We start from the raw sequence: 182,710 nt of genomic DNA, 5'->3' as shown, positions 1-182,710 counted from the left end.
CTCTACGTGGACGCCGTCTCCGCGCGCGGCGAGAGGCGCACCGCCTCCACGCGGGTCGTGGCCTGGGGCGTGACGGGAATTGACGTCTCGTCTTCGGATGGAGGGATGACTTGGAAGGCGTCTGCAAATCTCTTTGAGGTTCCTTCCGATGCTCAGATGGAGTACCGCTTCCGCTGGGAGGCCTCGGACGGCTCCGCCTCCGGCACGCTCAGCGACTGGTCAGCTGCCTCCTCATGCACTTTCCGTCGATCGGACTTTGGTAGTCTCGCCTCGCGCTATCGCATTTATCTCGACGTGAAGTATCCCAACGGGAAGACGAGTGCGTATGCATCTGGCAGTCTCTCCCTGCTGAGCGATGCGCAGAAGAGGGTCATCGCCTCGGCATACAACACTCCGTCTGTCGGCTCTGGCTACTGCTCGGAATGGGTTGACAACGTGTTTGTCAACGTTGGCTTCTATCGCTATGGTCAGGATAAGAATGCAAATGACCTATGCCGCGAGTTCTGCACGTATACGAAGCTCTCTGACCTGCAGCCTGGCATGATTGTCGCAGTGGAGAAGTCTCCAACTCCCCTTGGAAGAATCTACGGGCATGTAGCTGTATACATTGGCGATGGCAAGCTGCATGATGACGAGGGATACATTAGGGAGATGTCGCTTACGGACTGGCTCGCCTTTTACAGCAAGCTCGATACTCCTCGATGGGGGTGGTACGGCAACATTCCGCTTGCCTAGGATACGGTTTCACACTTGAGGCGGCGCGGTTCCTGTAGATGGGGACCGCGCCTTTTCTATGATCGCCCGCTCGGCTATTTGTCGACAATTGTGTCAGGGAGAAGAACAGATTGTCGCGTATGGCACAGTCACTAGTCCCTGTGCTATCCTGCACCCAATAAACAAAAGCAATCTTGCATACGCTATGCTGTTTATGCATTGTTCTGAGGTGATTGAGGGAATGGAGCAGATAAGGGCCTGCGTCGTGGGGGCAACTGGGTTCGCTGGGGTCGAGGTCTGCCGCATCGTCCTGGGGCATCCCGACCTGGAGCTTACGATGGCTACAGATCGCAAGGCTGCAGGTACTAGACTCGCTGACGTGTACCCCGCCTTCGAGGGCGCCTGTGACCTCGTGCTCTCGCTCCCCGAGCCAGAAGCCATCGCCCAGAATGCAGACGTTGCCTTTCTCGCCGTGCCCCACACGGCGTCGCTTGCCATCACGCCTCAGCTCTTGGCGCTAGGCGTTACCGTCATCGACCTTTCGGCGGACTACCGCCTGCATGATGCGGCCGTCTACGAGCAGTGGTACGGCACGCCGCACACAAGCCCCGAGCTTCTCGGCCAGACGGTCTATGGCCTTCCCGAGCTTAACCGCGCAGGTCTTCTCGCGCTGGGGGAGCGCCACGAGAAGGGCGAGGCGGTTCTTGTCGCCGTGCCGGGCTGCTACCCCACGGCAACGGCGCTTGCCGCAATTCCGGCGCTCGAGGCCGGGCTTGCCACGGGAGACCTCGTGATCTCCGACGCCATCTCCGGCGTCTCCGGTGCGGGCCGCACGCCCAACGCGCGCACGCACTTCTGCCATGCAAACGAGTCCGTTGAGGCCTACGGTGTGGCGCACCACCGCCACACGCCCGAGATAGAGCAGACGCTCACCCAGGTTGCCGGCCGTGAGATGAACGTGGTCTTCACGCCGCACCTGGCGCCGCTCACCCGCGGGCTTCTCGCCACGGTGTACATGACGGCAGCCGATGGCGTCACCGCAAACGATGTGCAGGACGCCTACGAGCGTCGCTATGCCAACGAGGCGCTTGTCTCAACGCTCCCTGCTGGCCACATGCCGCAGACCTCCTCGGTTGCGGCAACCGCCCGCGCCCAGGTTGGCGTTGCCCTTGATGACCGACGACGTAGGGTCATCATCGCGTCCTGCGCGATCGACAACCTCGGCAAGGGGGCTGCCGCCCAGGCGATGCAATGCGCAAACCTGGTGCTCGGCCTCCCGGAGACCCAGGGCATAGGAGCCACCGCACCGCTCATCTAAGCTCATAGCCGAGTCCGTCGACTGGCGCAAGGACTACCCGCACCGTCCGCTTTGGGCGCGCATGCGGCGCGTCCCCGTCCAGAAGGACCTACCATGGCCAACTACAAGCCCCTTGCCATCCCCACACAGGATGACGCACCTCAGTCGTTTGGATTTGCCCCCTGCAAGGGTGGCGTCTGTGCCGCCGTAGGCATGCGTGCGGCCGGCATATCTGCAGGATTTCGTCGGAATCCCGAGCGCAAGGACATGGCGCTTGTCGTAGCCGACAAGACAAGCGTCTGCGCGGCGACGTTCACCCAGAACCGCTTCTGCGCCGCGCCGGTGCAGGTGAGCCGTGCGCGCGCCGCCTCTGGGCACGCGCGTGTCGTGGTGCTCAACTCCGGCAACGCCAACGCCGCTACGGGAGAGCCCGGCCTGCGGTGTGCCGAGAAGGCCTGCGCCCTTGTCGCCCACGCGCTTAACTGCGACGAGCAGGATGTGCTGGTTGCGTCGACGGGAGTCATCGGCGTGCAACTTCCCTTTGAGCCGTACGTGACTGGCGTGCCCGCGATTGTGGACGCGCTTGCGGCAACTCCCGCGGCCGCCCATGACGCTGCTTGCGCCGTTATGACCACGGACACTCACTCCAAGGAGGCTGCCTTCGCGGGCCCTGCGCCTCAGGCGGACGGCAGTTCCGTCACCGTGCACGTGGGAGGCTTTGCGAAGGGCTCCGGCATGATTCAGCCGAACATGGCGACCATGCTCTGCGTGCTCTCGACCGACGCGCCGTTGACGCCGGAGGCAGCGCATGCGGCGCTTCTCTCGGCTGTGCACAATACCTTCAACAAGGTGACGGTGGACTCCGACACCTCCACCAACGACACGTGCATCCTCTTTGCCACGGGCGCTGCCGGGGGAGAGCCCATCGACGAGTCATCGCTCGCCTTCCCGGCCGTAGCCGCGGCCATCAAGGGCGTCTGCACCAACCTTGCGCGCCAGATTGCCGCAGACGGCGAGGGGTCTACCAAGCTCGTGACGGTGGATGTCCTGGGCGCCGCCACGCAGGAGGACGCCGACAAGGTAGCCTTTGCCATCGCCAACTCACCGCTGGTCAAGACCGCCATCTTTGGTCATGACGCCAACTGGGGCCGCGTTGCGGCGGCTGCCGGAAAGTGCGGGGTGCCCTTCTCGCAAGAGAACGTGGACATCGACTTCATGGACGTGCCCGTGCTGCGTGCGGGCCTTGCCGTACCCATGGACGAGGACGACATGCTGCGACGATTTGAGCGGCCCGAGATTCACATTGCCATCTCGCTTGGTGCGAGGGAGGCCCACTCGCGGGTGTGGACCTGCGACCTCACGCACGACTACGTCAAGATCAACGGAGAGTATCGCACCTAGGCGCCCAGCGCCCGGCCGCACGCGAGGCGGCCCCACGACCAGACAACCAAACACAGGAGGTACGCATGCAAGGTCGCGAGGAGGGCGAGCTGGAGCTTGCCCAGAAGAAGGCGGAGGTTCTCACCGAGGCGCTCCCGTGGATCAACAAGATGCGCGGAAAGACCGTCGTGGTGAAGTATGGCGGGTCTGCCATGGAGGACCCCAAGCTCATGGTGCAGGTGCTGGGAGACATCGAGCTCCTCAAGCTCATGGGCATGCGCGTGGTGCTCGTGCACGGAGGCGGCAAGGCGATAAGCGCCATGCTCACACGCCTCAACATGCCCGTGCAGTTTAAGAATGGCCTGCGCGTCACCGACGACGACACCATGGAGGCCGTGCAGGAGGTCCTTATCGGCAAGGTCAACCAGCAGCTGGTCTGGGCCTTGAATGAGTACGGCCACAACGCGGTGGGCATCTCGGGCGCGGACGGCAAGACGCTCAAGGCGGTGCCCGTCTCGCCAGAGCTTGGTCGCGTGGGGCACATCCGCGAGGTGAGCCCCGAGCTTATCGAGACAATCCTCGACGACGACTACATCCCTGTGATCGCCTCCGTGGCCTGCGGGCCAGACGGCTTCTTCAACGTGAATGCGGACGAGGCGGCAAGTGCGGTTGCCGAGGCGCTCCACGCCGACAAGCTCATCTACCTCACGGACGTCGATGGTCTCTTTGCCGACGTTAACGACAAGGGAAGCCTCATCCGCTCGCTCACCAAGGCCGAGACCAAGGACATCCTCGCATCCGGCGAGCTTGCGGGAGGCATGGTGCCCAAGGTCCGCTCGATTGTGGAGGCCATGGACCGGGGCGTCTCCGAGGTGGTCATCCTCAACGGAAAGTCTCCCCACTCGCTGCTGCTCGAGATCTTCACCGACGCAGGCGTGGGCACCCTCTTCACGCAGGAATAGTGAGAAAAGGGAGACAGAGGGAGTTTCCCTTTGTCTCATTCAGAACAAGGAGAACAACATGGCAGACACCAGCTACGAGAGCGCCAAGGCCCTTGACGATGCCTACGTGATGCACACCTATGCGCGTCTCCCCGTTGAGTTCGTTTCGGGCGAGGGCGCCACGCTCACCGACTCCACCGGCAAGACTTATATCGACTGCCTGGGCGGCATTGGCTCGGTGAGCATGGGCCACTGCAACCCCGTGGTGGCGGCCGCCCTTAGGGAGCAGGCCGAAAAGGTCTGGCAGGTGGGCAACTACTACTTCGTCGAGAACCGCGGCGAGCTTGCGCGCGACCTCTCCGGACTCCTCTCGTCTGTATGCGACGAGGAGGGCCACGTGGTTGGCTCCACAGGCTCCACGTGGAAGACGTTCTTTGCCAACTCCGGTGCCGAGGCAAACGAGGGTGCCATCAAGGTGGCAAGGCGCTGGGGCGAGAAGAAGCTTGGCGGCGCGACTGGTATCCTCACGGCACAGAAGAGCTTCCACGGCCGCACGCTGGCAACGCTGGCCGCAACCGGCCAGGACGTGTTTCACAAGGCGTTTCTCCCCATGCCAGCCGGCTTTGCCGCGGTGCCGCTGAACGATGCGGACGCGCTGGTGGCGGCGCTGGACAACCCGCCGGCGAGCTGCGGACCCGTGTGCGCCGTCATGCTCGAGTGCGTGCAAGGCGAGGGCGGCGTGTGGCCGGCTAACTTCGATTACCTGCGGTTTGTTGCTGCCGAGTGCAAGAAGCGCGGCGTGCTTCTCGTGATTGACGAGGTCCAGACCGGGTTCTTTCGCTGTGGTGCGCCGTTTGCGTACCAGTTGGCCGGCATCGAGCCAGACGTGGTGAGCCTTGCCAAGGGCATCGCGGACGGTTTCCCCATGGGTGCCGTTGCGGCGAAGGTAGAGGTGGCCGACCTCATGGGGCCGGGCGACCACGGCTCTACCTTTGGCGGGAACGCGCTGGCTGCCGCCGCGGGGCGCGCCACCGTTGAGGCGCTGGTCTCGCAGAAGATGGGGGAGCACGTCATTGCCTGTGGAGCGCACCTGCGCCAACGGCTTGAGGCGTTGCCGCACGTGACAGAGGTGCGTGGGCATGGTCTCATGCTCGGCGCGCAGCTGGACGTGCCGGTGGCGACGGAGCTGGTCGACAAGGGCCTTGAGGTGGGTCTCGTCCTCAACCACATTGGCGACTCGATCCTGCGCTTCCTGCCTCCGCTGGTTATCTCCGAGGAGCAGGTTGACGAGGTTGTCGACAAGCTCGCGGCGCTGCTGGCGTAGGGGTGCTGGTACGGTCGCGCTTGCTTCTCTGCGCCGCGACGTCGCGCCGCGTACCAGCCCCGTGCGCCGTGTGCGGAGAAGCGCTACCCCTCCGTCGCCGCCGTGCGCTCGGGGACGCGCAGCATCACCACAAAGCCGATGATGAACAGCACCACAATGGAGAGCACACCCAGCGAGCTGTTGCCAGTGGCGGCCGTCATCGTACCCACGATAAAGGTGCCGAGAATTGCCGCGTACTTGCCAAAGATGTCAAAGAACCCAAAGTACTCGTTGGCGTGGTCCTTGGGGCAGAGCTTGCCAAACTCGGACCTCGAAAGCGCCTGCAGGCCGCCCTGGAAGAGGCCGACCATGATGGCGAGGATCCAGAACTCGACCGCCGTACGCAGGAAGAACGCAGCAAACAGCGTGATGAAGGTGTAGCCGGCAATGCCCACCAGGATCATCTTGCGCGTACCAAACTTGTGTCCTAGACGGCCATACGCAATGGCCGAGGGAAAAGCCACAAACTGCGTGACGAGCAGCGCCAGCACAAGCTGCGTGCCATCGATGCCAAGGTCGGCACCGTACGAGGTGGAAAGCTTGATGATGGTGTGCACGCCGTCGATGTAGAAGAAGTACGCAATGATGTAATTCCTAATGGACGGATCGCGCCAGATGCGCTTTGCTGTAGCGCCAATGCCGCGCACAGCGTTGACCAGCGCGTGCTCCTCGCGCGGCTTGTAGTGGGTCTGCTCGACGTTCTTGAGCATGGGCACCGTAAACGCCACCCACCAGGCAGCCGTGATCACAAAGGAGATTTGCATGGCCGTCTGCAGGCTCATGCCAAAGGGCCTCACCAGCACAAACGCCAGGCAGGCGAGAAACGGCACGCAACTGCCAATGTAGCCCCACGCATAGCCCTGGCTCGAGACTTCGTCCATACGGTCGTCCGTTGTGGCATCAACGAGCAGCGCGTCGTAGAACACGAACGACGTGTTGAGTGCCACAGAGGAGATCACGTAGATCACGAGAAACGCCATTGCGCTGGTGGGGAAGCCCATCGCAACGCATGCCACGGCGCCCGTTCCCACAGACCCAATGATGAACTTCTTCTTCATGCCCTGCTGGTCGGCAACGGAACCCAGGATTGGCATGAGCAGGGCGATGACCAGCGAGGCCACGGTCTCCGCGTAGCTCCAGGCCACAAGGGCGGGGCCGTCTGCCAGCGACTTGAAGTAGATGGGAATGACGCTTGTGGCGAGAAGCACCAACGCAGAATTGCCCACGTCGTACATGACCCAGCTTCTCTCGGCCTTTGTCATCTTGAAAGACATCGTGTTCCTCTCTGTTTGGCTTCGCGTCTTACGCTCATACACTTCAAAACGTTATCGTTTGAAAGTCGGCGAAACTCACGGCTTATGTCAGGATTATGTAATGGCTTGTGCGGTACGGCACGCACGTGGCGCCATGCGGATGCGTGGGTGCCGCGGGCGTACAACCCTGTTGCACACGTGACGCTATCTGTTACCGCGCCGCCCGTCTGGCGTCCTCTGGATGGGGCATAATGGCGGAACGGGTGTGCTTTGCGTCCGTCTTGCGCGACCACGCGCCCGCCTGAACCGGAAAGGGGTCACGATGCCAGACATTCTCACGCACGACTTCTTTGCTCGCGATGTTGCCGATCGCGCAAAGGCAGAGCTGCCTCTGGCGACCCTCGACGAGCGCGACGCCTTCCTGCTGGGAAGCCAAGGTCCAGACCCGCTCTTCTACATCACCATTTACCCCCTCATGGCCAAGTGGGCAAAGGTGGGAAACCTCATGCACGACGAGCGCCCCGCGCGGCTTCTCTCCGCCATGCGTGAGGCCGTCGACCGCCTTCCCAAGCGCGAGAAGGACGTGGGTTCAGCGTACCTGGCGGGCTTCTCGTGCCATTGGCTGCTTGACTCAACGGTCCACCCCTTTGTGAACGCCTGGGCATACGACCTCACGCATGCGGGTGTGTCCGAGCTGGGACCGGAGTATGACGGCAAGGTTCACATGGAGGTGGAGCGCGACCTGGACGAGGCGGTTCTCTATCGCAAGACTGCCAAGACCATTGCCGAGTACCGTCCGTTTGCAAATACCCTGCGCGCTTCTCGTGAGGTGCTTGCCATTATCGACAAGATTTATTTCTATGCGGCGCTCTGGACGTACGACAAGCCCATCGACCCCACCACCTTCTCGGTTTCGGTGGGCTGCTACCGCACCATCATGCGCCTGCTGTACGCTACGCGCGAGCCGCACCGCAACGTGGTCGCCGCCCTTGAGCGCGCTATAACTGGCACTCCCTACTCCACCTATGGCGCGCTTTCGCATCGCGTGCGGGCGTCTGCTTCCTCGGAGTTTGATAACAGCGAGCACCGCGCATGGACCAACCTCGCAACGGGTGTTGTGAGCAGGGATTCGTTCGAAGATCTGTATGAGCGAGCCTTGGACCGTGCGTCTGCCGTGGTCGCGGCCGTGCTCTCGCGCGACTTTGGTGACGATGCCGCGTGCGCGCTTACGGGCAACCTCAACTTTGAGGGGGCGCCTGCTCCCATTGACGCCCCGCTCGCGCAGGTGGGTGTCGCTGCGTCTTGACGAGCGAGGCAACGCGCCATGTGATGCAGGCGAACAAGAGCAAGAACACCAAGCCCGAGCTGCTGGTGCGGGCTCGGCTGCGTGAGGCTGGCTACACCGGATACCGCCTGCACTGGAAGAAGGCGCCGGGCAAGCCCGACATCTGCTTTCCCGGCAGGCGCGTTGCCATATTTGTGAACGGCTGCTTCTGGCACCGATGCCCCCACTGTGCCCTGCCGCTACCAAAGAGCAACGTGGAGTTCTGGAAGGCAAAGTTCGAGCGCAACAGGGAGCGCGACTCTCGTGACAATGCGCTGCTGGTACAGGATGGTTGGACCGTCATCGTGGTGTGGGAGTGCATGCTCAAGAAGGAGCGTCTCGAGCCCACAATGCAGGAGGTCCTTCGCGAACTTGACCGAGCGAGCGGGGATGCTCCGCGCGTCCCGCGCGTTGTTGAGATTGGCTCGCTTAGCCCGTGGAAACTTCGCCGAGAGCGCCAAAAGCTACGCTCACGGTATGTTTTGCGTTAAACCAGCCGCAGGTCTAAGCTAGTGTCCATGGCCAACGACGGGGGGTGCCGCCATGTCGACATACGTCTTTTCTGATGTCCACGGGCATCGTGCGACGCTCGAGCGCGTGCTCGAGCGCGTGTCTCCTTGCGCAGAAGACGTTGTTTTCTGCCTGGGAGACATGATTGACCGCGGGCCAGATCCCGTTGGCGTCATGCGCGTGGTGCGCTCGCTTCCCAACGTTCGCGTGCTCAAGGGCAACCACGAGGACCTCATGCTTGACGCGCTCGACCACAAGGACGACGTTGTTTCCCAGGCCAACTGGGCCATCAACGGTGGCATGGCAACGCTCTCCGGGCTCGAGGGTGCCTCGGATGATGAGGCGAGCGAGCTTATCGGCTGGGGGCGCAACCTTCCGCTCTCTGCGCACATTGAGGTGGCGGGTCGTCCCTATATCATGGCTCACGCCGGCATTCGCCCAGGTGGACCGCTGCCGGCAGACGGCGCGTGGAATGATTGCGCTCTTGATGCACTTATCGGCGAGCAGACCCCCGACGACCTGCTGTGGATTCGCGACGAGTTCTGGTCGGTTCCTACGGGGTTGCTTAACGAGAGGGGAGAGGGTCCCATCGTCGTGGCTGGCCACACCCCCACGCCCTACCTTACGTCCATGACGGACGAGTTCGACCGTCCGGTGAGAAACAGTGACGGCATTGCGCAGATGGTGCGCGTGGGCGCGTGCGACGCAACAGGTGACGTGGCGGACCGCTGGGACATCGACTCCGGTGCTGCGGGCGGCGCGGGCTTTGGCCAGATTACGATGGTACGCCTGGATGACGGCGAGGAGTTCGCGGAGCCCGTTCGCGATGGCGAGTAGAGCAGGCAAAGAGACGTCCGCCCCTGCGGGCCAGCGCGTCGTTCATCCTCTTGAACCTATATTTGATGGGAAGAGCCGCGTGCTTGTGCTAGGGACCATGCCCAGCCCCAAGTCGCGAGAGGTGCGCTTCTACTATGGCAACCCGCAGAACCGCTTCTGGCGCGTGATGGCGGCACTTTGGGGAGAGCCTGTGCCCGCGAGCAACGATGACCGTCGCGATCTGTGCCTTCGTCACCATGTGGCTTTATGGGACGTGCTTGCAAGCTGCACCATCGCGGGGGCGAGCGACGCCTCCATCCGCGATCCCGTGCCCAATGACGTGGGCAGGATTCTATCGGCGGCTCCAATCGTGCGCGTGTTCTGTACCGGTGGCACCGCCACAAGGCTCTACCAGCGGCTCATTGAGCCTGCGTGCGGCGTTCCATGCACGGGGCTTCCCTCCACGAGCCCGGCGAACGCCCGGATGCGCCTCGACGACCTTGTCGTTGCCTACGAATCGCTCCGGCGCGCGGCCGACGGGGAATAGCGCCGAGCGCCGGGCGCCGGAAGAGCCGTTATCGCAGCGATTGCGTACGAAACCCCCTCTCCGGCGTCAGTTTCTCGCCGGAAGGCCCGTTTTAGCAACTCGCTTGAAGCGTTATTGCTCAGCGCCCACGCCGTCCTCGTTTCTGCCACAATGGATGCCCGCAAACAACAATCGCAGCGCACACAACGTGGCTGAATCGCAGAGGGGCGACGTGCGATGAGCGTCAGTGAACTCATGGACGAGAAGGACATGGCCGACCTGCTCGTGAGCGTTCCCGCAGAGGGTCTGCTCCACGGTGCCGTGTGGACAGAGCCGTTGGGCCGCGGATGGACTCACCCCTGGCGCTTTGCAAAGAGCCAGCTCAAGGCTATCGGGAGCTGTCGGGCCTGGCACCCGGGGCTCTATCGCGCAATGGCCGCCTGCACGGCGGGCGTCACCGTGGAGTTTGAGACGGACTCCTCCGCCATCGTGCTCGAGGCGCGCGTGGAGCCGTTTCCGCGCGGCTCGCGCGAGGTGCTCGACGAGGCCGCTGAGTGCGCCTTTGCGCCAGACGGCCCCCTCGACGGCTTCTCGTGCGACGTCGACGGCCGCCATCTGCCCTGCGTGCTTCCCGAGGAGAACCGCGACGGTGTGACGCGCGTGGAGTTTGCGCTTGACGACCCCAACGAGGCGCCCGAGAGCAACCTCCAGCGCCTACCCGGCATGGGTCGCCATCACCACGTGCGCGTGTGGCTGCCCTGCCTCACAAGCTGCGACCTGCGTCACGTGGTGGGCGACGGCAACGTAATCGAGGCGGTTCCCGCTCGCGACCAGCTGCTGGTGATTGGCGACTCCATCGCCCAGGGCTTCGTTGCCGGCGACCCTGCGCACAACTGGCCGGCCCTTCTCGCCACGCGGCTTGGTATGGACGTGCTCAACCAAGGCATCGGCGGCCAGGTCTTCCTGCCGGGCTCTACCGTTGGCCTGGCAGACGAGGCGTCGCCCGCGGCCGTGGTGGTGGAGCTCGGCGAGAACTACCGCTACGAACCCTGCCAGGAGATGCGCATCTCGCGTGACATTCGCACGAGCCTCTTCGAGGTTGCCGAGGCGTGGCCCGAGGCGTCTACCTGGACGCTTACGCCCCTCTGGCATCTGGACGAGACGCACCCCACGCACCGGGGCAGCTGCTTTGCCGCCGTGCCCGACCTTATCCGCACCGCGGTGGCGGCCAACCCCGGCATGCATCTGGTCGAGGGCTCGCGCCTCCTGCAGGCAAGCCCAGTCCTCATGGCCGACGGCTACGAGCACCCCAACGCCGATGGCTCTGCCGTCATCGCGGAGCGCCTGGCCTATATCATGGATGCGCTGGCTGAGCCCGCGGAGACCCGCCGCGCACGGGCGATAGGGCTTCTCTCGGACGGTCCGCACGAGGCGTTCCCCATCCTCGAGTGCGCGCGCCGCGGGATTGGTGAGGTCCTTGTCGCCGAGAAGGGCGTGTGCCTCCTTGAGGTGCCGCGCCACGGGACTTTTGTCTGGGGGACCTCCCGGAAGGCCATGCGCGAGGCGCTCGACGTCTTTGCCTCGCGCGACCTGGTGTGCGTCCTTGGCTCCGCGCCCGTGCACGACGTGCGCCGCGACCTTGGCCTAACCGAGGACGCCCCCTGCAACATGGTTGTCTACGAGAAGAAGGGCCGCCTTGAGGTAGACCCTACGCTCGATATCCGCACGCTCACGCCAGCGTACGCCGAGCTTGTTGCCTCGCACTACTCGCACCCTGAGTACCTGGCGCCCGGCGAGCTGGAGGACATTCTCGCACGCGGGCTTGTGCTGGGAGGCTTTGAGGCGGGGCGTCTCTGCGCATTTATCGGCGAGCACCCCGAAGGCGCTATTGGCATGTTGGAGGTCTTTCCCGAGCAGCGCCGGCGTGGGTGGGCAACCGCGCTTGAGTCCGCGAAGATCAACGAGCAGCTCGACCGCGGTCTTGTGCCCTGGGGAGAGGTGTGGCCCGACAATCAGGCCTCCATTGCGCTTCAGGAGAAGCTTGGCCTCACGGTGTACCCGGAGAAGGGAATGCACTTCATGAGCCGCCCATAGCGTGATCTACCGGTGCCAAAGTGTCACCATAGCTATCCATTTCAGCTTCCTGTCATAAAGATTCGCTCGTCATGCTGTGTGCAGAATCAATGATGCTGTTTCCAAGCGTCTAAAATCGGGCAGCAACTTACAGACAGATTGGTGACGTTCGCCGAATTGTCACGTAGCGGCATGGTGATCAGGAAGTGACCCATATGACTAGTCTTCATGGACGCGAGCTTGAGGAAGAGTTCCTCTCGGCGGCGCGCGAGCTTGCCGGTGACGTTGAGAGCAGGGAGGCCGGGGACCGTTACCTACTCACCACCCACGCGCTCTACCACGGCGGACCCGTTTCTTGGGCCATGACGCCCAAGATCTTTGACGGCGAGCAGATTAAGATCCTGCGCGATGCCGCCGAGACCATGGGTCGCATCATGGACAAGATCACTGCCGAGTACCTGCGCAATCCTGAGTTCCGTAAGCTCTTCCACTTCTCTCCGGAGCTTGAGGAGCTCACGCTTGTACCCACCGGCTACGAGCAGATGATTCCCATCGCGCGTGTGGATGTCTTCTTCAACGAGGAGACGGGCGACTACCAGTTCTGTGAGCTCAACACAGACGGCTCTGCCGGCATGACCTCGACCGTCGAGGTCACCCGCGCCATCCAGGCAACCCAGGCCTACCGCAAGTTTGCCGAGAAGCACCCCAACATCACGACGTACGATGTCGTGGGAGAGGCCATCGACGCCATTCGCGACACGTATGTGAGCTGGGCAAATGCCGACCGTTTTGGCAGCAGCGTTGAACATCCGTCGCTGTGTATTGTCGACTACGCCGAGAGTGCGTCGACGGACGAGCTTGAGGACTTCCTCTGGCGTCTCTCCGACAGGGGCATCTATGCTCAGTTCTGCGACATTCGCGACCTGCATATCGAGCACGTGGCCGGTACCGACCTCCTCATGGCGCCCGGTGGCCCCGTCTCCTGCGTGTACCGCCGTGCTGTCACGTCCGAGATTGCCGAGAAGCCCTGCGCCGGAGCCGACGCCCTGGCAGAGGCTGCGCGCCGTGGCCTTGCCTGCGTCATTGGCGGCTACAGGACCTGGCCGTGCGCCACAAAGACCGTCTTCGCGATTATGCGCTCGGATGCGGTAGATGGCATACTCACTCCCGAGGAGCGCGCCTTCATCGACGCACACGTTCCGGAGACGGTGCTGCTCGCCGCCGATTCTGATCTCTCGCCCTATGCCGAGAAGGACCGCTGGATCGTGAAGCCTGCGGGTGGCTACAACGCCGTGGGTGTGGTGGCCGGCCTTGACTGCAAGTCGCAGGAGGAGTGGGAGACCGCGCTTGCCACCTGCGCAAAGAACGGCGGTGTGGTGCAGGCGTATGCGCCTCAGTACCGTACGCCCACCCTGCGCGGCGGCGTTCTCAAGCCTGGCGAGGACCCGCTCGACGCCCCCGAGATGAGCAACATGGAGGGGCTCTTCCTCTTCAACGGGAAGTTCGGCGGCGTCTTCACCCGCTGTGGCATTGGCAACGTCATTGGCGAGTGGACGCACCGCCTCAACATGGGCTGCCTCGTCGTGGAATGAGACAAAGGGAGTTTCCCTTTGTCTCACGACGCTCTCTCTGGTGCCGGCTTGACGCCCGAGGCACGTTATCGCAGGAATCACGTACAAAGTTGCTGCTCCGGCGTCAATTTGGCGCCGGAGCAGCATTTTCATGCAGTTGTGTCGGCGAGAGACACCTATGACTCTGGAAAACTGCGACTTAATAGCCGTCAAACGAGAAGCCACTTGCCCCTTACCTGCGGTTTCTCTCATCGACGCACGAGGCTAACTGCTATTAAGTCGCAGTTTTCCAGAACCGGCCTACGACCTCCGTTCGGCATGGCGTTCTCCATGCGGCCCGGCGTCCTTCTCGCCGCTCTAATTACTGTCGCGCGGCCTTGCTAGAATCTGCCTCGATAAACAACTCGCAGGAGGCAGCCATGGAAGTCACCAACAAGCTCGCGCCTCACCTCACGGGGCAGCTCTCTCCCCAGGTGCAGCAGGCCATCGCAGACCGTCGCGCAAGCGGGGTCCTCTCGCCATTTGCCACGCCCAATGCAGCCGCACTTCGCCGCGACAAGACCGAGCGTGACCAGGAGAGCGTCTTGCGACCGGCCTTTGTGCGCGATTCCGAGAAGATTATGCACATGTCCGCGTACAACCGACTTGCCGGAAAGACCCAGGTCTTCTCGTTTCGTGCGGATGATGACTTGGCCCGCCGCGGCCTGCATGTGCAGCTCGTCGCGCGCGTGGCCAGAGACATTGGCGCTGCCCTCGGCCTCAACCTTGACCTTATCGAGGCAATCGCGCTTGGCCACGATATTGGCCACACGCCTTTTGGCCACGCAGGCGAGCGCTTCCTAAACGACGTCTACCATGCCCGCACCGGCCGCTTCTTTGCGCACAACGTGCAGAGCGTTCGCGTGCTCGACGTCACCTATGGCAGGAACCTCGCACTCCAGACGCTGGATGGCGTGATCTGCCACAACGGCGAGTTCGAGCAGCAGGTTTTTGAGACAAGCAACCTCGATGGCTTCGATGAGTTTGACCGTGGGGTGGAGGAGTGCTGGGAGAAGGGTGGCCCAGCTATTGCGCGCTTGCGTCCTATGACGCTTGAGGGCTGCGTGGTGCGCGTCTCGGACATCATCGCCTACGTGGGCAAGGACCGCCAGGACGCCATTCGCGCTGGTCTTTGCACTGAGAAGAGCTTCGATGACGGCCTTGGCGGGGCATACAACGCCTGGGCACTGGGGGCCTTCGTCGCTGACGTGGTCGAGAACAGCTTGGGCAAGCCGCGCATTGAGATGAGCGAGGAGGGCTTTGCCGAGATGCGCCGAGCAAAGCGCGAGAACTACGAGAAGATCTACGGCGCCTCGGAGGTCAACGGGGACTTCTCTCGCGGCGTCTCGGAGCTCTTCTCGCTGCTCTACGACCACGAGCTCGAGGCTCTTCGCGCAGGTGACGAGGCCGCCGCCATCTTCCGCCACCACATCGAGCCGCTGGGGCGCCACCTCGCGCCCTATGGCCGCACGTATGACTGGGAGACAGACCCAGACCTTGCGGTGGTGGACTTCATCTCGTCGATGACGGACGACTACTTCATGGCTACGTGCTCGGAGCTCTTCCCCAAGGCGCGCGAGCTCTTCCCACGGCGCGGGTACTTCGAGGGCGTACGCCCGTAAGGCGTGGGCGGCTGCGGGGCTAAAGCCTTCACTACAGTGAAGATATTGCTTGCGGAGAGGCAAAAACCTTCACTACAGTGAAGATGCCTGTGTTGCGCGCTCCGCCGCGCCGTGCTCGCGCGCGGCATCGACGAAGGCACTGAAGAGCTGCGACTGCGTGCGCAGCTTCTCGGGATGCCACTGCACGCCCAAAAAGAAGGTCTTCTCGGCAAACTCCAAGCCCTCCGGCGTGCCGTCCTCGGCCCACGCAACAACGTGCCCCTCGGGCGCTTGCTTGCAGATTGCCTCGTGGTGGAGCGAGTTCACCTCGCCCGAGGTGAACCCCAGAATCTTTGCCAGGCGGCTCGTCTCGGCAATGCGCACGTGGTGGACGGGGGTGTCTGGCTGGTCGAGCCTTCTGTGGACGATGGTCTTGGTGGGGTAGTCGTTGATGTCGCGCACAAGTGTGCCGCCAAGGGTCACGTTCATGACCTGCATGCCGCGGCAGATGCCAAGCACCGGAACGTCGGCGTCCCAGCATGCGCGCATGAGCGCCCACTCGAAGGCGTCGCGCGCAGCGCAGGTGAGCGAGATCTGCGAGTGGCTCTCCGGTGCGTAGGCGTTGCCTCCAAAGGAGCAGTCGGCAATGTCGCCACCGCCCGTGAAGAGGATGCCGTCAAGGCGACGCACGATGTCGGGGACCAGGCTGGTTGCGTCAAAGCCAAAGGGGATGGTGTAGGGGAGAGCCACCGGGATGCCTCCCGCATCTGCCACCGAAGCAGCGTAGTGGTCATCCGTCATGGTCCAGTTTGGGTTCTCGGGGTCCTCCCGGGGCCTAGACGTGATGCCGATGAGCGGCCTTGTGGCTGCGATTGTCATGTTTCCTCCCCTGCGCGACCTTCCGGTGGATACCTTAGCCGACCAAAGGTGCCTCGATCTGTTTGGGTTGCCAATACAGAAAAAACGAACGCGCCGGAACGAGGAGCCGGCCGAGAAGAGCCAAGCGAGAATGGCCAGGAGCGAATGACCTGCAGCGAAGGATCTGGAGCGAAGGACCGGGCGTCGAGAAGAGCCTGGCGAGGGTAGCTTTGGTGCCGAGGACACCCCGTCTCTAGCCGAGAACAGTCCGTCTCGAGAAATGTGCGGCTTAATTGCAGTCTCTGTGAGGTGATGCCGAGAAAAACCGCAGGTAGAAGGCTTGTACCTTTTTGTCTAACTGCAATTAAGCCGCAGTTTTGCCAAGCCATCAATTTTGTCGCCCCTGGGCTACAATCGCTTGCATGGACAACCTCTTCACCAACATAGAGCACTACAAGCGCACGATGAACGCCCCGCTCGCCGCGCGCATGCGTCCGCAGACCCTCGAGGAATACGTGGGCCAGACCGAGGCCGTTGGTCCCGGCAGCTGGCTGCGCACGGCAATCGAGCACGACACGCTCTCCTCGGTGATTCTCTACGGCCCTGCTGGTACGGGAAAGACCACGCTGGCGCGCATTATCGCCAACTCAACGCACGCGGAGTTTGTCGAGGTCTCGGCCGTCACGGGTACCGTGAAGGACCTCCGGCGCGAGATTGAGGCCGCCGAGAGCCGCCTGCTCTCCCTTGGCCGTCGCACAATCCTCTTTGTGGACGAGATACACCGCTTCAACCGCTCGCAGCAGGACGCGCTGCTGCACGCCGTGGAGGACCGCACCGTGGTCCTGGTGGGCGCTACAACCGAGAACCCCTACTTCGAGGTGAACTCCGCACTGCTATCGCGCTCTCGCGTGGTGGAACTTGAGCCGCTCGATGATGACTCCATCCGCACTATCGTGCGCCGCGCAGTCACCTCGGAGTATGGCCTCAAGGGCGCCTTCACCCTCGATGACGACGCGCTCGAGGAGATCGTCACCCTTGCTGGCGGCGACGGTCGGGCGTCTCTCACCTCGCTTGAGCTGGCGAGCCAGATGGCCGCGCCGGCCGGTACGGCCACGCCGGAGGAGCCCGTGCGCATCACGCGAGCCCACGTGCTTGAGGCCAACCCACGCCACGGTCTGTCCTACGACAAGTCCGGCGACATGCACTACGACATCATCTCTGCCTTCATCAAGTCCATGCGTGGAAGCGACCCTGACGCGGCGCTCTATTGGCTGGCGCGCATGCTCGACGCGGGGGAGGACCCCAAGTTCATCGCGCGGCGCATCTTCATCCTGGCCTCGGAGGACATTGGCAATGCAGATCCGCAGGCGCTTCTCGTTGCTGAGGCGGCGTTCAAGGCAACCGAGGTCATCGGCCTTCCGGAGTGTCGCATCAACCTCGCGCAGGCCGTGGAGTACATGGCGCTCGCGCCCAAGTCCAATGCCGCCGAGGCGGGCATTGACGCTGCGCTGAAGGAGGTCCGCGAGGGGCCGCGCCGGGAGGTGCCCAGCTACCTGCGCGACAGGCATCGTCCCGGCTCCGACGAGTACGGTCCCTACCTCTACCCCCACAACTATCCCGCTGGCTGGGTGGAGCAGCGCTACCTGCCCCAGGGCCTCGAGCGCGGTGCGTTCTATCACCCCAGCCCCCGCGGTTGGGAGGCCTGGCGCATTGAGGCCACGGCGCGCGACCGGGCAGGGCTTCAACCCAAGCCGGTGGATACGGGCGAGAAGGGCACCGCAGGTGCTGCCGGCGCGGACGCTGCCGCGAACGGCGCCGATCCCACCAAAAACGACGCTCCCGGCAAGGCGTAGGCGCCGAGAAATACCGCTCGCCGCCTCTCTCGCCACCGCTTGGCCCTTCCGTCCGCCGTTTCAGGATGCAGGACACGCCAGAAATTCGACAGGTTAGTACGGTTCCCCTCATTCGAGGCGTCATCGATTTGTAATGACTCTCGAGCAAGGCGCACCGAATACCGATGCGCGGGATGGCCGGGATGGTCCCGGCCAGAGGGGAAGGAACCTAGCATGAAGAAGCAGGTACTGGTTGCGGGTCTGCTTGCCGCAACGCTCTGCATGCCGCTCGCAGCCTGCGGTGGCTCGTCGACCTCGTCTACCAGCTCGTCGTCCTCCACGACCACGAGCAGCACGAGCACGACCTCCAGCTCGTCAAAGGACAGCTCCAGCTCCGAGTTCGACGCCAACAAGGCCTACGCCGGCCAGTGGCGCGGCTCCGTCGAGATCACCGGCCAGACCGTCTACGGCACCGCCGGCGGCAGTGAGCAGATGCTCGATGTGAACCTTAACGATGACGGCACCTGCGAGGTCAAGCCCCTCGAGGCACACGCCGACCTCCTCACCGACACGGGCACCTGGGAGGGCACGAAGGACGAGATCACGCTGCACCTCTCGTCCAAGGACATCACGCTCAAGGTCGTCGACAAGAACACGCTCGAGGGCAACGCCGCCGACTTCGACATCGCCGACTTCGACACCATCAACTTCGACTTCTACGGCTAACAGCATGGAGACAAAGGGAGTTTCCCTTTGTCTCATGGGCCACGTGGGCGGGCGTTGGGAGCGCCGTGCCCGTAGGTCCTAACGCTACGCGGGAATCGCCACGGCCACATGGCCGTGCGGAGGGAAGGCTGCGGCCCCCTGTGGGAGGGGGACCGCACGACAAGAGGAGAAAGAATGGGAAACAACCTGACGCGCAGGAACTTCCTTGCTGGGTCGGCTGCCGCGGCGGCGCTCGCGGGGCTTGCTGGGTGCTCGACCGGTGGCACCGCGACGAGCACGGACAACGCTGCGAACAAGAAGGGCAACGGCTACACCGAGACGGCAACCGACTACGGTTACACCATCGTTGACAACGGCGATGGCAAGCAGCTGTCCTACTCGCCAGACTCCGGCCTCAAGCTCATCGAGAAGGACGGATACGCGTTCAAGGACTTCGAGGGCACCGGCGAGCTGGTTCCCTACGAGGACTGGCGCCTCTCCGCTGAGGAGCGCGCCGAGGACCTTGCTGGGCGCCTCTCTATCGAGCAGATCGCTGGTCTTATGTGCTTCTCTGGGCACCAGAGCAAGGTTGAGGACGATAGCTCGGTGACCGATGAGCAGAAGCAGTTCCTCGACGGAAACGTTCGTGCCGTTCTCAATGCTGCTTCTGCATACCCTGCGTTTAAGCAGGCTGCTTGGGCAAATAACATGCAGGCATACGTAGAGGCATCGGAGAACAAGATCCCCATCAACTTCTCCTCAGATCCTCGTAACGGCAGGAACTGCGTCGATTGGCCCGGCAACCTCGCCCTTGCCGCTACGTTTGACCCCGAGGTCGCCAAGCGCGCTGGTGCTGGAATTGCTCACGATCTTCGCAGGATGGGCATCTCCATGTTCCTTGGCCCTCAGACCGACGTCGCGTCTGACCCCCGCTGGACGCGCTTCTCCGGTACCTTCGGTGAAGACCCCGCACTTTCCCGTGATACCTGCAAGGCCTTCATCGACGGCATGCAGTCCACGACCGATGACAACGGAAACGATGTTGGCTGGGGCAAGGACTCGGTTGCCGCTATGGTCAAGCACTGGCCGGCGGAGGCCCCCGGCGAGGGTGGCCGAGAGGGCCACAAGGATGGCGGCAAGTTCGCCATCTATCCCGGCAAGAACTTTGAGGCATGCATGATTCCGTTCGTGGATGGTGCCTTCAAACTCGATGGTAAGACCGGCACCGCGTCATCTGTCATGACCTCCTACACCATCGCGTTCGACCAGGACAACGAGTATGGCGAGCTGGTTGGCTCTGGCTTCTCGAAGTACAAGGTCACCGAGCTTCTCCGCGATCGCTTTGGCTTTGCCGGCTCTGCGTGCACCGACTGGGCGGTGCTTAACGATCCGGGCGCAGGTATGGCTACCTGCTGGGGTCTTGAGGACACAAGTGTCTGGACGCCCGCAAAGCGCGCCTCGAAGTCTGTCTCCGTCGGTGTCGACCAGATGGGCGGCTGCAACGACCCCACGCTGCTTGTCTCCGCTTATAACGACATGAAGGAAGAGCTTGGCGAGGATAAGGCAAACGAGAACTTTAAGAATTCCGCCAAGCGTCTGCTTCTGAGCTACTTCAACACCGGCATCTTTGAGGATCCCTACATTGACGTTGACGCTACTCGTTCCGAGGTCGACAAGGGCGACGACGCCACTAAGGAAGAGGCTCTCTCCGACCAGGTCAAGGGCATCGTTATGCTCAAGAACCACGGCAACGTTATCAAGGCTGGTTCCGAGAGCGCAAAGCCCAAGGTCTACGTCCCCATGCGATTCTCGAAGTCTTACCGCGCTGCCGGTTTCATGGGCGGATGGTCGGAGACCCCGTCGGCGTGCGAGCTTCCGCTGTCTGATGGAACACTCAAGAAGTACTTCGACGTTGTTACCGATACGCTTGCCGATACTCTCACCGGTCCCGTTAACGAGAAGACCGGCAACGCCACTCCCACGCTTGATGACCTCACGAGGCTTACCGCTTCTGACATCGCTGACGTCGATTATGTCCTCGTTTGCGCCAAGGCACCGAGCAACGCAGATCCCAGGTCCTCTCAGGACGAGGACGGCAACTATGTGCCGCTCTCTCTCCAGTATCGCCCCTATACTGCGGACTCCGAGTACGTGCGCCAGACCTCGATTGCCGGTGACCCTGCTGATGGCTCCAAGTGGGCAGAGCATGAGTCTGCGAAGGGCGTCGAGATTGAGAACCGCAGCTACTATGGCAGGACCTCCAATATCACCAACGAGTACCAGCTCGACCAGATCCTTGAGGCGGCGGCACTTGCCAAGGAGGCCGGTAAGCCCTGCATCGTGATTCTCGACATCACTCAGCCCATGTGCGTCCACGAGTTTGAGTCAGAGGTTGACGCCATTCTCGTCTCTATGTCCGGCTCTACAGAGGCGGCTTGCCGTATTGTCGCCGGTCTTGATGAGCCCTCTGGCCTGCTCCCGATGCAGATGCCTAAGGATATGGTTGACGTCGAGAAGCAGCTTGAGGACATCTCTCGTGACATGGAGTGCTACACCGACGTGGACGGCAACACCTACGACTTTGCCTTTGGTCTGAACTACTCTGGCCAGATTTCGGATGATCGTACGAAGAAGTACGGCGTTGATCCGCTGACCAAGCTGGCCGACTAGCCCCACCCTCCCTGCTCGACCGCACTCTCCCGGCGGTCGAGCAGGTCCCTTATGAGACAAAGGGACTGTCCCTTTGTCTCATTCCTTGTAGGGACGCGTCATTCTTCCTCCTATATCCCAGCGCGTCCCAGCGAGCGGGGTCGGCACTGCGCCGGCCCCGGTTCGTGTATCTCAGCGTGCTGCGGCAGCGTATTGAATGGGGTTACGTGTTGCCGGAAGGGCACTTTTGGCGAAGAATGTCGCCAGAACTCACTCTTCGGCGACATTTTGTCTCCGGAAGGCCGGTTTTGGCGAGATTTGCAACATCCGGCGCTCTCCGGAGACAGCGTGCGTCTCCCGCCACCCCGCAGCCCCACCCCGTCCCCATCCGCTATGATGTCGCGCGGACAACATTCGCGTCACACGTAGGGATCACTCATGAGTACCGTTTCACCCAAGTCCCCGGCGCAGCACCGCCGCGGACTCTTCGCTAGTTTTCTCGGCTACTACGCAGGTCAGATGCACCTCTTCATCGCAGACATCGTCTGCGCCATCGTCGTCGCCGGCATCGACCTTGCCTTCCCCCAGATCCTCCGCACGCTCACGGGTGGCCTCTTCCGCCAGGGCTCGGATGCCATCACGTCCGCCCTCGTCTACCTTCTCGTGGGCTTTGTCGTCATGTACGCCGTGCGCTTTGGGTGCCGCTACTTTGTGGCCTACTGGGGCCACGTTATGGGCGCGCGCATGGAGAGCCGCATGCGCGAGGACCTCTTCGACGCCTACGAGCGCATGAGCCTCTCGTTCTTTGACCGCAACAAGTCCGGGGACCTCATGAGCCGCCTGGTGAGTGACCTCTTCGACATCTCCGAGGCGGCACACCACGGCCCCGAGTTCTTGCTCATCGGCTTCATCGAGGTCGTGGGTTCGTTTGCGATCCTGTCGTTTATCAACGTGCCACTCACCGTCTGCCTGGGCGTTGTTCTCGCCATTCTCGTCGTCTACAACCTGCGGGCAAACCTCCAGATGAAGGCCGTCTTTCGCGAGAACCGCGTGCGCATCTCCAACGTGAACTCGCGTCTGGAGGACAGCCTTGCCGGCGTCCGTGTGGTCAAGAGCTTTGCCGCCGAGGACGTTGAGCGCGAGAAGTTCCGCGAGAGCAACGAGGCATACCTCGACTCGAAGGTGCGCATGTATCGCGCCATGGGCCGCTACCAGGCGGGCATTGCCGCGCTCATGGGCATCCTCTACACGCTCATCGTGGTGATGGGCGGCTGGCTCATCGCCCAGGGGCAGATGGAGGCCACGGACCTTGCCACCTACGCCCTGTACATCTCGCTCTTCACCACACCCATCGAGAACATCCTCAACTTCACCGAGACCTTCCAGAAGGCCATTGCAGGCTTCCGACGCTTCAAGGAGATGGTCGACTCCCAGCCCGAGATCGAGGACGCCCCCGGCGCGTCGGCGCTCAAGGTGACCAAGGGTGCCATCTCCTACCACGACGTCCACTTTGCGTACGACAGCGGGGACGGCGAGGGCGCGGGCGAGAACCCCGAGGTCATTCGTGGCCTCAACCTGGACATTCGCCCCGGCGAGACCATTGCCCTGGTGGGCGCCTCCGGCGGCGGCAAGTCCACCACCTGCGCGCTTCTCCCGCGCTTCTACGACGTGGATTCTGGCTCCATCACCATCGACGGGCAGGACGTGCGCTCTGTTACCCAGCGAAGCTTGCGCGAGGCCATCGGCATCGTCCAGCAGGAGGTCTACCTCTTTGACGGGACCATAGCCGAGAACATCGCCTACGGCAACCCGCGCGCGACCATGGCCCAGATAGAGCAGGCTGCCGAGAAGGCCAACATCGCCGAATTCATCGAGACGCTGCCCGACGGCTACGAGACCCAGGTGGGGGAGAGGGGCACCCGTCTCTCGGGCGGGCAGAAGCAGCGCATCGCCATCGCGCGCGTCTTTCTCAAGGACCCGAAGATTCTTATCCTGGACGAGGCCACATCGGCCCTGGACAACGAGTCCGAGCACGCTGTGCAGGAGTCGCTTGCGTCGCTCTCGCGCGGGCGCACGACCATCGTGATTGCGCACCGCCTCTCGACCATCAAGGACGCCGACGAGATTGCGACGATTGACGCCGGGCGCGTTGTTGAGCGCGGTACGCACGAGGAGCTTCTCGCCCGCGGCGGCACCTACGCGCGGTACTACCGCATGCAGTTCGAGGGCGCGCGAGCGTAGGGTTGCGCGAGGAGCAGCGAGGCGCCACGGTGGCGAGCGGCGCCGGCCCTCTCGGCCATGCCGCGGGATTTCGCCGGTTAGGCCGCCCTAACCGTTCGAGAAATTCCTAAACGGCGAAATGGCGCGGCATTGAAGCACCGTGGCGGTAATTTGCCTTCCGGCGAGATGTCGACGCCGGAAGGGCCCTTTTGTGCGTGGTAGCTGCGATAACGTGCGCTCGGGCGCCAAAAAGACGCCGCAGCGGCGGTCTCGTACGCACTTGCTGCGATAATGTGCCCACGGGCGCCAAATCGGCGCCGGAGAGTGAGTTTCCGCAGGAAGTGCGTACGAAATCATCGTTTGGGCGTCGTTTTCTCGCCCGAAGGCGCATTTCCGCAGCGAGCGCGCACGTAACCCCTCGCCCCAGCTCCGACGCCACGTCCATCTCGCCCCCCAGAGCCTTTGCCGTTCAACAGGTGTCTGGCATGCGTCCAAGTTCATGCAAACGGGTAGAATGTCGGCGTACGTGTGGTGCGCCGTGTCCCTAGGCAGTCCCTAAGGGAGCGTCGCAAGAGAAGGGACACAAGATGAGTCCTCTGGACATCGCCCTCGTCGTGCTTGTTATCGTGGCCATCTGGGCCGTGGTCGAGCTTGCGCTTACCATCCGCAAGGCGCGCGCTTCCGTCGACGAGGTCACTACTTCGGCAAACGAGACCATCGCGCAGGTGCAGCCCATCATTGCCAAGGTCGACGGCATGGTCGACGACCTCGACCCCGCCATGAAGCAGGTCAACCCGCTCCTCGTCAAGGCTGGCGAGACCATCGATGGGGCCACCCAGAGCCTCGATAGCCTCAACAGCATCCTGGGTGACGTCTCCACGGTCACAGGCACGGCCTCTGCCGTGACGGACACGGTAAGCAAGGGCGTTGCCGGCGCCGCTGGTGCCGTTGCCGGAGCGGTCTCCAAGCTCGTGGGCAAGGGCGAGGCGCCCCAGGCGCGCCTCGAGGACGCAGCGGGCAAGGAAGGCGAGAAGGCTGAGGAGAACGCCGCGCCCGCCCCGCAGCACACCACCGCGTATGTGACCTACGCGCCGGTCGAGGCCGAGAAGACCGCATCCGCCGCAGACCCCGCACCCGCTGCGGACACCGATTCCGCCGCAGAGAAGCAGCCCCACAAGCCCAGGCACGCCGCGCCCGTCTCCACCACGGAGGCCGCGGCAGATGGCGAGGAGAACAATGCCTAGCACCAGTATCGTCAAGCTCAGCGTTCCCGCGGAGGCGCGCTTCGCCCGAGCAGTTCGCATGACCGCCTCCAACCTTGCCGTCTGCTGCGACATGAGCGTGGACGACGTCGAGGACGTGCGCATGGCCGCCGAGGAGGGCTTTGTCTACGCCTGCGCGACCAGGCCCGCCACCTGCGACATCGTCTTTGGCCTTGCGCCGGACGGCATGACCGCAGACTTCTCCCTCGGCGACGAAGACCCTGACGAGGCCACAGACCCCTCCGGCGAGCCGCAGCCCATCGACCTGGTTGAGGTCCTTCTCGGCGCCGTGTGCGACGACTTCAGCATCTCGGAGGACGGTCGCACGCTGCACCTCTCCAAGCGAATGGACGTGAAGAATGCCTAGCGCCAGCACCACGAACGCGCAGGAGACCGCGAACACGCCAAACGCCGCGAATGCGCCCAGCACGCAGGAGACCGAGGAGGAGCGCGCCGTACGCGAGGCGTCGGAGGCGCGTGCCGAGAGGGCCCGCCACCGCTCGCTTCACCGCACGCCAAAGGGGAAGGCCGCCTGGGACAAGGACCGCACGCGCGAGCTCTTCCGCCAGTACAAGGCCACGGGAGACCCCGAGGTACGCGACCAGCTTATCGTGAGCCACCTCAACCTGGTCCGCTTCCTCGCGTCCAAGTTCAAGAACAGGGGAGAACCCCTGGACGACCTCATCCAGGTGGGTACCATCGGCCTCATCAAGGCCATCGACCGCTTCGACCCGTCGCGAGGCCTCGAGTTCACCACCTACGCCACGCCAACCATCCTGGGCGAGATAAAGCGTCACTTCCGCGACAAGGGCTGGTCGGTCCGCGTGCCAAGGCGTCTGCAGGAGCTCTCTGCCAAGGTCAACCAGGCAAACGACGAGCTTACCAACGAGCTCTCGCGCAGCCCCTCCGTCGAGGAGATTGCCAAGCGCGTGGGCGCAAGCGTCGACGACGTCCTCGAGGCCATGGAGTCCTCGAGCGCCTATAGCTCGGTGCCGCTCGAGGGAGGCGGCTCCTCGGATGACGATGACGCCCCCTCGGTCATCGACCACTACGCCACCGAGGACGAGAGCCTTGCCGCCTCGGACGACCGTATCGTCCTCGAGGATGCCATCAGGGACTTCTCGCCGCGCGAGAAGGACGTCATCCGCATGCGTTTCTTCGAGGGCATGACGCAGGTCGAGATTGCCGAGCGCCTGGGCATCTCGCAGGTGCAGGTCTCGCGCCTCCTTCGCCGCACGCTCCGCCGCGTGCAAGAGAAGATCGACCCAGAGGGCCTTATGAGCAAGTAGCGTCATCTGCGGCGCCGGGGCTTCGGCTCCGGTGCCGTTTTTTGTGTGGCAGCCGCGCGGTTCTCGTCCGTCCTTTGCTCCCAACGGCCATAACACCCCACCTTGCTACAATGAGGTGCTCGAATACGAGGGGAGATGCCGGTGGGGAACAAGGACGCTGACGAGAAGTACGCTGCTTGGCGCAGGCGCCTGGTGGTTGCCTGGGCAATAGTAGGCGCCATCGCGGTCTTTGTCCTCGCCGTGCGCGGCCTTTCGATGATTGGCGATGCGGTCGAGCTGCTGCTCATGGGCATCATCATCGGCTTCATCTGCAGTCCCATTACCAACGCGCTCGAGGACCGCCGCGTTCCCAGGGCGCTTTCCGCTCTCGTCTCGCTTCTTGTGGTGCTGGCGGTGCTCGCGGCGGTCATCGTGGTTCTCGGCGGCACCTTCGTCCAGCAGTCCGTCGAGGTGTTGCGCCAGGTCCCCAGCTACATCCGAAGCATCCAGGACGCCCTCTCAAACTTCTGGGAGAGCTACGGAACCTCGGACAACGAGCAGTTGCAGAACATGGTCAACTCCATCGTCCAAACCGTCTCGTCCGCCGGCAGCTCTATGGCCTCTGACACAGTGCGCCAGCTCTCGAACGGCGCCGTCTCGGGGCTCTTCGATACCGTGGACAACCTTGTGAACTTCTTCCTGGCGCTCATCCTTGCGTATTGGTTTGCCAAGGACTACCCCGTGATCGTGCGCGAGCTTGCCATGATCGCCGGCCCTTCTCGCAAGGACGACATGACGCTGCTCCTCGCCGTCATGAGCCGCTCCATGGGTGGCTACATGCGCGGACAGCTCATCTGCTCGTTCATCAACGGCATCGCCGTGTGGCTGGGGCTAGCGCTTCTCGGCCATCCCTACGCGGGCCTCATTGCCATCATCACGTTCTTCATGCACTTTGTGCCCGTGATCGGCCCGTTTGTCTCGGCGGCGCTCGCCACGCTGCTCGCCCTCTTCGAGAGCCCCTGGCTCGCGCTCTGGTCGCTCGTGGTGATGGTGGTCGCGGCCAACGTGACGGACAACGTCATCTCGCCACTCATCATGCGCTCGGCCGTCAAGATCCACCCCGTCCTCTCCATCGTAGGCATCGTGATTGGCAACTGCCTGGGCGGGATCATCGGCATGGTTCTCGCCATCCCGCTCACGGCCGCCATCCGTGGCGTCTTTGTCTACTACTTCGAGACGCGCACCAAGCGTCAGCTTGTCTCCGAGGATGGCGCGCTCTTCCAGAGCACCCCGCACCAAGACGCCCAGGGCAACGTGGAAGCCGTCTATGACGCCCTGGATGATGAGAAGTTCTTTGAAAGCACGCGCCTTGTGACCTCGTCTGCGTGGTCACGCGCGCGCAAGGTGACAAAAAATGCAAGTAATGACCATGAAAACGCTGTGTACGCGGCCGATATGAGTAAAAATAGGAACGTTGCAACCAACAAGCAGGACGGCGACGACACCAGCCCGGCGGCCAAGGCTCCGGCGTCGTCCACAGACGAGGAGAGACATGAGCGCGTCTGACTACAAGACCATGACCACGGCAGAGATTCGTGAGGACTTCCTCAAGTTTTTCGAGGGCAAGGGCTGCAAGCTCTACCCATCCTCCTCGCTCGTGCCGGATGATCCGTCGCTGCTTCTTGCCAACGCCGGCATGAACCAGTTCAAGGAGTACTACCAGGGCACCAAGACCATGAAGGAGATTGGCGCCTGCTCCTGTCAGAAGTGTCTGCGCACCAACGACATCGACAACATTGGCGACGCGCGCCATCTCTCGTTCTTCGAGATGCTGGGCAACTTCTCGTTTGGCGGCTACACCAAGGCCAACGCCATCGAGTGGGCCTACGAGTTCATCACGTCGCCCGAGCACCTGGGCCTGCCCAAGGACCGCCTCTACATGACCGTCTTCAAGGACGACGAGGAGGCCATCGAGCTCTGGCACGAGCAGGGCGTTCCCTACGATCACATCTCGCGCCTGGGCGAGGAGGACAACTTCTGGGCCGCCGGCCCCACCGGCCCCTGCGGCCCCTGCTCCGAGATCTACTTTGATCAGGGTCCCGAGTTTGAGGGCGAGAAGCCCGGCGACGACGGCGACCGCTATCTCGAGTTCTGGAACCTCGTCTTCACGCAGTACGACCGCCAGGAGGACGGCTCCATGCCGGAGCTGCCGCACCGCAACATCGACACGGGCATGGGTCTCGAGCGCATCGCGGCTATCATGCAGCACGAGGGCTCCAACTACGAGGGCGACATCCTGCGTACCCTCATCGGCGTGGGCGAGGGCCTTGCGGGCGTGCGCTACCACGACTCCGCGACTACCGACAAGAGCCTGCGCATCGTGGCCGATCACTCCCGTGCCGTCACGTTCATGATTGGCGACGGCATCCTTCCCTCCAACGAGGGCCGTGGCTACGTGCTGCGCCGCCTTCTCCGCCGCGCCGTCTACCATGGTCGCCTCATGGGCATCAAGGGCCAGTTCCTCACCACCTACGCCCACGAGGTCACGCGCCTTCTCGGCGACACCTACCCCGAGCTCGTCGAGCAGCAGGCGCTCATTGACGGCATCATCAACGCCGAGGAGGAGCGCTTTGGCGCAACCCTCGACAACGGCGAGGAGCAGCTCAAGGCCGAGCTCTCTCGTCTGGGCGAGGGCGAGCCCCTCTCGGGCGACGTTGCCTTCACCCTGCACGACACCTACGGCTTCCCCATCGACCTCACGCGTGAGATCGCTGGTGCTGCTGGCCACTCCGTCGACATGGACGCCTTCGACGCCGCCATGGAGGCCCAGCGCGAGCGCGCCCGCGCCACGGCCAACCGCGACGCCTGGGGCAAGGCCAACAACGTCTGGGTTGCCCTCTCCGACAGCCTCCCCGCGACCGAGTTCGACGGCTACGACCACGACGAGCTCTCTGGTTGCGAGGTTGTGGCCATCGTGCGCGACGGCGAGTCGGTCAAGGAGGCCGCGACGGGCGACCAGGTCGAGCTTGTGCTCGACCGCACGCCGTTCTACGGCGAGATGGGCGGCCAGGTGGGCGACACCGGCATCGTTGGCCCCGCACGCGTCACCAACACGCTGCACCACGAGGGCGGCCTCGTGGGCCACGTGGCCGAGGTCACCGACGGAGCCATCTCGGTGGGCGACCGCGTGACCGCCGTGGTCGATCACGGCCGCCGCGAGCTCATCCGCCGCAACCACACGGCCACGCACCTGCTTGACGCCGCGCTTAAGAAGGTCCTTGGCGACCACGTGAGCCAGGCCGGCTCGCTTGTTGCCCCAGATCGTCTGCGCTTTGACTTCACGCACTTCGAGGCCATGACCAAAGACGAGCTTGACCGCGTCGAGGGCATGGTCAACGCCGAGATCTTCGCGGCCGAGCCCATCGTGACCGAGGTCATGGGCATCGACGAGGCCAAGGCCTCGGGAGCCGTCGCGCTCTTTGGCGAGAAGTACGGCGAGCGCGTGCGCGTGGTCTCCACGGGCAGCTCCGACAAGCCCTTCTCGCGCGAGCTCTGCGGCGGCACCCACGCCCGCAACACCGCGGACCTGGGCATCTTCAAGATCGTCTCCGAGAGCTCCGTTGGCTCCAACGCCCGACGCATCGAGGCCGTGACCTCGATGGGCGCCATCGAGTATGTGGACGAGAGGCTCGCGCTTATGGACCAGGCGGCGGCTACGCTCAAGTGCCGTCCCGCCGACCTCCCCGAGCGCGTCTCCCAGATGCGTGACGAGCTTCGCGAGGCCAAGCGCAACATTGGCGTGGCCAAGGGTTCTGCCTCGGGCGACGTCGTGGCTGCCGCGCTGCGCAATGCCAAGGACCTGGGCGCATACCGCTGCGTCTTCACCAAGCTCAACGGCATCTCCGGCAAGGATCTTCGCTCCGTCTGGGACTCCATCCGCGACGGCGCAAAGGGCGAGCCCGTCGCGTGCGTCGTGGCCTCCACCACGCCCGACGGCAAGGTGGCGCTCCTCGCCGCTGGCACCGAGTCTGCGGTGGCCGCGGGCTTCTCGGCGGGCAACATCATCAAGGAGATTGCCGGCTTCGTGGGCGGCCGCGGCGGCGGCAGGCCCAACATGGCGCAGGCAGGTGGCTCTGACGCCTCTGGCATCGCCGCTGCCCTTGATGCGGCCAAGGCTGCCCTGGGGGCGTAGGTGCGAGCCCTTGCGCTCGACATTGGCGAGACACGCGTCGGCGTGGCGGTGAGCGACCCGCAGGGGCGCATCGCCACGCCGGTGTGCGTGCTCCCGGCGGCCGAGGTCTCCTCGGTTGCCCGCAGCTTCCGCAGGGTGCTTGAGGACTGGGAGCCCGAGGTCCTTGTCTGCGGGCGCCCACTCACCATGGCGGGAGAGGAGGGACCCCAGGCCGAGCGCGTCCGCGCGGTGGCCGAGCGCATCTCCGCTGCCACGGGCCTGCCCCTCGAGTTTGAGGACGAGAGGCTCTCCTCGGCGGAGGCCAAACGTATCCTGCGCGAGCAGGGGCTCTCTGAGAAATCCATGCGCGGCAAGGTAGACATGGTCGCCGCATCGCTATTCCTGCAGGCCTGGCTTGATGCTCGGCAGGTAGGACCTATGGTCTGAGAGGCAAACGACATGCCCACAAACAACCAAAACAACGAGAAGCCCCATCGCCGCGCGGCGCACTTCCGTGCGCCCGAGGAGGGATTGCAGGGGACCAACGCTGCTTCTCCGAGGCAGTCTCCTGCTGCCGCGACTAGCCGCCCGGCCAGCCGTTCGGCTGCGAATCGGCGCGCAGGTGCGTCGGCTCCTGGGTCCACCGGTGCCATTGGCGGTACGACAAGCCATGTCTCCGCGCGTACCGCAGCCGCCACCAGGCGTGCCGGCGCCCAGGGCAGGGGCCGCAGGCGTGGTGGGAACGGTCGGGGAACGGGACCCAAGGGCGTCACCGTTATCGTGGCGGTTCTCGCTGGCGTGGCTGCGTTTGTCGCGTTGTTCTTCGTCTTGGTGCTTCCCAGGCTCACCAAGGGGTCTGACTCTGGTGGCACGCAGGTAGTGGCTGGTCAGGAGGTCGAGGTCACCATTCCCGATGGCTCGACCACGGCAGGCATCGCGTCCATCCTCAAGGACGCGGGGGTCATCTCGGATACCTCCTCCTTCCTACAGGAGGTCCAGAAGCAAAACGTCGAGCAGAAGCTCAAGAGTGGCACGTACTCCCTGCTCACCGGCTCTTCTGACGCAAACGTGATCAACCAGCTTATGGCTGGCCCCAACTCCACGGCCTCGACGCTGCAGGTCCCCGAGGGCTACACCGTGGCGCAGATTGCCTCGCTTGTGGAGGAGAAGTTCGGCATCTCTTCCAGCGACTTTATCGCCCAGGCAAAGGCTTCTAACTACGTTGCCGACTATCCGTTCCTCTCCGAGGCGGCAAACGACTCGCTTGAGGGCTTCCTCTTCCCCAAGACCTACGACTTTGGCGGTCAGACGGTCACGGCAGACTCGGTCATCCGCGCGATGCTTACGCAGTACCAGACAGAGATTGCCACGCTCGACCTCGATACCGCCCGCCAGGCGCTGGAGGCGCGCTACGGCACGTCGTTTACCAACTATGACGTGCTCACCATGGCCTCCATCATCGAGAAGGAAGCCCTGACCGACGACGACCGCACACTCATCTCGTCGGTCTTCTACAACCGCATTGCTGCCAGCATGCCGCTTCAGAGCGACGCGACGCTTGCCTACACGCTGGGCCGTGAGGTTACCGCAGACGACCTGACGCAGGATGACCCCTACAACACCTACACCAACATGGGGCTCACGCCTACGCCCATCTGCAACCCTGGTCTGGCATCACTCACGGCGGCGGCAAACCCCCAGGACACCAGCTACTACTACTTCTACATCACAAGCTCGGTGCATGCCTTCTCCGAGACGTACGAGGAGCACCAACAGATCATTGCCCAGAACTCGGGGGCGTGAGTGACATGGCGCTTGGGTCCCTCTCGCCCTTCCGAGCCACGCGCTACGTTGCCTCGGTTGACCTGATTGACATTGACACGCTTGTTGCGGCAGGTGTGCGTCTGGTCCTTCTCGACCGCGATAACACCTGCGTGCCCAGGGACACCCACGTAGCGCCGCCTGCCGTAAAGGCGTGGCTTGGGCGCCTGCGCGACGCCGGCATCTCGGCATGCCTGCTCTCGAACAACTTCCACTCGGGCGAGGTAGCGGCCTCCGCGTGCGAGCTGGGCTGCCGCGTGGTCGACCATGCCATGAAGCCTGCGCCATTCTCGGCCTGGGTCGCCATGGCACGCATGGGCGTGGGACCCGAGCAGACGGTCATTGTGGGCGACCAGGTCTTCACCGATATCCTTGCCGGCAACCTTGCGGGCGTGCGCACCATCCTTGTGCGGCCGCAGTCGCGTCGCGACCTCTGGTACACGCAGATCTTTAGGCTGGGAGAGGCGCTTGTCCTGCGTGGTGTCGAGTTTGAGGGCGAGGGCCCCGGTGCGTCTGGCTGCAGTGACGGGTGATAGAATCAAGCGGTCAGGTACGTGCACGGGAGCAAGGAAGAACAAGTTGGGCGAGGGCTACGTCATCCACGAGGGTTGCGACCACATCTTCTTCGTGGGGTTTCTTGGCGCAGGCAAGTCCACTCTCGCACGCAACCTTGGCAAGCTCTTCTGTCGGCCCTATGTTGACACCGACCAGCTGGTGGAGCGGGCCCTTGGCATGAGCGTGCGCGACGTCTTTGCCTCTCGTGGCGAGGAGGGCTTTCGCGACGAGGAGACCAAGGTCCTGGAGGGTCTCGCGTCTCGAAAGTCCTTGCTGGTGAGCTGCGGCGGGGGAGTGGTCGAGAGGCCCGAGAACTGCGAGCTCATGCACCGCATGGGGGTTGTGGTCTATCTCGACGGGGATTTGTCTGACTCCCTGCGTCAGATGCGCTGCCCCGAGAGGCGCCCCGATCTGGGCGACGCCTCGCACGCCCGGGCGCTCTTCCGTCACCGCCGTCCGCTCTACCAGCAGACGGCCGACATCACCATCGACATTCGAAACAGGACCTTCGAGCAGGTGGCTAGCGAGTCCGGCCAGCTGCTCTGGGAGAGGGGGCTTTTGTGAGCGAGAACAGCCAAGTAGCGGACGCTGAGAAGGACGCGGGGGAGCGCGAAGGCGAAGACGCCAAGAGCGTGGCTGCGGCCCCTGCGACGGAGGCTGCACCCGCAGCGGAGGCCGCTGCGGAGGCCGAGTCCGAGGATGATGCCCCCGTGCGCATTCGTGCGAAGCGCCAGTGGGTAAACCTCCGTGGTAACTCCCTTGACGCCCGCGTGGGTGATGACCTTGTGGGCAACATGGGCAACGACCTGCGCGCCTACGTGGGAAAGCCCCGCGCTGCGGTACTCGCAACCGTGCCCGAGGCTCCGGCGGACGTCGTCGAGACCATTCGCCGCGACCTTTCCGACGTGGGCTTTCTCGTGCACATGGTCGACCTCCCGTCTGGTCCGGACGCCTCCTCAACTGCGGCGCTCGAATCCCTGTACGAGGGAATCGCTGAGACCGGTGCAACCGGCGACGACGTTGCCGTTGCCGTGGGCGGCGTGCGTGCCCTCTCTACGGCATCGTTTGCCTGCCACACGTGGTGCGGAGGCATGACGCTCGCGCAGGTTCCTCTCGACCCCACAACCGCGCTACTCGCCGGTGTGACCCCTCTCGCCCTTGACCTGCCGGGTGCAGACCAGATGATCACGCAGGACGGCACTGCGCGCTACGTCTACTGCGACCTCGACGTTATTGACGCCACGCGCACCGACGAGGCGGCCCTTTTCGCTCGCGCGCTCTTTGTGGCCAGTGCCATGGCAGATTCCGACAAGACGTTTGGCCGGCTCTTTGACCGCGCCAACGACATTGCCGCGCTCGACCGCGCCGCCATCTGCGAGCAGATGGTCGACTGCATGAAGAGCCGTGGCAAGATTATCTCGTCCACCTCCGTGGCCGTGCGCCAGTCAATTGGCTATGGCACAACGTTCATGCGTGCGCTTCGTCCCCTGGTGGGGGAGGACGTTCCCTCCTCGACCCTGCTTGCCGAGGCCATGCGCTTCTCGGCGCGCCTTTCTGTTGCGCAGGGTGGGTTCTCGATTGATGACATGCTCACGCAGGACGAGCTGCTTGACCGCCTTGGCCTGGGCTTCGTTGAGTGCGAGGTTGATCCAGAGGCCATGGCCGCCGCGCTCAAGGCGGAGCGCTTCCGTCGTTCGAACAAGTTCATGCTGGAGCTTCCGCGTGCGCTTGGTCGCGTGCGGCTTGCGGCCGTCGAGGACGACCAGCTTGCCGAGCACACGGCCGCGTGGTGCTCCTCAAGGTAGCGCTTCTCGCACATGCCGCCGCTTGCTGGCGGCGTTACTCGTCAATATTGTCCGTTTGCAAGAGAGAAGAGAGAATCATGGCAGATGCACAAGCCTGCGCCGCTCGCGTCGAGAGGTTCCGCGCGCTCATGGCCGAGAGGGGTTATGACGCAGCGATTCTTCGCAACAACCCCGACCTTCGCTGGCTTACTGGAGCCGAGCGTACCTTCGACGACGAGGTGGCCCATACTGCCTTCGTGACCGCCGACGGGCTGTGGCTCCACACCGACTCACGCTACTACGGCACCTTCCAGAGCCGCCTTGGCGCGGACACCCCCTGGAAGCTCGACATGGACATCGTGAGCCCCGCATGGTGGGCCGCGCAGCGCATCCGCGAGACCCGCTCGCGCGTCGTGGCCGTTGAGGACACCTGCGACCTCGCGTTCTTCGACGCGCTTGGCGAGGAGTGCGCCAAAGCGTCGGTGGCCGTCCTCGCGCCACGCCTCCATGGCGACATTGCTGGGCTGCGCATCGTGAAGGATGCCGAGGAGGTCGAGCTCATGCGCCACGCGCAATCGATCACCGACGCGGCGTTCGAGCACATCTGCGGCTACATCAAACCCGGCCTCACCGAGCAGCAGGTCCGCGCCGAGCTGGAGGGCTGGATGCTCTCGAACGGTGCCGATTCGCTCTCCTTCGACTCGATCATCGCTTCCGGCCCCAACGGGGCAAACCCCCACGCACAGCCCGGCGAGCGCTTGATCCAGCGCGGTGACATGATCGTGATGGACTATGGCGCCGGCTACCACGACTACCACTCCGACATGACGCGCACGGTTTGCGTGGGCGAGCCAAGCGACCTCCAGCGCAAGGTCTACGAGGCAACGCGCGCTGCGAACGAGGCATGCGAGGCAGCCATTCACGCTGGCGTCATTGGCCGCGAGATCCACGAGCTTGCGCACAAGGTCATCTGCGAGGCGGGCTTCCCTGAGTACTGCTTCGTGCACGGCCTTGGCCACGGTGTGGGCCTGGAGATTCACGAGCAGCCCATGTTCAACATGAGGAACGACAAGCCCATCCCTGCCGGCTCGGTGATTACCGTGGAGCCGGGTACGTACCTGCCTGGTCAGTTTGGCGTGCGCGTGGAGGACTTTGGCATCGTGACCGAGAACGGCTACGAGGTCTTCACCCAGTCGCCGCACGAGCTGGTGTGCATTCCCTGCTAGTGTGACGCTTTGCCCGTTTGCGCTGTTTGCCCCTCCGGCGTCATTTCGGCGCCGGAGGGGCTCTTTTGTACGTAGTTGCTGCTGCAACGTGCCCCTCGGCGTCATTCTGGCGCCCGTGGGCCCATTTCGACGGGATTTCTGTTGCAACGTGCCCTCCGGCGTCGACTTGACGCCCGGAGACCCATCTCGTGCGTAATCCCTGCGATAACGTCCCTCGGTCTGTCTGTGGGCGCGCTTCTCGGCCGGCGTATTTTTCGCCTTACATAAAAGAGAGGGACGCTCCTTTGCAATTTCCCGTTTGCGGTAAATGAATCGGTGAACGGCGTTAGAGAAAACGTATAGTCTGACCTCGTCGTTTTTTGACCTTCTCGTCAAAAAAAGTATCAAGCACAACCGTTCACCAACTTGTATAAACAAATATCTCAATGCGGAATTACCATTCAAGCTGGTAATCGGCACGACAAGCAAAGACGCTCGGCCAAGTCCTATTTTTCCTAACAACGGTTTTCCGCATAATCGAAAGCTCTCTGTGTTTTATAATGTGAAGCCGGTGTGAACGAGGCGTGAAGGATGGGAGAAAAAAGCATGAATGCCTCTTCACATTTGACGCGTTATCTGTTGGCGGTACGAGATATGCGTAAGGAGGAAGAATGGTCAGTATCGTTCTAGCCAGCCACGGCAAGTTCGCCGAGGGGATCATGGAATCCGGCCAGATGATCTTTGGGCCGCAGAAGGACGTCGCTGCTGTGACCCTGACGCCTGACATGGGTCCCGATGATCTCAAGGCGAAGCTGAAGGATGCCGTCGCATCGTTCGATGAGCAGGAGCATGTGCTCTTCTTTGTCGATCTTTGGGGCGCCACCCCATTCAACCAGGTCAACGGCCTGCTTGCGAGCGAGGGCCACGAGGACTGGGTCATGGTGACGGGCCTCAACCTGCCCATGCTTATCCAGGCCTACGGCGATCGCTTGAGTGAGGACACGGCGGCTGCCATCGCCAAGGATGTCTTCACTGAGGCAAAGAACGGCATCCGCATCAAACCGGAGGAGCTTGAGCCCAAGGAGGCCGCACCTGCGGCTGCTGCGGCACCTGCTGCTGCACTCACCGGCGCTATTCCGGAGGGGACAGTCATCGGCGACGGTCACATCAAGATTGTGTTCGCGCGCGTCGATACCCGCCTGCTCCATGGCCAGGTGGCAACCACCTGGACCAAGGCGGCCAACCCCGACCGCATCATCGTTTGCTCCGACGGCGTTGCCTCGGACCAGCTCCGCAAGACCATGATTATCCAGGCGGCCCCTCCAGGAGTCCACGTGCACGTGGTTCCCATCAAGAAGATCTGCGAGATCGCGAAGGATCCCCGCTTTGGCAACACCCACGCCATGCTCCTCTTCGAGACCCCGCAGGACGCTCTCCGCGCCATCGAGGGCGGCGTGCCCGTCAAGAAGCTCAACCTTGGCTCCATGGCCCACTCTGTGGGCAAGGTCGTCGTGACCAACGCGCTTGCCATGGACCAGGACGACGTTGACACCCTTGAGAAGATCAAGTCCAAGGGCGTCGAGTTCGACATCCGCAAGGTCCCGGCCGACAAGGCAGAGTCCTACGACGCCATCATCAAGAAGGCCGAGGATGAGCTTGCCGCGCAGGCAGCCAACAAGTAGGGATAAGGAGGGGTTATGTCACCAATATCAGTCTTGCTCGTGATCATTGTTGCCTTCCTGGCAGGCATGGAGGGCATCCTCGACGAGTGGGAGTTCCACCAGCCTCTGGTCGCATGCACGCTCATTGGCCTTGTGACCGGTCACCCTTCGGAGGGAATCCTCCTGGGCGGCTCGCTTCAGATGATCGCCCTTGGTTGGGCCAACATCGGCGCTGCCGTTGCCCCTGATGCGGCTCTCGCCTCCGTTGCATCCGCCATCCTCATGGTCATCGCCATCAACGGCGGCTCCGACCCCACCGAGGCAATGACCACCTCCATCGCCGTTGCTGTGCCTCTGTCCGTCGCTGGCCTCTTCCTCACCATGGTCTGCCGCACCATCGCAACGGCTATGGTCCACGGCATGGACAAGTGCGCCGAGAATGACGACATGGCCGGCATCGAGCGTTGGCAGATCGTCGCAATCTGCATGCAGGGTGCCCGTATCGCCATCCCGGCCGCAGCCCTCTGCTTCATCCCCGGCGACGCCGTGACCGCGGCCCTCAACGCTATGCCCGATTGGCTCTCTAAGGGCATGGAAGTTGGCGGCGGCATGGTCTGCTGCGTGGGCTACGCCATGGTCATCAACATGATGGCCACCAAGGAGGTCTGGCCCTTCTTCGCGCTCGGCTTCGTCCTCGCTGCCATCTCCCAGCTCACCCTTATCGCCCTTGGCGTCATTGGTCTCTCCCTGGCCTTCATCTACCTTGGCCTCAAGGAGTACGCCAAGCAGAACGGCGGCTCCGGTGCCGTGAGCTCCGGCGACCCCCTGGGCGACATCATCGACAACTACTAGGCTAGCAAGGGAGTGTGATTAGCAATGGCAGAAGAGATTCAGGAGAAGGGCATCCACCTTACCAAGCAGGATCGTCTTGCGGTGTGCAACCGTCACCAGTATCTGCAGGGCTCGTGGAACTACGAGCGTATGCAGAACGGCGGCTGGTGCTACGCCATGATTCCTGCGATCAAGAAGCTCTATCCCAACAGAGATGACCAGATCGCGGCCCTGAAGCGTCACCTCGAGTTCTACAACACGCACCCGTACGTCTCCGCCCCCGTCATCGGCGTCACCCTCGCCCTCGAGGAGGGCCGCGCCAACGGCGAGCCCATCGACGACGTCACCATTCAGGGCGTCAAGGTTGGTATGATGGGTCCTCTCGCCGGCGTCGGCGACCCTGTCTTCTGGTATACGGTGCGCCCGCTGCTGGGTGCCCTTGGTGCCTCCCTGGCACTGGGCGGCTCTCCGCTTGGCCCCATCCTGTTCTTCGTGCTCTGGAACGTCATCCGCCTTGCATTCCTCTGGTACACCCAGGAGGCTGGCTACAGGGCCGGTGCCGACATCTCGAAGGACCTCTCGGGCGGCAAGCTTGGCAAGATCACCGAGGGCGCTTCCATCCTTGGCATGTTCGTCATTGGCGCTCTGGTCGAGCGCTGGGTCACCATCAGCTTCAAGCCGGTTGTCTCCACGATGCAGCAGCAGGCTGGTGCCTATATTGACTGGTCGACCATCACCGGCGATGCCGAGGGCATCAAGAGCGCGCTCACGCAGTACGCCAAGCTCGGTGCCAACGGCCTTGACCAGATGAAGGTCACCACCCTCCAGCAGAACCTCGACTCCCTGATCCCCGGCCTCGCAGCCGTGGCCCTCACCCTGTTCGTGTGCAAGCTGCTGAAGAAGAACGTCTCGCCGATCGTCATCATCCTCGCCCTCTTTGGCGTGGGTATTGTCGGTCACCTCATCGGGCTGCTCTAGCCTTCTGCTCCGGGCATCCGGACGTCGCGTCAACGAGAAGGCGCGCACCGTGGGCCGCACCCTGCTACGCTGGTGGGGTGCGGCTCCGTTTTTGCTGGGGGAAGGTGCGGCGGCTGTTATCGCCGTTGCCTGTAGTACGGAATCGAGGAGGGTGCCACCACATGGCGCAGTCTCAGAACACGAAGGTCGACTACACGGACCGTGCGACCAACCTCGACGGGCTCACTTCCGGCGGAAACGTGATGCTGGGCGACGTGGCCTTCGAGTACTACAACGAGAAGAACGTCGAGGACTACATCCAGATTCCCTGGGACGAGGTCGATTACGTCTCGGCGTCGGTTATTGCGAAGAAGACGATTCCCCGCTTCGCCATCTTCGTGAAGGACGGCCGTCACTTTACCTTCTCGACTGGTGACAACAAGGCATGCCTGCGCGCCATCCGCGAGCACGTGCCTGCGGATCACCTTCTGCGCTCGCCTTCCTTTTTCCAGGTTGTTGGGGCTGGGGCAAAGGGACTGTGGAACAACACCATCGGCCGACTTGGGCACTAGGGCAAGGGGGCGTTGAGGCGGCCGACAGAAACGCGCCCTCCGGCGCCAGAATGACGCCGGAGCGGCGGTTCCGTACGCACTTGTTGCCAAAACGCGCCTTCGGGCGAGAAATTGGCGCCGGAGCAGCATCTTTGTACGTAATCGCTGCGGTAACGTGCCCTCCGGCGCCAGAATGACGCCGGAGCGGCGGTTCCGTACGCACTTGCTGCCAAAACGCGCCTTCGGGCGTCTGTCAAACACCGGGCTGCTCGTGCTCCCTTTTTGCACGTTTTTGGAAGACGCTCCGAGCAGGTCGCGCTGCCGTGCAAAGGCGTCTATACTCTACCGCCGTACGAAAATGCCCGGTGTGCCCGGGCAAGGGAGAAGGAGACCTTTTCGTGGCTACACTTTCCATCACCGACCTCAAGGCTGGCCTTGGCGTCAACATCAAGGGCAAGGACTGCGTCATTCTCGAGGCCCAGCACGTCAAGCCTGGCAAGGGCAACACCTACGTCCGTACCAAGTACCGCGACATCCGCACCGGCCGCGTGAACGAGGAGAACTTCCAGCAGTCCGCCAAGTTCGAGAGCGTCGACATGCGTACCCGCGAGATGCAGTACCTCTACGACGACGGCACCTCCTTCTGGTTCATGGACACCGAGACCTACGAGCAGATTCCTGTTGACAGGGCGCTCATCGGTGACAACGACAAGTTCCTCAAGGAGAACGACATCTGCCTTCTCCAGTACGCCAACGACGTTCTCTACGCGGTGCAGCCGCCCACCTTCATCGAAGTCGAGATCACCCAGACCGACCCCGGTTTCAAGGGCGATACCGTCCAGGGCGGCACCAAGCCTGCCGTCATCGAGACCGGCGCCACCATTCAGGTTCCCATGTACCTCAACCAGGGCGAGAAGATCAAGGTCGACACCCGCGACGGCAAGTTTGTCGCGCGTGTCTAACGTCTAGCGCAGACGCTGCTGGCGCCATCTCAACCGCACACGCGCCCGCGTGGCCACAGCCGCGCGGGCGTCTGCGTCCCAAGCGTTGGCAACGTCTATACTGGCAGTGTTTGGGGTCTGCGGCGGACAAGCGCGCCCGCCGCCTGACGGCAACGAACCGAGCACAAGGAGGGCCACCTATGGCCGAAAGCGAGCTTTACGTTTCTGGCATCGGCATTTCCAAGCGAGTCATCTCCACCGTCGTCTCTCTCGCTGCCAAGCGCGTCGAGGGCGTTGCCTCCGTGGGTGGCAACGACATCACCTCGAGCCTCATCAGCGTCTTCACCAGCAACTCGGTTGCGCCCGAGTCCGCCGTCGAGTCCTCTGTCGAGGACGGCGGCCTGCGCATCTGTGTGCATCTTGCCGTCTTCTACGGCTACCCGTTCACCAAGCTTGCGGCTGACGTCCGCAGCGAGGTCGCGAACGCCATTACCGAGCAGGTGGGCGTTGGCGTGACCGCGGTGGACGTCTGCATTGACAGCCTCGTCTTCCCCAAGGAGTAACGTGTCCGGTCGCTTTGGAGGGCGCACCCTCGCGCGCGCCCAAGCCCTACAGCTCCTCTTCCAGGCCGATGTCAACAACCGCACGGTGGAGGAGGTGCTCTCGGGAGACTACGCCATAAGCGATGGTCCGCTCGACCCGTACGGTCAGGAGCTTGCCCTGGGGGTGGACTCGCGCCGCTATGCCATCGACGCCGTGATTCGCGCCAGCTCCGCTAGCTGGAGCCTCTCCCGCATGCCCATCGTGGACCGCAACATCCTGCGGCTTGCCCTCTACGAGATGATCGAGGAGGACGACATCACGGTAGCCGTGGCCATCGATGAGGCCGTTGAGCTTGCCAAGGCATTTGGCACCGACGAGTCCCCGCGCTTCATCAATGGCGTTCTGGGCAGCATCGCCGCGGACGTGAACGCTGGCGTCGACGTGTACGAGAAGGCCCGCCAGACGCTTCACGCGGCGGCAAAGTCTCAGGCAGACGCGCCAGAGGACGAGACGGGCGAAGCTCCTGCTGTAGACGAGACGGACGTGGAGCCCCTCGCCGAGGCACCTGTCGCCGATGACGTTCCCGATGACGCCCCCGTCGCGGACGACACCGCGGAGTAGCCATGGCCAAGCCCGACGTCTCCCAGTACCAGAGCTTCGACCAGATTACGCGACGTCTCGATGACATCGTGGGCGCCGTGCGCGACCGCGACGTGTCGCTCGAGCGCTCGCTCGACCTCTTCGACGAGGCCATCGCGCTGGGTTCGAAGGCAGTAGAGCTTGTCGATGCCACGGACTTCTCGCCCGAGGAGAAGGCCATGCTCGCCGACGACGGCGCGCCCGGTGAAAAGGGCGCCGAGAAGCCCGAGAACGATGCCGCGCCTGCACCCGACGCCGCGCCCGCCGACGCAAAAAACGCTACCGAAGGCGGCAACGCCTCGTGACACGCCGCCGCAGGCTTGATGACGAGCTGGTCGAGCAGGGTTTTTTCTCCAACCGCGAGGACGCGATGCGCGCCGTGATGGCAGGCGAGGTCTCGACGCAGGATCGCCGCCTCGAGCGCGCGGGTGAGCAGGTCGAGCCGGGCATCGTCCTTCACGTGCGCGACCACATCCCCTTTGTGAGCCGCGGCGGCCTCAAGCTTGAGCGTGGCCTTCAGGCCTTTGACGTTGACCCCACGGGGCTTGCCTGCCTCGACGTGGGGTGTTCTACCGGTGGCTTTACTGACTGCCTCCTCAAGCATGGTGCCGCCTCGGTCCTCTCGGTGGACGTGGGCTATGCGCAGTTTGATTGGTCGCTGAGAAGCGACTCCCGTGTGACCCTCCTCGAGCGCACGAACATCGTTGACGTCCCCACGCCAGAGCGCACGGGCACCATCCAGCTTGCCGTCTGCGATGTCTCCTTCACCTCGGTGACGACCGTGCTGCCTGCGGTCCTCTCGCTCCTCTCGGCGGACGGGGCCTTTCTCACGCTGGTAAAGCCCCAGTTCGAGGCCCCCCGCGACCAGGTGGGCGAGGGTGGCGTGGTCCGCGATCCGGCGGTTCGCCTGCATGCGCTGGAGTGCATCGCAGCGGCGTTTGCGGATGCCGGCCTTGGACCGGTGGGCTGCTGCGAGAGTCCCGTGCGCGGTCACAAGGGCAACGTTGAGTACCTCCTCTTTGGCCGGCGCGGTTCGGCACCTACCGCCCTCGACCTCAAGGCGGTCGTTAGCGGGGGAGCGGTGGCCCTGGCCTAGCGAGTGGGGGTACACTCTAGGTTGTGCTCCGTACACCTGTTTGGCTGGAGGTTTGCGTGAAGGTCTTTATCGTCCCAAACTACGCGCGCCCGGATGCCGTGGAAGGCGCGCATGCCCTTGAGCATTGGCTTTCTGGCCAGGGCGTCGAGGCCGTGTGGGCTCATGACAAGAAGCGCTACCCGGACTACATCGAGGACCCCTCCGCCTGCCAGCTTGTGGTTTCCCTGGGCGGAGACGGCACGCTGCTTCGTGCCGCGCGCATTGTGGGCTACACGCAGATTCCCATGCTGGGCATCTCTTATGGCCACCTGGGATTTCTCACTACGGCGGGTCCGGACAAGCTCATCGAGACGGTCAAGAGTGCTCTTGACGGCAAGCTGCACGTCTCGCACAGGGCAACGCTTGCCATCGAGAGCACCTTTGCGTGCGAGGATGGCAGCGCCTACCAGGTGAACAGCTTTGCTCTGAATGACTTTGCGGTCTCGCGCGGCGGCCAGGGCGACATGGTCCAGTTCGAGGTCTCGGTCTCGGGCAACCACATCGACACGCTGCGCGGCGACGGCTTTGTGGTCTCCACCGCAACTGGGTCGACTGGCTACGCGCTTGCCGCGGGTGGCCCCATCGTAACGCCGGAGTTCTCGGGCATGGTCTGCGTGCCCATCGCTCCGCACACCATCATGGCCCGCGCATTTCTCACGGCGCCCTCGGACATCGTCGAAATCGAGATGAGCCCCGAGCGCCCGGTTGCGCGCCACTTCTTTGCCGATGGCCAGAACGTGCGCCAGCGCCAGGAGGGCGTGCCCGTGCACGCCACGGTGCGCCGCGGCCCGGGAGACATCCTCCTCCTCGATCACAGCGCGCAGAGCTTCTACAACTCGGTCTCGCGCGTCTTCTACGGCAGGGCGGGTCGCTGATGCTCGATGAGCTGCACGCGCGCGACGTCGCGCTCATTCGGGACGCCACCATCCAGCCCTCTTCCGGCCTCACGGTGCTCACGGGCGAGACGGGCGCCGGCAAGACGGCGCTCCTCTCGGCCATCAAGCTTTTGGTGGGGGAGCGCGCCGACGCCGGCTCGGTGCGCGAGGGGGCGGACTCCCTCGAGGTCGAGGGGCGCTTCTTCGAGCGCGGGGGAGACCCCGATGGCTGCGTGGTGCGCAGGCGCGTCTCGGCCGACGGCCGTGGTCGGGTGGAGATAGACGGTCGCATGGGCTCCGTGCGCGAGCTGGCGTCGGGCGTTGGCAGGACGGTCGACCTCTGCGGGCAGCACGAGCACCAGAGGCTGCTCTCCGTTGCCTCGCACGTGGAGATTCTCGACGCGTGGCTGGGCGAGGAGGCCTCGGAAGCGCTTGGTGCCTACCAGGACGCGCTTGCCGCGGCGCGTGCGGCGGCAGACGAGCTCGAGCGCGTGCGCGAGCTCTCGCGCACTGGCGCCGAGAAGCTCGAGGAGGCCGAGTTCACGCTCAGGAAGATCGACGAGGTGGCCCCCAAGGAGGGCGAGTACGAGGAGCTCGAGGAGGCCCTGCCACGTGCCGAGCATGCCGAGGCGCTCGTGGCCGCCGCCTCTGGCGCGCACAACCTGGTTGCGGGCGATGGCGGCGCCACGGATGCGCTCTCGGCGGCGGTCCGCGCACTGAGAGACGCCTCGAACTACGATGCCAAGCTCGGTACCTGGGCAGATGCCCTCGAGTCCTCTCTCATCGACATCGAGGACGTGGCATCGAGCCTGCGCGACTACGCTGACGGCGTGGAGTGGGACCCGGAGTCGCTCGAGCAGATGCAGCAGCGCCTCTCTCGCCTCGAGGGCCTGCGTCGCAGCTTTGGCCCGCGCATGGAGGACGTCTTTGCCCGACGCGAGCAGGCCGCGGCTGTGGTGGCGGCAAGCGAGGGCGGCGACGAGGCCGAGAAGCGCGCCAAGCAGGCGCTCGACGCCGCCGAGAAGAAGCTCGCCCACGCCGCCGACGCGCTGGATGCCGTGCGCGAGAAGGGTGCACCGCGTCTCTCGGCCGAGGTCAGCGCCCAGATGTCGCGCCTCGAGATGGGCTCGGCATCGCTTACTGTCTCGCAGACGCGACTGCCGCGCGACCAGTGGGGGAGCATGGGGCCAAGCCGCGTGGAGTTTCTCTACCGGCCAGCCGCTGGCCTTACCGCGCGGCCGCTCAGGCGCATTGCCTCAGGCGGCGAGGTGAGCCGCGTGATGCTTGCCTGCAAGGTGGCCCTGGGAGATGCTGACGGCTGCGACACGCTCGTCTTTGACGAGGTGGACGCCGGCGTGGGTGGCGCCACGGCCGTGGCGCTCGCACAGGTGCTGCGCGACCTTGCCCGCACACACCAGGTCATTGTGGTCACGCACCTGGCGCAGGTCGCCGTCATGGCGGACAGGCACTACCTGGTGCATAAGGTGACTCCCGCCGCAGGCGAGCCGCCCGAGACTAAGATTGACGAGGTCAAGGGAGAGACACGCGTCGCGGAGATTGCGCGCATGCTCTCGGGTGACACGAGTGAGGCGTCGCTCGCCCACGCGCGCGAGATGCTCGAACACGCAGGTAACAGCTACGGAGGGGATTCCGATGGCACAAGATAGAGAACGTCAGCGTCAGCGCAACGGCAGGAACGCGGGTGGTGCGCGGCGTGGACCAAGCCGCACGCAGCTTGCCGCACGGCACATCGCCCGGATGGACCAGCTCTTCTCGGCAGAGATTGCGTCGTCGCTTGCCGGGACGCGCGAGATAAACGGCATGCCTGCCGTGCCCGCCCGCGAGGGTGTGGTGCCCCAGGTCGAGGTTGTCGAGGAAGATAGTGCCTCGGCGGTCCTGCGGCTTGGCCGTGGCATCGCGAGCCGCTGCGACATGGCTATGCTCGACTTTGCCTCGTTCGTGAACCCCGGCGGTGGCTACGAGCGTGGCGCCTGGGCGCAGGAGGAGGCGCTCTGCTCGGAGTCGTTCCTCTACAACGTGCTCTCGCAGAAGCGCGACTGGTATGGCGAGAACCGACGACGCAACATCAACTGCGAGCTCTACCGCAATCGCGCCCTTGTCGTGCCTGCCGTGCGTTTCGAGCGCGACAAGTACCACTCCTATACCGATGTCATCGTGTGCGCGGCACCCAACGCGGTGCGCGCGAGGGTGGACTACCACGTTGCGGACGACGCCCTGCTCACGGCCATGCGCGAGCGCATCGCCTTCGTGATGGCCATCGCCGACCAGCTCGGCTACGACAAGCTGGTGCTGGGGGCCTTTGGCTGCGGCGCCTTTGGGTGGGACGCGGCAACCGTGGCGGAGCTCTTCCGCGCAGAGCTTGCCTCCGGCACGCACGTGGCCTCCAAGATCACGTTTCCCGTGCCGCGCGGCCGCGCCGACGAGAACCTCGAGGTCTTCCAGCACGCGTTTGCCACCTTCCCCGAGAAGAACGACGCCCCGTACCAGAGCCGCGCCGAGCTTGCGGCACAGCGTGCGTCCCAGCGCGCTGCCGAGACGGAGGACGCCGACGATGATGATGACTGGCGTAAGTACCTCTAGGATGTTCGCTCCCAGCGAAATTCGACTTTCCTCCGGGCCTCGGATGCGTGCATCCGAGGCCCGGAGGCAGTTCTCGCGTTCCGGAGGGAGACTCTTGCCATCCAACGGATGCAGCCTGCCCAAAAATTGCGGTTGCCGGTAAAAATTCGGGGTTCCGCTTAGTATCACCCCAGAGGTGCCATTTACCTACCTGCGGCTCTGTAAAAAGTTAGAGGCTTCGTACTCTGCGATTCACCCAAAAAGGGCCGGCAACCGCAAATTTTAGGCACAGGGGGCTTGCGGGGTAGGATGGTCCAAGAAATCGTCCGCAACCCCAATCACTTGCGACCCCCCTGAAAACCACGCGCGCTGCGGCGAAGCGAGGGCTCGAATCTGTTTATTCGGTCTAACCACCTGAACAACCGTGTGCAGTCGGTGAGCGGTGTCACGTCCGCAAGGTTCTCGCGCTAGAATAAAGACCCGTAGAAACGGCAGCTTCACTACGGGAAGGCAAACCCACATGACAAAACACATCTTTGTGACCGGCGGCGTCGTATCCTCCCTCGGCAAGGGCATTACGGCGGCATCGCTCGGCCGCCTGCTCAAGGCCCGCGGCTACAAGGTCATGATGCAGAAGGCCGACCCGTACCTCAACGTTGACCCGGGCACCATGAGCCCCTTCCAGCACGGCGAGGTCTTTGTGACCGAGGACGGCAAGGAGACCGACCTCGACCTGGGCCACTACGAGCGCTTCATCGACGAGAACCTCACCCGCGAGTCCAACTTCACTACGGGCCTTATTTACCAGTCGCTCATCCAGCGCGAGCGCGCGGGAGACTTCCTTGGCGGCACCGTGCAGGTGATTCCCCATGTCACCAACGAGATTAAGTCCCGCTTCCTGCGCATCGAGGAGCAGACCCAGGCTGATGTCGTGATCACCGAGCTCGGTGGCACCATAGGTGACATCGAGGGCCAGCCCTTCGTCGAGGCCATGCGCCAGTTCCGCAAGGAGAAGGGCGCTGGCAACACCCTGGTCATCCACGTGAGCCTGGTGCCCTACATCGCCGCCGCACACGAGGTCAAGACCAAGCCCACACAGCACTCCGTCAAGGAGCTGCGCTCCATGGGCATCCAGCCCGACTTCATCGTGTGCCGTTCGGACCACGAGGTCGACGCCTCCATCCGCGCTAAGATCGCGCACTTCTGCGATGTGGACGAGGATTGCGTCTTCGAGAACTCTGACTGCCCGTCCATCTACGACGTGCCCATGCACCTCGCCAAGCAGGGCTTTGACGAGAAGGTCTGCCAGAAGCTGGGCCTCGAGCCACGCGAGCGCGACATGAGCGATTGGAACGACTTCACCGACGCCATGCACGTGGCCAACTCCTTGCCCGAGAAGACCCGCATCGCCGTGGTTGGCAAGTACACCCAACTGCCCGACGCCTACCTCTCGGTCATCGAGGCCCTGCACCACTCCGGCGTCTACTACGACCGCCACGTCGAGATCAAGCTCGTCGACGGCGAGGAGCTCACCGAGGAGAACGTGGACGAGGAGCTCGCCGGCTACGACGGCATTCTCGTCCCCGGCGGCTTTGGCCTGCGCGGCACCGAGGGCAAGATCCTCTCGGCGAACCGTGCCCGCGTGAACAAGGTACCGTACCTGGGCGTGTGCCTCGGCCTGCAGATGGCGGTGTGCGAGTTTGCCCGCAATGTGGCGGGGCTTCCCGGCGCCATGTCCAGCGAGTTCGAGCCTGAGTGCACCTATCCCGTGATCGACCTCATGCCCGACCAGGAAGACGTTACCGACAAGGGCGGCACCATGCGCCTTGGCGCCTATCCCTGCAAGGTGGTCCCTGGCACGCTTGCCTCCGAGGCATACGGCGAAGAGCTCATCTACGAGCGTCACCGTCACCGCTACGAGGTCAACAACGCCTACCGCAAGCAACTCACCGACGCCGGTATGATCATCTCGGGCCTCTCGCCTGACAACCGCCTGGTCGAGATGGTCGAGCTTCCCGAGTCCATGCATCCCTGGTTCGTGGCGTCTCAGGCCCACCCCGAGTTCAAGAGCCGTCCCACCAAGCCGGCGCCGCTGTTCCGCGAGTTCGTCCGTGCGGCCATCGCCCACCACGAGGGCGTCGACCGTCACGACGTGAACCCCAGGTAGCGCGGGGCCGTCCTGCCGGGCTCATGGCCACGATGGACCTCTCGCGTGCACTGCGCGAGTACCTTAACTACCTCTCCATCGAGAGGAACGCTTCACCCAATACGGTCGCGGCCTATGGCCGCGACCTTTCTCGTTATCTCTCGGCGCTTGAGGGAGAGGGCATCACCAGCCCCGACAACGTGACGCGTCAAGCGATAGAGGCGCACGTCGCTGCCCTGGTAGATGTGGGGCTTGCGCCGGCATCCGTCGAGCGTGCGGTCTCTGCCATCAAGGGCTTCCATCGCTTCATGGTGGCGGACGAGATCTGCGAGAACTTCCCCACGGCCGACCTGCCGCTGCCAGCCAAGCCTGCGCGTCTGCCCGACGTCCTAAGCGTTGAGCAGGCCGAGGCCCTTCTCGACCAGCCCTTCCCCAAGACGGCAGCCGGCCAGCGCGACCGCGCCATTCTGGAGACGCTCTACGGCTGCGGCCTGCGCGTCTCGGAGCTCTGCGGGCTCGACCTGCGCGACGTACGCTTGGACGAGGAGGTCGTGCGCGTCTTTGGCAAGGGGTCGAAGGAGCGCGTGGTGCCCATCATGGGGTCTGCCGCGCGCGTGATGGGGAAGTACCTTGAGCTGTGGCGCCCGGGGTTGGTGGGGCGCACGCCCACCCAGGCGGTCTTTCTCAACCAGCGCGGCGGGCGCATCTCTCGCCAGTCCGTGCACACGATTGTGGAGCGCGCGGGACGCATGGTGGGGGTGCAGGGGCTGCATCCGCACACGCTGCGACACAGCTTTGCGACGCACCTGCTTGAAGGCGGCGCCGACCTGCGTGTTGTCCAGGAGCTTCTCGGCCACGCCGACATCTCGACCACCCAGCTCTACACGCACGTCGACCGCACGCACGTGCGCGGCGTGTACCTGGCGGCGCACCCCCGCGCCCACGTGCACGAGTAGGGGATGGCTTCCCGGGCGGCAGGGCGCCTGGCTTCTCGCCGCACCCGTCCCGGTGGGGCTTCCCGAGAAACCTACGACTTAGTAGCAGTTGGCGAGAGGAATGCAACCCCTCTACCTGCGGGTATTCTCAGCGATGCTCCCTGTGGGTTGCTACTAAGCCGCAGGTTTCTAGGTTTCAAGAGCTTGGACAGAATTATTGCGCGGTTTTTCGTGAAGTGATTCTCAGCAACTGGGCAGATGCATTTCTCGCTAGAAAAACGTTCAATAACTGAGGGACCCCGGCAGCCGAGGGAGCAAGGCTCCAGCTATACAGCAGGCGAGGGCTCTGCCACTCGTTCACATGGAGCCAATTGGGCAGCGCTTCTGTGAAAATCAACGCTTCGGCGAGAAAACGGCGCCCGAGAAGGGGCCTCGTACGAAATCGCTGCGGTAACTCGCCCTCCGGTGTCATATTGGTGCCCGAGAGGGCCTTTTGTACGTGATAGCTGCTAGAGCGTGCTTTCGGGCGTCAAATTGACGCCGGGGCCGCGTTTTCTGCAGCCGCGCGTGGCCACATCCGCACCCACTCCACCGCCCCACACCCACCCCCACACTTTGCCCCACCGCCACCTTCACCCTACCGACACAATTCGTTTCTCGATGTTCGTCCTTCTCGCCGCCTGCGTTGTATCTGCGCGGCCGCCAACCACAACATCTGGGGTCACCGCCGCCCTCTTCCGTTCTCCATTGAAAGTTCTCTCCAACCACCCGGGGCTGAAATTCGCCCTTGTGTGTCGCAAAGTGTTTTTAGGTGTGGCTAGGTGTCGGATTTGGTCTATAGTTTGTTCACGTTCAAACGTGGGCGCGAGCGGCAACGAGAGGAGGGCGACATGCTGACTGGTCAGTACCAGCGCAGCCTCGACTCCAAGTCCCGTGTCACCCTTCCCGCCATCCTGCGCAAGCAGTTTGGTGAGTTCGTGCAGCTCATCCCGCGCAAGGACGCGCTCTACGGCTACACCCCCGAGTCGTTCGAGGCATGGGTCAACAGTCTGAACCTCGATCCCAGGAGCCGCAACGACGCAGAGACCCTGCTTCGTCTCAACGCCATGGCCACCACGGTGGAGATCGATTCCGCCGGCCGTGTTGCCCTTGGCAAGATCGACGAGACGACCCGCGGCCAGCGCCAGCGCCTGGGCCTCGACGGCGACCTCATGATCGTCGGCGCGGGCGACCACTTCGAGATCTGGAACGCCGATCGCTGGAACGAGAAGTTCGCCTCCGACGACGCGGTGGACCGCCTCGAGTCTCTTCTCTTTGGCGAGTAGGCAAAGGGGAGGGTGAGCGCCTTGACATCCGAATATCGGCATGTACCTGTGATGCTCGACGAGGTCCTCGCCGAGCTCGGCCCCAAGCCGGGAGAGGTGGTCTGCGACTGCACCCTCGGCGGGGCCGGACACTCCATCGCGCTTGCGCAGAGAATCGCCCCCGACGGCCTCTCGATTGGCATCGACCAAGACGACATGGCTCTCAAGGCGGCGACCGAGCGCTTCTCGCGAGAGGCGCCCCAAGCGGAGTTCCTTCCGCTCAAGGGCAACTTCGGAGACCTTGACCAGCTGCTCGTTGGCGCCAGGGTCCCCGGTGTGGATTGCTTCCTCTTCGATCTGGGGGTCTCTTCTCCTCAGCTCGACATTCCGGAACGGGGCTTCTCGTACAACGAGGACGCCCCCCTAGACATGCGCATGGATTCGGGGAAAGACACCCCAACCGCACAAGAGGTCATAAACACCTACAACGAAGCCGACCTCACCCGAATCCTCCGCGTGTATGGTGACGAGAAGTACGCGGCACGCATTGCCCGCGCCATCGTGGAGACGCGCGAGAAGGCGCCCATCGAGACGACCTTCCAGCTCGTCGACGTGATCAAGCGAGCGATACCCGCTGCGGCCCGCCGTCACGGTGGCCACCCCGCGCGCAAGACCTTCCAGGCCCTGCGCATCGAGGTGAACCACGAGCTCGACGCCCTCGACCAAGGCCTCCGCGCCGCCGTTCGCTGGGCAAACACCGGTGGCAGGATCTGCGTTATCTCCTACCACTCGCTCGAGGACCGCATCGTGAAGCACGTCTTCTCTGAGCTCTCGCAGGGTTGCATCTGCCCGCCGGACCTTCCGGTGTGCGTATGCGGCCACGTGCCGATAGTCGACGTCAAGACCAGAAAGCCGCTCGTCGCGGGCGAGGAGGAGGTCTCCTCCAACCCACGGGCGAGAAGCGCGCTCATGCGCGTGGCGGTCAAGCTCGACGTCACGCACGAGGGCACGGAATCGTCGCACCCGACCGCAAGGTCGTCTGCATAGCACTACAAACGAAGCAGTACGCACCACAAACGCAGCTTAAACGCACCACCAACGAAGCACCAACGCACCAGCACGCACAACGTCCGGCATCGCCGGGAGACAAGGGACAGCAATGAGGTATCAGGGGTCAGAGGCCGTCAGGATGGACGCAGCCGAGAGGAGCCGCGAGCGTCGCGACGAACGCGTCGAGCAGCGCCCGTCGTTCTCGGTCGTCACCGGTGGCGGGCTTGACGCCCGCGCCCGCGCTGGCGTGAGCCCCCAGTTCCTCAGCCGCGTCCGCACGGTTGTCATCTGCGCCCTCGTGTTCATCGCGCTTGGCGCCTGCCGCGTGGCGCTCTCCACGGCAACCGTCTCGACGCTCCAGGCCAACTCGGCGCTGCGCTCCCAGATCAAGGAGGCGCAGACGCTCAACGAGGACCTTCAGGTTGAGAAGTCTGTGCTCTCCTCGTCCAGCCGCATCAGCCGCATTGCCACGCAGAACTACGGCATGAGCCTCTCGACCAACCGAGAGGTGCTCGACCTCTCGTCTGCCGGCACCTCCGCGGACGCGACGTCGACCGATGCCGTCTCCGCCACCACGGCGAATGGGGATGCTGCGCAGTCCGTGACGAACACCGATACGGCCTCGCCTGAGGCGTAGACTACTCCCTCGTGAGAGAGAGCATGAGACAGAGCCGCCAAGGGCGGCGTGGAATGCCGGAGGCCTCGTACGACGAGGCCTCTCGTGCCCGTTACCGTGCCCGCGCGTCGAGGCCGGGCGGGTCGGGCCCTGGTGGCTTTGACAGCGGCACGCGCGTGATCTTCATCATCCTCATGGTTGCCTTCGCCATTGTGGCCGGGCGTCTGGTGTGGCTGCAGGTCATAGACTCGTCGAGCCTTTCCGAGGCGGCCGAGCAGCACCGCACCAACGTGATCACGCTGCACGCCAAGCGCGGCACCATCTACGACCGCAACGGCAACGTGCTGGCCATGAGCGTGGACTGCAAGACCATCTACTGCAACCCCAAGGAGATCACGGACCCATCGGGCGTGGCGAAGATCCTCGCCGCAAACCTTGGCGGCTCCGCAAGCGACTACACTTCTGCCCTCACGACCGACTCAACCTTCGCCTACGTTGAGCGCCAGGTGGACACTGACGTCGCCGACACCATCAAGCAGCAGCTCTCGGACGCCAATCTCAAGGGCGTCTACTACCTCGACGACACCAAGCGCGTCTACCCCTACGGTGACGTCGCCAGCCAGGTGCTGGGCGTGGTGGGCTCAGACGGTGACGGTCTTACCGGCCTGGAGTACTACTACAACGACGTCCTCTCGGGCACCGACGGCCAAATGATCGTCGAGACCGGCCTCACGGGCACGCCCATCGCGGGTGGCACCTCCCAGGTCACCGAGGCAAAGAACGGCCAGGACCTGGTTCTCTCCATTGACATCGACATCCAGGAGAAGGCCGAGGAGGTCATCTCCAAGGCCGTTGGAGACTACGAGGCCGACTCTGGCTCGGTCATGGTGACAAACCCCAAGACCGGTGAGATATACGCCGCATGCTCGACGCCCCTGGCCAAGCTCTCGGACCTTGCCAACACCAGCTCGGACGCGCTCACGCTCAAGCCCGTGACTGCCTCCTACGAGCCGGGCTCGATGTTCAAGATCTTGACCGTTGCCATAGGCGTCGAGAACGGCCTCTTCAACGCAGACAGTATCTACAACGTTCCCATGCAGATACTTGCTGGCGACGACTGGGTGACCGACGACGACGTGCGCAGCGGCGCCGAGGACATGACGGTGCGCACCATGCTCGTGCGCTCCTCGAACGTAGGCGTGTCGCTTCTCGCCCAGGAGGTCATTGGCGCGCAGCGCTTTGCCGAGGGCGTGGACAAGTTTGGCATCGGGCACACCACGGGCATCGACTACCCCGGCGAGGCGACGGGCATCGTGACCAGCTACGAGAACTACACTGGCGCAACGCTTGGTGCCATGGCCTTTGGCCAGGCCCTTGCCGTGCCCATGGTGCAGATAGTGCGCGCGTTTGGCATCGTTGCCAACGACGGCATACCCACCACGCCCCACTTCCTCATCTCCAAGGGTGGCGAGGGGGTCGACTGGCCTACGGGCGACCAGGTCATCTCCAAGGACACCGCCGACGAGGTTACCGACATGATGATCTCGGTCATGACCGACGGAACCGGCAAACGCGGCCAGGTCGACGGCTATACCATTGCAGGCAAGACGGGCACGGGCGAGCAGGCCGGCGAGTCTGGCGGCTACCAGGCGGGCAAGTACGTCTCGTCACTCTGCGGCTTTGCCAACGCCGAGGACCCCCAGGTCCTTGTGTACGTTGGCCTTAATGGCACACCGCACCTGGCTCTCTCCTCAGCAGCGCCAACCTTCAAGGAGATAATGGAGGCTGCCGTCACAGACCTTGGCATCTCCCCGGATGCCTCCACAACCACCACGTCGACAAAATCCACGTCGACAACCAACTAGGTCAGGGGGACCTATGTTTTCAATGGACATCGCAGACCTTGTGCTTGCTACGGGGTCGCAGCTGCTCGAAGGGGCGCCTTCTGCCCACGTAGAGGGCACCGTCGAGATCGACTCGCGCAAGGCGGGCCCGGGCTCTGTCTTTGTGGCGTTCCTCGGCGAGAAGGTCGATGGCAACGACTATGCACCGGCTGCCATCAAGGCCGGGGCGTCTTGCGTCGTGGTGACGCGTGAGCCGGACGCGTCGTTGCTTGCCCTGGCGCATGAGCACGGCTGTGCCGTCGTGCGCCCGCAGGACGACGACGCCGAGGAGTTCCTGCTCCGCCTGGCCCACGAGTGGCGTGCTCGTCACCCCAACTGGCTTGTGGTGGGTGTCACTGGCTCGGTGGGCAAGACCACCACAAAAGACCTCCTGCGCGCCGGCATCGCAAGCGCCCGCCACGTCCACGCCACCCAGGGTAACCTCAACAACCTTATTGGCCTGCCCCTCACGGTGCTCTCGGCACCAGACGACGCCGAGGTCCTAGTCTGCGAGATGGGCATGAACCACCCGGACGAGATTCGCCGCATGGCCGCCTGCTGCGCGCCCACGCTTGCCGTGATCACCAACGTAGGCACAAGCCACATTGGGCTTCTCGGCTCACGCGAGAACATCGCCCGCGCCAAGGCCGAGGTGGTCTCGGGCATGGTTGCGTCTGGTGACGCGGAACCCCTGCTGGTGCTCACGAGCGCCAACGACTACACCCCCTTCATTGCAGAGAACTTCGCGCGCCCTGCGGGCGTTGCCGTGGCATACGTGGGCGAGCGCGAGGAAGACGACGTCCGTGCGACGGACGTCCAGCTTACCGGTACGGGCGAGGCGTCCTTTACCGTCACCTGCAAGGATGGCTGGTCAAGGCGAGTCACGCCTTCGGTTCCCGGCCGCCAGGTGGTACCCGACTTCCTTCTCGCCATGGCCGTGGTGGAGGCGCTTGGCCTCAACCGCGACGTCGCCGCGGACGCCATGGCCGCGATGCCTGCTACGAGCATGCGCCTGGCCGTATCGGAGTCGCCACGCGGCGTGCGCGTGATTGACGACTCCTACAATGCAAGCCCCGCCTCCATGGCGGCCGCCCTCGACGTCCTCTCCGAGATGGACGCCACGGGTATGCGCGTTGCCGTCTTGGGCGAGATGGGCGAGCTTGGCAGCGAGGAGCGACGCCTCCATGGCTACGTGGGCGCCTATGCCGCTGCCAAGGGTCTTGATATGCTTGTCTTCATTGGCGGGGAGCTTGCGGAGGAGATGGCCGAGGCGGCGCGCACGATGGGCGCCTCCGAGGACCGCCTGCAGCTTTTCCCCACGGTTGACGCCGCCGTGGAGACGCTTGCCCCTGTCTTCTCGCAGGGTGACCTCGTGTTGGTCAAGGCGTCGCGTTCCTGCGGTCTGGATGCGTTTGCGAGGGGAGTGCTGCGCTGATGTTCATTGTGGGAAATCCCGCGTACCCAAGCTACCAGGTGCTTCTGGCAGCAGGCGTTGCCGCCGTCATCACGGCCGTGGTAATGCCCTTCTTCATCAAGCTCATGCGCCACGAGGGGCTGGGCCAGCAGGTGAGGGCCGACGGCCCCAAGCGCCACCTCGTGAAGCAGGGCACGCCCACCATGGGTGGCATCGTGATCCTTCTCGGCATTGTGGTGACGACGCTTCTCATGGCGCCCTGGTCGCCCATGCTTTTCCTCGCGCTCTTCGCGATGCTCGCAACAGGCGCCCTTGGGCTTCTCGACGACATCGAGTCCGTGGCGCACAAGCGCTCGCTGGGTCTCACGCCCTCGCAGAAGATGGTCGGCCTCACCATCGTGTGCATCATCTTCTGCCTGGTTGCGGTGAACTACTGCGGGATTACGCCCACCATCGAGTTCCCCGGCGGCGCAACGCTTGACCTGGGCGTGCTCTCCACCACCATCGGTGGCGTGCAGGTGCCCTGGTTCTACATGTTCTTTGTCTTCCTGCTCTTGGCCGGCCTCTCGAACGCCGTCAACCTCACCGACGGCCTTGACGGCCTTGCGGGTGGCACGGTGCTGGTGGTCATGGTCGTGATGGCCATGGTCGCCTTCAACGAGGACCAGCTTGGGCTCTCGGTCTTTGCTGCCAGCATCGTGGGTGCCTGCGTGGGCTTCCTTTGGTACAACTGCTACCCCGCCTCGATCTTCATGGGCGATACGGGCTCGCTCGCGCTGGGCGGCGCCTTCGCCGCGCTTGCCGTTCTCACCAAGACCGAGATTTGCTCGCTCGTGATGGGCGGCCTCTTCATTGTTGAGGCGCTCTCGGTGATCATCCAGGTCGTGAGCTTCAAGGCAACCGGCAAGCGCGTGTTCCTCATGGCCCCGCTCCACCACCACTTCGAGAAGAAGGGCTGGAGCGAGACGAAGGTCGTCATCCGCTTCTGGATTGTCTCGGCCGCCTTCGCGGTCCTTGGTTTTGCGCTGTACTTCCAGCTTGGCTAGGGGGCATCTCATGCAGGACAGCAGTTCCTCGGCGCGTCTTGGCAACGTTGCCGTTCTGGGCATTGGGCACACGGGCGAGTCCGTCTGCCGCTACCTTGTGGGGCTAGGGGAGAGGGTCTCCTCAGTCACGCTCTTTGGCGGTGCCTCCTCGCACGAGGGCGAGGTCACGCGTGAGCTCGAAGGTCTGGGCGTTCGCTGCGTCCTGGGCACCGAGGAGGTCGAGGGCACCTTCGATTTGGCCATAGCCTCCCCGGGCATCCCGGTGGGCTCCGCCTTCTTCCGGGCGGCGGCCGCGCATGCAACAGAGATCATCGGCGAGCCCGAGTTTGCCTGGCGTGAGAGCCCTTCCAACTGGGTGGGCATCACCGGCACCAACGGCAAAACCACCACAACCACGCTCACCACGGCGCTCCTGCGTGAGGGCGGTCGCTCCGCCGAGGCCGTGGGCAACATTGGCACCATCATCACGAGCCGCCTTGCAGGGCGCCAGCCCGGCTCGTGGTTCGTGGCCGAGCTCTCGAGCTTCCAGCTGGCAACCACCCGCCTTCTGCACCCGCGCGTGGCCTGCCTCATGAACGTCACGCCGGACCACGTGGAGTGGCACGGCAGCATGGAGGCGTATGCCCAGGCAAAGGAGAAGATCTTTGCCAACCTTGAGGCAGGAGACCTCGCCGTGGTCTCTGACGGCGACGACTGGTGCCGCGCCGTGATTGGCCGCCTCGAAGCGCGGGGTCTGCGCGTGTGCCGCGTGGACGTGCGCCAGGACCCCGGCACGCCGTGCGCCGCCTTCGTGCGAGACGGCCGCCTCGTGGTGCGCCTCGACGGCGTCGAGCATGTCCTTGTCCCCACCGACGACCTTCTCATCAGGGGCGAGCACAACGAGGAGAACGCCCTTGTGGCCTCTTCCGTGGCGCTGGAGCTGGGCGTGGCCGACAAGGACGTGTGCCGCGGGCTTCTCGCCTTCTCGCCTCTCGAGCACCGCATCGAGCCCTGCGGCGAGGTTTCCGGCGTGCGCTTTGTGAATGACTCCAAGGCCACCAACACAGACTCCGTCGAGAAGGCACTCACGGCCTTCGAGCCGGGAAGCATCGTGGTGCTTCTGGGCGGCCACGACAAGGGCACCGACCTCACGTCGCTCTCGCGCGCAGTTGCCGCGCGCTGCCGCGTTGCCGTGTGCTACGGCGCTGCCGGCGAGAGGATCGCCCGTGCGCTTGAAGACGAGATTGCCGCCTCGGGCTCCGCGCTCGAGGTCGTGCGCGAGCCGCACATGCGCGAGGCCTTCTCGGCCGCCTGTGGGCGCGCGCAGGCCGGCGACGTTGTGCTGCTCTCGCCCGCGTGCTCGTCCTTTGACGAGTTCCACAACATGGAGGAGCGCGGCGAGCTCTTCAAGCGCCTTGCCGCCGAGCGCGTTGCCGCAGGAGGGCTGCGCTAGTGGCCCAGGCGTCCACATACAGAAGCTCCGCTGCGAGACAGCCCCGCTCCTCAACCCGTCGCAGCTCACGAGGGGGGAGCACGGGGCGCTCGTCTGTCGAGAAAACCATCCTCGGCGTTCCCGAGAGGTTCATGAAGCCCCGGCTCATCCTCATAGCCGTGGTGATCATCCTCACCTGCTTTGGGTTCCTCATGGTGTACTCGGCGTCCTCAATCACGTCGCTCACATCGGATGCTCTGAGCAACGACCCAGCCTACTACCTCAAGCGTCAGCTCATCTTTGCCGCGCTGGGCACGGGGTTTGCCGTGTTCATTGCGAGCAGGGACTACCACCTCTGGGGAAAGCGCCTGGTGAGGATCATCTGGGTGCTGACCATTGCCCTCTTGTTGCTCATCTTCCTGCCCATAGCGGGCAGCGATGCCTATGGCGCCACACGCTGGATTGCCATTGGCCCCTTTACGCTCCAGCCCTCCGAGTTTGCCAAGATCACGATCATCCTTGTTGCAGCAGACCTCGCCGAGCGCTACTACGACGAGCAGACCATGGACTTCCAGGACTTCGTAAAGAACCTCGCCGTCTTTGTGGGCGTTCCGCTCGTGCTCATCCTGCTGCAGCCTGACAAGGGCTCCACGCTCATCATTGCGGCAACCCTCATCGTAATGGCCTACCTTGCCGGCATGGACCGTCGCTGGATTCTCGTGGTGCTTGCTGTGGGCGTGGTGGGGGTTCTCGTCCTCTCGCTCAAGGATGACTACTCGCGCGCCCGCATCGTGACCATGCTCGACCCATGGAGCGACCCCACGGGCTCCGGCTACCAGCTCATCCAGGGCTTCTATGCCTTTGGCTCGGGCGGGATCTTTGGCGTGGGGCTGGGCATGAGCAAACAGAAGTACTCGTATCTGCCCATGGCCTACAACGACTTCATCTTTGCCGTGGTGGGAGAGGAGCTTGGGCTTGTGGGCACGCTCGGAGTGCTTGCTGCCTTTGGTGTCCTTGCCTGGGCGGGCTTCCGCATCGCGCGCTACGCGCCCGACATGTGCGGCAGGCTCATAGCGGCAGGCTGCACCTCGCTCATCATCATCCAGCTGCTCGTGAACGTCTGCGGCGTTCTTGGCATCATCCCCCTCTCCGGAAAGCCTGTCCCGTTTGTGTCGTACGGCGGTTCCACCATCATGAGCTGCCTCATGCTCGTGGGCATGATTGTCTCGGTGTCCAAGCACTCGACGCTGCCTGAGACCGTCCACGATCGCAGCCGCCAGTCCTGGCAGTTTGCAGACGGCGAGGAGGAGCCGAGAGGCGCCTCCTCCTCAGCCAGCCCAGGCATCTCGCTTGTGGGTACGCCCACGCCGCGCTCGGCCCGCCCGCGCGGAGACGCTGGCGCTGGCCTGCGCATGGTGGACGGTGGGAGCCAGGCGCGCCCCCAGGCGCGGCCACGGAGCGGTAGCAGCCGTACGAGCAGGCAGGGCAGGTACGAAGGCGGAAGAATAGACCTCGGCCCCAGTGCCGCGGAGAGGCTCCGCGGGCGCGGGCCCGGAAGAGGAGATGGCAGGCGTGGCAGGAACTAGTCTTGAGGTGGCAATCGCCGCAGGCGGTACCGCTGGTCACATTAACCCGGCGCTGGCTCTGGCAGAGGAGCTCTCTGCCCGCGGGCACCGCGTGCGGTTCTTTGGGCAGAGTGCCAAGCTCGAGGGCACGCTCGTTCCACGGGCCGGCTTCGAGCTCGAGCCCATCCACGTGACCGGCTTTGATCGCTCGAGGCCCTGGACGCTTGTCTCGGCTCTTGTGCGCGAGCGCAAGGCCTCCGCCCGCGTGGGAGAGGTCTTTGCCGAGAAGGGCGCCCCAGACGTTGCCGTGGGCTTTGGCGCCTACGTCGAGCTGGCTCTCATGGACCGCTGCCGCAAGCAGCACATCCCCTATGTGCTCCACGAGCAGAACTCGGTCCCCGGGCTTGCAAACAAGACGCTTGCCTCAGACGCGCGCTTTGTGTGCGTCTCGCTGCCGCAGGCGCGCGCCGCCTTCGAGGGCCGCGTCCACGGCGATGACGCCATCGTGCTCACGGGCAACCCCGTGCGTCGGAGCGTCCTTGACGCCTCGCGCGAGGCGGGCCGCGCGGCCTTCTCCATCCCCGAGGACGCCACGATGCTTCTGGTCTTTGGCGGCAGCCTTGGCGCGCAGCACGTGAACGAGGCCGTCATGCGCCTCAAGGAGCGCCTGCTCGCAAACCCCGGGCTTTACGTGGTTCACTCCACGGGCAAGGAACTCTACGACAACGTGGTGTCCTCTCTCGCGCTCTCAGAGGACGAGCGCACGCGCTGGCAGGTTGTGCCCTACATCTCCAACATGGGTGAGGCCCTCGCGGCGGCAGACCTCGTGGTCTCGCGCGCCGGCGCCTCCTCCATCGCCGAGATCGCCGCGCTTGCCGTGCCAAGCGTGCTCGTGCCCTATCCTCTTGCCACGGGCGACCACCAGACCACCAACGCTCACTATCTGGTGGACGCCGGCGCAGCGGATCTCTTTGCCGATGACGCCATCGATGGCGACGCCTTTGCCCAGGACCTTCTCGACCTGGTGGGCAACGGCGAGAGGCGCGAGCGCATGCGCGCGTGCGCGCGTGGCCTGGGCCAGGACCAGGCGGCCGCCAAGCTGGCAGACGTCGTGGAGCGCGCCGCCACGCGATAGATGCGCCACGGCCGCGTGGGAGACGTGCCTGCGGAGTCCGTGGTGGCTTTACGCCGTGGGCCGCGACGGGTCGTCCATCGGCTAGAGTAAATGGGTTAGGCGAACCAGTTTCCGCGGCGGGTCTTCTCGCCGCGCACCTTTGGAAGGGGTAGCCATGGCAGACATCGTGGAGAAGCCCGGCGCAGATGCCGTCGAGAAGGGCAAGAGCATCGCGAGCGCGCACTTCGTGGGTATTGGCGGCGCGGGCATGAGCGGCATCGCCCTCGTGCTCAACAAGCGCGGCTGCAAGGTCACCGGCTCCGACCTCAAGAGCTCTCACTACGTGCGCGAGCTCGAGGACGCGGGCATCGACGTGACCATCGGCCACGACGCCGCGACCATCGACCGCGTCTCGCCCGAGGTCGTTGTCACCTCGAGCGCAATCCCCGAGACCAACCCCGAGGTCGTCCGTGCCCGCGAGCTGGGCATTCCCATCTGGCCGCGCGCCAAGATGCTGTCGTACCTCTCCAACAACGCAACCACCGTGGCCGTTGCCGGCACGCACGGCAAGACCACCACGTCGTCCATGATTGCGACGATGCTTGACCGCCTGGGCTGGGACCCCTCCTTCCTCATTGGCGGCGTGGTCGAGGGCTACGACACCAACGGCAGGAACGGCGAGGGTGGCTACTTTGTGTGCGAGGCGGACGAGTCCGACGGCTCCTTCCTCTACCTCAACCCCGACGTGGTGGTGGTCACTAACATCGAGGCTGACCACCTCGACCACTACGGCACGCTCGAGAACATCGAGAAGACCTTCTGCACCTTCATGGGCCTGGTGGGCGAGAAGGGCACCGTTGTGGTTAACGGCGACAACCCCCACTACGTGGAGCTTGCCCGCTCGACCGGCCGCCACGTGGTGACCTACGGCTTTGAAGAGGGCAACGACTACGTCTGCACGCCCGAGGAGGGCCTGGCGCCCCACCGCCTGGCTATGCGCTTCTCGGTGAGGACCCCCTCCGGCACCTCGGTTGACGTGAACATCAAGTCGAACCCCGGCCGCCACAACATGGCAAACGCAACGGCCGCCATTGCCGTGGCGGACGTCCTAGGGGCAGACCTCACCCAGGCAGCCGAGAAGCTCTCCGAGTTCAAGGGCGCGCGCAGGCGCTTCACCCACGTGGGCGACATCGACGGCGTCACTGTGGTGGACGACTACGGCCACCATCCCACCGAGATTGCCGCCACACTGGACGCCGCCTCGCAGCTTGGGTTTGACCGCATTGTCTGCGTGTTCCAGCCGCACCGCTACAGCCGCACGAAGGCGCTTGAGCCGCTCTTCGCGCACGCTTTTGACAAGGTGGACGTCCTGCGTGTGATGGACGTGTTCTCGGCGGGCGAGATGCCCATTCCTGGCATCTCGGGCAAGACCGTCTCGTCTCAGGTCGAGGCCGCGGGTACGGTGCCCGACGTGGCCTACATCCCCAACCGCCACGAGCTCATCCAGAACCTCTGCGACACCTGCCGCCCGGGCGACCTGCTCATCACGCAGGGCGCGGGCGACGTCACCCAGATTGGCCCCGCATTCATCGCCGCCATGCGCGAGCGTGACGAGAAGAAAGACGAGTAGTAGGCGTGAGCGTCTTCAACGCATACATGAGCCTCTCGGGAGCCGTCGACGCGGACGTGATTCGCGGCGAGCGGCTCTCGCACCGCACGACGTACCGCATTGGCGGCCCAGCCGCGCTCTTCGTGTGCGCGAACACCTACGAGGCCCTGCTCAAGACCGTCGAGGTCCTGCGAGCAGAGCGCGTGCCCTGGGTGGTCATGGGTAAGGGCTCCAACATCCTTGCCGCAGACACCGGCTACGACGGCTGCATCATCACGCTTGGCCGCGAGTTCTCGCGCATGAGCTTTGCCGAGGACGATCGCGTGACGGCAGGCGCTGCGCTCCCGCTCTCCAAGCTCGTCTCAGAGGCCATGAAGCGCTCGCTCACAGGCCTCGAGTTCTGTGCAGGCATCCCCGGCACTGTGGGCGGCGCCGTCTCCATGGACGCGGGGACCCGCCACGAGTGGGTTGGAAGCGTGATCGAGGACGTGGTGAGCCTGCAGCCGGGCAAGGGTCTGGTGCGCCATGCGGCCTCCGAGGTCGAGTGGGGCTACCGCGTGACCTCGCTTCCCACCACCGAGATCGTCCTCGAGGCAACCTTCCGGCTTGCTGCGGGCAACCACGACGCCATCGCGCGCGACGTCGAGGAGAGGCTGCGCCGCCGCAGCCAGTCGCAACCCATGGGCAGGCCCTGCTGCGGCTCGGTCTTCAGGAACCCCGGCTCCCGTTCTGCCGCGGTAATGATCGAAGCCTGTGGCCTCAAGGGCTACCGCGTGGGCGGGGCAGTGGTCTCTGACGTCCACGCCAACTTCATCGTGAACGACGGCGGCGCGCACGCCCACGACGTGGTCGAGGTCATGCGCCACGTCCACGATGCCGTTCGCGACAAGTACGAGATCGACCTTCAGCCTGAGGTCAAGCTGCTCGGGTTTGGGGCATAGGGGAGAGCGCGGCATGGCGTCAGACGACAGAAGAAGGCCAACGGCGCGCAAGGCGACGCAGAGGTCGACGCAGGGGCGCTCCACTCGTTCCTCTCGGCCGTCCTCCACGCCGCGTACGCGTTCCTCGCGGCCTGTGCGGCAGCCTGCCGCCAAGCGTACGCCACGCATGCCCAAGGCCACGCCTAAGCCCGCTTCTGCGTCCAGGGTTCCACAAGTCAAGCGATCTGCGCCGCGCCCGCAGCGCGGCACTCGTCCCCAGAGCGGAAGAGAGGCCAGAGAGGCTCGCGCACGGCAGGTGCGTACGGCTGACGCCATGGGCATCGCCCTGCGCGTGGTGGTGGTTGCCGCCATCGCTGCGGCAGTTCTAGGCGTGGCGTTTCTCGTCCTGAGCAACACCTCGACCTTCCAGATAACCTCCATCGACGCCGTGGCAACAGACCACGTGAGCGCCGAAGACATCCAGAAGCTCGCAAACGTCGAGGAGGGCACGACCCTTCTCAACGTTGACACCAACGCCATTACCCAGAGCCTCATGAAGAACCCCTGGGTTGCTTCCGTGAGCGTGGAGCGAGAGTTTCCCGACAAGCTCAAGATTTCCGTCACCGAGCGCACGGTAGAGGCAGTTGTCGTGATGAGCTCGCGCAGCGTCGCCTGGTACTTGGGCGAGGGCGAGGTCTGGCTCGAGCCGATGAACCTCGACGTCACTGACGGGCAGTCGGCAGACGACGTGGCGCTCGAGAAGGCCACGTCCATCGGTGCCATCCTCATCACAGGAGTTCCGGCTACCGTCGACCCTGTGGCTGGTTCCGTGGCCACCGATGATGTGATAACTGCCGTGAGGAGCTATCTCGATGGCTTCTCGTCGGACTTCGCCTCGCAGATCGTGAGCTTTACCGCGCCAAGCGAGGCAAGCATCTCGTGCGTCCTCGCAAGCGGCGTGGAGGTCTCGCTGGGATCGCCCACGGACATCTCTTCGAAGGAGGAGGTCGTTAAGAGCCTTCTTGCCGAGTATCCCGATGAGCTTACCTACATCAACGTCCGCGTCCCGTCGAGCCCCTCCTACAGGAAGATCGACTCCACAGACGTGACGGCGGGAACGGGGGCAGTGGGCACCTCAACGACGGGTGATGCAGCCTCTTCGACAAGCTCTACAGGTACGTCGCAGACAACTGGTTCGAGCGACACAACGGGCAGCTCGACGGATTCCTCAACCACCACAACGGGTACCAACTAGCATGAAAATAGCTTGACCTAAAGCTGTACTTGAGGGTTTTGACGCCTAATTGTGGTACCGTTTACCTGCGGTTTTCACCGTTTGCACAAAGTGTTTGACGAGGGCACACCCAATGTGCAAATATACGTCGCTTCGTGGGGAGCATCTGGCTTAACCTGAGGTTTAGGGTTTCTACCAGCGCTTTTCAGGGGCTGGACGAAAAACGTCACATGAGCGAAGCACGAACGCACCAGCAAGGGCGCTGGCACAGGGCCGCCGCCAACGAGGAGGAAACGATGAAGGACACCGAGGTCCCCAGCAACTATCTCGCCGTGATTAAGGTTGTTGGCGTGGGCGGCGGCGGCACCAACGCCGTGAACCGCATGATCGAGGAGGGCATCCGCGGCGTCGAGTTTGTCGCCATCAACACCGACGCGCAGGCGCTCGCCATCTCTGACGCGGACATCAAGGTCCACATTGGCACCGACATTACCAAGGGCCTGGGCGCTGGCGCCAACCCCGAGGTTGGCCAGGAGGCCGCCGAGGAGAGCAGGGACGAGATCAAGCAGGCCCTCGCCGGCTCCGACATGGTCTTCATTACCGCAGGAGAGGGTGGCGGTACCGGTACCGGTGCGGCACCTATCGTTGCCGACATCGCCAAGAACGACGTGGGCGCCCTTACCGTGGGAGTCGTCACCAAGCCCTTCTCGTTCGAGGGCCGCAAGCGCTACAACTCCGCCGCCGAGGGCATCAAGAACCTCTCCGAGAATGTCGACACGCTCATCGTGATTCCCAACGACCGTCTGCTCGACCTCTCCGAGAAGAAGACCACCATGCTCGAGGCCTTCCGCATGGCCGATGACGTGCTGTGCCAGGGCACCCAGGGCATCACGGACCTCATCACCGTTCCTGGCCTCATCAACCTCGACTTCGCAGACGTCTGCACCATCATGAAGGGCGCAGGCACGGCCATGATGGGCATTGGCACCGCTTCTGGCGACTCCCGCGCAACCGACGCCGCTGCCGAGGCCATCTCCAGCCCGCTGCTTGAGACGTCCACCGATGGCGCCACGCGCGTGCTGCTCTCCATTGCCGGCAACAAGGACCTTGGCATCCAGGAGATCAACGACGCCGCCGACCTCGTTGCCAAGAATGTCGACCCCGAGGCCAACATCATCTTTGGTACCGTCGTCGACGAGTCCCTGGGCGACCAGGTGCGCGTCACCGTCATTGCCACCGGCTTCAATGACGCCAACATCCAGCCCACGCTGCCCACCATGCCGGTGGCGCGTCCGCAGTCCCAGGCGTCCAAGTCCAAGCAGCGCCCCTACACTGCGGCGCCGGCTCCCGCGAGCCGTCCTGCGGCCCCCGCTGCGAGCGGTGACAACAAGGAGTTCGACATCCCCGATTTTCTGAAGCGTAGCCGCATCTAGCGCCATGTCCGAGCCCACGCTCACAAGGTACCAGTCGCACGGCGTGACCCTTCTGGGGGACAGTACTGTCCCCCAGGGGGTCGCGCTTGCGTTCACGGAGCGTACGGGCGGTGTCTCCACGGGCAACTATGCCTCCCTCAACCTGGGGAGTGCCTGCGGAGATGACCCGTCCTGCGTGGCCGAGAACCGCCGTCGCGCGCTTTGCGCCCTGGGGGCGGAACGCTGTATGGATGCGCTCGTGAACCCGCACCAAGTGCATGGCGACAGGATCGTCACCGTGCGCTCCTCGGACGCGGATGCTGTCCATGCTGCACAGGCTGACGCCGCATCCGGCGCGGATGCGATTGTCTGCACCGCCACCAATGTGCCCGTGCTGCTCTGCTTTGCGGACTGCGTGCCCGTGATTCTCGTGGCACCTGGCGGCTTTGCCGTGGCGCACTCCGGCTGGCGGGGAACCATCGCGCGGATAAGCGCCAAGGCGGCACATGCCCTTGCGGAGGAGACTGGCTCGCCCGTCTCGCAAGTTCGTGCCTACGCGGGACCGCACATCGGGCGCGAGGACTATGAGGTCTCTCCCGAGCTCGCCGCGCGCTTCTCGGCGGAGTTTGGACCTGAGGTCATCTGGGGAGAGCGCAACCTCGACCTGGGAGCCGCAGTCACGGCGGCGCTGGTGGGCGCCGGGGTCCCAAGGGGCTCCATCGCCTGCTGCGACGTCTCGACCGCCTCGGCCACCGAGAGGTTCTTCTCGTACCGCGCCGAGCACGGGTCCTGCGGACGGCACGGCGCCCTTGCCGTGATGCGGGGCGAGTAGCGCGGAAGCGCCTGCGTGGGGCGTGGGGTTTCATCAAGGTAATGGGAGCTGGTCTAGATGGATGAGACAGAGGACGAGAGCTACGCGGCGTTTCTCGCCGAGCGCAGGGAGGAGATCCTCCAGCGCATCGCGGAGGCTGCCGCCCGCGCCGGGCGTGACGCATCGGAGGTGGAGCTTCTCGCTGTCTCAAAGACCGTCGACGTGCCGCAGGTCGACCTTGCCTGGAAGGTGGGATATCGAGCCTTTGGCGAGAACCGCCCCCAGGAGCTCGTTCGCAAGCTCAAGGGAATTGCCTCGTACCCCCAGATGGCCAGTGCGCGCTTTGACATGATCGGCCACCTGCAAACCAACAAGGTGCGCGAGGTCGTGGGCAATGTGACGCTCATCCACTCGGTGTCTTCGCTCCACTTGGCCGAGGCAATCTCCAAGCGTGGCGTTGGCCACGACGTGACGAGCGATGTGCTTCTCGAGGTGAACGTCTCGGGGGAGGAGTCCAAGTCAGGCTTCTCGCCCGACGAGGTCCGCGCGGCGCTCGGCGACATCCTGGCGCTTCCCGCCCTGCGCGTGCACGGCCTCATGACCATGGCGCCGGCGCACGACATGGACGCGGCGAGAAGGACCTTCTCCGGCCTGCGCGAGCTTCGCGACGAGCTGGCCAGCCGCAGTGGCCTTGACCTGCCGGTTCTTTCCTGCGGCATGAGCGACGACTTCCCGATTGCGGTCGAGGAGGGCTCCACGATCGTACGACTTGGCAGAACAGTGTTCGACCCCAGCTACGTTCTGGGTTAATCTGGCAATGGTGCGGGGTGATGGACCCCGCAAAATGGATGGGGGAATCATGGGCTTCCTCGACAACATCAGGGATCGTTTCCGTAGGGACGACGACTACGACGACTACGAGGACGACTACTACGACGGCGACGACGAGCAGCGCGAGCGCGACCGCGAGCGCGGCTATGGCGACCGCCGCCCCACGGGTAGCGCGACCAAGCTCCTGGGCAACACTTCGCGCCCCGAGGCCGAGAGCGTCTCGGTCTACACGCGCTCCGGTCGCCCGGTGACGCAGAACCCCGCCGCCGGCTACGCTGACCAGCGCGACACGCGCCCGCGCCCCAGCTACGCCGAGTCACCCGAGCCCACCTACCGGCCCTCCTACGAGCCTCCTGCGCAGAGCAGCGCTGCTGCTACCACGGAGATTAACCGTGGCGGCTCCTCCGCGCGCGTGACCTCCGGCCAGCTTCCTCCCTACGTGCTGCGTCCCGTCTCGTACGACGACGTGCAGTCCGTGGTGAGGCGCGTGCGCACCAACCAGCCCGTCATCCTCATCTTCAAGGGCACCAACATCGAGACCGCCAAGCGCATCCTCGACTTCTGCTACGGCCTGAGCTACGGCGTTGCCGGCTCGGTCGAGGCGCTCGGTGACCGCGTCTTTGCGGTGCTGCCCGCAGGCATCGAGCTCACCCAGGGCGACATCGACAAGCTCGTCGCTGACGGCGACCTCGAGGCGTAGCGTTATGGCTGAGAAGATCGAGCAGGTCATAGGGGTCATAGGCGCTGGTTCCATGGGTTCCGCCATCGCGCGCGGGCTGGTGGCCTCCGGTGCCGCCGCGCCCGAGCGCGTCCTTGTCGCCAACCCCTCTGCGGGCAAGCTCGCGCCTCTGGCCGAGCTTGGCATCAAGACCTTCACCAGCAACGAGGAGCTTCTCGCCCAGGGCCCTGACGCGGTTGTCCTTGCCGTGAAGCCCCAGGTGCTTCCTGGGGTCCTTGCCGAGCACACGGACGGCCTTGCCGGACGTCTGGTGATTTCCATTGCCGCAGGCGTCTCGGTGGCCTCGCTCGAGGCGTCGCTCGCCTCGTCCCGTGTGGTGCGCGCCATGCCCAACCTGCCCGTGCAGGTGCTCTCGGGCGCGACTGCCGTCTGCCCGGGCTCCCGTGCCACCAAGGAGGACCTGGACCTCTCACTGGCGATCTTCTCGGCCCTGGGAAGCGCCGTGGTGCTGCGCGAGGATCAGCTTGACGCCGAAGGTGCCGTGGTTGGCTGCGGGCCCGCGTACGTGGCTCTGCTCGTTGACGACCTCACCCGTGCCGGCGTGGAGCATGGCCTTCCCGCCGCGGCCTGTCGCGAGCTCGTGCTCTCCACCATGCGCGGCGTAGCGGAGCAGCTTCTGGCGTCGGGTGAGCACCCGCGCGCGTATATGGAGAAAGTGACGTCTCCCGGCGGCACGACGGCCGCGGGTTTGCGGGCGATGGAGTCGGGTATGTTTGAGGTTGCCTGTGCGGGTGTCGACGCGGCGTTGCGTCGTACCCGCGAGCTCTCGGAGGCTGCAGGCGGCAAGACTACCGACGACTGACAGCGAGGACCACTTGAACTACACGATAGCCAACGTAATTGCCCAGCTCTTCCGCATCTACAACATCCTGATTATCATCTGGTGCGTCCTCTCGTGGATTCCGCGCGGCTCTGGCGTGATCGAGGACTTCCGCGGTGCTATTGGCATGCTCGTAGAGCCGTGGCTAAACATCTTCAGGCGCTTCATTCCGCCGCTCGGCGGTATAGACTTTTCGCCCATTGTGGCGATATTCGCTCTTGAGGCCATAGAGCGCCTGCTTCTGGCTATACTTTTGTAACGTCATTGCCGCTTTGCGGGCGCTGCCCGGGGCGACGAGTCGAAGTGAAAGGGACAAAGATGGCAATCACACCAGCAGATATCGAGCAGCAGACCTTCTCTCCCTCGAAGCACGGCTATGACCCCGAGGAGGTCGACGCCTTCCTCGAGCAGATTTCCAGCGAGGTTGACGCGATGCTGCAGAAGATTGCGGACCTCAAGGGTCGCCTGAACACCGCCGAGCAGCAGCTCTCTGCCTCCCAGGCGCAGGTTGCCAGCCTCGAGGAGCAGCTCAACGCCGCCCCCGAGCGCATGGAGGTTACGACGGTCGCTCCCACCCCCGCGGTGCAGGACGACCTTGCCGCGTCCGAGAGCCAGATCTCTCGCGTGCTTATCGTTGCTCAGCAGAGCGCCGACAAGCTCGTTGCCGACGCGCGTGACAACGCGGAGCGCATCCGCAACGAGGCCGACCAGAAGGCCCGCGAGGTCATTCGCCAGGCGCTCGCCGAGAAGCAGAACGAGCTGGACGAGATCGACCGTCTCAAGCAGTCCCGCGAGGACTTCCGCAGCGAGTACAAGAAGCTCCTGCAGCACTTCATGGACGACGCGGACTCCGTGTTCCCGCAGCAGCCGCTCTCCACGGCTCCCAACGGCTCTGGTGCGGCGCCTGCGGCGACCCCTGCCGCCCGTCCTGCCGTGAGCGCGCCTGCCGTGCCCACGGCTTCCACTGGCTCCACCGCCGCGGGCAACGCCTCGTTCCAGACGGACTTCGGCGACCTGGACTAACGGCGCGAGAAACAGCTTTGATGCGATGAGGAGGCCCCAGACGGGGTCTCCTCTTTTTTTGTGCGGCGCTGCGGCATTCCTGGCGTGCGTTCTTCTCGCCTGCGTCGGCGGCAGCTCGCAACAAGCTTGAGGGTCGCCGCTACACATTCGCATCCGAACCTGTATCCCGTGCAGGTCGCCACGCATTCGGGTGACGAATGTGTAGCGCGATACTGTGATTCGGCTTGTTCTCGAAAGGAGAGCCCAGTAGGCAACGAGCTGAAATGAGACTCAGAAATTGAGCAGTGCCAATCTGTCTGGCATCCAAGCTACAATGCCTGTACGGCGGCCCAGTCGGACTAAGGGAGCGCGACCCTAAGCTGTTCGTGTTTGCTATCAGGCAACTTCTGGAAGGATGAGACGTTGGGGATGCGCAGGCTCTAAAGCGGAACGATTGTTTTCGAGGTCCCCTACGAGGGGAACCACTACCTCATCGACTCGCAGTGCGGTGACCCCGCAATGTACGACGGGTCAGGTGTCCCACGCGCTGTCGTGGACCGCGCAATCTCGGCGGTCGAGAGCGCCTACGTGAGACTTGGGCGCACACCGGAGGACTCCGAGATTCGCTCAATAGACGAGAACGCCCTCAAAGAGGAGTTCGGTGACGCCAGGTTCGTGAGCGACACCATTCCATACGGCACAGTGATTGGGTGATCGAGGAGACCGTGAAGGGGTACGTCTCGAGCTTCATTCCGAGCGTCCCTTAGTCGCATCGGACACAGACACACGCGTATGGCCGCTTCCATCGGAGGCGGCCACTTTCATGCACCTACACCACACCTCCCGCTAGTTCAAACGGTGAGAACTCACGGCTTCAGGTCCGTGCGATCGGGGTTCGAGCCCTCGGTGGGAAGTCATCACAAACCTGGGGAGCCGCACGGCGCCCCTCGTAATATCAAGCTGCCGCATGGCCACGGGACCCCGCCGCACGGCGGGGACGAGAGGAGCCGACATGGCTGAAGAGGAAGGCGTCAAGGAGGGGCAGGTTTTGGAGCAGTGCCAATCTGAGTGATAATCAAACCAACTTCGTGATTGACCTCATGCGAAGCGACATCTCGAGGGATGCCGTCATGGCAAAGCTTGGATGGGTGTACGAGGACGAGAGAATCGACAAGGGCGCCATCATCAGAGGAGGGGACCTCATCCTCATGAAATGAGCCGAAGGTCTGCGAACGGGCGACTAACCCTCGCTTTCTTCGGCTCGCCTAAAGTATACCCACAAAGCCTCCCGCCGGGGGTCCGAACCCCGATTGCCGGAACCAGGCTCCGGTGTCCCAGCCGACTGGACGAGGGTAATCACTGGGTAGAATCGAAATAGAGGCTTCCGTGGCGGCTGGGGTTTTCTTGCCCCAATAGCGAAACCCCGGAGGCCTCTCACTTCTTGAGCATCGTGAGACCTGTCGTGTTGATGATTCCTATGGACTGGACTCTCGAATCATCTAGGAGCTATGCGCATTTCGCGATGGCCGCCTGTCGCTGATTGAGCTGACGATGGCGTCGATAATGTAGCTTTGCCCCTGCGAGGGATGCTCGAATATCTCGATTGCTATCTTCTCAGGGTCCGTTTAGGAGCTGTTTCAATCTAACTGGTAGTCATACATCCGCACCTATCGCCTGCGCGTCTGGTGGTTTTTGGAGCAGCGCCAATCTGACTGGTAACCAAGTGATCCAATATGGGCATCGGAACAGACTCCATTTTTTAAGGACGTGCCTGTTTGGTCAAAAAGCAAACCAGCATCGCGTCTAGAAACGTCAAAAAGGTCCAAATGAAAAAATGCCTGATCCCTCGCAAGATGCGTGGGAGCAGGCATTTCAAAGTACATAATACCATATTACCTGCTCGGTTGGGCGAGCCGAATGTGCCGGGTAAACCTGCGATGAGCCGAGGAACGCTAGGGTTGGACAACCATATGCAGACCCTCGGCTTTCTTCGTACATGCGAGTTTTCGCTGCCTTGACTGCAATCTTCCCAACCAATTGTCCTCAACTATCCATACGGTGAGGGTGGATGAACAGCTCGTCCAAAAACAAAGACTCCGTCCCTCCCAAATAGGTGGATGGGAAAGAACCTTCAGTCCCTTTTATCCCATACCTCCTGCTGATGGCTTAAATCGACACTTTGCCTCGTATTATTAACCAGCGCAATCTGCCAGACCTATCCAAAGGGAAATGGCCAGTGTTTTCCCCACCGAGCAAGCTCAGTCTTGGGACAGCGTGATCTGACTGATAATCCACTGCGTGCCTAACGTGTCTTGCTTGCACCGATTTCAATTCGAGATTCATCCCAAGATGGACCGTTTGGTCTGGTGCATCGGTGTGGTTCTCAGATTATTATTTGTCGGCATGAGCACTATGGCTTAATATATAAACCAGAAAGTAGCCCTATTTTTTGGTTTAACAGAATGGGGGTCTGCTGTGGCAATCACGCCCACTGTCGGCATGTCCGATGCAAAGACCAACTTCAGCCGTCTTACAGCCGACGCCAATCGCACCGGTCGTTCCGTGGTGGTGTTCAAGAACAACAAGCCTTGGGTAGAGATTCGTCCCCTGGCGCATGAGGAGGCAGGTATTCCAGCCGAGACGCGTCAGGCTATGGATGAAGCAGACGTCCTGACGGCTGATTCTGGCCACACTACCTACCAGACTGCCGAGAGCCTCTTCGCGGCGCTTGATCTGTAGGATTCGTCATGTATTCAGCATCCTTTACCCCACGTTTTCTCCGGGACGTAAAGGCATGTAAAAAGCGTCATTGGGACGAGAAGGCTCTCAAAGCCGCTATCTCTGATTTACTCATGAGTGATACATGTGAACTCGATAATCGCTATCGCGATCATGCGCTAACCGGCGCTCTCGAGGGCTATCGATCCATACATGTGGATTCCGCACCTAACTCGCCTAAGGACAAATGGGTGCTGATGTACCGATTGTCGGACACTGAGCTCATGCTCGTGCGTACGGGAACCCACGACGAGGTCTACGGTAAGAAAATGTGAGAGTCCGCCCATACCCTACGCTCGCCCAGAGGCGGCTCGGTGGACGACGTCCATCTCACGGCCTACCGCCCAGCTCCGGCAGTCCGTGCCAGAATCGCTTGGGCATCCAAGAGGCGCACAGGTCATACCCGCGGCTGGCGGCTCCTCTCCCCGGCAGTTCCATCGCGCGATAGAACTTCTGCCACAGCGCCTGGACCAGCCGTTCTCTCTCGTCCGTCTCGTCCACGCGTGCGGCGAGCGTGGCGGCGGTGTCCTCATCAAGGCCCACGACAGCGCAGGTGGTATCGCCTGGCTCATGAAAGATGGCAACCAGGTGCCCAGGGTCAACCACCACAAAGCGGTCCTCCCGCATCCGACGCGCAAAGTGCGTGCCAACCAGTGGCAGCGTGTTCTCGTTGGGCTCGAAGACCGAGACGAAGGTCCCATCGGGGAGGCGAGCAAAGCGCACAAACTGGCGCGTGTGCTCGCACTCCGAGGAGACGCGCTGTACCAGCTTGGCAAACGCTAGCGCTTCTGGTGCCGCAACGTCCTCATAGAGACGCTTTCCCTCCGAGAAGCCCAAACGCAGGTAGCGATGGACTATCTCGGGCATGCCACTCTCGTCAGACGCGCAGGCGAGAACAACGCGCCGTGCGCAGATGGTACCGCAGCGTTTCTCGAAGCCCGTAAACACCCGTTTGGCTAACGCCACAACAGAGTCGTCATCCCCGTCTCCAAGGGCCACGATTTTCTCGCCTATGCGTACCTGAGCCTCATCCGTGGCAACCAGCCGCACGCGATGTGGCTCAGCGTGCGCGAGGTACGTTACACCCACGGCCGCAAGCACGGATTCCGTGGTGCGCTCACAGCATACGGCAACGGTCTCGCCGCCTGCGAGCGCAGCGAACACCTCTGCCGTTGCGCGCTCGACGGTACTACCCGCCGCAGTGGACTCGCGCGTGCTAGAACAGGCTAAGTTGCCCCTCCGCATGGCGTCTGGTTGCGTTGTACTTGCTCCCTGCGGCATCGCTCACCACCTTCTGCCTGATGAGTTCCGGATCGAGCGGCGCAGAAAGGTCTCGCTTGCCGCCGCATGTCACAAAGTAGCGCGCCCGCTTGAACGCAATGCCAAGCCCCTGCAGGTCATCCACACAGAGGCGCCTGGTTCGCCTGGCTGCGAGGATGCGCCTTGCCCCAACCGGACCGATGCCAGGAACGCGAAGCAGCGTCTCGAGCGATGCATCCATGACCTCGACGGGGAATGCGTCCATGTGCGCGAGCGCCCAGGCAAGCTTTGGGTCCACGTCGAGGTCGAGCCAGGGGCGGCTGGGCGTTGCCAGCTCGTCTGGCGTGAAGGCGTAGTAGCGCATGAGCCAGTCTGCCTGGTAAAGGCGGTGCTCGCGGCGCAAGGGCACGGGCGTCTCGCGGTCTGGCAGGCGACTGTCCTCGACCATGGGCATGTATGCCGAGAAGAAGATGCGCTTGAGCCCGTAGTGGTCGTACAGCGACTTCGAGAGCTGCAGGATGTGGTTGTCGTCCTCGGGGGTGGCGCCTACGATGATCTGCGTGGACTGACCTGCCGGCACAAACTTGCGTAGCGCGTTGGGAACGGCGCTCGTGGGCCGTCCAAGCGTATAGCGCGCCCCAACCGAGGTGACTTGCATTCCCTCGGAAACATGGCTGCCCTTTTCCCTGCGCCTTCTCGCCAGTGCCTTCTTGCCGGCGGGGGAGTCGAGCAGCGCCTGCTCCTCCGCGTGGCGCGTGGTGGCTATCTGGGCCATGGGAGCCATGACGGAACGAGCGTTCTTGTCCGGGCAGAGCGAGGCGAGAGACGCCCTGCTGGAAAGCTCTAGGTTTACGGAGAGCCTGTCTGCAAGGCGTCCCAGGCGGTCCACAAGCTCTGGAGAGGAGCCAGGGATTACCTTTGCGTGTACATAGCCGTTAAAGCGAAACTCTCCGCGCAGCGCCTCCAGGCAGGCGATCATGCGCTCCGTGGTGTTGTCCGGGTTTCCCAGAACGGCTGACGAGAGGAACAAGCCCTCGATGTAGTTGCGCTTGTAGAAGTCCACCGTGAGCTCTGCCAGTTCCCGCGGCTCGAACGTTGCCCTAGGACAGCTGACTCCGCGACGGTTGACGCAATACGCGCAGTCATAGCTGCAGGCGTTTGACATGAGCACCTTAAGCAGCGTGATGCAGCGCCCGTCTGCCGAGAAGGAATGACAGAGCCCGCTTGCGCAGGCATCACCCACCATGCCCTCGCGCGGCCCGCGCGTGACGCCGGACGAAGTGCAGGCTGCGTCAAAGCGCGCGGCCTCGGCGAGAATCCCCAGCTTGGTGAGCTTGTCCATGGCACCTCCCGGGTAGTGCAATAGCAGAACGAGTGTTCTGTATTAGTTTACACTGCGGCGCTCACTAGTACAAGCGTTCTATCTAAGAACCGTTGCAATTGTCGTTTGGCTTCCCAGCAACCGCAGCCACTATTAACTCGTCCGCCCGCACAGAGCAATCCGCCTGACACGAGATGGCAAAAGTCTTCCCGAATGCTGCTGGGTGGCGACCTTTGCGGGGGCGGGTCGTCGCCACGTGACTGCGCTCTCGCCGTTGGTCTCGAATTGGGGGAGCTATGAGTGGCGCGGATACCGCCTTTGTCCTTATCTGCTCGGCATTCGTACTTTTCATGACGCCTGGCCTTGCATTTTTCTACGGAGGCCTTGGGCGACGGAAGAACGTCGTGAACAACATCCTGGCGTCTCTCTTCATTGTTGGCCTGGAGATTGTGCTCTGGATGACGGTGGGCTTCTCGCTCTCGTTTGGAAGCGACCACGCAGGTGTCATTGGAGGCTTGGACTACCTCTTCATGAGCGGGGTCAGCTCCACTGAGGCCGGGCCCTATGTCTCGTCCATCCCGTTTTTGGCCTACGCCCTCTTCCAGATGATGTTCGCCATCATCACCCCGGCTCTTATCACGGGAGCCGTTGCAGGGAGGATGCGCTTCAAGGCACTCTTCCTCTTTGTGCTGGTGTGGAGCTTCGTGGTCTACTACCCCATAGCCCACATGGTGTGGGGTCAGGGTGGCCTTCTCGCCGCGCTGGGCTCAGTCGACTTTGCCGGCGGCAACGTGGTGCACATTAGCTCGGGCGTCTCTGCGCTGGTGCTGTGCGTCGTGCTCGGCCGACGCAGCGGCTTCTCGGACGTCAACTACCGCGTTCACAACATTCCCTTGGTGGCGATAGGTGCCACGATTCTGCTCTTTGGGTGGTTTGGCTTCAACGCGGGCTCCGCGCTTGCTGCCACCGGTCTTGCTGTCCACGCCTTTGCCACCACGGCGCTCTCCGCCGCGGCAGCCGAGTTGGGCTGGATGCTCATGGACGTGATCTTCGACCGCAAGCCCACGCTCGTTGGTGCCTGCACGGGACTGGTCATTGGCCTTGTCGCCATCACGCCAGGCTGCGGGTTTGTGCCGCTGGGTGCGGCCATTCCCATTGGCTTTGTGGGAAGCGTCATCTGCTACTTCACCTGCTCCAAGATGAAGGCGCGCTTTGGCTACGACGATGCGCTTGATGCCTTTGGCTGCCATGGTATCGGAGGCGTGTGGGGCGGCATTGCCACGGGTATTTTTGCGAGCAAGGCTGTGAACCCCAATCTGCGCTGGGATGGCCTTATCTACGGCGATGCCGGGCTGTTTCTCGCCCAGCTCGCCGCCATTGCCGTAACCATTGTTCTGGCCGTTGTGGGCACGCTCGCCTGCATCCTCGTGGTGCGCGCCCTCTGCGGCGGTAGCATTCGCGTGAGCGAGCGCGAGGAGCGCGAGGGGCTTGACCTCTCGCAGCACGGCGAGCGCGCGTATCCTTCCTTTACCGGTCTCGATGACTAGGGGACAAGATGATCAAGGTTGAGGCGATCGTGCGCGAGGAGCGCATGGAGGACGTTAAAGATGCCCTGCGTGCCATCGACGTGCGCGGCATTACGGTGAGCCAGGTCATGGGGTGCGGCACGCAACTGGGCTACACGCACCGCGTGCGTGGCAGCAAGGTGGCCATGAACATGCTGCCCAAGGCCAAGTTCGAGATTGTGGTGTCAAACGAGGACTGGGCCGAGAAGACCGTTGACGCCATTGTCCGCGCCGCCTACACGGGGGAGCCGGGCGATGGGAAGGTCTTCTGGTATCCCATCGACCACGCCGTTCGTATTAGGACTGGCGAGAAGGACATCGAGGCCATCACGCCGGCGCCGCTTCCCGTGGTTGAAGAGGAGTAAGGGTGGGTGTCCGATTTCGCTTTGGAACCACACAGTTTTGGAGTGCATTGTCGGCGAGGAACACCTCAGTTTAACTGGAATTTTCTCGTTTGGTGACAGCTGTCTGTCCGCTTGCGGTATGTGGATTGAAAAGAACGTGCAAGCACGTCCTGCTACCCTCTCCGACAACCGAGGAAAGGGGATGGCATGGGGCTGTGTTTGGGATACGAGTCTGCGCTGCGATATTGGCTAACGAAGAGTGGGGACGAGTGCCTCCCTGATTGTTCGTCCGATTCGACCCTTGCTCATGCGACGGCCAACAGGAGTGATATCATCTCCGGTCCGTTGCCGTTCGACTACTCTGAGGACCGTCCTCTCCACCTGCTCGTATCGGGGAATGGCGGACGGAGGGGGACACCAGGAGTGAAGGAGCATCAGCTCTCTCCGATGCTGCCCCGAGGTTCCTTCCGGATGTTGGCCGGTGCGGTGAGGGTGGCATCTCCCGAACTTACCTATCTATTGATGGCTCAGTGCAGAGACATTCAAGAGCTTGCTGTCATTGGGTGCTATCTCTGCGGCGGTTTTTCTATCTCTGCCGAGGGAAGCGGGTATACCGGAGCGCGAGATCCCATCACAACACCTGAGGAAATCGTCGCGTTTCTCGACCTCATGCCCGGAGTCCGCGGGATTAAAAGGGCACGGCGTGCTCTTCAATACGTTGTTCCAAATACGGCTTCGCCAATCGAAACCCTCCTTGCGCTTACAAGCTCGCTTCCTCCAATGCTCGGTGGTAGGACGATGCCTCAAGTGGCTGCTAATCAGCGGATCCTTGTCCCGGAAAGACTCCAGAAGCTCATATCGGCCGATGAACTGTACGGTGACCTGTACTTCGAGTCGGTGAAGGGAGACATCGAATACGACAGCTATGACTTCCATACGGGCAGGTATCGTCTCGACCACACGAGTACGCGTCGAAATGTAATCGAAGCGGCGGGGATAAAAGTAGTTTCTGCGACGTGGGGGCAGATAAAGGAGTTCGGGCTGTACCAAGACTTTTGGTGGCTCGTTGAGAACAATTTTGGGATTAGACATAAAACATACAATGAAAAACAGCTGTTAGCACAAGAGACGCTATATTGCATGCTCACAAACCCGGAGTTTCGACTCTTCTGATGGGAGGCGTAGGGAATGCCGAGCGCCACCTCTCTGTCCAAAATTTGCGGTTGCCGGCCCCTTTTGGGCGAATCGTCGAGTACGAACACTCTAACTCTTTGCGGAACCGCAGGTAGGGAAATGGCACCAGCGGGGTGATACTAAGCGGAACCCCTATTTTTTACCGGCAACCGCAAATTTTGGGCATCTACCCCATTCGGGAGCCCCAAATCTCTGTTGCGGGATGGAGAGGACGCTCTGAAAGACTAGATTCGCTGTCCCAAGGTATTGCCAGGTGCCCAAGCTGAGTAACAAGGTGCGAAGTGGGCCTATGAGCCGGGTTCTGTCGTGGACGATCATTTATCTACGAACGCCGTTACCGGCGCCCTCTAGCGCGCAACCCGAGCGCGGTGCGGGCCACACCATAGCGCTCCTATTTGCGTTTGCTCCGGAAGGGGCTTGCCAAGCCGTCGTGTTGCCACGACGCTGGTGGTCTCTTACACCACCGTTTCAGCTTTTCTCTCACCCGCCGAGGCGGGCAGCGGGAGTCTTCTTTTCTGCGGCGCTTTCCGTCGGGTCACCCCGCCTGGCCGTTAGCCAGCTTCCTGCCCTGTGGAGCCCGGACTTTCCTCATGGCCTGCGGCAAGCCGCCGGCCTCGCGATCGTCTGGCCCACTTCGCAGGGGAGATTCTAGCACGATGGCACCCGTCGTCGTGCAGCGCAACTACAATGACGGGGTATCCTGCACAAGGTTTGGATGAATGCTGGGCGCGTTGCCCGAGGAGGTTGCTTTCATGGGAATCTTTGACAGACTCTCGCGTGGGAGGCGCGCGGCGACAGAGGTGCCTCATGCAATTGACGCCATCGCAGAACCCGGCAGCGTCCTTGCTCCTGTAGACGGTGTGGCAACGCCGCTCTCCGAGGTGTCCGATCCGGTCTTTGCACAGGGGATGCTTGGCCCCGGCATGGCAGTAAAGCCTTCTGGTGGTGTCATATATGCGCCGGTCACGGGCACAATCACTGCGGCAGTTGACACCGGGCACGCCCTTGGCATCACATCCGACGACGGTATGGAAGTACTGATTCACGTTGGCGTCGACACCGTGGAGATGCGTGGCGATGGCTTCAAGGTGCTAGTTGAGAAGGACAAACACGTTGCTGTTGGTACGCCTCTTATTGTTTTCGACCGCGAGAAGATCTGCGCCGCTGGGCATGACGATATTGTTATGACTTCAGTTACAAATGCGTCTGGCGAGGCTCTCCCCGCGGTTGCAGCTGGCGCAGACGTTCGCGCTGGCCAGCCGCTCTTCAGGCTTGGCGGTAACGCATGATGCCAGGGGAGTCATTGCGGCAGAGCTACCTCACTATCGCAAATGGCGACGAGGTCACGGGCGAGTTCGAAGACCGTCGCAGCCGCTTTATCGCGCAGCTTGCGCACGTGTCGGGCGAGGGAGAGGCAAACGCCTTCATCGAGAAGGTGCGCTCGCGCCATCACGACGCCCGCCACAACGTGCCGGCTTGGGTTCTTGCGGACGGTCGGGAGCGCTGTTCGGACGATGGCGAGCCAAGCCGCACGGCCGGGATGCCTACGCTCGAGGTGCTTCATGGTGCCGGTTTCAAGGACGTCTGTTGTGTGGTGACCCGCTACTTTGGCGGGACGCTTCTCGGGCCTGGCGGCCTTGTCCGCGCTTATACGGCGGCCACACAGGCGGCGGTAGAGGAGGCCCATTCGGCAGGCAGTATCATCGAGATGACGCTGGTGACGCGCGTAGTGGTGCAGATTCCCTATTCTGCCTACGACCGCCTCACACGCATGGTGGCAGACGCCGGCGGGCGCGTTCGCGACTCAGTCTTTGCCGAGGACGTGCAGCTTACCTGCGTTTTCCGCACGGGAGATGAGCAGGCGTTTGTCACCGCTGTGACCGAATTCGCCAACGGTGATGACATCTGCCGCGTGGGAGAGCCAGGTTTCGCCGAGCTCTAGTATGCACAAAAGCGCCCCTAGGCCTTGCGACCGAGGGGCGCTGTTGAAATCATTCGAATCGAGCGCAGAGCACTGCCAGACTGGCTCAGAACCTAAGGCCAAGCTCCTTGAGGTAGCCTTCCAGCTCGCGGGCGCTTGTGAACTGGTGCGCCTGCATGCCGGCGACCCTGGCACCTGCCACGTTGTCGGCGTTGTCGTCCACAAAGAGGCAGCTTGCTGGATCAAGGCCATAGCGCTCGCAGAGTACCAGGTAGATTGCTGGATCTGGTTTCATGATGCGCTCGAACGCCGAGACCACCCAGCCGTCCATAAGAGGGAAGGAGGGAATGCGGTCCTTCTGTCTCCAAAAGCGCGTTCCCGCGTTGGAGAGCACGTAGCAGCCATACCCCGCGGCGTGCAGACGCTCGACAAGAGCATTTGTCTCCGCAATTACTGGCTGGTGTTCGTGCCAGTGCAGCATGCACTCGTGCAGGTTGGGCCAGAGCCGCTGCGGAAGCCGCGCCTGGGCCATGCGCTCGACGGTGCTCTCACTAATGGCGCCTGCGTCGAGCAGCGGCCACGCGGGACTCGAGAAGAGCGCCGCGTCGAGTGCCGCGGCGTCCCCCTCGTTTGTGGTGAAAGCGCGCGAAAACAGCGGGCCATTGAAGTCGAGGAGCACGCCGCCCATGTCAAAGACGATGTTTCGAACGGGGGTGTCCTGCGATGTAGCCATATCTCCTCCAATGGCTCGCGCCGTTAGCATTGCGTGCGAGAAACCCCGCGGTCCTACGACCTCACGCCGAGGCCGGCGGCAACGCCGTCCCACGGCTCGACATTTACCGCCTCGGCCTTGTCCCACAGCTCGAGTACGTCTGCAGGCACAAACTTACGCATGACCGTCACGGCGCCGCCGTAGGTGCGGAACCAGTCGGCGCTCATGTAGAGGTAGCCGTCCTTGCAGGAGTCCTTGCCCCAGCTGTTCTCGACGCGCCAGGCAACGGGCTCGCCGGCATCGTCCAGCTCCACGCCCTGGAAGGTCATGGCGTGGGTGAGGGAGGTCTCGCGTACGTCGAGCATGTCCTCGCGGCTCATCTTGAGGCCAACGCCAAAGAGGCCCTCGAGGTCGAGGCCGTCGGTTGCCAGAACGCCGGGGAAGTCCTCGATGTGGCGCGGGAACTCCTGCATAACGTCGGCGTCCATGCCCACGGGCACGCCCGCCTTGAGGCTGGCGATGGCGGCCTGCTCCAGCACCTCCTGCGGCATGTTGAGGAAGCGGTTGGGGGTGCCGCCCACCATGGGCTCCTCGAGCAGGACGTGCCACGCCGTCTTCCAGGGGCGAGAGGCACCCGGCATGCAGACCAGCTGCACATAGTCATTGGGGTCGAAGGGAACATAGCGCTCGGCGAACTCGCGCGGGGTGATGCCGGGGTCGCGGAGCAGCATGCGGGTGTCCTTCTCGGCATCCTTGGCGTCTGCGGCACCTGCCTTCTCGGGAGCGTCCTCGGGGAGGATCGGCGTGAGCTTTGCAGCGTCAACCTTGGCTTTCTTGCCAACCTTGACCTCAAGGTCAAAGGTCGCGGGCGGCTCGCCCAGGCACACGGAGAGCATGCGGTAGACGTTAGCCATGCAGGCATCCTTCTTGGCCGCGAGCTCCTCGGCGCTGGCGCCTGCGCGGTGGGCACGGCGAATGTCCGCGGCGGCGCGGCGCAGCAGACGGTCGAGCTGGGCGTCCATCTCGGCGGAGCTCTTGGTGCAGGCCGTCTCGGGCATCACGTCCTTGGGGACAAGGCCCCACTTGGCGATGAGGTCCATGGCCTCAAAGTAGTAGCCGCCGTCGCTCATGCCCCACTCGAGCACGTGGTCGAGCTCTCGGTCGTTGTCCGGGCGGTCGACCAGCGCAATCACGTGGTCGAGCATGGCGTTGGCCTTCTCGAGCTTGTCGTAGAACATGCCAAACGCCTGTGAGAACTCGAAGGAGTCCACGTCGAGCAGGTCCATCGTGGCTGCGCGCGCCACGTTGAAGGCGGAGAACATCCAGCAGCGACCGCTCTGGCGCTGGTTGGTGACCTCGCCGGTGCGCTTGATGGAGACACCGTAGGTGTCGTGATAGGTGCGCATGCGCGTGTAGTCGCGTGCGGCAGCCATCACGTTCATGGAGGTCACGGCGTTCCTAGCAACGCGGTTGGCGCGCTCGGCCCCAAAGGCCGCCCCCTGCTCGCGCGCCCAGCCGGTATCAATGCTTCCCATATTGTTCCTTCCCGGTGAGGCAAGAGACTCCTTGCCTCGTTCTTAAGTTGCTGGTGAGATAGTGCTCTTGTATATCGGCAATGAGACAAAGGGACTGTCCCTTTGTCTCACGCCTTTGTCTCACGCCAGCGAGCCCATGGGGTCCCAAGGCGCGAGGACCGTGGGCTCCTCGGTCTCGTAGGTGTGGCGCTCCTCCTCGGTGAGGTACTTCTTATCAACGACGACCTGGTAGACGTACTCGTCAAACCACGCATCGGAGAGCGTGTCAAAGCCGTCGCGGCCGTGGTCCTTGCCCCAGGAGTTCTCTACCTTCCAGAGTTCGGGGTTGCCATCGGCGTCCAGACGCACGCCCTCGAGCACCATGGCGTGGGTCATGAGGCTCTCGCCGTAGTCAAGGCGCTCGGCCTTGTCCATGTTGCCCTCAACGGGGAAACCAAAGAGCGCGTCCACGTCGAGCGCGGCGGTATCCATCATGCCCTCGTCACGCAGGTAGCTCTGTGCCACATCGCACCCAAACCACACGGGCAGGTTGTCGCGCAGCTGCGCGATTGCCGCGCGCTTGAGCTCTGCGGGCGGGAGGTTAAGGTAGCGCACGCCATGGTCCTCCCACACGTTGCCCAGCCTGCTTACGGTGTAGGTGTGGCCAAAGGGCTTGTCGGCCGTGGGCGCGCTGATGAGCGAGACGTAGGCATCCACGTCCATGTCGACTGCGGTCGAGAAGAACTCCTTGGGCGTGAACGTCCCGGCAAGCACGAGCTTGTCGTCCTTGTCGCGCAGGCGCATGGGGAAGCTCGCGGGTGGCTCGCCCAGGCAGGTTGCCAGAAGATGGTAGACCTCGTCCATCATTTCCTTCTTCATGGAGCGTAGGTCGTCCATCTCGACGCCGGCCTCGTGGCTCTGGCGCAGGCGCTTCGCGGCTCCGCGCAGGTAGCGCGTGAGGTAGCGGTCCATGTCGCCAGTGTTTCTCGAGCAGGCGGTCTCGGGCATGGCCTCCTTGGGCACCACGCCGTACTTCTTCACCAGGCTGCGGAACATGTCCCACTGCCCGCCGTCGCCGATGGGGTCGGTGAGCAGGAACGACACCAGGCGACCGTCGAGCGGCTCATCAAGGGTGTCGAGGATGTTCTCGAGGAACCAGTTGCTCTTCTCGAGCTTGTCCCAGAAGAGGGGATAGGCCTGCGAGAGCTCGAAGGTCTTAAGGTTGTACTTCTTGATGACGCGATAGCGCATGGTGTTGAGGCTTGCGAACATCCAGCAGCGGCCGGAGCGCTCCTGGTTGCACCTCTCGCCCTGTGTGACCTCGATGTCGAAGCCCAGCGCGTTTGCAGCAACGCCCTCGGGGCGGCGCGCGGCGGCGCGGATGCCGTTTGCGGTGACGGCGTTCTTCGCGACGATGTTCACGCGCTCTGCCGAGAAGTTCTCGTGCGAGGCGGCGAGGTCGTCAGCGGTGATGCTGGTCAGGTCGTCCATTGTTCCTCCTAGTGACTTGTGTTTGCGCGACGTAATCCACATCGAAGCATATCACGCGCGTGTGCGTACCTGAAATTGGTACCCCGTGTGGAGCCATTCTCGACAGCTATTGTCTCGATAGTAATTGGTCATATGTATATGACTTTCTCGCATGGGTATCCTTGCACCAACGAAAGACGGCGTTGACCGCGCGTCGGCGCCAAAGTCGAGAGACCAGCATTGAGGAGGCAGTAGCATGGACAGGCTTAAGGGCAAGGTGGCGGTGGTCACGGGTTCTACCAGCGGCATTGGCATTGGGATTGCGCGGGAGTTTGCCGCCGAGGGCGCGCACGTTGTGGTGTGCGGCAGGCGAGAGGCTCGTGGCCAGGAGGTCGTGGACCAGATCGTGGCTGACGGCGGCAGCGCAAGCTTCCACAGGATGGATCTCACGGATCTCTCCACCGTGGATGCGCTTATGGCAGACACGGCGCGCGACTATGGCAGCATCGACGTCTTGGTGAACAACGCTGCGGGTGTGGGGCTCAAGGACGGCCGCGTGGACGAGATCTCGCTCGAGGACTGGGATGCGATGTTCGCCTCTGGCGTGCGCGGCACGTTCTACGCGATCAAGGCGGTCCTGCCGCACATGCGTGCCGCGGGCGGCGGCTCGATTGTGAACATTGGGTCCATGGCGTCTATCTCGGGTGACCTGGGCTCTACTGCCTACGCCTGCAGCAAGGCGGGCGTGGACATGCTCACCTCCTCCGTGGCCCTGCAGTACGGGAAGGAAAACATCCGCTGCAATTGCGTGCGACCGGGACTCATCGTGACCCCGCAGAACGAGGCGCACGTTCCGCAGCAGCTCAAGGATGTCTTTCTCAGCAACATCGAGGTCAACCGCTACGGAAGCCCCGCGGATATCGCACACGCGTGCACGTACTTCGCATCGGACGAGAGCGCCTACGTCACCGGCCAGGTTATCAACGTGGATGGTGGCTTGAACTCGCACGCCCCCACCGTGGCGCAGTTCCGCTCGGCCGGATCGAGGACCTGGTAGATGCCTGAGGGTGGACTTTGCGAGGCCGGCGTGGCTGGCGCCGGCCTCTCGCCTGCGTACCGCATGCGCGTTGCCTTCGAGGGTAAGGTTGTGGCGCCGTACCGGGATACGTATCGCGGGGAGCTTGGGCAGGCTCAGGTGGAGCTGCTGGAGCTGCTATACATGCGTGGCACCATGCGACAGCACGAGTTGGCGATTGAGCTGCGCACCTCGAAGCAGCACGTGTCGAAAATGACTGGCAGGCTGGAGCAGGTCGGCTACGTTGCGAGGAGTGTGGATGATGCTGATGCGCGGGGCCATGTTGTTGCGTTGAGCGATGCTGGCCGCGCGTACGTTGATCGACACATCGCAGAAGGCTCCAAGCGGGCGCGCGAGTTGTATTCGCACCTAAGCGATGCGGAGCGCAGGGAGCTCGACCAGGCGATGCTCACGGTTGCTCGGCTGCTTGAAAAGGCATAGAGGGTGGGCGTGCGTGCGTCGCTCTGCTCCATAACCTCACACGTGTTGTTTCTTATTTTATTATTTCTGGTGCACAACTGGGATTTTCTTGCCATTGATAAAACAAGAAACAACACGTGTGAGGTTCTTAGGCCAAACGGCAAACGGCCATTTCGCCGGCGCGCGCTATACTTCGGTGCGTAAGTAACCCAATGCCCAGAGCAGGGAGGATGCGCATGCAGACCGTGCGAGACGCGCCCGCATATCCCGTGCCGGACTATGGCCTGCGTGTCCTGCACGCACTCGAGGATGCTAGCTTTGAAGCGTGGGTTGTGGGTGGCTGGGTGCGCGACGCGCTTCTCGGCGCGCCCATGCACGACATCGACGTGACGACCTCCGCGCCCTGGCAGGAGACGGAGCGCGTGCTTCGCGCTGCCGGCATCGAGGTGCACGAGACGGGCACGGCCCACGGCACCGTGACTGCCGTTATTGATGGGCAGCCTGTTGAGGTGACCACCTATCGGGTTGAGGGCACCTACTCAGACCGTCGCCACCCAGATGAAGTTCGCTTTGTTCGCGACGTGCGAGAAGACCTGGCCCGTCGCGACTTCACGGTGAATGCCATGGCCTACCACCCGGATCGCGGACTTCTCGACCTCTTTGGCGGACGAGAAGACCTTGCGCGCGGGCTGGTGCGCGCGGTGGGGGATCCGTATCGGCGCTTCGAGGAGGACGCGCTGCGGGTGCTTCGCGCCGTGCGCTTTGCCTGCAGGCTGGGGTTTGAAGTCGAGCCGCGCACCCAGGCGGCGCTCGTGGCATGCGCCCCGGAGCTCGACGACATTGCGCGCGAGCGCGTGGGGCAGGAGATGGACGGCGTCGTTGCCTCCGGGCGCGTCTCATGGGCGCTGCGAAACGAGTTTGCCGTGCTCGCTCGTGCTGTGCCAGCGCTCATGCCCATGCGAGGCCTGGACCAGCGGAGTCCCTACCACGCCTACGACCTTCTGGAGCACACTGCTCGCGTGTGTGCCGGCGTCGAGGCGTTTGCCGGTGGCGTTCCCACGCAGGCGCTTAGGTGGGCAGCGCTTCTCCACGACGCAGGTAAGCCCATGTGCGCATCCGTTGACGAGAATGGCCGCGGGCACTTCCGCGACCACCAGCGTGCGGGTGCGGTCCTCTGTAAGGACGCGCTTCTCGGTCTGGCTCTGCCGCATGAGGTGGCAGGCCGGGCGGCGGCCCTCGTCCGGTATCATGACCGGCACCTCTCGGCATCTCCCGCGGGCGTGCGGAGACTCCTGCGGCGGCTTGACCAGGCGCGGCCCGGTGAGGCCCCCACTCTTGCGTACCAGCTACTCGACCTCCAGCGGGCCGATGCCATCGCAAAGGCTCGGCCCTACGCGCAGCGCGCGGTGGAGCTGGGCGCTTTCGAGCAGGCGCTCTCTGCGGAGCTTTTACACGGGGCTGCGTTTCGCGTGCGCGACCTTGCCGTTGGTGGGGGAGACGTGATGCGTGAGTTGGGAATAGCCCCGGGACCTGAGGTGGGCAATGCCCTCTCGGCGCTTCTTGACGACGTGATCTACGGACGAGTTGAGAACAGCCGAGAAGCCCTTCTCGCCTGGCTGCGTGAGAAAGAGTAGGCCGTCGAAAAAAAGTTTGAATTGAGGGTTGCAATACCGTGAGGTATGCCGTAAAGTATCTTCTCGCGTTGAGACAGGACAGACATTAATTGGGATGTCGTCTAGCGGTAGGACAGCGGATTCTGGTTCCGTCAACGGGAGTTCGATTCTCTCCATCCCAGCCACTGTCCCCGTCAACCGAATATGGCCCGTTCGTCTAGCGGCCTAGGACGCCGCCCTCTCAAGGCGGAGATCAGCAGTTCGAATCTGCTACGGGCTACCAAAAGGTCACAGGTCATCGGCTATGCCGGTGGCCTGTTTTCGTGTGTAGAGGTTGAGGGCTCCGGCGCTGGCGCCTTCGGCACGGCTTTGGAGATGCATGCTGCGAAAATGCGCGCTTGGGCGAGAAAAAGGGCGCCCGAGCAGCGACTTTGTACGTGATTGCTGCCAAAGCCTGCCCTTCGGCGTCAAAATGACGCCGAAGTAGCGGTTTCATGTGGGGTTGCTGCCCTACGCGCACGCGCCGCAGCCAGGGCATCCCCCGCGCGCCGTGGGCGTGGCGGCAAGGCCGCCTTCGGCTGTCTCGCGCAGCGTCGCGGGAAGTGCTGCCCCAACGGCTGCCATGGCATCGACCACCTCGTCGAACGGAATGGGGCATCCCACCCCAGAGAGCGCCAGCTGTGCCGAGCTCATCGCGCATGCAACGCCCATTGCGTTTCTCGCCTGGCAGGGAAACTCCACCATGCCTCCCACGGGGTCGCATACCAGCCCCAGCGTGTTCGCAATCGCAAGCGAGGCGGCATCCAGACACTGTGCGGGCGTGCCGCCGAGAAGCTCCACCAGCGCGCTTGCTGCCATGGCGGAGGCCGTGCCTACCTCGGCCTGGCAGCCGCCCTCGGCGCCGGCGACCGTCGCGTTGGTGGAGATGAGCGCACCCACGGCCGACGCGTTCCACAGCGCACGCCGAATGGCGGCGTCCTCGGCGCCCGTGGCCTCTGCGCAGGCGAGAAGTGCCCCGGGCACTACGCCCGCGCTCCCGGCCGTGGGGGCAGCCACAATGACGCCCATCGTGGCCGATCGCTCAAGCGTTGCCATGGCAAACGCCGTTGCCCGCGTGAGCGTGGTCCCCAGCAGCGCCCCTGCAAGGCCGCCCTTGCCGCATGACGCAACGCTTGCAGCCTGCCCGCCGAGAAGCCCTCCCAGCGAAGCCTTGGGCCGCGTGATGGCTTCTGTTGTCTCACTGCGCATGACCTCAAGCACGTGGGCCATGGCGGCGTCGGGCGAGAAGGTGCCGGCCGCATCGCCAGTCAGCTCCACCTCGCGCGCACGCATGAGCTCGCCAATCGAGAGCTGTCGCGCGCCGCAGGCAGCAAGCAACTGCGACCCGCTCGCAAACGAGAGACCCGACTCCACGGGAGCGCTCGCGCCGGCCGCGCCGGGAACGTTTACCTGCGAGGCAAACTCAACGTGCTCGTTTGCGCCGAGAAGCTCGAGGAGGCGTGCCCCCACGGGCTCGTCCACCTCGAAGACCGTGTACGCCTTGCCGCCGCGCTCCTCCCGGAAGGTGCTCATGGTGGCTATGTTCACGTTTGCTGTCGAGAGCGTCCGCGTGAGCGCCGCGAGTACCCCGGGCAGGTCGCGGTGCTCTACGAAGATGGTGGGCATGTCTCCGGCGATGCTCACGCGAACGCCGTCGATGCTGCTCACGCGTACGCGGCCGCCGCCAAGCGACTCTCCGGTGACCGAGATGGACGAGCCGCCCTCGCACTCCATGCGAATCTCGACGGTGTTGGGGTGAAGCCCCTCGTCACGGCCGCCCTCGGTGATGGTGAAGCCAAGGCCCGCCTCCCGCGCCAGCTCGAAGGAGCGCCTCACTCGAATGTCTGCCGGTCCAAGCCCCAGAATGCCCGCGACGAGTGCGCGGTCGGTCCCGTGGCCAAGGTGCGTGCGCGAGAACGAGTTGTACAGGACAAAGTCCACGTGGCGGATGGGCGCGGGCGCAAGCGAGCGCGCTACCAGCGCGATTCTCAGCGCACCTGCGGTGTGTGAGGAGGACGGACCCACCATGATGGGGCCAAGCACCTCGAACGCTGACATCGTGACCATTGTCGCTCCTCTCGTCTCGAACCCACTCTTGCCCACGTATCGCCGCCGGCAGCGGCGCCGATAAGAGCGCGCCCGGGGCGAGCGATCGCTCCGGGCGCACAGGTCCTACTCTGCTGCGATGCCCTCCGCGCGCCTGAGCCGCGCGAGCGTGCAGTCACGCCCGAGAAGCTCGAGTGACTCGCCCAGCGGGGGCGAGACCTGGTTGCCGCAGGCGGCCACGCGCACGGCCCCAAAGAACTTGCGCTTCGAGACGCCAAGCTTCTCCGGCAGTGCCTCGAGCGCGGCGTTGATGGCGTCGGCGTGCCAGGCGTCGTCACCGAGTGCCTCAAGCGCCTCGGTCGCGGCCGTCACAAAGCCGCGAGCCCCGGCCTTGGCCAGGTTCTTCTCGACGGACTTCTCGTCCAGCTCGACCTCGTTGCCCTGGTAGAGGAAGCGCGCCTTTTCGACCACGTCCGGAGCTACCACGGTGCGGGGCTTCAGGATGGAGGAGAGCAGGTCGTACCAGGCGTCGTCGTGCGCAAGGTCGCCCTCGGCCGGCTCGAGCCCGGCGGCGCGAAGCTCCGGCACAAGCACGCGCTCGGAGAACTCGCGGTCGCTCATGGCCAGGTAGTAGGCCTGGTTGATGGCGTCGAGCTTCTTGGGGTCAAAGGTCGAGGGGTTCTTCGAGACATGGTCGAGCGAGAACTCGCGCGCCAACACATCGCGCGGCACGATGGTAGTCTCGCCGTCGAGCGACCAGCCGAGAAGCGCCAGGTAGTTCACGAAGGCGTCGGAGAGATACCCGGCGTCGCGGTACTCCTCGACCGAGGTCGCGCCGTGGCGCTTGGAGAGCTTCTTGCCGTCTGGCCCCAGAATCATCGAGATGTGCGCGAAGGTGGGCACAGGCGCGCCCAGGGCCTCGTAGACCATGATCTGGCGCGGCGTGTTGGAAAGGTGGTCATCGCCGCGGATGACGTGCGTGATGCCCATCATGGCGTCGTCCACCACGGTGGCAAAGTTGTAGGTGGGGGTGCCGTCGGAGCGGAAGATGATGAAGTCGTCCAGCTCGCGGGCGTTGAAGGTCACGTCGCCGTGGACCGCGTCGTGCACCACCACGTCGCCACGATCGAGAGGGACCTTGATGCGCAGGGTGTAGGGCTCGCCGGCGTCGATGCGGCGCTTGGCCTCGGCGGGGTCGATGTCGCGGCAGGTGCGCTGGTAGCCCTGGAAGGGGTCGTGGCGCGCCTCGGCGGCAGCCTTGTCGGCCGCGAGCTTCTCAGGCGTGCAGAAGCACGGGTAGGCCTTGCCCTCGTCCCACAGGCGCTGCGCCGCGTCGCGGTAGAGCTGCATGCGGTCGGTCTGGCGGTAGGGGCCAAAGTCGCCGCCCACCTCCGGACCCTCGTCCCAGTCGAGGCCCAGCCAGCGCATGGCACGCAGGATGATCTGGGTGTTCTCCTCGGTCGAGCGGGTTGGGTCCGTGTCGTCGATGCGCAGGATGAAGGTGCCGTGGTTCGCGCGGGCAAATGCCCAGTTGTAGATTGCGGTGCGAGCCCCGCCCACGTGGAGCTTTCCGGTGGGGGAGGGCGCGAAGCGCACGCGCACGTGTCTGTTGTCTGTCAAGATGGTGCCTCTCGTTAGTCTCTTGCTGCCGTGCATTCAGCGTTCAAGTATAAGACGCAGCCGCCCGTTGTGTGCCTCGCGGCCGCATCCGTTCCCTACATGATCTTTGTGGACTCGAGCTTCTCGATGATCCAGTTGTTGAGACGCACGACCGGCTTGCGCAGCAGTAGCCCCAGGATGAGCGAGAGCACCACGTAGATGCCCAGGATGAACATCTCAAACGCCCAGGTGAAGCCATAGAACCCACCTATGCACTCGTGCAAGGTGGCAATCCCGTGCACAAAGGGAAGCGTGGGATAGAAGGTCTGGAATGCCTTGGGCAACATCTCCACCGGGAAGGTGCCGCCAGAGCCCGCCACCTGAATCACCAGCAGGAACACGCAGATGGCCTTGCCCACGTCGCCAAACGAGACCGTGAACGCGTACATGATGTTCACGAAGACCACCGACATGAGGCAGCACGTAAGCACAAACACCACCATGTCGACGCACTGCACACCCAGGTAGAAGAGGTCACCAAACGAGACGAGCAGCGCCTGGAGAATGCCCAGCAGGTCAAAGAGGAGAAGCCTCCCCAGGTAGGCGTGGCGCGGACGGGCATCCGCCTGGGCAAGCTCGGCGTCCGAGACCTGCACCTTGAGCATGGCGACAAGGACGACGGCGCCCACCCACAGCGCAAGCGTGGTGTAGAAGCCGGCCATGGCCGAGCCGGTGTTGGCAATGGGGTAGATCGCCACGCGGTCGAGTCCCACAGGCTGTGAGAGGAAGGTGGCAAGGTCGCTGGGGTTTGCCGAGAGGATCTGGCGCACCTGCTGCGCGTCGCCGGACTCAAGCGCCGCGGTGAGGCGCGAGGAGAGGTCGTCGAGGTCATCGGCCATGCCGTTGACCTGCTCGGCGGAGGAGTCGAGCAGGTTCTTCATGTCCGCGAGGTTGCCGGAAGTGAGAGACGCCGCCTCGCTCACGTCGCTCACGGTGTTCTCGAGTTTGATCGAGACCGTGTTGGCCGCAGTGGATGCGGTGTCGATAGAGTTGGCAAGGTCCGAGAGCTGCGTACGCAGGTCGGAGTCAAAGCTGCTCTTTGCGTCCTCGATCTCCTGAGCGTCCTGCTGGATGAGGGCCTTGACGTCCTCGTGGTCCTTCTCGGCGTCGCTCACGCCGTTCTCGAGGTTGGTCGCCGAGGTGCGCAGGCGCTCTGCCATCGCACGCTGCGTGGAGATGACACCCTCCACGCGCGAGATTGTGGGGTCGAGGAGCGATTTCATGTCCTCGGGGAGTAGCTCCTGGAGCGACTTGAGGCTGTCGTCAAGCTCTTGGTAGGCATCGGCGTGCGCGTCGATGCGCGTCGCGATGTCGCGGAGCTTGGCCGCGCCATCCGAGGCGTCTGTCTTCGCAGTGTCAAAGGCGGTATCCACCGCGTCAGAGACGGAGTCGAAACTCTTCTTGCTTGTGGAGAGCGCCTCGTCAATGGCGGCGGTTGCGGTGTCCACGGAGTCTCCCACCTTGCGCACGCCCTGGGCGGACTCAGCCAGCGCGTCTCGCACGTCCTGGGTAGAGGAGTCCGTCCCCGAGAGCAGGGTGGAGGAGGAGTCGATGATCGACCCGGCCGAGGAAAGCAGGCTCGAGTAGACGCCCATGTGCGCCGAGACGGTGCGCAGGTCGGTTGAGGCCCGCGAGATGGCGTCGCTCAGGTTTTTGCTGATATCCATGAGCTGGTCGTCGCTCACGTAGCCAGAGATCTCGGAGAGGGCGCCCGCGCCCATCTCGCCCAGGCTCTGTGCAAAGTCGGTTTGGATGCTGTTCTTCACGGATGTCGCGGCCTTGTCGGTCACGATGGGCGCGATGGCGTTCTCCTTCTGGTTGCTGTAGTAGACAATGGTCGCCTGCTGGATGTCGTCAGAGAAGACCGTGAGCATGTCCTTGGTGAAGTCCTCGGGAATCACGATTGCCGCATAGTACTTGCCACTACGCACACCCTCGACGGCATCGTCCTCGGTTGTGACCACGTAGCCGATGGTCGTCTTCTGTGAGAGGTCCGATGCCACGCGCTCGCCGAGGTTTATCTTCACGGGGATGGTGTCGCTCTGGTAGCCCTCGTCGCTGTTGGCGACGGCCACCTTGAGGTTGCCAGTGTTGCCGTAGGGATCCCAGCTGCCTGCGATGTTGAACCACGCGTAGAGCGACGGAATGACCACGAGGCCAATGCACACGATAAGTGCGATGATGTTCTTGGTGGCGTGCTTTACGTCAAGGCAGAAGATGCGCCAAATCCTTCTCATGCGCGGTCTCCCCTCTTGCCGTGCTTGTGCTTGCGGTCCTTGTCCTTGCGCTTCTTGTCGCGGTCCTTCTTCTTGTCTTTCTTGCGCTTCTTGTCCTTGTCGTGCTTCTTGTGGCCGTGGTGGTCCTTCTTGGCCTTGTGGTCCTCTGGCGCGTCAACGTCGGCGGGGGTCGCCTCTGCCGAGACGGGCTCTGGCTCCTCGGCTGCGGGCGCTGTCACAATGCCGCCGCGCACGATAGTTGGCACCTCCACCTCGGGCTCGGCATCGCGTTCGTTGATGAGGTGCCTCAACACGAGCGTTGTCTGGGCACCGACCGCATCCTCGGCGGCGTTGGCATCGGTGTCAGGCGTGGCGTCCGACGTCATTCTCGCCTGCGCCTCGGCAACCACGTTGCTCACGCGCTGGCGTAGCCGCTCGATGGGCGAGGAGAAGTACTCGCGGTCAAGCTGGTCGCCAAGGAGCTGGTACATCTCGTCCTTGGAGAGGTCAACCATGGCGGTCTTGCGGTTGAGCGACTCGTGGAAGTACTCGATGATGATGAGCGCCGTGCACAGAAGCACCAGGCAGACTATCCACACGATGAACCAGGGGAGCTTGTTGCTCACGGAGAACATGACCACCGAGAGACCCAGCGGCAACGCCAGCAGCAGCACAAAGCCCACCCTAATGAGGCGCGGGTAGGCGGCGTTGAACCTTGCTGCCCGCTGCACGATCTGCGCGCGGTACTCGTCATTGTGCATGAGGGCCTTGATGAGCGAGGAGAGCCGGTAGTGCTCGACCTCGATGCCGTCGCGCTCGCAGATCATGAGGTCCGTCTCGGCCAGCTTCTTGTCGAAGAGCGAGTTGATGTTCAGGAGGTGGCGCCGCCAGCCAACGCCAATGAGCAGGGCCGGAATCACAAAGAGCAGCAGCATGAAGATGTTCTGGCCAAAGTAGTTGCCATAGTAGCCGGCGATGGTCTCGCGCATGGCGCGGATGCCGTAGGTGAAGGGCAGCCACGGGTTAAGCGCGCGGAAGAAGCCCGGCATCATCTCGATGGGGTAGGTGCCCGAGGAGCCCGGGATCTGCAAGATCACGAGAAGGACGCAGAGCGCCTTGCCAATGTGCTTGAACGCCACGGCAAAGGCAAAGATGATGTTCACGTAGACAAAGGACTGGACCACGCCCGCGAGGATGAACGCCTTGGGGTCGAGGCACTGGATGCCAATCACAAGGTCGCCTACCGTGCAGATGACGCCCTGAAGCACGCCAAGCAGCAGGAAGAGCAGCAGGCGGCCAAAGTAGCCCTGCCAGGGTGCAAACCCGCCCTCGATGCCCTCGTCGTCCACCTCGGCCTTGTAGATGGCGATGAGGACAAAGCCGCCCACCCACAGAGCGAGGTTGGTGTAGAAGGGCGCCACGCCCGAGCCGTAGTTCGAAACCGGGAAGACCGCCTCCTCGTCCAGCTGGACGGGGGAGGACATGAACGATGCGATGCCGTTGGCGTCAAGGTTGAGGAGTTCGTTCACGCGGTCCATGGCCTCAGAGCTCTGGATTGCCGAGAGGTCCGTGGCCACGCTGTCGAGGGTGGAGGACATGTCGTTCAGGGACTCGGTGGTGACCGAGAGGGCGGTCGAGGTCTGCTCGAGCGTGTCGTCGAGCTGCTCGAGCACCGCCTTTGTCTGCGCGATGGTGGGAGAGAGCCCACCGAGGGACCCCGAGAGGCTTTGCGCTGCGCCGGAGAAGTTGTCAAGCGCGCCATAGAGCTCCGGCAGCGTGTTCTGGTTGAACGAGGAGTTGACGCCCGAAAGCGACGTGGTGCCGGTCTGGATGGCGTCGTTCACGGACGAGGAGAGCCCGGCTACGGCGTCGTTGGTGGCGCCGATGTCGCTCGTCGTGCGAGAGAGGTCGTCGACGGTTGCCTGTTCCTTGTCCACCTGTGCGCTGATCTTGGCCACGGCAGCATCAAAGGAGGGGCGCACAGACTCGGGGATGGAGGACGAGAGACCCTGGAGCTCCTGCACCAACTGGCGGTTCTGGTTTACGAGCGACTGGGCAGTTGCGAGCGCGCCCTCTGCTGTGCCCTGGGCCTGACCAATCTTGCCGGAGACGCGTCCTATCGCCTGGTTGGTGGTACCCGAGATGGACGAGAGACGCGTGGAGCCATCGGACACCGCGCTGGCAACAGAGGTCGCAAGCGACGTCGCGTCGTCGCGCGAGGTGAAGAGGACGCCCGTCGCGTCTGCGAGGCTTCCGCTTGCGTTGGTGGAAATGCGGTCAAGCTCGTCAAGGGTGGCTTCTGCGTCCTCGATGGTCTGGCGGGCCGCTGCCACGGTGTCCTGGGCATCGGACATGCTCGTGGAGAGGTCGTCCACCGTTCCCATCACGCCCCGCACGCGGCCCACGATGCTCGTGGTGGCACTGTCGGCATCGCCCTTTGAAGAGACGATGAGGTCCTGGAGCTTGCCCACCACCACGTTCGAGACGGTCGAGACGAATGTCTCGTTGATCTGGGTCTCGACGGTGGAGGCACCGGTGTCTGTGACCTTAGGAGCGATGGGGTTGACCTTCTCGTTTACGTAGTAGGTGAGGTCGGGGGAGACCAGGTCTCCCGTGAGGACCGAGGTGAGGTCTTGCGTGAAGTCGGCAGGAATCACAATGGCGGCGTACGAGCGACCCGAGCGCACCTCCTCGAGTGCGGTGTCCTCGTCGAGAAAGACCCACTTGAGCTGGGTGTTCTTGCCCAGCTCCTCAACGACCATGTCGCCGGCATTAATGAACCCCAAGTCTCCGCCGGCATCGGCCCCTTCGTCCAGGTTCACCACGGCAACGCGAACGTCTTGGGTGTTCTCGTAGGGATCCCAGTTGGCCATGATGTTGAACCAGGCGTAGAGCGATGGAATAACGCAGACGCCCAGCGTAACGATAACCGCCACGGGATTGCGCAGTATCCTCTTCAGGTCGCGCCAGAAGATTCGAATTACTTTGCCCATGCTCCTCCGCCGTGGGTTGTGGCCTCTCGGTGCGCAGGTTTTTACTCCCACGCGTTTGGAAAGATGCGTTCGGCTTCAATCATATATTTCTACACCTGTTGGTATCCCGTGGAAGGGATTTTTAGACCTCACAGGCAGTTTTTTTGAAAACTGCTCAAAAATCCTGACCCAGATGGTAGAATCTCGTCGTCGTACACGAGTCTGCGAGGCGCGAAGTGGGGCGCAAACTGCATGAGTCTGCTTGACGAGAAAATGACGTCTGAGCTGGCCAATAGCCTGAAGAAAGCAAGTGGGGCGGCGCGTACGTCGCTTGAGGAAACAGTGACCCGACAGACCACCAGGCTGCGCAGCAGCACCAAGACGCGCAAGAGCGCCGCAACACGCGAGCGCATCATGGCTGCCGCAACCTCACTCATGGTCGAGCGCGGTAACACTGACTTCCAGATGAGCGAGGTCTCCTCTCGCTGCAAGATGTCCAAGGGCGCCCTCTATTACTACTTCGCGGACAAGGACGCGCTGGTCGAGGCCATCTTTGACCGCTCCATCGATGAGCTTGTCGACTCTGTTGAGGGTGCCGTTGCCGGCGCCTCCTCTGCGCTCGAGGCGCTCGTGAGTCTCACGCGCGAGCTCACGTGCCGCATGAGCGTGGGAAGCCCGCTTGCGCTGGCCATGACCCGCGAGGTCATCGACGCCAACAACAACGTGCTTCCCTCCATGGAGACGCACTTCGCGCGCATCATCTCTATCATCAGTGCGCAGCTTGACCGCGCCAAGGGCGAGGGCATGGTGCGCGAGGGCGTGAACAGCCGCCTTGGTGCCGTTACCATCTCTGGCGCGTTCATCTTTGCCGCCCTCGAGGTGGCAAGCCTTGGCGAGGACGCGCCCACGGGCGACAAGCTCGCCCGTTCCCTCATCGACATCGCGCTCAACGGCATGGGCACCGAGGCCGCCCACACGGCCCTCGCTGCTGCCGGATGTGGTTCCTCGTTGGCTGCGCAAGAGTCCGAGAAGACTGCGCCTCAGCTGTCCGAACAGGGGTGACGAGACGCAGCCAGCGCGCTACCCTTGTGCGGGCGATCTTCTCGCCCAGGCGATGAGCCGTTGCACCTCTCAGTCATAGTCGAGCGCCGACGCGGCGGTCGCTGTTGGCACGGGCCCGCCCGTGCGGAAAGGATATAGGAATGGCCCACAAGAACTATTACTTCACCTCGGAGAGCGTTACCGAGGGCCACCCCGACAAGATGTGCGACCAGATCTCCGACGCCATCGTCGACGCTATTCTCACCAAGGAGGCCAAGCTCCAGGCCGCTGGCTACGTGGATGCCGACGGCAACCCCGCCAATGTCGACAACGTGCGCTGCGCCGTGGAGACCTTCACCACTACCGGTACCGTTGTGGTGATGGGCGAGGTCCGCACCGAGGCCTACGTCGACGTGCAGAAGATCGTGCGCGAGACCGTGCGCGGCATTGGCTACGACCGCGCCAAGTACGGCTTTGACTGCGACACCTGCGGCGTCATCAACATGATTCACGAGCAGAGCCCCGACATCGCGCAGGGCGTAGACGGCACCTACGCTCGCGCCGACGACACCGACCCGCTGGACAAGATCGGCGCCGGTGACCAGGGCATGATGTTCGGTTATGCCTCTGACGAGACCGACGTGCTCATGCCCATGCCCATCTACCTCGCGCAGCGCATGGCCGAGCGCCTGGCTGCCGTCCGCAAGTCCGGCGAGGTCGACTATCTGCGTCCCGATGGCAAGACCCAGGTCACCGTGCGCTACGAGGACGACAAGCCCGTTGAGGTTACGGCCATCGTGGTCTCCACGCAGCACGATGCCAAGGCTGAGCACGACCAGATCGAGCACGACATGGTCGAGCACGTGATTGCCCCCGTCCTGGACGAGGTTGGCATCAAGTGGCGCGATGCCGACATCTACGTGAACCCCACCGGCCGCTTTGTGGTAGGCGGCCCCATGGGCGACACCGGCCTCACCGGTCGCAAGATTATCGTCGACACCTACGGTGGCATGGGCCGTCATGGCGGTGGCTGTTTCTCCGGCAAGGACTGCACCAAGGTCGACCGTTCGGCCGCTTACGCCGCTCGCTGGGTTGCCAAGAACGTGGTTGCCGCAGGGCTTGCCCACAAGTGCGAGGTCGAGCTGGCCTACGCCATCGGCGTCTCCCACCCGCTGTCCATCATGGTCGACACCTTTGGTACCGGCGCGTATGACGACGAGCTCATCGAGAAGGCCGTCGAGAAGGTCTTTGACCTGCGTCCTGGCGCCATCATCCGCGACCTCGACCTTCGTCGCCCGATCTTCCAGAAGACTGCTGCCTACGGTCACTTTGGCCGCAAGGACCCCGACTTCACCTGGGAGGCCACGAACCGCGTCGACGAGCTCAAGGCCGCTATCGCGGAGCTTGCCGAGTAAGCCATTCCATTGTTCTGCCCTGCCTGGCCCCTCCGCCCTCGTGGCGGAGGGGCTTTTTGCGTTGCGCAGCGCCGGGAATCGATGTGGGAAGGGACTTCGGCGCACGGCGCTCGTTGCTTCCCTGCGCAAAAACGCTCTATCGGACGGCGTTTGGCGTTTCCGTGCACAAAAACGCTCTATCGGACAGTGGCTCCAGAGAACTAATATCAATCATTTAACTAAGTATACATGTAGATGTATTTTATGTTCACTTTATGCATAATCATGCAAAATTAGTTGCGTTATTGATGCTGCCACTTTGAGAGCACTGTCCGATAGCGCACTTTTATGCAGCGGCTTCGTTTTCGCCGTCCGATAGAGCATTTTTGTGCATCTACATTATGTGCTGAATGAGGCCCAGACTTCGTGCGGGATGCCCCCGGGCAAATTGTGCGAGTGCGGCGCTACCGACAGGGGTTCGATTCGACTAGGCGAAGCAGCGAGAAGAGCTCGCGGTTCACGTCATCGGGGGCACACTTGGGCAGCACGTGGTCGGCGCCAGGTACCATCACCTTGCGCGCACCGGGTATCGCATCGGCAATCCGCTGCGTCTCGGCGGGGTCGATGCAGTCAAACTCACCGGTCATTACGGTGACGGGGCAGCGTATTGCGCCAAGAGACGCAGCAGGAATATGCGGTTCATCCAGCATGAGGCGCATGAGCTCGGCCGTCGCCCTCGCCTCCTTGGCGCTTGGCGTCACAATAGAGGGGTCCACGCCTTCGGGCCCACGCTCTAGCCATGCGGCCCATGCCTCGCACTGCTGGGCAGTGCCTTCCATGTCCCAGTCGTCTTCGGCAAGGACGCCCTCAGGTGAGAGGTTCGCGCCCATCGAGAGGACCGAGGCTACGCGCTCGGGGTAATCCCGTGCCATGAGCAGCGCTTCTATCGCACCGTCCGAGAAGCCCACAACATGCGCGCGCGGCACGTCAAGTGCGTCGAGCACGGCAAGCGCGTCGGCCGCCATAAGCTCGTAGGTGAGCGGGGCGGTCCCGCGCGTCGAAGCACCCTGCGCGCGGGAGTCCACGCCAATCGCGCAGCGTCCGTCGCCCACCAGGCCGTTTATCTGCACGCCAAAGATTCCGTGCTCCTCGCCGTTGCCGTGCAGAAAGAGAACGGGATGCGTGCTCTCTCGCCGAGCCCCGTCCGCGCCATACACAAACGCCGCAATCTGCGCCCCGTCCGCAGTACGTACCTTGCGAGCCACGCTCGGAGCAACGGTGGGGCGCAGGTAGTAGCTGGGAAAATGCGGCTGTGGCGGTACGGGGGCAGTGACGCGCGGCATGGGGTTCCTCTCGATGGGTTGGGTTGGTAATTCCTCAGGGTACACGTACCAACGGGTCGGGCTTGTGTCCTGAGTACTTCGGTGGGCTAGACGCTGGGGTTATTGCTCTCCGCCCAGCTGACAAACTTGTCGATATACTGTTCTGCCGCTTTTACGGAATCGTCGTTAAAGTCTCTGGTGATTCCGATGAGCGTTGCCCAGCCTTGTCCCTCTCTGCAGTCGAGATAGCATCCTTGTGCAATCTTCTTGGATTGTTGTCTAAAATCATCAAGCACGCTGGATGTTGCTCGATTTGCATCAAACTTGAAAACAACGTAGATTCCGCTACTTTTGTCACGAAGGGAGCAGAGTACGAGCGATGACTCGCGGCTTCTGAAGTCATAACGCTCCTTTGAGGACATGTGCTCTTCTTTGAGATCCTTCTCCCTCAGATGTTTTCTGAGCTCGTTGAGAACGCCGCCTGGCTCTGGCTCCTGGTTTGAAAGGGGAGTAGTAGCTTCTGGCGAGAAGATTGCAGAGATGCTACTGAGAAAATCAGTGAACTTATCGAGAAGTTCCTCGTTGTAGGTACCATCTGCAGCACGCATGCCAACCACGTTAATCAAGGTATCTATGACGCGGTCTTTCTTATCGAGCTCCTCATTGAGATAGTCCTTTAACGGATCGGTTCCTTCTCGAGCATGCGCACTTAGGTCGTTGTACGTGTTCCGGTCTTTTTCATCCGGCCCTTTGGCCTCGTCGCGATACTTGAGGAGAAGTGTGGCAAATAGGAACAGCCTGTCATCTCCGTCCAAAACATACTGTGGATAAATGAGCTGGTAGAGGTCCCAAACATTCAGGACTCGCTTGATGGTGCGGGGGTTGTTGGATCCAAGGATCGTGGCAACCAGATTTGCATAGCTCTCCGAATAGCTGTCGGATTCGGACTTTGGGAGCTTCTGGTTGAGAAGTGTCTTGACGTAATGGGGCACGTTGTACTGCTCCGTAGGGAGGTTGAACGGTAGCTGGATGATTTTGTCGAAGAACTGGCGCTTCTTGAACGGCGAGATGCTGTTGCCGTATTTGCTCTCGATACCCTGGTAGACCACATCGCGGTCGACAGCTAGGACAAAGACGCAGTGCTTGCAGTCCAGGAAGTTCTTCATTGCCTCAAGAAGTTCGAATGCGGTTTCTGGTCGCAGGCGGTCAAGGTCGTCGATGAAGAGAATCACTCGGCTAATGTGTTGCTTTTTGGGCCTTCCCTTCTTATCGGTGGGGTTCACGCAGTCATCAATGAGTTCAGAGATGTTGTTTTTCAACGTTTCAGCAGGCAGCGTCTCAGAGCCGTCTCCGGTTGGAGGTGCAAGGAGTTTGGTGAGGAATTCGGCTAGAGTATCTGACCCAAGAGTTACCTCGGCGGAAATGCCTGCCGCTCTGCTCAGCGCGGTACGGAGCGAGTCTATTGCATGCCGTGCCCGCTCGGACCCTTCGCCTCCTACTGCCTTACTAATGCAATGAAGCATATTTGCCAGCAGGTATACGGGCAACGAATCATCTGCCTTGAGCGTGGAGTATTGCCAAGTGTTAAAGGTCGAGTAGGCTATCTGATTGTCAGGGTTGCTGATGTTGTAGTTGCTAAGCTCTTTCTGGATGAGCTGCAGTGCGGTCGACTTTCCGGAGCCCCAGCCGCCCTGAATGGCTATCGTCATGGGTGTATCGCACGTCTCGATGAAGGTTGCGATGCCCGAGCAGAAGCTGCTTGCATTCAGCGAGTCATTGTCCGTTGCCTGGTCGGTGAATCCGTGTCTTTTGATCTCCATGTTTTTCGACAAGCTCTATCAGTCCCTTCCAGTGACTGAGATGCAACTCAGTTGCTGGCCTACTCCAGCACCGCCGCGGCCTTCTCCAGCCAGGAGGTGATTGGGATTCCCTGCGGGCAGGCGCCCTCGCACTGGAGGCACCGCACGCAGTCGCTGGCCTTACCGTGCTTGTCCACGGCCGACTCGTAGTTGCGCTTGGCGCCGGCAAGATCGCCATACACAAGGTATCGGTTGTACGCCGAGAAGACCGAGGGAATGTCAATCTCCTGGGGGCATCCGCCGGTGCAGTAGTGGCACCCGGTGCAGGGAATCTGGTCGATGGCGGCAAGCGCCTTGCTCGCGTGCTCCACCGCGTCCTGCTCGACGGCGCTCAGCGGCGTGAATTCGCGCATGTAGGAGAGGTTGTCTGCCATCTGCTCGACGTTCGACATGCCGGAGAGCACGACCATCACGTTCTCCAGGCTAGCCACAAACCGCACCGCCCAGCTGGCAATCGAGGCGTCCGGGTTGGTCGCGTGCAGGATGTCCTGCACCTGCTGCGGCGGGTTGGCGAGAAGCCCGCCCTTGACGGGCTCCATCACCACGACGGGCTTGCCGTGGGCACAGGCCACCTCGTAGTTCTCGCGCGAGCAGACGCTGGGACTTTCCCAGTCGCCGTAATTGAGTTGCAGCTGCACGAACTCAGCCTCGGGGTGGCGCGTCAGGATCTGATCGAGGACATCCGGACGGTCGTGGAACGAGAAGCCCACGTGCCGCACAAGCCCCTGCTCCTTGGCCCTGGCCGCAAACTCCCAGATGCCATAGTCCTCGTAGTAGCCAATGTTTCTCGATCCCAGAGCATGCAGCAGGTAGAAGTCAAAATAGCCGGCCCCGGTGCGCTCGAGCGACACCGCAAGCTCTCGCTTCGCCTCGTCGGCGGACTTTGCCGCCCACGGGCTGGCGTTGACCTTGTCGGCTAGGTAGAAGCTCTCGCGAGGGTGTCGCCCAACAAGAAAGCGTCGCGTTGCCTCCTCGCTTCCCTCGTAGACGTAGGCGGTGTCAAAGTAGCGCATGCCCGCGTCGAGAAAGGCGTCGGTCATGGCCTCGCACTGCTCGATGTCGATGGTCTTGCCATCTGCCAGGCGCGGCAGACGCATGAGGCCAAACCCCAGCTTGGGCATGGTGGTCCCAAAGAACTCGTTCACGGCGGCTCCTCTCTACGAGAATGAGACAAAGGGACAGTCCCTTTGTCTCATTCACAGTATGGGGCATGTGCGGCGGTTGCCGCTTGGCTTCTCGGTCGCCGACACGATGAGACAAAGGGAAACTCCCTCTGTCTCATTTCTGTTGCGAAGCCAACAGAATAGCGATGCAGGTATTTATATCGTTTTGTCGTTATGGAGCTAGGGATATGATGGACGAGAAGATCCCAGCGCTACCAGTCTGTGCGGGAGGGACCATGCTCCAGAGAAGAGAATTCCTGCGCCTCTCGGTGCTCCTTGGTGCTGGCATCCTTGCCGGGTGCGCTGCGCAGCCAGATGCGAGTGCCTCCTCGACGCAGTCGGAAGGCGCGTCGGACGCATCCTCCTCGACCGATGCCACAAGCACCCGCGTTGTCGCTGCGTCCCGCTCGCTTGCCCAGATGGCAATTCTTGCTGGCATGCCGCCCGTGGGTGTGACCGAGGACGCCGCAGACCTCGACGGCCTGCCTGCAGACGTGGAGACCGTGGGCACTCCCGCCAAGCCCAGCCTGGAGAAGATAGTCGCGCTCAAGCCCACGCTCGTGCTCATCACCGCCGAGGTCCCCACGCAGAAGGAGCTCGAGTCCAGCCTGGACAGCGCCGGCATCGCGTGGCGCGACGTCGACGTGAACGGCTTTGACGACTACGCAACCCACATGGCCGCGCTCACCGAGATGAGCGGCCGAGACGACCTCTACCAGGCAAACGTCACAGACGTCTCTGACGCTATAGCAAAAGTCGAGGAGAGCGCCGCCGACCTTCCGCAGGTAAGCTACCTGGCACTTCTCGTCTCGTCCACCAAGGCGAAGGTCGCGAAGAGCGACTACTTTGCCTGTGAGATCTTCGACAACCTGCAGATGGCAAACGTTGCCGAAGACGACAGTTCGCTCGACGACCTCTCGGTCGAGGCCATTGTGGCCGCTGATCCCACCTATGTCTTTGTCATCCCCCGTGGCGACGAGGACAAGGCCAAGGAGGTCTTCGAGCAGGACTTCCAGGCGCAGCCTGCGTGGGCGTCGCTCTCGGCGGTGCAGGCCGGCAGGATCAATGTCCTGCCCAAGGACCTCTTTGAGTACAAGCCCAACGAGCGCTGGGCAGAGGCGTACTCCTACATCCTCAACCTCCGAGAGCAAGAGGGGTAGCCACATGGCCCATGGGGGAGAGGGAACAAGCGAGAGGAGCCGCTGGGCGTGCGTCTTAGGCGCCGTTGCGCTCGTGCTCATCTCGTTGGCCTCGCTCCTTGCGGGCACCACAGCCTTGGGCACGTGCGAGGCGCTCCAGGCGCTCGCGACCCTTGCCTCCGGCGGCACCGCAGACGCCACTGCCACACTCGTCCTCCTGAGCGTGCGCCTTCCCCGTGTGATAGCGGGCGTGTGCTGCGGTGCAGCGCTTGCCTGCTCCGGTCTGCTCCTGCAGGCCTCGCTCGACAACGACCTTGCGTCGCCTGGCGTGATGGGCGTCAACTCCGGGGCGGGCCTGCTCTGGCTCGTGGCGGCACTCTGGATGCCAGGACATCCGGTGCTCCGGCAAGCCATGGCCTTTGTCGGCGCGCTTCTCGCCACACTTCTGGTCTACCTGGTATCGCGCCGTGCTGGTACCAGCCGCGGGACCGTGGTCCTTGCGGGCGTCGCCGTCTCGAGCCTCATGAGCGCTGCCATCGACGCCATTGTGGTCGTGTGGCCCGAGTCGGTTACGGACCGCGTGTCCTTCACGCTGGGTGGCCTCTCGGGCGTTACCTACCAGGGCCTGGCGCTCTGCGTGCCCGCCCTCTTGGTGGCGCTTGTTGTGGGGGCCTACCTCGGTCGCGGCATAGACCTCCTTGCGCTGGGGGACGAGGCCGCGCACGGCCTTGGCCTCGACGTGCGCGCCTGCAGACTTGGTACCATCGCCTGCGCGGCGCTTCTGGCCGCCTCGGCCGTCTCGATCTGCGGCCTTCTCAGCTTTGTAGGCCTCATCGTCCCCAACCTGGTGCGCATGTGGGCGCGTCCCACAACTCGTCAGGGGCTCGCTCTCTGCGCCCTGTGGGGAGCTGCGCTCTTGGTTGTGTGCGACCTCGTGGCACGGACCATTGCGTTTCCCTACGAGCTGCCGGTTGGCCTGGTTCTTGCGCTTCTCGGCGCGCCGTTCTTCATGGCGCTCCTGGCACGGCGCGGGCGCAAGCACGGCTCGCACTCCGTGGCGGCGGGTCGTGGGGGTGAGGCCGCGTGATTGGTGTGAAGGGGCTCTCGTTTGTGCGCGACGGCGGCTTTTCTCTGGCCGTGGACTCGCTCGAGCTCAATGACGGCCAGGTGAGCGCCCTGGTGGGAAAGAACGGCTGCGGCAAGTCCACGCTCCTTCGCTGCCTTGCGGGCGTGCTCCCGCATGGCGGGAGCATCCTTCTGGACGGTGCGGAGCTCGGAAGCCTTGGCCACAGGGAGCGCGCCCGGCACCTGGCCTACCTGCCGCAGGAGTTGGGGTGCCCGCAGATGGACGTCTACACCCTTGCCTGCCACGGGCGCTTTGCCACGCTTGGCGCCGTGAGGACCTTAGGCGAGAGGGACCGCCGCCTGGTGCGCCAGGCCATGGAGCTCACGGGCGTGTGGGGTCTTCGCGACCGACGCCTCGCAGACATCTCTGGCGGTGAGCTTCAGCGTGCCTACCTGGCCATGGTTGTCGCTCAGGACGCTGGCACGCTCCTTCTCGACGAGCCGTCGGCGCACCTGGACGCCCACAGGCGCTGGGAGCTCGCAGGCCTGTTGCGCCGCCTTGCGGAAGAGGGGCTTGCGGTGGTTGTTGCCACGCACGACGTGGAGTCGGCCTTCTCGTGCGCCGACAAGGTCTGCCTCATGGCGGACGGTCGGGTGGCTGCCCAGGGTCCGCCAGGCGTCGTGGCGGCAAGCGGGGCGGTTGCCCCGGCGCTTGGGGTTGGCGTGGCCGAGCAGGACGACCCCAAACTCCTGTGGCGGTATGCGCTCACACGCGCGTGAACCCGCGCGCGAGACAAGAAAGGACATGCGCCCTCGGGCGCGGAAGAGAGGGGAGACCATGGGATACGTGCTTGATGGGGAGGGGCTTGACGGGCTGGTTCGCGAGCTTGCCCGCGACTACCTCGTCTTTGCGCCGGTCCGCAAGGTGGGCGCTGGCCGCTTCACCGACGTGGACCAGGTGATCTACGACTTTGTGGACGACGCGTCACAGATCGAGCTTGACGCCAAGAGCGACTACTCCTTCAAGGAGCTGCTCACGCCGCTCTCGCAGACGCTCTTCTACTATACCGAGGATCAGGTGCGCGAGGCAGGGGGCATTGGCTCCGCCGGTGACCCCGCCCGCGAGGGAGACACACGCGACGTCCTCGTGCTCATGCGCGCCTGCGACCTGCACGGCGTCAAGCGCCTCGACGCCATGTACCTGCACAACGGCCCCGAGGACAGCTTCTATCGGCGCATCCGCGACCGCGTGCACTTTGTGCTTCTCGGCTGTCCCCAGACCTTCGAGCACTGCTTCTGCGTAGACATGGGATCAAATGTTGCGCCGGACAACTGGGAGTTCTCGCTCGAGCGCTCGGGCGAGGGCTATGCGTGCGCCGTTGAAAACGAGTCCCTCCTTCCGCTCTTCGAGCGCTACGCCACGGCCAGCCGCGACGTGGTGCCTGCGCACGTCACCCAGAACGACGTGCACGTGCGCGTTCCCAAGACGGTGCCGCTCGAGCTCCGCACTAGCCCCGTGTGGGACGAGTACAACCACCGCTGCATTGGCTGCGGCCGCTGCACGCTGGTGTGCCCCACCTGCACCTGCTTCACCATGCAGGACGTTGCCTACACCGAGAACGGCCGGGTGGGCGAGAGGCGCCGCGTGCAGGCCAGCTGCATGATTGACGGCTACTCCACGGTGGCCGGCGGCGCGAGCTACCGTAAGCAGCACGGCGAGCGCATGCGTTTCAAGGTGCTGCACAAGGTGTATGACTTCCGCCAGCGCTTTGGCTACGACATGTGCGTGGGCTGCGGCCGCTGCGACGACGTCTGCCCCGAGTACATCAGCTTCGCCGCGTGCGTCAACAAGCTCTCTGACGCCGTGGACGAGTGGGACGCCCAGCATGAGGGGAGCGTGGCCCGTGATGCCTAGCAACAACCCGTACATTCCCTTCTCCTCCAAGGTGCTCAAGGTCATCAAGCACACCGAGAAGGAGTACACCTTCCGCATGGCCTTTGGCGGAGAGGTTCGCCCCGGCCAGTTCTTCGAGGTCTCCGTCCCCAAGTACGGCGAGGCCCCCATCAGCGTGAGCGGCATCGTGCCCGGCGAGTCGGTCGACCTCACCATCCGCCGCGTGGGCGTGGTGACCAACGAGGTGTTCGAGGCCTACGAGGGCCAGTCGCTTCTCCTGCGCGGCCCCTACGGCAACGGCTTTGAGGTGGAGCACTATGTGGACGGCGAGTGCGTCGTGGTGGCCGGCGGCACGGGCGTGAGCCCGGTGCGAGGCGTGGTAGAGGCACTGGCCGCAAGCGCCACGCCGCAGGACAAGCACGTAATCGTGGGCTTCCGCAGTCCCAACGACCTGCTCTTCCGCGACGACCTTGCGCGCTGGGAGAACCTCGTTGACCTCATCCTCACGGTGGACGGCGCGCCCGAGGGCTACCAGGGCAACGTTGGCCTGGTGACCAAGTTCATCCCGGGCCTGCCGCTGCGCGACCCCTCCACGGCGCAGGCCATTGTGGTTGGACCGCCGCCCATGATGCGCTTCTCCGTGAAGGGCCTTCTCGAGCTGGGTCTTGCCGAGGAGAACATCTGGGTGAGCCAGGAGCGAAAGATGTGCTGTGGCCTGGGCAAGTGCGGCCACTGCCGCATAGGCGAGAAGTACGTGTGCCTGGACGGGCCCGTCTTCAACTACACCCAGAGCAAGCAGTTGCTGGACTAGGAGGCCGCCATGATTCAGGACATCGACGTCAAGGCCATGAAGAAGAACGCGTTCCGCGTGAGCAAGGAGCGCGGGATGACTGCCAGCCGCGTGCGCGTTCCCGGCGGCCTGGTGAGCGCCAAGAGCATGGCGCGCATAGTGGAGATTGCCGAGGAGTACGGCAGGGGAGAGATCTTCCTCACCAACCGACAGGGAGTGGAGATTCCGGGCATCCACATGGAGGACATGCCCAAGGTCAACGAGAAACTCCAGGCAATCATCGAGGACACCAAGATCAACCAGGAGGATACCTCCCAGGGCTACCTGGCAAGCGGCACGCGCAACGTGGTAGCCTGCCCGGGCAAGCGCCTGTGCCCGTTTGGCTGCTATGACACCACGGCGTTCGCGCAGCGCATGGACCACGAGATCTTCCCCAACAACCGCCACGTGAAGGTGGCCTTCACCGGCTGCTCAAACGACTGCGCGCACGTGGCCTTGAACGACTTTGGCATCATCGGCATGACCGAGCCCCAGTACGACCCCAACCGCTGCATTGGTTGTGGCCAGTGCGTGGACTGGTGCCAGCGCCGCTCGGTGAGCGCGCTCAGGCTGGAGAAGGGCAAGGTCGTGCGCGACGAGGACCGTTGCATTGGCTGTGGCGTGTGCGTGGTCTACTGTCCCACGCGTGCCTGGACGCGCAGCCCCGAGCACTACTTCCGCGTCAAGATCATGGGCCGAACGGGCAAGCAGAACCCGCGGCTGGCGCAGGACTGGCTGCGCTGGGTGGACGAGGACTCCATCGTGAAGATCGTGAAGAACACCTATGCCTTCATCGAGGAGTACATCGACCCCAACGCGCCCGAGGGCAAGGAGCACATTGGCTACATCGTCGACCGCGTGGGCTTCGACGAGTTCTGCGAGTGGGCGCTCAAGGATGTCGAGCTTCCCGAGAAGTGCCAGCGCGCCACGCGCGTGTACTGGGACACCAAGCGCTACGACCGCGACAACAACCTGCGATAGCGTACGTGTCGTGAGACAAAGGGACTGTCCCTTTGTCTCATTCAACAAGAGGGGCGCCTGCGCGGGCGCCCCTCTTTTTCTCGTCTTATTTCTGGCTCGGGTGCTTCTCGAAGAAGTCGAAGCGCGGCGGTAGCTCGGGCAGCGCGTGCTCGGCGGGGTTCTCGCCAAGCGCCCGCGCCAGCTCGCCGGGGGTCTCGAACGCATGCTCCCAGGAGAAGAAGTCCTCGGCCGCAAAACCCAGGTGCTCGCAGATCTTCTCGCAGCCGGCGGGTACCGCAGGATGCATGAGCAGTGTCACGGTGCGCAGCGCGGCAAAGGCATTTGCCAGCGCGTGCTTGTAGGCTGCGTCGTCGCCCTTGGCGGCCTTGGACTCGTCGCCCCAGCGGCGGTTGGCGTCGCGGCAGAAGTCCTCGGCCACGGCAAGCGCGCCGTGGGCGTCGAAGGCGTGGGCGCAGCGCTCGTAGGCAAGCGTCGCCTCTCGGCAGGCGTCCAGTACGTCGGCATCCGCCTCAACCGCAGGCAGGTGCCCCGCGCAGACGTTCTGTGCGCCGTAGATGCAGCTCCTGGCTAGGCGGTTGAAGATGTTGGTGAGGAAGGCGCTCTCCTTGAGGGCTGGGTCAACCACGCGCGGGTCGTCCTTCACCAGGACGTCCTCGCCGGTGGCCTTGTCCTTGTGGCTCACGGAGGTGTCGTAGGGCTTGGGCGAGAAGCTCACGGCCTTCTGGTCCAGGCCCAGGCTCAGCCAGTGGCAGCGCAGCTGCTCGGCGGTGTAGTGGTCGAGAAGCTCGGCTGCCATGGGCGGGCGGATCTTACCCGAGCTGGAGGCCTTCTTGTTCATGAACAGGATGTGGTAGTTGGCCACGGGCGTGTCTTGGAAGAGGCCCCAGTTGAGTGCGTCCCACAGTGCGGGCTGCGCCACGCAGTAGAAGTAGATGTTGTCTTGGCCAATGAACTGGTAGACCTTGGCGTCGTCCGCGCACCACCAGTCGCGCCAGTCGTCGGACGAGAAGCGCGTGCCGCCGGTCTTCTCGTCCAGGGCAAGCGCGGTCTGCGTGAAGCTGATGGGCGCCCAGAGGCTCTCGGGCCAGCACCACACGGTGAGGCCGCTCGTATCCTCGAGCTCAGGCGCGGGCACGCCCCACTCGATGTTGCCGGTGATGCGGAAGGGCAAAAGCGTCTTGCCCGTGCGGAAGCGCACACCTGCCGCCTCCAGAATGGCGCGAGCGTCGTCACGGTCGCGCCAGTTAGCAAACTCAACCGAGAAGGACTGCTGGCCCTTCTCGGCCTCGTGGAGCTGGTGGGCGGGGAGCTTGTCCTCAACCGCATTGAAGCTCTCGCGGAACTTGTCCTGGATGTAGACCACGGGCGGCACGAGAGACTCGCGCACCGTCTTGGTGACGATGGGCCTCACCTGCGGGTCGACGTCCCACTCGTCCATGAGCTCCTTGAGCTGTGACTCAAAGGCGGGCAGGTCGAAGTACCAGTTGTCAACGGGGCGCAGCTCGGGCGTGGTGCCGGTGAGCGCCGATACGGGATTGATGAGCTCCTCGGGGTCAAACTGGTGGCCCAGGTCGCACTCGTCGGCGTACGCCTTCTCGGACTTGCAGCCGCGCACGGGGCAGCGGCCAATGACCTGGCGCCCGTTCAGGAACTGGCCGGCCTCGACGTCGTAGAACTGGCGGGTGCTCATCTTGTGCAGGTAGCCGCGCTCGTGGAGGCGGCGCAGGACCTCGGCGGTGAGACGGGCGTGGAAGTCGCGCGCCGGCTCGAGGCCGGAGCCCGCAAAGAGGTCGAGCGAGATGCCGTAGGCGTCAAGCGCCGCCTTCTGGGCGTCATGGTTGGCTTGGACGTAGTCGGTGATGGTGCCCTGGTAGCCCTCCTGCTCCACCTTCTTGCGGTAGCCCTCCATGAGGGGCGAGCCGTAGCAGTCCGTGCCCGAGACAAAGATCACGTTCTTGCTGCCTATGCGGTCGCGCAGGAAGCGCGCGAAGAAGTCCGCGGGCACAAAGACGCCGCCGATGTGGCCAAAGTGCAGGTTCTTGTTGCCGTACGGCATGCCCCCGGTGATAACGGCGCGGGCGGGGAAGCTCGGGCGGTCTTGCTCCGGGACGTTCTGGGAATTGTCTGCCATGTGGGACGTGCTCCCTCTTGGTCGTGGTGGTGCAGGTGACGCCCGCTGGCGTGACGCGCACGCCATGGGCCACGTGATTATCCCACAACGCGCGTACGCGCGGGTGGTCTGGGACGACGCAGGCTGGGTACGTTGATGGTGTGGCCAACACCGATGCCGCGACTCCCGCGATCCCCTCGTGTTGTCCCTTCTCGTTCTTTAGCGGTATTTGAGAATTGAGTTTCTCGCGACCTGCGGAAATGCGGGCAGCGTTTCTCAAATACCGCTAAAGAACGAGAAGGGGAGGGGCGGCGAGGGGGAGGGGCGGAGGGCGAGAGGGGCTAGGGGCGAGAGAGGATAGGGGGAGGTATGAGCGTCGAGAAGGTCATAGTCGCGGAGCCGCTGCTGTGGGGCGGCCAGGGCTTCTCCATGTTTGGCCCCTGGCACCTGCTCTGGCTTGCCATCTGCGCGACGGTCATCGCGCTTCTCGTCCACGGTTATCGGAGTCTCCCCGCAGACGACTCCTGGCACGGCGGCAGGCGCTGGCTCGTCCTTGTTGCCGCAATCGTCCCCAATGCCCTATTGCTGTGGGGAGACGTGCTCAAGGTACAGACAGGGACCTTCTCGCCCAACTGGTGGCCGCTCCACCTGTGCAACATCGCCGAGTACATCTGCCTGTGGCATGCGCTCGCCCCATCGCGCGTAACCCGCGAGCTGCTGCTGTGTTTTGGCCTCACCGGCGGTCTCTGCGCCATGCTCTTCCCTGGCTGGACGTACTGCCCGCCGTACACGCTACCCTGCATCAGCGGCTTCATGGAGCATGCGTTCATCTTCTCCGTCTCGCTCATGGCGCTCGACGACCCTCACAAGGCCCCAAAGTGGCGCGACGCGTGGATCTCGCTCGCGGCATCTGCGCTCTACCTGGTCTTCTTTAGGTGGTTTAACGGTATGTTCGACACCAACTTCGGCTTTGTGACAAGTCCGGCCGTGGGCTCGCCGCTCGAGTGGTGGGAGCGTGCCTTTGGCAACCCCGGCTACCTCGTGCCATACATGGCGTCGTTCGTGGTGGCGGTTGTGTTGCTGCACGCCTGGCAGGCCTCGCGGCGGCGCGGCGTTGAAGGAGACGCGTCGTGAGGAGCGTTGCGCATCTCGATATCCTTGGCGACACCCCGCTTACCCGTCACGTGGTGGCGCTCTCGGCGGTGCTTCTTGGCGTGGGCCTTGTGGGACAGATTTTTCTTGTGGTGATGCGCGGGTGGGGCATGGGCGTTGGCGCGTGGCTGGCCTTCTACGTGGTGGCGACGGTTGTGGCGCTGCCCATCCACGAGCTTGTCCACGCGGCGGCGTTTCTGCTGCTTGGGCGCGGTAAGGTGCGCATACGCTTTGGGTACGAGACGGGCATGCTCTACACCCGTGCCGAGGGCGAGCCGCTCGCGCGCGGGCTCTTTGTGGCGGTGCTGCTGGCGCCGTCGGTGCTTGTCACGGCGGCGTTGGCGGTGCTGGGCAATGCGGTTGCCGGGCCCGCGCTTGGCTGGGCGCTTGCGTGGACGCATCTCTCGGGGTGCGCCGGCGACCTGGCCATGGTTGCGGGCATTGCTCGCACGCCCGGCTGCACGCACGTGCGAGACACGGACACGGGCGTGGAGCTTCTCGCTAATGACGGTGAGGGTGACGGCGCATAGCTGTATTTTTCGATCGTTTGGCGCGCTCTAATCAATCGAAAAATGCATGGATAAGAAGGCGAGAAGGACGTTGCGGCGGCAGCGAGCCGCCGCATTGTGTCACCAAGCCTTCGCCTTACGTTCTCTTTGCGTACTTCTCGCCATAAGCCTACGCTGGCTCCACCTCGTCGCACTATCGTATGCGAGGCAATCGGGACGACAAGGACACGGGGAGTGGCATGATCAAAGCCAATTTCCACACGCACACGACGCTCTGTGACGGCAAGGACACGCCGGAAGAGATGGCTCGGACGGCATATGACGACGGCCTTCTCGCCCTAGGCTTCTCCGGCCACATGGATCAGGACGTCCATATGGACTGGGACGCCTATGTAACGGAAATACGCCAGCTCCAGGACAAGTATCGCGGGCGTATGGACATCCTTCTCGGTGTGGAACTGGACACGCTCTACGATCCCGCCAGTTGTCCGGGGGCAGAGTTCAGGATTGGCTCCACGCACTTCGTGGACGTCGAGGCCGAATGCGACACGGCGGTCGACTGGACTCCCGAGAGGCTGGAAACCCTCTGTCTCGAGGCGTTTGGTGGCAACTGGATGGCGCTTGTCCGCGCCTACTACGAGCTGGAGGCCACGACGCACGACCGTACGGAATGCACCTTCGTTGGCCACTTCGACCTAGTGAGCAAGTTCAACGAGGGCGGAAAGTACTTTGACGAGACTTCCAAGGAGTATCTTGACCCGGCGCTCGAGGCCATGGAGTACCTGGTGGGGGAGGGCGTGCCCTTCGAGGTCAACTGCGGCGCCATGGCACGCGGCATTCGCAGCCAGCCCTATCCGCGCCGCGAGCTCCTTAGCGCATTGCACGAGATGGGCGGTCAAATCCTTGTGAACTCCGACGCCCACAGCGCGGATGCGCTCTGCGGCGGGCTGGACGATGGCGCGCGCTTCGCAGCGTCATGTGGATTCACGAGCGCGCTCGTCCTCGGGCATGACGCGCGCGGCGAGGTCGTGATGCGCGAGGTGCCGCTGGGGGAGGGCGCTCAGTGATGGGAGACCCCCAGAGAAACGCGGTCGATCTTGTCGTCGACGGGGTGCCTTGCCACGTTCCCTTCTCGGAGCAGACCATCTGCCTCTGCCACGACCTTCTCGCCCAATGGACTTCGCGCCAGCGTGAGCTTGGCCGCCGCATGGTCATCTTTCTTGCCGCCCCTCCAGGTGCCGGAAAGTCCACCCTTGCAAGCCTTCTCGCGAAGCTCTCTTGCGAGGACGAATCATGCGAACCGCTGGTAGCGCTGCCACTCGACGGCTTTCACTACCATGCGGACGTGATCGCGGCGCGCAGCGTTTGCGTAGAGGGGCGACAGGTGCCCATGCGCGAGGTCAAGGGGACGCTGGAGACCTTCGACCACGCCCGCTTTGCCGAGAAGTGCAGAGAGCTCTGCTCGGGCACGACCGTGTCGTGGCCGCGCTATGACCGGAACATCCACGACGTCGTTGACGATGCGATCGCGGTTCCGCCTAACGCGCGCCTGGTGCTCGTCGAGGGGAACTGGCTACTCTCGAGTGAGTCCCCCTGGGATGAGACGCGCGACTTGGCAGACGCGTCATATCTCCTTGTCGCCGACCCTGACCTCCTACACCGTCGGCTGGTTGCGAGAAAGGCTCGCGGCGGGCTTTCGCTCGAGGCGGCCGAGGAGTGGTACAGGAGATGCGACGGAATGAACGTGCGTCGTGTACTTGCGTATTCCTCTGCAGACAATATGCTGGTAGAGGACGAGAAGGGCAGCATATGGCCTTCTGGGGGAAAGATTGTGGGGAGCGGTGCCGATGCAATTTCACGGGGATGACAAGAACGGCAGCGGTTTGGTGCCGAGTTCCCGTACGCCGCTGCTCCTCCACGCCTGCTGCGGTCCTTGCTCGATAGAGCCTGTGGAGCTTCTTCGCCGCGAGGGCTTTGAGCCAACCATCTGCTGGACCAACCCAAACATCCAACCTGTGGCCGAGCACGACCGTCGCCTTGCCACGCTGCGCGCGTGGGCGGCGGACGTCGCACACGTTGATGTGATAGTTGCCGGAGACAACCGTTCTGCATGGGAGACAGGCGTTGCCCCGCATGGCTTCGACCGCGCCGCGCGCTGCCGCGCCTGCTATGCCCTCCGTCTGGCAGAGGCATGTCGTACGGCCCGCGAGCTGGGCTTTACTCACATCTCCACCACACTTGCCGTCTCGCCGTACCAGCTCTTCGAGACCTGCGGAGACGTGCTCGCCAAGACAGCCGCCGCATACGGCCTCACCCCGGTGTGGCGCGACTTCCGCCCCTACTATCCCGAGGCCACCCGCACCTCACGTGACCTGGGCATGTATCGGCAGAACTACTGCGGCTGCCGCTTCTCGGCCGCCGAGGCCGCCGTCGAGCGCCACGAGGCCCGCGACCGCCGCAAGGCCGAGCGCGAGGCCGCTCACGCTGCGGCCAGCGTTGCCGCCGCGCGCTAGCCTCGCCGTCGCTTCTCGTCACCACGCGCTAGAATGGGCGGCCGGCGCACTAAGCGCCGCACCTCACCTCATCACGCAAGCCCTAGGGCACGAGGAGAACCATACACATGCGCACCGACGACTTTGACTACCCGCTCCCAGACGAGCTCATCGCACAGGCACCCGCGGAGCCGCGCGACTCCTGCCGCCTTCTCGTACTCAACCGCGAGGACGGCTCGCTCGAGCACCGCCACTTCACCGACGTGATCGACTACCTCGACCCCGGTGACCTTCTCGTTGCAAACAAGACGCGCGTCATGCCGGCGCGCCTCGTGGGCCACAAGCGCGGCACTGGCGGCGTGGCCGAGACGCTCCTGCTCAAGCGCCGAGAGGACCTCGACCCCATGGGCCATGTGTGGGAGTGCCTCGTGAACCCCGGCAAGCGCCTCCGCCAGCCCGGCATCATCATCGAGTACCGTGCGGGCGGCCTGCACGCGCCACTCTCCGCCGAGGTCGTGCTCACGGGCGAGATTATCGACTTCCTCGAGGACAACCGTGGCGGCCGTTTGGTGCGCTTCGAGCCACAGGGAGACCGCACGCTCGACGCTGCCATCCACGAGGCCGGCCACGTGCCGCTTCCGCCCTACATCACCAAGTACGAGGGCGATCCCGAGAAGTACCAGACGGTCTACGCCATGCACGAGGAGCACTCCGCGGCGGCGCCCACGGCGGGCCTGCATTTCACGCCGGAGCTCATCAAGCGGATCGAGGACAAGGGCGTTGGCTGGAAGACGGTCGAGCTCGAGGTGGGCATCGACACCTTTCGCCTGGTCACCGAGGACGACCCAACCAAGCACGTGATGCACACGGAGCGCTACCACGTGCCCCAGGACGTGGTCGACGCCGTGCACGCCACCAAGGCAGCGGGGCACCGCGTGGTCGCCGTGGGCACCACGGCGGTCCGCTCGCTCGAGAGCGCCTGGGATCCAGAGGCACCCGCGTCCACACCGGCGGTCACGGCCCGGCGCTTCGAGGACGCACCGGACTCTGCCGCCGTTACGGGGCGCGGTGACATCGTCGAGCGCCGCGACGCCACCACCAACCTCTACCTCATGCCGGGTTCCACCTACCACGTGGTGGACGCCCTCATCACCAACTTCCACGTGCCCCGCTCGACGCTCATGATGCTTGTCTCGGCGCTTGCCACGCGCGAGCAGATCATGGCCGCCTACCAGGCAGCCATTGACGAGAGGTACCGGTTCCTCTCGTTTGGCGACGCCATGCTCATAAGGTAGCGCTAACAAAGGCCCGGCGGCGACCCCATGACGGGGTCGCCGCAGCGGCTACGCGCCTGCAGATACCGTGCCCGTAGTGGTCACGCTCGTCGAGGCGGCCGTGCCTGCGGCGTTGCCGCCCTGTCCAAGCAGCATAGAGCCGACGAGAACCACCACCACTGCCACCAAGACAACGAGAATCACCAGCACGGCGATGCGCGTGGTACGCGTGCGCCGCCGCAGCTCCTTCTCCGCGCGCCCCAGCTCCTCCACCTTTGCACGTTGCGCCTCAAGCGTCTGCTCGCGCTCGGCGATCGAGCGGCGCAGCTGCTCCGTTGCCTGTGGCGTGTCGTGGATGCTCTTCGCCTCGCTGAGAAGGTCGTTGGCCTTGCTCGCGTCCGTCCTGGCGTTGTCGCGCAGGCGGTTCGAGCGCTCGATCTCTGCCTTGTGGCGGTCGATGTTGTCCGAGAGCTTCTTCTGGCGCGCCTCCGCCTCTGCGCGGAGGTGGTCGTACTCACCGCGCCGCTCCTTGGCCTCGGCCTGCATGGCGTCGGACTCACGCTGGGCGGTCTCGAGCGACTGCTTCTGGGTCCAGAGATGCGTTTGGGCGTTGTCGACGGAGGACTGCGCGTCTGCTGTCGACCTGGTCACGGCAGCCTCGGCAGCGCTTACGTGCGCGGCCTCGGCAGCGAGCTCCTGGCGAACCTGCGCGATGGCATCGCGCTTGGCGGATGGGTCGGCAAGGAGCTTGTCAAGCTCCCCCTGGACCTTGCGCTGGCGTGCCTTTGAGTTGTCTAGCGCGCGGTTTGCCGAGGCAATCGCCTGCTCGCGGCGGTCTGTGGCATCCTTTACCTGGCCCTCTGCCGTGCGCACGGCACGCTTGGCCTCGGCGACGGTGCGCGTGGCGTCGTCCGCGCGGCCCTTTGAGGACTCGGCGAGCTGCTTGTAGGGGCGAAGCGCCTGCTCATCGTCGGCGCGCATCTTGGTGAGACGGGCCTCGAGGTCCTGCAGCTCGTGGGTGAGGCGAGCGGTGTACTGCACGGCGTCGGCCGCGCGCTTCTGGGCGTCAGCGAGTGCCGCGCTTTGCGCCGTCATGATGTCGTCGTAGCCGCCCTCGATGCTCTCGCGGTGCTCGAGCGCCGAGCGCTGTGCGGCAAGTGCCTTCTCGGTGGACTCCATCTGCGACTTTGCGGAGGAGTACTGGCGCGACGCGTCACGCACGTCGCGCAGGGCGGTGAAGCCGGCGGCTATGCCCTTGCCTGCACCGCGAGCGGCTCCCGCTGCCGCGCCCGCCGCCGCGCTTGCCGCGCCCGCCGCCTTGGAGGCTGCCTGCGCGGCTCCCTCACGCGCGGCCTTGGCAGAATCCTTGGGGACGCTTGCGTTGCCTGCAGCACCCGTGGGCGCATCCTGCACGGTTGCCTTGTTCTTCTCGACGGCGCCCTTCTCGTCCTTCTTGCCCTTGCCCCAAGCCATGAAGGCTCCTCTCGAAAGCGCGCCACGTGGGCGCGAAGCTAAATGTTGTAGTTGCAACGGCGCAGCGGCTTTTGCATCCGCGCGCACCCTTCCATTTTGCCGCAAGCGTCCGTATATGGTGCTAATCGAGTTGCTTGAGAAGAGTTTGTCCGTCAGCTGTCCATGAAGTGTGTAAACTATACGAGCGTTTGGTACGATATAAGCAATTCGGGGATTTTCTCCCCGAGCCTAGTCAGGGAGTCTAGAAGGGGAGTTCTAACATGGTTTCCAAGCAGACTACGATCATCAACGCCACCGGCCTTCACGCCCGTCCCGCGTCCGTCTTTGTGACCGAGGCCAAGAAGTACCAGTCCAACGTCACCATCAAGAACGTCGACAAGGACACCGCGCCCGTCAACGCCAAGTCCATCATGATGATTCTTGCCGCTGGCCTTGGTACCGGCACCAAGATCGAGATTGCCTGCGACGGTCCCGACGAGCAGGAGGCCCTCGATGCCCTCGTCGCCCTCGTCGACTCCGGCTTTGGCGAGTAGGCTGCGCAAGGACATGTGCAAGCAGGCGGCCCGGGTCTCCCGGGCCGTTTTCATGACGCAAGAGGAGCACGCGATGGAGCCCAAGTGGTTCACCTACGACATTGTCGCCGAGGATCCTGCCACGCATGCGCGGGCGGGTGTCCTGCATACCCCGCACGGCGACGTCCCCACGCCCATCTTCATGCCCGTGGGTACCAAGGGCACAGTGAAGGGGGTCCTGGTGCCGCAGCTCAAGGAGCTTGGCGCCAAGATCGTCCTTGCTAACACCTACCACCTGGCCATGCGTCCCGGCGCCGACCTTGTTGCCGAGATGGGCGACCTTCATGGCTTCACCCGCTGGGACGGCCCCATCCTCACGGACTCCGGCGGCTTCCAGGTCTTTAGCCACGAGGAGTTCTGCAAGCTCTCTGCCGACGGCGTGCGATTTCGCGCGGTCGACTACGACGGGCGCTGGTTCACCTGGACGCCCGAGGAGAACATGGACATCGCCCAGAAGCTGGGTGCCGACATCGTGATGCAGCTCGACCAGTGCGTGGGCTACCCGGCCCCGCGCTCGAAGGTCGAGCGCGCGGTGGAGCTCTCCGCAATGTGGGCAGAGCGCTGCTGGAAGGCCCACACCCGCACAGACCAGGCGCTCTTTGGCATTGTGCAGGGCGGGATGGACCTCACGCTGCGCAGGCGCTCGCTGCAGCACCTTCTCGACGTGGGCGACTTCCCAGGCTTTGGCATTGGCGGGTACTCGGTGGGCGAGGACCACGAGACCATGTTCGAGAGCCTGGCGCCCCTGGCCTCACAGTTTATGCCGCGCGAGAAGCCCCGCTACCTCATGGGCGTGGGCAACCCCACCACGCTCGTGCGTGGCGTGGCGTACGGCATCGACATGTTCGACTGCGTGCTTCCCACGCGCACGGCGCGCATGGGGACAGCCTTTTCGAGCGAGGGCAAGCTTAACCTGCGCCACGCGCGCTTTACGCACGACGCCGGCCCGCTTGACCCTGCGTGTAGCTGTCCCGTCTGCCAGGGCGGATACTCTCGCGCGTATCTGCATCACCTTGTGCGTCAGAAGGAGATGGCCGGCTCCATCCTGCTGTCGATGCACAACCTGTACTTCCTTCTCGACCTCATGCGCCGCGCGCGCGAGTCGATCATTGCAGGCACGTACGGGGAGTTCGTCTCGCGCTGGATGGACTCGCCTGCTGCTGCCGACTGGTAGGCGCTCGGACTTTGTTACCGGGCCGTCGCGACTCCCGAGCGTTCTCCCAGATAGCACTGGCGGTTCCCAAACGGGCCGGTAACAGTGGCGGCAGCGAGACGTGTGATATTACCGGCCCGTGGTCTCCAATCAGGCCTCACCTGCGAAAACGCTCTGGGGCCAAGACGGCCCGGTAACAACGGGCGGGTGCGCAGGATGCGGGCAAGGCGAGAAGAGAGCAACCGGCGGCGGGGGTCGAAGGGACGGGGCCAAAGGCCCACTCAGCGTCGTTGCGGGGCAAACCCTATAATGGCTTCGGAAAACAACCACAGCCGGGCGTCTCCCGCACCCGGACGGCATGTTTGCCGAAAAACGGAAGGTTTGCACATGGCCCAAAAGCAAGACCGCGAGGCCCCCAAAACAGGCCTCGACCGGTGGAACGCTACCGAGTCGAAATCCCGCGGCTCGAAGGGCGCCCGCTCAGCTCGCCCTGCACGCACCAAGCGCCGCCGCATGAACCCAACCGTGCGCCGCTACGTCTCCACGATTGTGGTGACGGCTGTCGTCTGCGTGGCATGCATCTTCTGCTTCACTCCGCTCGGCGAGCGCATCACCACTGGCCTTGACATCCAGGGTGGCGTCTCGGTGATTCTCACCGCCTCCAAGCAGGATGGCTCCGCACCCACCGCAGATGAGATGAACACCGCCAAGACCATCGTCGAGAAGCGCGTCAACACGCTGGGCGCCTCCGAGGCAACCGTGCAGATCCAGGGTACCAACTCGATCCTGGTCCAGATTCCCGGCGCCACGGACGCGGACTCTGCGGTCCAGACCATCGGCCAGACCGGCCACCTTGAGTTCGTCCGCCTCGACGACATCGGTGACGCGGACGCTCTCGCGAAGATTGAGGCCGGCGCCTCCAACGTGACGCTTGAACAGGGTACCTACACCGCCTTCCTCGACGGCTCCTACATCGAGTCAACCTCCGTCGCTCAGTCCTCGACCTCTGTGGGCACCTATGCGGTGAACATCACCTTCAACTCCGAGGGTGCTGACATCTTTGACCAGGTGACTAAGGAGCTCGCTCCCACCAACGGCCAGATCTGCATCGTGCTCGACGGCGTGGTGCAGTCCGCTCCCGCCGTGCAGGAGGAGATTTCTGGCGGCAAGGTCTCCATCACCGGCAACTTCACGAGCGACGCTGCCCAGGAGCTCAAGACAGTGCTCGACTCCGGCTCGCTGCCGGTTAGCCTCAACTACTCCGAGAGCCGCGTGGTTGGCCCCACGCTCGGCCAGGACTCGCTCAACCAGGGCATTCTCGCCCTTGTCATCGGTGTAGCCATCGTAATCGTCTACCTGTTCTTCTTCTATCGCGGCCTGGGGCTCCTCACACTTGGCTCACTGGTGGTCTTCGCTATTCTCTACCTGGGGCTTCTCGCCATCCTCTCGCACTACGGCATGTTCTCGCTGTCGCTGCCGGGACTCGCGGGCATGGTTCTCACCACGGGATCCGCTGCAGACTCCTCGATCCTGGTGCTCGAGCGCTTCCGCGAGGAGATCCGTATGGGTCGTACCGTCAAGAACGCCTCCGTCTCGGGCGCGCGTCACGGCATCATGACCTCGCTTGACGCCGACATCGTGACCCTCGTCACCGCGCTTGCGCTCTTCTTCGTGGGCACCGGCACCGTCAAGGGCTTTGGCCTCACGCTGGCGCTCGGCGTCGCCTGCGACATCGTGACCATGTTCGGCTTCAAGGCGCCCACGCTCCGGCTCCTCGCCGCCCATGTCATCCCGTCGCACCCCGGCTTCTGGGGCGTCGACCAGGATATCGCCGAGGCAGAGCGCAGGTCCCAGGAGGCTCAGAAGGCGAGGGGCGCCAAGGTGCCCGCCTCGTCCGCGAAGGGGGGTGAGGCTCGTGCGTAGCCACTTCTCCCACGAGATCTCGTTCATTGGCCACCGCAAGCAGTTCCTCATGCTCTCGTGCATCCTCGTGATTCTCTCCATCGTGGGCCTCGCCGTGCGCGGCCTGGTCTTTGGCATCGAGTTCACGGGTGGCACCGAGATAGACTTCTACCAGACGGGCAATATCACCATCGAGCAGATGCGTGACGCCCTCGCGGCAACGGATGAGGGCACAGCCACCGTCCAGACCACCACCACGCAGGGCGAGGCGGGCTTCCTCGTTCGCTCCGACACTACCGACCCCACCACCGCAAACGCTCACGCGCAGGCGGCCGCCGAGTCCCTGGGCCTCACGAGCGACAACTACACCGTCACGACCATCGGCCCCGACTGGGGCGCCGACACCACTCGCTCCTCGCTCATGGCGTTTGGCGTGGCCATTCTCCTCATCATCGCCTATGTCTCGTTCCGCTACGAGTTCAAGATGTCCATCACGGCCGTGATCGCGCTCATCCACGACCTCGTGATCACGCTGGGCGTCTATGCCTGGTTCCAGATCGACATCTCGCCCAACGTCATTGCCGCACTGCTCACCATCATGGGCTACTCGCTCTACGACACCGTGGTCGAGTTCAACCGCATGAACGAGAATGCCAAGCAGCTCCGCGACGGCGTGCACCACACCTACTTCGAGATCTGCAACTTCTCGATCAACGAGGTCATCGTCCGTACCATCAACACCACGATCGTGACGCTCGTGCCGGTTATCTGCATGCTGGCCATCGGCGGCGCCACGCTCAAGGACTTCGCCTTCGCTATCCTCGTCGGCGAAATCCTGGGCACCTACTCGAGCTTCGCCGTGGCATCCCCGCTGCTGGCAATCTGGAAGACGCGCGAGCCCAAGTGGGCCAAGCTCGAGGCAAAGTACGGCAGTGCAGCCAAGGTTGCGGCAGCCCCCGCTGGCGACGCCGAGAAGAACGAGCCCAAGGAAGTCTAGCGTGCCCGGCCTGCTTGACAGTCGACGCTGGGATGTCCTCGACGCGGATCCGCGCGCCGAGGCGTCTCTCGCTGACGCTCTGGGCGTGCCACCGCTGGTGGCGCGGGTCCTTGCTGCCCGTGGCTTTACCAACGTTGAGGCGGCCCGTGCATTCCTCACCCCCTCGCTCGAGCGTGACTGGGCAGATCCTCTCATCATCCCTGGCATGGCCGAGGCGGCAGACCGCGTCGAGCGCGCAGTGAGGGCGGGGGAGGACATCGCCGTCTTTGGCGACTTCGACGTGGATGGCATGAGCTCCACCTGTATCCTCGCGCTGGGCCTGCGCGAACTGGGCGGGCGCGCCCGCGCCTACATCCCGCATCGCTTTGGCGAGGGCTACGGCCTCACCAAGGCGGCACTCGACCGCGTGCTGGCAGACGGCAAGCCCGATCTCATCGTGACCGTCGACAACGGCATCGCTGCCGAGCACGAGGTCGACTGGCTCCGCGAGCAGGGCATCGACGTGGTTGTGACCGACCACCACGAGCCGGCAGACCTTGTGCCCCAGGGCGTTCCCGTGACGGACCCCAAGCTCGCGGCGGACGGTCCCTCTCGCGATCTTGCGGGCGCGGGCGTGGCGCTCAAGCTCTTGGCGGCGCTGGGCCAGCGCTTGGGGAAGCCGGACGTCTGGCGCTCTTACACCGACGTCGCCGCCCTGGGCACCCTCTCGGACATGATGCAGCTTTCGCCCGAGAACCGCGCCATCGTCGCCGACGGTATAGAGCGGCTGAGAAGGACCTCGCGTCCCGGCCTGGTGGCCCTTGCGGCCTGCGCGGGTCAGGATATCTCTGAGGTCACCGCGGACTCTCTGCCTTTCTCGATCATCCCGCGCCTCAACGCGGCCGGTCGCATGGGCACCACCGACGTGGCAATCGACCTGCTCATGACGAGCGACCCCGCCCAGGCACCGGTGCTTGCGGGGCAGCTCGAGGACATCAACAGGCAGCGCCGCGAGATAGAGTCTACCCTCACCGAGGAGGCGCTCGCGAAGGTGGCCGCCACCTGGCACGGTGGCCGCGTGATTGTTGTTGGCGGCGAGGGCTGGCACGAGGGCGTCAAGGGCATCGTGGCAAGCCGCATCGTGAACCGCTACCACGTGCCCGCAATCCTCTTCACCATCCAGGATGGCATTGCGCGCGGGTCCGGTCGCTCGGTTGGCTCGGTTGACCTATTCCGTGCGGTCGAGCAGTGCTCTGACCTGCTCGTCCGCTTTGGCGGTCACGCCGGTGCCGTGGGCGTGACCTGCGAAGCGTCGCGTCTTGACGAGTTCCGCGACCGCCTGGAGTCCGTGCTTGATGCCCTCCCCGCAGAAGAGTTTGAGTCGCGCGGTGAGGTCACGGCGGTCGTGCGTCTCTCCGAGCTCACCGTCTCCTCTATTGCATCGCTCGAGGCGCTGCAGCCCTTCGGCCAGGGCAACAAGAAGCCTCTCTTCGCCGTGCGCGGCGTCACCATGAAGAACCGCTCGCGTGTTGGTGCCGATGGCGCCCACCTGCGCTTCCTTGCCACAGACGGTATCTCTTGCGTTCCCGCCATCATGTTCCGCGTGCCGGACTGCCCGCGCGCCTGCGCTACGGACAGCGTGGTAGACCTTGTCTTCGAGGCTGTCGACGAGACCTGGCAGGGACGCACAAAGCCCAAGCTCATGGTCAAGGACATACTCTACCGTGACGGTGGGGACGAGAAGCCCTCTGGTCCCAGCTTTGTGGACGAGCTCTTTGCTCGCGAGGGGGGCGCCGAGGAGGGAACCGCCGCTCCGTGCGCCGTGCCGCCCTGTGCGCCGGATGAGCCTCCCGCGGCGCGGACACCCGCTGCCTCGTCCCAGAGCTACGACTCCCTCACGAAAAGTCTGGCTCATGCCCTCATCGGCGAGAATCCGCTCCTTCCCGCTCAGCAGGAGGCCCTCTCGCGCCTTGAGGCAGGCCGCTCCACCCTCTGCGTGATGGCCACGGGGCGCGGCAAGTCTCTCGTCTTCCACGTCCACGCAGCGCGCACGGCACTCGCTCAGCACCGTGCCAGCGTCTTTGTGTACCCGCTGCGCGCGCTTGTGGCCGACCAGGCGCACCACCTCGCCGACGAGCTTGCACCTCTCGGCGTGGGCGTGGCGGTGCTCACGGGCGAGACACCCGCGGACGAGCGCACCCGCGTCTACAAGGCCCTGGCGTCCGGCCAGGTGGACATCGTCCTCACCACGCCCGAGTACCTGGCTATCCACGTGGACGACTTCGCACGCTCCAGGCGCGTGGGCTTCCTTGTGGTGGACGAGGCGCACCACAGCTCTCCAGCCGGCTCGGGGCCGCGCGACGCCTATCGCGACCTGCCCCGCGTTCGTGCAGTGCTCGGCGAGCCTACCGTCCTCGCCGTCACGGCCACGGCCTCGCCAGAGGTCGCCCACGACGTCTGCGACCTCTGCGGCATTGACGCCCAGGACGTAATCGTGGACCCCTCCGTGCGAGACAACCTCCGCCTGGATGACTGCCGCGGGTTGCGTGACCGCGACGCAGCGCTCGTCTCGATTGTGGCCCAGGGCGAGAAGTGCATCGCCTACGTCAACTCTCGCGCGCGCTCGGTGACGCTGGCCAGGCTGCTGCGTCATCAGGTACCGGAGCTTGCTCCTAAGGTCGCTTTCTACAACGCCGGCCTTCCGCGCGCGGACCGTACCCACGTCGAGCGCGCCTTCCGCACGGGCGAGCTCTCCTGCATCGTCTCGACCAGCGCCTTTGGCGAGGGCGTGAACATCCCCAACGTGCGCAACGTGGTGCTCTACGACATGCCGCTGGGGCGCGTGGAGTTCAACCAGATGAGCGGCCGCGCCGGGCGAGACGGGAACAGCGCCTGCGTGCACCTGCTCTTTGGCCAGCGTGACCTTGTCTCTTCGCAGCGCATCCTCGACCAGGTGGCGCCCACGCGAGACGAGCTTGCCGCCCTCTACCGGGCACTGCGTGGCATCTCCAAGGGTGCCGCAAGCGTGGGGCAGGCGTCCTTCTCGGCGCACGACTCTCAGCTTGCGACCATGGCGACGGTGAAGGGCCGTCCGCTCACCGAGGGCGCCGTCTCCTGCGGCATCCAGGTCTTCTCGGAGCTGGGTCTGCTCTCGCTTGCGGGCTTTGGGGATGCGCGGCTTATTACCATGGCGACAAACCCAGGCCACGTGGATCTCGAGGGTTCTGCCCGCTACCTCGAGGGCATTCGCGAGCGCGAGGCGTGCGGCGAGTTTGGCGAATGGGTACTCTCATGTACTGAGGAAGAATTGCTCTCTGCGATAAACAGGCCCATTGCGCCCGACTTTGGCGTTCGCGTGGGCGAATAGGAGGAGGGGACCATGGGCGACGACGGCACGATGGCCGAGAAGGCCCAGGACGCACTGGTTGCGACGCCTGCGGAAGGAGCCAAGGCTCCGGTGCCTGCTGGCGAGGCATCGCCTGCCCCCGTGGGCCCTGCTGCCCCCGTGGCACCAGCTGTCCCAGTAGAGGCCCCGGCGGCCCCTGCGGCCGCGGCCCCCGCGGCTCCAACCCCGGTACCCGCCAAGAAGCCTGCGGTCCCCGACGCGGCCAACTTCCGCGTGCTCGAGGAGGCCGCGCGTGCCTATCTCGATGACGAGGAGTGGGCAAAGATCGACCGCTCCTACCACTTTGCGGCCGACTACCACCGTGACCAGCGCCGCCGCTCGGGCGAGCCCTACATCAACCACCCCGTCGAGGTGGCCCTCATCCTCTGCGAGGACCTCCACATGGACGAGGACACCATCTGTGCCGCGCTCCTACACGACACGGTGGAGGACACCCCGGCCACGCTCACGCAGATCTCGGACCTCTTTGGTGAGACCGTGGCCGAGCTGGTGGACGGCGTCACCAAGCTCACGTCCATCAAGGTGACCTCGATGGACGAGAAGCAGGCCCTCAATCTGCGCAAGATGTTCCTCGCCATGTCCAAGGACATTCGCGTGGTCATCATCAAGCTTGCGGACCGCCTGCACAACATGCGCACCCTGGCGGCGCTGCCGCCAGACCGCCGCCTCTTCAAGGCGCGCGAGACCATGGACGTCTACGCACCTCTCGCCGATCGCCTGGGCATCTCGTCCATAAAGTGGGAGCTTGAGGACCTGGCGTTCTTCTGGCTCGAGCCCGAGGAGTACCAGCGCGTGGCGCGTATGGTGCAGGACTCGCGCGCCCAGCGCGAGGACGACACCGAGGCTGCCATCAAGACCCTGGACGACGAGCTCAAGCGCGTGGGCCTCAAGAACTACCAGATCACCGGCCGCCCCAAGCACCTCTGGTCCATCTACCAGAAGATGACCCGCAAGGGCCGGGACTTCTCGGACATCTACGACCTTATCGCCCTGCGCATCATCACGCAGACGGTGGGGGACTGCTATTCGGCGCTTGGTGCCGTCCACACGCTGTGGCACCCCATGCCCGGCCGCTTCAAGGACTACATCGCCACGCCAAAAGCCAACCTCTACCAGTCGCTCCACACCACGGTGGTGGGCCCAGACGGCAAGCCCATCGAGATCCAGATTCGCACGGTCGAGATGCACGAAGCCTCCGAGTACGGCGTCGCCGCCCACTGGCTCTACAAGAAGGCCGGCAACTCCAAGGGCAAGATGTCCGCCGAGGACCGCTCGATCGACTCCACCATCAACTGGATCCGCAGGAGCCTTGACTGGGCCGTCGAGGACGACATAGACGACCCGCATGAGTTCCTGAACAACCTTCGCGTGGACCTCTTTGAGCACGAAATCTTTGTCTTCACGCCAAAGGGCGAGGTCATGAGCCTGCGCCGCGACTCCACGCCGCTCGACTTTGCCTACGCCGTCCACACCGAGGTGGGCAACCACTGCGTGGGCGCCAAGGTCAACGGTTCGGTTGTGCCGCTCACCTACAAGCTCAACATGGGCGACCGCGTAGAGGTCCTCACCAACAAGAACGCCAAGCCCAGTCGCGACTGGATGAACATCGTGGTCACGCCCTCGGCCCGCGCCAAGATCCGCAAGTACTTCTCGGTTGAGACGCGCGCGGATGACGCCGAGCAGGGCAGAAGCGAGCTCGCCCACGAGCTGCGCCGCCGTGGCTACGGCATCTCTACGCAGCGTACGGTCAAGGCCATCGACCGCGTGTACCCTCAGTTCGACTACCGCACGCCCGACGACCTCTTTGCCGGCATTGGCACAGGCAAGGTCTCGGCCAAGCAGGTGGCCAACCGCATCGAGGAGATCCTCGAGGAGGGCTCGCCCGAGCAGCTCGAGGCCGCGCGCAAGGAGGCTGAGCGCCAGGCTGCACGCGAGGAAGCCATCAAGGAGAACAAGCCCCTCATGCAGTCCTACGCCATCACGCAGACTGCCAAGGGGGCCAGGCGCCGCAGCAACTGCGGCGTGGTCGTGAAGGGCGACGCCGACCTTCTCGTCCACCTCGCGCACTGCTGCAACCCCGTGGCCGGCGACGACATCGTGGGCTTTGTGACGCGCGGCCGCGGCGTGTCTGTGCACCGCGCCAACTGCCCCAACGTTCGCGACCTCATGAACCACCCCGAGCGCATGATCCCTGTGGAGTGGGACACCTCCGGCGCCACCGAGTTCAGGGTCGAGATCGTGGTCGAGGCCACGGACCGCATGGGGCTCCTCAAGGACATCACCATCGCCATTGGCGACGCAGGCGGCAACATCCTCTCCGCGGCGACGCAGACGGGCAAGCAGGGCATCGCCCGCCTGCGCTTCATCGTGGCCATCTCGGACGCGAGCCTCTTGGACGCGCTTCTCGCCAGCGTCTCGCGCGTGCCTTCGGTCTACGACGCGCGCCGCATCATGCCCGGCGAAGGCGCCAACCAGATGAAGCAGCGGGTGTAGCCATGAGGAGCTACTTTCGCGATGCGGGGTCCTTTGCGGCGTCAGACGCCGGCGACGTGGTGCGCGTCTTTGTCGTGGGGCCCATCCAGACCAACTGCTACGCCTACGTCTCTGCCGGCGAGGCGTTAGTCGTAGACCCCGGAGCTGCCGGTGCGCGCGTGGCAGCGGCACTTGCTGGCGAGAAGGTCGTGTGCGTGGCGGCAACCCACGGCCACGGCGACCACGTGGGCGGCGTGGCGGCGCTTGTCTCGGCGACGGGTGCGCCCTTCGCGCTTGCGGCGGCCGACGCCGAGATGGCCGAGCATGCTGGCGACCCGGCGTATTCAGGCTCCGGCATTGCCTACGATGACGATGCGCCCGAGCCTTCTCGCCTGCTTGCCGAGGGCGACGTCCTTGCGGTGGGCACAGCACGTTTCCGCGTGATGGAGACTCCCGGCCACACGCCGGGCGGCATCTGCCTGGTGGGGGAGGGCACGGCGGAAGGGATTGCCTTTGTGGGCGACACACTCTTCCCGGGGTCGTGCGGTCGCACCGACCTTGCCGGCGGCGACCCGGACGCCATGTGCCGTTCGCTTGCACGTATGGGCCGCGAGATCGCGCCACAGACGGTGCTTCTCTGCGGACACGGTCCGGCCACCACGATGGCCGAGGAGCTGGCGAGCAACCCCTTCGTGCGCTAGCGCGGCATGCAACTTTTTTGCCGGGCAGCGGGATTCCATTGCCCGGCAACTCAATCCGGATTCCATTGCCGGGCAACTCAATCCCGCCCCGCGAATGACGCGGGATTACGCTGTTTAGGAAAAATCCGAACGTTTAGATTGGGTTAACCGTTCGGAATCCGCGGAACAGTTCGGAAGACGCGGTATTTCGCCGGTTAGACCGACTTAACCGTCCGGAATCCGCGCCCACTCGTCGAGCCAGGTCGCCAAGTTACCGGGGTTACCGGGCCACGGTTCTCTCGCCCCTCCCGTAAGACGCCAACCATTCCCGCTGCATCTGGTATAGTTCTCTGGTGCGTACGGTGCGCCCGAGTGGCGGAATGGCAGACGCGGAGGTCTCAAAAACCTCTGAGGGAAACCTCGTGTGGGTTCGACCCCCACCTCGGGCACCAGTTGCTCTCAGCGCTTCTCGGCGACGGGCAGTGGCGTGTTGTCTCGGTGGAGACGCACGTCTCGCAAATTGGTAGTTGCGTCAGCCGGAATGCTGCGGTATTATCGCACCTGCGTGAACATGCTAAGCGGGGCTTCTCGCCCCCACCTGAACGGCGCCCACGCGGCAGCTGTCTGGTCAGACAAAGATTTCTCCCCCCCCAGGCATGGGTGGCCCTTGTCTCCCGACGGCTGTGTGTCATCGGGAGTTATTTTTGTTCGCGGCGCTAGGCGCCGCAGAGAGAGGAAGGTGTAGAGAGATAGCCAGGAACGATGGTCCTCGCGTCAACGGGGAAATCACCTCACGCACGTGCCGCCTCATTGGCGTCGATGGCTCGCAGCTGGGCCTGTTTGGCGTGCGTGACGCCCTGCGCATTGCGCAGGAGCAGGGGCTTGACCTCGTGGAGATCGCGCCCAACGCGAACCCTCCGGTATGCAAGGTGCTCGACTACAGCAAGTACAAGTACGAGCAGGATCGCAAGGCCAAGGCTGCGCGCAAGAACCAGGCGCGCGTCGAGGTCAAGGAGATGAAGTTCCGTCCCAAGATCGACGTGGGCGATTACGAGACCAAGAAGGCCCACGTGATGCGCTTCCTCAAGAAGGGGGCCAAGGTCAAGATCACGATTATGTTCCGCGGTCGTGAGATGGCTCACCCCGAGCAGGGACGCATCGTGCTCGACCGTCTTGCCGAGGATCTCAAGCCTTGGGCCACCGTCGAGCAGCAGCCCCTCATGGAGGGTCGCAACATGCACATGCTCATCGCCCCCATCAAGGGCGCGTTCGATGTAACGCCCGAGGGCGACGAAGACACGAGCGAGAAGAAGGAGAAGTAACATGCCCAAGATGAAGACGCACAAGGGTACGGCAAAGCGCTTCCGTCGCACCGGTACCGGCAAGATCATGCGCGCCAAGGCGTTCAAGAGCCACATCCTGTCCAAGAAGTCCCAGAAGCGCATCCGCAACTTCCGCAAGGAGGCCGAGCTCGCCCCCAGCGACGTCAAGGTTGTCTCCCAGCGCATGGGTTCCAAGTAGGCGCTTCGCGCGTCCCGATTTTCCCTCAACGAGGAGTTGATTAGATATGTCTCGAGTCAAGCGCGCAGTCGCCGGCCGCAAGAAGCGTCAGACCCTGGTCGAGCGTACCAAGGGCTATTACGGAACTTCCTCCCGCACCTTCCGTGGCATGAAGGAGCAGGCCCAGCACTCCGGCCAGTACCAGTACCGTGACCGTCGCAACAAGAAGCGCGACTTCCGCAGCCTGTGGATTCAGCGCATCAACGCTGCCGCCCGCATGAACGACCTCTCCTACAGCACCTTCATGCACGGCCTCAAGCTTGCCGGCGTCGAGCTGGACCGCAAGGTCCTCGCCGAGATCGCCTACAGCGACGAGAAGGCCTTCGCCGACCTTGCCAACGTTGCCAAGAAGGCCCTTGCTGACGCTGAGTAGCGCGCGGCAATCTGGGCTGTAGCTTTGCCTTTGCGGCGGCATCGGGATTTCCCGGTGCCGCTTTTTCGTGGGTGGGATTTTCTTTCCGGGCAGTGGGATTCCGTTGCCCGGGAAATGAATCCCGTTCCGGGCATGGCGAGAACGACGCAACACATTCGTCGTTCGAACGTGTTGCGGCCTTCGCGCGTCACAGGTTCGGGTCCGAATATGTAGCTGCGGTCATCCCGGCCGCCGGGGCCTACTGGTGCTTCTCGCCCTTGTCCTTGCTCTCCGTCCGGATGCCGAGAAGCTCCTCTCGCCTCTCTTCGCGGCGCTCGCGGGCCTTCTCGGACTCCTCGGCAAAGGCGGGGTCATCTGGCCCCACGAGCTCGTCGTCACCCGTGCGAGGATCCTTGTGGTGGCGCAGGACGGGCTCGAAGAGGTGCAAGTGGTTTGCAAAGGCCCCAGATGCCACCAGCAGCACCAGGAAGATGCAGATTCGCGGAATCGTGGTCACCTGCGTCATGACAAGCGCGCCGGCGCAGAGGAGCGCAGTCCAGGCATACACCACGAGCACGGCTTGCTTCTGGTCAAAGCCCTCTGCAAGTAGGCGGTGATGAATGTGCCCACGGTCCGCCCTGCCCACGCTCACGTGCGCGCGGGTACGCCTGACAATGGCGGAGAACGTGTCGATGATGGGGATTCCCGCGATAACCAGCGGCACGATGATTGTGGTGAGGCCTGCGATTCTCGTCACCGAGAGAAGCGAGATGGTGCCCAGCGCAAACCCCAGCGTAAGCGAGCCGGAGTCTCCCATGAAGATGCTTGCCGGATGGAAGTTGTAGTGGAGAAAGCCAAGCGTGGACCCGGCGATGGCGCAAGCGAGTGCCGCGGCGTCCAGGCGACCTGCCCAGATCGAGAGCACGAACATGGTTACGCTGGCGATGCACGAGATTCCCGCGGCAAGCCCGTCTAAGCCGTCAATGAGGTTGATGATATTTACGTAGGCAACCAGGTAGATGATGGTCACGGGGTAGGTGAGCCAGCCAAGCTCAATAAACTCGCCGGGCGCAAAGGGGTTGGCAATAACGCCAATGACCAGGCCGCCCATCGCCGCTATTGTGGCGGCAAGCACCTGCCCAAGGAGCTTTGTGCGAGGAGTGAGGGTGAATTTGTCGTCAAGCATGCCGGTTGTGAAGATGATGACAAACGCAAGGACCAGCATCCAGTAGTTAACGGTGAGACGCGGAGACGGCACGAGAACAACCGGCCAGCCAAAGTAAGTCGTGCCAATGTACTGCACCACAAACGCAGCCACGATGCCCGCAAAAATAGCAATGCCGCCCATGCGTGGTATGGGAGTCTTGTTCACCCGTCGCTTGTTGGGGTAGTCGACTGCCCCAACGCGGATGGCAAACTTTCTGGCGAGGGGTGTGACGGCGAGCGCACAGGCGAGAGAAGCGGCAAACAGGCAGAGAAACGACAGCCAGTATCTGGGCACCGTTTGACACCTCCTCTTGCTCGCCGTCTTTTCCTAGCGAGACATAATACACAGAAACGTGGGAAAACGTGCTGCTTAGCAGCGGCGATGGGGGAGAGGTATGGAGTAGCATGGCCGTTTAGCTGCGGTTCATTTGAGCCGTTATTGCATGATGCGCAAAAAGTGCCCACACATCCATTGTGCGGGCACCGCTCGCCATGTCAAGACTGGCATCTGGGCGCGCGTTCGCCTACATTGGTCTTGTCGTCCCCCTGCGGTGCAAACTGGGTGAACCGACAAGCGTTACAAGGGAGTCCGACATCTCGTCCTGGAAGGGGATCCTCCGTTGTTGAGGAAGCCGGAACGGGCGATGAGGACACCCACCTTATGAAGGTGGGTTCATAATCGTATCCGCAGGGGGCGACTTTTCTTGTTTGCGTGTATCTTGCGGCGTGGTATCGCCGTGATCCCGGCGGAGAAAAGCGCCGCTCGGGCGCATATTTGACGCCGGAGGGAACGTTATTGCAGCAATTACGTACATAATTGCTGCTCCGGCGAGAAATTGGCGCCGGAGGGCGCTTCTCGTATGGAATCCCGTCTAAACCCCTGCTTCGGCGTCGAGTCGGCGCCGGAGGGCGCATTTTGGCAGCAAGGGCGTACGAAAGCGGCCTTCAGGTGTCGCTTGGCCAGCGGCGTCCTGTGGTGCTCTTTCGCAAATCCCGCACTTTGCCGTTGACATGGCCGCGCCAAATTGCGACAATGGCTCCCGCGCATGCGCGCCTGGGGATGTAGCTCAGCTGGGAGAGCGCTGCCTTCGCAAGGCAGAGGCCGAGGGTTCGAATCCCTTCATCTCCACCATGGAATCTGTGGGGCCCGGGCACAAAGCTTGGGCCCCTTTTTCTTACCTCGTTTCCAACCCCGATGGGAGCATGGCTGGGATGGAAGGTCTTCTCGCCAAGCTGGACGCATCCTCCTACGACGCCTGCGAGCTGTGTCCACGCCGCTGTGGTGCCGCACGCTCCCAGGGCAAAGCGGGCGTCTGCGGCGCCACCGCCACCCCGCGTGTCGCAAGGGCTGCGCTCCACTTCTGGGAGGAGCCGCCCATCTCGGGTGAGGCAGGCTCCGGCGCCATCTTCTTCACGGGCTGCCCGCTGCGCTGCTGCTTTTGCCAGAACCACCAGATCTCCCAGGAGGGCTTTGGCCTTGCCGTCTCCACCTCGCGCATCGCCGAGATGATGCTCGAGCTCCAGTCACAGGGCGCCCTCAACATCAACCTCGTGACACCCCTGCACTTTGCGCCCACGGCGCGCGAGGCGGTGCTTCTTGCACGCGAGAATGGCCTTGCCATCCCAACGGTCTGCAACACCTCGGGCTATGAGCTGTCTGAGGTTGTGCGCGCGATGTCCGACGTCATCGACATCTGGCTCACCGACTTCAAGTACGCAAGCCCCGCGCTCGCGGGCTCGCTCTCGGCTGCGCGCGACTACCCCAGCGTTGCCGCGGCGGCGCTGGTCGAGATGGTCTCCTCCGTAGACGCGGCTGGCGGCCGGCTGGTGGGGGAGGACGGCGCGATGAAGCGCGGCGTCATCGTGCGACACCTGGTGCTTCCCGGACACGTGGATGACTCCTGCGCAGTCCTCGACCGCGTGTGGGAGACCTGCGGCAACGCGGCGGACCTCTCGGTCATGAACCAGTACACGCCCAATGACACCTGCCGCAAGGCCGGCGGCGACCTTGCGCGGGCGGTGACGGACGAGGAGTACGAGATCGTCCTCTGCCATGCGGACGACCTTGGCTTCGAGAACATCTGGTGGCAGGAGGGCGGCACCGTCTCGGAGAGCTTCGTGCCCGCCTTCGACGCAACGGGAGTCGAGGGGCCGGAGCTTCCCGGCACCCAAGAAACGGCGTCATCGCTGCCCAGCTGCCACAAAGGGGTATAGACTCAGCATCTGTAGGCAATCGTGCGCTTGTCGCGCGCCCACCATGGAGGTGTCATGCCAGAGAACATGCCCCTCTCCGACGAGGAGAGGTCAGAGCTCGAGAAGCTTCGTGCCGAGAAGGCCGCCCGCGAGGAGGCCCAGGCGGCGGCTCGCGAGCGCGCTGAGCTCGAGCGCTTGAAGGCGGAGCAGGCCGCCAGCGAGAAGGAGGCCGCTGAGCAGCGTCGCATTGCCGAGGCACGCGAGAAGGGCCGCCAGCTCATGGAGCCCGATGACGATGACCTGCGCATGCCCAAGGGCCAGAAGATCGTCATCGCCATCATAGTCGTGGTGGCGGTGGTGTGGCTCCTCGCCATGGCGCTCGGGTAAGGCACACAGCAGACAGGCGCCCGGCGCGGGGCGAGGTCTCGCGGCGGGTGCATCAACACAGGAGGAAGTATCACCATGTCGCTCACGGACCGCACCAAGCCAACCGATGTCTCTCTCAACACCGACCTCTACGAGCTCACGATGGCCCAGGGGTTTTGGGAGTCGGGCCTTGTGGACACGCAGGCGACGTTTAACGCCTTCTTCCGTGAGAACCCCTTTGGCGGCGGCTATGCGGTGGCCTGCGGCATGGGACAGATTCCCGACCTGGTAGAGAACTTCGTCTTCGACGACGAGGACATCGACTACCTGGCCAGCATCCCGGCTCCCGGCGGCGGCTCCATGTTCAAGCCTGCCTTCCTCGAGTACCTCCGCAACCACCACCTTGACCTCACGATCCACGCCGTTCCCGAGGGTGACGTGGTCTTCCCGCGCGAGCCCATGGTGCGCGTCCAGGGCCCGCTTATCGACTGCCAGCTCATCGAGACGGCCCTGCTCAACCTCGTGAACTTCCAGACCCTTGTCGCAACCAAGACCTCGCGCGTGGTGCGTGCGGCCGAGGGGCACCCCGTGTCCGACTTTGGCCTGAGGCGCGCCCAGGGTCCCGACGGCGGTCTCGCCGTTGCCCGTGCCTCCTACATCGCCGGCGCAAGCTCCACCTCCAACCTGCTGGCGGGCAAGATCTACGGCATCCCCGTCTTTGGCACGCACGCCCACTCCTGGGTCATGGCGTTCCCCACCGAGCTTGACGCGTTCCGTGCCTTCGCAAAGTCGAGTCCCAAGAACTGCGTGCTGCTCCTCGACACCTACGACGTCCACCAGGGCATAAAGAACGCAATCACGGTTGCCAAGGAGATGGAGGCCGCGGGCGAGCGCCTGGCTGCAATCCGCATCGACTCGGGCGACCTGGCAAAGCTCACCAAGGAGACCCGCAAGGCCTTCGACGACGCCGGCCTGCCCTACGTCAAGATCTCTGCCTCGAACGACCTGGACGAGTACACCATCCAGTCGCTCTACGCGCAGGGCGCACCCATCGACTCGTTTGGCGTGGGCACCAAGCTCGCCACCTGCGATCCCCAGCCCTCCCTCGGCGGCGTCTACAAGCTCTCGGCCGTGCGCGACTCGGCTGACGCCCCGTGGAACCCGGTGATCAAGCTCTCCGAGCAGGCCTACAAGCGCACCATCCCAGGCGTCCAGCACGTCCTGCGCTTCCTCGACGACGACCACTGCCCCGTGGGCGACATGATCCTTGATGACTCCTACACGCGCGGCGACGCCACGGCCGCAACGAGCATGGAGGACATCCTCGATCCCTTCTCGTCCTATGGTCTCTCCGGCACCCCTCGCGAGCTCCTTACCTGCTACGTGGAGCACGGCAAGCGCGTGGGCGAGCCGGTCGACATCGAGGAGTCCCGCTCGCGCTGCCACAACGCGCTCATGCACCTCGACCCGGCAATCACCCGCTTCCTCAACCCGCAGGCGTATCCCGTGGGCCTGGAGCAGGGCCTTGCCGCGCTTCGTCGCGACCTTGCGGCCGAGGAGCGCAGCGGCTCCTCTCGCGTGAGGCGCTAGAGCGTAGAAGCCGCGCCTCGGCGTCTGCCAACGCCTCTGCTACACTGCTGCACACGGAAGCGCGCCAGGGGGCGCGCAGGTATCACGGAAGGACGGGGCACATGCCCGAGAAGATTGAGGAGCTCGTCAGGAAGGCCGTCGCGGACGCACAGGAGGCGGGAGACCTGCCTTCCTTCGAGGTTGGGGACCTTGGCCTTGAGCGCCCCGCAGACGCCGACAACGGTGACTGGACCACCACACTTGCCCTGCGCTCCGCCCGCCTCGCCCACATGGCACCCCGTGCCATTGCCCAGGCAATCGTGAACCACATGGAGAAGGACCCTGGCATCTCCAAGGTCGAGGTCGCCGGTCCCGGCTTTGTGAACTTCTACCTCTCCGCTGCCGCAAACAACGAGGTCTTCCGCACGGTGCGCGAGCAGGGCCATGACTTTGGGCGCTCCAACATTGGCGCCGGCGAGAAGGTCCAGGTCGAGTTTGTCTCGGCCAACCCCGTGGGACCGCTCCACATTGGTCACGGCCGCTGGGCCGCCCTTGGCGACTCTCTCTGCCGCGTGATGGAGCACGCCGGCTACAACGTGGAGCGCGAGTACTACATTAACGACCACGGCAGCCAGATGGACGTCTTTGGCAACTCTGTCGCCGAGCGTTACCTGCAGCTCGCCCAGGTGGTCTCCGAGCGCGGCTGCTCGCTCGACGAGGCCGTGCGGGTGCTTCTCGATGACCGCAAGGCCTTCGTGAAGGACGAGGAGGACGCACACCCCGAGTTCCACCCCTACATGGACGCCTTCAACAAGAACCTTGGCGGCAACGCCTATGGCGGCGACTACATCATCGACGTAGCCCGCCACTTCATGGAGACCGATGGCACCCGCTGGGTCGACGCAGACCCCGAGGAGCGCATGCTCGAGTTCCGCGAGCGCGGCTACAAGCTCATGCTCGAGTCCATAAAGAGCACGCTCGACGAGTCCCGCTGCCACTTTGACGTGTGGTTCTCCGAGCGCTCGCTCTATGAGAAGGGCGAGGACGGCACCTCGGCCGTTGACCGCGCCCTCGCGCGCCTGGACGAAATGGGCTACCTCTACCGCGACGAGGACGGCGCGCTGTGGTTCCGCTCCACCGCGCTTGGCGACGACAAGGACCGCGTGCTCATCAAGACAAACGGCGAGTACACCTACTTTGCCTCCGACGTGGCGTACCACTGGAACAAGTTCCAGCGCGTCGACCACGTGATCGACATCTGGGGCGCCGACCACCACGGCTACATCCAGCGCGTCGACTCCGCCTGCACGGCGCTTGGCTACCCCGGCAAGCTAGAGGTCCTTCTCGGCCAGCTCGTGAACCTGCTGCGCGACGGCGTGCCGGTGCGCATGTCCAAGCGCAAGGGCACCATGATTCCCTTCAAGGAGCTCATGGATGAGGTCGGCGTGGACGCCACACGCTACACGCTCATCTCCAAGTCGAGCAACCAGATGATCGATTTCGACATCGAGAAGGTCAAGAAGCAGGACAACACCAACCCCGTCTACTACGTTCAGTACGCGCACGCGCGAATCTGCTCCATCCTGCGCAAGGGTGCCGGTGTTACTGCCGAGGAGGCCGAGAAGCTCGGCATGGACGAGGTCGCCAGGCGCGCGGTAGGTGAGGAGTACGACCTCTCTCTGCTCACCGACCCCACCGAGGCTACGCTTGCCCGCAAGCTCTCGGAGTTTCCGGCGCTGGTGGAGGGCTGCGCGCGCGATCGCGCCCCCTTCCGCCTCACTCACTACGCCGAGGAGCTGGCAGGCGACTTCCACTCCTTCTACACCGTGTGCCAGGTGCTGCCCAGCAAGGGACGTCCGGTGGACGAGGGCCTTTCCAAGGCGCGTCTCGCCGCCGTGGACGCCACGCGCAGGGTGCTCGCCCTTACGCTCGAGTTCTGCGGGGTCCATGCGCCGCAAAGCATGTAGCGTGCCGCCCAGACCCCGGTTTGGTACCGTCGGACCAACTGTAAGTTCCCGTAGCAATCTCAAAGAATGTGCAGTTGTTTCGGCGCTTTATACCAACTAATATATAATTGTTCTTTAAGGAGGGTCGCGGGTTAGCTACGGGCGCATGGCGCCTGGCACTACAACGTCGTCCCATATGTCGGGGTGCGGCTAGAGAAGGTGGGCCTTGTGGACCTGCGCGAGTACATGTCAGTACGCAGAGCGTACAACCTCGTGCGTCAGTCACAGCCTGCGCGTGACAGACTCACGTTCGAGGAGTTTGCGGTTCTCTGCCGCCTGCAGGTGGCAGGGGAGCCCATGAAGACTTCTGCCATCGCCGAGTACCAGGGGGCGTTGCGGCCTACCATGACGCATCGCACGAACCACCTGGCCGATCTTGGGTTCATCTCTCGCGGCGAGGGGGGCGTGGACCGCCGTAACGTCGTATGCATCATCACGCCAAAGGGGAGTGACTGCGTAGACAAGCTCTCCGAACTTACCTGCAAGGAGATACTGCCTGGTCAGCCGCTTTCTCGCACGCTTCCTGAGCGCATTGTCAAATACGTTGACGCCATGGGTTCGGTCTTTGCCAAGGCGGGAGACCTCGTGCTTCTCGCCATGTATGCCGAGGACGCGCAACCGGTCACGGTCACAAGGCTTGTCGAGTCGCTGGGGCTCCTGCAGCCCACAGTCTCCATGTCCGTCTCGTCCCTTGTGCTGGAGGGGCTTATCGAGCGTGGGCCGTCACGGGCGTCTGGCCTTGTGCTTACGCCTCAGGGCAGCAGGCGCGCGGCATTCCTTGCCGCTCGCATTGCGGAGGTTGTAGTCAAGCGCCGTCCCAGGAACCAGAAGCCTGAGGGACAGACGGAAGAGTAGCGCCGGGCGGGCGGTAGCGTTACCTTGGGCTCGTTTTGTGGCCTCAACGTGCATAGCTGCGCATGTCGTGCTATAGTGGCCCCAACGCGGCGTCCTATACGCAAGCTTCTGATGTATGTATGCACGTCGCAACAAACCCCTCCTTGCATGTCATGGACGGCTCTCTTGCAGCCGTCTCGGAGCTGTGCCGAGGGGACGCATCGAGCAACACGGCCTTAACGAAGCCCATCAATCAATTAATTTGCACGACGGTTTGGCGCGCCACGCGTCCCGCGTGAGAGTGAAAGGTAAAACAGCATGGCAGACGAGACGCCCGCGGATTTTATGGGTGCTACCCCGGCGGAGGTTCCCGAGGAGGCGCCCAAGCCCAGGCGTCGCCGTCGTACGCGCGCAGAGATCGAGGCAGACAAGCTTGCAAAGGCTGCCGCCGCTGAGGCTGCGCCTGCGGATGGCCAACCTTCTGCGGAAGAGGCGCCCAAGCCCAGGCGCCGCCGGACTTCTAAGAAGAAGGCCGAGGATGCCGGTACGGCACAGGGCGAGCTTCCGCTTGAGGCGGCGCCGGCGGCCCCCGTGGCACCGGGCGCCGCGCCAGAGGAAGCACCAAAGCCCAGGCGCCGCCGCCGCACGCGTGCCCAGATAGAGGCGGACGAGAAAGCCAAGGCAGAGGCGGCTTCGCGTGCGGCAAGTGCCCCCGTAGAGTCTCCCGTGCAGGAGTCTTCGGAACACGTCACTGAGGAGCAGCCTGCGCCCAAGCCCCGTCGTCGCCGTCGCACGCGTGCCCAGATTGAGGCGGATGAGCGTGCCAAGGAAGAGGCGGCCAAGAGCGAATCTGCCGCACCCGAGCGCCATGAGCCCAATCCCCCAGAGATTTCCGAGCACGAACAGCATGCCGAGAACGAGCAGCATATCGAGCACGAACAGCCAAGCTTCTCGGAGATGACGCGCCTTACGCAGGAGGCAACACAGGCAAGCTCGGTGCCTGCCCCCATGCCCGCGTCAACGCTTGCCGAGGCCGACCATGCTGGCGAGCAGCAAAACCACTACCAGCGGCAGCCTCGCGAGCACAACCAGCGCCCGGAGCAGCAGGGCCAGCAGCAGGGCCGCCGCCGTCGTGTAAGCTACAACAACAATTCCGGCAATAATCGCTTTAACAACAATGGCGGAGAAGGAAACAGCTTCAACCGCCGCAACCAGCAGAACCACAAGCAGCACAATCGTCACAACGGCCAACAGACCCAAACCCAACCCTCGCTTACCCGTGACGAGCTGCAGGCCATGAAGGTGGCTGACCTCCGCGCCAAGGCCGCCGAGCTAGGCGTCGAGTACGTTGGGGTCCACAAGTCTGATCTTGTCGAAGCCGTGTATCGGGCGGCAGCTGCCGCCGAGGGCTTCCACCCCGTTGACGGCATCCTTGAGATTGGCAACGCCGGCGCTGGCTGGATTCGTACCGGCAATTACATGAAGGGCGACAACGACGCCTACGTGAGCCAGCAGTTCATTCGCAACTATTCACTGCGCCCGGGCGACCGCGTGGAGGGAACGGTTGGTCCTGCTCGCACTAATACCAAGTACCCCGCCCAGTATCCGCCCCTTATCGCCATCGCGCACGTAAACGGTCGCGACCCCGAGTCGATGAAGAGCCGCCCGCGCTTCCGCGACCTCACCCCCATCTATCCCAATGAGCGCCTGGTCATGGAGTGCGGCAAGGACGCCATTACCGGCCGTGCCATCGATCTTGTCGCCCCCATTGGCAAGGGCCAGCGCGGTCTTATCGTGAGCCCGCCCAAGGCAGGCAAGACCACGGTGCTTAAGAAGATCTGCCAGTCCATCGCTGCCAACAATCCCGAGGTGCACCTTGTCTGCCTGCTCGTGGACGAGCGCCCCGAGGAAGTCACCGACATGCAGCGCTCCATTCATGGCGAGGTCGTGGCGTCGACCTTCGACATGCCGGCAGAGAACCACACTGCCGTGTCCGAGCTGGTCATCGAGCACGCTAAGAGGCTCGTGGAGCTTGGCGAGGACGTTGTGGTGGTGCTCGACTCCATCACGCGCCTGGCCCGTGCGTACAACCTTGCGCAGCCTGCGAGCGGCCGCATCCTTTCCGGCGGCGTTGACTCCGCGGCGCTCTATCCGCCCAAGAAGTTCCTGGGTGCTGCCCGCAACATCGAGAACGGCGGCTCGCTCACGATCATCGCCTCTGCGCTGGTGGACACCGGCTCCAAGATGGACGAGGTCATCTTCGAGGAGTTCAAGGGCACCGGCAACATGGAGCTCAAGCTTGACCGCGAGCTGGCCGACAAGCGCATCTTCCCTGCAATCGACCCGGTCTCCTCGGGTACCCGCAACGAGGACCTGCTCCTGCCCGCCGAGCTCACGCCTTTCGTATGGGGTATCCGCCGCGTGCTCGCCAACATGAACAACACCGAGCGTGCGGCTTCCGCGCTGGTCAAGGGTCTCAAGGCCACCAACTCCAACGAGGAGTTCCTCATACGCTCGGCCAAGAAGGCCGCGCAGAGCGAGTATGTGATGTAGGTCTCGGCACCGAGCGGCTATAACTCACGTGTCGTGAGGGCGTGTCGCCGGAGAGCCATTTTTAGCAGAGAATGCCGCTGGAACATGTCTTCCGGCGGCATTTTGTCGCCGGAGAAGCAGTTTTGGCGGCGTTTGCAACATACGGCCCGCTCCGGCGGTATTTGGTGCCGGAGCGGGCCGTGGTACTCCCGCCGCAGCGCGCCCCCGGCCTACTCGCCTGCGCGCGCTGTGAAGAAAAGGTCTTGGGCACGCATGACCCAGCTCGCAGGCAGAACCTTCGCCACGACGCTCGCCGCCATCATGTCCGGCGAGGTCACGCAGGTGGAGCGACCCAGCACCGCCGCATGCAGCGCCTTTCTCACAACGTCCGCGGGCTTCTCGTAGCCAATGGTGGTCATGCGGCGCACCTCCCGCGCGTCGCCTGGGTTGGCGAGAAAGCCTGTCTCCATGAACTTGGGGCACACGGCGCACACGTGAATGCCCACGGGTCCAAGCTCGTAGTCGAGGGTACGCGAAAGGTCCACCACAAAGCGTTTGGTGGCCGAGTAGGTCGAGAGGCCCGGTTGGGGGATGAGCCCCGCAATCGACGCCATGTTCACCACGCGCGAGCCGGCAACCATGTGCGGTAGGCAGTGATACGTGGCCTCGACCACGGCAAGGCAGTTGAGGCGCACCATGTTGCCCTCGTCCTCCTCCGAGATCTGGCCAAAGTCGCCAAACTTGCCAAAGCCGGCGCTGTTCACAAGCCATTGCACCGTGGGGGCCTCTTCCTCCAGAGCGTCGTGCAGGCACTCATAGGAGGAGCGCTTTGTGAGGTCAAGCGCAAACACACGCACGGGCGTTGCGGTTTGCTCCGCAATCACCTCAAGTGCCTCGGCGTTTCTCGCGATGACCCAAATCTGGTCGAGAGGACCGCCCGCCCCGCGGTCAAACTGGCGGACAAACTCGCGCCCAACTCCCGATGAGGCCCCCGTAACCACCGCAATGTTGGCCATTTTGCCCTCCCCATAACAATTCCCTGCTTGCATTTGGCGTGGTGAAAAGTATAGTCTGATACGTAGTTTTCATGACACGTGAGTGTCGCGACGGCACATGCAGCCAAAGACGAACAACGCCGTTGCTCACCTGCGCGCATCCATCCTTGAGGGTTGCGTGCTATAGGTCACAGGTAGCCCTGTTCGTCTAACGCTGTACTGCCTCGAAGCAATGGGCATCGGGAGGTGCAGCAAGATGACGTGCAGGAGGAGCCCAGCGGTTGTCGCAGGCCTTCTCGGCGTTGCTACCCTTGGTACACCCGCGCCCGCCTTTGCAGCAGAGGTTCTTGCCCCCTTGGATGCGCTTTCGAGCATCGACCTTTCAAGTGTTGACCTCACGAGCCTCGACGTCGACACCGCCAACGCGCTTATCGTGAGCTTTGCCGGGGGCGTCCTTGTCACCATTGGCACCTATGCGCTGATAAATGCCATCGCGCGCAGCCGTGCGGCAGCAAGCCAGCGCGATGCCAGCAAAGAGGGTGAAGAGGCCGCAGAGGATACCGAACAGAGCGACGTCCCTCGCGCCGCGCACGCGCCGCGCCACATGCGCCCAGAAGACTGGGAGCGCATTGGCCGCCTCAGCTCTGCGGAGAAGGCCGAGGAGGTCTCGGAGGCCGCTTCTGGCAGCAGCGCCAAGGGCCGGCATGCCGCCCGAGACTACGAGGACATCGCCGAGAACTACGTGAGCAAGCAGACCTTCCGCCAGCGTATGGCAACGCGCGCGCAGGGTGTGGCCGCAACCCTCTCGGCTCGCATAGACGCCAACCGCATGGACGGCCTTCCCGTGATCGAGCGCGCGGACGGCTCGGTGGGAGACGTGGGAACCACGTGGTGGACAGCAGCGGTTGGTCCTTCCATCTCTGGGCCCATCAACATGGATGAGGCGGCGGAGGACGCTATTCCTTCCGAGTTTGGCTCCGCGGGCATCGACGACCTGCAGTTCATGTCGGCTGGCCCACGCGACATCTCACGCCGTGTTGCCCCCGTTGAGGAGGACGTGTACCCGGAGAAGCGAAGCGTCGAGGACGTCACGGAAGACGACTGGGATCGCGCGCTCAAGGCCATGGACGAGAAGATCCATGGCAGTGGGTCCGCAGTTCCAGTGCCTATGACCGTCGCCGCATCGCCTTCTCCAAAGGTCACCGCGCCTGCGCCGCTCGAGCCCTTCTCGGATTGCGTGGGCGACGAGGACTCGCTCGACGAGCCAGACGGCATCGAGCAGGACACGCAGTTCCTCTACTTCAGGCCACCCGCTGGGCACCCGGAGGTTGTGGATACCGAGACCTACGTTGACTACCTGGTTGCCGAGGAGTTCTCGCGCAACCCCTCCGCCGCTGTCCGCAGGTCCTCTCGCGACTACCTGCGCGTCATCGAGGGTGGCACCCAGACCTCGTCGCTGCGCGCCCAGGGACGCCACATGGGCTCGAGCGGGAGCGATGCTGCCACCCCTGGCGGGTACCGGCCGCGTCACTTTGCCGGTGAGACGCCCGTCTCGCACGCCGAGGCACTGGAGGCGTGATGCGAGAAGGGATGGGGGAGTCCTCGAGGTCCGCATATGGACGACTTGGGACGAGCAGCCACCACAAAAGGTGGGTGCTCGTCTTCTGCCTGTGGGTTGCCTTCGTGTGGGGCCACTCGCTCGTGCAAGGGCCGGAGTCGTCGCTTGAGAGCTCGCGCGTGGTGGCCATCGTGGCGCCGCTTCTCAACGCACTGGGCATCACGGGCGAGGCGGCCATGAGCTTTGCCGTGCGTAAGACGGCCCACTTCCTCGAGTACGCGGTCCTCGGCGCCATGGGCGTGCCGGCCTTTCTTCTCCCTGCGCGCGAGGGGAGGCTTCCGCGCTGGCTTGGCCCTCTGGTGGTTGCCCTCATCCCTGTGGCAGACGAGACGATCCAGCGCTTTGTGCCTGGGAGGGAGTCCTCTCCTAGAGACGTTCTCATAGACCTCTGCGGTGCCGTTGTTGGCACGCTTGTGCTTTCGCTTATCTTGCGACACAGAGATGCCGGGGCTGCTTAGAAGGCACCTCTGCCCATAGGGAAGCAAGCATCGCAACGTATTCCCAGCTCTCGCATGTTACAAAGCGGCTTCATGTGTTACGTCTCGAATAAGCTTTCAGGTACGGCGCTCGCGCCCCCGCCTCCCTTCCATACAGTTGTCCACAACTTCCGCGTGGGAACCCGCGCGGCCAAGACAAGGGAGGGTACGTATGAACACCAACATTTCCAGGCGCAACTTCGTCAAGGCCGGTGCTGTCGCGGGCATGGGCCTTGGCCTTGCCGCCTGCGGCGGGAACTCCGGCTCCTCTGACGGCTCCAGCTCCGACACCATCAAGATTGGCCTCATGGGTCCCTACACCGGCGACGTTGCCCAGTACGGCCTCGCCTGCCGCTATGGCGCCGAGCTCTACGTCAAGCAGGTCAACAGCAACGGCGGCATCAACGGCAAGCAGATCGAGCTTGACACCCAGGACGAGAAGGGCGACGCCACCGAGGCAGTCAACGTCTACAACAAGCTCGTCGAGGATGGCGTCGTGGGCATCATCGGCGACGTGACCTCCACCCCCACCATCGCCGTTGCACAGGCCTCCGTTAAGGACAATATGCCCTGCGTGACGCCCTCTGCTACCGCAGCCGATGTCATCTCCTATGGCAAGAACTACTTCCGCGCCTGCATCACCGACCCGTACCAGGGCAAGCTCATGGCCGACTTTGCAGCCGACCAGGGCTACAAGACCGTTGGTGTGATCTACAACCAGGGCGGTGACTACGAGCAGGGCGTTGCCGACGCCTTCATCGAGGAGGCCGGCAAGAAGGGCGTCACCGTGAGCGACTCTGAGGGCTATCCCTCCGGTGCCACCGACTTCAACTCTCAGCTCACCAACATCATCGCCACCAACCCCGACGCGATCTTCTCGCCTAACTACTACCAGGATGACGGCAAGATCGTGACCCAGGCCAGGAAGCTCGGCTACACCGGCGTGTTCATGGGCGCCGACGGCTGGTCCAACATCGTGGGCGGCGACGAGGAGTACGCAAGCGCCGAGGACCTCGAGGGCTGCTACTACGATTGCTCCTTCGTCTCCGAGAACGAGGACGAGAAGGTCCAGGACTTCATCAAGGCCTACAAGGACGAGTACAACGACACGCCCTCCAACTTCTGCGCCCTTGGCTACGACGCCGCGATGATCCTCCTCAACGCCATCGAGACTGTCGAGAAGGACGGTAAGGCCACCTACGGCTCCGATGACTACAAGCAGGCCATCGTCGACGCCGTTGCCTCCGGCACCGCCAACGGCGTGACCGGTGACATCTCCTACTCCGGCACCGGTGACCCCGTGAAGTCCACCCTTATCATCACCTTCAAGGGTGGTGCACAAGAGGTCTTCAAGACCGTCGAGGGCAAGTAGGACGGCTTAGGGTGTATTGAGGGAAGCGCCGGGTGCGCACGCAGCCCCCGGCGCTTCCTCGGTTCTACTGGACCTGTGTTCGAGAAAGGAAGTGTTGTGCCGTGACGATACTGACGCAGGTGCTCAATGGTCTTCAGCTGGGCAGCATCTACGCTCTGGTCGCTCTGGGCTACACGATGGTGTACGGCATCATCCTGCTGCTCAACTTTGCCCATGGCGACATCATCATGGTTGGTGCCTACATTTCATGGATCGTGATGAGCCAGCTGGGGCTGAACCCGGTTCTTGCCATCGTCCTTTCGATTGTGGGGTGCGCCGGGCTTGGTGTCCTTATCGACAAGGTCGCCTACCAGCCGCTTCGCGAGGCACCGCGCATGAGCTTGCTCATTACCGCCATCGGCGTCTCGTACTTCCTCGAGAACGGCGCGCAGCTGGTCTTTGGCGCCGACGCCAAGGTTGTCCCCGAGTACTTTGACCTTCCCAGCATGAGCGTTGGAGGCGTGTCTCTCTCCGCGAACGCCATCATCACCATTGTGGTGACGGCAATCTCGACCATCGTGCTCACGATCCTCGTGCAGAAGACCAAGCTCGGTAAGGCCATGCGCGCCGTATCCGAGGACATGGGTGCCGCGCGCCTCATGGGCATCAATGTGAACAACACCATCTCGTTCACCTTTGCCGTGGGCTCTGTCCTCGCCGGCATTGGTGCCGTGCTCTATAGCATGGCGTACTCGCAGGCAACGCCAACGATGGGCATCATGCTGGGCACCAAGGCCTTCGTCGCGGCAGTCCTTGGTGGCATTGGCTCAATTCCCGGCGCCGTCATCGGCGGGCTTCTCGTTGGTTTCGCTGAGGTCTTTGTCTCGGCTATTGGCCTTTCCGTCTGGCAGGACGCCGTGGTGTTCCTGCTCCTGATCATCGTCCTTGTGGTGAGGCCCACCGGCATCCTGGGTCGCCCGATGACCGAGAAAGTCTAAGGAGGAAGCCGTGACTGCATCCAAGGCAACAACTGCACAGGCGGGCACGCCGGCCGCCTCCGGCTACCGCAGCCTCTCCATGCCCATGCGCTACCTGATTAACGCCATTCTCGTCGTGGTGTTTCTCGTCGTGGGCGAGCTCATGATCGACGGTGGTGTGGTGAGCCGCTACCAGACCGGCGTCATCGAGCAGATCGGCATCTACATCATCCTGGCCGTCTCGCTCAACATTGCGACCGGCTACCTGGGCCAGCTGCCGCTGGGCCACGCTGGCTTCATGTCGGTGGGCGGCTACTCCTGCGCCATCTTTATCATGCGGATGATGGACGTCGTGGGCGTGACCGCGCGCGACTTCGTCACCGGCAGCCCCGCCGCCGTGGGGCTCTTTGTTATCGGCATCATCTTTGGCGGCGTGTGCGCGGCCATCTGCGGCCTTATCATCGGTGTCCCGGCGCTGCGCCTCAAGGGCGACTACCTGGCCATCATCACGCTGGGCTTTGCCGAGATCATCCGCGTGGTTATGCAGAACATCGACGGCGTCCTTGGCTTCACGCTCACCGGTGGCGCCAAGGGTCTGACGGGCATCCCCTCGTACACCAACTTCCTGAACACGTTCATCGTGGTTGCCATCTCGCTCTTCCTTATCCACACCATGATGAAGTCGCGCCACGGCCGCGCCATCCTCTCCATCCGCGACAACGAGATTGCCGCCGAGTCCTGTGGCGTTAACACCACGTACTACAAGACGCTCGCCTTTGTGGCGTCCGCGTTCTTCGCCGGTGTTGCCGGCGGCCTCTATGCGGGCTGCATTGGCGTCATGGCGCCGGCAAAGTTCGGCTTCATGAAGTCCATCGAGATCCTGGTTATGGTTGTCCTCGGTGGCATGGGCTCTATGCTCGGCTCCGTCATCTCCGCAACCGTCCTCACGATCCTGCCCGAGGCGCTGCGCGCCGTCTCCGACTACCGCATGGTCGTCTACGCCGTGGTGCTGATCCTGGTCATGATCTTCCGTCCCGAGGGTCTTCTCGGCGACTACGACTTCTCGATGTCCCGCGTGATCGAGCGCATCATGAACCACGGCAAGCGTCCCGAGGACTTTGCTCCTGCCACGACGCCTGCCGTTGAGGCCGTGGCAACCGCTGTAGCATCAGGCGCACCTTCGGCAACCACCGAGAAGGATACGGGGAAGGAGGCAAGCACCCATGAGTAGCGACGAGACCACGAAGACCGAGACCACCGTCGAGACAGCCCCGTCGGCATCGCCCAAGCGCCACCGCCCGGTGCTCGTGCAGATGGAGACCCCCAACCTCGTCCCCGAGCGCGACCTTGGCAAGATGCCGGTTCTCCAGGCCGAGCACCTTGGCATCGACTTTGGCGGCCTCACTGCCGTTGACGACTTCAACATCGCCATGGGCCGCACCGAGATCTCGGGCCTCATTGGCCCCAACGGCGCCGGCAAGACGACCATCTTCAACCTGCTCACCAACGTGTACAAGCCCACGCGCGGCACCATCCTGCTCGACGGCTACGACACGGCCGGCAAGAGCGTGGTCGAGGTCAACAAGATGGGCATTGCCCGTACGTTCCAGAACATCCGCCTCTTCAACAAGATGACGGTGGAGGAGAACGTCCTCGTAGGCTTTGGCAACTCCATGTCGACGCACCTCCTCACGGACGTGTTCCGCCTCCCCAAGCACTGGAAGCAGGAGGCCGAGTTCCACGACAAGGCCATGGACCTTCTCGGCATCTTCAATATGCAGGGGCTGGCACAGGAGCGCGCCGGCAACCTCCCGTACGGCGCCCAGCGCCGCTTGGAGATCTTGCGCGCGCTTGCAACCAACCCAAAGGTCCTGCTTCTGGACGAGCCCGCGGCCGGCATGAACCCTGCCGAGACCGAGGAGCTCATGGAGAACATCGAGAAGATCCGCGACGACTTCCAGATCGCCATCCTGCTCATCGAGCACGATATGAACTTTGTCATGGGCATCTGCGAGGTCATCGGCGTCCTGGACTACGGGCGCATCATCGCTAAGGGCACGCCCGAGGAGATCCAGAACGACCCCAAGGTCATCGAGGCCTACCTCGGCAAGCAGGGGGTGAAGTAGATGGCCATGCTCTCCGTCAGCGACCTCGCCGTCTCGTACGGTGCAATCAAGGCCGTCAAGGGCATTTCGTTCGACATCGACGAGGGCGAGATTGTGACCCTTATCGGCGCGAACGGCGCCGGCAAGTCGACCACGCTCAACACCATCGCCGGGCTCATCAAGCCGGACTCTGGCAGCATCAAGTTCAGCGGCGAGGAGCTTGTGGGCATCAAGCCGCATAAGATCGTCGCGCGTGGCCTTGCCCTGTGCCCCGAGGGGCGCCGCGTCTTCACGCACATGACCGTCTCCGAGAACCTCGACATGGGCGGCTACACCCGCACCGATGCCGAGAACAAGGAGACGCTCGAGCTTGTCTACGAGCACTTCCCGCGCCTCAAGGAGCGCATGAACCAGGTGGCGGGTACGCTCTCTGGCGGTGAGCAGCAGATGCTCGCCATGGGCCGCGCCCTCATGAGCCGCCCCAAGCTGCTCATGCTCGACGAGCCCTCGATGGGCTTGGCACCCATCCTCGTGGACGAGATCTTCGAGATCATCCAGGCGCTCAACAAGAACGGCACCACAATCCTCCTGGTCGAGCAGAACGCCAACATGGCGCTCAAGGTGGCCGCGCGCGGCTACGTGCTCGAGACCGGCAAGATCGTGAAGACCGGCACCGGCGCCGAGCTCCTCGTGGATGACGACGTCCGCAAGGCCTACCTCGGCGGATGAGACAAAGGGACAGTCCCTTTGTCTCATTGCTCTGCGCAAGAATGCCCTCCGGCGACAGGCCACGTCGCCGGAGGGCTTGTTTTGTTGCAAATGGCGTCAAACGAGGCTCTCCGGCGACAAATCGTCGCCGGAGAGGGTCCTGTGTTACAAACGGCGCCAAATGTCCCTCTTCGGCGACCAGAGAGCAGAGAGGTACAATCGGTTCCCGTTGGCGCCACCACGCGTGGCGCTTGAAGTCCGCAGCCACAAGGGGAGGGGGCAAAACGTGCGCTTCGCGAGCGTCGCGCTTGACATATCCACGCGCGCCCTCGAGGGCACGTTTGACTACGCCATCCCCGAGGCCATCGAGGGCCAGGTAACCGTTGGCGTCACGGTGCTCGTTCCCTTCTCGCACAGGAGCGCCGTGGGCTACGTGATGGCTACCTCAGACGAGCCGCCAAAAGACGTCGCCCCGTCGCGCCTGCTTGCGGTGGTGCAGGTGCTCGCGCCCGCGGCGTTTGGCCCGCACTCCGCTGCCGTGGCGCGCTGGATCGCGCACGAGTACGCCTGCCCGCTGGCAGATGCGGTGCGGCTCTTCCTCGCGCCAGGCCAGAAGGTCCGCGTGACCCGCGAGTCGTCGGACGCCCCGTGGGAGCTTGTTGCCGAGAAGGCCGCGCCCGCCGACGCTCGCTGGGTCTCTCTCGCCCCGGGCGCCCAGGGCTTCGAGCCCATCCGTAACGCCAGTCGCCAGCGCGAGGTCCTGGAGGCGCTCTCTGCAGGGGCCATGCGCCTGGCGGAGCTCTCCGCTACCATCCCCGGCGCCTCGACGGCCGTGAACGCGCTGGCAAAGCGCGGTGTGGTGACGGTCGAGACGCGCCGGCAGATTCGCGGCGGCGAGAAGACCACGCTCTCCTCGGCACACGCCCCGCGGCCCGAGCGCCTCACGCAAGGCCAGCTTGCCGCTGTTGCGGCCATCGACGAGGCGCGCTCCCGCGCGGCAGGAGATGTGGTCCTCGTGGATGGCGTCACCGGCTCCGGCAAGACCGAGGTCTATCTCGAGGCCATCGAGCGCACGCTTGTCTCTGGCAAAGGCGCCCTGGTCCTCGTGCCAGAGATCTCGCTCACGGCGCAGACCGTGGGCCGCTTCCGCTCGCGCTTTGGCGACGACGTGGCCGTGCTCCACTCGCGCCTGTCGACGGGCGAGCGCTTCGACCAGTGGGACCTCGTGCGCCAAGGCGCCGTCCACGTGGTGGTGGGCGCGCGCTCCGCGCTCTTCGCGCCTCTTGCCAACGTTGGTCTCATCATCATTGACGAAGAGCACGAGTCATCCTACAAACAGGACTCAAGTCCGCGCTACCATGCGCGCGAGGTTGCGGCGCGCATGGCTCAGGAGTGGGGCTGCGCGCTGGTGCTCGGCTCCGCCACGCCTTCGCTCGAGAGTCTTCGCCGCTGCGAGGTGGGCTCGTGGCGCGGCGCGCGCTGGACGCGCGTGGAGATGTCCGAGAGGCCCGGTGGCGCCGTGCTCCCCAAGGTCAGCATCGTGGACATGGCGTCGCAGTTCCGCGGGGGCTCGCGCTCGGTCTTCTCGGAGCCGCTGCGCCGAGCACTTGGGGGCGTGGCCGAGAGGCGCGAGAAGGCCGTGCTGCTCCTGAACAGGCGCGGCTTCGCGAACTTCCTCATGTGCCGCGAGTGCGGCTGCGTGCCCGAGTGCCCGCACTGCTCCACGGCGCTCACGTATCACGAGCGAACCCACGCACTCGTGTGCCACACCTGTGGCCGCAGCTGGCCCGTGCGCGCCTACCCCGACCCCTCCACACGCTGCCCCAACTGCGGCAGTCGCTACCTGGGGGCCTACGGGGTGGGAACCCAACGCGTGGAAGACGAGCTTTCCATGCTCCTGCCCAAGGACGTGGAGGTTATCCGCATGGATGCGGACACCACGCGCGCGAAGGGCGCTCACCAGCGCCTGCTTGAGCAATTCGACGCAGCGGAGTGCGCGGTGCTCGTGGGTACGCAGATGATAGCCAAGGGCCTCGACTTCCCCGAGGTCACGCTCGTGGGCGTAATCAACGCGGACACCATGCTCAAGCTGCCCGACTTTCGCGCTGCCGAGAGGACCTACGACCTTCTGGAGCAGGTGGCCGGTCGAGCCGGCAGGGGAGGGCGCCCGGGCGAGGTCATCGTGCAGACCTACTGGGCAACTCACCCGGCCATGCAGGCGGTCCTTGCGCACCGGCGCGACGTCTTTCTCGCCCCCGAGCTTGCCGAGCGCAAGGAGGCCTCCTACCCGCCGTTCTCGCGCCTTGCAAACGTCCTGGTGTGGGGCAAGAACGCTCGTGCCGTGGGTGACGCGTCCGCCAATATGGCAGCCGCCCTGCGCGAAAAGGTCGCCGGCCTTCCAGGCTGGGAGGTCCTGGGTCCCGCGGACTGCGTGAAGGCCCGCGTGAAGGACAGGACCCGTCGCCACGTGATGGTGAAGGCCCCCCTCGATGCCGACCTTGGTGGTGTGGTCTCGGAGTGCGCCGCGGGCATAGGGCGCGGTATGGGTATTAACATGGCATTGGACATAGACGCCTACGACCTCATGTAGGCAAGACACAACCCGCGCGAGAAGTCGCGCTGCATTGGAGGATGCAATGAACCCCCTGGACGAAATCGTTCTCTCGCCCGCACCCGTGCTTACCGAGGAGTGCGCGCCCGTCGAGAAGATCGACGACGAGATTCGTGCCCTTGCCAAGCGCATGTTGCGCGACATGTACGCCGCCGACGGCTGCGGCCTTGCCGCCCCGCAGGTGGGCGTTGCCAAGCAGGTCGTGGTCATTGACGTCGACTGGTCGGGCAAGGGATCCAAGAAGAACCCCTACGTGCTCATCAACCCCAAGGTCATCACGGCGGACGGCCCCGAGCGCACCACGGGCGAGGGGTGCCTCTCGTTCCCTGGCATCACCGTCGAGGTCAAGCGACCCAGCCACGTGGTGGTGCAGGCGCTCGACCTCAATGGCGACCTTCTGCAGTACGAGGCGGCGGACAACCTCCTTGCCGTGTGCCTGCAGCACGAGATAGACCACTTGCATGGCGTGACCATGATCGACCACCTGTCGCCCTCTGCGCGCGTGCGCGCGATGTCTGAGTACCAGGACGCGCTCGACGCCGGCGCGCGCCCTGGCGACGTGGAGGTCGAGGAGGACTAGCATGCGCATCGTCTTCATGGGCACCCCCGAGTTTGCGGTGCCGTCGCTCAAGGCCGTTGCCGCCGCCTACGACGTGGCGCTCGTGGTGACACGTCCCGATGCCGTGCGCTCGCGCGGCAAGAAGCTCGAGCCCTCGCCGGTGAAGGCATGCGCCCTCGAGCTGGGCCTTCCCGTGCTCGAGGCCAAGCGCATGGACCCCGCGGCCATCGAAGCCGTGCGCGCCGCCGCACCGGACCTCATCTGCGTGGTGGCGTTTGGCTGCATCCTGCCGGACGAGCTTCTCGCCGTAGCTCCCCTGGGTGCCATCAACGTGCACGGTTCCCTGCTGCCGCGCTGGCGCGGCGCGGCACCAATTCAGCGTGCAATCCTTGCCGGGGACGAGAAGACCGGCATCTCCATCATGCGCGTGGCGCACGACCTCGATGCCGGCGCGTGGTGCCGCCAGGTTGCCACGCCCATTGGCACCAAGACGGCAGGCCAGCTCTTTGACGAGCTTGCGCATGCAGGCGCGCCGGAGCTTGTCGCCGCGGCGGCACAGATTGCCAACGGCACTGTTGCCTGGCACGAGCAGGATCCCGCCCAGGTCACGATTGCCGAAAAGGTCAGGAAGGACGAGATGCGCCTCGACCCGGCAGACACGTGCTCGGCAAACGCGCTTCGCGTGCAGGCCTCGACTGACGCGGCACCTGCGCGCTGTCAGGTTGCGGGTAGGGGCATGCGCGTTGTGCGGGCGGCAGTTGTGGATGCAAATGCGCCGCAGGTGGCGGCCGGTGCCGTTGTGCTTGCCCACGGTCGTGTGCTTCTCGGCTGCGCCAACGGAGCGCTTGAGCTTCTCCGCGTGAAGCCCGACGGCAAGCGCGAGATGGACGCCTCCGCCTGGGCGCAGGGTCTCCACGGCGGCAACGGCGCCACCTGGGAGCGTGCCTAACGCATGGCAACGCTCTCACCCGCCCGTATAGCAGCTGCGGATGTCCTCTCCAACGTGCGGCGCAGGGATGCCCGCGCGCGCGACCTGCTGCGCACCTCCGCGCCGGTGGCGCGCCTTACTCCCGCTGACCGCGCGCTGGCAACCAGGCTCGCTTTGGGGAGCGTCCGCACAGCCGGAACCGTCGATGCCCTTCTCGACGCCCACCTGCGACGAGGCCACCTCGAGCCTCGCGTGCGAGACGCGCTGCGCATCTCGGCGTTCGAGCTCCTGTGGCTTGCGACGCCCGCGCCCGTGGCCATAAGCCAGGGCGTCGAGCTTGTGCGACGCGTCTCGCCCCATGGCGCTGGTCTGGCCAATGCGGTGCTGCATCGCGTCGCCGAGGAGGACCTCCCTGCGCTAGTCCACGCACGCGAGCGCGTAGAGAGCCGCAACTGCACCTCCTCAGATATCTCACTCGTTGCCGCGCTTCCGCAGTGGCTTTCGGGCGAGCTCGTGGTCTCGCTGGGCACCGAGGGCGCGTGCCGCATGGCGCTCTCCGCTATGGACGCGCCTGGCGCATATGTTGCCGGCAACGCCTGTTTGCACAATGACGTCGAGGTAGAGCGTCTGCTCTCTGCCGCGGGTCTGATGCCGCGCGCTACCTGCCTGCCGGGATGTCTTTCGCTCTCGTCTGCCGCCGGCCTTGCTGCGTCTGGCCTTGTGGACGCCGTGGACGTTGTCCCCGCAGACATGGCGGCGCAGGTTGTGGCCTGGCTTGCCTCGCCCGCGCCCGGCACTCGCATGCTCGAGGTGGGGCAGGGGAGGGGCACCAAGTCGCTCCTCCTTGAGTCCTGCGCGCTGCACCGTGGGGGACTCGCGCACCTTGCTGCGGTGGAGTCAGAGGCCTTCAAGGTTGCCGTTTCGCGCACCCGCATGGAGCGTGCCGGCCTGGGCAAGGCTGTGACCTGCACCGCGTTGGATGGTCGTCGCCTTGGCGAGAAGGGCCTTCTGCCCGAGCTTGCCGGCAGCTTCGACTCGGTGTTTGTGGACGCTCCCTGCTCCGGCACGGGCACCATGCGTCGTCACCCCGAAATAGCGTGGGCGCTCCAGGAACCCGCCATCCGCCCGGCGGGCAAGTCGCTCCCGGCGCTCCAGCTCGAGCTTCTCCGCGCGGCCTCCGCTCGTGTTGGCGCAGGCGGCACGCTTGCCTACGCCACGTGCTCCGAGCTGCGCGAGGAGGACGAGGGTGTTGTGGCAGCGTTTCTCGCGGGACCGGAGGGCGCGCAATTCTCGCTTGTGAGCCCCCGCTCGACGGCTGCCTTCGCGGCACTTCCGCCCCATGCCCAGCGCCTGGTCTCAACGATGATTGGTCCGGATGGCATGGTGCGCACCTCTCGCGCAGACACGCCTGAGCTGCCGCTTGACGGCCACTTCCTGGCGATTCTCGTCCGCGAGGCTTAATTAGAACATTTGTTCCGTCATTTTGCTCAAGGTACTTGAATTGTGCCTGAGCTGCGCTTAAGATAGGCCCTCTATTGTCCGAAATCGTATCTTTGGAGGCATCTCATGCCGGAGGAGCAGCTGGGAGTCGCTGGCACGGTGGCCCCAGACATCCCAACCGTCCGCGACATGGACATCGTGTACCAGGAGGTCGAGCGCCTGTACTACGAGATATCGAAGGGCTGTGGCCTCTCTGAGACGGCCTACTGGATCCTCGTGGACATTGTGGTTGCCGGCGGCAGCTGCCCGCAGGGGTCAATCGCAACCTGTCACTCCCTCTCGCGCCAGACGGTGAGCTCGGCCATGCGGTCGCTTGTCGACCGTGGTCTCGTAACGCTCGAGCGCGACGAGACCAACCGCCGCAGCAAGATCGTGACCCTCACGCCAGAGGGACGGGCGTTCTGCGAGAGGGAAGTCACGCCTGCCCTCAAGGCAGAGCAGCGCGCCTTTGAGTCCCTCTCGCCTGAGGACAGAACGGCCCTCGTTGCGCTCATCCGTCGCTATGTGGTGGCAATCGACGTAGAGGCGCGCGCCCTGCATGCGGACGCGCCCATCGGGAAGGGGCAATCAGTGCGTACCCAGGGAGGCGATGCCTGATGGCCGCCCAACGTGATTACAGCAAGCGCGCGTCATGGAGGGTCCTCACGCAGCTCGTGCGCCCGCACTGGCATATGGCGGTGGCTGCCTGCGTGCTGCTGCTTGCTGATATCGTGGGCATGCTCCTCATCCCCACGCAGCTTGCGGCTCTCGTGAACGTGGCCGTTGGCACGCGCAATACTGCGGAGCTCACCTCGCATGGTGTGGCCATGCTTGTAGCTGCCGTGGTGGGCTCTGGCGGGTGCGTGGCCTCCTACTACGTGGCCTCGCGCCTTGCTGCCTACGTGGGACGAGACCTGCGCGTGGCCGTCTACAAGAAGTCGCTTGCGCTTTCGGGTGCTGACTTCAACGCGTTTGGCACGGGCTCGATGATTACCCGCACGCTGTCTGACGCCAACGTGGTGCAGCAGACCCTGCTCATGACCTTCATGATGGTCTTCCCGGTGCCCGTGACCTGTGTGGTTGCCATCGTTCTGGCATATGGGATAGACCCCGTGATGGGGCGCATGCTCCTTCTCATCACCATGGCGATGCTCGCCATCTCGGCTGTTGCCGTTGCCAAGTCCACACCCATCTTCATGGCTATGCAGGGCTTTGTCGACCGCATGAACTCGCGGCTGCGTGAGGTGGTCACCGGCACGCGCGTCATCCGTGCCTTTGGCAAGGAGGAGCGCGAGCGTGGCCGCCTGGACGAGACCTTCGAGGACTACGCCACCAACGCCATCCGCGTGAACATTCTCTTCTCGGTCGTGGACTGCTCGACGTTCTTCCTCATGAACGTCGTCGAGGTGCTTGTCATGTGGATGGGCGCGGACCGCGTGGGCGCAGGCGCCATGCAGATCGGCTCCATCTCTGCGCTGCTCGAATATGCCATGCTCATCATGTTCTTCATGATGATGGCGCAGTTCGCGATCATTCAGGTGCCCAGAGCCCTCTCGTGCCTCACGCGCACGGCCGCCGTCCTCGACGCGGTGCCCAGCGTGGCGGACCCTCCAGAGCCCAAGCGACTTGCCGCGCCAGCAGATCCAAGGCCCGGAGACGAGGTGGCGCGCTTCTCGCACGCAAGCTTCCGCTTTGCCGATGCCGACGAGGACACCCTTCACGACCTCAACTTCTCCATTCGGCGAGGCGAGGTCACGGCCATCATGGGCAATACCGGCTCGGGCAAGTCAACTGTTGCCAAGATGCTGCTTCGCTTCCACGACGTGACGGCGGGGTCGCTTCTCATGCTGGGGACCGACGTGTGCGAGGTCACGCAGCAGGACCTGCGCTCCCACATTGCCTACGTGCCGCAGCAGGCATGGCTCTTCTCGGGCACCATCGCCGAGAACCTGCGCGACGGCGACCCCTCTGCCACCGATGAGGAGCTCTGGCATGCGCTTGACGTGGCGCAAGCTTCCTTCGTGCACGAGCTGCCCGACGGGCTCTCCACGCGCGTCGCGCAGGGCGGGTCGAACTTCTCGGGCGGCCAGCGCCAGCGCCTGGCCATAGCCCGTGCGCTCGTGCGCCATGCGGACCTCTATGTCTTCGATGACTCGTTCTCGGCGCTCGACTACAAGACCGACGCAGCCTTGCGCCACGCCCTCGAGGGCGAGCTTGCCAACCAGGCTGTGGTCATCATCGCCCAACGCGTGAGCACCGTGCGCCATGCAGCGCAGATCGTGGTGCTGGGCGACGGCTGCGTGGTTGGGCGCGGCACGCACGACCAGCTCATGGAGACGTGCCCTGCCTATAAAGACATTGTTGAGTCCCAGACGAGGGGAGGTGCCACCGCCGATGAGTGACGAGAAGAACATGCGTGACGAGAATGACCAGCTCGACGAGGAGCGCCCGCACGACGCCATGGGGACGGCGCGTCGCCTGTGGCAGGCCGCCGGCAGGCAGCGCTGGCGCCTTGTGGTCGCCGCCGTGAGCGCCATCGTGTACGTGGCCGCGAGCCTGGGCGCCGCTGCCTACAGCGCGCACGTGGTCGACGTGCTGTGGGGGCACATCCAGCAAAGCCTCGCCGTAGGCGAGGCCTACGTGGTAGGCCTGGAAAACGGTGGCCGCGAGGTCCTCATCTACCTGGGCATCTGGACCTGCGCCTGGGCGTTTTACAGCGTACAGTCCCTCGTGATGTCGAGCTTTGCCGAGCGTCTCAACCTTGCCCTGCGCAAGGAGATCTCGGCAAAGCTGGGGCGGCTCCCGCTCTCGTACTTCGACGCGCACCAGCCCGGAGACACAATAAGCCGCGCTACCAACGACCTCGACAAGGTCTCCGAGGTCCTGCAGCGAGGCCTGCTGCAGCTCATCATCGCCTTCACCACGCTCGTGGGCGCGATTGTCCTCATGCTTGTCTCCAACCTCGTGCTGGCGCTCGTGTTCTGCGGGTTTGCCGCCCTGTCGGTAATCGTTACCAAGTTCGCTGCAAGTCGTACACTCGACGCTGCCGCCGCGCGCCAGGAAGCGCTGGGGCACCTCACCGAGAGCGTCGAGGAGGCGTATTCCGGCCGGACCGTTATCAAGGCCTTTGGCGTCGAGGACGCAAGCCTCGAGGCAGTGGAGTCGCGCGCCGAGAAGGTCGCTGCCACAAGCGCCCGGGCAGACTTCCTCACCAACGCAATCTCGCCCGTGATTCGCTTTCTCATGCGCCTCTCGCAGGTTGCCATAGGCCTAGCCGCAGGTGCGCTCGTGGCGGGCGGGCAGATGTCTGTCGGCGCGTTCCAGGCCTTCTTCCAGTACGTGACACAGGCCTCGGAGCCGCTCACGCAGCTCTCGCTCACGGTGAACATGCTCCAGGGCGCCCTTGCGGCTGCCGAGCGTGTCTTTGCGCTGCTCGACGCGCCGGAAATCTCGCCAGACCCGGAGGTGCCGGCAGAGCTTCCAAGGCCCGTGCGGGGCCGCGTGGCCTTCGAGCACGTGCGCTTTGGCTACTCGCCCGAGGCACCCCTCATGCGTGACGTCTCGCTCGTGGCTGAGCCCGGCCAGAAGGTCGCCATCGTGGGCGCAACGGGTGCCGGCAAGACCACCCTCATCAACCTGCTCATGCGCTTCTATGAGGTTGACGGTGGCCGCATCACGCTCGATGGCGTGGACACCAGGCAGCTGCGCCGGCGCGACCTGCGCCGCGAGTTTGGCATGGTGCTCCAGGATGCCTGGCTCTTCGAGGGGACTATCGCCGAGAACATCGCCTACGGCAGGCCGGGTGCCACGCGGGAGGAGGTCGAGGCAGCGGCGCGTGCCGCGCACGTGGACTTCTTCGTGCGCACGCTCCCGCATGGCTACGACACGATGCTCACTGATGGCGGTGAGAACGTGAGCCAGGGCCAGCGTCAGCTCCTGACTATTGCGCGCGCCATGCTCACCGACCCTGCCATGCTCATCCTCGACGAGGCAACCTCTAGCGTGGACACCCGTACAGAGCAGGCCATCGTTCGAGCGATGGAGGCCATCATGGAGAACCGCACGAGCTTCGTGATTGCGCATCGCCTCTCCACCATCGTGGACGCGGACCTCATCCTGGTGATGGACCACGGGACCATCATCGAGCAGGGCACGCACGAGTCGCTGCTGGCCAAGGGCGGCGCGTATGCGACGCTCTATCGCAGCCAGTTTGCCTAGCCTATCTCGTCCGGCCAGACGGCGCTTTCGGGCATGGTCGAGCTGCAGCTTGACACATAGTCCGGGATGGAGTCGTCGCTGGCGAGAAGCTCGCTGATGGTCACGAAGGTGTAGCCCTGCGACTGGAGCGTGTCGATGATCTTTGGCAGCGCCTCGACGTCCTGGTCGCGGGGACCGCCGCCATCGTGCATCAGGATGATGCTTCCGGAGTGCACGTTGTCGCATGCGGCAGAGACAATCTTGTCCACACCGGGCTGCTTCCAGTCCTCGGTGTCGATGTCCCAGCGCACCGCCACCGTTGCCACGCCCTGTGTGGCAAGCCAGGTGCGCTGGGTGAAGCTTCCGTAGGGCGGGCGAAACGCGGTGGTCTTCTCGCCCGTGGCGTTTTCTATGGACGAGAAGGACGAGGTCAGCTGGTCGACCACTGTCTTTGGCTCCGCGTACCTAAGATCGGGATGGTCGTAGGAGTGGCTGCAGATCTGGCAGCCGGCATCCACGATGGCCTTGGACTCGTCTGGATGGGCGTCAACCTCCTTGCCCAGGCAGAAGAAGGTCGCCTTGACTCCCTTGTCCTGCAGGTTTTTCAGGTATTGCGGCGTGTACCCACTTGGCCCGTCATCAAACGTGAGCGCCACAAGCTTCTCGTTGTCCGGTGGCAGAACGTCCTTCACAGTGACCGCGCAGTCCTGGCCCTGCTCGTAGACCGTTCCGTCGACCTGCTCGCCAGAATCCTGGCCCGTGATCACATCCTTCACTGTGGTGGAGCCCCACTGCGAGATGTAGTTGATTGCGCCCATGTTGCCGTTCATGAGGAGCTTGGGCTGTTGGTTCACGGTTTCTGTGGTAGAAGGCTCCGTGCGGTCTTGGCCGTCGCTCAGGGCAATGCGCTCTCCGCCGGCAACCTCATAGCTGTGCGCATCGTCGTAGTCCGTGTCCTTGCCGTTGATAGAAGCGGAGTACGGGTAGCCTTCGCCCTCCGCAATGATGTTTCCGGAGACGCTCACGTAGTTGCCTGGCGCTGTCTGGATGTCCGCGTCGCTTTTGAGCTGGTCGATGGTGGTTCTCACGGTCACGCTCTGGAGCGTGCCGTTTACCGTCACCTGCACCGGACGGAGCCGCGTCCACCAGAGGTATCCGCCGACGAGTAGCGCCGCAAGCACGAGGAGTGGGATGAGCGTCCTCACCACGAACCGCCTGCCACCACCATTCTTCTTCCCCTGCTCGATGCCTTCGGGCATTGCGTTAGCGTTGCCTGTGGGGATGAAGCCTCCGTCCTTGTCTACAAGCCCAATTTGCTGGTCGTTCGCGTGTCCGTCTACCTGCCTGGCAGGGGTCTTCCCGTCATCGTCGCTAGACATGCTGCCTCCGGAACCTGCATCCGCCTCGTGGTGTTGTTTTTCTGCTTCGTTGTGTCGAGGTGCTGTGCCCCGCTGACTGCGTGCAAGTAACCATAGCTCACTTTGTTATGGAGCATTCCCTCCTTTGGTGGTCTTTCATGTCTCTAAAACATCAACAAAACATAGTAAATGTGTTGATGTTTCTTCTGCGTGTTGGTGACTAGAGAGGCGCGTCCCCGCAGCTTATCAACCTCACGCGGCCGGAAAAAGGCCCCGCCGGTGATCGACGGGGCCTTCAAGTCTCCATCTGCTGGAGCCGCTTGGGCTACTTGCCCTTCTGGTCGGTGTTGTAGAAGCCGGAACCCTTGAACACGATGCCAGAGGTCTCGAACACTCGCTCGGCCTCATGGCCGCATTTGGGGCAGTTCACCTTGGGATGGGCGCTCATGGGATGCTCGACCTCGAAGGTGGAACCGCATGAGGGGCACTTGTAGTCATAACGAGCCATGTTCTTCTTCCTCCGGAAGCTTGGTGCAGATGCTGTAAGGTGGCCTGCGCGAGCGTGACTGCGCGCGAGCCATGGGATACTTTACCCAACCGGAGGGATTGCTGCCAGCTCGCGGCCAGCAAGCCCAGGGACAACACTGAATCTGCTCGCCATGGCACGGCCTGTACCGCAGGGGAGAGGAAACGATGGCTTTCAAGGGTGCGATCTTCGACTGTGACGGAACTCTCGTGGACTCCATGTGCATGTGGAGCCACGTGATGATTGAGCTCGCTCGCTCGCACGGCTGCGCAAACGTTGACCCTGCGTTCTTCGATCGAGTCGAGAGCGTGACCCTGCGAGACGGGTGTCAGATCATGCATGACGAGCTTGGCATCGATGCCCCCGTCAGCGATCTCTACGAGGAGGTCTGCGTCATCGTTCGCCACCACTACGCGACTGACATCCCGCTCATGCCTGGTGCCCGTGAGTTCCTCGAGGAGCTGTCGGCGGCGGGCATCCCCATGGTCATTGCGACCTCCACGCCGCTGCGCGAGGTGCGTGTGGCGCTCGAGGCGCACGACCTCTCGCACTTCTTCAAGGACATCGTGACAACCGAACAGGTAGGCGGTCGCGACAAGGCTTTCCCCGACGTCTACCTCGAGGCGGCCCGCCGACTTGGCACGCCGGTGGGTGAGACCTGGGTCTTCGAGGACGCCCCCTTTGGCGTGCGCACCTCCAAGCGCGCGGGGTTCAACGTGGTTGGCCTCATGAACGACCATGACGGTCGGGACGAGAGGGACGTGCAGCCCTGGTGCGACATATACGTGCATGGCTTCGCGGAGCTCTCGCTGGCGCTTATCGAGGACTATGCGGCGACCCCGGCGGCACAGGATGCGGCGTCTGATGCGGACCCCCTGCGCGTGCTGGTGGTGGACGGGTCGCCGGCGCCCAGCTCGCCGGCGCTTGTCGCGCGGCTAGCCGACAGGGCGGACTACGTCGTTGCAGCCGACAGGGGCGCCGAGACGTGCCGGGCTGCCGGCGTGGTGCCAGACGCATACTGCGGCGACCACGATTCCGTCTCAGCTGCGGAGGGTGCCTGGGCAAGCAACGAGGCAGGGCGCTCGATCTCGTTTCCGTCCGAGAAGTATGCGACGGACCTCTCGCTTGCCATCGACTGCGCGCGCCACGAGGCCGCGCGGCAGCGGCGCCCGCTGCGCCTTACGGTGACCTGTGCGTCTGGCGGTCGGCCGGACCATGCCCTGGGCGTGTTGGGACTTCTCGTCGGAGCTGCAAACGCGTGTCCAGCGCTGGTCGAGGACTCGTTTGAGATGCGCGTGGTGTCGGCGGTGGGTGCGCGCGAGTGGCGGCTGGGCACGGATGCGCATGGGCGCACCTTTTCGGCCGTGGCCGTGGCGCCGGGAACGGTGGTAAGCGAGTCCGGCATGAAGTGGTGTCTGGACGAGAAGCCCCTTGGTCTTCTCAACGACTTGGGCATCTCGAACGTGGTGGAGAGCGAGGACGCCGTTGTGTCCGTGAGCTCCGGTGCGGTTGCGGCGTTCCTGCTGCGATAGGTCCCTGCCTTGGCTGCTGCCGTACGGTGCCATCCGCAATGCCGCGCGATTTCGCTGGTTAGGAAAAATTCGAACGTTTAGAGCAGCTTAACCGTTCGGAATCCGCGCCATTCCTGGAATGCCGCGAGATTTCGCCGTTTAAGGGTGTCTAAACGTTCGGAAAATACCTAAATGGCGAGAACGCGCGACAACTGCTGTGCTGCACCGTTCTCGCGTCCCGCACCTGCGCCTCCCGTCCCCCGCGACAGCTCACCTCCGCCACAAAAAAGAGGGCCGCACCAGTGTGCGACCCTCTTTACGTGCAATGTCCCAAAGCTTAGCCGCGGACGAGGTTACCCTTCTTGAGGCACCTGGTGCAGACGTTGAGCTTCTTGCGCTGGCCGTCGACAACAACGGAGACGCGCTGAATGTTGGGCTTAAACGTGCGAGCAACCGTGCGGTGGGAGTGGCTGATGGAACGACCGGCAACGGCGTGCTTGCCGCAGATATCACAAACCTTCGACATGACCTTGACCTCCAAAGTGCGGCGCTCGCGCGCCCGTTAATCAACAAGCCTTGCAAATATACCACTTGGGCGGCTTCTCGCAAGCGATACACACAACTTCTTGGCATTGGCTCCTGCCGGGGCCCTCGATGATGGGATGCCGCCCACGCAGCATACTCGCACACCGGCCTGCCATCCAGTCTAAATGTCAGCAGCGGATGGCCACTTCGTTGGCCCTTCCTTTCTGTTGTCGTAGGGGTGGGGTCGCGTGTGCGCGCTGCCCTGCGCTATAATCGCTAGGACTTATGTCAGTAACAGTGCCTCCGTCCTGCGGAGGCTTTGAGAGGAGACCCCATGGCCGGTGTCGTTCCGGGAACGCTCAAGGTGTCTAACGACTGCATCGCAGACCTGGCTGGCTACGCCGCGCTGGAGTGCTACGGCGTCGTTGGCATGGCGGCCATCGACGAGCAGGGCGGCGTAGCGCAGCTCCTGCCCACCAACCGCCTCCGCCGTGGCATCGATGTCGACGTCACGCCGGACGGACACCTCTCTGTTGACCTTCACGTCATTGTCGAGCAGGGCGTCAACATGGCGTCCGTCGTGAACAACCTCACCAGCTCGGTCAAGTTCATCCTGAAGCAGATTGCTGAGCTCGATGACGTCAAGGTAACCGTCCACATCGAGGGCCTCCGCTCTAATCGCTAGGCCGCCGCAGAGAAAGAACAGAGGTCCAATAAGATGATTGCGTCAGTCATCCGCACGTGCTTCCCCGTGGCGGCGAACGTCGTTGCCGAGCGAGCCGAGGAGATCAACAAGCTCAACGTCTTCCCTGTCCCCGACGGTGACACCGGCACCAACATGTCACTCACCCTGGGGACCGTCGTCAAGGAGGTGGAGGCGCTCCCACAGGACGCCACCATCGAGGACATTGCCAAGGCAATCACCCACGGCTCGCTCATGGGCGCGCGCGGCAACTCCGGTGTCATCACCTCCCAGATTCTACGCGGCCTCGCCGAGGGGCTCTGCGATGCCAAGGACCAGGACAATCCCACGGCCGCCGACATCGCACACGCGTTCCGTCGCTCGGTGAAGGTTGCCTTCAAGGCCGTACGCAAGCCCGTCGAAGGCACCATCCTCACCGTTCTGCGTGACATGTCTACCCGTGCCGACCAGCTCGAGAAGGCCCACATCACGGCCACCGAGATGCTCGATGCGCTGGTCATCGAGGCCTACGAGTCCGTCGCCCGCACGCCCGAGCTCCTGCCCGTCCTCAAGGAGAACGGTGTGGTCGACTCCGGCGCCTTTGGCTTTGCCACCTTCTTCGAGGCCTTCGTGAATGCCGTCGAGGGCAAGGCGGGCGAGGTTTCTGACTTCAAGACCACCGTTGACTCCTCGGATGCCAAGGCGGCCGTCTCCTCCAAGGTTGCCATCGAGCTCAACGACGACTGGGAGGGCTCGCAGTACCGCTACTGCAACGAGTTCCTCTTCCACGCTAACGACGAGTCCTTCGACCGTGACGCTGCGCTCGCGTTTCTCGCCACGATGGGCGATTGCGAGCTGCTCGTGGGCGAGTACCCAGACTTCAAGGTGCACGTGCACTCCAACACGCCCGACAAGGTCCTTGCCTACATGCTCGAGCGCGGCCAGATCTTCGAGGTCTTCATCCACAACATGGACCTCGAGGCCCACGAGCGCACGGCAAAGATCGCTGCTGACAAGGCTGCCGAGGAGAAGGCCCCCAAGAAGCCGCTGGGATTTGTTGCGGTTGCGGCGGGCTCCGGTGAGGCGTCGATCCTCACCTCGCTCGGCGTCGACGTGGTTGTCTCCGGTGGGCAGACCATGAACCCCTCCACGGCAGACATCCTCGCTGCGGTCGAGAAGACCAACGCGGAGAACGTGATTGTGCTTCCTGACAACGGCAACATCCGCATGGCCGCCGAGGCCGCCGCCTCCGCCTGCGAGGACGCCCACGTTGCCGTGGTTCCCACCAAGACCGTCCCGCAGGCCTTCTCGGCAATGTTCGTGGCCGATCCCGAGGGTACCCTCGAGGACAACGTCGAGGCCATGACCGATGCCGTCTCCGAGGTTCGTGGCGGCGAGGTCACGCGTGCCGTGCGCGACTCCCAGGCCGCAGACGGCTCGCCCATCCACGCCGGTGACGTCATGGGTATCGAGGATGGTGCCATTACGGTAGTGGGTTCCTCGGTGAAGGACGTCACCGTCGAGCTCATCCGCCGCATGCAGGAGGCCGAGGAGGGCGACACCCTCACCATCCTTGCCGGCAAGGACCTCGACGATGCCTCCTTCCAGGAGATCCTCGACGCCATCTCGGCAGCCGAGCCCTCGCTCGAGCTGGACTCCCACCGCGGCGAGCAGCCCCTCTATCCCATCGTCTTCTCCATCGAGTAGCCGCCCATGGATGCTCCGCAGCAGGCGCCCGCGGGCACTGCCCCGAGCGTGGGGGCCGCTGCGGGACGCATCGACAGGACGCTCGCCCTCACGGACGGCGTATCGCGTCTGCGCTACGTCTCGTCGCGGGGCGCGTCCTCGCGGCTCGACGCGCTGGAGCGCCTGGGCATCCACCGCGTGCGCGACCTCTTCCTGCACATCCCGCACCGCTACGTGGACTACTCACACGTGGTGCCGATAAGCCATGCGGACGTGGGCAGCGAGGTTACGGTGGTGGGCACCGTCGACAAGGTGGAGCTCAAGCGGCCCCGCCCTCGCCTCACGGTAGTTGAGCTTTACGTGTTCGACCAGACGGGTGTGCTCTCGGCGAGCTTCTTCGGCCAGCCCTGGCTGGCCGAGCAGGTCAAGCGCGGCGACAAGGTGGCACTCTCGGGCAAGGTCGAGTTTGCCTACGGCTTCAAGCAGATGCGCGCACCCTTCCATGAGATTCTCGACCAAAGCGCCAGCGCCTCGGCCTACAGGCGCGTGCTGCCTGTGCACCCCGTGGGGGAGGGCATCACTACCTCTTGGATGCGCCGCATTGTCTCGTGCGCTCTTGCCGACGTGGGGGACGTGGCGGACTGGCTGCCTGCCCCGCTCGCCGCGCGCCACGGACTCATGACGCTCGCGCGTGCCATCCGCGAGGTCCACTTCCCGCAGACCCTTACCACGGCCGAGCAGGCCCGAAGGCGCCTCGCCTACGACGAGCTCCTCTGCCTTCAGGTGGCCCTCCTCAGCCGCCAGGCCATCGAGCTGGGAGACGTCCGCGCCACAACGCACAAGACATCGGGCCCACGCATGGACGCCCTTCTCGCCGCGCTGCCCTTCTCGCTTACGGACGAGCAGCGCACCGCCGCGGACCAGATCCTTGCCGACATGGCGGCCCCCCGCATCATGAACCGTCTGCTTTTGGGCGACGTTGGCACAGGCAAGACAGCCGTTGCCGCCGTGGCGCTTGCCGCCGTGGCAGACACGGGCACCCAGGCCGCTGTTATGGCGCCCACCTCAGTCCTTGCGCGCCAGTATGCCGAGAAGCTCGGGCCCGTGCTCGATGCGGCGGGCATCACCTGGGCGCTTGTCACGGGGGCGACGCCCGCTGCAGAGCGCGCGGAGACGGCAAGACGCACGGCCGCAGGCGAGCTCTGCGTGACCTTTGGTACCACGGCGCTCCTCTCAGACGACATCACATTCGCTCGCCTCACGTTTGTGGTCATCGACGAGCAGCACCGCTTTGGCGTGGATCAGCGCGCTTCGCTGCGCCGCAAGGGGGCGGGCGCCGACCTTCTTACCATGACGGCAACACCCATCCCGCGCACGCTCGCGCTCTCCATCTATGGTGACGTGTCGCTCTCGTGCATACGCAGGCGCCCCAGGGCCACCGCCGGCGTCACCACGCGCGTCATCACGCCCGAGAACCTCGACCTCGCCTACGGCTCCATCCGCAGCGCCGTGGACGCGGGCCACCAGGCCTACGTGATCTGCCCCCTGGTAGACGATGCCGATACTGGCGACAGCCTGGGGACGGACCTCGACGACGTGCCGGAGTCGCAGCGAAGCAGAAGTGCCCACGTTCGTTCTGCAACCTCGACCGTGGCCGTGCTCTCGGAGCGCGTGTTCCCGGATCTCTCTTGCGCGCTGCTTACTGGTCGTATGTCCGCTGCCGAGAAGGACGCAGTCATGGAGGACTTCCGTGCCGGGAAGGTGAACGTGCTGGTCTCAACCACGGTGGTGGAAGTGGGCGTCGACGTACCCAATGCCACGGTGATGCTCGTGCATGACGCCGACCGCTTTGGCCTGGCGACCCTGCACCAGCTGCGCGGGCGTGTGGGCCGTGGCGACTGGCCGGGCGAGGTGTGGCTCTCGTGCGCGGCAAAGCAGGGCACGCCGGCGCGCAAGCGCCTCTCGGCATTGGAGCACACCGCTGACGGCTTCGAGCTGGCACGGCTCGACCTCAAGCTGCGCCGCGAGGGCGAGGTCCTGGGGTATCGCCAGCACGGCGGCATCACGCTGCGCGTGAGCGACCTTTCCGCCGACGAGGATCTCGTGGTGGCGGCGCACGAGGACGCACAGGAGATCTTTGCCAAGGACCCCTCCCTTTCCAGCCCAGCCTTGAGGCCCATGGCGCTGGAGGCCAGGGACCGCTTTGGCGCCTACTTCGAGGAGCTAGACAAGGCATGAGAGTTGTTGGCGGCAAGTGGGGCGGCATGCCCCTGGAGTCCCCGGAGGGCCGTGGCGTTACGCGCCCCACGACAGACCGTAATCGCGAGGCCGTGGCGTCGATGATCCTCTCGGCGCGCGGGCTAAACCTGGAGGGATCCTCGGTGCTCGACGCATTCGCGGGCTCCGGCGCCATGGGCATTGAGCTGCTCTCGCGCGGGGCGGCTCGCTGCACCTTCATCGACCAGGACGCGCGCGCTGCCGCCCGGGTTCGCCGCAACCTTGCTAAGGTTGGCGCCGAGAAGGGCGCCTACGCCGTGCTGCGTGGCGATGCCTGCCAGCTTGCCGAGCGCGGCCGCATTGCCGGGGCACCCTTCGACGTTGTCTTTCTCGACCCGCCCTATGCTCTGCCGGCGAGCGTCGTCAGTGCTATGCTCGTACATCTTTACGCACAGGATGCGCTGCGCCCCGAGGCCATCGTGGTCTACGAGCGCTCCGCAGACGCGCCAGCGCTCAACGTGCCGGGGCTTATCCCCGTGCGCACCAAGCGCTATGGCATCACCTGCGTGGACCTTCTTATGGCGAAAGGACAGGACGTTGACTAGCGAGCTCTGCACCCACGTGGTGGTGCCCGGTACCTTCGACCCGGTGACCCTGGGCCACATGGACGTGATTCGCCGCGCCCGCAAGCTCTTCCCGCAGGTCACCGTTGCCGTGGCGGAGTCGCGCCGCAAGAACGGCACGGGCACCGAGTTCACGCTCGAGGAGCGCGTGGACATGCTCAAGGGTGCCCTTCGTGATAACGGCATGACCGACGGCATCGAGGTGGTGCCCTTCTGCGGCCTTCTTGTGGAGTTCTGCAAGGAGCGCGGGGCGGGCGGCGTGGTCAAGGGCTTGCGTGCCACGACGGACTTCGAGTACGAGCTTCAACAGGCAGATCTCAACACCTACATGGCACCTGACCTGGAGTCGATCTTCGTGATGTCGAGCCCCAAGTACGGCTACGTCTCCTCGTCCATCGTGCGCGAGATCGCTGCGATGGGCGGCGACGTGGATTTCCTCGTTCCGCCCAACGTGGCCGAGCGGCTCCGTGCGCACTATGCGTGAGCTTTGGCTCGCTTGGAGACTTGCAGCGCTTTTCTGCTACCATCAAAGTGATATGCCCCTCGGGCAGCGCACGGGAACGCCCGAGCAGTGGCCCACACTCGAAAGGAGACCTGGATGCAGCCGGGTGAGGAAATAGAGAGCCTGGTCGACGAGCTCGAGCAGCTAGTGAACGAGGCGAAGTCCCCGCTTACCGGCGGCGGCCAGAAGAAGATCGTCGACGCACAGGACGTGTACGAGATTCTCGACGAGATCCGCAGGGTCTTCCCGCAGGAGTTCCAGGACGCACGCCGCATCCTCAAGGAGGAGCAGGAGACGCTGGACCGCGCTCAGCAGCAGGCCGACAGCATCATTGCCGACGCCCAGCAGCAGGCCATGATTCTTGCCGGCGACCAGGAGGTCGTCCGTCTCGCCCAGCAACAGGCAGACAGCATCAAGGACCAGGCGGCCCAGTACGAGCGTGACACCCGCTACAACGCCGAGGAGTACGCGGACACTGTGCTCGCGCACCTCGAGGAAAACCTCAAGTCGCTCACCAACTCGGTCTCCCGCGTCCGCCAGACGCTCGACGAGAACTCCGGCCCGCGCAACACTTCGAACAACGTTCCCTGGTAAGCGCCATGCAGCCTGTGATTCTTGCACTTGACGCGCGCCTGGGTGAGGCAGGTGACACCCTGCCCCTGAAGGGCCACCTCGACGAGACGTCCTACACCCTTGGCGAGCGCGAGTTCTCGCTGCCCTCCGGCATCGACTACGACCTCATGCTCACCAACGCCGGTGAAGGCATCCTCGCCACGGGCATCCTCACCACGCACGTGGTGGGCACCTGCGACCGCTGCCTCAGCCCCGCGGAGTTCGACGTGAGCGGCGAGGTCGATGAGTACTACCTCTTCGAGGAGCCTGAGGACACGGGCGACGACGATGACGACGAGCTGGACTTCTCGCTCGTCTCGGCTGACAACACCATCGACCTCTCGGGCGCGCTCCTCTCGGCGCTTGTCATGGAGACGCCCTTTGTGGTTCTGTGCCGTCCGGATTGCAAGGGCCTCTGCCCCGTCTGCGGCGCCAATCTCAACGAGGAGGACTGTGGCCACGCAGCCCAGATCGAGGAGGACCGTCTGAAGGCAAGCCCGTTTGCCGTTCTCGCCTCGCTCGACCTGGACCACGATGAGGGCGAGAAGGACGATGCGCCTGTCTCTGGCGAGCAGTCCCAGGGCGACAAACCGGATGCAGAGTGAAGATATTGCTGCATCTGGCGCATATGCCCAATTGCGTGGTATAGTCATCTACGCATGATTTTTTGGTCAAGTTGCCCCGCGTCTCCACGAGGGGCGCGGTGTAAGAGCAAGAGAGGTTCAAGATGGCAGTTCCTAAGCAGAAAAAGGGCCGTGGAGCCACGCACACCCGTCGTTCGGCCAACAGCAAGGTCGCCACTCCGGCCCGTTCCGTGTGCCCGCGTTGCGGAGCCCCCAAGCTCCCGCACCACGTGTGCCCCAACTGCGGCTACTACAAGGACCGCGAGGTCGTTGTCACCGAGTAGCCCCATGCCTGCAACATGGCCTGGGAGGTCGGTCCCTTCTGGGGTCGGCCTCCTTTTTTAATCTTGCGCGCGAGCGCCCCACAGCAACCTTGGAGGATAGATGACCACCATCTGCGTTGACGTCATGGGCTCCGACCGCGAGCCTTCCGTGCTGCTCGAAGGCGTTGCCAAGGCTCTCGAGCTTGACCCTCAGCTCAAGGTCCTCGTGGCGGGCGACGCCTCCGTGGTCGAGCCCTTCGCGCGCGACCACGAGCGTGCAGAGGCCCTCGTGACCACCGAGGTCATCGCCATGGACGAGCATCCCGCCTCCGCCGTGCGCAAGAAGAAGGATGCAAGCATCGTTCGCGCCGCCTCGGCGGTGCGCGCCGGCCAAGCGGACGGCCTCTTCTCCGCTGGCTCCACCGGCGCCGTGCTCACCGCCGCGACCTTTGGCATTGGGCGCATCAAGGGCATCCGCCGCCCGGCGCTCACGCTTGCCGCCCCCGGTATCTCGGGCAAGAAGACGGTCCTTCTCGACTGTGGCGCCAACGCGGACGTACAGCCGGACGTGATTGTGCAGTTTGCGCACATGGGCCGCGCCTATGCGCAGGTAGTCTTGGGCGTAGACGAGCCCCGCGTGGCGCTTCTCTGCAACGGCTCGGAGGAAACCAAGGGCTCCGAGCTCGCGCTGTCCTACCACAAGGCGCTGGCAGAGGGCAACTGCGGCTTTGTGGGCAACGCCGAGGGCACAGACCTTCTCGCGGGTACTTTTGACGTTATCGTGGCAGATGGCTTCACGGGCAACGTCGCCCTGAAGACCATCGAGGGCACGGCAAAGTTCATCGTGTCGCGTGTCAAGGCCGCTGCCGGCGAGTCCAAGCGTGCGGGCCTGGGTGCCCTCATGCTCAAGCCGGCGCTCAAGACCGTTGCGGGCGAGCTCTCTGGTGACGAGATGGGCGGTGCCGTCCTTCTCGGCCTGCGCGCTCCTGTGGTCAAGGGCCACGGCAGCACCAGCGCCGAGGCCGTGGCCAGCGGCACACTTGCCTGCGCCCGTGCCGCTCGCGGACAGCTCTGCGAACGTATTGCCAAGGCCTGCGAGAAGGCCGAGTAACGGGTACCATAAGCTCGTGTGCGCGGTGCCACGCGGCCCGCGTGAACCGGCAACGTCAATCCGCTAGGAGGAACCCATGGACCATGACGCCATTCTCGAGAAGGTCATCTCGGTTGTGAACGACACCCTCGATGTTCCGGCAGACGTCGAGCTCACCGAGGAGACCGCCTTCAAGGACCTCGGCGCAGACTCCTTCGACCTGCTCGAGCTGGTCACCGCCCTCGAGGATGAGTTCGATCTCACCTTTGACGACGAGGCCCTCGAGAAGATTGCGACCGTGGGCGACGCTGTGAGCGCCATCGAGGCCGCTCAGTAAGCTTTTGTAAGGAGAGCTCTCTCACTTGAACACGCATGAAAAGGTCAGCGAGGTGGAGCGCATCTGCGGCCACCACTTTACCGACAAAAGGCTCATAACGTCCGCCATCACGCACCCCTCGGCGGTGGAGGGAAAGCCTGTCTCGGCCTCCTATGAGAGGCTTGAGTTCCTGGGCGACTCCATCCTGGGCGCCATTGTGGCCACCGAGCTCTTCGAGCGCTTCCCCGGGCTCGACGAGGGTGCGCTCACAAGGCTCAAGATCTCGCTCGTCTCGGGCGAGACGCTCTCCGAGGTGTCGGGCGACCTTGGGATAGCTCCGCTCATCGTGGTGGGCGAGTCCGAGAAGGGCACGCACGCGCGCGGGATGCACTCCGCCCTCGAGAACGTCTACGAGTCCATCGTGGGCGCCCTCTACCTTGATGCCGGCTACGAGGACACGCGAAGATTCGTGCTCGACACGCTTTCCTCGCACTTTACGCCCGAGCTTGTCGACCGTCTCTCCGAGCGGCCGATAAACCCCAAGTCGCGCCTGCAGGAGATCACCCAGCGCGACCTCCGCCTTGCTCCCGAGTACAAGCTCGTGGGCGAGGAGGGCCCCGCGCACGACCCCACCTTCACCTCCGTTGTGCTGGTCGATGGCAAGCGCGTGGGCCGGGGTTCCGGCCCCTCCAAGAAGAGCTCCGAGAACGCCGCCGCCGCGGACGCGCTCGAGCGCATGGGACAGGGCGGCGACAAGGGGGCAGACGCCAGCGTCGCCCCCGCTGACGCCGACGAGCACTAGCCCGAGAAGCGAGAGGACCACCCTTGTATCTGAAGTCGCTCACCCTCAAGGGCTTCAAGTCCTTCGCCGACAGGACATCCATGTCCTTCGACCCCGGCCTCAACGTGGTTGTGGGTCCCAACGGCTCGGGCAAGTCGAACGTCTCTGACGCCATTCTCTGGGTCCTGGGCGAGCAGAGCGCCAAGATGCTCCGTGGCCAGGCCATGGAGGACGTGATCTTCTCGGGTAGCTCCGCAAGGCCCGCCGTGGGCGTGGCAGAGGTTACGCTGGTACTCGACAACTCAGACCACACGCTGCCCATCGACTTCTCCGAGGTGGGCATCACGCGCCGGATGTATCGCTCGGGCGAGTCCGAGTACCTCATCAACGGCGCGCCCGCGCGCCTTATGGACGTGCAGGACATCCTCCACGACTCCGGCCTGGGCAAGGACACCCACTCGATCATCAGCCAAGGCAAGCTTGACTCCATCCTCCAGAGCCGCCCTGAGGAGCGCCGCGAGCTCATCGAGGAGGCGGCAGACATCTCCAAGCACCGCAGGCGCAAGGAGCGCAGCCTTCGCAAACTCTCCTCGATGGATGACAACCTTGCGCGCGCCAAGGTGGTCGAGCGTGAGATTAACCGCCAGCTCAGGCCCCTCGAGCGGCAGGTCGATAAGGCAAAGCGCGCCCACGACATCACCGAGCGCCTGACCGAGCTGCGCACGCAGCTCGCGGTTGACGACCTGCGCCGCCTGCAGGCCTCCTACGGCACGCTCTCGGCCCGCGGCCGCGAGGCCGACGCCGCCGTCGAGCTTGCCCAGTACCGCCTGGACGAGAAGTCCGCAGAGCTCGAGAAGTACCAGTCGCTCCTCGAGCAGAAGGGCCTCTTTGTGGGCGACCTCGGCGAGCAGCGTCGCCGCATGCAGGACATCCTCGGCCGCATGGACTCGGACATGCGCCTTCTGGAGGAGAAGGGCAAGAACATGGTCTCGCGCCTCTCCGAGATGCGCATGCAGCTCTCGACCATGCGCAAGCAGCGCGCGGATGTGACCGAGGAGCACGAGCGCGTGGCCGGGGACCTCTCTGATGCCCGCGTGCGCCAGCGCGAGCTCGAGGAGGGCATGGAGGCGCTCTCGAAGGCGTCGCGGGACGCCGTGGCGCATCGGCGCGAGCTGGAGGACACCCTCAACAAGCGCCAGGCAGACGAGCGCCAGGCGCGCGCCGAGGCAGATAGGGAGACCCTCGCCTTTGCCAAGCTCGAGGACCAGATCTCGAACGCCGAGGTCGAGGACGGCATGTACAAGAGCCGCCTCGAGCAGGTGGCAGAGACCCTCGCCACAACCGAGGAGGCGCTGGCCGAGAGGGGAGAGCGCAAGGCTCGCGTGGAGGCACAGCTCGCCGACGCCCGTGCCAAGGCGGAGGAGCTTGCCGGCACCATTGCCGAGGCCCAGGCCGCGCTCAAGCGCGCCCGTGACGAGGAACGCTCTGCTCGCACCAAGCTCTCATCCTCCGAAGCCACCCTCTCGGCGCTGCGCTCGGTTGACGCCAACGTGGAGAAGGCAAGCCCGCTCGTGGAGGCAGTCTCCAAGGGAAAGGCGGCGGACCTTGTCGAGTGCCGCCTGGCAGACCTCATCGACGCCGACGAGGCAACGGAGTCCCTGGTAGAGCGCCTGCTCGGTGATGACCTTGCCGCCTTTGTGGTGGCAAGCGCCACGGACGCGGGCATGCTCGCGGCCTCCGCGCTCTCGCAGGGGCGCGCCGAGGGCAGGGCGACCGTGGTCTTCCGCGAGGCCGTACCCGCTGCGGTGGCGGCGGAGGGCGCCCCCGGCGAGGCGCTCATCTCGCACCTGCGCGTCTCTGACGCTGCGCGCCCGCTCCTCACGGCGCTTCTCGGCGACATCAGGCTCGTGGGTAGCGCCGAGGAGGCCATCCGCGCGCATCAGGCCATGCCGGCGTTCACCTACGTCACGCAGGACGGCGTCACCGTCACGCCCGATGGTCGCTGCGTGGTTGGCACTGCGCCCTCGACCGAGGCGGGCGCCCTCGAGCGCAAGCGCCGCATTCGAGCCCTCGAGGAGGGCATGGGGGAGCTGCGTGCATCGCTCGGGGCTGCGACGGAGGCCGTGAGTGCGGCAGAGGCTGCGCTTGCCGCGTCGCGCGATGGTGCCGCGGCCGCAAAAGGCGACGTCGCGCGACTCTCGGGTGAGCTCTCCTCAGTTACGTCCGAGATGGGGCGCCTGGACGCGCAGCGCCAGCGCGCGGCAGACGAGCAACGCCAGGTCACGCGCCAGCGAGACGCTGCATCCGAGCGCGCGGCAGACGCCCGCTCGCACATCGAGGAGCACAAGGCAGCCGCCGCAGCGGCACGCGCCAAGGCGGAGGAGCTGGCCGGTGGCCTGGGCGACCTGCGTACGCAGCACGACGAGGCCGTGCGCGCCCAGGGCAAGGCGTCCCACGAGCTCTCTGACGCGCGCCTCGAGCTTGCGATGGCCAAGGAGCGCGCCAAGAACCTCTCGTCGCGCGAGCGCGAGCTTGCCAACCGCAAGCACGACCTCGACGCACGCATCGTGGCCACCGAGGAGGGCTCGCGCGCCCTTGAGGTGGTGCGCCTGCGCGTCGACCCTCTCCACGACCGCTATGACGCCATCCGCACCCGTGCGCTCGACTGGGCCGCGCGCCTCAAGGACCGCGCCTCTCTTGCCGAGGCGGACTCCGACTCCCTTAAGCGCACCATCGGAGACGCCAAGTCTGCCGTGAATGACGCCACCGCCGAGCTCACCCGCGCCCGCGACGCCGCCTCTGCGGTCAAGGTCGACCTCGGTCGCCTGGAGGTGCAGGTCCAAAACGCCATCGAGGCCATTCAGGCCGCGGGTGCCGTTCTCGACGAGGCGCTTTCGCTTCCCGCGCCAGACGACCGCGAGGCCGCCGAACGTGAGGCAGACCAGCTCGAGAGCCAGCTTGCCTCCATCGGCCCCGTGAACGAGGTCGCGATGGACGAGTACATCCGCCTGAAGCAGCGTGCGGACTACATTGGCGAGCAGGTCGAAGATCTCGAGGCCGCCCGCGTGGCGCTCAAGAAGATCAACGCCGCCATCGACCGCAAGATGCGCAACAGGTTCCTCGTGGTCTTCGACAAGGTGAACGAGAACTTCTCGGAGATCTTCTCGATGCTCTTCCCAGGCGGCCACGCCCACATCGAGATGACAGACCCGGACAACCTCTCCGAGACGGGCATCGAGATCGTGGCACAGCCCAGGGGTAAGCGCATCACCAAGATGTCGCTCATGTCCGGCGGCGAGAAGTCCCTCACGGCGCTGGCGCTGCTCTTTGCCGTCTACAAGACGCGTACGGTGCCCTTCTACGTGTTCGACGAGGTGGAGGCCGCGCTCGACGACTCCAACCTCTCCAAGCTCCTTGACGCCATCGAGCAGCTCAAGGACACGACGCAGCTCATCGTCATCTCGCACCAGAGAAGGACGATGGAGCAGGCCGACGTCCTCTACGGCGTCTCCATGCAGGCCGACGGCGTGAGTCACGTCGTCTCTCAGCGCCTCGACAAGGCGACTGGAAAGGTGGTCGATGCCTGATGGGTTTCTTCGACAGGCTGAAAAGCGGCCTCTCGCGCTCGCGCGAGGCCATCAACGAGATTTTCTACATGGGCGGCGAGGTCGACGAGGACTTCTGGGAGGACCTCGAGGACACGCTCGTGATGGGCGACATGGGCGGCGAGCTTGCCATGCGCGTGACCGATGACCTGCGCGAGCAGGCCGCGCGCGAGAACCTCAACCGCGCAGACCAGCTGCGCGACGCCCTCGCCAAGCGCCTTGCTCAGGAGTTCCGCACGGCAGACCGCGACCCCTTCGAAGACGTGCCCTCGTGCGTCCTCTTTGTGGGCATCAACGGCGCCGGCAAAACCACCACGGTGGGCAAGCTTGCCGGTCGCGCCCGTGGCGAGGGCAAGAGCTGCCTTATCGGCGGTGCCGACACCTTCCGCGCCGCAGCCATCGAGCAGCTCGAGGTGTGGGGCACGCGCGCCGGCGTGGACGTCATCACCCGCGAGCGCGGGGCGGACCCGGCGAGCGTCTGTTACGACGTGGTCGAGGAGGCCGAGAAGCGCGGCACGCAGCTGGTGCTCATTGACACGGCAGGTCGCCTGCACACCTCGTCCGACCTCATGCGCGAGCTTGCCAAGGTGGTCAACGTCACCCGCAAGCGCTGCACCTCTATGCCGGTCACCGTTGTCCTTGTGATTGACGCCACCACCGGCCAGAACGGCCTTGCGCAGGCCAAGGAGTTCAACGACGCCCTTGACCTCGACGGGCTTATCGTCACCAAGCTTGACGGCACCGCCAAGGGCGGCATCGCGCTTGCGATCTCTGACCAGCTGGGGCTTCCCATCTACCGCATTGGCGTGGGAGAGTCCATCGACGACCTTGAGACCTTCGACGCGCTCGACTTCTGCCGTGCGCTCGTTGGGGAAGGAAAGTAGCCATGTTCAACAGCCTCTCCGAACGCCTCCAGGACACCTTCGACAAGCTCCGCGGCAAGGGCAAGCTCACCGAGGCCGACATCAACGTGGCCATGCGCGAGATCCGCATGGCCCTGCTCGAGGCCGACGTCAACTTCCGCGTGGTCAAGGACTTTGTCGCCTCCTGCAAGGAGAAGTGCCTTACAGCCGAGGTCCTGGACTCGCTCACGCCCGCGCAGAACGTGGTGCGCATCGTGCTCGACCAGCTCACCGAGCTTCTCGGCACCACCGAGTCCAAGCTCGTGCTGGCGCAGAACCGCACGCCCAACGTGATCATGCTCGTGGGCCTGCAGGGCTCGGGCAAGACCACGGCTGCGGCCAAGCTTGCCTACCTCCTGAAGGGCCAGGGTCACTCTCCGCTGCTTGCCGCCTGCGACACGCACCGTCCCGCAGCTGCCGACCAGCTTGCCACCCTCGGTGCCGAGATTGGCGTACCGGTCTATCGCGGCGACGGCAAGGACGCGGTCAAGGTTGCCTCCGAGTCCATCCACGAGGCTGTTGACCACCTCAACGACATCGTGATTGTGGATACCGCCGGCCGCCTGCAGATCGACGAGGAGATGATGCAGGAGGCGGTTGCCATCAAGCAGGCTGTCAGGCCCGACCAGATCCTCATGGTGGTCGACGCCATGACCGGCCAGGACATCGTGAACGTGGTCCAGACCTTCGCCGAGCGCGTGGACTTTGACGGCGTCATCATGTCCAAGCTCGATGGCGACGCCCGCGGCGGCGGCGCGCTCTCCGTGCGTGCGGTGACGGGTAAGCCCATCAAGTTTGTCTCAATGGGCGAGAAGCCCGACTCGCTCGAGGTCTTCCACCCCGATCGCATGGCCAAGCGCATCCTGGGCATGGGTGACGTTTACGGCATCATCGAGCAGGCCCAGAAGGTGGCCGACCAGGAGCAGATCGACGCCGCCGAGCGCATGCTGCGCGAAGGCTTCACGATGGACGATCTGCTCAACCAGATGCAGCAGATCAGGAAGATGGGCGGCCTGGCCAAGATCATCTCGGCGCTGCCTGGCGGCGAGCGTGCGATGGCACAGCAGGGCGGCGTGGACGAGAGCTCGCTTGGGCGCATCGAGGCCATGATTCACTCCATGACCAAGGAGGAGCGCGCACGGCCAAAAATCATCAACGGCCAGCGCAGGAAGCGCATCGCGGCAGGCTCTGGACGCAGCGTCCAAGAGGTCAACCAGCTCCTCAAGCAGTGGGGCGAGATGAACAAGATGATGAGTAAGATGCGCGCTGCCACCCAGGGTGGCAGCAAGAAGCAGCGCCGCCAGATGCAGTCGATGATGCGCAACATGGGCATGGGCGGCGGCATGCCCGGTGGCATGGGTGGCCGTGGTTGGGGCATGTAGCAGCGGCTTTCGCGCGGCCGTCGGAGCCCTTCTCGTCTCCGGCGGCCGCCACTACCCCAATGCTTCCCGGGTCCGGTAGCCGCCGCTACCCCCAATGCCTCCCGTTCTCGGAGAATAGCTCCTTTTCTTAAAACGACTGCTCGCCAACTGCGGAAACGTGGGCTGCGTTTAAGAAAAGGAGCTAACCTCTGATATGAGAAGCTCCTCTCGCGCTGAAATGACGGCGGAGACCACGTTGCCGCAGCAATCACGCACGAAAAGCCCCCTCCGGCGCCAAACGACACCGGAGAGGGCTCCGTCTCCGTTCACACCCCGTTGTACAAACGCCCTGCTATTCGTGGATGATAACCACGTCGCCTACGTTGCACAGCGAGTAGAGCTCGTCGGCCTTCTCGTACGAAAGGTTGATGCAGCCATGGCTGCCGTTCGTGAGGTAGATGTCGCCGCCAAAGGCAGAGCGCCAGGGCGCGTTGTGGAATCCCATGAGATTGCCCACGACGCCCATCCAGAAGTCCACGTGGCTGACCCACGCCGGGTTACCGGACTCGTCGTTGGGGCCAATGAGGGTGGAGGGGCTCTCCTTGTTCGTGATGGTCCACGTTCCCTGCGTGGTGTCGTGCGAGAGGCTCGGCTGGCCGGTCACGACGTCAGCCTCCCAGATAACGGAGCCGTCAGAGTCGAAGAAGATCGCATGCTGGTCGGAAATGTCCACGTCGATGAAGCGCGTGGGCCAGTCCTGCCCGCCGGGGTTGTACGTGTCGGCCGTCTGGTAGCAGGGCATCTCCAGCGTGGTAGGGGAGCCGGCGGTGATGTTGTTGTAGATGTCCTGTGCCGTCTCGTCACCGTTGATGGACCAGCCATAGACGCCGCCCGCAACCACGGACTCCTCGACGCCGTCCGGCCGCGTGTAGGTGCGCGCCGTGCCCACGGAATCGGTCTTCTCAGAGAGGTCGCCCTTTGCCCAGGTTGTGATGGCGTCCTGGTTAAGCGTGACCGAGAGGTCGTCTCCAATGGCGATCCACTGGGAGATGAGGTCCGCGTCAACGGTGGTGACCTCGGTTCCGCCAAGCGTAAGCGTGACGGTTGCGCCCAGCATGGCGTTGGCCGTGTTTATCGCAGCGTCGACGGACTCGCCACCTTGGAGCGACTCGTCGCCAAGCTCGATGGAGGTTGCCAGCGAGCGAATCTTCCCCTCGACGAACTGCGCGGCGCTTGCCTGGTCGATGCGGCTTGCCTGCGCCGTGTCAGATGCCATATACGTCTTGCTCTCGGCATCGTAGGTGATGCCTGTGTTGTTGGACCCGTCGTCTCCTGCGGTGACCGCGCTCACTGCGTTGGCAAGGGCGGTCGAGACGGCGTTTGCGTCAAGGCTGGTGTAGGTGGAGACGTCTCCGGTCGAGAGGCCCTGCGCCTTCTGCTGCGCAAGCTCAACGGGCCACGCCCAGGGGTGCTGCTGTGCTATGGCGGCGCGCGCCGCGCTCTCTCCGTCATAGGCGAGAGATACGCCGGCGGCCGTGAGGTCGAAGGAGATACCGTCGCCAGAGACGCTCGCCTTCCACCCTGCGGTCTTGCTGGAAGAGAGAGCGCTGGCAACGTCGGCCACGCTCATGAGCGAGACGTCTTGGCCGTCGACGGTGGTCGATGGCATGAAGAAGAAGTTAAAGTACGCAACGCCGCCAAAGTAGGTGGCGAGAAGCACGGCGAGAATGACGAAAAGCGCAATGACGGGGCCACGGCTGTGACGCTTCTTCTCGGGCGTTTGAGCGAAGTGTCCGCCCCGCTTGGGTTGTTCCATGGTAATGGCTGTCTCCCCCTCGATATTGGGCGGCGGGCCGCCTCGGTATGCGTGTCATGTTTGACTATAGTAGCCCAGGGTGGCCAACCGGCCCGACCGCGGGAGTCCGCGCGAGAAAAAGCTCCAAAGGAAAACGCGACGTGCGGTCGAGGCGCGGCAAGCCAGAAGCAGAGGGAGGGGTTGATCTTCGTGAGCATGCAGGTGGTGCGCGTCGATAGTGCGGAAGATCAGCGGCTTGACGCCTACGTCCGGCTAACGGACCGCCAGCTTAGAAGCAAGCTTGAGCCCGAGAACGCCGTGCTCATTGCCGAATCGCGGCTGGTTGTGGAGGTTGCCCTGGACGCAGGCCTTGAGCCCCTCTCGTTTCTTGTCGATGACGCCAGGCTGGAGTCTTGCGCGGACCTTATCGAGCGCGCGGGGTGCGTGGCCTACGTCCTGCCGCACGACCAGATGGAGCAACTCACCGGCTTCAACGTGAACAGGGGACTGCTCTGTGCCATGCGCCGGCCCAAGCCGCGCACCGTAGAGCAGGTACTTCTCGGCGCCCGACACGTTGCCGTCTTGGAGGACCTTGTCGACGTGACCAACGTGGGCGCGGTCTTTCGCTCTGCTGCGGCTTTGGGTGCAGACGCCGTGCTCCTCTCGCCACGCTGCGCGGATCCCCTTGGCAGGCGTGCCGTGCGCGTCTCTATGGGGACGGTCTTCCAGGTCCCGTGGGCGCGCGTCGATGCGGGCGCGTGGCCGATGGGGATTGTGGCCGACCTTCGCGACCGGGGCTTTGAGTGTCTCTCCATGGCACTTGAGGAAGGAGCCGTTCCCATAGACGACCCGTTATTGGCGTCTGCCGAGAAGATCGCACTCTTCTTTGGGTGCGAGGGCTACGGGCTTACGAGGGCAACGTTGGATGCCGTGGGGCGCTCCATTATCATTCCCATGTCGAACGGCGTCGATTCTCTCAACGTTGCCGCTTCCTCGGCGGTTGCGTTTTGGGAGCTCTTCTCGCGCCGGCGGTAGGGAAAGCGCCGAGAAGAAAGCGCCGAGAAATTATTGCGCGTTTTTCCTGACAAACGTATTGTTTGCCCAGTTGCTTAGATTTTTCCCAGGAAAAACGTTCAATAATTCCAGTCACAAAGCGCTCTGTCGGCACCCGGGGCCCACCTGCCCAGGCTTCGGGCTCCTTTGCCCCAGGCTCCTGCCCAGGCTTCGGGCTCCTTTATCCCAAGCTCCTGCCACCCCAAGTAGCTCCCGGGCGTCTCGCCGAAATCACAGCGTTTCTCCCGCAGCGCCAGTGCAGACTAAAGCGATACAACCGTCTGAGGGAGACAACTACATGCAGGAGACAGACGCCGCCCAACTAAAGTACCTCGAGCTTCTCTCCGAGAAGTTCCCAACCACCCAAACCGCGTTCACCGAGATAATCAACCTCGAGGCCATTCTTAACCTGCCCAAGGGCACCGAGCACTTTGTCTCGGACGTCCACGGCGAGTACGAGGCCTTCGAGCACATCCTCAACAACTGCTCCGGCGTCATCCGCGAACGCGTGGAGGAGGTCTTCAACCTCGAGCTCACGGCAAGCGAGCAGGCCGACCTCTGCACGCTCGTCTATTACCCTGCCGAGAAGCTTCGTCGGCTGCGCGAGGAGGGCATGACCACCAGCGAGTGGTACGCCATCACACTCATGCGCCTCGTGCGTCTCGCCCGGCGTCTCTCTGGCTCCTACACCCGCTCCAAGGTGCGCAAGGCCATGCCTGTCGCCTACGCCTACATCATCGACGAGCTACTGCACATCTCGCCCGACG

Annotated in this window: 154 protein-coding genes, 4 tRNA genes, 2 other RNA genes and 1 pseudogene (1 of these 161 only partly in view); 138 read left to right on the top strand and 23 right to left on the bottom strand. The window is 63.9% G+C overall.

Annotated elements, in window-relative coordinates; all coding sequences use genetic code 11:
- The 5 genes and pseudogenes from AUL39_RS11265 to AUL39_RS09920 all read left to right on the top strand — a co-directional run.
- Positions 1 to 735 (top strand): annotated as a pseudogene (locus tag AUL39_RS11265) (hypothetical protein); the annotation flags it as partial.
- 208 nt (positions 736 to 943) lie between these two features.
- On the top strand, positions 944 to 2,032 hold the full coding sequence (gene argC / locus AUL39_RS09935; RefSeq protein ID WP_235810836.1) for an N-acetyl-gamma-glutamyl-phosphate reductase: 1,089 nt from the start codon (positions 944 to 946) through the stop codon (positions 2,030 to 2,032).
- A 93-nt stretch (positions 2,033 to 2,125) separates the two neighbouring features.
- Entirely contained in the window at positions 2,126 to 3,412 is a 1,287-nt protein-coding gene (gene argJ, locus AUL39_RS09930; RefSeq protein WP_082667372.1) for a bifunctional glutamate N-acetyltransferase/amino-acid acetyltransferase ArgJ, read from the top strand.
- Positions 3,413 to 3,477: 65 nt separating this feature from the next.
- Positions 3,478 to 4,353: an acetylglutamate kinase gene (argB, locus tag AUL39_RS09925; protein WP_059055797.1), complete on the top strand. Its 876-nt coding sequence runs from the start codon at positions 3,478 to 3,480 to the stop codon at positions 4,351 to 4,353.
- 58 nt (positions 4,354 to 4,411) lie between these two features.
- Positions 4,412 to 5,656 carry an aminotransferase class III-fold pyridoxal phosphate-dependent enzyme gene (locus AUL39_RS09920; protein WP_059055796.1) on the top strand — a complete coding sequence of 415 codons (1,245 nt, stop codon included), beginning with the start codon at positions 4,412 to 4,414 and terminating at the stop codon, positions 5,654 to 5,656.
- Positions 5,657 to 5,739: 83 nt separating this feature from the next.
- On the opposite strand, the gene AUL39_RS09915 is transcribed toward AUL39_RS09920, so the two are convergent.
- Positions 5,740 to 6,957 carry an MFS transporter gene (locus AUL39_RS09915; protein ID WP_235810835.1) on the bottom strand — a complete coding sequence of 406 codons (1,218 nt, stop codon included), beginning with the start codon at positions 6,955 to 6,957 and terminating at the stop codon, positions 5,740 to 5,742.
- 313 nt (positions 6,958 to 7,270) lie between these two features.
- Between AUL39_RS09915 and AUL39_RS09910 the strand changes: the two genes are divergently transcribed.
- From AUL39_RS09910 to AUL39_RS09880, 7 genes are all read left to right on the top strand, one after another.
- Complete coding sequence (locus tag AUL39_RS09910) at positions 7,271 to 8,254, top strand: zinc dependent phospholipase C family protein (protein ID WP_059055792.1); 984 nt, start codon at positions 7,271 to 7,273, stop codon at positions 8,252 to 8,254.
- A complete protein-coding gene (locus AUL39_RS09905; RefSeq protein WP_059055790.1) occupies positions 8,251 to 8,763 on the top strand; it encodes a very short patch repair endonuclease in 513 nt (170 codons plus the stop codon). Before AUL39_RS09910 ends, AUL39_RS09905 begins: the two co-directional genes overlap by 4 nt.
- A gap of 52 nt (positions 8,764 to 8,815) precedes the next feature.
- The gene (locus AUL39_RS09900; RefSeq protein WP_059055788.1) at positions 8,816 to 9,619 is read left to right on the top strand and encodes a metallophosphoesterase family protein; all 804 of its coding nucleotides are present in this window, start codon (positions 8,816 to 8,818) and stop codon (positions 9,617 to 9,619) included.
- Entirely contained in the window at positions 9,609 to 10,145 is a 537-nt protein-coding gene (locus AUL39_RS09895) for a DNA-deoxyinosine glycosylase (protein ID WP_059055786.1), read from the top strand. Before AUL39_RS09900 ends, AUL39_RS09895 begins: the two co-directional genes overlap by 11 nt.
- A gap of 216 nt (positions 10,146 to 10,361) precedes the next feature.
- A complete protein-coding gene (locus AUL39_RS09890) occupies positions 10,362 to 12,218 on the top strand; it encodes a GNAT family N-acetyltransferase (protein ID WP_059055784.1) in 1,857 nt (618 codons plus the stop codon).
- Positions 12,219 to 12,412: 194 nt separating this feature from the next.
- Positions 12,413 to 13,789 (top strand): hypothetical protein, encoded by a 1,377-nt coding sequence (locus AUL39_RS09885; RefSeq protein ID WP_059055782.1) that lies wholly within the window; start codon positions 12,413 to 12,415, stop codon positions 13,787 to 13,789.
- 398 nt (positions 13,790 to 14,187) lie between these two features.
- Positions 14,188 to 15,429, top strand: a complete 1,242-nt coding sequence (locus AUL39_RS09880) for a deoxyguanosinetriphosphate triphosphohydrolase family protein (RefSeq protein ID WP_059055780.1) — start codon at positions 14,188 to 14,190, stop codon at positions 15,427 to 15,429.
- A gap of 72 nt (positions 15,430 to 15,501) precedes the next feature.
- Here the strand turns inward: AUL39_RS09880 and AUL39_RS09875 are convergent, their stop codons facing one another.
- Entirely contained in the window at positions 15,502 to 16,287 is a 786-nt protein-coding gene (locus tag AUL39_RS09875; protein WP_059055777.1) for a gamma-glutamyl-gamma-aminobutyrate hydrolase family protein, read from the bottom strand.
- Positions 16,288 to 16,688: 401 nt separating this feature from the next.
- On the opposite strand from AUL39_RS09875, the gene AUL39_RS09870 reads away from it, so the two are divergent.
- The 51 genes from AUL39_RS09870 (at position 16,689) to AUL39_RS11660 (ending at position 73,366) form a co-directional block, all read left to right on the top strand.
- A complete protein-coding gene (locus AUL39_RS09870; protein ID WP_082667371.1) occupies positions 16,689 to 18,119 on the top strand; it encodes a replication-associated recombination protein A in 1,431 nt (476 codons plus the stop codon).
- Positions 18,120 to 18,332: 213 nt separating this feature from the next.
- Complete coding sequence (locus tag AUL39_RS11375) at positions 18,333 to 18,824, top strand: hypothetical protein (protein ID WP_059055775.1); 492 nt, start codon at positions 18,333 to 18,335, stop codon at positions 18,822 to 18,824.
- 174 nt (positions 18,825 to 18,998) lie between these two features.
- Complete coding sequence (locus AUL39_RS09860; RefSeq protein ID WP_059055773.1) at positions 18,999 to 21,473, top strand: glycoside hydrolase family 3 N-terminal domain-containing protein; 2,475 nt, start codon at positions 18,999 to 19,001, stop codon at positions 21,471 to 21,473.
- A 417-nt stretch (positions 21,474 to 21,890) separates the two neighbouring features.
- On the top strand, positions 21,891 to 23,693 hold the full coding sequence (locus AUL39_RS09855) for an ABC transporter ATP-binding protein (protein ID WP_059055770.1): 1,803 nt from the start codon (positions 21,891 to 21,893) through the stop codon (positions 23,691 to 23,693).
- 566 nt (positions 23,694 to 24,259) lie between these two features.
- Positions 24,260 to 24,916, top strand: a complete 657-nt coding sequence (locus AUL39_RS09850) for a DUF948 domain-containing protein (RefSeq protein ID WP_059055768.1) — start codon at positions 24,260 to 24,262, stop codon at positions 24,914 to 24,916.
- Positions 24,909 to 25,301: an ATP-binding protein gene (locus AUL39_RS09845; RefSeq protein ID WP_059055766.1), complete on the top strand. Its 393-nt coding sequence runs from the start codon at positions 24,909 to 24,911 to the stop codon at positions 25,299 to 25,301. The genes AUL39_RS09850 and AUL39_RS09845 overlap by 8 nt, the downstream gene beginning before the upstream one ends.
- Positions 25,294 to 26,223 carry a SigB/SigF/SigG family RNA polymerase sigma factor gene (locus AUL39_RS09840; RefSeq protein ID WP_082667370.1) on the top strand — a complete coding sequence of 310 codons (930 nt, stop codon included), beginning with the start codon at positions 25,294 to 25,296 and terminating at the stop codon, positions 26,221 to 26,223. The genes AUL39_RS09845 and AUL39_RS09840 overlap by 8 nt, the downstream gene beginning before the upstream one ends.
- A 141-nt stretch (positions 26,224 to 26,364) precedes the next feature.
- A complete protein-coding gene (locus AUL39_RS09835) occupies positions 26,365 to 27,768 on the top strand; it encodes an AI-2E family transporter (protein ID WP_160327075.1) in 1,404 nt (467 codons plus the stop codon).
- Positions 27,755 to 30,394, top strand: a complete 2,640-nt coding sequence (gene alaS, locus AUL39_RS09830) for an alanine--tRNA ligase (RefSeq protein ID WP_059055761.1) — start codon at positions 27,755 to 27,757, stop codon at positions 30,392 to 30,394. The genes AUL39_RS09835 and alaS overlap by 14 nt, the downstream gene beginning before the upstream one ends.
- Complete coding sequence (gene ruvX, locus AUL39_RS09825; RefSeq protein ID WP_059055759.1) at positions 30,395 to 30,820, top strand: Holliday junction resolvase RuvX; 426 nt, start codon at positions 30,395 to 30,397, stop codon at positions 30,818 to 30,820. It begins immediately after the preceding gene.
- A 12-nt stretch (positions 30,821 to 30,832) separates the two neighbouring features.
- Positions 30,833 to 32,176 (top strand): endolytic transglycosylase MltG, encoded by a 1,344-nt coding sequence (gene mltG, locus AUL39_RS09820; protein WP_070807621.1) that lies wholly within the window; start codon positions 30,833 to 30,835, stop codon positions 32,174 to 32,176.
- Between the two features lie 5 nt (positions 32,177 to 32,181).
- Positions 32,182 to 32,727 (top strand): YqeG family HAD IIIA-type phosphatase, encoded by a 546-nt coding sequence (locus AUL39_RS09815; RefSeq protein WP_059055841.1) that lies wholly within the window; start codon positions 32,182 to 32,184, stop codon positions 32,725 to 32,727.
- Positions 32,728 to 32,773: 46 nt separating this feature from the next.
- Positions 32,774 to 33,313 carry a shikimate kinase gene (locus AUL39_RS09810; RefSeq protein ID WP_082667369.1) on the top strand — a complete coding sequence of 180 codons (540 nt, stop codon included), beginning with the start codon at positions 32,774 to 32,776 and terminating at the stop codon, positions 33,311 to 33,313.
- Complete coding sequence (locus tag AUL39_RS09805) at positions 33,310 to 34,554, top strand: hypothetical protein (RefSeq protein WP_082667368.1); 1,245 nt, start codon at positions 33,310 to 33,312, stop codon at positions 34,552 to 34,554. Before AUL39_RS09810 ends, AUL39_RS09805 begins: the two co-directional genes overlap by 4 nt.
- A gap of 77 nt (positions 34,555 to 34,631) precedes the next feature.
- Positions 34,632 to 35,759, top strand: a complete 1,128-nt coding sequence (locus tag AUL39_RS09800) for a M24 family metallopeptidase (RefSeq protein ID WP_059055755.1) — start codon at positions 34,632 to 34,634, stop codon at positions 35,757 to 35,759.
- 650 nt (positions 35,760 to 36,409) lie between these two features.
- On the top strand, positions 36,410 to 37,420 hold the full coding sequence (locus AUL39_RS09795; RefSeq protein ID WP_059055753.1) for a PTS sugar transporter subunit IIB: 1,011 nt from the start codon (positions 36,410 to 36,412) through the stop codon (positions 37,418 to 37,420).
- A gap of 15 nt (positions 37,421 to 37,435) precedes the next feature.
- Positions 37,436 to 38,251, top strand: coding sequence for a PTS mannose/fructose/sorbose transporter subunit IIC (locus AUL39_RS09790; RefSeq protein ID WP_059055750.1), 816 nt, complete (start codon positions 37,436 to 37,438; stop codon positions 38,249 to 38,251).
- Positions 38,252 to 38,275: 24 nt separating this feature from the next.
- A complete protein-coding gene (locus AUL39_RS09785; RefSeq protein ID WP_153001621.1) occupies positions 38,276 to 39,208 on the top strand; it encodes a PTS system mannose/fructose/sorbose family transporter subunit IID in 933 nt (310 codons plus the stop codon).
- A gap of 161 nt (positions 39,209 to 39,369) precedes the next feature.
- Positions 39,370 to 39,759, top strand: coding sequence for a DUF956 family protein (locus AUL39_RS09780; protein WP_059055748.1), 390 nt, complete (start codon positions 39,370 to 39,372; stop codon positions 39,757 to 39,759).
- 377 nt (positions 39,760 to 40,136) lie between these two features.
- Complete coding sequence (gene efp, locus AUL39_RS09775; RefSeq protein ID WP_032110903.1) at positions 40,137 to 40,700, top strand: elongation factor P; 564 nt, start codon at positions 40,137 to 40,139, stop codon at positions 40,698 to 40,700.
- 179 nt (positions 40,701 to 40,879) lie between these two features.
- Positions 40,880 to 41,242, top strand: a complete 363-nt coding sequence (locus tag AUL39_RS09770; protein WP_059055746.1) for an Asp23/Gls24 family envelope stress response protein — start codon at positions 40,880 to 40,882, stop codon at positions 41,240 to 41,242.
- 1 nt (position 41,243) lies between these two features.
- Positions 41,244 to 41,843 (top strand): transcription antitermination factor NusB, encoded by a 600-nt coding sequence (nusB, locus tag AUL39_RS09765; RefSeq protein ID WP_070807620.1) that lies wholly within the window; start codon positions 41,244 to 41,246, stop codon positions 41,841 to 41,843.
- A 2-nt stretch (positions 41,844 to 41,845) separates the two neighbouring features.
- Complete coding sequence (locus AUL39_RS11490) at positions 41,846 to 42,166, top strand: exodeoxyribonuclease VII small subunit (protein WP_059055745.1); 321 nt, start codon at positions 41,846 to 41,848, stop codon at positions 42,164 to 42,166.
- On the top strand, positions 42,163 to 42,957 hold the full coding sequence (locus AUL39_RS09755; protein WP_059055743.1) for a TlyA family RNA methyltransferase: 795 nt from the start codon (positions 42,163 to 42,165) through the stop codon (positions 42,955 to 42,957). The genes AUL39_RS11490 and AUL39_RS09755 overlap by 4 nt, the downstream gene beginning before the upstream one ends.
- A 56-nt stretch (positions 42,958 to 43,013) precedes the next feature.
- The gene (locus tag AUL39_RS09750) at positions 43,014 to 43,871 is read left to right on the top strand and encodes an NAD(+)/NADH kinase (protein ID WP_059055742.1); all 858 of its coding nucleotides are present in this window, start codon (positions 43,014 to 43,016) and stop codon (positions 43,869 to 43,871) included.
- Complete coding sequence (gene recN / locus AUL39_RS09745; RefSeq protein ID WP_059055740.1) at positions 43,871 to 45,538, top strand: DNA repair protein RecN; 1,668 nt, start codon at positions 43,871 to 43,873, stop codon at positions 45,536 to 45,538. Before AUL39_RS09750 ends, recN begins: the two co-directional genes overlap by 1 nt.
- A complete protein-coding gene (locus AUL39_RS09740; RefSeq protein ID WP_059055738.1) occupies positions 45,525 to 46,472 on the top strand; it encodes a TIGR02452 family protein in 948 nt (315 codons plus the stop codon). The genes recN and AUL39_RS09740 overlap by 14 nt, the downstream gene beginning before the upstream one ends.
- A gap of 499 nt (positions 46,473 to 46,971) precedes the next feature.
- Positions 46,972 to 48,618, top strand: a complete 1,647-nt coding sequence (locus AUL39_RS09735; RefSeq protein ID WP_059055736.1) for a CTP synthase — start codon at positions 46,972 to 46,974, stop codon at positions 48,616 to 48,618.
- A gap of 32 nt (positions 48,619 to 48,650) precedes the next feature.
- On the top strand, positions 48,651 to 49,553 hold the full coding sequence (gene xerD / locus AUL39_RS09730) for a site-specific tyrosine recombinase XerD (protein ID WP_059055833.1): 903 nt from the start codon (positions 48,651 to 48,653) through the stop codon (positions 49,551 to 49,553).
- A gap of 869 nt (positions 49,554 to 50,422) precedes the next feature.
- Positions 50,423 to 50,857, top strand: a complete 435-nt coding sequence (locus tag AUL39_RS09725) for a division/cell wall cluster transcriptional repressor MraZ (protein WP_059055734.1) — start codon at positions 50,423 to 50,425, stop codon at positions 50,855 to 50,857.
- Positions 50,858 to 50,878: 21 nt separating this feature from the next.
- Entirely contained in the window at positions 50,879 to 51,883 is a 1,005-nt protein-coding gene (rsmH, locus tag AUL39_RS09720; protein WP_059055732.1) for a 16S rRNA (cytosine(1402)-N(4))-methyltransferase RsmH, read from the top strand.
- Positions 51,884 to 51,995: 112 nt separating this feature from the next.
- Complete coding sequence (gene ftsL, locus AUL39_RS09715; protein ID WP_070807619.1) at positions 51,996 to 52,523, top strand: cell division protein FtsL; 528 nt, start codon at positions 51,996 to 51,998, stop codon at positions 52,521 to 52,523.
- 53 nt (positions 52,524 to 52,576) lie between these two features.
- The gene (locus tag AUL39_RS09710; protein WP_235810834.1) at positions 52,577 to 54,367 is read left to right on the top strand and encodes a peptidoglycan D,D-transpeptidase FtsI family protein; all 1,791 of its coding nucleotides are present in this window, start codon (positions 52,577 to 52,579) and stop codon (positions 54,365 to 54,367) included.
- Between the two features lie 13 nt (positions 54,368 to 54,380).
- The gene (locus AUL39_RS09705) at positions 54,381 to 55,820 is read left to right on the top strand and encodes a UDP-N-acetylmuramoyl-tripeptide--D-alanyl-D-alanine ligase (protein ID WP_059055727.1); all 1,440 of its coding nucleotides are present in this window, start codon (positions 54,381 to 54,383) and stop codon (positions 55,818 to 55,820) included.
- 5 nt (positions 55,821 to 55,825) lie between these two features.
- Positions 55,826 to 56,845 carry a phospho-N-acetylmuramoyl-pentapeptide-transferase gene (gene mraY, locus AUL39_RS09700; protein WP_059055831.1) on the top strand — a complete coding sequence of 340 codons (1,020 nt, stop codon included), beginning with the start codon at positions 55,826 to 55,828 and terminating at the stop codon, positions 56,843 to 56,845.
- Between the two features lie 10 nt (positions 56,846 to 56,855).
- Entirely contained in the window at positions 56,856 to 58,277 is a 1,422-nt protein-coding gene (gene murD, locus AUL39_RS09695) for a UDP-N-acetylmuramoyl-L-alanine--D-glutamate ligase (RefSeq protein WP_059055724.1), read from the top strand.
- 131 nt (positions 58,278 to 58,408) lie between these two features.
- A complete protein-coding gene (ftsW, locus tag AUL39_RS09690) occupies positions 58,409 to 59,842 on the top strand; it encodes a putative lipid II flippase FtsW (RefSeq protein ID WP_082667367.1) in 1,434 nt (477 codons plus the stop codon).
- Positions 59,829 to 60,956 (top strand): undecaprenyldiphospho-muramoylpentapeptide beta-N-acetylglucosaminyltransferase, encoded by a 1,128-nt coding sequence (murG, locus tag AUL39_RS09685; RefSeq protein ID WP_235810833.1) that lies wholly within the window; start codon positions 59,829 to 59,831, stop codon positions 60,954 to 60,956. The genes ftsW and murG overlap by 14 nt, the downstream gene beginning before the upstream one ends.
- Positions 60,957 to 61,110: 154 nt before the next feature.
- Positions 61,111 to 62,565 (top strand): UDP-N-acetylmuramate--L-alanine ligase, encoded by a 1,455-nt coding sequence (murC, locus tag AUL39_RS09680; protein WP_059055718.1) that lies wholly within the window; start codon positions 61,111 to 61,113, stop codon positions 62,563 to 62,565.
- Positions 62,566 to 62,570: 5 nt separating this feature from the next.
- On the top strand, positions 62,571 to 63,485 hold the full coding sequence (murB, locus tag AUL39_RS09675; protein ID WP_059055716.1) for a UDP-N-acetylmuramate dehydrogenase: 915 nt from the start codon (positions 62,571 to 62,573) through the stop codon (positions 63,483 to 63,485).
- A 295-nt stretch (positions 63,486 to 63,780) separates the two neighbouring features.
- Positions 63,781 to 64,719, top strand: coding sequence for a cell division protein FtsQ/DivIB (locus AUL39_RS09670; protein ID WP_160327074.1), 939 nt, complete (start codon positions 63,781 to 63,783; stop codon positions 64,717 to 64,719).
- 275 nt (positions 64,720 to 64,994) lie between these two features.
- A complete protein-coding gene (gene ftsZ / locus AUL39_RS09665; protein WP_032110827.1) occupies positions 64,995 to 66,131 on the top strand; it encodes a cell division protein FtsZ in 1,137 nt (378 codons plus the stop codon).
- Positions 66,132 to 66,135: 4 nt separating this feature from the next.
- Entirely contained in the window at positions 66,136 to 66,942 is an 807-nt protein-coding gene (locus AUL39_RS09660; protein ID WP_059055712.1) for a polyphenol oxidase family protein, read from the top strand.
- Between the two features lie 57 nt (positions 66,943 to 66,999).
- Complete coding sequence (locus AUL39_RS09655; protein WP_059055710.1) at positions 67,000 to 67,731, top strand: YggS family pyridoxal phosphate-dependent enzyme; 732 nt, start codon at positions 67,000 to 67,002, stop codon at positions 67,729 to 67,731.
- Between the two features lie 34 nt (positions 67,732 to 67,765).
- A complete protein-coding gene (locus tag AUL39_RS09650) occupies positions 67,766 to 68,452 on the top strand; it encodes a cell division protein SepF (RefSeq protein WP_235810832.1) in 687 nt (228 codons plus the stop codon).
- A 4-nt stretch (positions 68,453 to 68,456) separates the two neighbouring features.
- Positions 68,457 to 69,293, top strand: a complete 837-nt coding sequence (proC, locus tag AUL39_RS09645) for a pyrroline-5-carboxylate reductase (protein WP_059055706.1) — start codon at positions 68,457 to 68,459, stop codon at positions 69,291 to 69,293.
- 13 nt (positions 69,294 to 69,306) lie between these two features.
- Entirely contained in the window at positions 69,307 to 69,570 is a 264-nt protein-coding gene (locus AUL39_RS09640) for a YggT family protein (protein ID WP_059055704.1), read from the top strand.
- 59 nt (positions 69,571 to 69,629) lie between these two features.
- Entirely contained in the window at positions 69,630 to 70,334 is a 705-nt protein-coding gene (locus AUL39_RS09635; RefSeq protein ID WP_059055702.1) for a DivIVA domain-containing protein, read from the top strand.
- Positions 70,335 to 70,865: 531 nt separating this feature from the next.
- A complete protein-coding gene (locus AUL39_RS11140; protein ID WP_160327073.1) occupies positions 70,866 to 71,027 on the top strand; it encodes a hypothetical protein in 162 nt (53 codons plus the stop codon).
- 1,785 nt (positions 71,028 to 72,812) lie between these two features.
- Positions 72,813 to 73,052 carry a type II toxin-antitoxin system Phd/YefM family antitoxin gene (locus AUL39_RS09630; protein ID WP_153001626.1) on the top strand — a complete coding sequence of 80 codons (240 nt, stop codon included), beginning with the start codon at positions 72,813 to 72,815 and terminating at the stop codon, positions 73,050 to 73,052.
- Between the two features lie 8 nt (positions 73,053 to 73,060).
- Positions 73,061 to 73,366, top strand: a complete 306-nt coding sequence (locus AUL39_RS11660) for a type II toxin-antitoxin system RelE/ParE family toxin (protein WP_059055699.1) — start codon at positions 73,061 to 73,063, stop codon at positions 73,364 to 73,366.
- A 55-nt stretch (positions 73,367 to 73,421) separates the two neighbouring features.
- On the opposite strand, the gene AUL39_RS09620 is transcribed toward AUL39_RS11660, so the two are convergent.
- Positions 73,422 to 74,336 (bottom strand): TIGR03915 family putative DNA repair protein, encoded by a 915-nt coding sequence (locus AUL39_RS09620; RefSeq protein WP_160327072.1) that lies wholly within the window; start codon positions 74,334 to 74,336, stop codon positions 73,422 to 73,424.
- Positions 74,308 to 75,693, bottom strand: a complete 1,386-nt coding sequence (locus AUL39_RS09615; protein ID WP_059055694.1) for a putative DNA modification/repair radical SAM protein — start codon at positions 75,691 to 75,693, stop codon at positions 74,308 to 74,310. Before AUL39_RS09615 ends, AUL39_RS09620 begins: the two co-directional genes overlap by 29 nt.
- Positions 75,694 to 75,968: 275 nt before the next feature.
- Here AUL39_RS09615 and AUL39_RS09610 point away from each other — a divergent pair, with 275 nt between their 5' ends.
- The 3 genes from AUL39_RS09610 to AUL39_RS09600 all read left to right on the top strand — a co-directional run bounded on the left by AUL39_RS09610 (position 75,969) and on the right by AUL39_RS09600 (position 78,754).
- The gene (locus AUL39_RS09610; RefSeq protein WP_059055693.1) at positions 75,969 to 77,219 is read left to right on the top strand and encodes an ammonium transporter; all 1,251 of its coding nucleotides are present in this window, start codon (positions 75,969 to 75,971) and stop codon (positions 77,217 to 77,219) included.
- A gap of 8 nt (positions 77,220 to 77,227) precedes the next feature.
- The gene (locus AUL39_RS09605; RefSeq protein ID WP_059055691.1) at positions 77,228 to 77,602 is read left to right on the top strand and encodes a P-II family nitrogen regulator; all 375 of its coding nucleotides are present in this window, start codon (positions 77,228 to 77,230) and stop codon (positions 77,600 to 77,602) included.
- Positions 77,603 to 78,004: 402 nt separating this feature from the next.
- Positions 78,005 to 78,754, top strand: coding sequence for a hypothetical protein (locus AUL39_RS09600; protein WP_153001619.1), 750 nt, complete (start codon positions 78,005 to 78,007; stop codon positions 78,752 to 78,754).
- Between the two features lie 295 nt (positions 78,755 to 79,049).
- On the opposite strand, the gene rnpB is transcribed toward AUL39_RS09600, so the two are convergent.
- Positions 79,050 to 79,411: RNase P RNA component class A (gene rnpB / locus AUL39_RS09945), an RNA gene on the bottom strand.
- Between the two features lie 116 nt (positions 79,412 to 79,527).
- Here rnpB and AUL39_RS09595 point away from each other — a divergent pair.
- A complete protein-coding gene (locus tag AUL39_RS09595; RefSeq protein ID WP_059055687.1) occupies positions 79,528 to 80,064 on the top strand; it encodes a PTS sugar transporter subunit IIA in 537 nt (178 codons plus the stop codon).
- The gene (locus AUL39_RS09590; protein ID WP_082667365.1) at positions 80,061 to 80,717 is read left to right on the top strand and encodes an IMPACT family protein; all 657 of its coding nucleotides are present in this window, start codon (positions 80,061 to 80,063) and stop codon (positions 80,715 to 80,717) included. The genes AUL39_RS09595 and AUL39_RS09590 overlap by 4 nt, the downstream gene beginning before the upstream one ends.
- A gap of 85 nt (positions 80,718 to 80,802) precedes the next feature.
- Here the strand turns inward: AUL39_RS09590 and AUL39_RS09585 are convergent, their stop codons facing one another.
- From AUL39_RS09585 to AUL39_RS09575, 3 genes are all read right to left on the bottom strand, one after another.
- Entirely contained in the window at positions 80,803 to 81,429 is a 627-nt protein-coding gene (locus AUL39_RS09585) for an HAD family hydrolase (protein WP_059055685.1), read from the bottom strand.
- A gap of 53 nt (positions 81,430 to 81,482) precedes the next feature.
- Positions 81,483 to 82,943 carry a C1 family peptidase gene (locus AUL39_RS09580; RefSeq protein WP_059055683.1) on the bottom strand — a complete coding sequence of 487 codons (1,461 nt, stop codon included), beginning with the start codon at positions 82,941 to 82,943 and terminating at the stop codon, positions 81,483 to 81,485.
- 120 nt (positions 82,944 to 83,063) lie between these two features.
- On the bottom strand, positions 83,064 to 84,413 hold the full coding sequence (locus AUL39_RS09575) for a C1 family peptidase (protein ID WP_059055681.1): 1,350 nt from the start codon (positions 84,411 to 84,413) through the stop codon (positions 83,064 to 83,066).
- A 235-nt stretch (positions 84,414 to 84,648) separates the two neighbouring features.
- Here AUL39_RS09575 and AUL39_RS09570 point away from each other — a divergent pair, with 235 nt between their 5' ends.
- The 5 genes from AUL39_RS09570 (at position 84,649) to AUL39_RS09550 (ending at position 87,783) form a co-directional block, all read left to right on the top strand.
- Positions 84,649 to 85,449 carry an SDR family NAD(P)-dependent oxidoreductase gene (locus AUL39_RS09570; RefSeq protein ID WP_059055679.1) on the top strand — a complete coding sequence of 267 codons (801 nt, stop codon included), beginning with the start codon at positions 84,649 to 84,651 and terminating at the stop codon, positions 85,447 to 85,449.
- On the top strand, positions 85,450 to 85,908 hold the full coding sequence (locus AUL39_RS09565; protein ID WP_059055677.1) for a MarR family winged helix-turn-helix transcriptional regulator: 459 nt from the start codon (positions 85,450 to 85,452) through the stop codon (positions 85,906 to 85,908). It abuts the gene before it with no gap.
- 215 nt (positions 85,909 to 86,123) lie between these two features.
- On the top strand, positions 86,124 to 87,521 hold the full coding sequence (locus tag AUL39_RS09560) for a CCA tRNA nucleotidyltransferase (protein WP_059055675.1): 1,398 nt from the start codon (positions 86,124 to 86,126) through the stop codon (positions 87,519 to 87,521).
- Positions 87,522 to 87,611: 90 nt separating this feature from the next.
- Positions 87,612 to 87,685: transfer RNA gene (locus tag AUL39_RS09555), tRNA-Gln, on the top strand.
- 21 nt (positions 87,686 to 87,706) lie between these two features.
- Positions 87,707 to 87,783, top strand: a tRNA-Glu gene (locus AUL39_RS09550).
- A gap of 227 nt (positions 87,784 to 88,010) precedes the next feature.
- Here the strand turns inward: AUL39_RS09550 and sdaAA are convergent.
- From sdaAA to AUL39_RS09530, 4 genes are all read right to left on the bottom strand, one after another.
- Entirely contained in the window at positions 88,011 to 89,606 is a 1,596-nt protein-coding gene (gene sdaAA, locus AUL39_RS09545; RefSeq protein ID WP_059055673.1) for an L-serine ammonia-lyase, iron-sulfur-dependent, subunit alpha, read from the bottom strand.
- Between the two features lie 105 nt (positions 89,607 to 89,711).
- On the bottom strand, positions 89,712 to 91,205 hold the full coding sequence (gltX, locus tag AUL39_RS09540) for a glutamate--tRNA ligase (protein WP_174519253.1): 1,494 nt from the start codon (positions 91,203 to 91,205) through the stop codon (positions 89,712 to 89,714).
- A 95-nt stretch (positions 91,206 to 91,300) separates the two neighbouring features.
- Entirely contained in the window at positions 91,301 to 93,481 is a 2,181-nt protein-coding gene (locus tag AUL39_RS09535; RefSeq protein ID WP_059055668.1) for a YhgE/Pip domain-containing protein, read from the bottom strand.
- A complete protein-coding gene (locus AUL39_RS09530) occupies positions 93,478 to 96,453 on the bottom strand; it encodes a YhgE/Pip domain-containing protein (protein WP_070807617.1) in 2,976 nt (991 codons plus the stop codon). Before AUL39_RS09530 ends, AUL39_RS09535 begins: the two co-directional genes overlap by 4 nt.
- A gap of 321 nt (positions 96,454 to 96,774) precedes the next feature.
- Between AUL39_RS09530 and AUL39_RS09525 the strand changes: the two genes are divergently transcribed.
- Both AUL39_RS09525 and metK read left to right on the top strand, forming a co-directional pair.
- On the top strand, positions 96,775 to 97,494 hold the full coding sequence (locus tag AUL39_RS09525; protein WP_070807616.1) for a TetR/AcrR family transcriptional regulator: 720 nt from the start codon (positions 96,775 to 96,777) through the stop codon (positions 97,492 to 97,494).
- A 140-nt stretch (positions 97,495 to 97,634) separates the two neighbouring features.
- The gene (gene metK / locus AUL39_RS09520) at positions 97,635 to 98,888 is read left to right on the top strand and encodes a methionine adenosyltransferase (RefSeq protein ID WP_059055666.1); all 1,254 of its coding nucleotides are present in this window, start codon (positions 97,635 to 97,637) and stop codon (positions 98,886 to 98,888) included.
- Between the two features lie 443 nt (positions 98,889 to 99,331).
- Here metK and AUL39_RS09515 read toward each other — a convergent pair whose 3' ends face one another.
- The 3 genes from AUL39_RS09515 to AUL39_RS09505 form a co-directional block, all read right to left on the bottom strand.
- Complete coding sequence (locus tag AUL39_RS09515) at positions 99,332 to 100,210, bottom strand: alpha/beta fold hydrolase (RefSeq protein WP_059055664.1); 879 nt, start codon at positions 100,208 to 100,210, stop codon at positions 99,332 to 99,334.
- 86 nt (positions 100,211 to 100,296) lie between these two features.
- Entirely contained in the window at positions 100,297 to 102,009 is a 1,713-nt protein-coding gene (locus AUL39_RS09510; RefSeq protein ID WP_059055661.1) for a KAP family P-loop NTPase fold protein, read from the bottom strand.
- A gap of 59 nt (positions 102,010 to 102,068) precedes the next feature.
- Positions 102,069 to 103,193, bottom strand: a complete 1,125-nt coding sequence (locus tag AUL39_RS09505; RefSeq protein WP_201783943.1) for an aldo/keto reductase — start codon at positions 103,191 to 103,193, stop codon at positions 102,069 to 102,071.
- Positions 103,194 to 103,447: 254 nt separating this feature from the next.
- Between AUL39_RS09505 and AUL39_RS09500 the strand changes: the two genes are divergently transcribed.
- The 6 genes from AUL39_RS09500 to asrC are packed head-to-tail and all read left to right on the top strand — an operon-like array spanning position 103,448 to position 109,119.
- Entirely contained in the window at positions 103,448 to 104,371 is a 924-nt protein-coding gene (locus tag AUL39_RS09500; protein ID WP_235810831.1) for an ABC transporter substrate-binding protein, read from the top strand.
- A gap of 4 nt (positions 104,372 to 104,375) precedes the next feature.
- Positions 104,376 to 105,437, top strand: a complete 1,062-nt coding sequence (locus AUL39_RS09495; protein ID WP_059055658.1) for a FecCD family ABC transporter permease — start codon at positions 104,376 to 104,378, stop codon at positions 105,435 to 105,437.
- On the top strand, positions 105,434 to 106,195 hold the full coding sequence (locus AUL39_RS09490; RefSeq protein WP_059055655.1) for an ABC transporter ATP-binding protein: 762 nt from the start codon (positions 105,434 to 105,436) through the stop codon (positions 106,193 to 106,195). Before AUL39_RS09495 ends, AUL39_RS09490 begins: the two co-directional genes overlap by 4 nt.
- 58 nt (positions 106,196 to 106,253) lie before the next feature.
- The gene (gene asrA / locus AUL39_RS09485; protein ID WP_059055653.1) at positions 106,254 to 107,330 is read left to right on the top strand and encodes an anaerobic sulfite reductase subunit AsrA; all 1,077 of its coding nucleotides are present in this window, start codon (positions 106,254 to 106,256) and stop codon (positions 107,328 to 107,330) included.
- Entirely contained in the window at positions 107,323 to 108,120 is a 798-nt protein-coding gene (gene asrB / locus AUL39_RS09480) for an anaerobic sulfite reductase subunit AsrB (protein WP_059055651.1), read from the top strand. The genes asrA and asrB overlap by 8 nt, the downstream gene beginning before the upstream one ends.
- Positions 108,121 to 108,129: 9 nt before the next feature.
- Complete coding sequence (asrC, locus tag AUL39_RS09475; protein ID WP_059055649.1) at positions 108,130 to 109,119, top strand: sulfite reductase subunit C; 990 nt, start codon at positions 108,130 to 108,132, stop codon at positions 109,117 to 109,119.
- Between the two features lie 85 nt (positions 109,120 to 109,204).
- On the opposite strand, the gene AUL39_RS09470 is transcribed toward asrC, so the two are convergent.
- Positions 109,205 to 111,250 carry a class I tRNA ligase family protein gene (locus AUL39_RS09470; protein ID WP_059055647.1) on the bottom strand — a complete coding sequence of 682 codons (2,046 nt, stop codon included), beginning with the start codon at positions 111,248 to 111,250 and terminating at the stop codon, positions 109,205 to 109,207.
- Here AUL39_RS09470 and AUL39_RS11485 point away from each other — a divergent pair.
- The 7 genes from AUL39_RS11485 to queA all read left to right on the top strand — a co-directional run bounded on the left by AUL39_RS11485 (position 111,249) and on the right by queA (position 116,677).
- Positions 111,249 to 111,386 carry a hypothetical protein gene (locus AUL39_RS11485; protein ID WP_235810830.1) on the top strand — a complete coding sequence of 46 codons (138 nt, stop codon included), beginning with the start codon at positions 111,249 to 111,251 and terminating at the stop codon, positions 111,384 to 111,386. The two genes, AUL39_RS09470 and AUL39_RS11485, sit on opposite strands and share 2 nt — an antisense overlap.
- A 212-nt stretch (positions 111,387 to 111,598) precedes the next feature.
- The gene (locus AUL39_RS09465) at positions 111,599 to 112,363 is read left to right on the top strand and encodes a YwaF family protein (RefSeq protein ID WP_059055645.1); all 765 of its coding nucleotides are present in this window, start codon (positions 111,599 to 111,601) and stop codon (positions 112,361 to 112,363) included.
- Complete coding sequence (locus tag AUL39_RS09460) at positions 112,360 to 112,911, top strand: DUF3267 domain-containing protein (protein WP_059055643.1); 552 nt, start codon at positions 112,360 to 112,362, stop codon at positions 112,909 to 112,911. The genes AUL39_RS09465 and AUL39_RS09460 overlap by 4 nt, the downstream gene beginning before the upstream one ends.
- A 218-nt stretch (positions 112,912 to 113,129) precedes the next feature.
- Positions 113,130 to 113,957, top strand: coding sequence for a histidinol-phosphatase HisJ family protein (locus AUL39_RS09455; RefSeq protein ID WP_059055641.1), 828 nt, complete (start codon positions 113,130 to 113,132; stop codon positions 113,955 to 113,957).
- Positions 113,957 to 114,757 carry a nucleoside/nucleotide kinase family protein gene (locus tag AUL39_RS09450; protein WP_059055639.1) on the top strand — a complete coding sequence of 267 codons (801 nt, stop codon included), beginning with the start codon at positions 113,957 to 113,959 and terminating at the stop codon, positions 114,755 to 114,757. Before AUL39_RS09455 ends, AUL39_RS09450 begins: the two co-directional genes overlap by 1 nt.
- Positions 114,738 to 115,403 carry an epoxyqueuosine reductase QueH gene (locus AUL39_RS09445; RefSeq protein ID WP_059055636.1) on the top strand — a complete coding sequence of 222 codons (666 nt, stop codon included), beginning with the start codon at positions 114,738 to 114,740 and terminating at the stop codon, positions 115,401 to 115,403. Before AUL39_RS09450 ends, AUL39_RS09445 begins: the two co-directional genes overlap by 20 nt.
- A gap of 107 nt (positions 115,404 to 115,510) precedes the next feature.
- Positions 115,511 to 116,677: a tRNA preQ1(34) S-adenosylmethionine ribosyltransferase-isomerase QueA gene (queA, locus tag AUL39_RS09440; protein ID WP_059055634.1), complete on the top strand. Its 1,167-nt coding sequence runs from the start codon at positions 115,511 to 115,513 to the stop codon at positions 116,675 to 116,677.
- A gap of 48 nt (positions 116,678 to 116,725) precedes the next feature.
- Here queA and AUL39_RS09435 read toward each other — a convergent pair whose 3' ends face one another.
- Positions 116,726 to 118,129 (bottom strand): hypothetical protein, encoded by a 1,404-nt coding sequence (locus AUL39_RS09435; RefSeq protein WP_059055632.1) that lies wholly within the window; start codon positions 118,127 to 118,129, stop codon positions 116,726 to 116,728.
- 260 nt (positions 118,130 to 118,389) lie between these two features.
- Here AUL39_RS09435 and AUL39_RS09430 point away from each other — a divergent pair, with 260 nt between their 5' ends.
- The 11 genes from AUL39_RS09430 to rplT all read left to right on the top strand — a co-directional run bounded on the left by AUL39_RS09430 (position 118,390) and on the right by rplT (position 131,223).
- Positions 118,390 to 118,662 carry an HPr family phosphocarrier protein gene (locus AUL39_RS09430; protein ID WP_032110786.1) on the top strand — a complete coding sequence of 91 codons (273 nt, stop codon included), beginning with the start codon at positions 118,390 to 118,392 and terminating at the stop codon, positions 118,660 to 118,662.
- Between the two features lie 52 nt (positions 118,663 to 118,714).
- The gene (gene tgt / locus AUL39_RS09425) at positions 118,715 to 119,875 is read left to right on the top strand and encodes a tRNA guanosine(34) transglycosylase Tgt (RefSeq protein ID WP_235810829.1); all 1,161 of its coding nucleotides are present in this window, start codon (positions 118,715 to 118,717) and stop codon (positions 119,873 to 119,875) included.
- A 366-nt stretch (positions 119,876 to 120,241) separates the two neighbouring features.
- The gene (gene secD / locus AUL39_RS09420) at positions 120,242 to 121,777 is read left to right on the top strand and encodes a protein translocase subunit SecD (RefSeq protein ID WP_059055629.1); all 1,536 of its coding nucleotides are present in this window, start codon (positions 120,242 to 120,244) and stop codon (positions 121,775 to 121,777) included.
- Complete coding sequence (gene secF, locus AUL39_RS09415; RefSeq protein ID WP_059055628.1) at positions 121,770 to 122,753, top strand: protein translocase subunit SecF; 984 nt, start codon at positions 121,770 to 121,772, stop codon at positions 122,751 to 122,753. Before secD ends, secF begins: the two co-directional genes overlap by 8 nt.
- 1 nt (position 122,754) lies before the next feature.
- A complete protein-coding gene (gene recJ / locus AUL39_RS09410; protein ID WP_059055626.1) occupies positions 122,755 to 126,099 on the top strand; it encodes a single-stranded-DNA-specific exonuclease RecJ in 3,345 nt (1,114 codons plus the stop codon).
- A gap of 12 nt (positions 126,100 to 126,111) precedes the next feature.
- On the top strand, positions 126,112 to 128,631 hold the full coding sequence (locus AUL39_RS09405) for a RelA/SpoT family protein (protein WP_059055625.1): 2,520 nt from the start codon (positions 126,112 to 126,114) through the stop codon (positions 128,629 to 128,631).
- A gap of 2 nt (positions 128,632 to 128,633) precedes the next feature.
- Positions 128,634 to 129,311 (top strand): MBL fold metallo-hydrolase, encoded by a 678-nt coding sequence (locus AUL39_RS09400; protein ID WP_059055623.1) that lies wholly within the window; start codon positions 128,634 to 128,636, stop codon positions 129,309 to 129,311.
- A gap of 345 nt (positions 129,312 to 129,656) precedes the next feature.
- Positions 129,657 to 129,742 (top strand) — tRNA-Leu (locus AUL39_RS09395).
- A 252-nt stretch (positions 129,743 to 129,994) separates the two neighbouring features.
- Entirely contained in the window at positions 129,995 to 130,612 is a 618-nt protein-coding gene (gene infC, locus AUL39_RS09390; protein ID WP_059055621.1) for a translation initiation factor IF-3, read from the top strand.
- A 1-nt stretch (position 130,613) separates the two neighbouring features.
- A complete protein-coding gene (gene rpmI, locus AUL39_RS09385) occupies positions 130,614 to 130,811 on the top strand; it encodes a 50S ribosomal protein L35 (protein WP_032111610.1) in 198 nt (65 codons plus the stop codon).
- A gap of 46 nt (positions 130,812 to 130,857) precedes the next feature.
- A complete protein-coding gene (gene rplT, locus AUL39_RS09380) occupies positions 130,858 to 131,223 on the top strand; it encodes a 50S ribosomal protein L20 (protein WP_032111611.1) in 366 nt (121 codons plus the stop codon).
- A gap of 238 nt (positions 131,224 to 131,461) precedes the next feature.
- Here rplT and AUL39_RS09375 read toward each other — a convergent pair whose 3' ends face one another.
- Positions 131,462 to 132,703 (bottom strand): glycosyltransferase family 4 protein, encoded by a 1,242-nt coding sequence (locus AUL39_RS09375; RefSeq protein WP_059055619.1) that lies wholly within the window; start codon positions 132,701 to 132,703, stop codon positions 131,462 to 131,464.
- 245 nt (positions 132,704 to 132,948) lie between these two features.
- Here AUL39_RS09375 and ssrS point away from each other — a divergent pair.
- The 8 genes from ssrS (at position 132,949) to rho (ending at position 141,929) form a co-directional block, all read left to right on the top strand.
- Positions 132,949 to 133,106, top strand: a non-coding RNA gene (ssrS, locus tag AUL39_RS11680) — 6S RNA.
- A 358-nt stretch (positions 133,107 to 133,464) separates the two neighbouring features.
- Positions 133,465 to 133,540 (top strand) — tRNA-Ala (locus AUL39_RS09370).
- Between the two features lie 71 nt (positions 133,541 to 133,611).
- Positions 133,612 to 134,622 (top strand): radical SAM protein, encoded by a 1,011-nt coding sequence (locus AUL39_RS09365; RefSeq protein WP_235810828.1) that lies wholly within the window; start codon positions 133,612 to 133,614, stop codon positions 134,620 to 134,622.
- Between the two features lie 54 nt (positions 134,623 to 134,676).
- Positions 134,677 to 134,988, top strand: coding sequence for a hypothetical protein (locus tag AUL39_RS09360; protein WP_059055614.1), 312 nt, complete (start codon positions 134,677 to 134,679; stop codon positions 134,986 to 134,988).
- A gap of 75 nt (positions 134,989 to 135,063) precedes the next feature.
- Positions 135,064 to 136,557, top strand: coding sequence for a nicotinate phosphoribosyltransferase (locus tag AUL39_RS09355; RefSeq protein ID WP_059055612.1), 1,494 nt, complete (start codon positions 135,064 to 135,066; stop codon positions 136,555 to 136,557).
- Between the two features lie 101 nt (positions 136,558 to 136,658).
- Positions 136,659 to 138,503 (top strand): arginine--tRNA ligase, encoded by a 1,845-nt coding sequence (gene argS / locus AUL39_RS09350; protein ID WP_059055611.1) that lies wholly within the window; start codon positions 136,659 to 136,661, stop codon positions 138,501 to 138,503.
- Positions 138,504 to 138,686: 183 nt separating this feature from the next.
- On the top strand, positions 138,687 to 139,397 hold the full coding sequence (locus AUL39_RS09345) for a MarR family transcriptional regulator (RefSeq protein WP_235810827.1): 711 nt from the start codon (positions 138,687 to 138,689) through the stop codon (positions 139,395 to 139,397).
- 297 nt (positions 139,398 to 139,694) lie between these two features.
- A complete protein-coding gene (gene rho, locus AUL39_RS10990) occupies positions 139,695 to 141,929 on the top strand; it encodes a transcription termination factor Rho (RefSeq protein WP_235810826.1) in 2,235 nt (744 codons plus the stop codon).
- 209 nt (positions 141,930 to 142,138) lie between these two features.
- On the opposite strand, the gene AUL39_RS09335 is transcribed toward rho, so the two are convergent.
- Positions 142,139 to 142,924: an SDR family NAD(P)-dependent oxidoreductase gene (locus AUL39_RS09335; protein ID WP_059055607.1), complete on the bottom strand. Its 786-nt coding sequence runs from the start codon at positions 142,922 to 142,924 to the stop codon at positions 142,139 to 142,141.
- A 235-nt stretch (positions 142,925 to 143,159) separates the two neighbouring features.
- Between AUL39_RS09335 and AUL39_RS09330 the strand changes: the two genes are divergently transcribed.
- From AUL39_RS09330 to AUL39_RS09265, 14 genes are all read left to right on the top strand, one after another.
- Complete coding sequence (locus tag AUL39_RS09330) at positions 143,160 to 144,482, top strand: hypothetical protein (protein ID WP_059055605.1); 1,323 nt, start codon at positions 143,160 to 143,162, stop codon at positions 144,480 to 144,482.
- Positions 144,482 to 144,979 carry a VanZ family protein gene (locus AUL39_RS09325; RefSeq protein WP_082667361.1) on the top strand — a complete coding sequence of 166 codons (498 nt, stop codon included), beginning with the start codon at positions 144,482 to 144,484 and terminating at the stop codon, positions 144,977 to 144,979. Before AUL39_RS09330 ends, AUL39_RS09325 begins: the two co-directional genes overlap by 1 nt.
- Before the next feature lie 190 nt (positions 144,980 to 145,169).
- Positions 145,170 to 146,369 (top strand): ABC transporter substrate-binding protein, encoded by a 1,200-nt coding sequence (locus AUL39_RS09320; RefSeq protein ID WP_059055601.1) that lies wholly within the window; start codon positions 145,170 to 145,172, stop codon positions 146,367 to 146,369.
- Positions 146,370 to 146,470: 101 nt separating this feature from the next.
- Positions 146,471 to 147,346, top strand: coding sequence for a branched-chain amino acid ABC transporter permease (locus AUL39_RS09315; protein ID WP_059055599.1), 876 nt, complete (start codon positions 146,471 to 146,473; stop codon positions 147,344 to 147,346).
- Between the two features lie 10 nt (positions 147,347 to 147,356).
- A complete protein-coding gene (locus tag AUL39_RS09310) occupies positions 147,357 to 148,556 on the top strand; it encodes a branched-chain amino acid ABC transporter permease (protein ID WP_082667360.1) in 1,200 nt (399 codons plus the stop codon).
- A gap of 82 nt (positions 148,557 to 148,638) precedes the next feature.
- The gene (locus AUL39_RS09305) at positions 148,639 to 149,451 is read left to right on the top strand and encodes an ABC transporter ATP-binding protein (protein WP_233516528.1); all 813 of its coding nucleotides are present in this window, start codon (positions 148,639 to 148,641) and stop codon (positions 149,449 to 149,451) included.
- The gene (locus AUL39_RS09300; protein WP_059055594.1) at positions 149,452 to 150,159 is read left to right on the top strand and encodes an ABC transporter ATP-binding protein; all 708 of its coding nucleotides are present in this window, start codon (positions 149,452 to 149,454) and stop codon (positions 150,157 to 150,159) included.
- 265 nt (positions 150,160 to 150,424) lie between these two features.
- Complete coding sequence (gene priA, locus AUL39_RS09295) at positions 150,425 to 152,728, top strand: replication restart helicase PriA (RefSeq protein ID WP_174519252.1); 2,304 nt, start codon at positions 150,425 to 150,427, stop codon at positions 152,726 to 152,728.
- A gap of 46 nt (positions 152,729 to 152,774) precedes the next feature.
- Positions 152,775 to 153,329: a peptide deformylase gene (def, locus tag AUL39_RS09290; protein WP_032111621.1), complete on the top strand. Its 555-nt coding sequence runs from the start codon at positions 152,775 to 152,777 to the stop codon at positions 153,327 to 153,329.
- A 1-nt stretch (position 153,330) separates the two neighbouring features.
- Complete coding sequence (fmt, locus tag AUL39_RS09285; protein ID WP_059055590.1) at positions 153,331 to 154,257, top strand: methionyl-tRNA formyltransferase; 927 nt, start codon at positions 153,331 to 153,333, stop codon at positions 154,255 to 154,257.
- Between the two features lie 3 nt (positions 154,258 to 154,260).
- Positions 154,261 to 155,697, top strand: a complete 1,437-nt coding sequence (locus tag AUL39_RS09280) for an RsmB/NOP family class I SAM-dependent RNA methyltransferase (RefSeq protein ID WP_059055588.1) — start codon at positions 154,261 to 154,263, stop codon at positions 155,695 to 155,697.
- Positions 155,698 to 155,802: 105 nt separating this feature from the next.
- The gene (locus AUL39_RS09275; RefSeq protein WP_059055585.1) at positions 155,803 to 156,333 is read left to right on the top strand and encodes a MarR family winged helix-turn-helix transcriptional regulator; all 531 of its coding nucleotides are present in this window, start codon (positions 155,803 to 155,805) and stop codon (positions 156,331 to 156,333) included.
- The gene (locus tag AUL39_RS09270; protein ID WP_059055584.1) at positions 156,333 to 158,117 is read left to right on the top strand and encodes an ABC transporter ATP-binding protein; all 1,785 of its coding nucleotides are present in this window, start codon (positions 156,333 to 156,335) and stop codon (positions 158,115 to 158,117) included. The genes AUL39_RS09275 and AUL39_RS09270 overlap by 1 nt, the downstream gene beginning before the upstream one ends.
- A complete protein-coding gene (locus tag AUL39_RS09265) occupies positions 158,110 to 159,933 on the top strand; it encodes an ABC transporter ATP-binding protein (RefSeq protein ID WP_059055582.1) in 1,824 nt (607 codons plus the stop codon). The genes AUL39_RS09270 and AUL39_RS09265 overlap by 8 nt, the downstream gene beginning before the upstream one ends.
- Here AUL39_RS09265 and AUL39_RS09260 read toward each other — a convergent pair.
- Complete coding sequence (locus tag AUL39_RS09260; protein ID WP_059055580.1) at positions 159,930 to 161,291, bottom strand: polysaccharide deacetylase family protein; 1,362 nt, start codon at positions 161,289 to 161,291, stop codon at positions 159,930 to 159,932. The two genes, AUL39_RS09265 and AUL39_RS09260, sit on opposite strands and share 4 nt — an antisense overlap.
- A 304-nt stretch (positions 161,292 to 161,595) precedes the next feature.
- Positions 161,596 to 161,778, bottom strand: a complete 183-nt coding sequence (locus AUL39_RS09255; protein ID WP_032111624.1) for an FmdB family zinc ribbon protein — start codon at positions 161,776 to 161,778, stop codon at positions 161,596 to 161,598.
- Between the two features lie 185 nt (positions 161,779 to 161,963).
- Here AUL39_RS09255 and AUL39_RS09250 point away from each other — a divergent pair, with 185 nt between their 5' ends.
- On the top strand, positions 161,964 to 163,328 hold the full coding sequence (locus tag AUL39_RS09250) for a thiamine diphosphokinase (RefSeq protein ID WP_059055578.1): 1,365 nt from the start codon (positions 161,964 to 161,966) through the stop codon (positions 163,326 to 163,328).
- Positions 163,329 to 163,644: 316 nt separating this feature from the next.
- Here AUL39_RS09250 and rpmB read toward each other — a convergent pair whose 3' ends face one another.
- Complete coding sequence (gene rpmB / locus AUL39_RS09245) at positions 163,645 to 163,833, bottom strand: 50S ribosomal protein L28 (protein ID WP_032111626.1); 189 nt, start codon at positions 163,831 to 163,833, stop codon at positions 163,645 to 163,647.
- Between the two features lie 333 nt (positions 163,834 to 164,166).
- Here rpmB and AUL39_RS09240 point away from each other — a divergent pair, with 333 nt between their 5' ends.
- The 14 genes from AUL39_RS09240 (at position 164,167) to ffh (ending at position 179,116) form a co-directional block, all read left to right on the top strand.
- A complete protein-coding gene (locus AUL39_RS09240) occupies positions 164,167 to 164,517 on the top strand; it encodes an Asp23/Gls24 family envelope stress response protein (RefSeq protein WP_059055575.1) in 351 nt (116 codons plus the stop codon).
- A 33-nt stretch (positions 164,518 to 164,550) separates the two neighbouring features.
- Positions 164,551 to 166,221, top strand: a complete 1,671-nt coding sequence (locus tag AUL39_RS09235; RefSeq protein ID WP_059055573.1) for a DAK2 domain-containing protein — start codon at positions 164,551 to 164,553, stop codon at positions 166,219 to 166,221.
- Positions 166,222 to 166,227: 6 nt separating this feature from the next.
- Positions 166,228 to 168,438 (top strand): ATP-dependent DNA helicase RecG, encoded by a 2,211-nt coding sequence (locus AUL39_RS09230; RefSeq protein WP_059055571.1) that lies wholly within the window; start codon positions 166,228 to 166,230, stop codon positions 168,436 to 168,438.
- Positions 168,435 to 169,022 carry a 16S rRNA (guanine(966)-N(2))-methyltransferase RsmD gene (gene rsmD, locus AUL39_RS09225; RefSeq protein WP_059055569.1) on the top strand — a complete coding sequence of 196 codons (588 nt, stop codon included), beginning with the start codon at positions 168,435 to 168,437 and terminating at the stop codon, positions 169,020 to 169,022. Before AUL39_RS09230 ends, rsmD begins: the two co-directional genes overlap by 4 nt.
- The gene (gene coaD, locus AUL39_RS09220) at positions 169,015 to 169,524 is read left to right on the top strand and encodes a pantetheine-phosphate adenylyltransferase (protein ID WP_059055567.1); all 510 of its coding nucleotides are present in this window, start codon (positions 169,015 to 169,017) and stop codon (positions 169,522 to 169,524) included. The genes rsmD and coaD overlap by 8 nt, the downstream gene beginning before the upstream one ends.
- Before the next feature lie 114 nt (positions 169,525 to 169,638).
- Positions 169,639 to 170,136: an ATP synthase subunit B family protein gene (locus AUL39_RS09215; protein ID WP_032111636.1), complete on the top strand. Its 498-nt coding sequence runs from the start codon at positions 169,639 to 169,641 to the stop codon at positions 170,134 to 170,136.
- 5 nt (positions 170,137 to 170,141) lie between these two features.
- A complete protein-coding gene (locus tag AUL39_RS09210) occupies positions 170,142 to 170,759 on the top strand; it encodes a YceD family protein (RefSeq protein WP_059055565.1) in 618 nt (205 codons plus the stop codon).
- A gap of 122 nt (positions 170,760 to 170,881) precedes the next feature.
- Positions 170,882 to 171,061, top strand: a complete 180-nt coding sequence (gene rpmF / locus AUL39_RS09205; RefSeq protein ID WP_032111637.1) for a 50S ribosomal protein L32 — start codon at positions 170,882 to 170,884, stop codon at positions 171,059 to 171,061.
- Between the two features lie 100 nt (positions 171,062 to 171,161).
- A complete protein-coding gene (plsX, locus tag AUL39_RS09200) occupies positions 171,162 to 172,151 on the top strand; it encodes a phosphate acyltransferase PlsX (protein WP_059055562.1) in 990 nt (329 codons plus the stop codon).
- Positions 172,152 to 172,227: 76 nt separating this feature from the next.
- Positions 172,228 to 172,467: an acyl carrier protein gene (locus AUL39_RS09195; protein ID WP_032111639.1), complete on the top strand. Its 240-nt coding sequence runs from the start codon at positions 172,228 to 172,230 to the stop codon at positions 172,465 to 172,467.
- Positions 172,468 to 172,492: 25 nt separating this feature from the next.
- A complete protein-coding gene (gene rnc, locus AUL39_RS09190; protein ID WP_032111640.1) occupies positions 172,493 to 173,248 on the top strand; it encodes a ribonuclease III in 756 nt (251 codons plus the stop codon).
- 23 nt (positions 173,249 to 173,271) lie between these two features.
- Entirely contained in the window at positions 173,272 to 176,814 is a 3,543-nt protein-coding gene (gene smc, locus AUL39_RS09185) for a chromosome segregation protein SMC (RefSeq protein ID WP_059055560.1), read from the top strand.
- Positions 176,814 to 177,716: a signal recognition particle-docking protein FtsY gene (gene ftsY, locus AUL39_RS09180; RefSeq protein ID WP_059055558.1), complete on the top strand. Its 903-nt coding sequence runs from the start codon at positions 176,814 to 176,816 to the stop codon at positions 177,714 to 177,716. Before smc ends, ftsY begins: the two co-directional genes overlap by 1 nt.
- A 2-nt stretch (positions 177,717 to 177,718) precedes the next feature.
- Positions 177,719 to 179,116: a signal recognition particle protein gene (gene ffh, locus AUL39_RS09175; RefSeq protein ID WP_059055556.1), complete on the top strand. Its 1,398-nt coding sequence runs from the start codon at positions 177,719 to 177,721 to the stop codon at positions 179,114 to 179,116.
- 331 nt (positions 179,117 to 179,447) lie between these two features.
- Here the strand turns inward: ffh and AUL39_RS09170 are convergent, their stop codons facing one another.
- Positions 179,448 to 180,911, bottom strand: a complete 1,464-nt coding sequence (locus AUL39_RS09170; protein WP_059055554.1) for a L,D-transpeptidase family protein — start codon at positions 180,909 to 180,911, stop codon at positions 179,448 to 179,450.
- Between the two features lie 195 nt (positions 180,912 to 181,106).
- Here AUL39_RS09170 and AUL39_RS09165 point away from each other — a divergent pair, with 195 nt between their 5' ends.
- Both AUL39_RS09165 and AUL39_RS09160 read left to right on the top strand, forming a co-directional pair.
- Positions 181,107 to 181,925 carry a TrmH family RNA methyltransferase gene (locus tag AUL39_RS09165; RefSeq protein WP_059055824.1) on the top strand — a complete coding sequence of 273 codons (819 nt, stop codon included), beginning with the start codon at positions 181,107 to 181,109 and terminating at the stop codon, positions 181,923 to 181,925.
- Positions 181,926 to 182,241: 316 nt separating this feature from the next.
- Positions 182,242 to 182,710: the beginning of a fructose-bisphosphatase class III gene (locus tag AUL39_RS09160; protein WP_059055552.1), read on the top strand. It continues 1,427 nt past the right edge of the window; the window shows 469 of its 1,896 coding nt (coding positions 1-469); it begins with the start codon at positions 182,242 to 182,244; the stop codon falls past the right edge of the window.

The sequence above is a fragment of the Tractidigestivibacter scatoligenes genome (assembly GCF_001494635.1).
GTDB lineage: Bacteria > Actinomycetota > Coriobacteriia > Coriobacteriales > Atopobiaceae > Tractidigestivibacter > Tractidigestivibacter scatoligenes.
The sequence above is the reverse complement of the archived record's forward strand: the minus strand, read 5'-3'. Positions and strand labels throughout refer to the sequence as shown.

Coding starts and splice junctions, on each gene's coding strand:
- argJ (WP_082667372.1), top strand. CDS start 2,126: ATGGCCAACTACAAGCCCCTTGCCATCCCCACACAGGATGACGCACCT.
- argB (WP_059055797.1), top strand. CDS start 3,478: ATGCAAGGTCGCGAGGAGGGCGAGCTGGAGCTTGCCCAGAAGAAGGCG.
- AUL39_RS09920 (WP_059055796.1), top strand. CDS start 4,412: ATGGCAGACACCAGCTACGAGAGCGCCAAGGCCCTTGACGATGCCTAC.
- AUL39_RS09915 (WP_235810835.1), bottom strand. CDS start 6,957: ATGACAAAGGCCGAGAGAAGCTGGGTCATGTACGACGTGGGCAATTCT.
- AUL39_RS09910 (WP_059055792.1), top strand. CDS start 7,271: ATGCCAGACATTCTCACGCACGACTTCTTTGCTCGCGATGTTGCCGAT.
- AUL39_RS09900 (WP_059055788.1), top strand. CDS start 8,816: ATGTCGACATACGTCTTTTCTGATGTCCACGGGCATCGTGCGACGCTC.
- AUL39_RS09895 (WP_059055786.1), top strand. CDS start 9,609: ATGGCGAGTAGAGCAGGCAAAGAGACGTCCGCCCCTGCGGGCCAGCGC.
- AUL39_RS09890 (WP_059055784.1), top strand. CDS start 10,362: ATGAGCGTCAGTGAACTCATGGACGAGAAGGACATGGCCGACCTGCTC.
- AUL39_RS09885 (WP_059055782.1), top strand. CDS start 12,413: ATGACTAGTCTTCATGGACGCGAGCTTGAGGAAGAGTTCCTCTCGGCG.
- AUL39_RS09880 (WP_059055780.1), top strand. CDS start 14,188: ATGGAAGTCACCAACAAGCTCGCGCCTCACCTCACGGGGCAGCTCTCT.
- AUL39_RS09875 (WP_059055777.1), bottom strand. CDS start 16,287: ATGACAATCGCAGCCACAAGGCCGCTCATCGGCATCACGTCTAGGCCC.
- AUL39_RS09870 (WP_082667371.1), top strand. CDS start 16,689: ATGGACAACCTCTTCACCAACATAGAGCACTACAAGCGCACGATGAAC.
- AUL39_RS11375 (WP_059055775.1), top strand. CDS start 18,333: ATGAAGAAGCAGGTACTGGTTGCGGGTCTGCTTGCCGCAACGCTCTGC.
- AUL39_RS09860 (WP_059055773.1), top strand. CDS start 18,999: ATGGGAAACAACCTGACGCGCAGGAACTTCCTTGCTGGGTCGGCTGCC.
- AUL39_RS09855 (WP_059055770.1), top strand. CDS start 21,891: ATGAGTACCGTTTCACCCAAGTCCCCGGCGCAGCACCGCCGCGGACTC.
- AUL39_RS09850 (WP_059055768.1), top strand. CDS start 24,260: ATGAGTCCTCTGGACATCGCCCTCGTCGTGCTTGTTATCGTGGCCATC.
- AUL39_RS09845 (WP_059055766.1), top strand. CDS start 24,909: ATGCCTAGCACCAGTATCGTCAAGCTCAGCGTTCCCGCGGAGGCGCGC.
- AUL39_RS09840 (WP_082667370.1), top strand. CDS start 25,294: ATGCCTAGCGCCAGCACCACGAACGCGCAGGAGACCGCGAACACGCCA.
- alaS (WP_059055761.1), top strand. CDS start 27,755: ATGAGCGCGTCTGACTACAAGACCATGACCACGGCAGAGATTCGTGAG.
- mltG (WP_070807621.1), top strand. CDS start 30,833: ATGCCCACAAACAACCAAAACAACGAGAAGCCCCATCGCCGCGCGGCG.
- AUL39_RS09815 (WP_059055841.1), top strand. CDS start 32,182: ATGGCGCTTGGGTCCCTCTCGCCCTTCCGAGCCACGCGCTACGTTGCC.
- AUL39_RS09800 (WP_059055755.1), top strand. CDS start 34,632: ATGGCAGATGCACAAGCCTGCGCCGCTCGCGTCGAGAGGTTCCGCGCG.
- AUL39_RS09795 (WP_059055753.1), top strand. CDS start 36,410: ATGGTCAGTATCGTTCTAGCCAGCCACGGCAAGTTCGCCGAGGGGATC.
- AUL39_RS09790 (WP_059055750.1), top strand. CDS start 37,436: ATGTCACCAATATCAGTCTTGCTCGTGATCATTGTTGCCTTCCTGGCA.
- AUL39_RS09785 (WP_153001621.1), top strand. CDS start 38,276: ATGGCAGAAGAGATTCAGGAGAAGGGCATCCACCTTACCAAGCAGGAT.
- AUL39_RS09780 (WP_059055748.1), top strand. CDS start 39,370: ATGGCGCAGTCTCAGAACACGAAGGTCGACTACACGGACCGTGCGACC.
- AUL39_RS09770 (WP_059055746.1), top strand. CDS start 40,880: ATGGCCGAAAGCGAGCTTTACGTTTCTGGCATCGGCATTTCCAAGCGA.
- AUL39_RS11490 (WP_059055745.1), top strand. CDS start 41,846: ATGGCCAAGCCCGACGTCTCCCAGTACCAGAGCTTCGACCAGATTACG.
- recN (WP_059055740.1), top strand. CDS start 43,871: ATGCTCGATGAGCTGCACGCGCGCGACGTCGCGCTCATTCGGGACGCC.
- AUL39_RS09740 (WP_059055738.1), top strand. CDS start 45,525: ATGGCACAAGATAGAGAACGTCAGCGTCAGCGCAACGGCAGGAACGCG.
- AUL39_RS09735 (WP_059055736.1), top strand. CDS start 46,972: ATGACAAAACACATCTTTGTGACCGGCGGCGTCGTATCCTCCCTCGGC.
- xerD (WP_059055833.1), top strand. CDS start 48,651: ATGGACCTCTCGCGTGCACTGCGCGAGTACCTTAACTACCTCTCCATC.
- AUL39_RS09725 (WP_059055734.1), top strand. CDS start 50,423: ATGCTGACTGGTCAGTACCAGCGCAGCCTCGACTCCAAGTCCCGTGTC.
- ftsL (WP_070807619.1), top strand. CDS start 51,996: ATGAGGTATCAGGGGTCAGAGGCCGTCAGGATGGACGCAGCCGAGAGG.
- AUL39_RS09710 (WP_235810834.1), top strand. CDS start 52,577: ATGCCGGAGGCCTCGTACGACGAGGCCTCTCGTGCCCGTTACCGTGCC.
- AUL39_RS09705 (WP_059055727.1), top strand. CDS start 54,381: ATGTTTTCAATGGACATCGCAGACCTTGTGCTTGCTACGGGGTCGCAG.
- murD (WP_059055724.1), top strand. CDS start 56,856: ATGCAGGACAGCAGTTCCTCGGCGCGTCTTGGCAACGTTGCCGTTCTG.
- ftsW (WP_082667367.1), top strand. CDS start 58,409: ATGAAGCCCCGGCTCATCCTCATAGCCGTGGTGATCATCCTCACCTGC.
- murC (WP_059055718.1), top strand. CDS start 61,111: ATGGCAGACATCGTGGAGAAGCCCGGCGCAGATGCCGTCGAGAAGGGC.
- ftsZ (WP_032110827.1), top strand. CDS start 64,995: ATGAAGGACACCGAGGTCCCCAGCAACTATCTCGCCGTGATTAAGGTT.
- AUL39_RS09660 (WP_059055712.1), top strand. CDS start 66,136: ATGTCCGAGCCCACGCTCACAAGGTACCAGTCGCACGGCGTGACCCTT.
- AUL39_RS09655 (WP_059055710.1), top strand. CDS start 67,000: ATGGATGAGACAGAGGACGAGAGCTACGCGGCGTTTCTCGCCGAGCGC.
- AUL39_RS09650 (WP_235810832.1), top strand. CDS start 67,766: ATGGATGGGGGAATCATGGGCTTCCTCGACAACATCAGGGATCGTTTC.
- proC (WP_059055706.1), top strand. CDS start 68,457: ATGGCTGAGAAGATCGAGCAGGTCATAGGGGTCATAGGCGCTGGTTCC.
- AUL39_RS09635 (WP_059055702.1), top strand. CDS start 69,630: ATGGCAATCACACCAGCAGATATCGAGCAGCAGACCTTCTCTCCCTCG.
- AUL39_RS09630 (WP_153001626.1), top strand. CDS start 72,813: ATGTCCGATGCAAAGACCAACTTCAGCCGTCTTACAGCCGACGCCAAT.
- AUL39_RS11660 (WP_059055699.1), top strand. CDS start 73,061: ATGTATTCAGCATCCTTTACCCCACGTTTTCTCCGGGACGTAAAGGCA.
- AUL39_RS09620 (WP_160327072.1), bottom strand. CDS start 74,336: ATGCGGAGGGGCAACTTAGCCTGTTCTAGCACGCGCGAGTCCACTGCG.
- AUL39_RS09615 (WP_059055694.1), bottom strand. CDS start 75,693: ATGGACAAGCTCACCAAGCTGGGGATTCTCGCCGAGGCCGCGCGCTTT.
- AUL39_RS09610 (WP_059055693.1), top strand. CDS start 75,969: ATGAGTGGCGCGGATACCGCCTTTGTCCTTATCTGCTCGGCATTCGTA.
- AUL39_RS09605 (WP_059055691.1), top strand. CDS start 77,228: ATGATCAAGGTTGAGGCGATCGTGCGCGAGGAGCGCATGGAGGACGTT.
- AUL39_RS09595 (WP_059055687.1), top strand. CDS start 79,528: ATGGGAATCTTTGACAGACTCTCGCGTGGGAGGCGCGCGGCGACAGAG.
- AUL39_RS09590 (WP_082667365.1), top strand. CDS start 80,061: ATGATGCCAGGGGAGTCATTGCGGCAGAGCTACCTCACTATCGCAAAT.
- AUL39_RS09585 (WP_059055685.1), bottom strand. CDS start 81,429: ATGGCTACATCGCAGGACACCCCCGTTCGAAACATCGTCTTTGACATG.
- AUL39_RS09580 (WP_059055683.1), bottom strand. CDS start 82,943: ATGGGAAGCATTGATACCGGCTGGGCGCGCGAGCAGGGGGCGGCCTTT.
- AUL39_RS09575 (WP_059055681.1), bottom strand. CDS start 84,413: ATGGACGACCTGACCAGCATCACCGCTGACGACCTCGCCGCCTCGCAC.
- AUL39_RS09570 (WP_059055679.1), top strand. CDS start 84,649: ATGGACAGGCTTAAGGGCAAGGTGGCGGTGGTCACGGGTTCTACCAGC.
- AUL39_RS09565 (WP_059055677.1), top strand. CDS start 85,450: ATGCCTGAGGGTGGACTTTGCGAGGCCGGCGTGGCTGGCGCCGGCCTC.
- AUL39_RS09560 (WP_059055675.1), top strand. CDS start 86,124: ATGCAGACCGTGCGAGACGCGCCCGCATATCCCGTGCCGGACTATGGC.
- sdaAA (WP_059055673.1), bottom strand. CDS start 89,606: ATGGTCACGATGTCAGCGTTCGAGGTGCTTGGCCCCATCATGGTGGGT.
- AUL39_RS09535 (WP_059055668.1), bottom strand. CDS start 93,481: ATGAGAAGGATTTGGCGCATCTTCTGCCTTGACGTAAAGCACGCCACC.
- AUL39_RS09530 (WP_070807617.1), bottom strand. CDS start 96,453: ATGGGCAAAGTAATTCGAATCTTCTGGCGCGACCTGAAGAGGATACTG.
- metK (WP_059055666.1), top strand. CDS start 97,635: ATGGCCCACAAGAACTATTACTTCACCTCGGAGAGCGTTACCGAGGGC.
- AUL39_RS09515 (WP_059055664.1), bottom strand. CDS start 100,210: ATGCCGCGCGTCACTGCCCCCGTACCGCCACAGCCGCATTTTCCCAGC.
- AUL39_RS09510 (WP_059055661.1), bottom strand. CDS start 102,009: ATGGAGATCAAAAGACACGGATTCACCGACCAGGCAACGGACAATGAC.
- AUL39_RS09500 (WP_235810831.1), top strand. CDS start 103,448: ATGCTCCAGAGAAGAGAATTCCTGCGCCTCTCGGTGCTCCTTGGTGCT.
- AUL39_RS09495 (WP_059055658.1), top strand. CDS start 104,376: ATGGCCCATGGGGGAGAGGGAACAAGCGAGAGGAGCCGCTGGGCGTGC.
- asrA (WP_059055653.1), top strand. CDS start 106,254: ATGGGATACGTGCTTGATGGGGAGGGGCTTGACGGGCTGGTTCGCGAG.
- asrB (WP_059055651.1), top strand. CDS start 107,323: ATGCCTAGCAACAACCCGTACATTCCCTTCTCCTCCAAGGTGCTCAAG.
- asrC (WP_059055649.1), top strand. CDS start 108,130: ATGATTCAGGACATCGACGTCAAGGCCATGAAGAAGAACGCGTTCCGC.
- AUL39_RS11485 (WP_235810830.1), top strand. CDS start 111,249: ATGTGGGACGTGCTCCCTCTTGGTCGTGGTGGTGCAGGTGACGCCCGC.
- AUL39_RS09470 (WP_059055647.1), bottom strand. CDS start 111,250: ATGGCAGACAATTCCCAGAACGTCCCGGAGCAAGACCGCCCGAGCTTC.
- AUL39_RS09465 (WP_059055645.1), top strand. CDS start 111,599: ATGAGCGTCGAGAAGGTCATAGTCGCGGAGCCGCTGCTGTGGGGCGGC.
- AUL39_RS09455 (WP_059055641.1), top strand. CDS start 113,130: ATGATCAAAGCCAATTTCCACACGCACACGACGCTCTGTGACGGCAAG.
- AUL39_RS09450 (WP_059055639.1), top strand. CDS start 113,957: ATGGGAGACCCCCAGAGAAACGCGGTCGATCTTGTCGTCGACGGGGTG.
- AUL39_RS09445 (WP_059055636.1), top strand. CDS start 114,738: ATGCAATTTCACGGGGATGACAAGAACGGCAGCGGTTTGGTGCCGAGT.
- queA (WP_059055634.1), top strand. CDS start 115,511: ATGCGCACCGACGACTTTGACTACCCGCTCCCAGACGAGCTCATCGCA.
- AUL39_RS09435 (WP_059055632.1), bottom strand. CDS start 118,129: ATGGCTTGGGGCAAGGGCAAGAAGGACGAGAAGGGCGCCGTCGAGAAG.
- AUL39_RS09430 (WP_032110786.1), top strand. CDS start 118,390: ATGGTTTCCAAGCAGACTACGATCATCAACGCCACCGGCCTTCACGCC.
- tgt (WP_235810829.1), top strand. CDS start 118,715: ATGACGCAAGAGGAGCACGCGATGGAGCCCAAGTGGTTCACCTACGAC.
- secD (WP_059055629.1), top strand. CDS start 120,242: ATGGCCCAAAAGCAAGACCGCGAGGCCCCCAAAACAGGCCTCGACCGG.
- AUL39_RS09405 (WP_059055625.1), top strand. CDS start 126,112: ATGGGCGACGACGGCACGATGGCCGAGAAGGCCCAGGACGCACTGGTT.
- AUL39_RS09400 (WP_059055623.1), top strand. CDS start 128,634: ATGAGGAGCTACTTTCGCGATGCGGGGTCCTTTGCGGCGTCAGACGCC.
- rpmI (WP_032111610.1), top strand. CDS start 130,614: ATGCCCAAGATGAAGACGCACAAGGGTACGGCAAAGCGCTTCCGTCGC.
- rplT (WP_032111611.1), top strand. CDS start 130,858: ATGTCTCGAGTCAAGCGCGCAGTCGCCGGCCGCAAGAAGCGTCAGACC.
- AUL39_RS09365 (WP_235810828.1), top strand. CDS start 133,612: ATGGCTGGGATGGAAGGTCTTCTCGCCAAGCTGGACGCATCCTCCTAC.
- AUL39_RS09360 (WP_059055614.1), top strand. CDS start 134,677: ATGCCAGAGAACATGCCCCTCTCCGACGAGGAGAGGTCAGAGCTCGAG.
- AUL39_RS09355 (WP_059055612.1), top strand. CDS start 135,064: ATGTCGCTCACGGACCGCACCAAGCCAACCGATGTCTCTCTCAACACC.
- argS (WP_059055611.1), top strand. CDS start 136,659: ATGCCCGAGAAGATTGAGGAGCTCGTCAGGAAGGCCGTCGCGGACGCA.
- rho (WP_235810826.1), top strand. CDS start 139,695: ATGGCAGACGAGACGCCCGCGGATTTTATGGGTGCTACCCCGGCGGAG.
- AUL39_RS09335 (WP_059055607.1), bottom strand. CDS start 142,924: ATGGCCAACATTGCGGTGGTTACGGGGGCCTCATCGGGAGTTGGGCGC.
- AUL39_RS09330 (WP_059055605.1), top strand. CDS start 143,160: ATGACGTGCAGGAGGAGCCCAGCGGTTGTCGCAGGCCTTCTCGGCGTT.
- AUL39_RS09325 (WP_082667361.1), top strand. CDS start 144,482: ATGCGAGAAGGGATGGGGGAGTCCTCGAGGTCCGCATATGGACGACTT.
- AUL39_RS09320 (WP_059055601.1), top strand. CDS start 145,170: ATGAACACCAACATTTCCAGGCGCAACTTCGTCAAGGCCGGTGCTGTC.
- AUL39_RS09305 (WP_233516528.1), top strand. CDS start 148,639: ATGGAGACCCCCAACCTCGTCCCCGAGCGCGACCTTGGCAAGATGCCG.
- AUL39_RS09300 (WP_059055594.1), top strand. CDS start 149,452: ATGGCCATGCTCTCCGTCAGCGACCTCGCCGTCTCGTACGGTGCAATC.
- def (WP_032111621.1), top strand. CDS start 152,775: ATGAACCCCCTGGACGAAATCGTTCTCTCGCCCGCACCCGTGCTTACC.
- fmt (WP_059055590.1), top strand. CDS start 153,331: ATGCGCATCGTCTTCATGGGCACCCCCGAGTTTGCGGTGCCGTCGCTC.
- AUL39_RS09280 (WP_059055588.1), top strand. CDS start 154,261: ATGGCAACGCTCTCACCCGCCCGTATAGCAGCTGCGGATGTCCTCTCC.
- AUL39_RS09275 (WP_059055585.1), top strand. CDS start 155,803: ATGCCGGAGGAGCAGCTGGGAGTCGCTGGCACGGTGGCCCCAGACATC.
- AUL39_RS09270 (WP_059055584.1), top strand. CDS start 156,333: ATGGCCGCCCAACGTGATTACAGCAAGCGCGCGTCATGGAGGGTCCTC.
- AUL39_RS09265 (WP_059055582.1), top strand. CDS start 158,110: ATGAGTGACGAGAAGAACATGCGTGACGAGAATGACCAGCTCGACGAG.
- AUL39_RS09260 (WP_059055580.1), bottom strand. CDS start 161,291: ATGTCTAGCGACGATGACGGGAAGACCCCTGCCAGGCAGGTAGACGGA.
- AUL39_RS09255 (WP_032111624.1), bottom strand. CDS start 161,778: ATGGCTCGTTATGACTACAAGTGCCCCTCATGCGGTTCCACCTTCGAG.
- AUL39_RS09250 (WP_059055578.1), top strand. CDS start 161,964: ATGGCTTTCAAGGGTGCGATCTTCGACTGTGACGGAACTCTCGTGGAC.
- rpmB (WP_032111626.1), bottom strand. CDS start 163,833: ATGTCGAAGGTTTGTGATATCTGCGGCAAGCACGCCGTTGCCGGTCGT.
- AUL39_RS09240 (WP_059055575.1), top strand. CDS start 164,167: ATGGCCGGTGTCGTTCCGGGAACGCTCAAGGTGTCTAACGACTGCATC.
- AUL39_RS09235 (WP_059055573.1), top strand. CDS start 164,551: ATGATTGCGTCAGTCATCCGCACGTGCTTCCCCGTGGCGGCGAACGTC.
- AUL39_RS09230 (WP_059055571.1), top strand. CDS start 166,228: ATGGATGCTCCGCAGCAGGCGCCCGCGGGCACTGCCCCGAGCGTGGGG.
- rsmD (WP_059055569.1), top strand. CDS start 168,435: ATGAGAGTTGTTGGCGGCAAGTGGGGCGGCATGCCCCTGGAGTCCCCG.
- AUL39_RS09215 (WP_032111636.1), top strand. CDS start 169,639: ATGCAGCCGGGTGAGGAAATAGAGAGCCTGGTCGACGAGCTCGAGCAG.
- AUL39_RS09210 (WP_059055565.1), top strand. CDS start 170,142: ATGCAGCCTGTGATTCTTGCACTTGACGCGCGCCTGGGTGAGGCAGGT.
- rpmF (WP_032111637.1), top strand. CDS start 170,882: ATGGCAGTTCCTAAGCAGAAAAAGGGCCGTGGAGCCACGCACACCCGT.
- plsX (WP_059055562.1), top strand. CDS start 171,162: ATGACCACCATCTGCGTTGACGTCATGGGCTCCGACCGCGAGCCTTCC.
- AUL39_RS09195 (WP_032111639.1), top strand. CDS start 172,228: ATGGACCATGACGCCATTCTCGAGAAGGTCATCTCGGTTGTGAACGAC.
- ftsY (WP_059055558.1), top strand. CDS start 176,814: ATGGGTTTCTTCGACAGGCTGAAAAGCGGCCTCTCGCGCTCGCGCGAG.
- ffh (WP_059055556.1), top strand. CDS start 177,719: ATGTTCAACAGCCTCTCCGAACGCCTCCAGGACACCTTCGACAAGCTC.
- AUL39_RS09170 (WP_059055554.1), bottom strand. CDS start 180,911: ATGGAACAACCCAAGCGGGGCGGACACTTCGCTCAAACGCCCGAGAAG.
- AUL39_RS09165 (WP_059055824.1), top strand. CDS start 181,107: ATGCAGGTGGTGCGCGTCGATAGTGCGGAAGATCAGCGGCTTGACGCC.